The organism is Streptomyces sp. NPDC101166, assembly GCF_044768125.1.
GTDB lineage: Bacteria > Actinomycetota > Actinomycetes > Streptomycetales > Streptomycetaceae > Streptomyces.
Genome location: NZ_JBIWPF010000012.1, coordinates 113,479 through 290,461, shown reverse-complemented (window position 1 = coordinate 290,461; position 176,983 = coordinate 113,479). Strand labels below are relative to the sequence as shown.

The 176,983-nt window shown below is 71.7% G+C and carries 211 protein-coding genes and 4 pseudogenes (1 of these 215 cut by a window edge); 149 read left to right on the top strand and 66 right to left on the bottom strand.

The annotated features are described in order from the left end of the window. Nucleotides 1-92 precede the first annotated feature (92 nt). Nucleotides 93-230, top strand: a pseudogene (locus tag ACIRS4_RS22895) (VOC family protein); the annotation flags it as partial. 90 nt (nucleotides 231-320) lie between these two features. On the opposite strand, the gene ACIRS4_RS22890 reads toward ACIRS4_RS22895, so the two are convergent. Both ACIRS4_RS22890 and ACIRS4_RS22885 read right to left on the bottom strand, forming a co-directional pair. After that, nucleotides 321-1,211 carry an alpha/beta fold hydrolase gene (locus tag ACIRS4_RS22890; protein WP_404198907.1) on the bottom strand — a complete coding sequence of 297 codons (891 nt, stop codon included), beginning with the start codon at nucleotides 1,209-1,211 and terminating at the stop codon, nucleotides 321-323. A 257-nt stretch (nucleotides 1,212-1,468) separates the two neighbouring features. Then, nucleotides 1,469-2,143: an SDR family NAD(P)-dependent oxidoreductase gene (locus ACIRS4_RS22885; protein WP_404198904.1), complete on the bottom strand. Its 675-nt coding sequence runs from the start codon at nucleotides 2,141-2,143 to the stop codon at nucleotides 1,469-1,471. Nucleotides 2,144-2,271: 128 nt separating this feature from the next. On the opposite strand from ACIRS4_RS22885, the gene ACIRS4_RS22880 reads away from it, so the two are divergent. Then, nucleotides 2,272-2,985 (top strand): TetR/AcrR family transcriptional regulator, encoded by a 714-nt coding sequence (locus ACIRS4_RS22880; RefSeq protein ID WP_404198902.1) that lies wholly within the window; start codon nucleotides 2,272-2,274, stop codon nucleotides 2,983-2,985. 72 nt (nucleotides 2,986-3,057) lie between these two features. Here ACIRS4_RS22880 and ACIRS4_RS22875 read toward each other — a convergent pair whose 3' ends face one another. Then, entirely contained in the window at nucleotides 3,058-3,306 is a 249-nt protein-coding gene (locus tag ACIRS4_RS22875) for a hypothetical protein (protein ID WP_404198899.1), read from the bottom strand. Nucleotides 3,307-3,790: 484 nt separating this feature from the next. Further along, complete coding sequence (locus ACIRS4_RS22870) at nucleotides 3,791-4,318, bottom strand: hypothetical protein (protein ID WP_404198896.1); 528 nt, start codon at nucleotides 4,316-4,318, stop codon at nucleotides 3,791-3,793. A 415-nt stretch (nucleotides 4,319-4,733) separates the two neighbouring features. Between ACIRS4_RS22870 and ACIRS4_RS22865 the strand changes: the two genes are divergently transcribed. The 3 genes from ACIRS4_RS22865 to ACIRS4_RS22855 all read left to right on the top strand — a co-directional run bounded on the left by ACIRS4_RS22865 (nucleotide 4,734) and on the right by ACIRS4_RS22855 (nucleotide 7,273). Then, a complete protein-coding gene (locus ACIRS4_RS22865) occupies nucleotides 4,734-6,377 on the top strand; it encodes an MFS transporter (RefSeq protein WP_404198943.1) in 1,644 nt (547 codons plus the stop codon). Between the two features lie 51 nt (nucleotides 6,378-6,428). After that, entirely contained in the window at nucleotides 6,429-6,947 is a 519-nt protein-coding gene (locus ACIRS4_RS22860; RefSeq protein WP_404198893.1) for a hypothetical protein, read from the top strand. A gap of 119 nt (nucleotides 6,948-7,066) precedes the next feature. Continuing rightward, a complete protein-coding gene (locus ACIRS4_RS22855) occupies nucleotides 7,067-7,273 on the top strand; it encodes a hypothetical protein (RefSeq protein WP_352253114.1) in 207 nt (68 codons plus the stop codon). 135 nt (nucleotides 7,274-7,408) lie between these two features. Here the strand turns inward: ACIRS4_RS22855 and ACIRS4_RS22850 are convergent, their stop codons facing one another. Beyond that, a complete protein-coding gene (locus tag ACIRS4_RS22850) occupies nucleotides 7,409-8,812 on the bottom strand; it encodes a DUF2252 domain-containing protein (RefSeq protein WP_404198890.1) in 1,404 nt (467 codons plus the stop codon). A 181-nt stretch (nucleotides 8,813-8,993) separates the two neighbouring features. Here ACIRS4_RS22850 and ACIRS4_RS22845 point away from each other — a divergent pair, with 181 nt between their 5' ends. The 4 genes from ACIRS4_RS22845 to ACIRS4_RS22830 all read left to right on the top strand — a co-directional run bounded on the left by ACIRS4_RS22845 (nucleotide 8,994) and on the right by ACIRS4_RS22830 (nucleotide 12,063). Then, nucleotides 8,994-9,731 carry an HdeD family acid-resistance protein gene (locus ACIRS4_RS22845; protein ID WP_404198888.1) on the top strand — a complete coding sequence of 246 codons (738 nt, stop codon included), beginning with the start codon at nucleotides 8,994-8,996 and terminating at the stop codon, nucleotides 9,729-9,731. A gap of 572 nt (nucleotides 9,732-10,303) precedes the next feature. Beyond that, the gene (locus ACIRS4_RS22840; RefSeq protein ID WP_404198885.1) at nucleotides 10,304-10,735 is read left to right on the top strand and encodes an SHOCT domain-containing protein; all 432 of its coding nucleotides are present in this window, start codon (nucleotides 10,304-10,306) and stop codon (nucleotides 10,733-10,735) included. Nucleotides 10,736-10,782: 47 nt separating this feature from the next. Next, complete coding sequence (locus ACIRS4_RS22835; RefSeq protein WP_404198882.1) at nucleotides 10,783-11,223, top strand: hypothetical protein; 441 nt, start codon at nucleotides 10,783-10,785, stop codon at nucleotides 11,221-11,223. Nucleotides 11,224-11,229: 6 nt separating this feature from the next. Beyond that, complete coding sequence (locus tag ACIRS4_RS22830) at nucleotides 11,230-12,063, top strand: class II glutamine amidotransferase (protein WP_404198880.1); 834 nt, start codon at nucleotides 11,230-11,232, stop codon at nucleotides 12,061-12,063. A gap of 93 nt (nucleotides 12,064-12,156) precedes the next feature. On the opposite strand, the gene ACIRS4_RS22825 is transcribed toward ACIRS4_RS22830, so the two are convergent. Next, nucleotides 12,157-12,936 carry an SDR family NAD(P)-dependent oxidoreductase gene (locus ACIRS4_RS22825; protein WP_404198877.1) on the bottom strand — a complete coding sequence of 260 codons (780 nt, stop codon included), beginning with the start codon at nucleotides 12,934-12,936 and terminating at the stop codon, nucleotides 12,157-12,159. A 72-nt stretch (nucleotides 12,937-13,008) separates the two neighbouring features. On the opposite strand from ACIRS4_RS22825, the gene ACIRS4_RS22820 reads away from it, so the two are divergent. Both ACIRS4_RS22820 and ACIRS4_RS22815 read left to right on the top strand, forming a co-directional pair. Then, entirely contained in the window at nucleotides 13,009-13,470 is a 462-nt protein-coding gene (locus ACIRS4_RS22820; RefSeq protein ID WP_404198874.1) for a GNAT family N-acetyltransferase, read from the top strand. 47 nt (nucleotides 13,471-13,517) lie between these two features. Next, nucleotides 13,518-13,736, top strand: a complete 219-nt coding sequence (locus ACIRS4_RS22815) for a DUF2625 family protein (protein ID WP_404198872.1) — start codon at nucleotides 13,518-13,520, stop codon at nucleotides 13,734-13,736. A gap of 115 nt (nucleotides 13,737-13,851) precedes the next feature. Here the strand turns inward: ACIRS4_RS22815 and ACIRS4_RS22810 are convergent, their stop codons facing one another. Both ACIRS4_RS22810 and ACIRS4_RS22805 read right to left on the bottom strand, forming a co-directional pair. Continuing rightward, entirely contained in the window at nucleotides 13,852-14,748 is an 897-nt protein-coding gene (locus ACIRS4_RS22810; protein ID WP_404198870.1) for an aminoglycoside phosphotransferase family protein, read from the bottom strand. 93 nt (nucleotides 14,749-14,841) lie between these two features. Continuing rightward, nucleotides 14,842-15,507 (bottom strand): HAD family hydrolase, encoded by a 666-nt coding sequence (locus ACIRS4_RS22805; protein ID WP_404198867.1) that lies wholly within the window; start codon nucleotides 15,505-15,507, stop codon nucleotides 14,842-14,844. 102 nt (nucleotides 15,508-15,609) lie between these two features. Between ACIRS4_RS22805 and ACIRS4_RS22800 the strand changes: the two genes are divergently transcribed. After that, nucleotides 15,610-16,227 carry a PadR family transcriptional regulator gene (locus ACIRS4_RS22800; RefSeq protein WP_404198864.1) on the top strand — a complete coding sequence of 206 codons (618 nt, stop codon included), beginning with the start codon at nucleotides 15,610-15,612 and terminating at the stop codon, nucleotides 16,225-16,227. A gap of 78 nt (nucleotides 16,228-16,305) precedes the next feature. Here ACIRS4_RS22800 and ACIRS4_RS22795 read toward each other — a convergent pair whose 3' ends face one another. Then, on the bottom strand, nucleotides 16,306-16,734 hold the full coding sequence (locus tag ACIRS4_RS22795) for an SRPBCC family protein (RefSeq protein WP_404198861.1): 429 nt from the start codon (nucleotides 16,732-16,734) through the stop codon (nucleotides 16,306-16,308). 254 nt (nucleotides 16,735-16,988) lie between these two features. Here ACIRS4_RS22795 and ACIRS4_RS22790 point away from each other — a divergent pair, with 254 nt between their 5' ends. Further along, the gene (locus ACIRS4_RS22790; RefSeq protein WP_404198858.1) at nucleotides 16,989-17,618 is read left to right on the top strand and encodes a Clp protease N-terminal domain-containing protein; all 630 of its coding nucleotides are present in this window, start codon (nucleotides 16,989-16,991) and stop codon (nucleotides 17,616-17,618) included. Nucleotides 17,619-17,701: 83 nt separating this feature from the next. Continuing rightward, nucleotides 17,702-18,733 (top strand): EamA family transporter, encoded by a 1,032-nt coding sequence (locus ACIRS4_RS22785; protein WP_404198855.1) that lies wholly within the window; start codon nucleotides 17,702-17,704, stop codon nucleotides 18,731-18,733. Here the strand turns inward: ACIRS4_RS22785 and ACIRS4_RS22780 are convergent. After that, nucleotides 18,715-19,416 (bottom strand): pyridoxamine 5'-phosphate oxidase family protein, encoded by a 702-nt coding sequence (locus tag ACIRS4_RS22780; RefSeq protein WP_404198852.1) that lies wholly within the window; start codon nucleotides 19,414-19,416, stop codon nucleotides 18,715-18,717. The two genes, ACIRS4_RS22785 and ACIRS4_RS22780, sit on opposite strands and share 19 nt — an antisense overlap. 46 nt (nucleotides 19,417-19,462) lie before the next feature. On the opposite strand from ACIRS4_RS22780, the gene ACIRS4_RS22775 reads away from it, so the two are divergent. Then, a complete protein-coding gene (locus ACIRS4_RS22775; RefSeq protein WP_404198849.1) occupies nucleotides 19,463-20,794 on the top strand; it encodes an aminotransferase class I/II-fold pyridoxal phosphate-dependent enzyme in 1,332 nt (443 codons plus the stop codon). Nucleotides 20,795-21,120: 326 nt separating this feature from the next. On the opposite strand, the gene ACIRS4_RS22770 is transcribed toward ACIRS4_RS22775, so the two are convergent. Then, nucleotides 21,121-21,588 (bottom strand): pyridoxamine 5'-phosphate oxidase family protein, encoded by a 468-nt coding sequence (locus tag ACIRS4_RS22770; protein WP_404198846.1) that lies wholly within the window; start codon nucleotides 21,586-21,588, stop codon nucleotides 21,121-21,123. Nucleotides 21,589-21,749: 161 nt separating this feature from the next. On the opposite strand from ACIRS4_RS22770, the gene ACIRS4_RS22765 reads away from it, so the two are divergent. Next, complete coding sequence (locus ACIRS4_RS22765) at nucleotides 21,750-22,403, top strand: cysteine hydrolase (protein ID WP_404198844.1); 654 nt, start codon at nucleotides 21,750-21,752, stop codon at nucleotides 22,401-22,403. Here the strand turns inward: ACIRS4_RS22765 and ACIRS4_RS22760 are convergent. After that, the gene (locus ACIRS4_RS22760) at nucleotides 22,390-22,896 is read right to left on the bottom strand and encodes a Rieske (2Fe-2S) protein (protein ID WP_404198842.1); all 507 of its coding nucleotides are present in this window, start codon (nucleotides 22,894-22,896) and stop codon (nucleotides 22,390-22,392) included. The two genes, ACIRS4_RS22765 and ACIRS4_RS22760, sit on opposite strands and share 14 nt — an antisense overlap. Nucleotides 22,897-23,185: 289 nt before the next feature. Continuing rightward, nucleotides 23,186-23,854 carry an alpha/beta fold hydrolase gene (locus ACIRS4_RS22755; protein WP_404198839.1) on the bottom strand — a complete coding sequence of 223 codons (669 nt, stop codon included), beginning with the start codon at nucleotides 23,852-23,854 and terminating at the stop codon, nucleotides 23,186-23,188. 273 nt (nucleotides 23,855-24,127) lie between these two features. Between ACIRS4_RS22755 and ACIRS4_RS22750 the strand changes: the two are divergent. Further along, nucleotides 24,128-24,370: pseudogene (locus ACIRS4_RS22750) on the top strand (zf-HC2 domain-containing protein); the annotation flags it as partial. 26 nt (nucleotides 24,371-24,396) lie between these two features. Here the strand turns inward: ACIRS4_RS22750 and ACIRS4_RS22745 are convergent. The 7 genes from ACIRS4_RS22745 to ACIRS4_RS22715 form a co-directional block, all read right to left on the bottom strand. Then, a complete protein-coding gene (locus ACIRS4_RS22745; RefSeq protein WP_404198837.1) occupies nucleotides 24,397-25,227 on the bottom strand; it encodes a DUF1295 domain-containing protein in 831 nt (276 codons plus the stop codon). Then, nucleotides 25,224-26,513 carry a class I SAM-dependent methyltransferase gene (locus ACIRS4_RS22740; protein WP_404198834.1) on the bottom strand — a complete coding sequence of 430 codons (1,290 nt, stop codon included), beginning with the start codon at nucleotides 26,511-26,513 and terminating at the stop codon, nucleotides 25,224-25,226. Before ACIRS4_RS22740 ends, ACIRS4_RS22745 begins: the two co-directional genes overlap by 4 nt. Continuing rightward, a complete protein-coding gene (locus ACIRS4_RS22735; protein ID WP_404198831.1) occupies nucleotides 26,510-27,286 on the bottom strand; it encodes a DUF1365 domain-containing protein in 777 nt (258 codons plus the stop codon). Before ACIRS4_RS22735 ends, ACIRS4_RS22740 begins: the two co-directional genes overlap by 4 nt. Further along, a complete protein-coding gene (locus ACIRS4_RS22730) occupies nucleotides 27,283-28,587 on the bottom strand; it encodes an NAD(P)/FAD-dependent oxidoreductase (RefSeq protein WP_404198828.1) in 1,305 nt (434 codons plus the stop codon). The genes ACIRS4_RS22735 and ACIRS4_RS22730 overlap by 4 nt, the downstream gene beginning before the upstream one ends. A gap of 70 nt (nucleotides 28,588-28,657) precedes the next feature. Continuing rightward, on the bottom strand, nucleotides 28,658-29,137 hold the full coding sequence (locus ACIRS4_RS22725) for a diadenosine tetraphosphate hydrolase (protein WP_404198826.1): 480 nt from the start codon (nucleotides 29,135-29,137) through the stop codon (nucleotides 28,658-28,660). Between the two features lie 48 nt (nucleotides 29,138-29,185). After that, on the bottom strand, nucleotides 29,186-29,947 hold the full coding sequence (locus tag ACIRS4_RS22720) for a nuclear transport factor 2 family protein (RefSeq protein ID WP_404198823.1): 762 nt from the start codon (nucleotides 29,945-29,947) through the stop codon (nucleotides 29,186-29,188). Between the two features lie 164 nt (nucleotides 29,948-30,111). Continuing rightward, on the bottom strand, nucleotides 30,112-30,996 hold the full coding sequence (locus ACIRS4_RS22715; protein ID WP_404198820.1) for an SDR family oxidoreductase: 885 nt from the start codon (nucleotides 30,994-30,996) through the stop codon (nucleotides 30,112-30,114). A 102-nt stretch (nucleotides 30,997-31,098) separates the two neighbouring features. Here ACIRS4_RS22715 and ACIRS4_RS22710 point away from each other — a divergent pair, with 102 nt between their 5' ends. The 8 genes from ACIRS4_RS22710 to ACIRS4_RS22675 all read left to right on the top strand — a co-directional run bounded on the left by ACIRS4_RS22710 (nucleotide 31,099) and on the right by ACIRS4_RS22675 (nucleotide 38,305). Next, the gene (locus tag ACIRS4_RS22710) at nucleotides 31,099-32,028 is read left to right on the top strand and encodes a helix-turn-helix domain-containing protein (protein WP_404198817.1); all 930 of its coding nucleotides are present in this window, start codon (nucleotides 31,099-31,101) and stop codon (nucleotides 32,026-32,028) included. A 141-nt stretch (nucleotides 32,029-32,169) separates the two neighbouring features. Continuing rightward, a complete protein-coding gene (locus ACIRS4_RS22705) occupies nucleotides 32,170-32,925 on the top strand; it encodes a HipA family kinase (protein ID WP_404198814.1) in 756 nt (251 codons plus the stop codon). Then, nucleotides 32,922-33,341: a DUF3037 domain-containing protein gene (locus ACIRS4_RS22700; RefSeq protein WP_404198812.1), complete on the top strand. Its 420-nt coding sequence runs from the start codon at nucleotides 32,922-32,924 to the stop codon at nucleotides 33,339-33,341. Before ACIRS4_RS22705 ends, ACIRS4_RS22700 begins: the two co-directional genes overlap by 4 nt. 103 nt (nucleotides 33,342-33,444) lie before the next feature. Further along, nucleotides 33,445-34,206 (top strand): 3-oxoacyl-ACP reductase FabG, encoded by a 762-nt coding sequence (fabG, locus tag ACIRS4_RS22695; protein ID WP_130439745.1) that lies wholly within the window; start codon nucleotides 33,445-33,447, stop codon nucleotides 34,204-34,206. A gap of 206 nt (nucleotides 34,207-34,412) precedes the next feature. Then, nucleotides 34,413-35,174, top strand: coding sequence for an SDR family oxidoreductase (locus ACIRS4_RS22690; protein WP_404198809.1), 762 nt, complete (start codon nucleotides 34,413-34,415; stop codon nucleotides 35,172-35,174). Between the two features lie 167 nt (nucleotides 35,175-35,341). After that, entirely contained in the window at nucleotides 35,342-36,922 is a 1,581-nt protein-coding gene (locus tag ACIRS4_RS22685) for an ABC transporter substrate-binding protein (RefSeq protein WP_404198806.1), read from the top strand. Nucleotides 36,923-37,002: 80 nt separating this feature from the next. Continuing rightward, nucleotides 37,003-37,686: a uracil-DNA glycosylase gene (ung, locus tag ACIRS4_RS22680; RefSeq protein ID WP_404198803.1), complete on the top strand. Its 684-nt coding sequence runs from the start codon at nucleotides 37,003-37,005 to the stop codon at nucleotides 37,684-37,686. A 145-nt stretch (nucleotides 37,687-37,831) separates the two neighbouring features. Then, entirely contained in the window at nucleotides 37,832-38,305 is a 474-nt protein-coding gene (locus ACIRS4_RS22675; RefSeq protein ID WP_404198801.1) for a hypothetical protein, read from the top strand. A 35-nt stretch (nucleotides 38,306-38,340) separates the two neighbouring features. Here ACIRS4_RS22675 and ACIRS4_RS22670 read toward each other — a convergent pair whose 3' ends face one another. Both ACIRS4_RS22670 and ACIRS4_RS22665 read right to left on the bottom strand, forming a co-directional pair. Next, a complete protein-coding gene (locus tag ACIRS4_RS22670; RefSeq protein WP_404198798.1) occupies nucleotides 38,341-38,856 on the bottom strand; it encodes a DinB family protein in 516 nt (171 codons plus the stop codon). Nucleotides 38,857-38,930: 74 nt separating this feature from the next. Further along, nucleotides 38,931-39,524, bottom strand: coding sequence for a TetR/AcrR family transcriptional regulator (locus ACIRS4_RS22665; RefSeq protein WP_404198795.1), 594 nt, complete (start codon nucleotides 39,522-39,524; stop codon nucleotides 38,931-38,933). Between the two features lie 94 nt (nucleotides 39,525-39,618). Between ACIRS4_RS22665 and ACIRS4_RS22660 the strand changes: the two genes are divergently transcribed. Then, complete coding sequence (locus ACIRS4_RS22660; protein WP_404198793.1) at nucleotides 39,619-40,848, top strand: FAD-dependent monooxygenase; 1,230 nt, start codon at nucleotides 39,619-39,621, stop codon at nucleotides 40,846-40,848. Nucleotides 40,849-40,859: 11 nt separating this feature from the next. Next, the gene (locus ACIRS4_RS22655) at nucleotides 40,860-41,771 is read left to right on the top strand and encodes a Gfo/Idh/MocA family protein (RefSeq protein WP_404198791.1); all 912 of its coding nucleotides are present in this window, start codon (nucleotides 40,860-40,862) and stop codon (nucleotides 41,769-41,771) included. Here the strand turns inward: ACIRS4_RS22655 and lnt are convergent. Together lnt and ACIRS4_RS22645 are read right to left on the bottom strand one after the other, a co-directional pair. Next, nucleotides 41,689-43,257: an apolipoprotein N-acyltransferase gene (gene lnt / locus ACIRS4_RS22650; RefSeq protein WP_404198788.1), complete on the bottom strand. Its 1,569-nt coding sequence runs from the start codon at nucleotides 43,255-43,257 to the stop codon at nucleotides 41,689-41,691. The genes ACIRS4_RS22655 and lnt overlap by 83 nt on opposite strands. 70 nt (nucleotides 43,258-43,327) lie before the next feature. Continuing rightward, entirely contained in the window at nucleotides 43,328-43,852 is a 525-nt protein-coding gene (locus ACIRS4_RS22645) for a nuclear transport factor 2 family protein (RefSeq protein ID WP_404198785.1), read from the bottom strand. An 84-nt stretch (nucleotides 43,853-43,936) separates the two neighbouring features. Between ACIRS4_RS22645 and ACIRS4_RS22640 the strand changes: the two genes are divergently transcribed. Next, nucleotides 43,937-45,052, top strand: a complete 1,116-nt coding sequence (locus tag ACIRS4_RS22640) for an AI-2E family transporter (RefSeq protein WP_404198783.1) — start codon at nucleotides 43,937-43,939, stop codon at nucleotides 45,050-45,052. 37 nt (nucleotides 45,053-45,089) lie between these two features. Here the strand turns inward: ACIRS4_RS22640 and ACIRS4_RS22635 are convergent, their stop codons facing one another. After that, nucleotides 45,090-45,683, bottom strand: a complete 594-nt coding sequence (locus tag ACIRS4_RS22635; RefSeq protein ID WP_404198780.1) for a DUF4291 domain-containing protein — start codon at nucleotides 45,681-45,683, stop codon at nucleotides 45,090-45,092. A 163-nt stretch (nucleotides 45,684-45,846) separates the two neighbouring features. Here ACIRS4_RS22635 and ACIRS4_RS22630 point away from each other — a divergent pair. The 3 genes and pseudogenes from ACIRS4_RS22630 (at nucleotide 45,847) to ACIRS4_RS22620 (ending at nucleotide 47,894) form a co-directional block, all read left to right on the top strand. Then, a pseudogene (locus tag ACIRS4_RS22630) lies at nucleotides 45,847-46,765 on the top strand (DUF5829 family protein). A gap of 148 nt (nucleotides 46,766-46,913) precedes the next feature. Next, nucleotides 46,914-47,198 (top strand): hypothetical protein, encoded by a 285-nt coding sequence (locus ACIRS4_RS22625; protein WP_404198778.1) that lies wholly within the window; start codon nucleotides 46,914-46,916, stop codon nucleotides 47,196-47,198. A 66-nt stretch (nucleotides 47,199-47,264) separates the two neighbouring features. Beyond that, nucleotides 47,265-47,894, top strand: coding sequence for a hypothetical protein (locus ACIRS4_RS22620; RefSeq protein ID WP_404198941.1), 630 nt, complete (start codon nucleotides 47,265-47,267; stop codon nucleotides 47,892-47,894). Nucleotides 47,895-47,911: 17 nt separating this feature from the next. Here the strand turns inward: ACIRS4_RS22620 and ACIRS4_RS22615 are convergent, their stop codons facing one another. From ACIRS4_RS22615 to ACIRS4_RS22605, 3 genes are all read right to left on the bottom strand, one after another. Further along, nucleotides 47,912-49,972 carry a restriction endonuclease gene (locus ACIRS4_RS22615; protein ID WP_404198774.1) on the bottom strand — a complete coding sequence of 687 codons (2,061 nt, stop codon included), beginning with the start codon at nucleotides 49,970-49,972 and terminating at the stop codon, nucleotides 47,912-47,914. Between the two features lie 197 nt (nucleotides 49,973-50,169). Then, nucleotides 50,170-50,349, bottom strand: coding sequence for a hypothetical protein (locus ACIRS4_RS22610; RefSeq protein ID WP_404198771.1), 180 nt, complete (start codon nucleotides 50,347-50,349; stop codon nucleotides 50,170-50,172). A 119-nt stretch (nucleotides 50,350-50,468) separates the two neighbouring features. Further along, nucleotides 50,469-51,344 carry an undecaprenyl-diphosphate phosphatase gene (locus ACIRS4_RS22605; RefSeq protein WP_404198768.1) on the bottom strand — a complete coding sequence of 292 codons (876 nt, stop codon included), beginning with the start codon at nucleotides 51,342-51,344 and terminating at the stop codon, nucleotides 50,469-50,471. Nucleotides 51,345-51,668: 324 nt separating this feature from the next. On the opposite strand from ACIRS4_RS22605, the gene ACIRS4_RS22600 reads away from it, so the two are divergent. The 3 genes from ACIRS4_RS22600 to ACIRS4_RS22590 are packed head-to-tail and all read left to right on the top strand — an operon-like array spanning nucleotide 51,669 to nucleotide 54,483. Then, nucleotides 51,669-52,853 (top strand): Gfo/Idh/MocA family protein, encoded by a 1,185-nt coding sequence (locus tag ACIRS4_RS22600; RefSeq protein ID WP_404198765.1) that lies wholly within the window; start codon nucleotides 51,669-51,671, stop codon nucleotides 52,851-52,853. Continuing rightward, nucleotides 52,850-53,776, top strand: a complete 927-nt coding sequence (locus ACIRS4_RS22595) for a PmoA family protein (RefSeq protein WP_404198763.1) — start codon at nucleotides 52,850-52,852, stop codon at nucleotides 53,774-53,776. Before ACIRS4_RS22600 ends, ACIRS4_RS22595 begins: the two co-directional genes overlap by 4 nt. Then, nucleotides 53,773-54,483: a cupin domain-containing protein gene (locus ACIRS4_RS22590; RefSeq protein WP_404198938.1), complete on the top strand. Its 711-nt coding sequence runs from the start codon at nucleotides 53,773-53,775 to the stop codon at nucleotides 54,481-54,483. Before ACIRS4_RS22595 ends, ACIRS4_RS22590 begins: the two co-directional genes overlap by 4 nt. A gap of 10 nt (nucleotides 54,484-54,493) precedes the next feature. Here the strand turns inward: ACIRS4_RS22590 and ACIRS4_RS22585 are convergent, their stop codons facing one another. Continuing rightward, nucleotides 54,494-55,294 carry a TVP38/TMEM64 family protein gene (locus ACIRS4_RS22585; RefSeq protein ID WP_404198761.1) on the bottom strand — a complete coding sequence of 267 codons (801 nt, stop codon included), beginning with the start codon at nucleotides 55,292-55,294 and terminating at the stop codon, nucleotides 54,494-54,496. Between the two features lie 49 nt (nucleotides 55,295-55,343). On the opposite strand from ACIRS4_RS22585, the gene ACIRS4_RS22580 reads away from it, so the two are divergent. The 3 genes from ACIRS4_RS22580 to ACIRS4_RS22570 all read left to right on the top strand — a co-directional run bounded on the left by ACIRS4_RS22580 (nucleotide 55,344) and on the right by ACIRS4_RS22570 (nucleotide 58,511). Next, nucleotides 55,344-56,063, top strand: coding sequence for a DNA alkylation repair protein (locus ACIRS4_RS22580; RefSeq protein ID WP_404198758.1), 720 nt, complete (start codon nucleotides 55,344-55,346; stop codon nucleotides 56,061-56,063). 298 nt (nucleotides 56,064-56,361) lie between these two features. After that, nucleotides 56,362-57,531, top strand: coding sequence for an elongation factor Tu (tuf, locus tag ACIRS4_RS22575; protein WP_404198756.1), 1,170 nt, complete (start codon nucleotides 56,362-56,364; stop codon nucleotides 57,529-57,531). 188 nt (nucleotides 57,532-57,719) lie between these two features. Further along, the gene (locus tag ACIRS4_RS22570) at nucleotides 57,720-58,511 is read left to right on the top strand and encodes a spermidine synthase (protein WP_404198935.1); all 792 of its coding nucleotides are present in this window, start codon (nucleotides 57,720-57,722) and stop codon (nucleotides 58,509-58,511) included. A 33-nt stretch (nucleotides 58,512-58,544) separates the two neighbouring features. On the opposite strand, the gene ACIRS4_RS22565 is transcribed toward ACIRS4_RS22570, so the two are convergent. Continuing rightward, nucleotides 58,545-59,585, bottom strand: a complete 1,041-nt coding sequence (locus ACIRS4_RS22565; protein ID WP_404198753.1) for a hypothetical protein — start codon at nucleotides 59,583-59,585, stop codon at nucleotides 58,545-58,547. A 131-nt stretch (nucleotides 59,586-59,716) separates the two neighbouring features. On the opposite strand from ACIRS4_RS22565, the gene ACIRS4_RS22560 reads away from it, so the two are divergent. Then, on the top strand, nucleotides 59,717-60,154 hold the full coding sequence (locus ACIRS4_RS22560) for a DUF4442 domain-containing protein (protein WP_404198932.1): 438 nt from the start codon (nucleotides 59,717-59,719) through the stop codon (nucleotides 60,152-60,154). Nucleotides 60,155-60,224: 70 nt separating this feature from the next. Here the strand turns inward: ACIRS4_RS22560 and ACIRS4_RS22555 are convergent, their stop codons facing one another. The 3 genes from ACIRS4_RS22555 to ACIRS4_RS22545 form a co-directional block, all read right to left on the bottom strand. Further along, nucleotides 60,225-61,517 carry a tyrosine-type recombinase/integrase gene (locus ACIRS4_RS22555; protein WP_404198751.1) on the bottom strand — a complete coding sequence of 431 codons (1,293 nt, stop codon included), beginning with the start codon at nucleotides 61,515-61,517 and terminating at the stop codon, nucleotides 60,225-60,227. Nucleotides 61,518-61,532: 15 nt separating this feature from the next. Then, nucleotides 61,533-61,982, bottom strand: a complete 450-nt coding sequence (locus tag ACIRS4_RS22550) for a hypothetical protein (RefSeq protein WP_404198748.1) — start codon at nucleotides 61,980-61,982, stop codon at nucleotides 61,533-61,535. Nucleotides 61,983-62,152: 170 nt separating this feature from the next. Beyond that, nucleotides 62,153-62,587, bottom strand: a complete 435-nt coding sequence (locus ACIRS4_RS22545; protein ID WP_404198745.1) for a hypothetical protein — start codon at nucleotides 62,585-62,587, stop codon at nucleotides 62,153-62,155. A gap of 289 nt (nucleotides 62,588-62,876) precedes the next feature. On the opposite strand from ACIRS4_RS22545, the gene ACIRS4_RS22540 reads away from it, so the two are divergent. The 33 genes from ACIRS4_RS22540 to ACIRS4_RS22380 all read left to right on the top strand — a co-directional run bounded on the left by ACIRS4_RS22540 (nucleotide 62,877) and on the right by ACIRS4_RS22380 (nucleotide 80,124). Next, complete coding sequence (locus ACIRS4_RS22540; RefSeq protein WP_404198742.1) at nucleotides 62,877-63,113, top strand: hypothetical protein; 237 nt, start codon at nucleotides 62,877-62,879, stop codon at nucleotides 63,111-63,113. Nucleotides 63,114-63,117: 4 nt separating this feature from the next. Next, a complete protein-coding gene (locus ACIRS4_RS22535) occupies nucleotides 63,118-63,420 on the top strand; it encodes a hypothetical protein (RefSeq protein WP_404198740.1) in 303 nt (100 codons plus the stop codon). Nucleotides 63,421-63,498: 78 nt separating this feature from the next. After that, complete coding sequence (locus tag ACIRS4_RS22530) at nucleotides 63,499-64,002, top strand: hypothetical protein (protein WP_404198737.1); 504 nt, start codon at nucleotides 63,499-63,501, stop codon at nucleotides 64,000-64,002. Further along, nucleotides 63,999-64,610 carry a hypothetical protein gene (locus ACIRS4_RS22525; protein WP_404198734.1) on the top strand — a complete coding sequence of 204 codons (612 nt, stop codon included), beginning with the start codon at nucleotides 63,999-64,001 and terminating at the stop codon, nucleotides 64,608-64,610. Before ACIRS4_RS22530 ends, ACIRS4_RS22525 begins: the two co-directional genes overlap by 4 nt. Further along, entirely contained in the window at nucleotides 64,607-65,191 is a 585-nt protein-coding gene (locus tag ACIRS4_RS22520) for a hypothetical protein (protein ID WP_404198731.1), read from the top strand. Before ACIRS4_RS22525 ends, ACIRS4_RS22520 begins: the two co-directional genes overlap by 4 nt. Further along, the gene (locus ACIRS4_RS22515; RefSeq protein ID WP_404198728.1) at nucleotides 65,188-65,499 is read left to right on the top strand and encodes a hypothetical protein; all 312 of its coding nucleotides are present in this window, start codon (nucleotides 65,188-65,190) and stop codon (nucleotides 65,497-65,499) included. The genes ACIRS4_RS22520 and ACIRS4_RS22515 overlap by 4 nt, the downstream gene beginning before the upstream one ends. Then, complete coding sequence (locus tag ACIRS4_RS22510) at nucleotides 65,496-66,002, top strand: hypothetical protein (RefSeq protein ID WP_404198725.1); 507 nt, start codon at nucleotides 65,496-65,498, stop codon at nucleotides 66,000-66,002. The genes ACIRS4_RS22515 and ACIRS4_RS22510 overlap by 4 nt, the downstream gene beginning before the upstream one ends. Continuing rightward, nucleotides 65,999-66,382 carry a hypothetical protein gene (locus ACIRS4_RS22505; RefSeq protein WP_404198722.1) on the top strand — a complete coding sequence of 128 codons (384 nt, stop codon included), beginning with the start codon at nucleotides 65,999-66,001 and terminating at the stop codon, nucleotides 66,380-66,382. Before ACIRS4_RS22510 ends, ACIRS4_RS22505 begins: the two co-directional genes overlap by 4 nt. Nucleotides 66,383-66,485: 103 nt before the next feature. Beyond that, the gene (locus tag ACIRS4_RS22500) at nucleotides 66,486-66,821 is read left to right on the top strand and encodes a hypothetical protein (RefSeq protein WP_404198720.1); all 336 of its coding nucleotides are present in this window, start codon (nucleotides 66,486-66,488) and stop codon (nucleotides 66,819-66,821) included. Between the two features lie 116 nt (nucleotides 66,822-66,937). Further along, the gene (locus ACIRS4_RS22495) at nucleotides 66,938-67,348 is read left to right on the top strand and encodes a hypothetical protein (RefSeq protein WP_404198718.1); all 411 of its coding nucleotides are present in this window, start codon (nucleotides 66,938-66,940) and stop codon (nucleotides 67,346-67,348) included. Continuing rightward, nucleotides 67,348-68,274 (top strand): PD-(D/E)XK nuclease-like domain-containing protein, encoded by a 927-nt coding sequence (locus ACIRS4_RS22490; RefSeq protein ID WP_404198715.1) that lies wholly within the window; start codon nucleotides 67,348-67,350, stop codon nucleotides 68,272-68,274. Before ACIRS4_RS22495 ends, ACIRS4_RS22490 begins: the two co-directional genes overlap by 1 nt. Further along, nucleotides 68,271-69,023: a hypothetical protein gene (locus tag ACIRS4_RS22485; RefSeq protein ID WP_404198712.1), complete on the top strand. Its 753-nt coding sequence runs from the start codon at nucleotides 68,271-68,273 to the stop codon at nucleotides 69,021-69,023. The genes ACIRS4_RS22490 and ACIRS4_RS22485 overlap by 4 nt, the downstream gene beginning before the upstream one ends. Nucleotides 69,024-69,089: 66 nt before the next feature. Then, complete coding sequence (locus tag ACIRS4_RS22480; RefSeq protein ID WP_404198709.1) at nucleotides 69,090-69,419, top strand: hypothetical protein; 330 nt, start codon at nucleotides 69,090-69,092, stop codon at nucleotides 69,417-69,419. After that, nucleotides 69,416-69,781, top strand: a complete 366-nt coding sequence (locus ACIRS4_RS22475) for a hypothetical protein (RefSeq protein ID WP_404198707.1) — start codon at nucleotides 69,416-69,418, stop codon at nucleotides 69,779-69,781. The genes ACIRS4_RS22480 and ACIRS4_RS22475 overlap by 4 nt, the downstream gene beginning before the upstream one ends. Then, complete coding sequence (locus ACIRS4_RS22470) at nucleotides 69,778-69,993, top strand: hypothetical protein (protein WP_404198704.1); 216 nt, start codon at nucleotides 69,778-69,780, stop codon at nucleotides 69,991-69,993. The genes ACIRS4_RS22475 and ACIRS4_RS22470 overlap by 4 nt, the downstream gene beginning before the upstream one ends. Further along, entirely contained in the window at nucleotides 69,990-70,829 is an 840-nt protein-coding gene (locus ACIRS4_RS22465; RefSeq protein WP_404198701.1) for a hypothetical protein, read from the top strand. Before ACIRS4_RS22470 ends, ACIRS4_RS22465 begins: the two co-directional genes overlap by 4 nt. Further along, nucleotides 70,826-72,625 (top strand): DNA cytosine methyltransferase, encoded by a 1,800-nt coding sequence (locus ACIRS4_RS22460; RefSeq protein WP_404198698.1) that lies wholly within the window; start codon nucleotides 70,826-70,828, stop codon nucleotides 72,623-72,625. Before ACIRS4_RS22465 ends, ACIRS4_RS22460 begins: the two co-directional genes overlap by 4 nt. Nucleotides 72,626-72,709: 84 nt before the next feature. Then, the gene (locus ACIRS4_RS22455) at nucleotides 72,710-73,801 is read left to right on the top strand and encodes a hypothetical protein (RefSeq protein ID WP_404198695.1); all 1,092 of its coding nucleotides are present in this window, start codon (nucleotides 72,710-72,712) and stop codon (nucleotides 73,799-73,801) included. Between the two features lie 46 nt (nucleotides 73,802-73,847). Next, nucleotides 73,848-74,702, top strand: coding sequence for a hypothetical protein (locus tag ACIRS4_RS22450; RefSeq protein ID WP_404198692.1), 855 nt, complete (start codon nucleotides 73,848-73,850; stop codon nucleotides 74,700-74,702). Continuing rightward, nucleotides 74,702-75,316 carry a hypothetical protein gene (locus ACIRS4_RS22445; RefSeq protein ID WP_404198690.1) on the top strand — a complete coding sequence of 205 codons (615 nt, stop codon included), beginning with the start codon at nucleotides 74,702-74,704 and terminating at the stop codon, nucleotides 75,314-75,316. The genes ACIRS4_RS22450 and ACIRS4_RS22445 overlap by 1 nt, the downstream gene beginning before the upstream one ends. Beyond that, nucleotides 75,313-75,720 (top strand): hypothetical protein, encoded by a 408-nt coding sequence (locus ACIRS4_RS22440; RefSeq protein WP_404198688.1) that lies wholly within the window; start codon nucleotides 75,313-75,315, stop codon nucleotides 75,718-75,720. The genes ACIRS4_RS22445 and ACIRS4_RS22440 overlap by 4 nt, the downstream gene beginning before the upstream one ends. After that, nucleotides 75,717-75,986: a helix-turn-helix domain-containing protein gene (locus ACIRS4_RS22435; protein WP_404198686.1), complete on the top strand. Its 270-nt coding sequence runs from the start codon at nucleotides 75,717-75,719 to the stop codon at nucleotides 75,984-75,986. Before ACIRS4_RS22440 ends, ACIRS4_RS22435 begins: the two co-directional genes overlap by 4 nt. Before the next feature lie 117 nt (nucleotides 75,987-76,103). Then, nucleotides 76,104-76,532: a hypothetical protein gene (locus ACIRS4_RS22430; RefSeq protein WP_404198683.1), complete on the top strand. Its 429-nt coding sequence runs from the start codon at nucleotides 76,104-76,106 to the stop codon at nucleotides 76,530-76,532. Nucleotides 76,533-76,605: 73 nt separating this feature from the next. Beyond that, nucleotides 76,606-76,839, top strand: a complete 234-nt coding sequence (locus ACIRS4_RS22425) for a hypothetical protein (RefSeq protein WP_404198681.1) — start codon at nucleotides 76,606-76,608, stop codon at nucleotides 76,837-76,839. Beyond that, nucleotides 76,836-77,021, top strand: a complete 186-nt coding sequence (locus tag ACIRS4_RS22420; RefSeq protein ID WP_404198678.1) for a hypothetical protein — start codon at nucleotides 76,836-76,838, stop codon at nucleotides 77,019-77,021. Before ACIRS4_RS22425 ends, ACIRS4_RS22420 begins: the two co-directional genes overlap by 4 nt. After that, nucleotides 77,018-77,257 carry a helix-turn-helix transcriptional regulator gene (locus ACIRS4_RS22415; RefSeq protein ID WP_404198675.1) on the top strand — a complete coding sequence of 80 codons (240 nt, stop codon included), beginning with the start codon at nucleotides 77,018-77,020 and terminating at the stop codon, nucleotides 77,255-77,257. The genes ACIRS4_RS22420 and ACIRS4_RS22415 overlap by 4 nt, the downstream gene beginning before the upstream one ends. Before the next feature lie 242 nt (nucleotides 77,258-77,499). Next, nucleotides 77,500-77,886: a hypothetical protein gene (locus ACIRS4_RS22410; protein WP_404198673.1), complete on the top strand. Its 387-nt coding sequence runs from the start codon at nucleotides 77,500-77,502 to the stop codon at nucleotides 77,884-77,886. After that, a complete protein-coding gene (locus tag ACIRS4_RS22405) occupies nucleotides 77,883-78,092 on the top strand; it encodes a hypothetical protein (RefSeq protein ID WP_404198671.1) in 210 nt (69 codons plus the stop codon). The genes ACIRS4_RS22410 and ACIRS4_RS22405 overlap by 4 nt, the downstream gene beginning before the upstream one ends. 49 nt (nucleotides 78,093-78,141) lie before the next feature. Then, entirely contained in the window at nucleotides 78,142-78,750 is a 609-nt protein-coding gene (locus tag ACIRS4_RS22400; RefSeq protein ID WP_404198668.1) for a hypothetical protein, read from the top strand. Further along, nucleotides 78,747-79,022 carry a hypothetical protein gene (locus ACIRS4_RS22395; RefSeq protein WP_404198666.1) on the top strand — a complete coding sequence of 92 codons (276 nt, stop codon included), beginning with the start codon at nucleotides 78,747-78,749 and terminating at the stop codon, nucleotides 79,020-79,022. Before ACIRS4_RS22400 ends, ACIRS4_RS22395 begins: the two co-directional genes overlap by 4 nt. 9 nt (nucleotides 79,023-79,031) lie before the next feature. Then, nucleotides 79,032-79,409 carry a hypothetical protein gene (locus ACIRS4_RS22390; RefSeq protein WP_404198664.1) on the top strand — a complete coding sequence of 126 codons (378 nt, stop codon included), beginning with the start codon at nucleotides 79,032-79,034 and terminating at the stop codon, nucleotides 79,407-79,409. Next, nucleotides 79,406-79,639, top strand: coding sequence for a hypothetical protein (locus tag ACIRS4_RS22385; protein WP_404198662.1), 234 nt, complete (start codon nucleotides 79,406-79,408; stop codon nucleotides 79,637-79,639). Before ACIRS4_RS22390 ends, ACIRS4_RS22385 begins: the two co-directional genes overlap by 4 nt. 2 nt (nucleotides 79,640-79,641) lie before the next feature. Next, the gene (locus ACIRS4_RS22380; protein WP_404198659.1) at nucleotides 79,642-80,124 is read left to right on the top strand and encodes a hypothetical protein; all 483 of its coding nucleotides are present in this window, start codon (nucleotides 79,642-79,644) and stop codon (nucleotides 80,122-80,124) included. A gap of 51 nt (nucleotides 80,125-80,175) precedes the next feature. Here the strand turns inward: ACIRS4_RS22380 and ACIRS4_RS22375 are convergent, their stop codons facing one another. The 4 genes from ACIRS4_RS22375 to ACIRS4_RS22360 form a co-directional block, all read right to left on the bottom strand. Next, on the bottom strand, nucleotides 80,176-80,361 hold the full coding sequence (locus ACIRS4_RS22375) for a hypothetical protein (RefSeq protein WP_404198656.1): 186 nt from the start codon (nucleotides 80,359-80,361) through the stop codon (nucleotides 80,176-80,178). Continuing rightward, on the bottom strand, nucleotides 80,358-80,768 hold the full coding sequence (locus ACIRS4_RS22370; RefSeq protein ID WP_404198653.1) for an NUDIX hydrolase: 411 nt from the start codon (nucleotides 80,766-80,768) through the stop codon (nucleotides 80,358-80,360). Before ACIRS4_RS22370 ends, ACIRS4_RS22375 begins: the two co-directional genes overlap by 4 nt. After that, nucleotides 80,765-81,400, bottom strand: coding sequence for an NUDIX domain-containing protein (locus ACIRS4_RS22365; protein ID WP_404198650.1), 636 nt, complete (start codon nucleotides 81,398-81,400; stop codon nucleotides 80,765-80,767). Before ACIRS4_RS22365 ends, ACIRS4_RS22370 begins: the two co-directional genes overlap by 4 nt. Before the next feature lie 105 nt (nucleotides 81,401-81,505). Beyond that, nucleotides 81,506-81,772, bottom strand: coding sequence for a hypothetical protein (locus tag ACIRS4_RS22360; protein WP_404198648.1), 267 nt, complete (start codon nucleotides 81,770-81,772; stop codon nucleotides 81,506-81,508). Nucleotides 81,773-82,038: 266 nt separating this feature from the next. On the opposite strand from ACIRS4_RS22360, the gene ACIRS4_RS22355 reads away from it, so the two are divergent. The 51 genes from ACIRS4_RS22355 to ACIRS4_RS22105 all read left to right on the top strand — a co-directional run bounded on the left by ACIRS4_RS22355 (nucleotide 82,039) and on the right by ACIRS4_RS22105 (nucleotide 117,385). Beyond that, the gene (locus ACIRS4_RS22355) at nucleotides 82,039-82,500 is read left to right on the top strand and encodes a hypothetical protein (protein ID WP_404198645.1); all 462 of its coding nucleotides are present in this window, start codon (nucleotides 82,039-82,041) and stop codon (nucleotides 82,498-82,500) included. Then, nucleotides 82,497-82,811: a hypothetical protein gene (locus tag ACIRS4_RS22350; RefSeq protein WP_404198643.1), complete on the top strand. Its 315-nt coding sequence runs from the start codon at nucleotides 82,497-82,499 to the stop codon at nucleotides 82,809-82,811. Before ACIRS4_RS22355 ends, ACIRS4_RS22350 begins: the two co-directional genes overlap by 4 nt. After that, entirely contained in the window at nucleotides 82,808-82,969 is a 162-nt protein-coding gene (locus ACIRS4_RS22345; RefSeq protein WP_404198640.1) for a hypothetical protein, read from the top strand. Before ACIRS4_RS22350 ends, ACIRS4_RS22345 begins: the two co-directional genes overlap by 4 nt. Then, a complete protein-coding gene (locus tag ACIRS4_RS22340) occupies nucleotides 82,969-83,151 on the top strand; it encodes a hypothetical protein (RefSeq protein WP_404198637.1) in 183 nt (60 codons plus the stop codon). Before ACIRS4_RS22345 ends, ACIRS4_RS22340 begins: the two co-directional genes overlap by 1 nt. Before the next feature lie 136 nt (nucleotides 83,152-83,287). Beyond that, nucleotides 83,288-83,650, top strand: coding sequence for a hypothetical protein (locus ACIRS4_RS22335; protein ID WP_404198634.1), 363 nt, complete (start codon nucleotides 83,288-83,290; stop codon nucleotides 83,648-83,650). Nucleotides 83,651-83,698: 48 nt separating this feature from the next. Beyond that, a complete protein-coding gene (locus ACIRS4_RS22330; RefSeq protein ID WP_404198631.1) occupies nucleotides 83,699-83,923 on the top strand; it encodes a hypothetical protein in 225 nt (74 codons plus the stop codon). An 86-nt stretch (nucleotides 83,924-84,009) separates the two neighbouring features. Next, nucleotides 84,010-84,198: a hypothetical protein gene (locus tag ACIRS4_RS22325; RefSeq protein ID WP_404198629.1), complete on the top strand. Its 189-nt coding sequence runs from the start codon at nucleotides 84,010-84,012 to the stop codon at nucleotides 84,196-84,198. Nucleotides 84,199-84,295: 97 nt separating this feature from the next. Beyond that, complete coding sequence (locus tag ACIRS4_RS22320) at nucleotides 84,296-84,493, top strand: hypothetical protein (protein WP_404198626.1); 198 nt, start codon at nucleotides 84,296-84,298, stop codon at nucleotides 84,491-84,493. Between the two features lie 21 nt (nucleotides 84,494-84,514). Beyond that, entirely contained in the window at nucleotides 84,515-85,768 is a 1,254-nt protein-coding gene (locus ACIRS4_RS22315; protein ID WP_404198624.1) for a cell envelope integrity protein TolA, read from the top strand. 5 nt (nucleotides 85,769-85,773) lie between these two features. Next, nucleotides 85,774-87,831 (top strand): hypothetical protein, encoded by a 2,058-nt coding sequence (locus ACIRS4_RS22310; protein WP_404198621.1) that lies wholly within the window; start codon nucleotides 85,774-85,776, stop codon nucleotides 87,829-87,831. Between the two features lie 204 nt (nucleotides 87,832-88,035). Next, a complete protein-coding gene (locus ACIRS4_RS22305) occupies nucleotides 88,036-88,428 on the top strand; it encodes a hypothetical protein (protein ID WP_404198618.1) in 393 nt (130 codons plus the stop codon). An 87-nt stretch (nucleotides 88,429-88,515) separates the two neighbouring features. Then, entirely contained in the window at nucleotides 88,516-89,025 is a 510-nt protein-coding gene (locus ACIRS4_RS22300; RefSeq protein WP_404198615.1) for a hypothetical protein, read from the top strand. 10 nt (nucleotides 89,026-89,035) lie between these two features. Further along, nucleotides 89,036-89,257 (top strand): hypothetical protein, encoded by a 222-nt coding sequence (locus ACIRS4_RS22295; protein ID WP_404198612.1) that lies wholly within the window; start codon nucleotides 89,036-89,038, stop codon nucleotides 89,255-89,257. 21 nt (nucleotides 89,258-89,278) lie between these two features. Further along, on the top strand, nucleotides 89,279-89,548 hold the full coding sequence (locus ACIRS4_RS22290; RefSeq protein ID WP_404198610.1) for a hypothetical protein: 270 nt from the start codon (nucleotides 89,279-89,281) through the stop codon (nucleotides 89,546-89,548). A 194-nt stretch (nucleotides 89,549-89,742) separates the two neighbouring features. Next, nucleotides 89,743-89,982, top strand: coding sequence for a helix-turn-helix domain-containing protein (locus ACIRS4_RS22285; RefSeq protein ID WP_404198607.1), 240 nt, complete (start codon nucleotides 89,743-89,745; stop codon nucleotides 89,980-89,982). 14 nt (nucleotides 89,983-89,996) lie between these two features. Next, nucleotides 89,997-90,260: a hypothetical protein gene (locus tag ACIRS4_RS22280; RefSeq protein ID WP_404198605.1), complete on the top strand. Its 264-nt coding sequence runs from the start codon at nucleotides 89,997-89,999 to the stop codon at nucleotides 90,258-90,260. A 61-nt stretch (nucleotides 90,261-90,321) separates the two neighbouring features. Next, on the top strand, nucleotides 90,322-90,768 hold the full coding sequence (locus ACIRS4_RS22275) for a hypothetical protein (RefSeq protein WP_404198603.1): 447 nt from the start codon (nucleotides 90,322-90,324) through the stop codon (nucleotides 90,766-90,768). 17 nt (nucleotides 90,769-90,785) lie between these two features. Then, nucleotides 90,786-92,222, top strand: coding sequence for a hypothetical protein (locus ACIRS4_RS22270; protein WP_404198600.1), 1,437 nt, complete (start codon nucleotides 90,786-90,788; stop codon nucleotides 92,220-92,222). Beyond that, the gene (locus tag ACIRS4_RS22265; RefSeq protein ID WP_404198597.1) at nucleotides 92,216-92,503 is read left to right on the top strand and encodes a hypothetical protein; all 288 of its coding nucleotides are present in this window, start codon (nucleotides 92,216-92,218) and stop codon (nucleotides 92,501-92,503) included. Before ACIRS4_RS22270 ends, ACIRS4_RS22265 begins: the two co-directional genes overlap by 7 nt. Before the next feature lie 8 nt (nucleotides 92,504-92,511). Next, nucleotides 92,512-92,850 carry a hypothetical protein gene (locus ACIRS4_RS22260; protein ID WP_404198594.1) on the top strand — a complete coding sequence of 113 codons (339 nt, stop codon included), beginning with the start codon at nucleotides 92,512-92,514 and terminating at the stop codon, nucleotides 92,848-92,850. A 24-nt stretch (nucleotides 92,851-92,874) separates the two neighbouring features. Further along, nucleotides 92,875-93,285 (top strand): hypothetical protein, encoded by a 411-nt coding sequence (locus tag ACIRS4_RS22255; protein WP_404198592.1) that lies wholly within the window; start codon nucleotides 92,875-92,877, stop codon nucleotides 93,283-93,285. Between the two features lie 24 nt (nucleotides 93,286-93,309). Beyond that, a complete protein-coding gene (locus ACIRS4_RS22250; protein ID WP_404198589.1) occupies nucleotides 93,310-93,588 on the top strand; it encodes a hypothetical protein in 279 nt (92 codons plus the stop codon). 598 nt (nucleotides 93,589-94,186) lie between these two features. Beyond that, entirely contained in the window at nucleotides 94,187-94,780 is a 594-nt protein-coding gene (locus ACIRS4_RS22245) for a DNA primase (protein ID WP_404198586.1), read from the top strand. 111 nt (nucleotides 94,781-94,891) lie between these two features. Beyond that, nucleotides 94,892-95,320, top strand: coding sequence for a hypothetical protein (locus ACIRS4_RS22240; RefSeq protein WP_404198583.1), 429 nt, complete (start codon nucleotides 94,892-94,894; stop codon nucleotides 95,318-95,320). Continuing rightward, the gene (locus ACIRS4_RS22235; RefSeq protein ID WP_404198580.1) at nucleotides 95,320-96,948 is read left to right on the top strand and encodes a terminase; all 1,629 of its coding nucleotides are present in this window, start codon (nucleotides 95,320-95,322) and stop codon (nucleotides 96,946-96,948) included. The genes ACIRS4_RS22240 and ACIRS4_RS22235 overlap by 1 nt, the downstream gene beginning before the upstream one ends. Nucleotides 96,949-96,963: 15 nt before the next feature. Further along, nucleotides 96,964-98,388, top strand: coding sequence for a phage portal protein (locus ACIRS4_RS22230; RefSeq protein WP_404198577.1), 1,425 nt, complete (start codon nucleotides 96,964-96,966; stop codon nucleotides 98,386-98,388). Further along, nucleotides 98,385-99,191, top strand: a complete 807-nt coding sequence (locus ACIRS4_RS22225) for a hypothetical protein (protein WP_404198574.1) — start codon at nucleotides 98,385-98,387, stop codon at nucleotides 99,189-99,191. The genes ACIRS4_RS22230 and ACIRS4_RS22225 overlap by 4 nt, the downstream gene beginning before the upstream one ends. A gap of 59 nt (nucleotides 99,192-99,250) precedes the next feature. Beyond that, nucleotides 99,251-99,949: a hypothetical protein gene (locus ACIRS4_RS22220; protein ID WP_404198572.1), complete on the top strand. Its 699-nt coding sequence runs from the start codon at nucleotides 99,251-99,253 to the stop codon at nucleotides 99,947-99,949. 16 nt (nucleotides 99,950-99,965) lie between these two features. After that, nucleotides 99,966-100,355 carry a head decoration protein gene (locus ACIRS4_RS22215; RefSeq protein WP_404198569.1) on the top strand — a complete coding sequence of 130 codons (390 nt, stop codon included), beginning with the start codon at nucleotides 99,966-99,968 and terminating at the stop codon, nucleotides 100,353-100,355. Between the two features lie 15 nt (nucleotides 100,356-100,370). Then, on the top strand, nucleotides 100,371-101,417 hold the full coding sequence (locus tag ACIRS4_RS22210) for a major capsid protein (protein WP_404198566.1): 1,047 nt from the start codon (nucleotides 100,371-100,373) through the stop codon (nucleotides 101,415-101,417). Then, the gene (locus ACIRS4_RS22205) at nucleotides 101,414-101,740 is read left to right on the top strand and encodes a hypothetical protein (protein WP_404198563.1); all 327 of its coding nucleotides are present in this window, start codon (nucleotides 101,414-101,416) and stop codon (nucleotides 101,738-101,740) included. The genes ACIRS4_RS22210 and ACIRS4_RS22205 overlap by 4 nt, the downstream gene beginning before the upstream one ends. A 3-nt stretch (nucleotides 101,741-101,743) precedes the next feature. Next, nucleotides 101,744-102,151 (top strand): hypothetical protein, encoded by a 408-nt coding sequence (locus ACIRS4_RS22200; protein WP_404198561.1) that lies wholly within the window; start codon nucleotides 101,744-101,746, stop codon nucleotides 102,149-102,151. A 13-nt stretch (nucleotides 102,152-102,164) separates the two neighbouring features. Next, nucleotides 102,165-102,509 carry a hypothetical protein gene (locus ACIRS4_RS22195; RefSeq protein WP_404198558.1) on the top strand — a complete coding sequence of 115 codons (345 nt, stop codon included), beginning with the start codon at nucleotides 102,165-102,167 and terminating at the stop codon, nucleotides 102,507-102,509. Nucleotides 102,510-102,646: 137 nt separating this feature from the next. Next, nucleotides 102,647-102,934 carry a hypothetical protein gene (locus tag ACIRS4_RS22190; protein WP_404198555.1) on the top strand — a complete coding sequence of 96 codons (288 nt, stop codon included), beginning with the start codon at nucleotides 102,647-102,649 and terminating at the stop codon, nucleotides 102,932-102,934. Next, nucleotides 102,916-103,359, top strand: coding sequence for a hypothetical protein (locus tag ACIRS4_RS22185; protein WP_404198552.1), 444 nt, complete (start codon nucleotides 102,916-102,918; stop codon nucleotides 103,357-103,359). The genes ACIRS4_RS22190 and ACIRS4_RS22185 overlap by 19 nt, the downstream gene beginning before the upstream one ends. A 75-nt stretch (nucleotides 103,360-103,434) precedes the next feature. Then, nucleotides 103,435-104,235 (top strand): HNH endonuclease, encoded by an 801-nt coding sequence (locus ACIRS4_RS22180; protein WP_404198929.1) that lies wholly within the window; start codon nucleotides 103,435-103,437, stop codon nucleotides 104,233-104,235. Between the two features lie 73 nt (nucleotides 104,236-104,308). Continuing rightward, complete coding sequence (locus ACIRS4_RS22175; RefSeq protein ID WP_404198549.1) at nucleotides 104,309-104,830, top strand: hypothetical protein; 522 nt, start codon at nucleotides 104,309-104,311, stop codon at nucleotides 104,828-104,830. Nucleotides 104,831-104,907: 77 nt separating this feature from the next. Beyond that, entirely contained in the window at nucleotides 104,908-105,258 is a 351-nt protein-coding gene (locus ACIRS4_RS22170) for a hypothetical protein (protein WP_404198546.1), read from the top strand. After that, a complete protein-coding gene (locus ACIRS4_RS22165) occupies nucleotides 105,255-105,596 on the top strand; it encodes a hypothetical protein (protein WP_404198543.1) in 342 nt (113 codons plus the stop codon). The genes ACIRS4_RS22170 and ACIRS4_RS22165 overlap by 4 nt, the downstream gene beginning before the upstream one ends. Nucleotides 105,597-105,703: 107 nt before the next feature. Beyond that, complete coding sequence (locus ACIRS4_RS22160) at nucleotides 105,704-106,006, top strand: hypothetical protein (RefSeq protein ID WP_404198540.1); 303 nt, start codon at nucleotides 105,704-105,706, stop codon at nucleotides 106,004-106,006. A 21-nt stretch (nucleotides 106,007-106,027) separates the two neighbouring features. Further along, nucleotides 106,028-109,444: a phage tail tape measure protein gene (locus ACIRS4_RS22155; RefSeq protein ID WP_404198538.1), complete on the top strand. Its 3,417-nt coding sequence runs from the start codon at nucleotides 106,028-106,030 to the stop codon at nucleotides 109,442-109,444. Between the two features lie 13 nt (nucleotides 109,445-109,457). Next, nucleotides 109,458-111,692, top strand: coding sequence for a hypothetical protein (locus tag ACIRS4_RS22150; RefSeq protein ID WP_404198535.1), 2,235 nt, complete (start codon nucleotides 109,458-109,460; stop codon nucleotides 111,690-111,692). Between the two features lie 10 nt (nucleotides 111,693-111,702). Continuing rightward, nucleotides 111,703-112,794 (top strand): DUF5047 domain-containing protein, encoded by a 1,092-nt coding sequence (locus tag ACIRS4_RS22145; RefSeq protein WP_404198532.1) that lies wholly within the window; start codon nucleotides 111,703-111,705, stop codon nucleotides 112,792-112,794. Beyond that, entirely contained in the window at nucleotides 112,791-113,402 is a 612-nt protein-coding gene (locus tag ACIRS4_RS22140) for a hypothetical protein (protein ID WP_404198530.1), read from the top strand. The genes ACIRS4_RS22145 and ACIRS4_RS22140 overlap by 4 nt, the downstream gene beginning before the upstream one ends. Nucleotides 113,403-113,411: 9 nt before the next feature. Further along, a complete protein-coding gene (locus ACIRS4_RS22135; protein ID WP_404198527.1) occupies nucleotides 113,412-114,047 on the top strand; it encodes a hypothetical protein in 636 nt (211 codons plus the stop codon). A 54-nt stretch (nucleotides 114,048-114,101) separates the two neighbouring features. Next, on the top strand, nucleotides 114,102-115,211 hold the full coding sequence (locus ACIRS4_RS22130) for a hypothetical protein (protein WP_404198524.1): 1,110 nt from the start codon (nucleotides 114,102-114,104) through the stop codon (nucleotides 115,209-115,211). A 52-nt stretch (nucleotides 115,212-115,263) separates the two neighbouring features. After that, complete coding sequence (locus tag ACIRS4_RS22125; protein WP_404198521.1) at nucleotides 115,264-116,004, top strand: peptidoglycan recognition family protein; 741 nt, start codon at nucleotides 115,264-115,266, stop codon at nucleotides 116,002-116,004. Between the two features lie 3 nt (nucleotides 116,005-116,007). After that, entirely contained in the window at nucleotides 116,008-116,364 is a 357-nt protein-coding gene (locus tag ACIRS4_RS22120; protein WP_404198519.1) for a hypothetical protein, read from the top strand. Nucleotides 116,365-116,398: 34 nt separating this feature from the next. After that, nucleotides 116,399-116,719: a hypothetical protein gene (locus tag ACIRS4_RS22115; RefSeq protein ID WP_404198516.1), complete on the top strand. Its 321-nt coding sequence runs from the start codon at nucleotides 116,399-116,401 to the stop codon at nucleotides 116,717-116,719. Between the two features lie 171 nt (nucleotides 116,720-116,890). Beyond that, the gene (locus ACIRS4_RS22110; protein WP_404198514.1) at nucleotides 116,891-117,214 is read left to right on the top strand and encodes a hypothetical protein; all 324 of its coding nucleotides are present in this window, start codon (nucleotides 116,891-116,893) and stop codon (nucleotides 117,212-117,214) included. A gap of 3 nt (nucleotides 117,215-117,217) precedes the next feature. Continuing rightward, nucleotides 117,218-117,385, top strand: coding sequence for a hypothetical protein (locus ACIRS4_RS22105; protein ID WP_404198511.1), 168 nt, complete (start codon nucleotides 117,218-117,220; stop codon nucleotides 117,383-117,385). 95 nt (nucleotides 117,386-117,480) lie between these two features. Here the strand turns inward: ACIRS4_RS22105 and ACIRS4_RS22100 are convergent, their stop codons facing one another. After that, complete coding sequence (locus tag ACIRS4_RS22100) at nucleotides 117,481-117,660, bottom strand: hypothetical protein (RefSeq protein ID WP_404198508.1); 180 nt, start codon at nucleotides 117,658-117,660, stop codon at nucleotides 117,481-117,483. 79 nt (nucleotides 117,661-117,739) lie between these two features. On the opposite strand from ACIRS4_RS22100, the gene ACIRS4_RS22095 reads away from it, so the two are divergent. Together ACIRS4_RS22095 and ACIRS4_RS22090 are read left to right on the top strand one after the other, a co-directional pair. Beyond that, nucleotides 117,740-118,252 (top strand): HD domain-containing protein, encoded by a 513-nt coding sequence (locus ACIRS4_RS22095; protein ID WP_404198926.1) that lies wholly within the window; start codon nucleotides 117,740-117,742, stop codon nucleotides 118,250-118,252. Beyond that, nucleotides 118,249-119,463 carry a tyrosine-type recombinase/integrase gene (locus tag ACIRS4_RS22090; protein ID WP_404198505.1) on the top strand — a complete coding sequence of 405 codons (1,215 nt, stop codon included), beginning with the start codon at nucleotides 118,249-118,251 and terminating at the stop codon, nucleotides 119,461-119,463. The genes ACIRS4_RS22095 and ACIRS4_RS22090 overlap by 4 nt, the downstream gene beginning before the upstream one ends. Nucleotides 119,464-119,632: 169 nt before the next feature. Here the strand turns inward: ACIRS4_RS22090 and ACIRS4_RS22085 are convergent, their stop codons facing one another. After that, complete coding sequence (locus ACIRS4_RS22085; RefSeq protein ID WP_404198502.1) at nucleotides 119,633-119,977, bottom strand: DUF6233 domain-containing protein; 345 nt, start codon at nucleotides 119,975-119,977, stop codon at nucleotides 119,633-119,635. A 48-nt stretch (nucleotides 119,978-120,025) separates the two neighbouring features. Here ACIRS4_RS22085 and ACIRS4_RS22080 point away from each other — a divergent pair, with 48 nt between their 5' ends. Both ACIRS4_RS22080 and ACIRS4_RS22075 read left to right on the top strand, forming a co-directional pair. Next, nucleotides 120,026-120,238: a hypothetical protein gene (locus ACIRS4_RS22080; RefSeq protein WP_404198500.1), complete on the top strand. Its 213-nt coding sequence runs from the start codon at nucleotides 120,026-120,028 to the stop codon at nucleotides 120,236-120,238. A gap of 3 nt (nucleotides 120,239-120,241) precedes the next feature. Next, a complete protein-coding gene (locus ACIRS4_RS22075; protein ID WP_404198497.1) occupies nucleotides 120,242-120,448 on the top strand; it encodes a hypothetical protein in 207 nt (68 codons plus the stop codon). An 85-nt stretch (nucleotides 120,449-120,533) separates the two neighbouring features. Here ACIRS4_RS22075 and ACIRS4_RS22070 read toward each other — a convergent pair whose 3' ends face one another. From ACIRS4_RS22070 to ACIRS4_RS22055, 4 genes are all read right to left on the bottom strand, one after another. Beyond that, nucleotides 120,534-120,737 (bottom strand): hypothetical protein, encoded by a 204-nt coding sequence (locus tag ACIRS4_RS22070; RefSeq protein ID WP_404198494.1) that lies wholly within the window; start codon nucleotides 120,735-120,737, stop codon nucleotides 120,534-120,536. Between the two features lie 9 nt (nucleotides 120,738-120,746). Beyond that, nucleotides 120,747-120,935, bottom strand: a complete 189-nt coding sequence (locus tag ACIRS4_RS22065; protein WP_404198491.1) for a hypothetical protein — start codon at nucleotides 120,933-120,935, stop codon at nucleotides 120,747-120,749. A 34-nt stretch (nucleotides 120,936-120,969) separates the two neighbouring features. After that, entirely contained in the window at nucleotides 120,970-121,221 is a 252-nt protein-coding gene (locus ACIRS4_RS22060; protein WP_404198489.1) for a GntR family transcriptional regulator, read from the bottom strand. A gap of 551 nt (nucleotides 121,222-121,772) precedes the next feature. Continuing rightward, nucleotides 121,773-121,979, bottom strand: a complete 207-nt coding sequence (locus tag ACIRS4_RS22055) for a helix-turn-helix domain-containing protein (RefSeq protein WP_404198486.1) — start codon at nucleotides 121,977-121,979, stop codon at nucleotides 121,773-121,775. 272 nt (nucleotides 121,980-122,251) lie between these two features. On the opposite strand from ACIRS4_RS22055, the gene ACIRS4_RS22050 reads away from it, so the two are divergent. Next, entirely contained in the window at nucleotides 122,252-122,491 is a 240-nt protein-coding gene (locus tag ACIRS4_RS22050) for a hypothetical protein (RefSeq protein WP_404198484.1), read from the top strand. A 421-nt stretch (nucleotides 122,492-122,912) separates the two neighbouring features. Here ACIRS4_RS22050 and galU read toward each other — a convergent pair whose 3' ends face one another. Beyond that, the gene (gene galU / locus ACIRS4_RS22045; protein ID WP_404198481.1) at nucleotides 122,913-123,893 is read right to left on the bottom strand and encodes a UTP--glucose-1-phosphate uridylyltransferase GalU; all 981 of its coding nucleotides are present in this window, start codon (nucleotides 123,891-123,893) and stop codon (nucleotides 122,913-122,915) included. 327 nt (nucleotides 123,894-124,220) lie between these two features. Here galU and ACIRS4_RS22040 point away from each other — a divergent pair, with 327 nt between their 5' ends. Together ACIRS4_RS22040 and ACIRS4_RS22035 are read left to right on the top strand one after the other, a co-directional pair. Then, nucleotides 124,221-126,230: a ricin-type beta-trefoil lectin domain protein gene (locus ACIRS4_RS22040; RefSeq protein WP_404198479.1), complete on the top strand. Its 2,010-nt coding sequence runs from the start codon at nucleotides 124,221-124,223 to the stop codon at nucleotides 126,228-126,230. Between the two features lie 150 nt (nucleotides 126,231-126,380). Further along, nucleotides 126,381-127,046, top strand: coding sequence for a DedA family protein (locus ACIRS4_RS22035; protein ID WP_404198476.1), 666 nt, complete (start codon nucleotides 126,381-126,383; stop codon nucleotides 127,044-127,046). Nucleotides 127,047-127,079: 33 nt separating this feature from the next. On the opposite strand, the gene ACIRS4_RS22030 is transcribed toward ACIRS4_RS22035, so the two are convergent. Continuing rightward, the gene (locus tag ACIRS4_RS22030; RefSeq protein ID WP_404198473.1) at nucleotides 127,080-127,607 is read right to left on the bottom strand and encodes a gamma carbonic anhydrase family protein; all 528 of its coding nucleotides are present in this window, start codon (nucleotides 127,605-127,607) and stop codon (nucleotides 127,080-127,082) included. Between the two features lie 110 nt (nucleotides 127,608-127,717). Here ACIRS4_RS22030 and ACIRS4_RS22025 point away from each other — a divergent pair, with 110 nt between their 5' ends. After that, nucleotides 127,718-128,482, top strand: coding sequence for an acyltransferase (locus tag ACIRS4_RS22025; RefSeq protein WP_404198471.1), 765 nt, complete (start codon nucleotides 127,718-127,720; stop codon nucleotides 128,480-128,482). Between the two features lie 162 nt (nucleotides 128,483-128,644). After that, nucleotides 128,645-129,217, top strand: a complete 573-nt coding sequence (locus ACIRS4_RS22020) for a helix-turn-helix domain-containing protein (protein WP_404198469.1) — start codon at nucleotides 128,645-128,647, stop codon at nucleotides 129,215-129,217. A gap of 142 nt (nucleotides 129,218-129,359) precedes the next feature. Here ACIRS4_RS22020 and ACIRS4_RS22015 read toward each other — a convergent pair whose 3' ends face one another. Then, complete coding sequence (locus tag ACIRS4_RS22015) at nucleotides 129,360-130,451, bottom strand: cation diffusion facilitator family transporter (RefSeq protein ID WP_404198466.1); 1,092 nt, start codon at nucleotides 130,449-130,451, stop codon at nucleotides 129,360-129,362. A 61-nt stretch (nucleotides 130,452-130,512) separates the two neighbouring features. Between ACIRS4_RS22015 and ACIRS4_RS22010 the strand changes: the two genes are divergently transcribed. The 4 genes from ACIRS4_RS22010 to ACIRS4_RS21995 all read left to right on the top strand — a co-directional run bounded on the left by ACIRS4_RS22010 (nucleotide 130,513) and on the right by ACIRS4_RS21995 (nucleotide 132,678). Continuing rightward, entirely contained in the window at nucleotides 130,513-130,872 is a 360-nt protein-coding gene (locus ACIRS4_RS22010; RefSeq protein ID WP_404198463.1) for an ArsR/SmtB family transcription factor, read from the top strand. An 80-nt stretch (nucleotides 130,873-130,952) separates the two neighbouring features. Next, nucleotides 130,953-131,573 carry a DUF2975 domain-containing protein gene (locus ACIRS4_RS22005; RefSeq protein ID WP_404198461.1) on the top strand — a complete coding sequence of 207 codons (621 nt, stop codon included), beginning with the start codon at nucleotides 130,953-130,955 and terminating at the stop codon, nucleotides 131,571-131,573. Next, nucleotides 131,573-131,797, top strand: coding sequence for a helix-turn-helix domain-containing protein (locus tag ACIRS4_RS22000; protein ID WP_404198458.1), 225 nt, complete (start codon nucleotides 131,573-131,575; stop codon nucleotides 131,795-131,797). Before ACIRS4_RS22005 ends, ACIRS4_RS22000 begins: the two co-directional genes overlap by 1 nt. A 143-nt stretch (nucleotides 131,798-131,940) precedes the next feature. Continuing rightward, complete coding sequence (locus ACIRS4_RS21995; RefSeq protein ID WP_404198456.1) at nucleotides 131,941-132,678, top strand: dienelactone hydrolase family protein; 738 nt, start codon at nucleotides 131,941-131,943, stop codon at nucleotides 132,676-132,678. 209 nt (nucleotides 132,679-132,887) lie between these two features. Here the strand turns inward: ACIRS4_RS21995 and ACIRS4_RS21990 are convergent, their stop codons facing one another. After that, the gene (locus ACIRS4_RS21990) at nucleotides 132,888-133,301 is read right to left on the bottom strand and encodes a CoA-binding protein (protein ID WP_404198453.1); all 414 of its coding nucleotides are present in this window, start codon (nucleotides 133,299-133,301) and stop codon (nucleotides 132,888-132,890) included. Nucleotides 133,302-133,435: 134 nt separating this feature from the next. Here ACIRS4_RS21990 and ACIRS4_RS21985 point away from each other — a divergent pair, with 134 nt between their 5' ends. The 5 genes from ACIRS4_RS21985 (at nucleotide 133,436) to ACIRS4_RS21965 (ending at nucleotide 139,699) form a co-directional block, all read left to right on the top strand. Beyond that, complete coding sequence (locus tag ACIRS4_RS21985; protein ID WP_404198451.1) at nucleotides 133,436-134,170, top strand: hypothetical protein; 735 nt, start codon at nucleotides 133,436-133,438, stop codon at nucleotides 134,168-134,170. 86 nt (nucleotides 134,171-134,256) lie between these two features. Continuing rightward, nucleotides 134,257-134,751, top strand: coding sequence for a SixA phosphatase family protein (locus tag ACIRS4_RS21980; RefSeq protein ID WP_404198924.1), 495 nt, complete (start codon nucleotides 134,257-134,259; stop codon nucleotides 134,749-134,751). Between the two features lie 89 nt (nucleotides 134,752-134,840). Then, complete coding sequence (locus tag ACIRS4_RS21975; protein WP_404198448.1) at nucleotides 134,841-135,467, top strand: YigZ family protein; 627 nt, start codon at nucleotides 134,841-134,843, stop codon at nucleotides 135,465-135,467. An 81-nt stretch (nucleotides 135,468-135,548) separates the two neighbouring features. After that, on the top strand, nucleotides 135,549-136,712 hold the full coding sequence (locus tag ACIRS4_RS21970; RefSeq protein ID WP_404198446.1) for an exonuclease SbcCD subunit D: 1,164 nt from the start codon (nucleotides 135,549-135,551) through the stop codon (nucleotides 136,710-136,712). Then, nucleotides 136,709-139,699 (top strand): AAA family ATPase, encoded by a 2,991-nt coding sequence (locus ACIRS4_RS21965; RefSeq protein WP_404198443.1) that lies wholly within the window; start codon nucleotides 136,709-136,711, stop codon nucleotides 139,697-139,699. The genes ACIRS4_RS21970 and ACIRS4_RS21965 overlap by 4 nt, the downstream gene beginning before the upstream one ends. Before the next feature lie 64 nt (nucleotides 139,700-139,763). Here ACIRS4_RS21965 and ACIRS4_RS21960 read toward each other — a convergent pair whose 3' ends face one another. Together ACIRS4_RS21960 and ACIRS4_RS21955 are read right to left on the bottom strand one after the other, a co-directional pair. Then, nucleotides 139,764-141,455 carry a DUF885 domain-containing protein gene (locus ACIRS4_RS21960; RefSeq protein WP_404198440.1) on the bottom strand — a complete coding sequence of 564 codons (1,692 nt, stop codon included), beginning with the start codon at nucleotides 141,453-141,455 and terminating at the stop codon, nucleotides 139,764-139,766. Between the two features lie 81 nt (nucleotides 141,456-141,536). Continuing rightward, nucleotides 141,537-142,028 carry an Lrp/AsnC family transcriptional regulator gene (locus ACIRS4_RS21955; protein ID WP_404198437.1) on the bottom strand — a complete coding sequence of 164 codons (492 nt, stop codon included), beginning with the start codon at nucleotides 142,026-142,028 and terminating at the stop codon, nucleotides 141,537-141,539. A gap of 60 nt (nucleotides 142,029-142,088) precedes the next feature. On the opposite strand from ACIRS4_RS21955, the gene ACIRS4_RS21950 reads away from it, so the two are divergent. Further along, nucleotides 142,089-143,327 (top strand): trans-sulfuration enzyme family protein, encoded by a 1,239-nt coding sequence (locus ACIRS4_RS21950; RefSeq protein ID WP_404198435.1) that lies wholly within the window; start codon nucleotides 142,089-142,091, stop codon nucleotides 143,325-143,327. 89 nt (nucleotides 143,328-143,416) lie between these two features. Here the strand turns inward: ACIRS4_RS21950 and ACIRS4_RS21945 are convergent, their stop codons facing one another. From ACIRS4_RS21945 to ACIRS4_RS21935, 3 genes are all read right to left on the bottom strand, one after another. Continuing rightward, nucleotides 143,417-144,709, bottom strand: coding sequence for a GNAT family N-acetyltransferase (locus tag ACIRS4_RS21945; RefSeq protein WP_404198433.1), 1,293 nt, complete (start codon nucleotides 144,707-144,709; stop codon nucleotides 143,417-143,419). Between the two features lie 243 nt (nucleotides 144,710-144,952). Beyond that, nucleotides 144,953-146,527, bottom strand: coding sequence for an alkaline phosphatase D family protein (locus ACIRS4_RS21940; protein ID WP_404198430.1), 1,575 nt, complete (start codon nucleotides 146,525-146,527; stop codon nucleotides 144,953-144,955). Nucleotides 146,528-146,660: 133 nt separating this feature from the next. After that, entirely contained in the window at nucleotides 146,661-148,139 is a 1,479-nt protein-coding gene (locus tag ACIRS4_RS21935; RefSeq protein WP_404198427.1) for a PLP-dependent aminotransferase family protein, read from the bottom strand. Between ACIRS4_RS21935 and ACIRS4_RS21930 the strand changes: the two are divergent. Beyond that, nucleotides 148,130-149,023, top strand: a pseudogene (locus ACIRS4_RS21930) (EamA family transporter); the annotation flags it as partial. The gene ACIRS4_RS21935 and the pseudogene ACIRS4_RS21930 overlap by 10 nt on opposite strands. A gap of 81 nt (nucleotides 149,024-149,104) precedes the next feature. Here ACIRS4_RS21930 and ACIRS4_RS21925 read toward each other — a convergent pair. Continuing rightward, nucleotides 149,105-149,938, bottom strand: a complete 834-nt coding sequence (locus ACIRS4_RS21925) for an alpha/beta fold hydrolase (RefSeq protein WP_404198425.1) — start codon at nucleotides 149,936-149,938, stop codon at nucleotides 149,105-149,107. 232 nt (nucleotides 149,939-150,170) lie between these two features. On the opposite strand from ACIRS4_RS21925, the gene ACIRS4_RS21920 reads away from it, so the two are divergent. Further along, nucleotides 150,171-151,052, top strand: a complete 882-nt coding sequence (locus tag ACIRS4_RS21920; RefSeq protein WP_404198422.1) for an RNA polymerase sigma-70 factor — start codon at nucleotides 150,171-150,173, stop codon at nucleotides 151,050-151,052. Between the two features lie 285 nt (nucleotides 151,053-151,337). After that, entirely contained in the window at nucleotides 151,338-152,102 is a 765-nt protein-coding gene (locus ACIRS4_RS21915; RefSeq protein WP_404198420.1) for a GntR family transcriptional regulator, read from the top strand. Nucleotides 152,103-152,130: 28 nt separating this feature from the next. Here ACIRS4_RS21915 and ACIRS4_RS21910 read toward each other — a convergent pair whose 3' ends face one another. The 3 genes from ACIRS4_RS21910 to ACIRS4_RS21900 form a co-directional block, all read right to left on the bottom strand. Further along, nucleotides 152,131-153,303 (bottom strand): ROK family transcriptional regulator, encoded by a 1,173-nt coding sequence (locus ACIRS4_RS21910; RefSeq protein ID WP_404198418.1) that lies wholly within the window; start codon nucleotides 153,301-153,303, stop codon nucleotides 152,131-152,133. Between the two features lie 139 nt (nucleotides 153,304-153,442). Continuing rightward, a complete protein-coding gene (locus ACIRS4_RS21905) occupies nucleotides 153,443-154,105 on the bottom strand; it encodes a response regulator (protein WP_404198415.1) in 663 nt (220 codons plus the stop codon). A 36-nt stretch (nucleotides 154,106-154,141) separates the two neighbouring features. Continuing rightward, the gene (locus ACIRS4_RS21900; RefSeq protein WP_404198413.1) at nucleotides 154,142-155,296 is read right to left on the bottom strand and encodes a sensor histidine kinase; all 1,155 of its coding nucleotides are present in this window, start codon (nucleotides 155,294-155,296) and stop codon (nucleotides 154,142-154,144) included. Between the two features lie 109 nt (nucleotides 155,297-155,405). Between ACIRS4_RS21900 and ACIRS4_RS21895 the strand changes: the two genes are divergently transcribed. From ACIRS4_RS21895 to ACIRS4_RS21885, 3 genes are read left to right on the top strand one after another with little or no spacing between them, the layout of a single operon-like run. Next, nucleotides 155,406-156,326, top strand: a complete 921-nt coding sequence (locus ACIRS4_RS21895) for an ATP-binding cassette domain-containing protein (RefSeq protein WP_404198410.1) — start codon at nucleotides 155,406-155,408, stop codon at nucleotides 156,324-156,326. Between the two features lie 2 nt (nucleotides 156,327-156,328). Then, a complete protein-coding gene (locus ACIRS4_RS21890; RefSeq protein WP_404198407.1) occupies nucleotides 156,329-157,060 on the top strand; it encodes an ABC transporter permease in 732 nt (243 codons plus the stop codon). Nucleotides 157,061-157,117: 57 nt separating this feature from the next. After that, complete coding sequence (locus ACIRS4_RS21885; protein ID WP_404198404.1) at nucleotides 157,118-157,561, top strand: hypothetical protein; 444 nt, start codon at nucleotides 157,118-157,120, stop codon at nucleotides 157,559-157,561. On the opposite strand, the gene mug is transcribed toward ACIRS4_RS21885, so the two are convergent. The 7 genes from mug to ACIRS4_RS21850 all read right to left on the bottom strand — a co-directional run bounded on the left by mug (nucleotide 157,539) and on the right by ACIRS4_RS21850 (nucleotide 164,974). Then, on the bottom strand, nucleotides 157,539-158,114 hold the full coding sequence (gene mug / locus ACIRS4_RS21880; protein ID WP_404198921.1) for a G/U mismatch-specific DNA glycosylase: 576 nt from the start codon (nucleotides 158,112-158,114) through the stop codon (nucleotides 157,539-157,541). The genes ACIRS4_RS21885 and mug overlap by 23 nt on opposite strands. Beyond that, complete coding sequence (gene purB, locus ACIRS4_RS21875) at nucleotides 158,111-159,553, bottom strand: adenylosuccinate lyase (RefSeq protein WP_404198402.1); 1,443 nt, start codon at nucleotides 159,551-159,553, stop codon at nucleotides 158,111-158,113. The genes mug and purB overlap by 4 nt, the downstream gene beginning before the upstream one ends. 94 nt (nucleotides 159,554-159,647) lie before the next feature. Next, entirely contained in the window at nucleotides 159,648-160,436 is a 789-nt protein-coding gene (locus ACIRS4_RS21870) for an SGNH/GDSL hydrolase family protein (RefSeq protein ID WP_404198399.1), read from the bottom strand. Nucleotides 160,437-160,555: 119 nt separating this feature from the next. Further along, nucleotides 160,556-161,587 (bottom strand): hemolysin family protein, encoded by a 1,032-nt coding sequence (locus tag ACIRS4_RS21865; protein WP_404198397.1) that lies wholly within the window; start codon nucleotides 161,585-161,587, stop codon nucleotides 160,556-160,558. Then, the gene (locus ACIRS4_RS21860) at nucleotides 161,584-162,927 is read right to left on the bottom strand and encodes a hemolysin family protein (RefSeq protein WP_404198395.1); all 1,344 of its coding nucleotides are present in this window, start codon (nucleotides 162,925-162,927) and stop codon (nucleotides 161,584-161,586) included. Before ACIRS4_RS21860 ends, ACIRS4_RS21865 begins: the two co-directional genes overlap by 4 nt. Nucleotides 162,928-163,207: 280 nt before the next feature. Further along, nucleotides 163,208-163,627, bottom strand: a complete 420-nt coding sequence (locus ACIRS4_RS21855; protein WP_404198392.1) for a GNAT family N-acetyltransferase — start codon at nucleotides 163,625-163,627, stop codon at nucleotides 163,208-163,210. A gap of 96 nt (nucleotides 163,628-163,723) precedes the next feature. Beyond that, a complete protein-coding gene (locus ACIRS4_RS21850) occupies nucleotides 163,724-164,974 on the bottom strand; it encodes a glycosyltransferase (protein WP_404198389.1) in 1,251 nt (416 codons plus the stop codon). Between the two features lie 168 nt (nucleotides 164,975-165,142). Here ACIRS4_RS21850 and ACIRS4_RS21845 point away from each other — a divergent pair, with 168 nt between their 5' ends. Next, a complete protein-coding gene (locus tag ACIRS4_RS21845) occupies nucleotides 165,143-166,966 on the top strand; it encodes a class I SAM-dependent methyltransferase (RefSeq protein ID WP_404198387.1) in 1,824 nt (607 codons plus the stop codon). Here ACIRS4_RS21845 and ACIRS4_RS21840 read toward each other — a convergent pair. Next, entirely contained in the window at nucleotides 166,936-167,841 is a 906-nt protein-coding gene (locus ACIRS4_RS21840; RefSeq protein ID WP_404198385.1) for an alpha/beta hydrolase, read from the bottom strand. The genes ACIRS4_RS21845 and ACIRS4_RS21840 overlap by 31 nt on opposite strands. A 300-nt stretch (nucleotides 167,842-168,141) precedes the next feature. Between ACIRS4_RS21840 and ccrA the strand changes: the two genes are divergently transcribed. Beyond that, on the top strand, nucleotides 168,142-169,464 hold the full coding sequence (gene ccrA / locus ACIRS4_RS21835) for a crotonyl-CoA carboxylase/reductase (protein ID WP_404198382.1): 1,323 nt from the start codon (nucleotides 168,142-168,144) through the stop codon (nucleotides 169,462-169,464). 25 nt (nucleotides 169,465-169,489) lie between these two features. Here the strand turns inward: ccrA and ACIRS4_RS21830 are convergent, their stop codons facing one another. Both ACIRS4_RS21830 and ACIRS4_RS21825 read right to left on the bottom strand, forming a co-directional pair. Beyond that, on the bottom strand, nucleotides 169,490-176,134 hold the full coding sequence (locus tag ACIRS4_RS21830; protein WP_404198379.1) for an SDR family NAD(P)-dependent oxidoreductase: 6,645 nt from the start codon (nucleotides 176,132-176,134) through the stop codon (nucleotides 169,490-169,492). After that, nucleotides 176,131-176,983, bottom strand: partial view of a fatty acyl-AMP ligase gene (locus ACIRS4_RS21825; RefSeq protein ID WP_404198376.1) — the final stretch only. It continues 917 nt past the right edge of the window; the window shows 853 of its 1,770 coding nt (coding positions 918-1,770); its start codon lies off the right edge, out of view; its stop codon occupies nucleotides 176,131-176,133. Before ACIRS4_RS21825 ends, ACIRS4_RS21830 begins: the two co-directional genes overlap by 4 nt.

Genomic DNA, 176,983 nt, shown 5'->3' with positions numbered 1-176,983 from the left:
TGGAACAGCTCCCATAACTCGTCCGGCACCAGCCGCTCAACTATCCCCACCACGGCCGACAGCCTACCCAGGCAACCAAATGAGATGACGTCTTAGTCCACGAGCCCGCCCGTCCCGTCGAGTCCCGGCCCACCGAGGAGGACCTGCTGGTGGTCTACGTCGACGGCCCGGTGCCCGATGACCTGGTCACCCGGCGAGATCGGTGCGGTCGCTCTCGGCTTCCTGAACCACGGCACCTTCCACCGCCGCGACGTGGCCGGCAATAGGCCGCTGGACAATTTCACTCACGGCACCTTCAACAAGTACCGCCGCGTTGCGTGTCAGGCGCGAGGGTTCTGCCCTTCAGTACTTTTCCAGAACTCTCGCAAGGCGAGGACGAGTTCGTCGGGCGCCTCTTCAGCCATGTGGTGCCCGGAGTCGATCGGGCCGCCGCACAGACGGTCGTTCGTCCAGTCCCGCCACACGCTCAGTACGTCGCCGTAGAGGTCGACCATGTCGTCGTGGACAGCCCACAGCACCTGCAGCGGACAGCTGATGCGCCGGCCGGCCTGACGGTCGGCGTCGTCGTGATCCCGGTCGACCCCGAGGCCGGCGCGGTAGTCCTCGCACATGGCGTGCACGGTGGCCGGGTCATGAATAGCACGGTGGTAGTCCTCGAACGCCTCGGCACCCATGTGTTCAGAGGTGGCCTTGTACCAGGCGTCGGGGTCCGCATTGATGATGCGCTCAGCGGGCTTGTCGGTCTGTGCGAGGAAGAACCAGTGCCACCAGCTCGCGGCGAACGTCGCGTTGCAACGTCGCAGTGCCTCCCCGAGGGGAACGGCGTCCAGGACGCTCACGGCGGACACCGCCCCCGGGTGGTCCAGTGCGAGGCGAGTGGCCACGTACGCGCCCCGGTCGTGCCCGACGACGGCGAACCGCTCGTGCCCGAGTCGGCGCATGACCGCCAGGCAGTCGCGGGCCATGGCGCGCTTGGAGTACGGGCGGTGTTCCGGGTCGGTCGGAGGCTTGTCGGACCCACCGTAGCCACGCAGGTCGGGGCAGACGACAGTGTGACCGGAGGCGGCCAGCAGCGGGGCGACGCGGTGCCAGGTCGCGTGCGTGCGCGGGTGCCCGTGCAAGAGCAGTACCGCCGGACCTTCGCCACCGTGACGCACCCGCAGATGAGCCCCGTCGCCTTCGCATCGTGTCAGCTCGAAGCCGTCGAACACGTACCCTCCTAGGCCGGACACCACAGCTCGCCTGCCCCTCGGCGCGCTGTTCACACGGGCGTCACCCTGCTGACAGTGCGTACCGACACCGCCGTGCGCAAACGGCCAAGTGAAGTGCTCAGTCACAGCCGGACTTCGCAACGCCGTCGGGCAATACACCGCTGTCTGGTTCCCACAAGCGTGCACGGCCGCGCCGCGCCGCAAACTGCAGCGCGCACAAGGCTCCCGCCCCGCCGACCGCGCGCGGCTGATGGGCTTCAGAGACTGAAGACGAGTTCGGCCTGGTCGCGCCCGGTGGTGTGCAGGTCCCAGTAGACCGGGGAGATCTCCTCGGGCTGGGCGGTCGGGAATCCGGGGATCGCCGGCGTGCCGATCGACACGTTGATGGCGACGTGCGCCGCCTGGACACCCGTGCCGTCCAGCTCCTTGTGCAGGTTGATCACCCAGTTGCGCAGTGCCGCGGCGGCGGCGTTGACGTTGGCGACCTGCGGCACGGGGTCGACGGAGCCGGCGCCGGTGGTGAACAGCAGGGTGCCCGCACCGGCCTCCCGCATGGCGGGCAACACCGCACGGGTGGCCTCGATCGCTCCGTAGAGCTGGAACTCGATCTCGTGCTGCACGTCGGCCGGCTCGGTGGCGCCCGGGGTGGTCATGACGGTCTGGAGGCCGCCGACCGGGGAGTACTCCAGGACGTCGATGCCGCCGAAGTGCGCAGCTGTGTCCTTGAGTGCCTGGGTGAGGGCGGGGCGGTCGAGGACGTCGGCGGGGAAGGCGGCGGCGGTGATGCCCTCGCCGGCCAGCTCGCCGGCAAGGACTTCGAGCTTGGCCCGGTTGCGGGCGATCAGTGCGACGTCGTAGCCGTGAGTGCCGTAGGTGCGGGCGATGGCGAGACCGAGCTGGGGGCCGGCACCGACGATGGCGATGGTGGGCATGAGGGAGCCTTTCATTGAAAGGGCGGTGGACAGGGCTATCCGTTTCATTTCCGGAAAGCCCTATCCGGTTCGCTGCCCACCGTAACACGAGAATCGGATAAGGCATTCCGGTTTGTTAGTCTGACGTCATGAGCCCCCGAGACCCGCACACCGAAGCCAGCGCCGGCGCGACTGTCTCCGCAGGTCAGTCCAAGCGCAGCGACGCGGAGCGCAACCGGGGGCGGATCATCGCCGCCGCGCGTACGGTCTTCGGCCGCGACGGGCTGAACGCCTCGATGGCCTCGGTCGCACGGGAGACCGGGGTCGGGATCGCCACCCTCTTCCGCCACTTCCCCCGCAAGGAGGACCTGCTCGCCGCGGTCTTCGCCGACCGCATGAAGGCGTACGCGCAGGCCACCGAAGAAGCCCTGGCCGATCCGGACCCGTGGCGCGGCTTCACCGGCTACATCGAGACCGTCTGCGCGATGCAGGCCGCCGACCGCGGCTTCGCCGACATCCTGACCATGAACTTCCCGGGCGTCCCGGAGCTGGAGACGTACCACGCTCAGGCGTACGAGGGCTTCCTCGAACTCATCGGCCGCGCCAAGAACAGCGGGCAGCTGCGCGAGGACTTCACCAGCCGCGATCTCGTGCTGCTGCTGATGGCCAACGCCGGAGTCCTCAGCGCCACTGCCGATGCCGCCCCGGACGCCTGGCGCCGCCTGGTCGCCTGGATGATCCAGTCCTTCCAGGCCCCGGCCCGCGGCCGGCTTCCGGAACCGCCGGAAGACGCTGCGCTGTACGAGGCCATGCGCCGCGCCAGCCAGAGCGCCACCGCCCCCGAGACTGGAAAGCGACGCTGAACGTCCTCGGCGACGAGAAGGATGCCGGTCGGCGAGTACCGCCTCTCCACCCGCCCCGTCGGCCTCACGGCACTAGCTTGCCGCCGCCTCCTCGTGCCGCGCCTCTCTTTTCACCTCGAGCTCCACGCTGCCGCGCATCTTGTCCTGCTCTTTAGCGTGCTCGGTGACCGCGGCCTGGACGTCTTGCGCGAGGCCGCGCCAGGCTTGCCACGCGGCCTCGAAGGCGGGCGGGTCGTCTTGGTCGCGTAGGGCGCGGACGGTTGCGTGCGCCTGGTCGGCGGTGCGTTGCATCTGCACGAGTTCTTCGAAGGTGTGTGCCACGCGCGGATCCTACGTGCGAGTACGTCACAGTTCCCGCCTCGACGCGGGACAGGGGCTCCAATGCGCCCCTACGGGAGCGTGACGGGGCACTGGTGGTGGCCGGCCCGGCACGTGATCAGACGAAGGCCGCTTCAATGTCCGTCGAACGCCCAAATAAGTGATCCAGTTGGGGTCGGGGTCATGGCCTGCTGGGCGGCGGGACCTGGCCGCTCTTGCCCGCCCAGACCAGGACGACGGCGACTCGGCCGTTGGCACCAGTGGGGAGAGGGACATCGATGACTCTTCCGAGGGGACTGCCAAGTCATCCTTGCTCCACGCACACCTGCAAGGCGCGCGGTTGCGCCGTCATGTCTGTCGGGCCGGTGAACTGATGGGCGCGCAGCCCGGTGGAGCGCGGGGCGTGGACGAAGGTCGGCTCGTCAAGCCGGAACACATCGCCGCGACCCTTGTATGCCACCACCGGCTCACGGATTGGAACGACGGCTTACAGTTGGTCCCCCCTGTGGGCTGGTTCCGGCGGATGCGGCCCGCCACCGTCCTTGATGTCCTGCTCGCACGTTCGTCCGTCGTAGGACTGGTCATTGGGGATCAACAGCACTTCGGCAACCTGCTCAGGGTGCTCGACTCCGAGCCATTCGTCACCCGTGAGGTCACCGCCCTGCCCGGACGCCATGGACGAATAGACCGTCTGGCACCCCAACGCCACGCGCTCCTTGTCGACCGCGCAGGCGTCCACTGCAGGGCCGGAGATCTCGTCGGCGCCTTCGAAGCGGATACGGACGTGGACCTGGTCACCTTTGGAGCGCTCCTGCGGGTGGGGCTCAAGGCGCCAGTCAACGACCTCGGCGGTGACACCGAGAGGCCGCCCGGACGTGCCTTCGACCTGCACCCTGACATCGGCCGGACCACGTTCCGCCGTCGTGTCGGTGCAGCCCCAAGGGGAAGAGCAGCCAGAAAGAGCGACAATCACCAGAGCCAACGGAGCACCGGCAAGTACCCGTGCGGGGAACACTCGGATGACCTCCAGTCAGGGGGAGCGGAACAGCGTATCCCGGGCCACGGAGGCGCGGGGCCGTCGGTGCGGACGCCGTTCGTGACCCGCAGGAACTCCGGCTTCTCCGCTTCGGCGGAACCCGCGGCCACCGTGCAGACGACGAGGCGGATGTCGCAGCCCGGGACAGTGAGCACGTCGCAGTCGCAGATCACCTCACCCCCAGGGGGATCGGTCTGCCGGTCGAAACTCCCCGAATTCTCCCCAGGGCTGATCGCCGCCGGCTCCCGACGCAGAGCGCCGGGGACGCGAGCCGCGGCTGCTGTGACCCGTTCACGGCTCAGCGCAGGCTCCCCCGTGGCGGGTGAGGCGTCCATCCGGCTCCTGAGCTGCGATGGAGGTGGCGGCCGGGCGGGTGGTGGCCGCTGCCCGGTCGATGCCCACCGGCGTCCCGGGCCGACTCGGCGAGGTGGGCACCGTGGCGCACTGGCGGGCACTGATCGTCCTGGGCACCGCCCAGTTCCTGATGGTCCTGGACACCTCCGTCATGAACGTCTCCATCAGCCGGCTGGTGGAGGACTTCGACACCGAGGTGACCGCCATCCAGGCCGTCATCACGCTGTACGCGCTGGTCATGGCGGCCTTCATGATCATCGGAGGTCGCTTCGGAGACGTCCTCGGACGCCGGCGCGTCTTCCTCCTCGGCCTCGGCGTCTACGCAACGGGCTCGGCCCTGACCGCCGTCGCGCCCACCCTGTGGGTCCTCGCCCTGGGCTGGTCCGTCATCGAGGGGCTCGGCGCCGCCCTGGTGCTGCCGGCGATGGCGGCTCTCGTCGCCGAGTCCTACCGCGGCCGGGACAGGGCCGTCGCCTACGGAGTCATCGGCGGCCTCGCCGGTGCGGGGATCGCCGTCGGGCCGCTGCTCGGCGGCTGGGTGACGACGTACCTCACCTGGCGGCTGGTTTTCGCGGGGGAGGTCGTGGTCGTCCTGGTCGTCCTGTGCTTCCGCAGGGTGATCAAGGAGACGCCCCGGGCCGGGACCCGTCCCCGGCTGGACGGCGTGGGAGCCGCGCTGTCGGCCGCGGGACTCGCCCTCGGCGTGCTCGGCGTCCTGCAGAGCAGCACCTGGGGCTGGGTGCAGCCCCGCAACCCGCCCTTCACCGTGCTGGGCTTCGCCCCCACCCTGTTCGTGATCGGCGCCGGCGTGGCGGTCCTGGCCGGCTTCCTGCGCTGGGAACGGCGGCGGGAAGCCCAGGGCGCGGACCCCCTCGTCCACCTTCCGCTGCTGCGCCGCCCCGCGCTGCGCTCCGGCTTGATGGCCTTGCTGAGCCAGAACCTCATCCTCCTCGGCCTGTTCTTCACCATCCCCCTCTACCTCCAGGTGGTGCAGGGCTTCGACGCCTTCGAGACCGGCCTGCGGCTGCTGCCGGTGTCCGTGACGATGCTGGCGGCCTCCCTGGGCGCCGCCCCGCTCGGGCGGCTGGTGGGGCCGCGTTCGGTGGTCCGGCTCGCCCTGACCGTCCTGACCGCGGCCATCGCCTGGCTGCTGGCCACCATCGAACCGGCCGTCGACGACGCCCAGTTCGCCTGGGCGATGGCCCTGCTGGGGCTGGGCATGGGACTGCTCGCCTCGCAGCTCGGGAACGTCGTCCAGTCCAGTGTCGGCGAAGCGGAGCGCAGCGAGGTCGGCGGGCTGCAGTTCACCGCGCAGAACCTGGGCTCGGCCCTGGGCACCGCGCTCATCGGATCGATACTCATCGGCGCACTGGCCCACGCCTTCACCGCCCACGTGGAGGACGACCCGCGCCTGTCGGAGGAGACCCGACAGCAGACCGGTGTCGCCCTGGAGGCCGGGATCAGCTTCGTGCCCACCGAGCAGGTCCGCTCGGCCGCGGAGCGGGCCGGGCTGCCGCCGGCCGAGGTGGACGCCGTCGCCGACTCCTACGCCGCCGCGCAGCTCGACGGTCTCAAGGCGGCGATCCTCGCGGCCGGAGGCATCACCCTGGCCAGTTTCCTCGTCACCTCGCACCTGCCGACCCGGGGACCGGTCGCCCGCGACCGTTCCGCCGCGGCACGGTGACCGGGGCGACCGATCACGTGTTCCTGCTCCGCCGACCCCGAGGAGGCCGGGATGTCCGAGGCCGGACCCGTCACGGCGCGCACGCGCTCCGACGAACGCCGGGCCCACGCCGACTACACCGGCGGCGTCTACGGATCCATGCTGGCCGCCTCCGTGATCGTCGGGGCCGGCAGCCTGGGATCGTTCCCCCGGCTGGAACTCGTGCTCCTGCTCCTGCTCACCGGTCTGTCCTTCTGGGTCGCGCACGTCCACGCCCAGCTCTTCGGAGCGCGCCTGGCCCAGCGGAACCCCGGACGGCACGTCGTGATGCGGGTGTGCCGCGAGGAGTGGCCCATCGTCAAGGCCGCGGTGCCGCCGGCCGTCGCCGTGGCGGTCAGCCCGCTGCTGGGCCTCGGCCTGCCGGGCACGCTCTGGCTGGCGCTCTCCGTGGCCGTGGCCGGGCAGGTGGGCTGGTCCTCGGCCGCGGCCCGCCGGGCCGGAGCGCCGTGGCGCATGGTGGCCCTCTCCGCGTCGGTGAATCTTCTGCTCGGACTGCTGATCATCGCGTTCAAGCTGATCGTGACGCACTGAGGCGCCGAGCGCCGCGGCCAATCACCTGTACGGGGTGAGGTCCCGTCGGCCCTCTCTGGCGGACCATCGCAGGGTAAGGGCGCAGCCCGCCTGTCCCAGGCCGTCCGGGGGAGCAGCAGATGCGCTATGAGATCCGCGTCGACGGACATATGTCCGAGACGCTGACCAGGGCCTTCCCGGAGCTGGACCATGTGGTGATGTCCGGTCAGACGGTCCTGTTCGGTCACGTGATCGATGAAGCGCACCTGTACGGACTGCTCGCCCGCTGCCAGTCGCTCGGTCTGCGGGTGCTGGAGATGCGGCAGCTGCCGGAGTCGGGCGGGTGAGGGGGCCCGGCGCCCTTCTTCCCAGTCGGCTTCCTGGTCGGCGACGGGTCTGTGTGCGCAGGAGTCTCCCCCGTGCGCACACAGGAGTCTCCCCCGTACGTACGGGGGAGACTCCTGTGTCTCAACTCCGCTGTCTCAGAGGCTCTCGGCGCGTACCCTGCCGGCGCTCACGGCGGCTCCCAGCGCTTCGAAGTCCCGGTCGTTCTGGTCCGCGTAGGCCTGGCCGAACCCGGCGAGGGCCCGGTCGAAACGGTCGCTGCCGCCCAGGTAGGCGGCGATCGCGATCGGGTCCCCGGACCGGGCGTGGGCCCGCGCCAGACAAGCCCCGCACAACCGCGCGAACAGCCGGAGCATGCCGGGGTCCATGGTCTCCGGCCGGGCGATGCCCTTCCAGTCCCGCAGCTGCCGTACGTAGAAGTCCCGGTCGACTCCGTCCAGGCCCGTGGCGCTGGTCCAGCCCAGGAAGATGTCGCTGGACGTCTGGATCAGCCGCTGCCCCGACACCACCCTGCGGCCCTGGTTGTCGTAGCGCTCACCGCTCGTGTGGGCGGCGAGGACCGACTCCTGCGCCTCCTTCGCCTGCAGCAGCAGCGGGTCCTCCTCGTCGCGGCCGAGCATCAGCACGATCCAGCAGCGGGTGCCGACGCTGCCGACGCCCACCACCTTGCGGGCCACGTCGACCAGGCGGTAGCGGCGCAGGAGAAGGCGGCGCTCCGACGACAGCGTCCGCGCGTACCCGTCCAGCACGGCCCGCAGGCTCTTCTCCTCCTCGCCGGGGTCGCTCGTCAGATCCCGCAGCGGGGTGATCAGCGGCGGGTCCGGGGTGATGCGCCGGCCCTCGGCGGTCACCCGGGTGAGCTTCTCGTACGCCTGGAGATAGGTGCGCGTCCGTGCGCGCGCCGTCGCCTCGGCGGTGCGCCGCCTGGCCTTGCGGTCCATCGACGACGCCAGCAGCTCGCGCATCCGGTCGGCGTCGTCCTGCGCGTACCAGATGTCCAGGGTGCGCATGCCGGCGAACTCCCGCATCCGCTGTCGATAGGACTTCACGCACGTGTGCACCGCGGCGTTCTGCTCCGCGTCGGAGAAGCCGTTGGCCCGGGCGGCGATCACGAAGCTCGCGGCCAGCCGCTTGACGTCCCACTCGAAGGGGCCGCTCAGAGTCTCGTCGAAGTCGTTGATGTCGAAGACCAGATGCCGCTCGGGTGAGGCCAGCAGGCGGAAGTTGAGCAGGTGGGCGTCTCCGCAGAGCTGAACGGTCAGTCCGGTGTTCGGCACCGGACCCAGGTCCGTCGCCATGATCGACGCGGCTCCGCGGTAGAACCGGAACGGGGACTCGAGCATGCGGCCGTAGCGCACCGGCACCAACTCCGGTACGCGTGAGGCGGACTGACGCTCTATCACCTCGACGGGGTCGGGCCGGTCCGGTTGCGCCTCGAACCAGCCGTGGCACGAGCGCGGCGCCCGCGCGCGGGCGTTCCTGCCGTACGCGGCTCGCTCGTCCGGTGCCAGAGAGGTGGTGAACACACTCGGTAGGGCCATGACTGCAACCTCCTGGACGCGTCCCCGGGCCCCCACCTCACCGCTTCCGGGCCGCCGCCGGATCACCCGCGGCGGGTGACCCGGCGGCGAACGGCGGGCGGGACGCTGGCGGGGCCACTGCACCGCCGCACAGCGCCCCGCCGGGGCCCATGAACGCTCGCCGACCGCGCGAGGAGGAGCCATGACCGAGCCGCGTGAACCGGCCCCGCAGTACCCGCCCGGCGGGGCGCCCGTCGGGAGGTCGCCAGGGGCGGCGTCGCCGCCGGGGGCATCGGGGACAGGTGCGACGGCGTCGGGCGGTGAGGCGTGGGGCGCCGGGGGAGGGGCCCCGGGGGACCCCGCTCAGTTCCTGGCCGTCCTCGGACGCTCGTGGCTGTGGTTGCTCGGCTCCGCGATCGCCACGCTCGTGCCGGGCGTCATCGTCCTCGTCTGGCCGGAAGGGACTCTCCACGTCCTGGCCGTTCTCATCGGGCTCTACCTTCTGGCGACCGGGGTGTTCCGGTTCGTCGGGGCCTTCGCGCGGGACGATCACGGCGAACGGCTGCCCGGTCTCCTCCTGGCCGTGCTGTACGTGCTCGGCGGGGTGCTGTGCCTGCGGAACCCGTTGCAGACCATCGCCGCGCTCTCGCTGATCGTCGGCGCGGTCTGGCTGGTGTCGGGCATCGTCACCCTCTACACGGCCGTCGCCGCCAAGAACCTGCCCCACCGCGGCATCGTCATCGGCGCCGCCGCGCTCGCCGTCGTCGCGGGCGTCGTCGTACTGGCGCTGCCCACCGAGTCGGCCCGGGCGCTGACCCGGCTGCTCGGCCTGTGGCTCGTCCTGCTGGGCCTGGTCGAGGTGGCGATCGCCCTCGCGTGGCGCGCTGCCGTACGGAGGTCGGGGGTCACGGGGCGACACGGTTCGCCGGGGCCGGATTGAGGAGCGCGCGGTTCCCTTCCGTGCTCTGCCGGGCGCGGCCAGGTCCTCCCGCTCACCCCTCGACCCGGCCGACCAGCGGGGCAGGCACACCCTCGCCAAGCCGCACCGCCTCGCCGACCTGCCGGCCCGGAGCCGCCGGTCGGCAGGTGGGCAGGGGTGGTCGGCAGGTCGGTAGGGGTGGTCGGCATGCTGCGGCTCGTCGACTGCCGCCCGGCAAACCGCCGTCCGGCTTGCTGCCCGCACCGAACCGCCGTCCGGTGGTCCGCCCGCTCGTCGGGCCACTGCCGGCACCCCGCTACCCGCAGGGTCGGCGATCCGGTGCCCGGCAGGGGGTGCTAGCCGGTACCCGGCAGAGGCCTGCCGCCGGGCCGCTGCCCGACCGCCGAAGGCCGGAGCGACGGGCCGTGCCCAGGCCGAGCACGACCGCGGTGCGTGCCGTGCCGCAGGCGGGACGCATCATCACCCGTCCCGGGTGAGGCGGACGTCGCTTGCCGTGCGCACGCTGAGAACCAGACGCACCCCGCATGCGGGGCCCCGCCCGCGTACGGGCCGGCCCGGAACGGAGGACGGACATGAGTGCGCAGACGTACCTCGCCTACGACTATCCGCTGCTGAGCGCCTTCTGGACCATGTTGGTGTTCTTCCTGTGGATCATGTGGTTCGTGCTGCTCTTCCGGGTCGTCATGGACATCTTCCGAGACGACGAACTGAGCGGCGGCGCCAAGGCCGGCTGGCTGATCTTCACGATCCTCCTGCCGTTCCTGGGCGTGTTCGTCTACGTGATCGTCCGCGGCAAGAACATGGGCCGCCGCGAGGCGGCGCAGGCACGCGCCCAGCAGCAGCAGTTCGACAGTTACATCCGCGAGACCGCCAAGGGCGCCGACGCAGGCACGAGCAGCGTCGACGAACTCGCCCGGCTCTCCGAGATCCGCGCCCGCGGCGACATCACGGACGAGGAGTTCCGCAAGGCCAAGCAGCTGGTCCTGAGCGGCTCACACAACTGACCTCACCGCACGATCCACACCGACCGTCACCGAATCGAGGGACCGGCATGACCACACACACCCGGCACACGACGTCGGCCAAGCAGCAGTGGGCCCAGGGCCTGACGGTGTTCGCCGCCGTCCTGCTCATGCTCGCGGGGCTCCTGGACATCTTCCGCGGCATCATGGGGATCGCCGAGGACGACGTCTTCGTCACGACACGGAACTACGTCTTCCAGTTCGACCTCACCGGCTGGGGCTGGATCCACCTGATCCTGGGCGCGATCGCGGTCGTCGTCAGCATGGGCCTGTTCCAGGGAGCGATGTGGGCCCGAGTCGCCGGTATCACCATCGCCGGGCTCATCGTCATCGCCAACTTCCTGTCGCTGCCCTACTACCCGGTCTGGTCCGTCGTGATGATCGCGTTCTCCGGGTTCGTCATCTGGGCGCTGTGCGTGGGCGGCCGCGACGAGTCGGGCGCGTTCGACAGCGCGCCGCGCAACGGGTGACGGCCCATGTGCCGGTGGCTCGCCTACTCGGGCACCCCCGTCCTGCTCGACACCATCCTCTACAAACCCCAGCACTCGCTGATCGACCAGAGCCTGCACTCCCGCATGGGCGTCGAGACGACCAACGGCGACGGCTTCGGCATCGGCTGGTACGAGCAACACGTCGACAGCCCGGCGATCGTCCGGGAGGTCGGCCCGGCCTGGAGCAACCGCAACCTGCGGGAGATCTCGGGGCACGTCAGCTCGCCGCTGTTCTTCGCCCACATCCGCGCCTCCACCGGCAGCGCGGTGCAGCAGACCAACTGTCACCCGTTCCGGCACGGCCGCTGGATGTGGATGCACAACGGGGCGATCGACGAGTTCCACCGCATGCGGCGCGAACTGGCCCTGGCCGTCGACCCGGACCTGTTCCTCGACATCGAGGGCTCGACCGACTCCGAGATGATGTTCTTCCTGGCGCTCACCTTCGGCCTGGAGAAGGATCCGCCGGCCGCGGTCGCCCGGATGGCGGGGTTCGTCGAGCGGACCGGCCATGACAACGGGGTGGAGTTCCCGCTGCAGATGACGGTCGCCGTGACCGACGGCGACCGGGTGTGGGCCTTCCGCTACTCCAGCCAGAAGGCGTCACGCTCCCTCTTCTACAGCACCCGGGTGGACACGCTGCGCGCCCTCCACCCCGACATGGCGTTCCTCCGCGAGATATCCGACGAGACCCGCCTGATCGTGTCCGAGCCCCTGGGCGGTCTGCCCGGGGCCTGGCAGGAGGTGCCCGAGGGCACTTACGGCGTGGTGCAGGCGGGGGGCGACGAGATCCATCCCTTCGTCCCGCAGGCGGCGTAGACCACGACCCGCGCGGCCTGTACCGCCTGTGCCCGCCTACGCCGCCTGCGGACCGGCACGAGGGGTCCGGCGGACGTCACCGGGACGGCGGCCTCAGTGGACGGAGAAGCCGCCGTCCACGAAGACCGACTGCCCGGTGACGTACGCGGAGCCCGGTCCGGCCAGGAACACGGCCGCCCCGGCGAAGTCCTCCGCCAGCCCGTTACGCCCCACCAGCGTGCGCGCGGCGAGCGCCGCGACCCGATCCGGGTCGGACGACAACCGCGCGTTCAACGGGGTCATGACGAAGCCCGGCACCAGCGTGTTGCAGGTGACGCCGTACGGCGACCAGGCCTCGGCCTGCGACCGGGCCAGCGACTCCAGCGCCCCCTTGGAGACCCCGTAGGCGCCGCTCTGGACGAAGGCCCGGTGCGCCTGCTGGGACGAGACGTGGATGATCCGGCCGTAACCGCGCTCGGCCATGCCGGGCCCGAAGCGCCGGCCCAGCAGAAAGGGTGCTTCCAGGTTCACGGCCATGGTGGCGTCCCACACATCGTCTTCGAGTTCGCCCATCGGCGGCCGCAGGTTGATGCCGGCGGAGTTGACGAGGATGTCGGGCTCACCGAACGGCTCCACCGCACGCTCCGCCGCCGCGCGCACCCCGTCCCGGTCGGCGAGGTCGCCGCTCACCCAGGCCGCCCGGCAGCCCTCGGCCGTCAACTCGTCCACGGTGGCGACGAGTTCGGGCTCCCTGCGGGCCACGACCACCACGCTCGCCCCCGCCCGCGCGAGGGCGCCGGCGATGGCCCGGCCGATGCCGGAACTGCCTCCGGTCACCACGGCGACCCGCCCGTCCAGCGAGAACAGTTCGGTGAGATAGCTGTGGGAGATCATTCCCGCACCCTAAGGGCCCAGGGGCGGCCGCCTCCTCACCGGCTGCTCGGAGGCGGCGGATAGGCTCGCCCCATGGACAGTCATGTGGGCGTTCGAGGTGACATCCGTGTGGACATCGTCAGGGAGGCGAGTGGCGAACTCGTCGACGCCTTCGGCCGATTGCTGCCGCAGCTGTCCTCGACGGCGAAGCCGCTCGACGGTGAGGCGGTCGAGCGGATGGTGACGTGCGATGCCAACACGGTGCTCGTGGCTCGGACGTCCGGGACCATCGTCGGCACCCTGACGCTGGTGCTGCTGCCCTTGCCGTCCGGTGTGCGGGCCCGCGTCGAGGACGTGATCGTCGACGTCGAGGCGCGAGGCCGGGGAGTCGCGGCCCTCCTCACCCAGGAGGCCCTGCGCATCGCCCGTGAAGCGGGCGCCAGAACGGCCGACCTCACCTCCCGCCCCGACCGCCCCGCAGCGAACCGCCTCTACGAACGCCTCGGCTTCCGCCCCAGGAACTCCACGGTCTACCGCATCCCGCTCGCCGACTGAACCGATCCACTGGGAGAGACGCCGGGGACGGGTGCGAGCATCCTCGGATGCGAGACATCGACGAGCTGGTCCACGTGGACGACGCGGCGTGGCCAGAACTCTGGCTGCTCTCGGGCCAGTTGGAGACGTTCTACGACGGGCTGCGCCGGCCCGGCTGGCGCGAGGAAGCCGCGGCCCTGGCCTTGTCGGAGGGCATCTCCGTCTACCCGTTCCTGTGGTCCGAGGAGGCCCACGCCGATCTCGCGGCGACAAGCCGTCGGGTGTGACACCACGAGCCGCCACACCCGAACAACCTCCGAACGAGCCGGTCCCCGAGAGGGCGCCCCCAATCCCTGACCGGACGCGACTTCTACCTGCGGAAGCGACCTGCGAACCGCCGCATCACTCCGCCGACTCCAGAATCCGGTCGAGTGTCCGGCGTCCCATGCTGCTCATCGTCGGGTTGGTCTCGGCGTAGTACCAGACGACGCCCATCGCCTGTTCGAACGCCCATGCCTTGCCGCGCTCCCACTCCAGGTCGTCACAGTTCAGTGCCCGTCGGAGCACTTCCCGCGGGCCCGGCTGCAGCAGGTGCCAGGCGCTGACCAGGTCCAGCGCGGGGTCGGCCGCGCCGAAGCCGCCGGTGTCGAGGACGCCGCTGAGCCGGTCTCCCGCGACCAGTACATTGCCGGGGATCAGGTCACCATGGCTCATCACGTCGGCGCCTGTCCGGGGCAGCTCCCGGAACCGGCTCCACAACTGGCGCAGCCGGGGCACATCGAGCAGCCCCTCGCTCTCCTCGAAGCACTGCGCCATCCAGTCGTCGTGGTGGGCGAGAACGCCACCCCGGTTGTCGCCGTTGAAAAGCCGCCCACGCGTCTCGGCGCCCCGCAGGGCCGCGATGAAGGCCGCAAGGTCCTCGGCGAAGGCATTCGACCCGCTCGGGTCTGCCTCGAAGGCGACCGTTCCCGGCAGCCATGTCTGGACCGACCACGGCATGGGGTAACCCGCTCCGGGCTTTCCCAAGGCGACGGGTTCCGGGACGGGGAACCGGGACACCTGTGCCAGCTCCGCACTCGCCTCGGCTTCCTGCTCCAGGACCGCCAGCGCCTCGGAGGCATCGACCCGACGCAGGGGGAAACGCGCGGAAAGGCCGTTTCCGATACGGAAGATGGCGTTGACCGTCCCGGTCGACGGCAGGAGTCGGACTTCCTCGCCGCTCCACTGAGGGAACTGCTCTCGGATCAAGGTCACGACGATGTCGGTGGTCACGTCCACCTGGTCATCGTGCATCGTCATGCGCGCAAGCCCTTCCGCACGTCCGATCCGAAACGCAGGAAGCGGACCGGAACAACTGAGACGACAGTCAGTATTCATGCGCCAGGGTCCGGATCAACTGGGATTTTCGCCCGCTCGGTGTCTTCTGGCCTGGTGGATCGCGTGGGCGGCGTCCTTCGCGATGTGGGTGGGCTGACACGAGCCCTGGGTCCAGGCGCGTCCGTTCGAAACCCACACGCTTCGCAGGCCGAGCGCACCGGCGCCCGCGATGTCGGCGTGGGGTGAGTCGCCGATGACCCACGCGCCCCGCAGGGGGACGCCGACGGCGTCGGCCGCCGCGTGGAAGATCTCCGGTTCCGGTTTCTTGTGGCCGACCGCTTCGGAGACGACCCAGCCCCGGACCAGTCGGTCGAGCCCGGTCTTCCGGATCTTCGCCTCTTGCTGGACGGTGCGGCCGTTGGTGACGACGACGCAAGTCCAGCCGTCGGCCTGGGCTTTGGTCAGCGCCTCGCGGGTCGGCCGAGCCAGGACGACGCGGTCGGCGGCGCCGTCGTCGAGAAGGGCACTGACGGCATCGGCGGGCACCGCGTCGCCGTATCGGGCGGTGAGGGATGCGGCGACTTCGTGACGCGCGGTGTAGCCGCTTGCGTCGATGGCCATCACCCATGCGAGGTCCGAGCCGGGCAGGTGGTGCTCGGCCAGGAAGTCGGCGACGGCGGCGCCGAAGGCGGCATCGCGGTCGACGAGGGTGTTGTCGAGGTCCAGCAGCAACAGCGGCATGCCGGGAGTGGACCACGGGACTGGGCCTTGCCGTAAGAGCGATACCGATATATCGTCGAAGCATCGCGACAGATCAACGATGGAATGAATGGAGTGATGGCGATGCGTTCGCACGGGTTTGAGCGTGGGCATGGACGGGACGAGGGCTTTCGGCGGGGGCGTGGCGGGTTCGACGGGCGGCGCGCGGCGTTCGGTCCCTTCGGGCCCGGGGGGCCGGGTGGGCCCGGAGGCTTCGGGCCGGGTCCCTGGGGCGGGCGGGGGCGTGGGGGGCCCAGGGGGAGGGCGCGGCGGGGGGACGTGCGGGCCTCGATCCTGGCGCTGCTCAAGGAGCGGGCCATGCACGGCTACGAGATGATCCAGGAGATCGCCGAGCGCAGCGGCGGCGCCTGGAAGCCGAGCCCCGGCTCGGTGTACCCGACCCTGCAACTGCTCGAGGACGAGGGGCTGATCAGCAGTGAGTCGGAGGGCGGCAAGAAGCTGTTCTCGCTCACCGATACCGGTCGCGCGGCGGCGGAGGAGGGGCCCGACGCCCCCTGGGAGGAAGCCTCCCGCGGAGTCGACTGGGAGGCGCTCGGTGAGATCCGGCAGGCCGGCTTCGGGTTGATGGAGGCCTTCGGGCAGGTCTGGAAGACCGGCAGCAAAGAGCAGCGCGACAAGGCGCTCGCCGTCGTCAACGAGGCCCGCAAGAAGCTGTACCTCATCCTCGCCGACGAGGGATGACGGGGTCAGGATGAAGCTGGGGGCGCCCCGCGGTACACCGCGGGGCGCTCTCGTGTCCCCGGCCTCGGCGTGCCGGGGTCAGGTCACCAGGCCGCCGAGCTTGCGCAGGGACTCGTTCAACGCCGCCGTCCCCGAGTCCTTGAGTCTGCCCGCCATGATCGACACGGCGGCGCCCGTGAACTCGCCGTCGATGCGGACCGTCGTCGCGTCGCCGTCGGGGGTGAGGGTGTAGCGCGTGGCGACGTTCACCGCCATCGGGCCCTTGCCGCGGATGGCCAGCACCCGGGCCGGCGTCAGCTCCGCCACCGTCCACTCGACCTCGGCCGGGAAGCCCATGAGCTTCATGTTCTCCTGGAAGGTCGCGCCCACCTCCAGGCTGCTCGGGCCGCCCTCGGGGAAACTGGTGTGGGTCGCGTTCCACTCCCCGTATGCCGACCAGTCCGTGAGCCGGGCCCACACCTTCTCGGCCGGCGCCTCGATACGGGCCTCCGCGCTGACTTCGGCCATACGACCACCTCTTCGTGTCCGGCGACTCGGGCTTGGCTGCGGTGTCGCGGAACGTAGCCGCCGGACCGCCAACATTCAATACTGACGAACCGTCAGGAAGTGCGGCGTACAGGCGGCGCGCCCGCACGGTGACAAAGCGGCTGAATCTCATCCCTGAGGAGGAGACGCCGCGCGCCCTGGTCCACTCAGCGCGGCACCCGAGAATGCTTCCCTCAGGGGATGACCGGGTCCGCCGGGACTGATGAGGTGGACAGGTGCCACCCCGTACTCCCCGGCAGCCGTCCCCCGACCGGACGGCGCGCGCCATGGACGACGACGCCGGGTTCAGCGCGGAGCTGACGGCGACGCTGGACAGCGCGCGCCGGCGCGCGGTCCGCGACGGTGACCGGCAGATCGACACCGCGCACCTCCTGCACTCCCTCCTGGAACACGACCCACAGGTCCGCGCCGTCGTCGCCGAGGGCTCCCAGCTCGCCCGGCTCCTCGGCTACCTCGTCCAGCGCAGCATCGGCTACGGCCTGCGCTGGCGGAGCGGCGTCGAGGACTCCGGCGCCCTGCCCCTCGCCACCGCCGCAGTCACCGGCCCCCGAGCCGCCGCCGCCCGGGCCGCGCCCACCGCGCGCCCCGGCATGGAGGGCTTCTCGCCCCTCGCCTCCGCCGCGCTCGACCACGCGCGCGCACGGGCCGCCGCCCGGCATGCCGAGGGCCGCGCCCTCCCGGGGGAGCCGGCGCGTGGCGTGGACCTCCTCACGGCGATCGTCGCCGACCCCGAGGCCCGCGCGGTGGAGGTCCTCGTCCGCGCCGGCGTCGATCCGCTCGCCCTGTGCGCCCGCGTCGAGGCAGGTCCTGACGCCCGGCTCCCCGACGGCGGAAGCACCTGCTGACGGGGGGACGCGCACAACGATCCCGTCCGGCCGGTGAGACAGGTGTCAACGGGGGTGACGCTCATGTCGTCGCCTGTCATCATGTGCCGGTGCGTACCTCTGTGAACAGTCAGGGCAATGGCGGAAAGGGCCTCGGGCCCGGTCTGGCGATCGCGTCGGCCATCGCCTTCGGCAGTTCCGGGGTCGCGGCCAAGCCGCTGATCGAGGCGGGACTCGACCCGCTGCACGTGGTGTGGCTGCGCGTGGCCGGCGCGGCCCTGGTGATGCTGCCCCTCGCCGTCCGCCACCGCTCGCTCCTGCGCCGCCGCCCCGCGCTGCTCGCCGGGTTCGGACTGCTCGCCGTGGCCGGCGTCCAGGCCTTCTACTTCGCCGCCATCTCCCGCATCCCCGTCGGCGTGGCTCTGCTCGTCGAGTACCTCGCGCCCGCGCTCGTGCTCGGCTGGGTGCGGTTCGTGCAGCGACGGCCGGTGGCGCGGGCCGCCGCGTTCGGAGTGGTCCTCGCGGTGGGCGGGCTCGCCTGCGTCGTCGAGGTGTGGGCGGGGCTGAGCTTCGACGTCCTCGGGCTGCTCCTCGCGCTCGGCGCGGCCGGCTGCCAGGTCGGCTACTTCCTCCTCTCCGACCAGGGCAGCGACTCCGCCGACGGCGCCCCGGACCCGCTCGGCGTCATCGCGTACGGCCTCCTGGTCGGCGCCGCCGTGCTGACGGTCGTCGCCCGCCCCTGGGCCATGGACTGGTCGGTGCTCGATCACTCCGCCGCCATGGACGGCGCCCGCGTTCCGGCCTGGCTGCTGCTCGCGTGGATCGTGCTGATCGCCACGGTCGTCGCCTACGTCACCGGAGTGATCTCCGTGCGCCGGCTGTCCCCGCAGATCGCGGGTGTCGTCGCCTGCCTGGAGGCGGTCATAGCGACCGTCCTGGCCTGGGTCCTGCTCGGCGAGCACCTCTCGGCGCCGCAGATCGCGGGCGGCGCGGTGGTCCTGCTGGGCGCGTTCATCGCCCAGTCGTCCACCCCGGCCAGGAACTCCGGCGAACCCGTGACCGGCGGCAGCCCCGAACGGGAGCTGGCCGCCCGGGAGACGGCCAACCCGCCGAGTCGTCACAACCGGCTCAGATAGTCGGGCAGTTCCGTGTCCGGGTGGAGGTCGGCGTCGGGCAGCGGGGTGTCGTAGCCCTTGCGCAGGGGCAGTACGCCTGCCCAGTGCGGGAGGGCGAGGTCCTCGGGCTCGTCGTTCACGCCGCCGGTGCGGATCTTGGCCGAGACCTCGGCGAGGTCGATGCGGAGGACCGCCGTCGCGGCCAGCTCCTTCTTGTCGGCCGGCCGGGAGTCGGCGGCCCGGCCGGGGACGACGTGGTCGACCAGGGCGTCGAGGGCGGTGCGCTTCTCCTCCGGGTCGGTCACGTCGTGTGCCACGCCGTGCACCACCACGCTGCGGTAGTTGATCGAGTGGTGGAAGGCGGAACGGGCCAGGACCAGGCCGTCCACGTGCGTCACCGTGAGGCACACCGGCAGCCCCGCGTCGGCCCGCCCCGTCATCCGCAGCGGGCGCGAGCCCGTCGAGCCGTGCACGTAGAGGGTCTCGCCGACCCGGCCGTACAGCGTCGGGAGCACCACCGGCGCGCCGTCGCGGACGAAGCCGAGATGGCAGACGTAGCCCTCGTCGAGGAGCGCGTGCACCAGGTCCTTGTCGTACGACGCCCGCTCCGGGGCCCGCGTCGGGACCGTGCGGCCGGTCGGGGCGTAGGCGGCGGCCTCGGACCTCGTGGTCGTCGCCCCCGTCGGCTGAGTGGACCCCTGCATGGCGATCTCCTTGCGATCGTTATTGCACTAGTGCATAATGTCGTTTGTGCTAGGAGATTATCCCTTCACCGGGCGTCGCGCAGCAGAGATTTCCGCGAGCATCGAGCAGGCGGTGGGCGCCGGGGAGTTGGAACCCGGGCAACTCCTCCCGCCCATGAGGGAGTTGGCGGATCTTCTCGGGGTGAACCCGAACACCGTCGCGGCCGCCTACCGCACGCTGCGCGAACGCGGTGTGATCGAGACCGACGGCCGGCGGGGCAGCCGGGTGCGTGCGAAGCCGGCGACCACCGGGCGTGAGTTCATCCGCGTGGAGGTGCCCGAGGGCGTGCGGGATGTGTCCACCGGCAATCCCGACCCGACACTGCTGCCGGCGCTCGCGCCGGCCTTCGCGTGGGCCGCCGAGCGTGGCGACCGGGAGCCGGTCCTGTACGGGCACGAGCCCGTGGACCCCGAACTGGCCCGTCTGGCCCGGGCCGACTGGGAGGCGGACGGTGTGCCGGCCGGGCCCGTCGCCGTCACCTCCGGGTCGCTCGACGCCGTCGAGCGCGTGCTCGCCGTCCATCTGAGGCCCGGTGACACGGTCGCCGTCGAGGACCCCGGCTGGGGCTCGCTGCTCGACCTCGTCCCGGCGCTCGGGCTGCGCACGGCACCCGTCGGCGTCGACGACGACGGGCCGCTGCCCGAGGACGTCGCCCGCGCGCTGGAGGGCGGCGCCCGCGCCCTGATCGTCACCGACCGGGCGCAGAACCCGACCGGCGCCGCGGTGAGTGCCGCACGCGCGCGTGCGTTGCGCGCCGTGCTGCGGCGGCATCCGGGGACCCTGCTCGTCGAGGACGACCACGGCCACCGGATCGTCGACGTGCTCCTGCACCCCCTCGCCGGCGCCACCCGGCACTGGGCCTTCGTCCGGTCCGCCGCCAAGGCCTACGGCCCCGATCTGCGGCTCGCCGTCCTCACCGGGGACGAGATCACCCTCGACCGGGTCCGCGGACGTCAGCGACTCGGGCCCGGCTGGGTCAGCCGGATCACCCAGCGGGCGGTGGCGCGGCTGTGGGCCGACGGCGCGGTGGACGCGGGGGAGGTCGCGGCGGCGTACGGGCGGCGGCGCGACGCGCTGATCGCGGCGCTGGCCGAGCGGGGGGTGGCCGCACGGGGGCGCAGCGGGATGAACGTGTGGGTTCCCGTGCCGGACGAGACGGGGGCGGTGGCCCGGTTGCTGCAGGCCGGGTGGGCTGTCGCGCCGGGCGCGCGGTTTCGGCTGGCCTCGCCCGCGGGGGTACGGGTGACCGTGTCCGCGGTGGAGGAAGGGGAGGTGGGGGAGTTGGCGTCCGCGGTGGCGTCCGCGGTGCGGGTGTCGCCGGGACGGGGATACGTCTAGGGCCGATGCGGTCAGCGGGGCGCGTTGTGCTGGTCGCGTGGTGTGGTGCGGGTGCGCTGTGCTGGTCGCGTGGTGTGGTGCGGGTGCGCTGTGCTGGTCGCGTGGTGTGGTGCGGGTGCGCTGTGGCTGGTCGCGCAGTTCCCCGCGTCCCTTTACGTCGGGTCAGTCGTCCCGCGTTTTCCCGGTCGGGCCCGTGCCCGTTCGCGTCGGGCTGACCGTCCCGCGTTTCCCGTTCGCGGCGCGCCCGTTGACGACGGATCGGAGGATCCGCGGGGGTGCCTGTTCCTCGCCCACACCCGGCGATGCCAGGTGTGGGCGAGGTGGCGTCATCTGTCGGCCAGCTTGCGGAAGTCCCAGGAGACGGTCTTCTCGGGGCGCAGCCGGACCCACGCGTGCCGTCCGTCGTGAGGCATCGCGTTCAGGCCGAAGTTCTTGCGGGCGAACAGCGTCTCCACGGCGTCGAGTTCGGCGCACAGCTCGCCGGTGCGCGGGATCTCGCCCACGAACTCGGCGGTGCCGGACAGCTCCACGCCCCGCAGCGAGTCGTACTCCTCGCCCGAGTCGATCACGATCGCGACCCGGGGATCACGCCGCAGGTCGGCCCACCGCTTGCTGCGCACCACCGAGTACAGCCACAGTGCCGAGCCGTCCCACAGGAACCACAGGGCACTCACGTGCGGGGCGCCGTCGGCGGAGACGGTCGCGACCCGGCAGGTGCGCTGGAAGGTGAGGAACGCGTCCAGCTCTCCCGGGGTCATCATGATCTTCCGGCCCCGGCGCTGAGTCACGGTCATCCGGCCCTCTTTTCTGTTCTCTTCTCTCACGTCGCGCCAGAGCCAGACTCTGACGGCACGTCAAAAAAGGATGCTTCCCCAAAGGATGAGTGTTCTTCCCTGCTCACGCAACGGTGGCTATTCTCACCCGACTTCACTTCCGCCGGCCGCCCGGAGGAGCCATGCCGTCGCACGGAGCACTCGGTGACCTCCTCGTCCCCGAGCACACCGTCCTGCTGACCGTCGAATGCCAGCAGGGCGTCGTCGGTCCCGCCGCCGCGCTCCCCGAACTCGCCCGTGCCGCACGGGAGTCGGGTGCGCTCACGAACGTCGCCCGGCTCGTCGCCGGCGCGCACGCGAGCGGTGTCCAGGTGCTGCACGCCGTCGCCGAACGCCGCCCGGACGGCCGGGGATCCAGCCGCAACGCCCGGCTGTTCCGCGCCGCCGATCGCCTCCCCGTGCGGCAACTCCCCGGTACGGACGCGGTCCGCGTGGCGCCCCCCGTCGAGGTCGCCGCGGAGGATCTCGTCGTACGGCGTCTGCACGGGCTGTCGCCGATCCAGGGCACCGACGTCGACGCCCTGCTGCGCAACCTGGGCTGCCGCACCCTGGTCGTCGCCGGCGTCTCCGCCAACGTGGCGATCCCCAACGCCGTCTTCGACGCCGTCAACCGGGGTTACACCGCCGTCGTGCCGGCCGACGCCATCGCGGGGGTGCCTTCGGAGTACACCCCCGCGATGATCCGCCACACCCTCGCGTTGGTCGCCACGGTCGCGACCACCGACGAGGTACTGGCCTGCTTCGAGCGAGCGGACGGCGGCGTCAGGCCAGGGTGATGGAGTCCCCGCTGACCTTGATCTGCACCTCGGGCAGCGGCTTCTTCGCCGGACCGCTCTTCACGCTGCCGTCCGTGATCGAGAAGTTGCTGTTGTGGCACGGGCAGTTGATGACACCGTCGGCGATGCTCTTCACCGCGCAGCCCGCGTGGGTGCACACGGACGAGAACGCCTTGAACTGACCCGCCGACGGCTGCACGACGACGACCTTCTTGTCCTCGAAGACCTTTCCGCCGCCCTGCGGGATCTCGGCGGTCGTGGTGAGCGCCGCACCGCCCGCGCCGCCGGTGCTCGCCGACGAACCGCCGGTCGAACCGGCGGAGCCCGCGGCTCCGGCGGTGCCCGCACCGGCCGACGAGTTCGACGAACCCGACGCGTCGTCGTCGGAGCCACCGCACGCGGTCAGCGCGACGGCGAGCCCGGCGGCTCCGGCGGCCGCCACCACGGCACGACGGGCGGGTCCGGACGCGGGATTCAGGGATGCGCTGGTCATGCTGGGGTTTCCCTTCGGGGGACGATCGGTGATCTGTCGAGATGTACGGGCCACGGACGCCCCTTGTTCAGCGCCCGCCACAACTGCGGACAGTGCCAAGAGACTGACCCCGCCGAGGTCAGCGGGGCGTAAGAGCTCCGGACAAAAGTGGAGCCCGGCTCGCGCTCCACTTTTGTCGGGAGCTCTAAGCCAGAGCTGTCCGGGAGCTGTCACCGACCGGGGGCGGCCCGCCGGGGCACGGAAAGCGACCGCCGGTCCCGGCGGTCCCACGGCTCCGCGCCCCGTACGGTCACCCGGCGGACAGCATGCCCGCCACCGTGGACGCCGTCCTGCGGTGCCATATCCCGCTGTGGCGGAGCATGGCGTGGTCCCCGTCCGGCATCAGCACGGCTTCGGCCCGGGCGCCCGCCGCCCGGGCCCGCTCGACGAACGCCAGGGACGCCCCCGGGGCGGTGACCCGGTCCCGGTCCCCGTGGAGCACAACGATCCGCTTGCCCCGCAGATGCTCCACGGGCTCCCCGGGCGGGCACCAGGGAGCCAGGGCCAGCACCCCCCGCACCTGGGGCGCCGCCGCGGCGCGCAGGGCAGCGCGGCCGCCCATCGAGTGCCCCACCAGCACCACCGGGACGTCCCCCGCGACACGGGTGAGTTCGCTCAGCGCCCGGTGGACGTCCTTCAGCGTGTCGGCTGCGGAGCCGTTCCACCCCCGCAGCCGGTAGCGCACCTCGCCCAGCAGGACGTCGTCGGGCACCTCCCGGGCGACGGCGCGCACGAAGGGCCTCATCCGGACCGCGGCGAGTTGCCAGGGCCGGGAGGGGGCAAAGCTGTCGGCCCGGCCGCCGTGCAGGAACAGCACGGCGGCACGCGCCGCGGGCGTGGCCCGGCGCGTCACCAGCGCCGACGCCCGGTCCTGCGCGGTGCCCTCCCCGGCCTGCCGGGTCTGCTCGTGCTCGGTCATCCGTCCTCCTCACAGGTCGTCCCGTCCCCCGGCCGTCCTGCCGCCCCGGTCCCGAAATCGGGCCTCCTGGCGCGCGGCCGCCCGAGCAGTCTGACGTCGTCCGGGATTTCATGGGAGAAGGACCAATCCGCGACCGCCCCGGTATCGGAATACGTTCGGAGATGTGCCGACCCCGGAGGACCACGTGAGACACGCCGTACACATCGGCAGAGACCCATCGGCGTCACCTGACCTTCAGGGGCTGATGAACCGGGTGGCCCTCGGGGTGACGGCGTGACGGCCGCCGATCTTCACATGCTGACGGGCGCCTACGCCCTGCACGCCCTGTCCGACGACGAACGCGAGGCGTTCGAGCGGCACCTCGCCGAGTGCGGGAGCTGCGCGCGGGAGACCGCCGAGCTTGCGGCCACCGCGGCCCGGCTGGGGATGGCGGTGGCCCGGACGCCCCGCCCGGCGATGCGCGAGGAGGTGCTGCGCCGGGTCACCGCCGTACGACAGCTGACGCCCGATCCGCCACCCTGAGCCGGAGGGAACGCGCCGGCTCAGCGGCGCGCGCCGGTCTTCGGACGAGACGCCGTTCTCTTGGGCGGCCGCGGGAAGAAACCGCTGGTCCGGGCCGCGTACTCGGCGTAGCCCGGACGGTTTGCCATCCGGCGTTCGAGCAGCCGCTGTCCGCTGCCCTTGGTCAGCAGCAGGCTCATCACCACCGGGGAGACGACGGTGACGGCAGCCGCCGCGCCGGAGTCGCAGGCGATCAGATACAGACCCCACCACACGCAGAAGTCGCCGAAGTAGTTGGGATGGCGCGTGTAGCGCCACAGACCCTGGTCCATGATCCGGCCCTTGTGCGCCGTATCCGCCTTGAAACGGGCGAGCTGGGCGTCCCCGACCGCTTCGAAGAACAGACCGACCGCCCACAGTAGCGTCCCTGCCACGGCCCACGCCGACATGGGCCCGGTGACGTACTGCGCGGCCTGCACGGGGAGCGAGACGAGCCACACCAGCGCACCCTGGAGCAGGTACACCTTCCGCAGGGCGTACAGGTTCCGGTCGCCGGGCGCCTTGGCGAGCAGGTCCTCGTAGCGGGGGTCCTCGCCGTGCCCGCGCCCCCGCCGGGCGATGTGCACCGCCAGCCGCACGCCCCACACCGCGGTCAGCGCGGTCACCAGCAGGCGCCGGCCCAGGTCGCCGTGGTCGGCGGACGCCACGAAGGTCACCAGCGCGACCGCCGTGAAGGCGAGCCCCCAGGCGGCGTCGACGATCCGGTGGACGCCCTTGCGCACGGCGACGGCGAAGGTGACCAGCATGACGGCGAGAGCCGCGCCGGCCGCCCAGGCCAGATTGACGGCGAACGCCGCCCAGGTGAAGGTCATCGGGAGGCCTCCTTGGTCAACAGGTACTGCTGCACGTCGAGGTATCCGGAGCGGAAGCCCGCCTCGGAGTAGGCCAGGTAGAAGGTCCACATACGGCGGAACGTGGCGTCGAAGCCGAGCGCGGCCACGTCGTCCGCCCGGTCGGCGAACCGCTCCCGCCACAGCCGCAGCGTCTCGGCGTAGTGCTCGCCGTAGGCGTCCCGGCGGGCCACGCGCAGCGCGGTGTGGTCGCGGACCGTCTCCGCCACCGCCTCCACGGAAGGCAGCAGCCCCCCGGGGAAGACGTACTTCTGGATCCAGGTGAAGGTGTCGCGGGAGGCCAGCATGCGGTCGTGCGGCATGGTGATGGCCTGGAGGGCGACCTTGCCGCCGGGGACCAGCAGGTCGTCCAGCGCGCCGAAGTAGACCGGCCAGAACTCCGCACCCACGGCCTCCACCATCTCGACGCTCACGACGGCGTCGTACGCGCCGCGCGCTTCGCGGTAGTCGCGCAGCTCGACGCGGACCCGGTCGGTGAGGCCCGCCGCGGCGACGCGCTCCAGCGCCAGGTCGCGCTGTTCCCGGGACAGGGTGAGCGAGGTGACGTGCGCGCCGCGCGCGGCGGCGCGGATGGCCAGTTCTCCCCAGCCGGTGCCGATCTCCAGCAGCCGCGTCCCCTCGCGCACGTCCGCCAGGTCGAGCAGTCGGTCGATCTTGCGGTGCTGGGCGGTGGGCAGCAGGTCCCAGGCGGCGGGGAGGCCGTCGAAGAGGGCCGCCGAGTAGGTGAGCGTGTCGTCCAGGAAGAGGGCGAAGAGGTCGTTGGACAGGTCGTAGTGGCGGCTGATGTTGTCGCGGGCCCCACCGGGGGTGTTGCGCTCGGAGTCCGGCCGGCGCAGCGCCCACAGACCGCGCAGCCGTTGCAGGGGGCGGGGGATCAGCCGGGCCGCGTTCCCGGCGAGCACCGTGAGGACGGCGACGAGGTCGGGCGCGTCCCACTCGCCGGCCATGTACGACTCGCCGAAGCCGACCGTGCCCTGGCTGCCGATCCTGGCGTGGAAAGCCTTCGCGTCGCGGACGTCCATGACGGGGCCGCCCGCGCCGATCGAGGAGCCGTCCGGGAAGCGCACGTGCAGGGGCAGATCGCGCAGGGCACGGCGTACGACGGCCGCGGTGACCGCGGTCCGGGCCCACGAGGCGTCCGGCGGCACGGCAACGTCGGGCCAGCGCGCCCGGTCGACGGCGAAGGCGCGCGGACGCGCGGTCACGGTCCGCCCCGCGGGGGCGGGTCGGGGGTCGGCGGTCCTCATGCGGCGTTCTCCGGGTTCTCGCGGCGGTCTCGCTGGTCGGGATCGGGGCCTTCAGGGGCGGACACGGGAGCGGGGCGGGGCTGCACCGGCAGTCCCCGCAGATACAGGCGGACGCCGTGCAGCCGGATGGCGGCCGACACGGCGAGCGTCGACCAGGGACGGCGCACCGCCAGACGCAGCACGGCGCCCGCGGACACCTCGCGCCGAACCCCTCGCACGGTGGCGGTGAAGGGCCTGCCGCCTTCCCGCTCCAGGTGCACGGTCAGGTCGAGCCGGTCCTGCGGGCGGGGCAGTCGCATGCGGTAGCGGCCGTCGACCGGGAAGAAGGGGGAGACGTAGAACTCCTTGTCGGCGATCGCCGTCCCGGACGCGTCCGGGCGCAGCAGGTAGCAGTGGCGCCCGCCGTAGGTGTTGTGGACCTCGGCGACCACACAGCGCGCGGAACCGTCGGGGCCGTGGCACCAGTACAGGGTGAGCGGGTTGAACACATGGCCGAGCACGCGCGCGTGGGTGAGCATGACGACCGGGCCGCCCTCGAGGCGCACCCCCTGGGAGGCGAGGAACGCGTCCAGCCCCGCGCGCAGGGACGGTTGGTCGCCGGTGAAGTGGTCGCGCGGGTCGAAGCGCGCCAACGGCCTGACCAGGCGCGGAAGTCGGGGCGGGCGGTCGGGGTCGATCAGCCACATGTAGGTGCGGTGGCGCAGCGCGTACCGCAGGGGCGCGGATCGCACGTGGGTGATCGTGCACGGGTACAGAGCGGACGCGGAGCTCACCAGCGCACCCCCAGCGCCGCGGCGGCCGTCACACCGGAGCGGCAGCCGTCCTCGTGGAAGCCCCAGCCGTGGTAGGCGCCCGCGAACGCGGTGACGGAGCTGTTCAGTTCGGGCAGCCGCTGCTGCGCGGCGACCGACTCGGGCGTGTAGACGGGGTGTTCGTACACCATGCGGGCGAGCACCCGCTGCGGGTCCACCCGGTCCTGCGCGCCCAGGGAGACGACGTAGCGCTCGGGTGCGTCGAGCCGTTGCAGACGGTTCATGTCGTAGCTGACCCGCACCCGGTCGGCGCCGGCCTCGCACGACGGCATCAGGTAGTTCCACGAGGCGCGGGCGCCCCGGGAGCGGGGCAGCAGCGCGGTGTCGGTGTGCAGGAGCGTCGTGTTGCGCGAGTAGCGGAACGCGCCCAGCACGTCCTTCTCCAGCGGGGTGGCGTCGGCCAGCAGACTCAGCGCCTGGTCGGGGTGGGTGGCGACCACCACGGCGTCGTACGACTCCGTGGCGCCGGCGTGCGTCGTGACGTCGACGCCGTCGGGGTGCCGCCGCACCGCCCGGACCGGCGTCGCCGTGCGCACCGCGTGCAGCCGGTCCGCCACCCGCTCGACATAGGCGCGCGAGCCGCCCGTGACGGTGCGCCAGGTGGGGGAGCCGCTCACGGAGAGCATGCCGTGGTGCTCCAGGAAGCGGAACAGGTAGGCGGCCGGGTAGCGTCGGGCGGTGGCGGCGTCGCAGGACCAGACCGCCGACACCACCGGGGTCATGAAGTGGGCGCGGAAATAAGGCGAGAAGCCCTGCCGGTCGAGGAACTCGCCCAGTGTCGTGGCGCTTTCGTCCCGCCGGGCGAGGTGCCTGCGGGCCGCCCGGTGGAAGACGGGGACCTCGGCGAGCATCCGCAGATACGCTCCGCGCAGGGCGTTGCCCGGCCGGGCGAACAGACCCGCCGGCCCGCGGGCGCCCGCGTACTCCAGGCCGCACCCCTCGCACCGCACCGACATGCTCATCTCCGACTCCTGGGTGGCGACGCCGAGCTCGCCGAACAGGCGCAGGAGCTTGGGATAGGTGCGGCGGTTGTGCACGATGAAGCCGGAGTCGACATGCCTCCGTGCGCCGTCCCGCGAGGTCAGCTCGTGCGTGTGGGCGTGACCGCCGAGCCGGTCGTCGGCCTCGTAGAGCGTGACGTCGTGGGCGCGGGCGAGGACGTACGCGGCGGTCAGGCCGGCGACCCCGCTGCCGACGACGGCCGTACGCCGCCGCCCCCGCCGGACGTCACCGTCCGACCCGTCCCGTGACACCCCTGACATCGCTGCTCCCTCCGGCCGGCCGCGTACTCCCTCTCGGGTGTATTCCGGACCTGGGGGGCGTTCGGATTCATCAGGTCGTCGAACTCAGCCGGTCCAGTTCGCCGCCGATCGCCTCGCGCAGCACGTCATGCCGCGAACCGAGCCGGAACCGCTCGTCACTCCACCGCTCACGCGGGTAGAGCCACACCGGAGCGCTCACGACGTCGCCCGGCTCCCATTCGAACCGCGGCCAGACATGTGCGTGCAGGAACGGGTCCTTGTTCCCGAGGATCTCCAGGTTGACCCGCCTGAAAGCCGGATCCAGGCGTCGGCAGGCGAGCTCCACCGCCTCACCGAGACGCTCCATGTCCGACAGGAACGACAGCCGCTTCGGTCGCGGCAGGTCCGAGAGCCGCTGCACACCCGGTTCGTCCACGAGCAGAACCGAGTAGCCCGGCAGGAACTGGACATCCCCGATCACCGCGAACCCCGCCGCCGTCCGCCGCAGCACGGTCGGATTCTCCCCCCTCAGCGCTGCCCCGATCCGGTCCTTGCGCCAGTCACCGCTCATGGCGGCAACCTACATCGGGCGGTGAACGGGAGCCCGACGCTGGTTCGGTCAGAACAGGCCGTTGCCGTGCGGCAGTTCGGCCGGAATCGGGGCGACGACGTCCCAGTGCTCGACGATCTTGCCGTCCGCGACCCGGAAGAGGTCGTAGTAGGCGACGGGCACGCCGAACTCGCCCTCGGACTGCGTCAGGACGAACTCGCCCTCGGCGATGACCTTGTGGACCTTCTTGTAGAAGAGGTTCCTGCCCTGCCCGGCCCACTTGGCCGCGGCCGCCCCGAAGCCGTCGAGGCCGTCGGCCGCATCGGTGTTGTGCTGGTGGTAGGTCTCGGTCGAGATGTAGTCGGTGAGCACCGAGTAGTCCGCGCCGAGGAGGACCTTCTCGGCGAACTCGGCCACCAGCGCACGGTTGGCGTCGGTCGCGCCGGTCTCCGTGACCTCGGTGGGGCCGTCGGTCTGGGAGCGGCCGGAGACGGTGTCCTCGACCAGCGGGGTCAGGGCGTCCCAGTGCTCGGCCAGCTTGCCGTCTGCGTCGACCCGGAAGATGTCGAACCCGACGAGCGGGACCGGACCGAAACCGTGGTAGGTGCCGTGCAGGGCGACCAGGTCGCCGTCCGCGACGACCCGGGCGCCCTCGTAGCGGAAGTCCTCGCCCAGCCCTGCGACGAGCTCGCGGAGGGCCTCGGGCCCGTCGGCGGCGAGGGCGCTGTGCTGCTGGTAGTCCGCGGCCACCCAGCGGTCGACGGCAGAGGGATCCTTGGCGCCGAACAGTTCGGCGGTGGCCTTCAGGACGGTGCTCTTCGCGATGCTCATGACTGTCTTCCTCGTGGTGGAGTGAATCTGTGCGACGGGGCCGCCGATCGAGCGGCGACGTGTTCAAACTAGGTCGACGGCACCGGGCCGACCGCGGCGAACGGCGACCGTCCATGTTCAAAAAGCGACACTCTGGCGTTCCGAGGTCCGGCCGGCGGCGTGGGTCAGTGCCGCGCGGCGCGGACGACGTCGGCGAGAGGCGTGGCGGGACGGCCGGTCAGTCGGGGCACCGCGTCGCTGACCCCGTCGAGCTCGCCGGACGCGATGGCCGTGTACGTGGACACCCAGGCGTCCAGCTGCCACTGCGGGACGCCGTAGGACGAGCGGGAGGCGTAGGCCTCCTCGACCGTCTCCTGGCGGTAGGCGACGGGGCGTCCGAGCCGTTCGGAAAGGATCACGGCGGCTTCGTCCAGCGTGAGGGAGTCGGGCCCGGTCAGGTCGTACGCCACACCCGCGTGGTCGTCCGGCCGCGACAGCACCGCGGCGGCCGCGTCGGCGACGTCGTCTTGGCCGACGAACGCGGCGCGTCCGTGCCCGGCCGGGCCGCGGATGACACCGTCCTCACCGACGAGATCGGGGACGAACTCCGCGTAGAAGTTGTCCCGGAGGAACGTGTACGCCAGACCGCTCGCGCGGATGTGCTGCTCCGTGTGGAAGTGGTCGCGCGCCAGGGTGAAGGTGGCGTCGGGCGCCGCGCCGTGGAAGGAGAGGTACACCAGGTGACGGACACCCGCCTGAGCGGCGGCGTCCACGAACGCCTTGTGCTGGGCGAGCCGGTCGGCGCTCTCCGAGGCGGAGACCATGAAGACGGTGCGCACGCCGGCGAGGGCCTCCCGTACGGCGTCCCGGTCGGCGTAGTCGCCGCGCACCGCGACCGCGCCGGGGAGCCGCGGCGCCCGTTCCGGGCTGCGGACCACCAGTTGCTGCGGGACGCCCCGTTCCGCGAGTCGCCGTGCGACGCGCCCGCCGAGCCGGCCGGTGGAGCCGGTGACGGCGATCGCCGGGGCCGCCGCCTCGGGGACCTCGGGTTTCTCATGCATCTCGGACATGGCGTGACCTTTCCGGTTTCCGCCAGCGAGACCTTCCGTTTCCGCGGCGGCACAGCCAACCTACGAATCACGAGGGGAGGAAACCGGATAAACTTCCGACTGATGATGGCCAAAACCCGACAGGGTTCCCCGCGGGACATCCCGGAGGTCCCGTTCGCCGCGCCCGCGGGCACTCCCGCCGGTGTCGAGGTGATGTCGCTGGCCGAGCTGCGGCGGCGCGTCCGCGAGCACGACCTGGCCCGGCCCCAGCGCCCCGACTTCCACCATCTGCTCACGCTCACCGAGGGCGACCTGTGGCACGTCGTCGACTTCGACGGACACGCACTGCGTCCGGGCTCCTGGCTGTGGGTTCGCCCGGGGCAGGCGCATCAGTGGGGCGATCTCACCGCGGCCGAGGGCACTCTGATCCTCTTCCGGCAGGACGTGCTGGACCCGGCGACGGCGACGTCCGCCCGGGTCGACGATCCGCACGCGCCGGTCGTCACCACCCCCGTCGACGCCGACGCCGAGGCGGTGTCCCTGGCCGCGGAGCACCTGAGCCGCGAGTTCCGGGCGCTCGGACAGCTGCCGCTCGACGTGCACATCGCCGCCCTGCGCCACCTCCTCGCCGTCCTCCTGCTGCGGCTGGCCCATCTCACCGTCCCGGCCGGCGGCCCCGCCCCGGAGCCGGACGAGACCTACCTGCGCTTCCGGGACGCGGTCGAACGGCGCTTCACCGTCACCCGGCGGGTGGAGGACTACGCCCAGATGCTCGGCTACTCGGGCCGGACCCTCGCCCGTGCGACGCTGGCCGGCGCCGGGCTCGGCGCGAAGGAGTTCATCGACCGCCGGGTCGTGCTGGAGGCCAAACGTCTGCTGGCGCACGGCGACGAGAGCGCGGCGCAGATCTCGGACCGCCTCGGCTTCGTCACGCCTTCCCAGTTCAGCAAGTACTTCTCGCAGCGCACGGGGCGTTCGCCGCTCGACTTCCGCAAGGAGATCCGGGGCCTGGCGGCGAGCCGGTCGCAGGGCGGCCGTCCCGCCGCCGGCTGAGGCGTCACCACCGCCCGCCGCGACGCCCGCCGGGCGATCACGCTCGGTTACTATGCTCATTCGACTCCGGACGCCGGGAGCAACCGTCGCACGGTCATCGGCGCACCGCCGACGGCCACATGGGTGGGGAGCCTGAGGAACATGCTGAGAGAGGTCACCGCGACCCGCTTCATCACGCCGTTGCGTGAGGGCGGCTCGCTGCCGGGGCTCGTCGAGGCCGACGACCACGGGACCTACGTCATCAAGTTCAGCGGCGCCGGCCAGGGCCGCAAGACGCTCGTCGCGGAGGTCGTCTGCGGCGAACTCGCCCGCCGGCTGGGCCTGCGGGTCCCCCCGCTGGTCGCCGTCACGCTCGACCCCGTGCTGGGACTCGGTGAACCCGACCAGCAGGTACAGGAGTTGCTGCGCTCCAGCGGCGGCGCCAACCTCGGCATGGAGTTCCTCTCCGGGGCCCTCGGCTTCGATCCGCTCGCCTTCCCCGTGAGCCGCGAGGAGGCGGGCCGGATCGTCTGGTTCGACGCGCTGACCAACAACGTCGACCGCTCCTGGCGCAACCCCAACATGCTGTTCCACCGCGGCGAACTGTGGCTCATCGACCACGGCGCCACCATGATCTGGCACCACAACTGGCCCTCCGCACAGGCGTCCGCGGCCCGCCCCTACGACGCATCCGACCACGCGCTCACTCCCTTCCGGCCGGATGTCGCCGCCGCGGCCGCCGAACTCGCCCCGCGCGTCACCGCCGAACTGCTCGCCGAGGTCACCGCCGAGATCCCCGACGCCTGGCTCGCCGACGAGCCCGGCTTCGACTCCCCGGACGCGCTCCGCGACGCCTACGCGGCGCCCCTGCTCGCGCGCGCCGCCGTCATCCACGAACGCATCAAGGGGACCGAGTGAGCGACGACCGCCACTTCATCAGGCCCGGCCAGGCCGGCGACCGTGACGTCTACGAGTACGCCCTGCTGCGTGTCGTCCCCCGCGTGGAGCGCGGCGAGTGCATCAACGCGGGGGTGCTCGTCTACTGCCGCGCCCGGTCCTACGTCGGCGCGCGCACCCATCTCGACGAGGCGCGGCTGCTCGCCCTCGACGCGGACGCCGACGTGGCCGGCGTCCGGGCCGCGCTGCGCGCCGTCGAAGGCGTCTGCGCCGGCGGCGAGGCGGCGGGGCAGGCGGCGCGCGACGACGCGGGGCGGCGCTTCCGGTGGCTGATCGCGCCCCGTTCGACGGTCGTCCAGCCGGGCCCCGTGCACACCGGGCTCACCGCCGACCCGGTGGCCGAGACCGAACGGTTGCTGAACCTGCTCGTCAGGTAATGGATCACACGGACGCGGATGCCGTTGACACCGCGTGCCAGGGCTTCTAGCGTCACGTCGTACTGAAGGTACTAAGCGGTCGCTCACCCGAGGAGTAGCAGCAATGTCCACCACTGAGCAGCGGGTCGCAGTAGTCACCGGCGCGGCGCGCGGCATCGGCGCGGCCACCGCCGTCCGGCTGGCCGCCGAGGGCCGCGCCGTCGCGGTGATCGACCTCGACGAGGCCGCCTGCAAGGACACCGTCGAGAAGATCACCGCCGCGGGCGGCAAGGCCGTCGCGATCGGCGCCGACGTCTCCGACGAGGCCCAGGTCGAGGCCGCGGTCGCCCGTGTGGTCGAGGAGCTCGGCGCTCCGACGATCCTCGTCAACAACGCGGGCGTGCTCCGCGACAACCTGCTGTTCAAGATGAGCGTCTCCGACTGGGACACCGTCCTGGGCGTGCACCTGCGCGGCTCGTTCCTGATGACCAAGGCCGTCCAGAAGCACATGGTCGACGCCGGGTTCGGCCGGGTCGTCAACCTGTCCTCGTCGTCGGCGCTCGGCAACCGCGGCCAGGCCAACTACTCCGCCGCCAAGGCCGGTCTGCAGGGCTTCACCAAGACCCTCGCCATCGAGCTGGGCAAGTTCGGCATCACCGCCAACGCGGTCGCCCCCGGCTTCATCGCCACCGACATGACCGCGGCGACCGCCGCCCGCGTCGGCATGGGCTTCGAGGAGTTCAAGGCCGCCGCCGCCACCCAGATCCCCGTGGCCCGCGTCGGCGAGCCCGACGACATCGCCAACGCGATCGCCTTCTTCACGAACGAGGCTGCGGGCTTCGTCTCCGGCCAGGTGCTGTACGTCGCCGGCGGACCGCTCGACTAAGAGCTCCGAACAAATGTGGAGCCCGGCTCGCGGCGTCTGGCACGCACGCTCGCCGCGTTGCCGGAAGCTCCCAGTAGCTCCGCTACGAGGAGCTTCCGGCGCCTTGCGATCGCACGCACCAGACACCGCGAGCTGATCGGACTCCACTTTTGTCCGCAGCTCTAAGAGAGCCTCTGAGGCCACCAGAAAGCACTGGGGATCACGAAATGACTGAACTGCCCGCACTCTCCGGCCAGGTCGCCCTCGTCACGGGCGCCAGCCGCGGCATCGGCTACGGCGTCGCCGAGGCCCTCGTCGCCCGAGGCGACCGCGTCTGCATCACCGGACGCAACGAGGACGCGCTCAAGGAAGCCGTCGACAAGCTCGGCGCCGACCGCGTCATCGGCGTCGCCGGCAAGGCCCACGACGTGGAGCACCAGGCCGCCGCCGTCGAACGCACCATGGAGGCCTTCGGTCGCGTCGACCACCTCGTCAACAACGCCGGCACCAACCCGGTCTTCGGCCCGATCGCCGACCTCGACCTGGACGTGGCGCGCAAGGTCTTCGAGACCAACGTGGTCTCCGCCCTCGGCTTCGCCCAGCGCACCTGGCACGCCTGGCAGAAGGACAACGGCGGCACGATCGTCAACATCGCCTCCGTGGCCGGGCTGTCGGCCTCGCCCTTCATCGGCGCGTACGGCGTCAGCAAGGCCGCGATGATCAACCTGACCATGCAGCTGGCGCACGAGTTCGCGCCGAAGGTGCGGGTCAACGCGATCGCCCCGGCCGTGGTGAAGACCAAGTTCGCCCAGGCCCTGTACGAGGGCCGGGAGGCGGAGGCGGCCGCCGCCTACCCGCTGGCCCGGCTCGGCGTGCCCTCCGACATCGGAGGCACCACCGCGTTCCTCACCTCCGAGCAGTCGGCCTGGATCACCGGCCAGACCCTCGTCGTCGACGGAGGCATCTTCCTCAACGCCGGCGTCGGCTGACCCACGCACGCGTCCGGGCGCCCGCGCGGCGCCCGGGCCGCCGCGCGCACCGTGACAACGTCGTCACCGCTGGCGTCGTCCGGACCGCCCCACCTCCGCCGCCCACGCGGCGGAGGCCTGCGGTATGGTCTGCCAACCCTTGGCATGGCAGATCGAGGAGCGTGCGCGTGTTCAACCGGAACCGATCCTTGCAGCGGGTCGCGGCGATCGTGTCCATATCCCTGGTGACCGGATGCAGTCTCCTGGGAGAGGAAAGCTCCGACGACGCCGGACCGATCGTCGTGGGCACCACCAGCGCCCCCAGCACACTGGACCCCGCCGCCGCCTGGGACGGCTCCTGGGAGCTGTTCCGGAACGTCTACCAGACGCTGCTCGCCTACCCCTACGGCTCGACCACGCCCCAGCCCGACGCTGCCAAGAGCTGTCGCTTCACCGACGCCTCCAGCCGCACCTACCGCTGCGAACTGCGCGAGGGCCTCACCTTCTCCAACGGCGACAAGCTCGACGCGAAGGCCGTCAAGCACTCGATCGACCGGATCAAGGCCATCAACGCCCCCACCGGCCCCGCCGGTCTGCTGGGCAGCCTCGACCAGGTCACCGTCAGCGGCGACAACGTGATCGTCTTCCAGCTCAACAAGGCCGACGCCACCTTCCCGTTCGTGCTCGCCACCCCGGCCGGCTCGATCGTCGACCCCGACGACTACCCCGCGAACGCCCTGCGCAAGGAAGACGGCATCGTCGGCTCCGGGCCGTACCGGCTGGAGGGCTACGAAGGCGGAAGACAGGCGAAACTCGTCCGCAACGACAACTACAAGGGCTACGCCGACCTCAAGAACGACGCCGTGACCATCCGCTACTTCCAGGACTCCGGCGACATGGTGGCGGCCCTGCGCAAGAAGCAGATCGACATCACCTACCAGGGACTCGCCGCCGACGACATCGTCGCCCTGGAGAGCGAGGGCGACACGGGCGGTCTCCAGCTCGTCGAGGGCGCCGCCAGCAACATCAACTACCTGGTGTTCAACCCCAAGGACAAGTGGGCCGACCGGCTGCCCGTGCGCCGGGCCATAGCCCAGGTCATCGACCGGCCCGCCATCGCCCACAAGGTCTACAAGGACACCGTGGACCCGCTGTACTCCATGGTCCCCAAGGGCCTGACCGGCCACAGCACCGGCTTCTTCGACGACTTCGGCAAACCCGACGCGGCCAAGGCCCGGCGGATCCTGGCGGACGCCGACATCACCACGCCCGTCCCGCTCACCCTCTGGTACACCACCGACCGCTACGGCTCCGACACCGCCCTGGAGTTCAAGGAGATCAAGGCGCAGCTGGAGGCGTCCGGCCTGTTCCGGATCACCCTCAAGAGCCGCCCCTGGAACACCTACGTCCTCGGCTACCAGAACGGCGAGTACCCGGTCTTCGGCCGCGGCTGGTCCCCGGACTTCCCCGACGCGGACAACTTCATCGCCCCGTTCGTCGGCGAGCAGAACGCCCTCGGCACGCCGTACCCGGAGAAGGAGATCACCCAGGTGCTGCTGCCGCGCTCCCGGCAGGAGAGCGACCGCGCCAACGTGGTCAAGGACTTCGAGAGGGCGCAGCAGATCTTCGTCGACGAGGCGCGGCTGCTCCCGCTCTGGCAGGGCAAGCAGTACCTCGCGGCGAACGAGGACATCTCCGGCGGCGAACGGTCCCTGGACCCGTCGACGATCATGATGGTGGGCGAGCTGTACCGCAAGACCAGCTGGTGAGCGGACCGGGCAGGGGCGTTGTCAGTGGTCGCCTGTAGGTTCTGAGGCCTGGAAGCGACCGCACAACGGAGGACGTTGACGTGACCGACATCGCCATGCTGCCCGAGTCCTGGCGCGGGGTGCTGGGCGACGAGCTTCAGCAGCCCTACTTCAAGGAGCTGACGGAGTTCGTCGAGGAGGAGCGAGCGAAGGGCCCCGTCTACCCTCCGCGCGAGGAGGTCTTCGCCGCGCTCGACGCGACGCCGTACGACCGGGTGAAGGTGCTGGTCCTCGGTCAGGACCCGTACCACGGCGAGGGCCAGGGGCACGGCCTGTGCTTCTCGGTGCGGCCGGGCGTCAAAGTCCCCCCGTCGCTGCGCAACATCTACAAGGAGATGCACGAGGAGCTGGGCACGCCGATCCCCGACAACGGCTACCTGATGCCGTGGGCGGAGCAGGGCGTGCTGCTGCTCAACGCGGTCCTCACCGTCCGCTCCGGTGAGGCGAACTCCCACAAGGGCAAGGGCTGGGAGAAGTTCACCGACGCGGTGATCCGCGCCGTGGCCGGCCGGCCCGACCCGGCCGTCTTCGTCCTGTGGGGCAACTACGCGCAGAAGAAGCTGCCGTTGATCGACGAGAGCCGGCACATCGTGGTCAAGGGCGCGCACCCCTCCCCGCTGTCGGCGAAGAAGTTCTTCGGCTCCCGCCCGTTCACCCAGATCAACGAGGCGGTGGCCCGGCAGGGTCACGAGCCGATCGACTGGACCGTCCCGGACCTCGGCTGACCGCCCTCGGGCCGGTTCCACCCGGGCCGGCCCGGTGCCGCCTGACCGGTATTGCCACCGCCGGGAGCTAGATTCGTCGCGTCGTGGAGCAGGCGGACGCATCGCACCGGCCCCGACGTCCTCGCAACAGGTCCAGGGAGGCGCGGTGGCGGAGCATCGACAGGGGCAGGCGACGCCGGACTCCCTGCTCACACGGATCGGGCAGGTCGTGATGCTGCACCACGGGGGAGACCGGGAGGAGGCCCGGCGCCGTCTCCTCGATCTGTGGACCGAACTCGGCGAGGGGGGCGACCCGCTGCACCGCTGCACCCTCGCCCACTACCTGGCCGACACCCAGGACGACCCCTTCGACGAACTGGCCTGGGACCTGCGGGCGCTGACGGCGGCGGAGGACCCGGACGCCTCGGTGGAGGTGCGGGCGCTGTTCCCCTCCCTCCACCTCAACCTGGCGGCGGACTACGCCGAGCTGGGACGCTCCGAGGCCGCCCGCAGCCACATCCGCCGGGCCCGCCGCACGGCCGGCGTGCTCGGCGACGACAGCTACGGCGACGGCGTGCGGGCGGCGATCAGCCGCATGGAACTGCGGCTGGGCGAGGGCGCCTCGGACGACCTGCTGTAGCCGCGCCGGCCGCCCCCCCCGCCTGGGCTACGGCGTCAGTCGCCGGTCGCGCCGTCGATGCGCTCGCGCAGCAGGTCGGCATGACCGTTGTGCCGGGCGTACTCCTCGATCATGTGCGTGTAGATCCAGCGCAGGTTGAACGGCTCGCCGCTGTGCCGGCTCTTCCCGCGGGACAGGTCGTCCAGCTGGAAGCCGGCCGCGTTGCGCCGGGCGATCTCCATCTCGGTCTGCCAGGTGGCGTGGGCCTCCTCCCAGCTGTCCGCCTCGGTGAGATGGAACTCGCCGTCCCGGTCCTCGTCGCTGAAGTAGATCGGCTCGGCGTCCTCACCCACGAGGACCTCGCGGAACCAGCCGCGTTCCACCTCCGCCATGTGCCGCACCAGCCCCAGCAGGGACAGCTCGGACGGCGGCGCGGACGCGGTGCGCAACTGGGCGTCGGTGAGCCCCTCGCACTTCCAGGCCAGGGTCTGCCGGTGGTACTCCAACCAGCCTTCCAGCATGGTGCGTTCGTCGGCGTTCTGGGCGGGTTCGGTGCGCTGCGTCGTCGTCATGACCGCATGATCGCCCAGCCGGCCCCCGACCACCACGCCTTTTCAGTCACCGCACCACCGTCGCGCCCGGCCCCTCAGGCGCCCAGCATTCCCGCCAGCAGCTCCGACAGCCCCGCGCGCACCTCCTCCAGGCTCGGCGTCCGCGCCCCGAACGACCCGGCCACGCAGGAGAACATCAGCCCGTCCGCCCAGGCGACCAGCGACAGCACATGCCGCTCCGGGGACGTCGAGCCCAACGCCGCGACCAGGGCGGCGAGCTGCTCACGGAATCGGGCTCCCGCCGCGTCGAAATGGGACCGCAGCTCAGGGCGGCGCGTGGCCTCCAAGGCCAGTTCGTAGCGGGCCAGCGTCAGCTCGCGGTCGCGGGTGAGCGCCCGGTGGGTCGCCAGCGCGAGCGCGTCCACCACGGGCCGCCGGCCGGCCCTCGGATCCGGCAGCTCGTGCAGGGCCAGCGTCCGGGCCTCACGGTCGGCGAGCCGGCGTACCGCCAGCTCCAGCAACGCCTGACGGGTGCGGGCGACATTGGAGGTGGAGCCCAGAGGGAGCCCGGCCGCCTCGTCGACGGCCCGATGGGTGAGGCCGCGCGTCCCGCGTTCGGCGAGCAGGGCGAGGGCGGTGTCGGCGACGAGTTCGGCGCGCGAGGCGTCTGGGGCGGGACGTACGGACATGACGGTCAACCTACCCCGTTCACTACGCCCGTAGTACAGTCGAGGCATGGGCGCACTACGGGTGTAGTGCGCTGGGGTGAAACCAGGAGGAGTCATGGCGCACAGCCAGGAGCAGCCGGGACGGGCGGTCGTCATCGGGGGCGGCATCGGCGGTCTCACCGCCGCCGCGGCCCTGCACCGCGGCGGCTGGCGGGTCACCGTCCTGGAACGGGCCGCCTCCCTCGCCCCCGTCGGCGCCGCCATCTCCCTCGCCCCCAACGCCCTGCGCGCCCTCGACGTCATCGGCATCGGCGACCGGATCCGCGACCTCGCCGCCTGGCAGGGCGACGGAGGCCTGCGCGCCCCCGGCGGACGCTGGCTCTCCCGCTCCGACGCGGACACGGCGGCCGCCCGCTTCGGCGGCCCCCTGGTCCTGCTGCACCGCGCCACGCTCATCGACACCCTCGCCGCCCTGCTCCCCACGGACGCCGTCCGCACCGGCACGCCCGGCACCCTCGTCGACCCCGGTGACACGGGCGCCTCCGGCCGCCCCGCCCGCGTGACCACCCCTGACGGGGACCTGGAAGCCGACCTGGTGGTCGCAGCCGACGGCATCCACTCCGCCGTACGCCGCGCCCTCTTCCCCGACCACCCCGGCCCCGTCTACTCCGGATTCACCACCTGGCGGGTCGTGATCCCCGTGCCCGGCGCCCGGTTCGCCTCGCACGAGACCTGGGGGAGGGGCCGCATCTGGGGCACCCACCCCCTCAAGGACGGCCGCGTGTACGCCTACGCCGCCGCCATGACGCCCGCCGGCGGACACGCGCCCGACGACGAGAAGGCCGAACTCCTGCGCCTCTTCGGCGACTGGCACCACCCGGTGCCGGCCGTCCTTGCGGCCACCCGCCCCGAGGACGTCCTGCGCCACGACGTCCACCACCTGGCGCGGCCGCTGCCCGCCCACCACCGCGGCCGGGTCGCCCTCCTCGGCGACGCCGCGCACGCCATGCCGCCCACGCTCGGCCAGGGCGGCAACCAGGCCGTCGAGGACGCGATCGTCCTCGCCCACCACGGCGACGACCTCGCCGCCTACACGGCCGCCCGGCTGCCCCGGACGACGACGATCACCCGCCGGGCCGTGCGGGTCGCCCGCCTGAACATGGCGCGCGGCCGCGCGGTGACGACCGTCCGCGACGGCGTGCTCGTCGCGATGTCGAAGGCCGCCCCCGGCCTCGTCCTGCGCGGCTTCGACGGGATCGCCGGCTGGCGGCCCCCACAGGCCCCGTATGCTGCGGTGCAGGCAGGCACGGACAAGCAGGACACGCAGGGCGCGGACGAGCAGTGAAGGAGTCCCCCGTGAAGGTCGGCTGCATCGGACTCGGTGACATCGCGCGCAAGGCCTACCTGCCGGTGCTCGGCACACTGCCGGGGATCGAACTCCACCTCCAGACCCGCACCCCGGCCACCCTGGAGCAGGTCGCCGACACCCTCCGGCTCCCCGCCGGACACCGGCACCGGGACCTCGACGCGCTCCTCGCCCAGGGCCTCGACGCCGCCTTCGTGCACGCGCCGACCGCCGTCCACCCCGAGATCGTCGCCCGGCTGCTGGACGCGGGCGTCCCCACCTACGTCGACAAGCCGCTGGCGTACGAACTCGCCGACTCCGAGCGGCTCGTGACCCTCGCGGAAGAGCGCGGCGCGAGCCTCGCCGTCGGCTTCAACCGGCGGTACGCCCCCGGGTACGCCCAGTGCGCCGACCATCCGCGCGAGCTGATCATCCTGCAGAAGAACCGGGCCGGACTGCCCGAGGAACCACGCACGATGATCCTCGACGACTTCATCCACGTCGTCGACACCCTCCGCTTCCTCGTGCCCGGGCCGGTCGACGACGTGACCGTGCGGGCCCGCGTCCAGGACGGCCTGCTGCACCACGTCGTCCTCCAGCTCGCCGGCGACGGCTTCACCGCGCTCGGGGTGATGAACCGGCTCAGCGGGTCCAACGAGGAGATCCTGGAGGTCTCCGGGCAGGACACCAAGCGGCAGGTCGTCAACCTCGCCGAGGTGATCGACCACAAGGGCCAGCCGACCCTGCGCCGGCGCGGCGACTGGGTGCCCGTCGCCCGGCAGCGCGGCATCGAACAAGCCATGCTGGCCTTCCTCGACGCCGTGCGCGCCGGCAAGGTGCTCAGCGCCCGGGACGCACTGGCGACTCACGAACTGTGCGAGCGGGTGGTGCGGGCGGTGCGGGAGCTTTCCGGCGCCGCCTGACCGCCCCGGTCCCCTCCCGGACGACCGCCGCCCCGAGGACCAGCAGCGCCGCGTGGGCCGTCCAGTCGCCGAAGCGGGTGTACGGGGTGACGCCGTCCGCGAGCGGCACCTCGTGGACGGCCGTCGAACTCGCGTCCGTCCCCAGCCACGATCCCACCGGCCGGCCGTTCGCGTCGTACACGGCGGACACGCCCGTCAGCGTCGCGTGCACGAACGGCCGCCCGGTCTCCGCCGCGCGCAGGGCGCCCAGCGAAGCGTGCTGCGCGGGCGCCCAGCTCTCCTGGAACGTCGACGTCGACGACTGGGCGACCAGCACGTCCGCGCCGTCCCCTGCCAGATGCCGGCTCATGTCGGGGAACGCCGTCTCGAAGCACACCATCGGCCCGATCCGCAGCCCCCGCCCCGCGTCCATCACGACCTGCCTGGAGCCCCGCCGACGGTCCTCACCGGCCGCCTTGCCCACCGAGGAAGCCCAGCCGAGCAGAGAACGGGCCGGGATGTACTCGCCGAAGGGCACCAGCCGCATCTTGTCGTACCGGTCGCCGGTCGGGCCGTCCGGGCCGATCAGGAGCGAGCTCTTGTAGATGCCGGGCACGTTCGAGCGGCGGGCGTCCACGTTGACCAGGATGTCGGCACCGGTCGCACGGGACAGCTCAGCCAGCCGGCGCGCCAGATCGGGCCGGCCGTCGAGGTCGTAGCCGACGCTGCTCTCACCCCAGACCACCAGGTCCACGTCCTGCCCGGCGAGCTTGCGCGTCAGCTGTTCCTCCCGGTCGAAACGGCGGTCCGGGCCGTCGATCACACCCGGCTGCACCACGGCGATCCGGGCCACCCGCCCGGTCCCGTCCGGCCGCGGAGACCACACCCACGCGGCGGACGCCGCGGCGGCCGTCGCCGCGAGCCCCGCCACGGCGGGCAACCGGTGCGCCGGCACCGCGACGAGCACGGCCACCGCCACGTTCACGGCCACCACCAGGAAACTGAGCAGCCACACCCCGCCCACGGACGCCAGCCGCAACGCCGGCTCCACCTGCCACTGACTCGACCCGAGCACGCCCCACGGCCCGCCGAGCGCCTGCCAGGAGCGGACCAGCTCCACGGCGAGCCAGCCCGAGGGCAGCACGGCGAGCGCGGCCGCCGCCCGCCCCCGCGAGGGCACACCGCCGAGGAACCGGCGCACCAGCCAGCCCCACGGCGCCCACAAAGCACCGAGCAGCGCCGCCAGCAGGAAGATGAAGACGTGCAGGAACGGCAGCAGCCACAGATGCATGGCCAGCATGAACCCGAATCCACCGCACCAGCCGTCGTACGCCGCCCGTTTGCCCGTCGGGGCCGAGCGCACGAGCAGGAGCCACGGGACCAGTGCGAACCACGCCCACCACCACAGGGCGGGCGCCGGGAACGCCGGCACGGGCAGCGCGCCGGCCAGAGCCGCGAGAGCGGAACGCCGCCAGGGGGAGGTGAGCCAGGGACCGAACGTCTTCATACGGCACCTCCCTACCCACTGACGGCTCCAGTGTGCGCGCCCCGGACGATCTCCGACCAGATGGCGTCGGTCACTCCGGGGCCGTCGGACCCGGCCGGCTCCCGGACGGCCGCGGAGCGCGGCGCCACTTCTCCGCCACGACCACCTCGCGCAGCCGCCAGCCGTCGTCCGTCCGCAACAGGGCGAAGGAGTAGCGGCCGCCGCAGACGAAGTCGGGCGGACCGGAAGAGGCATCGCAATCCGTGTCGTCGGAGCGGGCGGCGTCTCCCGCCAGCCGCATGGGATTGAGGTAGTCGGCCAGGACGTGGGCGGTGTCGCCACGGTCCTGCTCCAGGGTCTCGAACCTCAGACGGCGGTTCACGATCAGGTGCTGCCGCATGGAGAACAGCCGCATGCTCTCCGCGAGCCACGCGGCCACCTTCCCGGCATCCCCCTCGATCCCGCCGGCGGAACGGTAGTCGGCCCGGCCGTCCGAGGTGAACAACTCCCGGTACGCCGCCCAGTCCCCGTCGTCGACCGCTGCCGCGTACTCGGTGATCAGTCCGTCGACGGCCAGCCGGTCCATCACGGTCGCGAGCTCCACACGCTGCGTCATGACCCGAGTGTTGGGCATGGGCCGCGCGGAGCCAAGGGCTGTGCGGGGGATGGTCCTTGGCACGGCTGCACATAGGGTGACCCCATGCCTGCCACGCTGAGCCCCACCAAGACGCGCGCCGCGCTCCGCGCGTCCGCGCGCATATCCGTCGACCTGCTGCTGGTCCTCGTGATGCTCGCGGTCGCCCTGTGGCTGCTCGGGCGGACCTGGTCCGTGGTGTGGCCGCTCGTGGTCGGCCTGCTCCTGACGACGCTGACCTGGCCGCCGACCCGCTTCCTGCGCCGGCGCGGCTGGCCGCCCGCCCTGGCCGCGGCCACCGTGACGCTGCTGTTCCTGCTCGTCACCGTGGGCGTCGTGGCGCTGATCGCGGTGCCGGTGGCGTCACAGTCCGGCGACCTGACCGACGGCGTGGTGGAAGGCATGCAGAAGCTGCGCGAGTGGGCGGCCGGACCGCCGTTGAACATCGACGACGCCGAGATCACCAAGGCCCTCGACAGCGCGGTCGCACGGGCCCAGGAGGGGATGGGCAGCGCGGTCACCGCCGTCGTCACCGGGGTGAGCACCGTCGTCAACGGGGTCATCACGGCCGTGCTGGCGCTGTTCCTGATGTTCTTCTTCCTCAAGGACGGCCCGCGCTTCCTGCCGTGGCTGGCCCGTCAGCTCCCCGGCCGGCTCGCCACCGACGTCCCGACCGTGGCCGAGCGCAGCTGGGACACCCTGGGCGCGTTCGTGCGCTCCCAGGCGGTCGTCGGACTGCTGGACGCCGTCCTCATCGGCCTCGGCCTGTGGATCCTCAAGGTGCCGCTGGTGCTGCCGCTGGCGGTGCTGACCTTCGTCTCGGCGTTCGTGCCCATCGTGGGCGCGCTGTTCGCCGGCTTCGTCGCGGTGCTCATCGCACTGGTCTCCAACGGCCTGACGGACGCGCTGATCGTGCTGGCGATCATCGTCGTGGTGCAGCAACTGGAGGGCAACGTCTTCCAGCCCATGATCCAGAGCCGAGGCCTCGGCCTCCACGCCGCGGTGGTCCTCCTCGCGGTGACACTGGGCGGCAGCCTGGCCGGCATCGTGGGCAGCTTCCTCGCGGTACCGGTCGCCGCACTGGTCGCGGTGGCCTGGAACTACGTCCGCGAACAGCTCACGGAGCCCCCGCAGGAGCCGGAGCCCGACGAGTCGCCCGAGGGCGCGGCCGTCCCGTCGTGACGTCCGCCGGCGACCGGGCGGCTGCCGTGCGCGCCGCTCAGGGCCGCAGGTGGGCGAGAAGTTCGTCGCCGGCGGGGTAGGGCTGTTCCTGCGGAAGCAACCGCCTCGCGGCATCCTGATCGCCGCGGTCGACGAGTGCGCGGATCTCCCGGGCGAGTGGAGTCACGTCGCTGATGGACACGGTCCATTCGTCGGCGTACCGCGCCGACGCCTCGCCGGATAGCCCGAGTTGCAGCGACCGGTACGGCAGAGGACGCGAGTTCAGGTCGCGTTCGGGATCCCACTGGACCCGGGTCGTCGCCGTTTTGAGTTCCCGCTGCCAGGCGCCGCGATCGGGGTGCAGAGCGGGAACGTAGCTCGACAGACAGGAGTGGCGCAGCGCCCAGTCGAAACCGTCGCGAGTGATCTCGACGGCGAGAACGGTCTCCTGCCCCGCACCGGTGCCCCAGTCGGAGCGGTACATCATCCACAAAAAGCTGGGCTTGATCCATGTCATGCGGTTCCGCCGCCACGTGGCGGGAAAGCGGCCGTGGCGGGCGGCGGGGACTCCGATCCCGGGGGTGTAGGCCTGGTAGACGGTGATCGTGGACGCCGTGTGGAGCGCGCGGATCCCGCGCTGCGGTTGTTCCATGACGCACAGTTTTCGGCCCCGAAGGCTCAGCGGGCCACCGATTTTCGATCACCCTGCGGCTGTGCGGTTCGAACGAACGCTCGCCTCGCTCGTCCGAAAAGGACCACAGCGGCGACCTGACCGCCTTACGATCGCTGGCATGCTGATTCGCCGGACATTACGGATGATCGTCGTGCTCGCGGTGGCCCTCTCCGGAGCGATCGGGGGCGGTGTGGGGACGGCACAGGCCGAGGAGGAAAGTCCTTCGTACGAACGGCAGTTGTTGTTCTACAACCACTCCTACGGGGTCCTCGACCGGGAGACCGCCGACGCCATCGAACACTCCGCGTATCTGCGGGACTTCGCCAACTTCCTGGTCCGCACCACGAGCGGCGCGGGCGGACAGACCTGGAGGCCGCTATCTGATGGGCCGTGAGACGTACTTGGAGCTGTTGGGAGTCGGTGACATCGCCGGCCAGGACGGCACCCTCGGCTCCGCCGGGCTGGGCCTGTCGACCGAGCGGGCGGGAGACATGGCGACGGTCACCGAGCGGCTGAAGAGCGAGGGTGTCCCCGAACCCGTCGCCTTCCTCCAGACCCGGGACTTCGGTGACGGGGTGCCCGTGCCGTGGTTCGACGCCGTCGTCACCACCACCGCGTACGACGCCTTCGGCGCCTGGGCGATGGAGTACCGGCCGGAGTACTTCGCCGACCCCCGCGGCAACACCGAGCCGGCGAGCTTCCCCGGTGACGTCGGCAGGGAGCGCTACCTCTCCGACGACTACCGCACCCATCTGATGCGTGACGTGACCGCCGTGCACCTCGCCGTCACCGAGGGCGACCTGGCCGACACAGTGCCGCTGCTGCGGGCCGGCGGGTTCGCCGTCCGGACCCTGCCGGGCGGCGGCGTCGTCGCGGAGCACGGCGGCACCACGATCCGCCTCGACGTCGTACCGCGCGAGCAAGCGGGGCTGCGGCGGGTCGACATGTCGCTCAACGGCCCCGTGAAGGCCCGGCACGTGGAGCAGCTCGGCCGTTCCACCCTGACCGTCGGCCCCGGCAGCCACGCCGCCTGGACGTTCGCCCCCAACGGCGCCCTGTAGACGGAGGGCGCTCGCACACCTGGGGCCGTTCGGATCAGCCGAGGCGGCCCTTCAGGTGATTGCCGCACGCCTCGTGGGCGGGCCGGCCGTCGCAGGGGTACGGCGTCTCAGCAGAGGACGAACGCTGATTGCCGTGAGGAGAGTGGGAATGTACGCAGCAGTGCGGAGGTACGAAGGGGTGACCGATGCCGCCGAGGCGGCGCGGCTCGTGAACGAGGGGTTCGTGCCGCTCATGCAGCAGGTCTCAGGCTTCGTGGCCTACTACTGGATCGACGTCGGTGACGGAGTGATGGTCTCCACCAGCGTCTTCCAGGACCGGGCCGGCGCCGAGGAATCGATCTCGAAGGCCGCGGATTTCGTACGGGACAACCTCGCGGCTCTGCTCCCCAACCCGCCCCAGGTCATGGCCGGCGAGGTGGTGGCCTCCGCGTGACGGCCCCGGCCGAATCCACTGGGGGAAACCCTCGTGATCGGGGATCATGGCCGGGTGGCGAAGTGGATGGGGAAGAAGGCCTCGGCCGGCCGGCCGAACCCTGAGCCGGGGCTTTCCCCGTACCAGCGGGAGATGCGCAACCGGCTCCTCGCCGCCCCTGTGCTGGCGGCGCCCGAGCCCTGGCGTCGGGTCGTGGTCCTGGCGGTGGGCGGACTTCTCGGAATCGGATTCGCCTCGCACCCCGGCACCGGCCACGACGTGGTGATGGTCGTCTCGCACGACGGTCACGGTCTGTTCGACGCCGTCACGGGGGAGAAGATCGCCCGGGACCGGGACCCCGCCCCCGAGGACAGCACCCCTGACACGGCGGCCGACCTCTCGTGCCCCGGCCTGGGCCCCATCGCCGGGAGAAGGGTGCACATCGCCGGGCTCTACGGGGGCGGGCTGCACACCACGACTGCGGACGGGTGGACCGTGGAGGCCGTCGTCCCCGCCTGGCCGCACGAACGGGTCCTACTCTCCCGCGACGGCGGTCTGCCTCACGCCGGTCGGCACGGTGGCGACTGGTGGCACATCTTCCATTGCGACCACTCCGAGCTGCGAGCCGTGGGCTTCTCGCCGGCCGGGCAGACCCTCGCCGTCGCGACGAGCAGCGACCTCTCACTGTGGACGCGCAGCACGGAGCGCGGTCACTGAGGCAGCGCCCGGGTTCGTCACTCCACCTCGATGCCGAAGTCCCGCACGAGGTCCTCCAGGCCGCCCGTGTAGCCCTTGCCGCCCAGGACGAAGTCCCAGTCGCCGTTCGCCCTGCGGCGGAAGGAGCCCAGGACCAGGGCCGTCTCGCGTGGCCGGCCGTCGGAGACCTCGAGTTGCCCGAGCTCGCTCAGGGCGGGGTCGAGGAGGCGGATACGGGCGTCGGTGAAGCCGGAGAGGTCGGCGTCCGGGCTGACCTCGGGGTCGATGGCGGCCACGAGCACGAACCGGTCGGCCTCGGCCGGCAACCCCTCGAAGGAGACGCAGATCGCGGCCTTGTCGGGCGCCGTGGCCGGCAGCGCGCGCACCGAACCGTCCGGCGTCGCGGGGTTGTTGAAGAAGACGAAGTGGTCGTCGCTGAGAACGCTATTGCCGCGGCAGACGAGGGCGCACACGTCCAGGGAGACGTGTCCGGTCCACGACATGCCCAGGATGTTGTAGTCGGGCGGCAGTCGAGCGTCCGGCGGTGAAGGGGACGGCTGTGCGTCGGCCTGCCGGGCCCCGTCTCCCAGTCGCCCGCTCAGTCCATGACGATGCAGCAGGTCGACGAGCTCCGCTCCCGAGATAAGTTCCAGCGGCTTGCCGTTGGCGAAGGTGTGCGAGCCGGGCCCGAAGCCCGAAGTCGTCACGAGCACGCCCTTGTTGGCGCCGGTGTCCTGCACCGTCCCGTACAGGTCGCGCACGGCGGTGGGCGGCACGGTGTTCCGGTAGCGCTTCACCTGTACGACGATCTTGCCGCCCCGTATCGGCGTCGGATCCAGCGCGTCGACGTCCACGCCGCCGTCGCCCGAGCGCTGGGTGGTCACCGCCTGCATGCCCATCGCACGGAAGAGGTCGGCCACCAGGCCCTCGAAGGCGATCGGATCCATCGCGAACAGATCCGGCTCCTCGCCGCCCCCGTGGGCGACCACGGGATTGCCGACCTCCTGAGGCCGGCGGCCCGGCCGTACGGGTGTGAGCTGGTCCGGCCGGGCCGAGAGCTGTCCGCGCAGCGCGTCGGCCAGGCAGCTGCCGGCGTCCACCTGAGCCAGATGCAGGTCGCGGAAGGAGGAGCGCGCGGCCATGACGGTCGCGAGGAAGATGGGGCCGGGGCGGCCCGTCGTCGGATCGTGCCCGTCCACGAACCCGTTCAGGGCCACCGACTCGAGCGCGCCCTGTTCGTCGGCGGCGAAGAGCTCGTGCAGGACGAGCAGCACGCACTGCGCCAGCACCTCCCGGTAGAGCGCGCGCCGCTGACTCACCGGGCGGGGCGTCTCCTTGTCCTGGTCGGTCGCCGCCGTGTACCGGACGGACTTGGTCTCGGGGACGACCGTGTACGGGGGCAGCTCCCAGTCGAGCACCAGTTGCCGGGCCGCCGGATCGTAGGCCGCCGCGACCTGGCGCGGAAAGGCCTCGGGCCACGCGGTCGAGGCGTACAGCGCGGCCGAGAAGTACTCGACGACGGACTCGGGGTCGCCGCGCCGCACCCCTTCGGTGATCGCGGTGACGCCGGCGTTGTGCCGTCGCACCTCGGCCCGGCGGGCGTCGGCCCACTCCTGGTACTCCCGCTGGTAGGAGGCCAGTTGACGCTGCCTCTCGGCCTCCGCGGCCTGGGCGGCGCGCCAGTCGTGCTCGAAGCGCGCCTGCGCGTCGGCCTGGGCCTGCGCCCGGCGACTCGCGCTCCAGCCGCCCTGCGCCTGGTAGTGGTGGAACTCCGGCATGGGCACGGGGTGCGCCAGCGTACCCGGGGAGAAAGGCTGTACGTCCTCCAGCCGCAGCAGGGAGGAGGCCCGGAAGGGAGGGGCCTGGCAGCCCGCGACGAGAAGCCCTTGCAGGGAGGCGACTTGTGCGTCCAGTTCCTCCGTGCGCCGCAGCGCCTCCGCCTGCCGGTACTCGCGGTGGCTCTGGGCGGCCCGCCGCTGGTAGGCGCGCGCCTGCTGCTCCTGAAGTCGTCGCCGCCTGGCTTCGGCGTCCAGTTGGCGTTGCTGCTGCCGTTGCATCTCGGCCCAGACGCCGACGAAACCAGTGGAGCGACGACTCATGTGCTGCGGGCCCTCCCCGTACTCGACAGCCGAAGCCAATCGGTTGTCCCCACAACCAGTCATGGCGAAACGACTTTAACCAGCGATCAGGGCGGCGCGCACCTGCCCGGCGGGGCCGCCTCCACCAGGTCCGACGCTGACCGCGCGGGCGGTGCCGCGATCGGCGTCGCGCGCGCCCGCACAACGGGATCGTCCCGCTATGCCGCCCTGACGACGTGGCCCCGCACGGCCGTCGCCCACTCGACGACCAGCAGCTCGTACTCGGACCGGTCCTGTGGCGACAGGGTGCCGCCCGTGCGCTGCCACAGCGCACGAATCTGCTCGTTCACCTCGGCGGCAGAGCGCACGGAACCACGGACCACGGAAACGGGGGACATGGCGACAGCCTAGGCGCAGGCACTGACCCTGCGCTACCGAACGGCTACGCAGATCATATGTCCTGGGTCACGGTCACCCGGATCGTCCTGCAGTGGCGACCGGCGGTCACCCTGTTCCCTCAGCCCGCCGACTCGGCGGCGTGCGGCGACAGGAAACCCATGCTGACCAGCACGATCAGCACGATGCCGAGCGCCACCCGGTAGTACACGAACGGCATGAAGGACTTCGTGCTGATGAATTTCATGAACCAGGCGATCACGGCGTATCCGGACACGAACGCGATCACCGTCGCGAACGCCGTCGGGCCCCACGCCACGTGGCCGCCCTCCATCGCGTCCTTGAGCTCGAACGTGCCCGAGGCCAGTACCGCCGGGATGGCGAGCAGGAAGGAGTAGCGGGCAGCCGCCTCGCGCTTGTAGCCCATGAACAGGCCGCCGCTGATCGTGGCGCCGGAGCGGGACACGCCGGGGATGAGCGCGCAGGCCTGGCAGAGGCCGAAGATCAGGCCGTCCTTGACGCCCAGGTTCTCCAGTCCCTTGCGCTGCTTCGGCGCACGGTGGCGGCCGCCCTTCTCGTCGCGTGCGGCGAGCCGGTCCGCGACGCCGATGACGATGCCGACGACGATGAGCATCGTCGCGGTGACCCTCAGATCGCGGAACGGTCCCTCGATCGCGTCCTTGAGGGTGATGCCGAGCACGCCGATGGGTATCGAGCCGACGATCACCAGCCAGCCCATCTGGGCGTCGTGGTCCTTGCGCATCTCCTTGTCGAAGAGTGACCGGGACCACGCGGAAAGTATTCGCCCGATGTCCTTGCGGAAGTAGATCAGCACCGCGGCCTCGGTGCCGATCTGCGTGATCGCGGTGAAGGCGGCGCCGGGGTCCTCCCAGCCCGAGAAGGCCGCGGTCAGCCGCAGGTGCGCGCTCGAGGAGACGGGGAGGAACTCGGTCAGCCCCTGGACGAGTCCGAGGATGAGGGATTCAAACCAAGACATGAGGTTACGGAGTCCAAGTGCCGATCGGGGAGGGCGGCGGACACGGCGGGCCGCCGCGCGCGCGGTGATCAAGGGGGTGTGTCAAGGGCAGCGTAGCGCCCCTGGGTGACAGTCCCGGCACAGGGGTTTCGGGGCGGGCGGCGCGGGGGAAGGGCGCGGTGCATTTGAGCAGGGCGGATGTGTTGACCGGCCAGGGCGCGGCCGCATAGTTTGCTGGCGGAATGAAAGCGCTTGCTGTGTGAGTGGGTCGCACCGTCGCCGGTCGCCCCGTTACCCGGTCGCTCGGTTGTTCGGTCGTTCGTCTGAGGAGTGCTGATCACGCACATGTCCCCATCCGCTCCGCTCGTCGGCCGCCGCATCCGCGCCGCCGTCATCGGCACAGGCGCCATCGCCCGCGGGTCCCATCTGCCCGCGCTCGCCCAGCTTGCCGCGGAGGGGGAGACCGAGGTGGTCGCGGCCGTTGACATCGATGCCACCGCAGTCGAGGCCTTCTGTGCGGAAGGTGGGATTCCGCACGCCTACACCGACCTGGAGCGCATGCTCGCCGAGCAGCGGCCCGACCTCGTCGCCATCTGCACCCCGCCGACCCTGCACCGCGAGCAGAGCGTGGCCGCGCTGCGCGCCGGAGCCTGGGTGTGGTGCGAGAAGCCTCCGGTGCCGACCCTCGCCGACTACGACGCCGTGGCGGCAGAGGAGGGGACGCGGGAGACGGCGCCGGGCGGGCAGGGCGGGCCGTACGCCTCGATCGTGTTCCAGCACCGGTTCGGGTCCGGCTCCCGGCACGTGCGGCGGCTGCTCGCCGAGCAGGCCCTCGGCCGCCCCCTCGTGGCGCACTGCCAGACCACCTGGTACCGCGACACCGCCTACTACGCCGTCCCCTGGCGCGGCCGCTGGCACACCGAGGGCGGCGGCCCCGCCATGGGCCACGGCATCCACCAGATGGACCTGCTCCTGGATCTGCTCGGCCCGTGGAGCGAGGTGCGCGCCATGGCCGGGCGGCTCGTCCACGACGTGGAGACCGAGGACGTCTCCACCGCCCTGGTCCGCTTCGAGAACGGGGCCATGGCGACGATCGTCAACAGCGTCCTCAGCCCCGACGAGGTCAGCCGTATCCGCATCGACTGCGAACTGGCCACCGTCGAGCTCACCCACCTCTACGGCCACTCCAACGCCGACTGGCGCATCACCCCCGCCCGGGACGTCCCCGGCGACCGCGCGGCCGCCTGGCAGGACTTCGGCGCGGACGTGCCCAGTTCTCACCTGGCGCAGCTGCGCGAGCTCGTCGCGAGCATGCGCGCCGGGGAACGGCCGCGCAGCAGCGGCGCCGACGGGCGCACCAGCCTGGAGCTGATCAGCGCGCTCTACAAGGCGGCGTTCACGGACGTGACGGTGAAGCGGGGCGAGATCGGCCCCGGCGACCCCTTCTACACGGCCCTGCACGGCGGCGCCCCCGGCTGGGCGCCCGCCGCCGCCCCTGCTCTCGCTTCCGCCGAGGAGGTCTCCGCATGAGCGGCCTGCGTCTGGTCCACGCGCACGGCGACCGCGTCACCGTGACGGACCCGGTCGGCGGCGTCGAACTGCTCGCCTACGTCTACCGGCCCGAGGCGGCCTGGGAGGCGCCGAAGCCGTACATCCACCCGCTGCGCACCCTCGCCGGCGACGTCGTCACCGACTACCGGCCCAACGACCACCGCTGGCACAAGGGCCTGTCGCTCACCGCGTCGCACCTGTCGGGCGCCAACCTGTGGGGCGGGAACTCCTACGTCCACGGCGAGGGGTACCTCGAACTCCCCGAGCGGGTCGGCTCGATGGCGCACGTCGCCTTCGACGAGGTCTCGGCCGACGCCGGCCGGGCGGTCATCGCCGAGCGGCTGACCTGGCATCCCCACAGCGGCGAACTGTGGGCCGACGAACACCGCCGGATCGAGGTGCACGACGTCGACCGGGCCTCCGGCTCGTGGGCGCTGACCTGGACGAGCGCCGTCACCAACCGCCGTGACGAGCCGCTGCGGTTCGGCAGCCCGACCACCGCGGGGCGCGAACTGGCCGGCTACACCGGACTGTTCTGGCGCGGGCCGCGCGCCTTCCGCGACGGCCGCATCATCGGCCCCGACGGCGAGGGGCCGGAACTGATGGCCTCCCAGAGCCCCTGGCTCGCGCTGTCCGGCGAGCACGACGGCGCCGACGGCCACGCCACCGTCGTCTTCGCCCACGCCCCCGAGAACGACCACGCCGGCGAGCGCGGCGCCCACCCGGCCCACTGGTTCGTCCGCAACGATCCCTTCGCGGGCATCGCCCCGTCCTGGGCCTACTTCGACGAGCTGGAGCTCGCCCCCGGCGACACCCTCACCCGCCGCTACCGCGTCGTCGTGGCCGACGGGGCCTGGGAGCGGCAGGAGGTCGCCGACTATCTCGAGGCCCACCCGTGGTGACGCCCTACGACGGCTTGCCCGGCGGGGTCGCCGTCTCCCGCCTGTGCGTCTACGACTGGCCCGCCGTCGACGGGCTGCACGGCGGCACGCCCCATCTGCACCTGGCCTGCTCGGAGGGGTACGTCGTCACGGGCGGGCGCGGGGCCGTGCAGACGCTCACCGTCTCCGGGTACGAGGAGACGCCGCTCGCGCCCGGCACGGTGGCCTGGTTCACACCCGGCACCATCCACCGGCTCGTCAACGAGGACGAACTGCGCATCACCGTCCTGATGCAGAACAGCGGGCTGCCCGAGGCGGGCGACGCGGTCCTCACCCTGCCCCCGGAGTACCTGACCGACCCGGAGACGTACGCCGCCGCCACCGCGATCCCCGCCGACGCCCCCGAAGAGGAGCAGGCCCGGATCGCCCGCGCCCGCCGCGACCTGGCCCTGGAGGGCTACCGCATCCTGCGCGAGGCGGACGGCCCCGGACCGCTGGCCGCCTTCCACCGCGCCGCCGCCGCTCTGGTGCGGCCCCGGCTCGCCGAGTGGCGCGAGCGCTGGCGGCGCGGTGCGGCGGCCGCCGCGGCGGCGACGGGGGAGCAGCTCGACCGGCTGGCCGACGGCGACGTCACTCACCTCGCCGACGCCGTCGTGCACGCCGAGCAGCCCTCGGCGTACGGGAAGTTCGGGATGTGCGGGCGGCTGGACGTGTACCGGCCGCACTGATGACGCGTGGTCAGCGCGAGCGCAGGTGATGGCGTTTGCGCCAGGCCAGCGCGGCGCCGGCCAGCGCCGGGACGGCGATGACGGCCATGGAGACGAGGAACAGCGGCGAGGTCGGGGAGGCGGCGCTGGACCCGGCGACGACGTACGCGGCCGTGTTCGGGACCGAGCCGAGCGCGGTCGCGAGCAGGAACGGCAGCCAGCCCATCCGGGAGACGGCGGCGCAGTAGTTCGCCGCCCAGAACGGGACGCCCGGGAACAGCCGGGTCGCCAGCATCGAACGCAGCCCGTGCCGGCTCAGCTGGTCGTCCGCGGCCTTCAGCAGCCGGCCCCGCAGCAGCGGCCGTAGCGCGTCCTGGCCGAGGAACCGGCCCAGTCCGAAGGCGAGTCCCGCGCCCAGCACCGTTCCGGCCAGGGCCGCGCCGAAGCCCAGCTGGGAGCCGAACACCGCGCCGGCGGCCAGGTTCAGCAGCGGCCTCGGCACGAACGCCACCGTGCACAGGCCGTACGCGGCGGCGAAGACGAGAGCCGCCGTGACGCCGCCCAGTTGGGGCGGCCACCCGTCCGCGAGCAGCTTCTGCGGCTCGAACAGCAGCACACTCGACGCGGCCGCCGCGAGCAGCACCACCAGCAGGGCGAATCGGGCCCACGGCGAGAGCAGCGCTCTTGAGCAGCGCGCCGCCGGACCGACGGGCGCCGCAGCGGGAACGGCGACGAGGGGAACGGGCAGGGACACGGGAACGACGAGCTCCGTGGCGGCGGCCCGGGGAGAGACCGTGGCGGTGCCGCCAGAGCGGGTGGTGGCATCGGGCATCAAGCGACAGTAACTGACGAACAGGTGTGATCGCCGTATGGTCCGTCTCATGACGGTCACAGGTGAGGGAACGATCGGTGTACCGCACAGCGTTCTCGCCGACGCCGTCCTGGATCGGCTCACCGTCGCGTACGCCGCCGAGGCCGATCCCGCCCGGGCGGCGGCCATGCGCGCCTACATGAAGGACGTGGCCCCCTTCCTGGGCCTGCCCACACCCGAGCGCCGGGCCCTGTCCCGCGCGGTCCTCGCGGGCACGCCCCGCCCCGACGAGACGGACTGCACGGCGATCGCCCTGCGCTGCTGGGCGCTGCCGCAACGCGAGTACCACTACTTCGCCGTCGACTACCTGCGCCGCCACGTCGGACGCTGCACCTCGGGCTTCCTGCCCGTGGTCCGGCACCTCGTCACCACCGTCCCCTGGTGGGACACCGTCGATCTCCTCGCCGCCCATGTCGTCGGTGCGCTCGTCGCCGCCGACCCGCGGCTGAGAGCCGAGACGGACGCCTGGATCGCCGACGACGACCTGTGGCTCGCCCGCACCGCCCTGCTCCACCAGCTCCGCCACAAGGAACGCACCGACGCCGACCGGCTCTTCGCCTACTGCCTGCGCCAGGCCGGCCACCCCGACTTCTTCATCCGCAAGGCGATCGGCTGGGCCCTGCGCGAGTACGCCAAGACGTCCCCCGAGGCAGTCCGCGCCTTCCTCGACAGCGAGGGCCGCCGACTCTCCCCCCTGTCACTGCGTGAGGCGACGAAGAACCTCCTCTGAAAGCCCGGATCACCTCGGGAAAACCGTTCGACAGGCGGTGAGCGGTCGGCGAGGATCTGACGCATGTTCCGGTACGCCTTCCTCCTCGCAGCATCCGCAGACGCGGATGCGCCGAAGGCTGCCGTCGCTGTTCTCACGGCCGTCGTCGACGGCGCCCGAAGCTGACCCTCTCCGGATCGTCCGGCGGACCCCGCAGGGGGAGGGTCGGTGAATCACTCGGGGTCCCCGTCCCGGTCGGCGCTTCGCCGCCGCCGGGGCCGTCACGCAGCACCCTTTTCCGAGAGGCTCCGGTTTCGCCATGCCCAAGACGGCATACGTGCGCACCAAACCCCACCTGAACATCGGCACCATGGGCCACGTCGACCACGGCAAGACCACCCTGACCGCCGCCATCACCAAGGTGCTGGCCGAGCGCGGCAGCGGCGCGTTCGTGCCGTTCGACCGCATCGACCGCGCCCCCGAGGAGGCGGCGCGCGGCATCACCATCAACATCGCGCACGTCGAGTACGAGACCGACACCCGCCACTACGCGCACGTCGACATGCCCGGCCACGCCGACTACGTCAAGAACATGGTCACCGGGGCGGCGCAGCTCGACGGCGCGATCCTCGTCGTCTCCGCGCTCGACGGGATCATGCCGCAGACCGCGGAACACGTGCTGCTCGCCCGGCAGGTGGGCGTCGACCACATCGTGGTCGCGCTCAACAAGGCCGACGCCGGTGACGAAGAGCTCAGTGACCTCGTGGAGTTGGAGGTCCGCGAGCTGCTCTCCGCGCACGGCTACGCCGGCGACGCCGCGCCCGTCGTTCGCGTCTCCGGGCTCAAGGCCCTGGAGGGCGACCCGCGGTGGACGGCGTCCATCGACGCGCTGCTCGACGCGGTGGACACCTATGTGCCCATGCCCGAGCGGTACGTGGACGCGCCGTTCCTGCTGCCGGTGGAGAACGTGCTCACCATCACCGGCCGGGGCACGGTCGTCACCGGCGCGGTCGAGCGCGGCACGGTACGGGTCGGCGACCGCGTCGAAGTGCTCGGCGCGGGCGTGGAGTCCGTCGTGACCGGTGTGGAGACCTTCGGCAAGCCGATGGACGAGGCGCAGGCCGGGGACAACGTGGCGCTGCTGCTGCGCGGGGTGGCGCGGGACGCCGTCCGGCGGGGGCATGTGGTGGCCGCGCCGGGGAGCGTCGCGCCGCGGCGGCGGTTCACGGCGCAGGTGTACGTGCTGTCGGCGCGTGAGGGCGGGCGCACCACGCCCGTCTCCACCGGCTACCGGCCGCAGTTCTACATCCGCACGGCGGACGTCGTCGGGGACGTGGACCTCGGGGAGACGGCGGTCGCCCGGCCCGGGGACACGGTCAGTATGACCGTGGAACTGGGGCGTGAGGTGCCCCTGGAGCCCGGGCTCGGCTTCGCCATCCGCGAGGGCGGACGGACCGTGGGCGCCGGAACGGTGACAGCCGTGGTGTGAGGACGGCCGGGACGGGTGGGGGACTGCGGGGCCGGTCATGGCCGGCCCCGCAGTCCCCCACCGCGCCGGTGAGCACGCGGGCGGCATCCCTGCGGTCCTTCGAAGCCCCTCTGAGCGGGCAGAATGAGGGGGTGAACGACGAGCCCACACCCGTCGCCCGGGTCACCGACCAGGGGACCGTCAAGCTGATGCCCGACATCGACCGGGAGCGGGCCTGGCTGCTGACCGTCGACGGGGCGCCGCAGTCGTACGTCGACCTCGACGACCCGACGCACCTCGAGTTCGAGTACACGCGACGGCTGGGCCACGCGCTCGACGTCCTGGCGGAGCCGGGCCGGCCCCTGGACGTGCTGCATTTGGGCGGGGGAGCCCTCACCCTGCCCCGCTACGTGAGCGTCACCCGGTCCGGCTCCCGGCAGCACGTCGTCGAGGCCGACCGCGGGCTGCTGGACCTCGTCGCCGAGCATCTGCCGCTGCCCGCCGGCGCCGGCGTCACGCTGCACGCCGCCGACGCGCGGGCCTGGCTGGAGGCGGCGCCGGCCGGCTCCGCCGACGTGCTCGTCGCCGACGTCTTCGGCGGCTCCCGCGTCCCCGCCCACCTCACGTCCCTGGCCTACGCCCGCGAGGCCGGACGGGTCCTGCGCGGCGACGGCGTCTATCTGGCGAACCTCGCGGACGCGGCGCCGTTCGCCTTCCTGCGTTCCCAACTCGCCACGTTCGCCGAGGTGTTCGAGGAGCTCGCGCTCATCGCGGAACCGGCGGTGCTGCGTGGACGCCGCTTCGGCAACGCGGTCCTCGCCGCCGCCCACCGCCCGCTCGACGTGGGCGCCCTGGCCCGCCGTACCGCCTCCGACGCCTTCCCGGCCCGCGTCGAACACGGTCCCGCCCTGCGGGACTTCATCGGCGGGGCCCGCCCCGTGCCGGACGAGGAGGCGGTCCCGTCGCCGGTCCCGCCGGCCGGGGCGTTCGGCATCGGATGACGACGGCGCCCGGCGTCCCCCGTCCGCCGCCGGTCAGCCCTCCGTCGGATCCCCGTGCAGCCGTACGCTGTTGAGGATCTGCATGATGGTCGCCCTCGGGAGTTCGCCCTTCACACCCTTGGCCGTGTACAGGTTCCAGGACACGTAGTCGCCCTTGGAGTTCTTGAAGCCGAAGGTGATCGCCTGGCCGTCGCTCGCGCACTTGCCCTTCTGGGGCGTGTTCGTCGACTGGGCCCAGGCGTAACTGCCCTTGACGCCCGAAGCGGTGGTGTAGGGCGTCGCCTTCTTGTCGAAGCTGATGCTCTTCTTGTCGGGGTCGGTGTAGCCGCCGAACACCCACCACGCGGGGGTGTTGACGGCGATCTCGTCGGTGTTCTTGGCGCCCTCCGCGCCCTTCGTGCCGACGACCGCGAGCGCGGAGTCTTCGGTCTTGCCGTCCCTGTCGTCGTCGGACGTGCACCACTTGGACTTGTACTCGGCCGTGCCCGACTGGATGATCGAGTCGTAGCCGTTCGGCTTGGTCTTGTCCTCCCACTCGAAGCCCTGACTGAGCGTCGGCGACTGGATCTCCCAGTCCGCGGGGACGTCGAAGGCGGTGCCCCGCTTGGGGTTCACGACGACCTTCCAGCCCGGGACGGTCGGCTGGAGCGTCTCGGTGCCGCGCGGGTTGTCGCCCCCGGCGGCGGAGGCCGAGGCGGACGCCGACGGCGAGCCGCTCGCTTCGGCGGTCGCGACCGGGCTCTCGCCGCCCTTGCCGGCGACATCGTCCGACCCGTCGTCCTTGCCGCCCAGCACCAGGAAGCCGGTGACGCCGGCCGCCACCACGACGGCCGTGGCCGCCACGATCGCGACCACCTTCGTACGGTCGCCTCCGCCTCCTCCGCCCGTTCCGCCGGGCTGTTGCAGGCCGGCCGGGGTCGGGACGTTCCACTGCGGCTGCGTGCCGTAGGGGTCCGGTTGCTGGTAGCCGGGCTGCTGATAGGGATTCGGCTGCTGGTATCCCGGCTGCTGGTACGGGTTGTTCTGCGCCTGCGGGTTCTGCTCTCCCCCGGGCGGCTGCTGTCCTGGCCACATGGCCAGAAACCCTAGTGCCGTCCCTGACCTGAATGGGTCACCACCCCTTGTCAGGTACGTACCGATTCGGTGGACGGGGCTGGTGAGCGAAGGCTACTCATGGGTAACATCGCGGTATGAGCGCAGACCAGATGTCCGTCGGCGAGATGCTCGCCGCCACCGTTCCCATGGCCCGGACCCTCAAGCTGGAGTTCCAGGAGACGAGCCGGGACAAGGCCGTGGTAGCCCTGCCCGACCAGAGCGACTACCACAACCACGTGGGCGGCCCGCACGCCGGCGCGATGTTCACGCTCGCGGAGTCCGCCAGCGGGGCCATCGTCCTCGCCGCGTTCGGCGACCAGCTCTCACGGGCCGTGCCGCTCGCCGTCAGCGCGGAGATCCACTACAAGAAGCTCGCGATGGGTCCCGTCACGGCCACCGCCACGCTGGGCCGCCCGGCCGCCGAGGTCGTCGCCGAACTCGACGCGGGCGGCCGCCCCGAGTTCCCGGTCGCCATCGAGATCCGCCGCGCCGACGGGGCGGTCACGGGCGAGATGACGGTGGTGTGGACACTGCGGCCGAACGGCTGAGCCTTTCTCCTGCGAGAATGCCGCTCCCTGACTGCGCCGAAACGTCGCCAGGGAGCGCTCAGGGAGATCATTAAGAACTCCGCGAGAACCAGGCGTCCATGGCCGCACGTCCACGCCCGTCAGCCTCCGGCATCATGTGCGCGTAGATCTTCAAGGTGATCGACGGATCCGAGTGACCGAGCCAACGCGAGACGGCAACCACCGATTCACGCGCGTCCAACTGCACCGACGCGAACGTGTGCCGCAGGGCGTGGAAGCCGTCATCAGGCGCTGCAGCGTGTTTCGTGTTCGGCCGGGGCCTCGTGCCATCGGGCCGGCGAGGCTGCGGCACTCTGGGTGCAGGGGGTGGAATCACTCCGGCCGCCACGAGAGCCCGCTTCCAGGGCCCCTCATTGAAGGCGCTCCGCCGTAGAGCGCCCTGCCGACGCTCTCCGCTGATCAGCAAGCGGTGCGTCTGCGGCGCGCGTTCGGCCGCCTGCTTGGCGTTCTGAGGCTCCGCCGGGTTGGTCCAGGGCAGGGTGACTACGACCGGGGGAAAGCGGCTCATGTGCTCGGCGATGCGCTTCGCCAGATACTCAGGCAATGGGACCGTGCGCGTCTTGCCGCCCTTCGGCAGAGAGAAAACTTGCCGGTTGCGCACGATACGAACCTGCCGGCGAACGTGGATGACATCCTCGCCGACGTCGTCGACCGACAGGCCCAGAACCTCGCCCTGCCGAAGCCCGGCGCCGACACCCAGGTCGACCATCACCTTGAACCGGTCATCGAGCCCTTCACGTACAGCCGCCACGCGCTCCCGCGTCCACGCCCGTGCTTTGCGCTCGGGCTTGGAGGGCGGCCTGACCGTCTTGGCCAGGCAGGGATTCTTGGGGATCCGCTCATCGTCCACGGCCGCCTGCAGAATGGACGACAGGGTGCCCCACGACTCGATGATGGTGGCTGGCCCATAGCGCCCGTCGAGGTCGGCGAGGTACTTCCGCAGCTGTGGCACCTTGATGGCGTTGAGGCTCTGCCCTCCCAGGTAGGGCAGGATCCGGGTGTTGATGCGGATCTCGATCGTCTGGAGCGTACCTGGGTCGCCGGTCTTCGTGGGCCAGTATTCCGTCGTCACGTACTCCTCGAGTGTGACGTTGCCGTCGCGGTGGTCGACGAACTCGCCGCGCAGCAGGTCCGCCTGAACCTTCGACTTCCACGTCTCGGCGTCCGCCTTGCGGTCGAAGGACCGTTTACGAACGCCCGGGATGCCGCACACCCTGTAGCGCTTGCACTTCTCGTAGAGGTCGGTTTTGACCCGGGTGGGCTTCTTCGTCTTCGGATCGACCGGACCCGCCTTCGTCCACCTGTCCTCGATGTATCCCGGCACAGTTGCCCCCGTTGTTCAGATGCGACTCATGGGCTCGGGACCATTGTCGACGATCTCCCCGGCGTACAGCTGGAACCACTGCCCGCCAGCGAGATGCTGCACGGTGGCCGGGTTCATGGCGGCGGCGAAGCGCTCGGTGTCCAGCTCCGGGCAGATGTAGACGCGGACGAGGCCGCGGTCTTCCCATACCAGAACCCCAGGGTCGCTCGGCAGCTTGGGGTGGAAGGTGTACTCGATCCGGAGCGGTGCGCCAGGAGTGTCTCGGCTGACGATCTCCGTCCTCCAGAGCTGGAACCAATGGGAGGACGACATGAGTTGTTCGATCTCGATGTTCAACTGCCGCACGACGGCGGCCAGTGGTTGGGCCTTGTCGAGGCGGACACGTATCCGTCCGCGGTCCTCATCTATCTGTGCGAGTCTGCCCGGCGGCAGGTCAACGACGGCTTCGTAGGCGACGTCCAGCAACGTTCCTCCCCGCGCTCCAACGGTGCACTCTGAGCCAGTTCGGCCAAAAGCGCACGGTTGGTGAAGGGTACGTCTACTGAGAGTCGTCGACAATGTGTTGAAGAAATGTCGACATGGGGACAAAAGCGATCAGGCGTCACCCGATGGGTGACGCCTGGTGTCGTCTGCCGCTACTCGCCGGCCTCGCGCTTGGCGCGCTCCTCGGCCTCGATCATGTAGCGCCACTTCATCAGCTCCGCTTTCGACTTGCCTGCGAGGTGGCCCACGATGATGCGAACTTCCTCGTCATAGCCCGCCAGTTCGGTCGCCTCGTACAGCAGCCACTGCTCGGCCGTGGCTTCTTGTACGCGCCGGAACGGCTTACCCAAGGCTGCGGCGATGGCGCGCATCATCGGGACCGTTGGCGGGTTGGCGGGTGGATTCTTCACGACGCGCTGGAGATACGGCTTTGAGACGGTCTCGCCGGTCTCGGGGTCAAGTGCCCGGTCGGCGATCCGCTGATAGGAGTCGCCTCGGTCGAGTGATTCCTGGATGAGCTGGGAGAGTGCGCCGGCAGGCGTCGCCTCGGCCGCACCGGGCTCGGGGGCGGTGGCCGGAGCCGTCATGTCCTCGTCCTCTCGTGGCACATCAACACCGACTGTCTCTATGGATACGGATGGGCGTCGGAAAAATACCAGCTCAGTCCCTACAACCTTCGCGCGATAGAGACGGATCGTCTACAGATCAATGGTATCCAGCCAAGAACTTTGCTCATACTCGCCGGTAGGTCGTCCAGTTCTGTAGACGATCCGTCTCTGCCGTGCTTAACTCGTCTCATCAAGGCCGCTCCGCAATCCGGGGGAACCGTTGAGTCGTCGCTACACGCTCCGAAGTGCACAGATATTCCAGTGGATCATGAAGCACCCTGGTCGCGGCATCCCATACGGCTACGACAGCCTGGCGGAAGCAAGCGGCTGCGGACGCGGCCTCATCGAGAAGCTGGCCACCGGCAAGCAGAAGACCGCGGACGTGCTCGACGCAACCGCCCTCGTGAGGGCGCTCGGCGTCGCCATCCTCGTCCTTTTCGCGCCCAAGGCGTCTCCAGAACTGGACGAGACGTCTCCCGAAGAACCCCCCACCAAGAAGGAGTAACCCAATGCACAACAGGAAGGGCGCCAAGCCCGCTCCTCCGAAGGGCTGCCTCTGGATTGAGCAGGCCGCGCCCTACATCGGCCTCAAGCTCACCACGCTCCGGAAGTGGCGCCTGCTCGGCAAGGACTCGGACGCCGGAATGCATGGCTTCCAGATCGGCAGGTTCGTCGCCTACAGGATCGCGGACCTCGACGCCTACCTGGACGGCCAGTACCGGGCGGCAGTCACGCCGGCCCCGGACCGCGCCCACGAGTCCCGCCCGCCGGAGCTGCGCACCTCGCGCCGCACGGCCCGCGTCCCCGCCTGAGCGGCAAAAGAGGCCGCCCCGCGCCTACGGGACGACCTCGACGCAACAACCCTCCAACCAGCGAAAGGAGGGAGCCACGTGGCTCCCAGTATCCCATCAGCACCCGAGGCCCTGAAGGCCTCTCCCGTCACCGAAATGCGGGACGCCGTGGCGAAGCTGCGCAAGCACGTCAAGCACGCCACCGATGGCCCCTGGGTCACCAGTTCTGTCTGGTCGCCGCGCGCCACCTGCACGTCCGCCGTCTACTCCCACGCCCACCCCGCCGGTTCCATCGACTCCGAGGTCGTCGCGTCCGGCCGGATCAAGTCCGGGTACGGCGGGATCCGCAACCCGTGGAACGCCGAGTACGTCGCCCTCATGCAGCCCGCCGTCGGTGCCGCGCTGGCCGACTGGCTGGAGCAGGCTGCGGTGAACTACGAGACCGAGACCGACACCCCCGACTGCCCCAACTGTGGCGAGGGTTGCGGAGGGCACGACGAACTCGACTTCTGCACCACCTGCGGAGACGAGGCCCCGTGCCGCTGCGTCGCCAAGGCTCTGACCATCGCCCGCCTCATCAACGGCAAGGCGGTGGCCCGATGAGCGCCTACCCGGAGATCGCCGCCCGATTCGCCCGCGAGACCGCTGGCCACGAGATGCACGTCCTGCACGACGACGGCCTCTACCGGCATCTCGTCTTCGCCGACCCGGCCGGGAACTTCTACCGCTTCGACATCGTCACCTGGCCGCACAACCTGTTCCTGCGCGGTGACGGCTTCAGCTTCGGCTTCGCGATCTACCCGGCCGACGACATCTTCAACATGTTCCGCGGGTCGAGCCACGACGGAAGCATCAACCCCGGCTACTGGCAGGAGAAGGTCACCGCTGGGAAGGTCCGCGACTGGTCGGAGGAACTGTTCCGCGCCTGGGTGCTCGACGAGGCCGCGAAGGCCGAGGCCCAGCATCCGGGAGCCGTCGAGGCCGTCGGAGAGCAGATCCTGCACTCCGACGAGCACAGCACCGAGTACCAGGGCACCGCCGAGTACGCGGTCGCAGCGTTCCAGCACGACGACTTCCGGTTGCGTTTCCCGAACGACTGGGAGAAGTCGTTCGAGGACTACTCGTGGGAGTTCCTCTTCGCCTGCCACGCCGTCCTGTTCGGCATCGGCCAGTGGTACGCCGCCCGGAAGACGGCGGGGGTGACGGCATGAAGTGCGGCGAGCCGATGCCCGGCAGCAGCTACCAGGCCTGCGACCGCGACCTCAAGCACAGCGGCGACCACGCCTACCTCGGCCAGCGGTGGCCGCGCCCGGTCCCGGCCGGCCCGGACTGGGGGGTGCAGGACTTCCTCGAGGACGCCATTCCCGCGACCGCGTGGGGGATCGAGGAGCGCAGCTACCCGATCATCATGACGGAGACCATCACCCGCGTCATCTGGGTCGACGCCGAGAACGAGGACAAAGCGCTGGCTTACTGGGGCGACGACCCCAGCGAGAGGCCCTCGGGCGGCGAGGTGCTGGACGGCTCCCTGGACTTCGAGCGTCCCGACAACTGGCAGCGACAGGCCGCGTTCGAAGCCATCCGCTGCCAGTCGAAGATCGGACCGCTGGTGACGTGCCCCGGATGCGGAGCGGAGGCGTTCCGGCGGGAGTGGATGCACAACCCGATGCGGAAGTGCCACGGCCCCATCGAGTGGCGTGAGACCCCCTCGAAGAACCCGCGCTTCCAGTGGCGCCGCGAGTTCAAGTCCACCCCGGCCTACGACTCTGCCGAACTGGCGGTGACCCGATGACCGACCCGATCACCTCCCTCCCCGCCGCGGTTGCCGCCCAGGGCGCGCTGCCGATGCCGGCCGGAAGCGTCCTCCCGATCGCCGCCCTGGACGTCCAGCTGCACGAACTCCAGCGCCGCCTGGCCGGCGAGAAGTTCGCGGTCCGCATGGCCCGTCTCGACGACCTGCTCGCGCACCCCGAGTACGCCCACACGCCCGCCCCGGCCGGCGAGCGCGCCGAACTGCGGCACCTCCTCTACGACGCCGACGAGGACGCCACCTGCCCCGCCTTCCCCTACCCGACCGCGCCCAAGGAGGCCGCCTCGTGACCGTCGTCGTCGAGCACCTGCCCGTCCGCCCCCGCAAGGCGTCCGCGTCCCGGCGCCGCCGCCACGTCCAGCAGCTGCCCTACCGCCTCCACCAGATCGCCCCCGGCGCGGCCACCATCCTCGTCACCCCGATCTGGACCGACCGCAGCGGCGACGGCGTCCGCAACTACCTCGCCCGCGCCCTCGATGCCCGCGGCCGCATCCTGAAGTTCCCCGCCGGCGGCTCGCAGCGCATCGCCTCCCTGCTCCAGGGCGCCTACCCGGCCGCCGACTGGGACCGCCCCCAGACCTGGAACGCCGCCAGCAACGCGCTTACCACCCGCAAGCCGCTGCCGAACGAGGAGAGGCGGGCGGCGGTCCAGCGGATGGAGCAGCAGGCGGCCGGCCTGGAAGCGGAGCTGGCGTTCCAGCGGGAACGCCGCCACGAGCTCGCCGTCGCCCGGGACTTCGCCGACAGCCTCGCCTCCGGATACATCGACCGCGAGGGGCTGGCGGCCTCATGAGCCTCGCCGATCTCCTGCCCGTCCGCTTCGGGCTCGCCGACAGGGCCGCCCGCCACCCGCAGCATCGCGCGATCGACAAGGTGGAGCGGCTGGAGGTTCTCCTCGCCGGCGCCAAGGCGCTCATCAAGGGGCTGGGCGTCCAGCTCGACGAGCAGGCGCGCGCCCACGAGGAGACGGTCGCCCGAATCGACGCCCGGCACGCGGAGACGGTCCGCGGGCTCGAGGAGCAGGTCGCCGAACTGCAGCGCCGCCTGAACGTGCGGGTCCTCGCCGAGCACGTCATCGCCCAGACGCAGGAGATCCCCGTGGCCGCCCTGTGGGAGGCCCGCGCCGACGGACTCCTCGGCCCCGTCACCGACCCCAGCCGCGCCACCCGCTGACCGCCGGCCGGGCGGTGACCGCCCAACCCGCCACGGCCGGCCACCAAGCAGAAACCCCGAGCGCTCGAACCGCCCGGGGATCCCACCACCAGCATCCCAGGAGATGACCTTGTCCGTCACCACCTCTCTCATGCACACGTTCCACACCGACTGCGGCGACTTCACCGTCCCCGCGACCAGCCCTGTCTCCGGGCTCCTCGTCTACGAGATCCCCGCCGCGGTCGAGCCCCACAACACCCACCGCTGGAGCGTCGGCCACCACTCGGGCCTGCTCATCGCCTCGGCCATGTACGAGGACGACGCCATCCGCGGCGCTCAGGAGATCGCCGACCTCGCCGACTGGACCAAGCCCGTCGAGCAGCTGCGCACCGAAGTCGACCCCGACGAGGTGTACGAGCAGATCGCCTGGGCGTCCTGCGAGAACCCCGCCTTCACCTGACCCCGCTCCCCACAAGCCGCCGCGTCGCAGCGATGCCCACGCTCCGCGGCACCCCGGGGCGGCCCACCCCCACCACGGGCCGCCCCACCCACCAACACACCCTCTTGGAGCCTCAGATGGACCTCACCAGCCTCACCATCCCCATCGAGACGGCACGCCACGTGCTCTGGCGCTACGACCGCGCAGGCGGCACCGAGCCCGGCCCCTTCACCCAGCACCTCATGGGGGCCATCTCCCACGCCGACTACCGCAACCGGGCCATCCTCCGCGAGGCCTACCCCGAGCTGTCCGAAGCCCTGCGCCTTGCCCACACCGACGAGGACGGGATCGCCAAGCTTCAGGACATCGCCCGCGGCGGGGTGGCCACGGAAGAGACCCCGGCGCCGCAGTGCCCCGAAGCGCTGTTCAACCCGGAGAACGGTGCCCTCCTCCGCTGCGTCCAGCAGGGCAGGCACGAGTGGCACCACACGCCCAGCGGCACGCAGTGGCGCATCCCCGTCAGCTCCGGCGCTGGTGACCCATTCTGATGAGCCCGCTCGCCTGCCGCCAGTGCGCCAGCACCGACGGGCCGTTCACCCGGGACGGCCTCTGCGAGGACTGCGAGGACGGCCACCCCGGCTGGGTCGACGGCCTGTCCGCCGAGGACTACCACGCGGACACCACGTCCATCTCCTCGTCCGGCCTGCGCGCCCTGCTGCCGCCCGGCTGCCCCGCCCAGTTCAAATACGACCGCGACAACCCGCCCGCCCCGAAGCGCGAGTTCGACCTCGGCACCGCCGTGCACACCGAACTCCTCGGCGTCGGCGACGAGCTGGCCGTGCTCGACTTCGACAGCTACCAAACCAAGGCCGCACAGCAGGAACGCGACGAAGCCCGCGCCGCCGGTCAGGTCCCGCTCCTCACCAAGGAGTGGGAACAGGTCCGGGCCATGGCCGAAGCGGTACGCAAGCACCCGCAGGCTGGCCCGCTCCTCGCACCGGGCATGGGCATCGCCGAACGGTCGATCTACTGGACCGACCCGGCGACCGGCGTCCGCTGCCGGTGCCGCCCGGACTGGCTGATGATCCGGCCCGAGGTGACGGCCGTCGTCGATCTGAAGACCACCACCGACGCCAACCCCGACGCCTGCAGCAAGGCCATCGAGTCGTACAGCTACCACCAGGCGGGCGCCCTCTACATCGACGGCGTCCAGGCCGCGGGCTTCGCCCCCGAAGGCGCCCGGTTCTTCTACATCTTCCAGTCCAAGAAGCCGCCCTACCTGGTGACGGTGCGCGAGCTGAAGGACCAGGACCAGGACATCGGCCGCGCCCGCAACGAGCGCGCCCTGCGGATCTACGCCGACTGCGTCGCCCGCAACGAGTGGCCCGACTGGACCGGGCCCACTGACGAGATCCCCCAGATCGGAATGCCGAGCTGGGCCACCCTCCGCCAGACCGAGGAGTACCTGAAGTGACGTCCAACGAGATCGCCCAGCGCGACGAGCAGCACGCTGTCGTCACTCAGGCGCCCAAGCCGACAGCGGCCACCACCGCGCTCATGCAGTGGGCGCAGGAAGCCGACCTGGCCTACCAGATGGCGCAGAAACTCGCCGCCACCTCGTTCGTCCCGCAGTCCCTGCGCGGCAAGCCCGGCGACATCACCGCCGCGATCCTCGCTGGCGCCGAGCTCGGCCTGAAGCCGATGGCCACGCTGAAGAGCATCGACGTCATCCAGGGCACCCCCGCCCTCCGGGCGCACGCCATGCGGGCCGTCGTGCAGAAGCAGGGCCACGAGATCGAACTCGTCGCCTCCGACGCCAACCACTGCGTCATGCGCGGCCGGCGCAAGGGCGCTGAGAACTGGCAGACCGTCGAGTGGACCATCCAGCGCGCCGCGCAGATGAAGCTCACCGACAAGGGCGAGTGGAAGAAGCAGCCGCAGAACATGCTCGTCGCCCGCGCCACCGGTGAGCTGTGCCGGCTGATCGCCTCCGACGCCCTGCACGGGATGCCCTACGTCTCCGAGGAGCTGGAGGGCACCGTCCACGCCGAGGTGCTGCCGCAGAAGGCGCCGCTGTCCGTCGCCCAGCTCACCGCCCCCGCCTCGCAGCCCGAGCCCGCACCGGCCGCCGACAGCAGCTACAGCGTGCAGATCGGCAACGGCGACTGGGACACCGACGCCGCTGACGACTCCGTCGACTGGCAGCCCGAGAACGAGCAGTAGCCCGCACACCGGAGGCCAGCCGCGGGCAAGGCGGCTGGCCCCATCACCCGACAAGGAAACCACGCCATGCCCGAGCTTCTCATCCGCCTCAACGACCAGACCGTCCCTCTGCACGACTGCTGCTGGATCGAGTGGGCCCCCTGTGGCTGCGCCGTCAGCGTCGTCATGGCGGCCATGGACGACGGATCCCGCGCCCTGCCCACCGAGGACGCGGCCCGCCGCCACCTGGAGCCGAACAAGCGCAACCGCGACAAGCAGATCCGCCAGGGCTACCGGCTGGAGCTCATGGCCATGGACCGCTACCGGGCCGAGGTCGACCTCGCCATCCGGTGCCCGCACCCCAAGGGTGAGACCAGCCAGCAGACGCTCGACGCGGCCGAGGGGAGCGCGTCATGACCCAGCTCCAGCTCCCCATCGCCGCCCAAGGCACCGCATCCGCCGCAGCCGGCGAGGCGGCGAAACACGACGGCATCGCCCGCGCCGCCGCGAACACCCCGCCCGACTGGGCGACCGCCTGCCGCGCCGCCATAGAACTCATGGCCCGCCGCGGCACCCCGTTCCAGGCCGCCGACCTCATCGCCGAAGGCCTCGTCGACGAACCCGACCACCACGCCCGCTGGGGCGCCGCCTTCATGGCCGCCGCCAAAGCCGGGGTGATCGAGCACGCCGGGGTCGTCGCCTCCCGCCGGGCCACCGTCCACCGCTCGCTGTGCCGCCAGTGGATCGGCACCGCCGCCTACCGGACGGAGGCCGCGTGATGCAGGACGCCCTCTTCCTCGCCGTCTACACGCTCACGTTCGGCCTGGCCGCCGCCTTCCTCTACAGCGCCTACCGCACCCGCCGGCGCGACGAGCAGACCACCGCACGCCACGCCCGCGACGGCGTCCGCATCGCCGAGAACTACGCCAACAACGAGTCCGTCCGCACCGTCGTCGACGGCCAGCAGCCGCCCCGGAAGGAGAAGCCGTGACCACCGCCGTCCGCGAAGCCCCCCACCACCGCAACCTCACCTGCTACACCGACTACCGGTGCCGGCTCCCCGAATGCGTCGAGCGGTACACCGCCTGGGACCACGACCGTGAAGCCCGGCAGGCCGCCGGCACCTGGGACAACCTCGTCGACGCCACCCCAGTCCGCCGCCACATCGAGCGACTCCTCGCCCAGGGCTACACCGTCCACCGCATCGCGGCGCTCGCCGGAATGACCGCCCACTCCATCCGCGACTTCATCGGCAACGGAGCGCGGGGACGCCGGTACCGCACCAACCCCAGCGTCGCCGAGAAGATCCTCGCGGTCACGCCCGGCTCCTCCACCCCGACGTTCATCGACCCCACCGGAGCGCACCGCCGCCTCCAGGCCCTCGTTGCCGCCGGCTGGCCCCTCAGCACGCTCGACCGCAAGCTCGGCTACAAGGCCGCCCACTTCCGCGCCATCCTCGCCAAGCAGCGGATCCACGTCGACACCGGCGCCCTCATCGCCGACGTCTACGACCGGTTCAGCAACCGCAAGCCCGGACGGGGCGGCGTTGCACCTCACCTCGTGAGGCAGGCCCGTGAGCGTGCCGCCGCCAACCGCTGGCCCACCCCCGCCTACTGGGCGGAGCGGATGGACGTCATCGACGACCCGGACTTCGAACCCCTCTACGGCGTCACCCGCCGGGAGATCGTCGCCCAGGACGCCAACGAACTGATGCGGTTCAGCGGCCTCGACCGGGCCGCCGCAGCCGAACGCCTCGGCGTCAGCAAGGACTACGTCGACCACGCCCTCCGCGACCACCCCGAATACTCCCTGGAGACCGCCGCATGATGTACCGCCACGACACCGACGCGCTCACCGTCATGGACTGGTTCTGCGGGGCCGGCGGCTCCAGCCAGGGCATGCACTCCATCCCCGGCGTCCGCATGGAACGCGCCGCGAACCACTGGGAGCGGGCGATCGAATCGCACGCCGCGAACTTCCCCACCGTCGACCACTACCGCGGCGACATCCGCGAGGCCCCGGTGGAGAAGTGGCCCGTCACCGACATCTTCTGGGCCTCACCGGAGTGCCCCCAGTGGTCGGTCGCCCGCGGCAAGCGGCGCGACTTCGACGCCTCGCTCCAGGGCGACCTCTTCGACGGGTTCGGCCCGTCCGAGGAAGTCGAACGCTCTCGCGCTCTCATGGAGGAAGTCCCCATGTACCTGCGCGGCGTCATCGAGCGCGGCGGCCTCGTCAAGGCCGGCGTCGTCGAGAACGTCGTCGACGTTCGTGCCTGGGACCAGTGGGACCGCTGGCTCGGCGAGATCCGCAAGCTCGGCTACCGCACCCGGGTCATCGCCCTCAACAGCATGCACGCCGACCCGCGCACCGTGCACAAGGCGCCGCAGTCCCGCGACCGGCTGTACGTCGCCTACTGGCACGAGAGCCTGGCCCGTACCCCCGACTGGGACAAGTGGCTGCGGCCGCGCGCCTGGTGCCCCGGTTGCGAGACGTGGGTGCAGGCCGTCCAGCGGTTCAAGGACCCCGCCCGGGACATGGGCCGCTACCGGCAGCAGTACGTCTACCGCTGCCCCAACACCACCTGCCGCAACCAGATCGTCGAGCCCGAGACGCTCCCGGCCGCCGTCGCGATCGACTGGAGCCTGCCCGGCCAGCGCATCGGAGACCGGGCCAAGCCCCTCGCGGAGAAGACGCTCGCCCGTATCCAGGCCGGCCTCGACAAGTTCGCCAAGCCGATCACCCTGGAGGCGGCTGGCAACACCTTCGAGCGGCGTCCCGGCGTGCGCACCTGGCCGGTCGATGCCCCGCTCACCACCCAGACGACCACGGCTACCAAGGCGCTCGCCGTCCCCCCGTTCCTGGTGCCGCTGCGCTCCGGCCGCAACCGGGTCATCCGCGCCGACTCCCAGCCGCTGGCCACGGTCGTCGCCGACGGCGGAAACCACGGCCTCGCCGTCCCGCCGCTCCTCGTCCCCGTCGAGGGCCGCGACGGCAAGGAAGCCGCCTCGGCGAACAACCCGCTGCGCACGCAGACCGCCCGCAACGAGACCGGCCTCGCCTGGCTGCCGTTCATCGCCGAACTCCGCGGCGGCGGATCCGTCGCCCGCTCCGTCGGCGAGTCCCTCGCCACCGTCACCGCATCCGGCAACCACCACGGCCTCGTCGCCCCCGCGGCGATGGTGATGCGGAACAACGGCAGCAAGGGCGACGGCGGCGAGCACTGCACCCCGGCCGACGAGCACTTCCGCACCATGACGACGACGGGGCACCAGTCCCTCGTCACCTGGGAACACCTCCTCGTCCCCTACTACGGCAAGGGCAACGCTCGAACGGTGCGGGAGCCGATCGGCACGTTGATGACCCGCGACAAGTACGCGCTGGTCAAGGGTGACGTCGACATCGACGACGTCCTCTTCCGGATGCTCGAACCCCACGAGATCGGCCGCGCGATGTCCTTCGCCGACCAGTACATCGTGCTCGGCAACAAGCGCGAGCGGGTCCGCCAGTACGGCAACGCCGTCACCCCCAACTGCGCCGAGGTCATCGTCGCCGCCCTCGTCGAGGCGATCACCGGCGAGGACATCGACCGGCACGCCCAGCCCGAGCTGGCGACCGCCGCGTGAGCCCGCCGTGCCGGCCGCGCGACCGGCCCTGACCAGCAGCACCCACCACCCCATCCGCGACAGCCAGGAAGAGAGGAGCCGACCGTGGTCAACCACCTGCTCTGGCACACCGAGCTCGGCGAGCTCGACATCCGCAAGCCCGACCTCGGTCGGCCCGAACTCCCCGGCCTGTGGGAACTCCTGCTCAACGACAAGCGCACCCCGATCTCCCGGCGCCAGCTGCAGTGCGGCGGCATCTGCCGCGCCCAGGGCTACGTCGAATGGATGCACGTCTACGAGCGGCAGGGCCAGCGCATCGCCGCCCACGAAGCCAAGACCGCCGAGAAGCGGCACGTCTCCAACGAGAGCGCCGAACACCAGGCGTACAAGGAGCGCACCGTCCGCGTCGCCACCGAGGCCGGTCACCGCGCCGAAGCCGAGGTCCGCACCAAGGACGGCAAAGTCCGCAGCGACGTCGTCGTCTACGGCGCCACCGACCTGCCGACCGGCTTCGAGATCCAGCGCTCCTTCGAGCCCGAGGGCGCGATCCGCCGCCGCAACAAGACGTCGTTCGACCACGGCATCGTCGCCGCTTGGCACACCGACGACGCGGTGATGTTCAACCGGAACGAGGTCGCCTGGACCCGCACCGACAGCAACCTCCCGCCTCGCGCCATACGAGACGGCAAGCACCTCAACATCCGCGGCGGCTACCGCTACCTGGAAATGGAGAAGTGCGACGAGCGCCGAGCTCGCCCGTGCCTGACGAAGAAAACCGGCAAGTGCGGTAAGTGGCACCCCGTCTCCTCAGTGCGTCAGATCTCCTACGACGACTTCGTCCGCGGCGTTGCCGCCGGTGAGGTCGTGCAGGCCGGGGTCAAGGAGTTCCGCACCACCTTCCACTTCTGGACGACGGCAGTCGAGCTCGAGCGATACGAGGACACCATCGGCCGCTCCGTCCGACCGGAAGGGCCCAAGCCGCGGAAGCCGGCCAGCGGCTCATCGGACCGTGACCCCACCTGCCGGGCGCGACCGCGCATCGAGATTCACCGCGGCCCGCACCTCGACTGGCGTGCCAGCTCCCATTGGGCCGCGCTCGACATGCCGTGCCGCTACTGCAGCGGCCTCACGCGCCTCCGCGACAAGGACGGCCGCCCCTCCCACAAGACCTGCGCCGAAGCCCAACTCGGCAACTGACCACCGACCCCGCCTTAGGAAAGAAGCACCGATGCCCTGGGTCCGCTTGGACGATCGCTTCCCGTCACACCGCAAGGTGGCGCTGCTCTCCGATCGCGCCTTCCGGCTGTACGTCTCGGCGCTCTGCTGGGCCTCGGAGAACCTCACCGAAGGCCTCATCCGCGACGAGGAACTGCGCGTAGTCGCGCACATTCGCGGCATGAAGGCGGCAGCAAAGGAGCTCGAAGACCGCCAACTTTGGGACCGCGTAGATGGCGGCTGGCGGATCCACGACTTCCTGGAGTACAACCCCGACCGCGCCAAGGTGCAGGCTGAGCGCAAGGCTAACGCTGCACGTCAGCAGGCATGGAGGGACCGCAAGAAGGCAGAGAAGGAAGCCGAGAAGGCTGCCACTCGGAGCCAGGGAGAGACGCTGCGTAACGCCGTTACGCCCACCGTTACTAACGGCGTCAGTAACGGCACCCCCGTCCCGCCCCCGTCCCCTACCGCTTCTCCTACGGAGAAGCCTGCTAGCAAGGGCGCGGCCACCTCGGCGCTCGGACCCCAGGTCCCCGACTTCGCGCGCGACCTGGTCGACCAGATGACCGCTGCAGGAATGATCGTCGGCTGGCGCCTTTCCGAGCCCGAGTGGTTCGCCGTCCACGCCCACATCAAGCGCTCCAGCGTCGAAGCGATGGTCGCTTTCGCCCGCCGCCGCTGGAACCCCGCCGACCCGCCGCAGACCGCCCGCTACCTCACGCGGATTTGGTCCGACATGCCGAACCTTCCCGACGGCGTAGCAGCCCTTCCCTCGGCCGTCGGTGCCGAAGTGCTGCCTCTCAGCCGCCAGCAGCAAGAGAGCGACGACCTCTTCGACCGCGCCATGGCCCGCGCCAAGGCCCGTATGCAGCAGGAGTCCTGATGACCCCCGACGAAACCGTGGTTCTTGCCCGATACGTGCGCGCCCTCTGCCCCCAGCAGAAGTTCGACTCGTACACCCCCGACGCCTGGCACGACGTCCTCGCGGACTTCGCCCTCGCCGATGCTCGCGCCGCAGCCGCCGCGGTCGCTCGCCGGCAGCCGTTCGTCAGCCCCGCAGAGATCATCGACGAGATCCGAAAGATCCGCGACGCCCGCGCCGACGGCTACCAGGGCCCCGGCCTCTCCGCCGACATCCCGGACGCCGACCCGGACGACGTCCAGGCCTACCTGTCGGCGCTCCGCGGCCTGCGCACCCGGGCTGCTGACGGACTGGAGATGAAGAAGCGGCCGATCGCCCAACTGCTGGCCGGCGTTGGCCGCGACGTCCCCAATGAAGTCGCCGCGGTCAAGCGGCCCGGCCCGCTCGGCACCGAGTGCCCGAGCTGCAGCGCCGCCATAGGCCGCCCCTGCCGGACGCCCGGGGGCAAGGAGCGCGGCCCGCACACCGCCCGCCAGAACGGTGGGGCCACGGACGAGCAGGCAGAGATCGAGCGCCGCAAGGCTGCCTCCGCCCGACACCTCGCCCGCGTCCAGGGTGAGGAGGCCGCATCGTGACCGCCGCCGACTGGAAACCCGAGCCCAGTGAGGTTGCCGCCATCCGCGACGCCCGCCGCAACGGAAGCCTCCGCGCCCAACTCCGCCAGCAGATCGCCGACGGCAAAGCCCGCCTCGGGACGATCGTCGTCAAGGAGTGGCCCAGCGGCCGGCGGCGCGACGTCGGCGGCATCACCTGCCCGCACTGCGGCGCCGGACCCGACCAGCGCTGCCACCTCCGCACCCGCGACAAGACGCTGCCCGAGCCGCATCCGCAGCGGCTCGCCGCTTGGGCGCAGACCGTCGCCTGCTGCCCCACCTGCCAGGCCACGCCGGGGGAGCGCTGCCACCTCGAGGGCGCCCCGCTGCCGCACGCCACCGTCCACGCCCGCCGCTACCAGGAAGCCCAGGAGACCGCCGCATGAAGATCCGCACCGACATCGCCGCCCTCATCCGCGAGGGCCACACGAACGCCTCGATCGCCCGCCGTCTCGGCTGCGACCCGTCCACGGTGGCCCGGGCCCGGCAGGCACTCCGCATGCCGCCCGCCGACAAGCTCAGCCGGCTGTACGCCGAAGCCGTCCCGACCGGCCGCGTCAGGGACTACCGGCCCGACCGGATGCCCACCAGCCCTGCCCAGCAGGCCGCCAACCGCGAACGGCTCCTGGTCGCGCTCCGCGACGCCGCCTGACCGCCCGTCCCGGGGCGTGGCCGTGCGGCACCGCCGCCACCAGCCCCACCCCGCCGCCCTGCACCGACTCCCGCACCCACTCCGCCGCCTGACGCGGCCTCACCCGAAGGACCCGCCGTGACCACACCGCTCACCGCCCAGCAGCTCGACGAGATCCAAGCGCGCCACACCGCTGCCACCCGAGGCCCGTGGGGCGTCTACCAGTTCGGTGGCGACAGCCTCATCGAGGTCGCCGCCGACCTCAAGGACACCGGTACCGGATACACCGCCCGCCGGACGATCGCCCGCTTCGACGAGGAACCCCTCGACAACGACCCGACCCACGCCGAGTGGACGGCCGAGGAGGACTGGGCGCAGGTCCAGGCCGATGCCGAGTTCATCGCCCACGCGCCGGAGGACGTCCGAACCCTGCTCGCCGAGGTTCGCCGCCTCCAGCAGCAGCGCCGCTACCTGATCAACCAGCTCGCCAAGCGGGACGCCCGCAGCGGCGAAGCCGACCGCAAGGTCCGCGAGTTCCTTGCTGCGGACGACACCCCCGCCCCGTGACATGCCGCCGCCCGGCTGGCGCGTATCCAGCCGGGCGTCCGCCCACCGTACCGCTGGACCCCGGAGGAACCCCATGACCACCCCCGCCCCCGCCGCCGGCCAGCTCTGGCAGGACAACGACCCGCGCAGCGAAGGCCGCTTGCTCCTCATCGAGTCGATCGGTGAAACGCACGCCACCGTGCGGCAGGTCGCACTTACGCCGGCGGGCGAACCGGTCCCGCTGCCCGGAGTCCGCCAGAGTCGCATCCGCCTCGACCGCTTCCGCCCCACCAGCACCGGCTACCGGTATACGGGGCAGGCCCGGTGACCCGGCATCCGCTGCAGTGGCAGCCCGACGACGGCAGCGCCGCGATCCTCGCCGCCTACGCCCGCCGCCGCGAACCCTGGCGGTCCGTCCTCCGGCGGGCGCTGCGGCTGCTGGCCCGCGCTGATGGGCTCCTCGACGTGAACGGGCGTGTCCGCCGGCCCGGACCCGGGAGGCGGACGTGAACACCCTGACCGCACGCCGCCGCCACGTCCTGGTGCTCGTCGCCAACGGCCACACCAACGCCCAGATCGGCCGGCTGCTCGCCATCCACGAACGCACCGTCAACCGCCACCTCGCCGAGATCTTCCAAGTCCTCGGTGCCCGTGACCGGGCCAACGCCGTGGCGATCGCGCTCGCGGTGGGGGAGCTGGGCGTGCACCAGATCCGGATCCCGGAGCGACAGCGGGATGCGGCATGAGCCCTCAGGAGCCGCCAGACGGCCGCCAGAGCGCCCGGCAGCCCGCGTGCGGCGTTCGGGACGTCCGGGATGCCGCCAGGGGCTCACAGGGCCGCTCAGGCGATCCGAGCCGAGCGGTCGCCTGACGGGTCGACAACCCGCAGCGGGCCACAGGCGGCCGAACAGCCGCCCCGTGGCCCAGCACCCCAACCCCCGGCCGAAAGGCCGTCAGAACCGATCCTCAGCCCCCAGGAAGGCCCATCGTGACCGACACCGGCCAGCCCGCCCACAAGGCGCCCACCATCCTCGCCCGCATCACGGCCGCCATCCGCGACACCCCCGCCGGCTACCCCGACGACATCGCCGCCGCCGTCCACACCGCCATCCAGCCCGAACTCGACGCCATCAACCGCGTCCGCGAGGTGCACCGCCCCGCCAGCGACTGGTCGTGGAAGCCGCTCGGGTGCCGGCACGACGGCGCCCACAGCGCCCCCTGCCGCGGCTGTCACGGCGAATGCTGGCCCTGCCCGACCATTCGCGCCATCGACGGCGACCAGCCGCCTCCCGTCCACAACGCCGGCCCGACCGTCGCCGAATGCGCCGCCGATGATCGCCGCTGGTGGGACGGCGAGAAGACGGGCGAGCGATGACCGGCCGTCAGCTCACCCTCGACGACGCCCTCCCCGAGCAGCCGCCCGCCGTCTGCGACCCGGTCTGGACCGACTGCCAGCCCACCCGCCGCACCCCCACCCCGGCCGACCTGCGCCGCGCTGAACTCTCCGACCTCCGCGGCCAAGAGGCCAGCGTCTACGGCCTCTACACCGCCGACACCGTCCCCACCGGCCACTACCTCTAACCCGCCGCCCCACCCCGCACCCGCACGCCCCGCACCGAGGAGCCCCGCCATGCAGTGCTGCGTCTGCCACCGCGACCTCTACGCCGACGAGCAGGCAACCTGCCGCCCCTGCACCGACCGCGTCGACCACACCCTCCAGACGATCGCCGGCCCCGACGGGCTGTACGCCCGCCTCTCCGCCAGCCTCCGCCCCGGCAGCAGCACCGGCGGGCCCGTCGTCTCCGGCAGCCGCACCGCACCCCTCCCGGTGCGGATCGAAGTCCTCGACCTCATGACCGAACGCGGGCCGATCATCAGCGCGCTGGAAGGCTGGGTCCGCGACTGGGAGTTCTACGGCCGGGCCACCGTCGACGAGGGCGGCACCCTCCAGCGGCGCGTCGACCATGCCGTGCAGACCCTTCGCTTCAACCTCGCCTGGGCGGCCGCCCATCACCCCGCCTTCTCCGACTTCGCGGACGAGATCCACCACGTCAAACGCCGCGCCGAGACCGCCACCGGGGCCGAGAAGCCGCCGATCAAAGTGCCGGTCACCTGCCGCTGCGGCGCCACCGTGCGCTTCACCCTCGACACCCGCAGCGAAATCTGCCGGGCCTGCGGCGCCGAATACGGGCATTCCGAGCTCACCCGCCTGCCCTACGCCGGGAGGCGAGCCGCGTGAGCGAGAAGCCCACCCCGGAGATCGCCGCCCACCTCCTCGCCGCCCTGTGCGGCGAAGCCCCGGCGATCGTCTGCCCGACCCGCTGCGAGCCCTGCATGTACGGCGAGTGCTACGACCCGCCCGCCCCGCACCCGTGGGCCGGCCCCGAGGACATCGCCCACGCCGCCGTCACGGGCCAGCCGGAACCCACCGGCAACTGCGGCTGCTGCTGCGCCTGTACGGCCACTGCCGAGGAGCAGCTTCGTCATCGACACGCGCCCCGACGACACTGAAGGACCCGCATGAAACTCCCCGGCCGCGCATGGATCGCCATCCACCGCTCGCAAAACCGCTGGCACGACCTCCTCGCCCACCTCGCCGGCTACTGCAACGACCGCCCCCAGAAGACCGGCATTCCCGGCCAAGGGGGCGGCTACCGCAGCTGGCGGTGCGCCCTCAAGCGACGCCACGACGGAATGCACCGCACCGGCAACTACGTGTGGACCGACGACGGCACCGTCAGCTACCTGCCTGCCCCCAACGGCAGCGGCAAAGAAGCCCACCAGCCGTGGCAGCGCAACATGACGCCGACCATGCGACAGGCCCGCAACTGGAAGCGATGGGACGAAGACCAGTCCAGGATCCGGCGCGCGCGACTCCGGCAGCAAGGACTCCTGTGACCGCCCACGCCACCGACCGGCTGCCCCTCGTCACCGCCACCGACGGCCACGCCTACCTCGGCGCCGACGCCGTCGTCGCCCTGCTGCGGGCCATCGCCGAATCCTGCCGCAACCTCGCCGACGAGCCCGAATGCGACCTGCGGACCGCCGCAGCCGCCATCGACATGGAGGCCGACAACCTCGACTGCCGGGCGATCATGAGAACCAGCAACCCGCCCAAGGAGCCCTGACCGTGCGCACCGACGACATCCTCGACCAGATCGACAACACGCTCCACGACTGGACCGTCAGCGACGACGCCATGCGCAGCCAGCCCGCGCCCGAGCCCGAGGAGTACGCCGCACCCCGCCTCTGGGTCGCGCCCGCCGGCACCGAACCCGACGCCCCCGGCTGGGAGGAAGTCCGCGGGGTCCTCGACCTGAGCATCGAGCAGGTCACCATCGACCCGACCGCCATCGCGCCCGAGATCACGTTCGGATGGGAGGAGCTCTGCCAGTACATCGCCCAAGTGCAGGCAGGGCGAGCCCGACGTGCCCAGCACATCCTGGACGTCCTCAAGCAAGCCCTCAGTCAGCTGGCGCAGCCTGCCACCGAGGCGGCGGAGGCCTTCCGGCACCTGCCTGAAGCCGTCGGCTGCAACGACTGCGCCGAACCCGACCCGCCGCGAGACCGGCCCGCCTGGCAAAGCCCCTACGGGCCGCCGCGACGACGCTGAACGACGAAGGGCCCGCACCCACCCGGGTGCGGGCCCTTCACGCATGTCCGGCTACAGGGGGCAGGTGGCGTCCAGCTCGGCGAGTGCCGCATCCAGCGCCCGCCGGGCCTCCGTCGATGAGCCCCTCCGTAGCAGGCGTTCCGCGTTCAGCAGCAGCCGGCGAGCCGAGTCGTACACCGGGTCATCACCAACCGCGTCCAACGCCTCCGCGACCGCCTCGTTGATCCGCACGGTCACGCGAGCGCCCCGTCCAGGTACGCCTGCACCTTCTCGTACAGCGGGTACGGCACGTACTGCGGGATCTCCTCCAGCCGCACCCAGGCGATCGCGTCGAGCTCCTCGGCGTCCGCGACGTGCGCCTCCCCGCCGACCACCGTGCAGGCTGTGTAGCTCATCTCCCGCTGCGTCTTCGGGTGGATCCGCTGCCCGATCAGGCTGGTGGCCTCGACCTTGAGCCCGGTCTCCTCGAGCGTCTCGCGGACCGCGGCCTGCTCCGGCGACTCGCCGTCCTCGATGCCGCCGGCCGGGAACTGCCAGCTGAGCTCGCCCTCCTTCACGCGGCGACGGACCATCAGCACCCGTCCGTTGTCGGTGATGATCGCGGCGGAGATGCCGGGCTTCTCGGTCTTCGTCTCGGTCGTCATGCGGCAACCTCCAAGGCGTTCAGGATGGGCGGGAAGATCTGGTCGGCGGGGATGAAGCGGGTCAGTGCCGAACGGGGAGCCCAGGTGACGTCCACGTTCTCCAGCGGATCTCGGTTGGTTGCCTCGCCCGCCAGATGGTCGGCGAGGAAGTACGAGGCCACCACGCCGGTCTTCGGGTGGACTCGTTCGCCCAACTGCTCGCGGACAGCGCAGTGCACGCCCGTCTCCCCGTGGGTTTCCTGGACGGCGACCGTGGCCGCGTCGGCGCCGGGCTTGACCATGCCGGCCGGGAACTGCCAGCGGATCTCGCCGTCGCCGCGCCGGCAGACGAGCAGGACATCGTCCCCGCGGAGGACCACGGCGATCGCCACGCGTAGGGCCTGCGCCTCGACGGCGGCTGGGGCGGGGCGGACAAGGAGGCTGAAGCGGCGCTGCACCGATGCGGTCGACCTCTCATAGGCGGTGTCCAGAGCGGACTGGATCTCGGTTCGGGGAACGATGTCCGGCGACGCGTGCCAGCTGGCCACCGTGCGGACGCCCACGCCGAGGTGATCGGCGAAGGCGTCATTCGTCATGCGGAGGGCCTGCTGTAGAGCGCATGCGGTCCGGCCCGTCCACGTCACGATGTCCACGATCGCCCCTTTGCCTGATCATCTAAGGCGTCCTGCACTGCGGCTGCACTCCTGCTGCATCGGCGCTGCATCGGTCGGTCATGGCGACAGCGTGGCCGGCGGGATTCACTCAGGGGCATGGTCCATCTCGTCGCCCGCCCGGAGTGCGGTGTCCTGCTCGTCTTTGACGCGGGCGGTCGCCTTCCGTACCCATTCCCTGCTGTATCGAGCGTGCTCAGATACGACCGTCAGCGAATGGCCGACGTCGCGAGCCTCAGCCACCGCCTCTTCGAGGAGCTGGCGCGTCTTCTCGTGGGCAGCGGCCGCCCTGTCGACCTTGCGGAGTGCTGCTGCCATCTGAGCGGCTGTGGGTGTCGAGGTCTTCGCTGCCATGTCCTGCATGTTCTCACGCCAGCGCGTCTACCGACTAGACGCGTCACAAGGAATCTCGTCCAAAATGTTGCAGCGGAAGCCGCGCCCGTGCCATGGTGGTCCTGCAACAAATTAGACGCGAAGCGCACCGCTTCGTGGCCTATCAGCTGTGCCCACTCCTATCGGACCCAGTCCGCGGGCGCTGCACAAAAGAAGATCGGGCCGGACACCGCGACTCCTACCTCGCAGGCCGGCCCTACCACGAGGAAGCTCTGAAAGGTCGCCTCATGGATACGCCGCAGTCTACCTGCACCACCCTGCCCGCCGAGCGCTCGCTGTCGCTCACCCTCGACGCCGAGGTGATGGCGGACGCCGACACTGGCGCCCTGTCCCTCGTCGCCTCCACCGACCCGCAGCTGTCGGACATCGCCGACGTCACGCCGGCCCGGCTGCGCGAGATGGTTGCCGCCGCCCGTGACCGGCTCGCCGAGTTCGAGCGGCTCGCCGACGAGCAGGAGGCCCGCGACACGCTGGCCGCCCTCCTCGCCGAGCACGGCATCCTCATGGTCGAGGCGCCGCTCGACAAGCTGATGGACGTCGACGACGACCTCGCCGCCCGACTGGCCTGCTGGGCCGTGGAATCGCCCGACGGCCGCCGCTACGTCATCGTCCCCGCCGGCCAGGACCCGGTCGCCCGCCTCGCCGCCGTCCGCGACCTCATCGCGAGCATGCCGGGAGGTGCCGCGTGAGCACCGCCCTGCTGCCCCCGGCCGCCGCCGAGGCGCTGGCTCGCCTGGAGTCGGCGTTCGCCGACCGCAGCGTCGCCGACGTCCTCGCCCACGAGGCCGCGTCCTACGTCCGTGTGGCCCCGGAGATCCAGAAGGCCGTCATCCGCTACGGCGTCTGCTCGGAGACGATCGCCCGCCTGGGCCGGATGGACGGGCACGACATGACCCCCGCGCAGTTCGACGCCTTGTACGAGGCGCAGGGGGAGCGGGCCCGGATGCACGCCCTGCTCGCGAACGCCGGCCAGCTGCACCTCGTGGAGGGGGCCCGATGAGCGCCCGCACGGTCGTCGACCGGGTTTCGGCGTCGCACCCGCGTGGGTCGTGGCCGGCGGAGGAGAAGGCGGCCCAGCTCCGCGAGCAGGGCCAGTCCGCCCGCGCCGTGATGGACCTGGACAGCGACAGCTTCCTCGTGATCGTGGAGGTGGCGTGATGGGTCGCTTCGAGCTGAACCAGTCGGACCGCTGCCGAATTGACGCGGCCCGCCACGAGCTGGTCAACGCGCAGCAGCTGGACATGTCGGACGACAGGGCGATGGCCCGCACGATCGGACGCCTGGAGGTGGCGCTCCAGCAGCTGCTGGAGATGTTCGGCGAGGGTGGTGAGCAGCCGTGACGGAGCAGCAGGCCGCCGACCTCCTCACCCAGCAGCGCTAGCCCCCCAGACCGCCGCGCCGGCGGTTCCCGACCCCCTCGTCCCGCCGGCGCGGCACCCAACCCCATCCCAGCCTGACCAGCCGAGGAGATCAGCCATGCCTTCCACCACCCAGACCACCCAGCCCGCGACCTGGCCCGAGGGTGTCATCGCCCGCTACCTCACCGTCGGCGGCGCGCACGTCGACATCACCGCCGTCAGCGTCGAACGCGTGGAAGGCGAGAGCGGAATCATGCCGATCGGCAATGGCCTCTCTGTCCAACTGCGCCCGAAAAACATCATCGACGTGACAGTCACCGCCCGCTGCCAGGGCTGCCCGGACCAGGCCAGCGAGCAGTTCGAGGGGCTGTTCCCCAGCGCGATGAGCGGCCTGATCGACAGCTGCTACGGCCGATACGCCCGCGCCTGGGCCCAGTCCCACGCCGAGAAGTGCCGCGCCCTGCCCTGCCCCGCCGCCTGACCACCCCATTCCTTTCCCGCCCCACCTGACCAGTGAGGAACCACTGCCATGTCCCCGTTCCTGTTCGACGCCGATCTCGCCGCCACCGACCTGGGCCGTCACGCCCGCACGGTGACGCTGATCCCCACGGCGCTGTCGATCTCCGACCTGTTCGCCGAGTACGCCGCCGCCGTCGGGCGCGGGGACCGGCGCCGGGTGGCGGAGATCCGCCTCGCCGCCGACCCCGGCCTGCTCGCCGAGCTCGACGGATTCGACTACCCCGCCGCGGCCTGACGGCTGCCCGATCCGCCCGGCTATCCCCTGCACGGGCGGTGAGGGGAACCGCTCAGCGTTCCGCCACCCACCGAGAGGAGCCCGCAGTGGCCCTGTTCAGTCGCAAGCCCCCCAACTTCTCCACCGAGGCCGGCAACCTCCGCGCCGCCAAGGACGCCGAGAAGGCGGCAAAGAAGGCCCGCCGCGCCGGAGACCACACCAAGGCCGAAGAGAGGGAGGGCTTTGCTGCCGAAGCCCGCCGGCAGGCCGAGTACTCCAGGCGGCTCGGCCGCTGACCCACCCAGCCCCGGCCAAGCCGCGAGGTGCCCGATCGAATCCGGCCCGGGGCGCCACCCACTCCACCCCATCCGTTCCGACCCGAGTGAGGTCGTCATGATCCGCAAGCTTCGCTGGCCGCTCCTGGCCCTGGCCCTCGTCGTCGTCGGCGTGTGGCCGGCCGCGGCAACCCCGATCGCGCTCGCCGCAGCCGGCGCCGCCACCGTCATCGGCCTGATCCCCGGGCCCGCGCTCCTCGCCGCCGGCGTCATCGCCTGGCTCAGGCACCGGCCCGCCCCCGCCCGCACCGCCTGAATCCGAGAGGACTGATCACCCGTGACCGCCGTGTCCGTCGAGAAGAAGATCAACGGCACTGAGCCGCGGTTCGACCCGCGCGCCCTGGCCGAGGCGGAGGCGACCCGGATCAAGGCCGCCGCCGAAGCCGAAGCGATCCGCATCGAAGCCGAGGGCAAGGCCGAAGCCGAGAAGATCAAGGCGGCCGAGGAGGCCCGCAAGCAGAAGATCGTCAACGACAAGGCCGAGGCTCGGGCCCGCGAGGAGCAGGCCGCCCGCGACGCCCGCATCGCGAAGCACAACCGGGAACGCAAGGAGCAGGAGCAGGCCGCCCGCGAGGCGGAGGAGAAGGTCGCCGCACAGGAGCAGGCCGAGGCTGAGAAGGCCGCCGAGATCGCCGCCGCAGAGGAGCAATGGCGGAACTACGCGCTGCGGTTCTACGCCGTCTGCTCGATCGTCGCGCTGCCCGTACAGATCGCCGCGTTCTACAACCCGAACGCCCTGTGGCTGCTCGCCGCGCCGCTCATGCTGGAAGGCGGAGCGTGGGTCGTCCTGAAGGGCGCCCGAGCCGCCGCGATCAGCCACCGCCCCCACTGGCACTACCGGCTCATCGCCTGGCTGCTCGCATTCATTGCCGCCGGCATCAACCTGTGGCACGGCCTCAACGCCTTCGACCCGGCCACCGCGATCGGAACCGCGTTCGCGTCGATCGCCGGGCCCGGCGTCTACGACCTCTACGAGCACGGCCAGCTCCGCAAGCGCGAAGGGAGGCTGTCGCTGCGGCAGCGCCGCGCGAAGCGTAAGGCGGAGCGCGCCGCGGCGGCATGGAAGGCCACCGAAGAGAAGCGACGAGCAGCCGTCCAGGCGGCAGCCGAGCAGGCCGAAGCCGACCGGCTCAAGAAGCTTGCCGAGAACCGGTCCAACGACTTCCCCGAGGTGTGGAAGCACGCGCTGAAGCTGGCCGCCGCGCTCGGCGAGACGACCGTTACCGAGCCGATCTGGATCCGCGCCCACGTCGACATCGAGGGCTGCGAGCCGGGCGACTCCGTCGACATCATCCGCACCCGCAACGCGAACGCCAAGCGTGTCGAGCTGGCCCGCGAAAGTCGCTCCGTGAACACCCTCAGCAAGACCGTGAACGCCCAGCGTGTTCCACATCTACCCCCCACCTCCGGGAGGGGCTCGAAGACCGGCCCCAAGGTGCGCGGCGTGCGCCGCTCGGGTGACGCCCCGAAGTACTCCGACATCGCCCGCAAGCAGGCGCAGCTTGAGCGCACGATCGGGAAGAAGGACTGACTGCCATGGCCATGCCGCTGCCCGACGAGAGGGCGACGCTCACCCTCGTTCCGCCGCCCATCGAGACGCCCGTCTTCAAGGACGAGGAGGCCAGCCGGAAGCCGGTCACCTCGATGCGCAAGGTCGCCGAGCGCACCAACCGGGTCGCCCAGATCGCCCTGCTGCCGCACACCTTCCGCGGCTACCGGCAGCTCGGCCAGCGCTGGATCGCCGGCTTCCGCGACGACTACCCGCAGATGATCGATACCGCCAGTCAGGCCGTTCGGGAAGCCGTCGGCGACATGCACGCCGAGGCCAGCGCCAAGAAGCGGCGAGCCGACCTGCGCGCCGAGTACAAGAAGCACCGGCTCACGTACACCGGCAAGACAGCCGGCGTCGCCGGGGCAGTCGCGGGGGGCGTCGGCTTCGGTGCCGTCACCGGCAGTCTGTGGATCGACCTGCTCGCCGGCCTCGGCGCGTGGGGGCTCGGCGCTTTCCACGGCCGCAAGCCCGCCGACAGCGAAGACCTGCCCGCAGGAGACGGCATCGTCGCCGCGGTACGGGACGCCGCCCACATCCGAGGCGAAGCCGACCTCGTCACCGCCCTCGTCAAGGCCGGGATCATCACGGAGGCCCAGCGCGACGAAACCCACCTCGCCGGCATCATCCAGCCCGCCGGACCCGGATGGACCGCCACCGTCGAACTGCCCCGCGGCATGAAGGCGTCCGCGGCGACCTCCCGCGCCGAAGAGCTCGCCTCCTCCATGCGGATCAAGAAGTCGCAGATCGAGATGCGAGCCGACACATCCGAGGAAGGGCACGAGGGGCAGGTCGTCCTGTGGGTGGCGAACGAGGCCAACCCCTACGGCTCCAAGCCGGTGCCGTCGCCGCTGCTCACCGCGGACCGCCTGGACTTCTGGCAGTACGGGGTGCCGCTGGGAACCGACGCTCGTGGCGGCCGGCACGCCCTTGAGCTGGTCTGGTGTTCCATCCTGCTGGGAGGGCTGCCCGACTACGGCAAGTCGTTCCTGGCCCGTCTGGTGGCCGCCGCCGCCGCACTCGACCCGTACATGACCGTGCACGTCGCCACGGGGAAGGCCGGCCCCGACTGGGTCGGCACCAAGCAGTTCGCCCACTCCTACGTCGCCGGGAACACCCCCGGGAAGATCCTCGCCTTCCTTGACCTGCTCAACGGACTGATCGCCGACATGCAGCAGATCGGCGAGCGCCTGGAGCAGCTCTCCGAGGAGCACCCGGAGCGCTGCCCCGAGGGCAAGCTCACCCCCGAGCTGGCGAAGGAGTGGAAGCGCGGCCTGACCCTGCTGATCGTCGACGAGCTGCAGGAACTCTTGGACGCCGCCGCCATGATGAAGATCAAGACGGATGACGACCCGGACAGCAAGGACCGCGGGCGCAACGGCAAGGACGTCCTCGTCGAGACGATGGCCCGCTTCGTGCGCGTCTCCCGGTACGTGGGCGGCATGGGCCTGTTCATCACCCAGCGGCCGGACGCCACCAGCGTGCCGACCATGCTCCGCGACGTGTGCCGCAAGCGGGCCTGCTTCCGCGTCAAGGGGGCCGCCAGCTCCCGGATGGTCCTCGGTGACGACGCCGTCGCCGCCGGAGCCGCCCCGCACATGCTGCTCGACGCCCAGAAGGGCGTCGTCGTCCTCGACCAGGGCGGCGAGGAGGGGCACGTCACCCTCAAGACCGACTTCATGACCATCCCGGAGTTCCGGGAGATCTGCCTGCGTGGCCGCCAGCTGCGCATCGAGGCCGGCACTCTGACCGGGTTCGCCGCCGAATACGGCAAGCAGGAAGAGGCGGCTGCCGATCACAAGACGCTGCTCGCCGACTGCCTCATGGTCATGGACCACGACGGTGTCGACCGCATCCGCACCCAACGCCTGTTCGAGCTTCTCCAGCTTCACCGCGGACTGCGTTACCGCGATCTGACCCCTGCTGCCATGCAGGCGCAGCTGCGGCCGGGCGCGGGTAACACCCGCAAGCTTGGCCCGCTCGACGGCATGGCCAACCCGAACGGCTACACCCGGGAGCAGCTCGCCGAGGCTCTCGGGAAGTAGGGCAAACCACCCGGTCGAGACCCAGTCGACACATGGTTTCGCCCCGGTATGAGCGGATATGGCACCCGGTCGCATCACGCATCAGCATGGTCGACCGACCGGGCGCTCCTTCCCCCGACCGGGTCGCATACCACCGCAAAAACGGCACCGACCGGGGTCCGACCACCCACCAAACCACCACAAACCAGAAACGGAGCCTCACCCATGCCCAAGATCTGGAAGCCCGGCGACTCGAAGCGCTTCGCCCGCCAGTTGCAGCTCGGCAAGCCCTACTACGCCGTCATGAAGGTCGCCCGCAACATCGCCCCCTACGAGGACCCCTACCTCTACACCGAGGTCGTCTTCACCCGCCGGCTCCCCATCACCGGCACCCCCTGCACCGACGGCGACTACTCCGCCGAGACCTGGTGCCGCCTTTACGGCCCCGTCACCGACACGCGGCCCCGCAACGTCCGCAACGTCGCCGACCGCGCCCCCCAGGTCGCCGGCCCGCTCCCCAAGGGCTACGAGGCCGTCCTCGACGAGGCCGAACTCCGCGGCCTGGAGAAGCGCGTCCGCGACGGCTCCGACCCGAAGAAGCGGCGCTGGGGCCGATGACCAAGCCGGGGCGCCCCTCGAATGCCTGGAAGCGACCAGGGGCGCCCCTTCCACCCAGCGCGCTCACGCGCAGAAGGGCACAGCCAGATGATCACGCAGACGCGCCAGACCGCAACCCCCACCGTGCCCGTCCTCGACCTCGACGCCCGCCTCGCCCTCATCGACGCCGCCATGACCGTCCGCCTCGACCAAGCCGCCGTCGAACACGAGGTCCGCATCGCCCACCTGCCCGGCGCCGACCCCATCCCGCACATCGACGCCCCCCCCGTCCTCGCCCCGGCCGCCGCGCCCTGCCCCTACAGCACCCCGCTCGCCCGCACCCTGCACCGGGCCCGCGTCCGCCTCGAAACCGGCGGCTGGTGCACCGGAGCCCTCCGCGACGAGGAAGGCGCCGCCTGCCTCCTCGGAGCCGTCCGCGCCGAGGCAGGCAGCCGCGACCAGGCCGACGGCGCGGCCGCCGTCCTTCTGGAGGCCATCCGCCGGGACTTCCCCCACGCCGAATCCGTGCCCGCCTGGAACGACAACCGGGCCACCCCCTGGCTCGCCGCGCGCTACCTCGACCGCGCCGCCGAACTCGCCCACAACCGCAACCTCTAAGGAGACCACCATGCCCAAGCCCACCGCCGAAGACCTCCGCACCTACGCGGAGGAGAACGCGCTCCTCGCCGCGTTCCGCCGCGCCCAGGCCGACCTGTACGACAACACCGCCCGCGAGGCCGCCACCGGCATCACGCACGAGACGCCCGAGTACCTGCGGCTCAACCAGGCCGTCATCGACGCCGGCAAACGGCTCCCCAAGGGGCTCAAGCACCTCGCCAAGGGAATCTGACCGCGACCGCGAGGAGTAGACATGGCCACCCGACAGATCACCTGCTTCGAAGCCGTGTGCGACCTGTGCGGCACCAGCGAGACCAGCGACGGATCCACGCCCCACGCCGAAACCGAGCAGGCCGTCATCGACATCGTCACCGAGAAGTGGGGAGACCCCACCTGCGGATGGACCCTCACCCGGGACGGCCGCCTCGTCTGCGACACCGTCGAGGACCAAGCGCACCAGACCGCGCACGAAGAAGCGGGGAAGACGATCAGCGGCTGCGCGATGAGCGTGACTTTCAGCTGAACCGCGGCCTGTGAGTCTGCCCCGACAACCCGCAGTGGAAAGTGACGGCATGAAGCCGCGCAAGGACGACGACACCAATCGCTGATCGGATTCACTTGCAATAGCCCCTGAGCTGCTGTAACACTAAGCGCGTAGGTACACCTGTGCCTTCAGCAACTCACAGACCCCCGCCAGACACCGGCGGGGGTTTCTGCATGTCAGGGGGTGTGATGAGCCGCCTCTACGACCTCTACGCCAAAGACCTGCTGACGCCATCTCAGGCTGCCGTGTACGCCGAGGTGAGCGAGTCCACCATCCGGCAATGGGTGCACCGGGGGCTCCTCGAAGCCGCGCTGCCTAGCCAAGGCCGCGGCATTCCGGCCCTGTACAACCGGCCCGACCTCGACGACGTCAAGCGGATCCTCGCCGAGCGCGAAGCGGCCCGCGCCGCCTGATCCGAGGAGCCCCCGTGCCCAAGTTCCGCAAGAAGCCCGTCGAGATCGAGGCTCGCCAACTCACGCCGGAGACCGTTGACAGCATCAAGCGATGGATCGGCGCATCGGCGCGTATCCACACAGATGGCGTCCCGCTTGGCGCCCCGGTCAAACTGGCGATCGACACTCTCGAAGGCGTCATGCTGGCTGATTTCGGTGACTTCATCATCCGGGGCGTGCAGGGCGAGTTCTACCCCTGCAAGCCCGACATTTTCGCAGCCACTTACGAGGCCGCCTGATCGTCCCGCCGTCCGCGCCACCCCGTCACGGACGGCGGGGCCTGAAGCAGAGGAGCCGACGATGGGGAACATCGTCTTCAACATCGCCCTCGGGCGGGTCGCCCACCTGGCCTCCCTGCCCGAAGCCAACGACGCTCTCGTCATGGTGCCGCTGGAATCGAGTGGCCTCGTCGCCGACTCGGTGATGCGGGACTACGACGACCTGCAGGCCCTGCTCGCCGGCGCGACCAACGAGCAGACGACGATGGGCCGCAAGACCCTCACCGGCGTCACGGTCACGGTCGACGACACGAACGACCGCGTCGCCATCGACTGTGCCGACGTCACCTGGACTGCGGCCACCGGCAACGCGGTTGGCGCCGTCGTCATCTGCTACGACTCCGACACCACCACCGGCACCGACGCGAACCTCGTCCCGCTCACCAAGCACGACGTGACGCTGACGCCGGACGGGTCGGATTTCACGCTCACCATCAGCGACTTCGCGCGGGCCTCCTCCGCGGCCTGACCCCCGAGGGATGAGCCGTGGCCAAGCTCAGCAACACGTTCGAGGGCGGCAGCACTGGCGTCGGCATCACCACCGGCAACAGCGGCGGCACGTCCGGGGATGCCTGGTCGCTGGTCAACCTCGACTCGAACACCGTCGAGTACGACACGGCGAGGGCCGCGCACGGCACGGTGTCGGCGCGTATCGCCACCGGGGCGACGGCCGGCATGCCCTACCTGTCGTGGACGTCCGGGATCTCCGGCACCACCCTGTACGCGCGCGCCTACCTTTACCTGACGGCGAATCCGGGCTCGAACCTGAACGCGGTGCGGCTGATGTCGGGGTCGACGATCGTCGCCACCGTCCGCATCAACTCCACCGGCAAGGTGGGGTTGCTGTACGCCTCGGGCAGCCTCACCGCGACGTCTACTGCGTCCGTGCCGCTGAACGCCTGGTTCCGGCTGGAGCTGAAGGCCGTCGCCAGTACGACGGCCGGCTCCGTCGAATGCCGCTGCTACCTCGGCTCCCCGGACGCCACCAGCGCGACCGAGACACTGCAGGGTACCGGCCTGAACACCGGTACAAATACGGCGATGGACCGGGTGCGAGTCGGCCTGCTGACGTCCACCACCAGCTACTCGATCAACGTCGACGACGTCGCCTGGGGTGACACCGACTGGATCGGCCCGGCCACCGCCGGCGGCAGCAGCACGCCGTTGACGCTCGCATCCTCGACGTGGACGGCGCAGGCCCTGCAGCGGATGAAGGTCCGGGCGCTCGGCACGGCCACCGGCACCAGTGCCGCGCAGGCGCTCGCACGGGCCAAGCGGCAGATGCTCAACCCGAGCGCATCCTCGGAAGCCGCCCAGGCCCTGGCCGGTCGCAAGAGCCAGGCGCTTGGCGTGGCGGGTGCGGCCGGCGAAGCGCGAACGCTGGGATCCGCGAAGGCGTGGCCGCTCGCCCCGGTCAGCGTGACGGAGCAGGCGCGCTCTCTGGGATCCGCGAAGAGTCGGCCGCTCGCTGCTGCACAAGCGGCTGGCAGTGCGCAGGCGTTCACGGGCAGGAAGGTCAGCCCGCTCGTCCCTGCGGGCGCCAGCGAGACGGCCGAGCAGCTCACCGCGCGCGGCGCCCTCGGGCCCGCTAGCGAGAGCGACACCAGCCGGCCCCTCGCCGGCGTCAAGACGCAGTTGCTCGCCCTCGCGGCAGCCGTCGAAACGGCGGTACCCCTCACGGGGCGGAGGACGCTCGCCCTCGGGCCAGCCCACGAAGCCGGCACTGTCCTTGCTCTCGCGGCCCGCAAGGCGAAGCCGCTCACGCTCGCCGCCGAGACCGCCATGGCCCAGCCCTTCGCCAGCGCCTACGCCGGCCCGGACGGCGACGACATCGACGTCACCGTCGGCGCCCCCTTCAGCCGGTGGGCCGCAGCCCTCGGCGCCCCGCACGACAGTGGCTGGGAGGTGGACGCACCGTGGTGATCGCCTCCACCAGCACCGAGTACCTGCACGTCCCCGTCACCGCCCCGGCCGGCATCGACCTCGCCGGAGTGCCGGTGCAGATCGCCGTCGTCGCCCACCGCGATCCACCCGCCAGCGGCGAATGGTCCACCGCCGCCTGGGAGGACGGCGTCGCGGTCCTCCTCATCGGCCCCGGCACCGACACCGTCCTCGCAGCAGGCGACTACAAGGTCTGGGTGCACGTCGACCCGCTCGGCGCCGAGGACATCGTCCGTAAAGCAGGAGTTCTCTCCGTCATCTAGGAGCGCCCATGCCCCGCGTCGACATCCCCGTCACGCAGATCACCCGCAGCGGCGTCGCACCCGCCACCGAAGTCAACGGCGACGCCACCAACAACCACAGCGTCGCCAACGACGGCTACGTGTGGCTGGAGGTCCGCAACAGCGGCTCCACAGTCGCCCGAGTCGTCTCCGCGCGCTTCGCCAACACCATCGACGGGCAGACCACCGCGGCGAAGACGTGGTCCATCCCCACCTCGGCGACCCGCCGCATCGGGCCCTTCCCGGTCCGCTACTACGGGACCACCCTCCAGATCGACGTCGACAACGCCGAACTCAAGCTCACCGCCTACAAGCTGGCCAACAGCTGACGCAGCGGACGCTTCTCTGCGACCATGACCCCTCAACCGCGCAACGCTGGGGGCATCGTGTTCGGCAAGAAGAGCGACGAAGAGAAGGCCGCGGCCAAGAGGCAGCGCCAGATCACCGCGGCAGCAGCCGCGGCCGGCCTCACCGTCATAGGCGGCCAGTTCCGGGCACCCAACCAGGATCCTGTCCCCGTCGAGGGCGCGCGCATCACCATCGAGCGTGGGGAAGAGGCTGGGAAGCGCGTCACTGCAACCCGAGTTCTCCTCACCGGCCTGTTCGCCCTGGCGTTGAAGAAGGACATGAACCAGCTGTTCATCACCATCGAGAACGGCGGCCAGGTCATGCTCTGCCCGGTGCCCGCCAAGAAGGAAGGCGCGGCCCGCATCCTCGCCACCATGGTCAACGGCGAGCCCACCGGGGTGGACAAGGCGGAGTAGCCCAGGCTGGGGGAAGGGGAATGCATGCGCATCCGCCTCAGCGACGGCCTGCGCGAGGTCGAGATCGAGTGCGAGGACCCCGTACCCCAGGAGGGGCCGACTCCAGACTCCAGCCAATCCGAGTCCACCCGGACGACCCGGACTGCACTGGATGAGCTGGGTGCGACGGCCGTGAGTCTGCTGCGGGCCGTTGCTCCGCCGGAGCGCGATGCGACCAAGGGATTCGGGTTCACCGCTGACGTCTCGCTGGACTCTCACAACGAGCGGTCGACGCAAGACGAGTTCGAAGGCGATGTCGAATGAGCGGGGGCTGGACCGGCAGCAACCGGCGTGAAGAGCTCCCTCCGGACTGGTACACGCGGGTACGGCCGATGATCCTGGAGCGTGACGGCCACCGATGCCAGACGTGCGGCCGGGACGCGACGGACGTGGACCACATCGGTGACAAGCACGACCACAGACCGTGCAACCTCCAAGCGTTGTGCGGCTGGTGCCACCGAAGAAAGACCTCTCAGCAGGGCAACCAGTCACCGAACCGGACCAAGGTCACTGAGTCCAGGCCGCGTGAGCAGCATCCGGGACTGACCTGATCGACTCGAATCTGTGTGGATCTTCCCAGCCATAGCGGATCATGGACCCCTGGCACCCACCCCCACCCCCCACCCCCTGGGAGCCCGGGGAGGTGCTGTGGCTGGGGCTGGCTACGGGTCTGGGGGATCTGCCCCGTTCTGGCCCCTGGGTAGCTGCGTGGCGGCCTGCTGGGTGCCGGTCGGTCTGCTGCGAGGTCGGGTCCGGCAGACGGCCACTCAGCGTCCCGGCCCTCATCGGGCCGCACTATAACAGTCACATATCCGCAGGTCAGAGCATGGATTGACGTTACAAGCTTCGTTAGAATGGGAGCATGAAGACGAGGCGATGCGAGCACGAGCCGTGCGGCCAGCATCTCGGCGCCCGGCACGCGCACAACGCCCGCTACTGCTCCGGCCGTTGCCGCACCGCGGCCTGCCGTGCACGCAAGACGGTGCCGGCTATCCCGTCCGAGCTGACGAGCCGCGCGCGTTGGATCCGGCGCACCGAGCGCAAGGTGCCGGTGACGGTGGACGGGCAGCCGGCGAGCAGCACGGCCCCGCAGACCTGGTCGCCTCACCGCGCAGCCGCGTCGAGCACTACGGGCGCGGGGCTCGGCTTCGTCCTGAACGGCGACGGCATCGCCTGCGTCGACCTGGACCACTGCATCGTCGACGGCCAGCTGGCCGGCTGGGCGCGCCGGCTGGTCGACTTGGCGCCGGGCTGCTGGATCGAGCGCTCGGTGTCCGGTGACGGCCTGCACATCTGGGGTTTCGGCCGCCTTGAGCGCGGTCGGCGGCTGTCGGTGGATGGCGGCTCGGTGGAGTTGTACGCCGATGGCAGGTACATCGCGGTCACTGGCGATACGTGGGGCGACACGCCTCGTCGTCTAGGTGACCTGAGTGGGTTGATCGACGCCTTGCTGTAGCTGCCCGACACGGGTCGCCGCGGCGTACCCGACACGGGAGGTATGAGCATGGCTGGGATTGGGCCGCCGCCTAAGGACCCGAGCAAGCGGGCCCGAGCGAACAAGGACCCGGTGGCGCAGACCGTTCTGCGGTTCGAGAAGGCAGAGGCGCCGGACCTGCCGGACTTCCGCATCAAGAACGACGAGGGCCGGTCGGTGAAGTTCCGCTGGCCGCCGCGGACGGTCGAGTGGTGGGCCAAGTGGAAGGCTTCCCCGCAGGCGGAGCACTTCTCCAGCACGGACTGGGAAGAGCTGCTGACGACAGCCCTGGTGCACGCCCGCGTATGGTCGGGCGATCTGTCCGCTGCGTCTGAGCTCCGGCTGAGGGTCGCTAAGTTCGGCGCGACGATGGAGGACCGGGCACGGCTGCGCATGCAGTTCGCCGCGGCTGACGAGGCGGATTCGAAGCGGCCGGCGTCTGGTGCGAGCGCCCGGTCGCGGTATGGCGACCTACGGGTTCTGCCTGGCGGCGAGGGCAAGAAGGCCGCCGGGGAGTCCTGATGCCGTGGCGCGGCCCGCAGTACGAGGGCGAACTGCCCACGCTGGGCTGGCTGGTGCTGGACTGGATGGGCGCGATGCTTGCCGCACCGGACCGGGCTGATCCTGAGCCGCTGGTGTTGACGCGCGAGCAGGCCCAGTTCGTGCTGAACTTCTACACGATCGATCCTGCGACCGGTCGCCGCCGCTATCGCCGAGGCGTTCTGTCCCGGCCGAAGGGGTGGGGGAAGTCTCCGATCCTGGCGGCTATCGCCTGCGCGGAGGCATTGGGCCCCGTCCTGTTCGACGGCTGGGACGCCAACGGAGATCCAGTAGGGCGGCCGTGGGCGGATCTGCGTACCCCGTGGGTGCAGCTGGCCGCGGTGTCCGAGGATCAGACCCGCAACGCGTGGGCGCCCCTTCTGGAGATGCTCCGCGAGGGTTCCGCCATCGACGAGTACCGGGGCCTCGAGGTGCTGGAGACGTTCGTCAACCTCCCGAAGGGGCGGATCGAGTTCGTCACCAGCGCGGCGACGAGCCGCGAAGGTAACCGGCCGGTGTTCTGCGTGCTGGACCAGACCGAGGAGTGGCGGCCGTCGAACGGCGGCGTGCGGCTTGCTGCGGTCATCCGGCGCAACCTCGGCAAGACGGGCGGCTCGAGCATCGAGTCGCCTAACGCCTACGTTCCCGGTGAGGGTTCAGTGGCGGAGTCGTCTGCCGAGTACTGGCGGAAGATCCTGGAGGGTCGAGCCCGGGACGACGGGCTGCTGTACGACCACCGGGAGTGGCCTGCAGAGACGGACATGTCGGACCGTGCTTCTTTGCTGGCTGGCCTGGCTGTGGCCTACGGCGACAGTGCACAGCTTGCCGGTGGCTGGGTGGATCTGGAGCGGCTGGCGGCCGAGGTGTGGGATCCGGCGACCGATCCCCAGGATGCGCGCCGCTACTACGGCAACCAGATCACCGCGGCCACGGACTCATGGCTGTCGCAACCCGAGTGGGCGGGGTGTGCGGATGCCGGGAAGGTGCTCGCGGACGGGGATGCGATCACGCTCGGCTTCGACGGTTCCCGGGCACGCGCCCGCGGCGTGACGGACGCGACGGCGCTGGTCGGCTGCCGAGTGTCGGACGGGCACGTGTTTCTGCTCGGCTGCTGGGAGCAGCCGGACGGTCCGGCTGGGGATAGCTGGCGGGTGCCAGTGCTTGAGGTGCTGGCCACCGTCGAAGAGGCATTCAATCGCTACCGGGTGGTGGGCATGTATGCCGACCCGGCGAAGTGGGAGGGGCATGTCGCGGACTGGGAGGCCCGTTGGGGTGCCAGCCTGTCAGTGAAGGCGACTCGTGATCACCCGATCGAGTGGTGGATGACGGGCGGTCGTTCGAACCTGATCGTGCGGGCGCTGGACAAGTTCCACTCTGCGGTCGTTGACCGCGAGCTCACGCATGACGGCTCCAGCGTCCTGACCCGGCACGTACTCAATGCCCGGCGACGGAAGAGCCGGTCCGGGATCCAGATCATGAAGGAGCATCCGGACTCGGCTCGCAAGATCGACGCCGCGATCGCTTCGGTGTTGGCCTGGCAGGCCCGGCTGGATGCGGTGGCCAAGGGGTTGGCCGAAGAGGAAGAGCCGATGGGCGGCTTCACATTCTGATCAGGGGGTGAGTTCGTGCTCGACGACACCCCCGGAACCCCGGACTGGTGGCTGCTCCGGCTCGGCCGCAGGATGCGGGATCGACGCAGGGACCTTGATCGCTGGTGGGACTACTACATTGGCAAACACCCGCTTCCGTCGTTGCCGAAGAACGCGGCCGCCGCGTTTCTCGAGTTTCAGCGCAAGTCCCGAACCAACTTCTGCCGGCCCGTAGCCGACGCGCCCGTGCACCGTCTGCAGGTTCTCGGTGTCACTGACGCGGGGGGCGCCGCAGACGATGACGCTCTGCGGTGGTGGCAGGCCAACAAGCTGGACTCGCGTCAGAAGCTCCTCTACCGGACGGTGATGGCGCAGGCCCAGGCCTACGTCATCGTCGGACCGCACCCGCAGCGGGTCGAGCCGGACGGTGAGACGCCTTCTCCGCTGGTCACGGCCGAGCATCCGCGCCAGGTCATCGTGGAGACCGATCCGGCGACGGGTGAGCGGGCCGCGGCCTTGAAGGCGTGGTGGGACGACGTCGACCGCCTGGGTCGGGCGACGGTGTACCTCCCGGACGGGATCCAGCGCTATGTGACGCCGCGGCGCGCCGGAGGAGTCCTCCCGTGGGGCTCCGAATCGTGGGAGCCGGACGGCGAGTTCGAAGAGCACGACCTCGGATCGGTGCCGGTCGTCCCGTTCGAGTGCCGACCGGATCTGATGGAGGAGCCGCAGCCGGAGTTCGGCGGGGTCCTGGATATTCAGGACCGGATCAATCTGGGCGTACTGAACCGGATGACGGCGGCACGCTACTCGGCGTTTCGGCAGGGATATGTCACGGGCCACAAGTTCCGCAAGCGGACCGACCCGACGACCGGCCTGGAGGTCGTGGAGCAGCCGTTCGTGCCATCGCCGTCAGCGCTGTGGGCGAGCGAGGGCGAGAACGTCAAGTTCGGTCAGCTGGATGCCACCGATCTCAGCGGATTCTTGAAGGAGCACGAGAGCGACGTGCGCGACATGCTCGTCCTCTCCCACACGCCGGCCTACTACTTCGCCTCCGACCTGGTGAACATCTCCGCAGACACGGTCAACGCCCTGGATGTCAACCACCTGGCAAAGGTGGGAGAGCATCAGTCGACGTTCGGCGAAGCCTGGGAGGACGTACTCGCCCTGTGCGCTCGTCAGGCCGGCGTGGATCGGGACTACTCCCAGTCCGAGGTGCGGTGGGCGGACCCGCGGCGCCTCAATCCGAGCGTCATCGCGGATGCGGCGACGAAGAAGTCGAGCATCGGATACCCGTTGGCGATCCTCGCCGAAGACATGGGCGAATCGCCGCAGCGGGTGCGTCGGATCACCTCGGAGGCGGCGGGCGCTGCACTGCTCGCCACAGCGGCACTGCCCGCCCCCGCCGGTCAAGGGGCCGCAGCCTCGCAGCCGACTCCGCCTGATCGGACCGGGCTATGAGCCAGGCGACTCAGGCCGCCCTGGACACCCGGTATGCGTCGGTGACGGTAGCGCTGCGCCAGCGCCTCATCGCGCTGACGCTCCAGGTCTTCGCGCTGAGAGGGAGCTATCGAGACGAGGACGCGGACGCGTTCGTCGAACAGATACTGCCCGTCGTCCTCGGAGCGCAGCAGCAGATGGGTGCCCTAACGGACGCCTACTTGTCGGCGATGGTCGGGGACATGTTCGGCGGCGGTGCCGCAGCGGCCGGGGTCAGGATCCCGGACGCGATCCGCGGAGTGGCCCCGGAAGAGGTGTACCGCAGGCCGTTCGTCACCGTTTGGACCGCCTTGTCGAACGGCAAGTCGATGACGGAGGCGGTGCGGCAAGGGCAATCGCGTTTGACGTCGATCACCGGCACCGACCTGCAGCTCGTGCGGACGGAAGCGACACGCCAAGTCCTCGCAGCTGACAACCGCGTGCAGTTCTACCGACGCGTCCTTCGCGGCTCGTACAACTGCGCGATGTGCGTGATCGCCTCCACGCAGCGATACCGGAAAGAACGCCTGATGCCCATCCATCCCGGATGCGACTGCGGCACCAAACCCCTACCTGAGGGACAGGATCCGGGGCAGGTAATCGAACCCGACCTCCTCGAAGCCGCGCACGACGCGGTCGCCAAGGGGACAGGCAAGGCAGACCGAGGCGGCCGGCTGCCGGATTACCGGGACATCATCATCGACCGCCAGCACGGCGAGCTCGGGCCACTCATGGCCTTGAGGCGACAAGACTTCACCGGCCCCCGGGACATTCCAAGCCGGTGACCGGCGCTGCCGATACGGCCGCGTCTTCTCACACACCACCCGACACGGGAGTACCAAGCATGCGCGCACGCACCTTCGCACGCCGCCGAATGATCGACGCGGCCGCCGGATGGTCTCACCCCTACAAGGTCGGACCGTTCTCCCCGCTGTACGCGGATGGCGGCGACGCCGGTGCCAAGGCCGAGGACGACGGCAAGCCCGACACGGGCACGGAATCCGCAGAGCAGACTGCGGATGACTCGAACGCCGACACGACGGACTGGAAGGCCGAGGCCGAGAAGTACAAGGCCCTCATGCGCAAGCACGAGGCCCGGGCGAAGGAAAACGCGAACGCCGCCAAGGAGCGCGACGAACTGCGCAAGCAGTCCATGTCCGAGCAAGAACGGGCGGTCGACGAGGCTACAGCCAAAGCCCGAGCCGAAGAGCGGGTCCGCTTGGCGGGCAAGCTTGCCCGCCAGGGCTTCATCGCCGCCGCAGCCGGGCGGTTGCCCAACGCGGCCTCTGTGGCCGACGACCTGAACCTCGCCAAGTACGTCGGCGAGGACGGCGAGATCGACGAATCCGGTCTCGCCGAGCTGGTCGAACGACTCGCTCCGCCCAAGCCGGACAAGAAGGCGGAGGCCGAGACGGAGGCGAAGCCCAAGAACGGACGCGGCTTCGACCAGGGCCCGCGCGGCAGCGGAGCCCGGGACAAGGCCACCACCGTCGCCACCGGCCGCGACCTGTACGCGTCGCGCAAGAAGACCACCAGCATCTGACTCCCGAGGATGGGACATGAACCTCAACCCGGTATCGGAAGGGTTCGGGCAAGACGACCAGTCGTGGCTGGCGTCCGCACATGGGACCGACAACGCCCGGACCATCACCCTCGACACGTCCGCTTTCACGAGCGGCACGCACTACCCCAACGGATACTTCCCCTCCGGTCTGGCGCTCGGCGTCATCACCGCCACCGGGAAGTACGCCCCGTACAACAACGCGGCATCCGACGGCACCGAGGTGCTCGCCGGGTTCCTGCTCACGGCGGTCGACGCGCCCAGCGTCAACACCATCGACCCGCAGGGCGCACTGCTGTGGCACGGCGCCGTGCTGGCCGCGAAGCTGCCCATCGCCGTCGACTCGGCCGGCAAGGCGGACGTCGCCGGCTACATCAAGTTCTTCTGAGAGGGGTGACACGCCATGCTGATCAACTCTGACTACGTCGCCCCGGCCGAGCTCACCGGCTACGTGCGCGCGGCGCTGGCGGACATGCAGCAGAACCGGTTCCGGCTCGCTGCCTGGCTGCCGAACCGGACCATCGACGACCTGCAGTACCGCTTCGACCGGGGCGGAGCCGAGGGGCTGGCGGAAGCGGCCACGTTCCGCGGCTACGACACCGAGTCGCCGATCGGGTCGCGGCCCGGCATCACCCGCGTGACGGGCGAACTGCCGCCGGTGTCCCGGAAGATCCGCCTCGGCGAGTACGACCGGCTGCGCCAGCGTCGCCTCAACACGAGGGTGCGGGGCCAGATCCTCACCGACGCCGAGCGCATGACCCGATCCGTCGCCGCCCGCATCGAGCTGGCCCGCGGCGAGGCCCTCTACAAGGGGAAGATCGATCTGGCGGAGAACGGCATCATCGCTTCCGTCGACTTCGGAAGGTCGTCCTCGCACACCGTCAACGCCGCCACGGCATGGACGGACACGGCCAACGCCACGCCCCTCACCGACCTGATCGCCTGGGCGGAGGTGTACCGCACCACCAACGGCGTCGCTCCGGGCGTCGTGCTGCTCTCTTCGGCGGCCCTGGGTCTGCTCATCCGCAACGCGGAGGTGCGCGCCCTGGCGGCCACCGTCGTGGGAACTCCAAACGTCGTGCCGCAGGCGACGCTGCAGGGCATCTTCCAGGCGCACGGCCTGCCGCCGTTCGAGGTGTACGACGCGCAGGTCAGGGTGAGCGGCAGCAGCCAGTACGTCATCCCGCGCGACAAGGTGCTCCTGCTCCCGGCGGCGGGCGACGCCAACGACCCGGAGTCCTCGGAGATGGGTGCCACCCTGTGGGGAACCACCGCCGAGTCCCTGGAGCCGGAGTTCTCCCTCGAGGAGGGTGAGGAGCCGGGCATCGTGGCGGGCGCCTACTCCACCAAGGACCCGGTCGCGGTGTGGACGAAGGCGGCCGCCGTGTCGCTGCCGATCCTCGCCAACCCGGACATGTCCTTCTGCGCCGACATCGGAACGATCTCGTGACCGCCCGGTCCGCGGCCCACGTCTACGTCACCAGCAAGGACGGAACGAGGCGGGCCTGGCTGCGTCCCGGCGACGAGGTTCCGTCCTGGGCGCAGCTGGACGAGCGGAACGTGCAGGGCGCTTCCTCGACCGGTATCGAGGATTCGCCCTCGCCCGAGACGAGCGGCGAGGTTCCCGAACCGGCTCGCTCCGGTCGGGGGTCCGGCGCCGACGCCTGGCGTGCCTTCGCCGAGAGCAAGGGTGTCACCGTCGACTCGGGCATGACCCGCGACGAGATCATCGCCGCCTGCGAGCAGGCCAGCGTCGTGTCCCCCGAGGGGTAGCCCATGGCGGCCTACGCAACGGTCTCCGACTACGAAGCCCGCGCAGCCGTGACCCTGCAAGAGCCGCAGCGCACCCAGGTCGAGGCACTGCTGGAAGACATTGCCGCCCTGATCCGCACCAGCATTCCGGCAGGCACTGTGCCGGACCCTGATGCGGCCAGAGCGGTCAGTGTCGCCGTCGCCCGCCGCACCATGGCGAACCCCGGCGGGTACCGGCAACGCACCGTGGGCCAGTACTCCGAGACGCTCGGCGAGACGGGCGGCATGTACCTCACGGATGCCGAGCTGGAGATGCTCACCGCCAGCGACGACGGGGGTAGCGGCGACGCCGCCTACTCGGTGGGCCTGAGCGATCACTTCCCACCCTGGTATCCGGACCCTGGCGGTCAACGCTGGCCGCCGGCCTGGTGAAAGGCGGCCGTCCTTGTTCCATCAGACCATCGTCCGCGTGCGGGCAGGGACTAGGACGGACCGCGGCGGCAACGACGTCACCGACTGGTCATCGGGCAAAGTGGCCCGCCTCCCGGTGGCCAGAGTCAGCGTGCAGCCCGCCACGCAGACAGAAGCCAACGACGCAACCCGCTCTCAGGCGGTCACCGGATGGCAGGTCATCTCAGCCCCCGGAGTCGACGCCGACATACGTGCCGGGGATCGCATCGAGTGGGGCGGGATGACTCTCGACGTGGTCGGCGAGGTCGGGCGCTTCATGGACTTCGTCGACTCATCCACTCATCACATCGAGTTCGTCATGCGGCGCAGCACCGGCTAGAGGAGCTCGAATGCAGAAGCACCCCTACACCGAGGGCGGCGTTCTGACGCCCGCGAACAAGCGGGTGACGAACATCAGCGGGGCACCGGAGCGGGTGTTCACCGCCGAGCAGTGGCTGCGAATGAAGGGACCCGGCGATGCTGACCGACTTCCGCCTGAACAGGGCCGGGGCCCGGGCGATCCTCAACAGTCCTGACGTTCGCCAGCTCGTCGACGCTACCGCCGGCGAAGTGGCGGCCAACGTCCGTGCCCTGCTGCCGGCAGGGATCAAGGTGGACGTGGCCAGCTACACCACTGACCGCAGTGCGGCGGCGGTCACCATCGTCGACGTCCGCGGAATGGCCTGGCAGGCCCGGGACGGAGTGCTCACCCGAGCTGCCGGCTTCGCCCGGCTGGAAGTACGCGCATGGAGGCGCAGCAGGTGAAACCGCTGACCGTCTTCCCTGACGTACAGGCCAGAGGAGCAGAGATCCTGCGCACGGCGCTCAACGCGCGCAGCGAGCCGTACACGGCTGGCGTGAAAGTCGGCACCCGCGTTCCGGGCGACCGCTCCCCAGAGACGCCTCACCTGCCATACGTGATGGTCCGCCTCGACGCCAGCCTGCCACACGGATCTATGGCTAACGCCCGCTGCACGCTACGCGTCACCGTCTGGCACGAGGACGCCGACCAAGCCCACGACCTGGCACAGCTGTGCCAAGGGCTTCTGGTCTGCCACGACGGCACTCTGCTGCGCTCGATCCGGCCAGCGACCGGACCACTGCCGGCAACTGACCCGAACTCGGAAGTCGACCTGTCGACTTTCATCGTGACGGCCAACGCCCGCCCCAATGTCCTTGCGGGGCCGTAGAGTTAAAGCGAAATCGGACCCCGGCGACGGCGGCAACCGTCCCGGGGCGTGGCCAACCTGAGAGAGCAGGCTGACATGACCGAGCCTACCTGCGGCGTGGGCGACTGCGCGCGCCCGGTCAAGGTGTTGTCGCGCCGCATGTGTTCAATGCACCACTCCAGATGGCTGCGGAGTGGAAGTGCCGGCGAGTCCTCGTCCCGTCGTCAGAGCAACATGGGGCGACCGTGCTCCGCTGAATCCTGCACGTCTGCGGCAAAGAAGCGAGGGATGTGCAGGAAGCACTATCGCATCGCGCTGCTTGCCGAGCGTCCAAGGTGCGCCGTCGACGGCTGCCGAAACCCTTGGGAGCTGGGCGAACTCTGCGGAATGCACCACTATCGCAAGCAACAGACGGGACAGTTCGGCGGTGCGGAGCGCTTGGTGCAGCGTTATGCCGGACAGTTGTGCAAAGTCGACGGATGCAGGCGGGTTGCGCAGTCGCGCAACTACTGCAGAGCGCACTACGACTACAACCGCAAGTACGGGAAGCCTGGCAGCGTCTTCATTAGCTGCATGACGTGCAGTGCTGTGATTGATCTCCGAGACGGTGGAGCGGGCCGCCTCCGGCCGAATAGGCCTCTCATGTGCTCTGACTGCCTGGCTCTGCGGCCTCGCGGACGCTGGTGTATGACCACTCGGGAGCTCGCCAGGCGAGACGGCACAGACTGCTCGCTCTGCGGCTGCCCTGTCGACCTTTCCGTCTCCTGGCCAGACCCATTTTCACCAAGCGTGGACCACGTAATACCGCGCTCTCTGGGCGGCAAGGACGTTCCTGAGAACGTCTCCCTGGCTCACCTGCGCTGCAATGTCTCGAAGGGCATCTGCGCAACTATCTGATCCACTCATTTCGCCGAGAGCCTCCACTGGCTTCAGTGGAGGCTCTTTGCATGCCCAGAAAGGGAGATGCATTATGTCCGGAAATCCCCAGAATGCGGCGCTGTGGACTGACGCTGATGTGTACGTCGGGCCGCTCACCGCAACCGACCCTGCGACGGTCGACGATCCGTTCGGGGTCGAGTGGGGGCTCGTCGGCCTGCTCGACGGAGACGAGGGTTTCTCCGAGTCCCGCGACGAGGACACCGACGACAAGTACGCCTGGGGCGGCATCCTGGTCCGCACCTCCCGCGCCCACTTCAAGCTGACGAAGTCCTTCACCGTGCTGGAGGACAACGCCACCACCCGCAGCCTGATCTGGCCGGGCAGCACCGACACGCAGCTGATCGTGCCGAAGCCGGAGCGCATCAAGCTGGCGTTCGAGACCCGCGAGGGCGACATCGTCAAGCGCCTGATCACCGCCCAGTACGCGGAGGTCGACGTCGACGGCGACATCACCGAGAACGAGACTGATCTGACCGCCTACTCGCTGGTCGCCACGATCTTCCCCACGTCGGGCAAGGTCCTGTTCAACCGCCAGTTCACGGACGGCTCCTGAGCTGCCGGGGCGCGGCGTTCTGCGCGGTTCACCGCGCCCCGGCTCACCCTGAACCGCGCACGCAGGAGAACCGCGCCATGGCCCTGTCCTTCACCGACGTCGAGGTCGACGCTCAGGCCGTCCGGCTCGGCCTCATCGAGAATGGCCAGCAACTGCCCCGCCACCTGCGCAGTCGCGTCGTCGCTTCCCTCCTTGCCGAGCAGCAGCGGCCCGCGGCCCCCGCCGAGGTGCCGATCGCGCAGAGCATCGTCATCCAGCCGGGCGGCGACATCACCGTCGACGGCAAACCGTTCCCCTGGGTCATCCAAGCCGAGCAGATGGCCGTCTCCCTCAACCCCGACGGCGCCGGCCTCGTCACCCTGACGCTGCCCGCGCTCAGTGTCCAGATCCTCAAGTCCGCGACGCCCGAGAGCGAGAACCGCGCATGACCACCCGAACCGCGCCCAAGCCCACCGACAGCGAGCCCTTCGACTTCAACTTGGACGCCGTCCAGTCCGAGGTTGAGCTGCGGCCCTTCCGCGTTCACTACGACGGTCGGCGCTGGGAGTTCGCCCACATGGAGGGCCTGAACATCTGGGATCTGGTCGAGGCCGCAGAGGGCGGCGAAGTCGCCGCCATGGTCGGCATCTTCAAGATCTCCCTCGGCGACCAGTGGGCCGGCTTCCGCAAGCTGAACTTTCCCCAGTACAAGATGAAGGCCCTGTTCACGGCCTACCGCAAGCACTGCGGGCTGGAGCCGGGGGAATCCGAAGCCTCCGGCAGCTGATCCGGAGGCACGGCAGAGCCCTCGAGGCTGACCTCCGGCGCGAGTACGGGGTCCGCCTGCGCGACCTGTTCACCGGGAACCTGACCTGGCGGGAGCTGGCCAGTTACGTGCGGGGCCTGTCTCCGGACTCGGCCACGCGGACCGCTCTCAACGACGGCATCCCGGAGCCGACAGGGGAGCAGATCCTGCTGGCCGACCTCTTCGACGCGGTCAGCACCCTCGACTGGCACTTCGCGCTGGCCAACTCCGACGAGAAGAAGGCCAAGCCGAAGAAGCCGAAGCCCTACCCGCGGTGGTGGGCGAAGCCCGCCGGACGCGCCGCCTCGCCGTCTCGGCTGGCGAAGCTGGAGGACGCACGCCGCCGCAAACGCGAGCGCGAGAGGGCCATCGCCGAGGGGCGCATCGCCTGACCTGGACATCGGAGGTGATCGATGCCCACCGTCGGCTACGCAACTTTGCAGATTGTGCCCAGCATTCGCGGCATCTCCGACGAGTTGCGCCGTCAGCTCGTCGGGCCGGCCGCTGATGCGGGCGGCGAGGCCGGTCAGGCTGCGGGCGGCGGGCTGAAGGACAAGCTGAAGCTCGGCGCCGCTGCGGCCGGTGCTGCTGCCGGCGCGCTGCTGGTGGCGGGCATCGGCGAGGCGATGGAGCAGGCGAACATCACCTCGTCGCTTCAGGCGCAGCTCGGCACCAGCAACAAGGTGGCGGCGGCGCAGGGCAAGGTGGCGGGCGAGCTCTATTCGAGCGGTGTGGCCGGCTCCTTTCAGGAGGCCGCGGACGCCATCAAGTCCGTGGTGCAGTCCGGTCTCGCCCCGCCGGATGCGACGAACGCCCAGTTGCAGCAGATCGCCACGAAGGCATCCGACCTGGCCAATGTCTTCGGTCAGGATCTCGGCGGCGTCACCAACGCGGTGTCGCAGATGCTGCGGACGGGCCTGGCCAAGAACGCCGACCAGGCATTCGACCTGATCACCACGGGTTTCCAGTCGGGCGCCGACAAGGCGGGCGACCTGCTGGACACCGTGAACGAGTACGGCACCCAGTTCCGTAAGGCCGGCCTGGACGGCGCCTCGGCGATCGGCCTGATCAACCAGGCCATCAAGGGTGGCGCCCGGGACGCCGACTTGGCGGCGGACGCCATCAAGGAGTTCAGCATCCGCGCGGTGGACGGCTCGAAGTCGTCCGCGGACGGCTTCAAGGCGCTGGGCTTGAACGCGGACGACATGGCGGCGAAGTTCGCCAAGGGCGGGTCCGCCGCGAACGGCGTCCTCGACGTCACGCTGGACAAGCTGCGCGGCATCAAGGACCCCGTCAAGCAAAGCCAGATCGCCGTGCAGTTGTTCGGCACCCAGGCGGAGGACTTGGGCAAGGCCTTGTTCGCCATGGATCCCTCCAGCGCGGCGAAGGGGCTGGGGCAGGTTGGTGGGGCTGCGGACAAGGTCGGCAAGACGATCCGTTCCGGCCCGGCGCACGAGATCGAGGTGTTCACGCGGACGCTGAAGCAGGGCTTCGTCGACTTCCTCGGCGGCCAGCTCCTGCCCGTGGTCTCCACGGTCGCGCACGTCATGAACGACAACCTCGTCCCCGCCTTTCAGGCGGTGACCAGCGTCGTCTCCGCCGTGATCAACTGGTTCCGCGAGTGGGGCATCTGGCTGACGCCGATGGCCATCGCGGTCGGCGGCCTGACTCTGGCGTTGAACGCCCAGGCCATCGCAACCGGCTTCGTCACCGCGGTCTTCAGCGCGTACCGAGCGGCGATCCTCGTGGGGACCGCCGTCACGAACGGCTTCGCCGCCGCGCAGGCCCTGCTGAACGCGGTCATGGCCATCAACCCGTTCGTGCTGATCGCGATCGCCGTGGTGGCCCTCGGTGCCGCCCTCGTCATCGCCTGGAAACGCAGCGAGACCTTTCGCTCGATCGTGATGGCCGCCTGGCAGGGCATCCAGACCGCTGCCAAGTGGGCCTGGAACAGCGTGCTCAAGCCGACCATCGACGGCCTGGTCACGGGCTGGAAGTACGTCGCCGACGGCGCGCTGTGGTTGTGGAACACGGTGCTCAAGCCGGTGTTCGGCTTCATCTCCACCGCGGCCCGCATCGTCGCCACGATCTACGGCGTCGTGTTCCTGGTGGCTTTCAAGGTGTGGTGGACCGGCGTGAAGCTGTACGCCGGCCTGGTCATGGGGGTGCTGCGCGGCGTAGGCGATGTGGCGGTGTGGCTGTGGCGCAACGCCATCCAACCGGTGATCGGCTGGATCGTCGGCGCCTTCAAGCTGTGGTGGACCGGCGTGAAGCTGTACGCCGGGCTGGTCATGACGATCCTGCGGACGGTCGGCGGCTGGGTGCGCTGGTTGTACTTCGTCGCCGTCAAGCCCGTGTTCGACCTGATCCTCGCGGCGGTCCGCCTCACCTGGGCCGGCGTGAAGGTGGTGTTCGGCTACTTCGTCGCCGGGCTGAAGGTCCTCGGCGGCTGGGCCAAGTGGCTGTGGGTCAGCGCCATCTCGCCTGCCATGAACGGCATCAAGAACGTCATCTCCGCCGTGTGGAACTCGAGCGTCAAGCTCACGTTCAACGCGATGAAGGCGGCGACCGGCCAGCTCGGCAGGGCATTCGAGGCGGCAAAGAACGCCATCAAGCTGGCCTGGGACAAGGTGAAGGGCATCGCCCGCGCGCCCGTCCAGTTCATCGTCGACACCGTCTACAACAAGGGCATCGTCGGCGTCTGGAACAAGGTCGCCGGGGCGTTCGGGGCACCGAAGCTGGGTGCCTACAAGTTCGCCACAGGCGGCCCCGTGTTCGGTGCGGGCACTGAGACGTCCGACGATGTCCCGGCGTGGCTCAGCAAGAACGAGCACGTGTGGACGGCCAAGGAGGTCAGGGGCGCGGGCGGCCACGGCGCGGTGATGTCGCTCCGCAAGTGGGCTGCCGCCGGAGGGACCGGACCGCTTCCCGCCTTCAAGGACGGCGGCGGCCTGTTCGGCTGGATCGGCAAGGCTGGCTCCGCGCTGAAGGGGGTGGGCTCCGACGCCTGGGAGGTCATCAAGAAGGGCACGAAGTGGCTGAAGGACACCCTGGGCTCTTCCGCGCGAGCCGGCGTTAAGGCCGTCGTGAACCCGCTGCTGAGCAGGATGCCCGGCTTGGGTAGCGGATTCGGCAAGATGATCCGCCAGATCCCCAACAAGATGATCAACACCCTGTTCGGGTACGCCGACGCGGCCGACAAGAAGGGCGCTGCGGCATCCGGGCTGGGAGGCGGGAAGATCCCCGCCGGACGTCACCTGGCCATCATCAACGCAGCCCTGCGCGCCGCTGGCGTGCCCCCACCGGGAACGCTCGGCCAGTGGCAGGCCGGGCTGAACACGCTCATCACCCGTGAGAGCGGCTGGAATGCCTCGGCAATCAACCGCTGGGACTCCAACGCCAAGGCGGGTCACCCGTCTCAGGGCCTGGCTCAGACGATCCCTGGCACCTGGTCGGCCTACGTGCCGTCGTCGCTGCGTTCGCGCGGCATCCTCGACCCGGTCGGCAACGTGGCCGCGGCGATCCGCTACATCGTCTCGCGCTACGGCAACATCACCCGAGTCCAGCAGGCGAACGCCAGCAGGCCCCCCGCGGGCTACGACTCAGGCGGCTGGCTCAGGCCGGGCGTGACCACCGCGGTGAACGCGACCGGGCAACCGGAGGCGGTCCTGACCGCAGGTCAATGGCGGGTGGCGAGCAACGCCATGGCGGCGGCCGGACGTCCGATCGTCGTCGAGGTCCATACCCGAGATGAAGCCCTCGCCGGCTTCATCGACGTTCGCATTCAGGGCAACGAGCAGGCCTTGCTGCAGGTCATCGAAGCGAGCTGAGAGGAGTCCCTCTGTGGCGATCCCCGGGAACTTCCTCTCCGCGACGACGGAGTCGGTCGACCCGAACACGTCGGGTTGGACGGCGAAGCTCAACGCGACGATCAGCAAGGGCAGCGGTGGCCGTAATGGCGACGGCTGCCTGGTCGTCAAGTCCGTGGCGGCGGGGGAGGCGCAGGCCCGCACCGTATCCTCGTATCCGGTCGCGGCGGGCACGACGTACTACGCCTTCGCGGACGCGAGCGCGTCGACGGTCCCGGAGCGGATCGGGATCCGCTGGCTGACCGCTGCGGGGGCCGAGGTCTCCGTCACGTGGTCGTTGACGACGGCCACGGCGACGGCGGCCTGGCACCGCATCGGCGTCGCCGGGGCCGCGCCGGCGGGGGCGACGAAGGCACAGGTGCTGCTGTCGGCGATGACCCCCGGCGCCGCGAACGTCAACACGTACTTCGAGAACGTGTACCTGGGTCTGCCGATCCGCACCTCCGGCAACATGGTCGCGTTCAACTCGGAGGCGGGCGAGGTCGACGCCTCCGCATGGACGGTCGACACGAACTGCACGGTCAGCCGCACGGTGCCTGCGCTGACGTGGCCGGTGGACTGGTACTGGGGCGGCGGCCACATGCCGTCGATGACGGTCACCGCCAACGGCAACGCGGCGATGCGCCTCGTGGAACGCCCGGCTGCGACGGCCGGCGTCGAGTACCTGGGCTACCTCTACCTCAACCCGCCCACGTCCGGGTCGACCGCCTGGGTGGAGCTCCGCTTCTACAACGGTGCCGGCACCCAACTGCAGGCGACCCGGTCCACGTTGGCGGCGCCGGGCACGGGCGCCTACCGCCAGTTCGTCACCGACTTCGCGCCTGCGGGTACCGCGTCGGTGTCGCTGGCTGTGGGCCTGGACAGTGCGACGGCCGGTCAGGTGCTGCGGGTGGACACGGCGGTCCTGCGCCCTGCTCCGCCGATCATCACCGGCACGGTTCTGCCCTACGCCAACGGCAGCTTCGAGCAGTCGACGGGCGGTTGGTCGACGGTGTCCGGTGTGGCGACGCTGGCCCGGTCCACCCCGTGGGGCGGCGCCGCCTACATCGGGAACTATTCGCTGGCCGTGTCCTCGGCGACGGCGACCTCGTCGACGTGGCGCTCGGGCCTGTGGCCGGTGGCGGGCGCTCCGGGGTTGAATTTCCGGGCGCAGGTGGCCTGCCGGTTGAACGCCGGCTCGTGGACGTCGGTGACGGTGAAGATCCGCTGGTACGACGCTTCGAACGTCGACCTCGGCGTTTCTACCGGTACCGGCTACTCGCTGCCCGCCGGGTCGTGGTTCGCGATGACGACGGACGCGATCGCCCCTGCGGGCGCGGCGAAGGCGGCCGTCGAGGTGGTGGGCGTCGCGGGCGCGGTGTCGTCGAGCCTGTGGATGGACGCCGCTGCCCTGTGGCAGGTGCTGCCGCTCACCGCGGTCGCCGAGCGCGACGCCGACGGTTACGTCACCCTCACGCTGCGGGAGCTGACCGTCGACCAGCTGGTCACGATTTACCGGGTCTCCTCCGACGGCACCCGCACGAGGGTTCGCGGGCCGTCCGGCCTGTACGACCAGGACGTCATCACCTCGGACCTGCTGATCGTCGAGGACCATGAGGCGCCGCTGGAGACGCCCGTCTCCTACTACGTCGAGCTGTACACGGCGGCCGGCGTGCTGGCGTCGACGAGGTCGTCGGCGACGGTCACGGTCGACCTGGACGACGTGAACCTCTGCTGGCTGAAGGACCCGGGCAACCCGCAGCGAAACATGCAGGTGATGGTGAAACGGCCCCCCGACTGGGCGGATCCGATCGAGCAGACCGTGCACAAGATCCGCAACCGGCAGAACGCGGTGATCCTCTCCGACTCCCGCGGCGGCCAGGAGGGCGAACTCGTCGTCTGGACCCGCTCGGACACCGAACGCAAAGACCTGCGGCGGCTGCTCAGCAGCGGGAACGTCCTGCTGTGGCAGGTCGCCCCGGGCATGGGCGAGGACGACGTGTACGTCAACGTCGGCCCCGTCGCCCGGCCCCGGATCAGTCCGCTGGCGACGGAGGAGTGGCGGGAGTGGACGCTGCCGCTGACGGAGGCCGACATGCCGGTCACGGTCGGCGTGAACGGATCCGCAGCCCGCACCTGGCAGGACGTCCTCAGCACGTTCTCGACGTGGCAGCAGGTGCTGGACGCCTACGAGACGTGGGAGGACGTGCTCCTCGACCAGCGGAAGTAGGGGGGCCGTCGTGTATCCGGTCTCCGACCGCTTTCTGGCGCGCATCGCCGAGTCGCATCAAGTCGCCACCGAGGTGCAGCTCTTCCTCACCGACGGCCGGGTGCTGCCGCTGGAGCACACGGGCGGGTCGGTGCAGGTCGACCGGTCGCAGGCGATCCGCCGCACCTGCACGGTCACCATCGCCGACCCGACTCTGATCCCGCGCACCCCGACGGATCAGCTCGCCGTCTACGGGGCACGGCTGCGGATCGCCCGCGGCGTCTACTACGGCGACGGCAGCACGGAGACGGTGCCGCTCGGCGTGTTCCGCCTGGACGAGGTCGGCGGCGACGTCAACGACGGCCCGGTCACCCTGCAGGGCAAAGACCTCGCCGCAGTCGTCCAGGACGACAAGCTCACCGCGCCGTGGCTGGCGTCGGGCACCGTCGTCTCCGCAGTGACCGCGCTCGTACAACGCTCCCTGGCTGACGCCGAGGTGACGTCCACGATCGTCGACACAGCGATCGGCCGCCGCATCTTCGATGTCGAGGCCGATCCGTGGGCGGCCTGTCAGGAGATCGCCGCCGCGGCAGGCGCCGAGGTCTACTTCAACGCCGACGGGGTGGCGGTCATCGCCACCTTGCCAGACATCGCGACCGCGAGCCCGGTGTGGGACATCGAGGCGGGGGAGAGCGGGGTGTACATCCGCGCGAACCGCGGCATGTCCAGCGCGGGCGTCCACAACGGCGTGCTGGCCAGAGGCGAGAACACTGCCGACAACGTGGCGCCGGTCTCTGCCCTGGTCACGGACTCCGACCCGAACAGCCCCACGTACTGGGGCGGGCCCTACGGCCGGCGGCCGCGCTTCTACTCCTCTCCCACGCTGATCACGACGAACGCGTGCACGGCCGCGGCGACGCTGCTGCTGGCGCAGGCCAAGGCACCGAACGCCTCGGGTGACATCTCAAGCCTGCCGAACCCGGCGCTGGAGCCAGGCGACATCCTGCGGCTCATCCACCCGGACAGCAGCCGCGAACTCCAGCAGGCGGCGTCCTTCACGGTGCCACTGACGCGCGACGGCGACTTCCCAATCTCGACGATCTCGGCGAAGGAGGACGCATGATCCAGCAGTCCGGGCAGGGCGTCCACCGCGACCTCGCCCAGGCGCTCAAGCAGCAGGCCAGACGCACGGGCGAGCGGGCGCCGAGCGTCCGCGGCTCCGACTGGAAACAGGCCGTCATCACCGCAGTGAACGCCGACGGAACCGTCGACGCCGACAGCATCCCCGCCATCCGCAGGCTGCAGCACTTCACCGACCCGGCCGTGGGCGACGTCGTCGTCATCAGCCAGTCAGGGGCCGGGAACTGGCTGGCCCTCGGCCGACTCGCCACCAGCGTCGGCGAGTGGACGGCCCTGCCGTTCGCCGCCGGCTTCTCCGCAGCCCCGACCTACCAGGTGCCGCAGTACCGGATCGTCGGCCGCGCCGTCCACATCCGCGGCAGCTTCACCAAGAGCTCGACGCTCGTGAGTGGGGACGTGTTCACCACCGTCCCGACCGCGATCCGGCCCCTCGTCGACCACGACATGGTCATCGGCGGCTCCCACGGCAACGCCGGCGCGGGCATCGGTGCCTTCCGCGGCATCCTCCGCGCCAACGGCAACTTCGAGTACCGCGGCCCCAGCGTCAGCACGCTCGTGTTCATCCCCCCCACCACCTACTGGCTGAGCTGAGGAGAGCCCATGGCTACAGACGACTACGGGCAGGGCATCTCCGTCGCCGACCTGTCCCAGCAGCCCAACGCCGAGACCCTCGCCAAGAACATCGCGAACGGACTCGCGGCACGCTCCGTCCTGCGCTACGCGTCCGGCTCGGCCCGCACCGCTGCTCTCACCGGGGCGACGGCGCCCGCCGAGGGCATGGTGACCTGGCTCCAGGACGTCAACCGGCTCTACGTGTACGACGGCAGCACCTGGGTGGAGCTCGGTCGCGCTCTAAACACGGAGTTCGTCGACGACCCCACGAGCCGCACCGTTACCAGCACCAGCTTCGTGAACAGCTCGTTCACCCTGTCCGACACGATCGTCGGCCCCCAGTCCGGGCAGGTTGAGGTTACGTTCGGGGTCCGCTGCGACAACTCCAGCGGCTCCAACACGCTGAGCTCGTTCGACGCCACTGGCTCGTCGACCGGCACGATCTACACCGCGAACAATGAGGCCGCCACTCAGTGGGGTGACACCTCCTCTGCAGGCCCGTTCGTCGTCACGCAGGTCATCCCCTGCGCCGCGGGCGAGACCGTGACTGTGACGCTCAAGCACCGCGTCGTGTCTGGCACCGGCAACCTCCGCTACCGCTACCTGCGGCTCCGGCAGCTCTGACCGCCCGCCACCTCGCCGCCCCTACGGGGGCTTTCTTCATGTCTGGAGTCTTTTGTGCGCCGCGTTCGTGCCGCCCTGGCCGCGTTCATCCTCACCGCCGCTGCACTGCTCGGCGCGAGCTCGCCGGCCGCCACCGAGCCAGAGACGCCACCGGCGCCGGTGCTGATCCAGGGCCTGGACCTGCACGACGTCACGATCAAGAAGGTCGGCACGACGTACTACATGTACGGGTCGATGTACGGCTGCTCCTACGAGTGGTACGTCCAGGACACGCCGTGGTGCGGGTTCGGCGTGTCCACGGCGTCGAGCCTGGACGGCCCATGGTCCACGCCGAAGCTGTTGTTCAACCCGAACAGCCAGGACCCGTGGTCGAAACGGTCCTGGCAGGAGACCTGCGGCGGCACTGGCCAGGGCTGCTTCAACCCGAGGCTGATCCAGCGGTCGGGTTGGGGGTACGACGACGGCGTCCCCATCCTCTGGTTCAACTCGCCGAGGCACTACAGCGACAGCGGAGCGAACGCCTACAACGTGATGGGCTGCGCCTCGCTCGCCGGACCGTGCGGTCCCGGGGTCACCCCGAACGGCTCGTACAACAAGCCGTCGTTGAGCGTCTGCGCCGGCAACGGCGACTTCGGGATGATCGAACGCCCGGCCACCCGCCCGGCGATCGTCTGCTCGATGCCCGGCGCCGCCCAGCTGAACCTCGAGGAACTCAACTACAGCGGCAGCGGCGGCACAGGGACGGGCGTCCGCAAGGTCGCCGGCGCGGGCGGCCCGATCGAGGGCCCTGGCGGCTGGTGGGACGAAACGTTCCAGCGCTGGGTGCTGACCTACTCAGACCAGGGCTGCGGCTACTGCGCGGGCACGCCCACCGGCTACGCCACGTCGACGTCGCTGTACTCCGGCTGGACGGCGCCGGGGAACGTCGGCTGGGGCGCGCCCGCGTGGGGCCGCAGGATCTTCAGCCCCAACTCGTGCGGCGGCCAGCCCCGCACCGTGACCGTCCTCGACGGCCGGCCCTGGCAGATCGTCGACCTGTGGATCGGCCAGCGCAACGAGGCGACCGCGGACACGCTGCTCGCCCCGCTCGCCTACGCGCCCACCACCGGCACACCCGGCGACGGACGCGTCTGGATCCCCCCGGTCAGCTACCCCTGCAGCTGACCCCAACGCCGCCCCGACCAGGGGCTTTTTTCATGCCCGAAAGGGGCCCGCGATGAAGCTCGTCACCAGAGCCCAGCTCGGCTGGCCAGCGTCGGAAGCGCCGACCCAGACGTCCACGAAGGGCGTCAAGGTCCACTACGAGGGGACTCCGGTCTCCACCAAGCTCCTTGACGACCACGCCGCGTGCATCACCGAGTGGAAGAACATCCGCGCCAGCCACCTCGCGAACACGAAGGAGAACTACTCCGACGTCGCGTACAACTACGCGGCCTGCCCGCACGGTTACCTCCTTGAGGGCCGCGGCATCGGTAGGCGTACCGGGGCCAACGGAAACCAGGACCTCAACCGCGCGCACTACGCGATCGTCGGCCTCGTGGGCAGCGAAGGGCTGACGAAGCCGACGGACGCCATGCTCGGCGCGATCCGCGACGGCATCGAACTCCTCCGCCAGCACGGCGCCGGGAACGAAATCCGGGGCCACCGCGACGGCTACGCCACCGACTGCCCCGGCGGCCCCCTGTACGCCTGGGTGCAGAAGGGCGCGCCTCGCCCGAGCACTACCACCCCCAAGCCCGCCCCCCAGGAGGACGACATGCCCACCGCCAAGGAGATCGCGGACGCCGTCTGGGCGAAGCAGTTCGCATCGCCGACCGCCCCCCAGGGGACCGACGCGCTCCGGTCTGCGGCCACCTTCCTGCGCTGGCAGGACAAGCACCACGCCGAAGTTCTCGCCCGGCTCGACCGGATCGCCAACGCCCTCGAGCGGCTCCTCGCCGCCAGCACCAAGGAGTAGCCCATGCGTATCTTCGGCAGAGAGCCCGTCGTCGTCCTGAACACCCTCTCGGCGGTGCTCGGCCTCGTCGTCAGCCTCGGCATCACCAGCCTGACCGCCGCGCAGGCCGGCGCGACCGTCGCCGTCGTGTCCGCGGTCCTCGGCGGCATCGCGGCGGCCATGACCCGGCCGGTCGCCCCGCAGGCCTTCACGGCGATCGTCGCCGCCGGTGCCACTGCGGTCGCCGCATACGGATACGAGGTGTCGCAGGAGACCGTTGGTGCGATCAACGTGCTCGTCCTCGCGGTCCTCACCCTCCTGACCCGCGTGCAGGTGACGCCGTCCAATCCCTCCGCCCCGACGGGACCGACGGCCATCTGACCAGGTGCACGGCCTATCAGCAGGGGAGGGCGCGGTGAGCGAGACCTTCGGCTTCACCCCGGGCGACGCGGGGGCCGTGGCGCTCCTCACCCTCGTCGTACTGCTCATCCTCACCGGCCGGCTCGTCCCCAGACGCACCCACGAGGATGCCCTCGCCGACCGCGACAACTGGCGGCAGGCGTACCTGAAATCCGAGGCGGCGCGCCAGCAGGAGCACGAACAGACCGGCGAGCTGCTCGAGATGGCGAAGCTCGGCGAGCACATCCTCACCGCGCTGCCCCGACCCGGGCGGGCGGACGAGGGGGAGGTGAGCGGCGTTGATCGCATGGATCCGGCGCCTCGTCCGCGGATGTGACACCGCCGAGCCCAGCCAGTCCGAGGTCGCACTGGAACGGGCGCGCGAAGCCCTCGAAGCCGCCGAAGCCCGACGGCCCGCGGTGACCGAGGTCGTGGCCAGGCTCCGTCGGGCCCGCGAGGAGAACCACTTCCGGGAGCGGATCGAGGCCGCCTTCAGAGGAGCAGCGCAATGAGAGACCTGAGCGTCGACCAGTGGACGAACGTAGCCGCGTCGATGCTGGCGGTCGCCGCCTGCGCCGGATTCATCATCGCCTACCACCTCCACGCCCCGTGGTGGCGGTCCGACGTGGGCCGCAACCTGATGGGGTTCGCGGCCGCGGTCGGCCTGCTCTGCCTGTACACGGTGCTCGTCACGATCTGGCCGGAGGGCTGCTTCGTCATCGTGGCCCGCGCCGTGCGCACCGCGGTGCTGCTCGCGGTCGCCGGCCTGATGCTGCAGCGGACCCGGCTGCTCCTACGAGCGCAGAGAGAACACCGTCGAACTGGAGTGTGACCCATGCCTGACCCGCGTCCTCTTGAGCCGCGCCGGCGGGACGGTGCCGCCGATGTGGGCAGCCTCGTCGCCCTGGGTGTCGAGGAGCCCCCACCGATCCCCGAGCCGGTGTTCGTCGAGCCGGTCTACCCGAACCTGCCCGGCGGATACCGGGCCGACGAACCCGCGTGACAGACGCCCCGCCCCTGCTTCGGCAGGCGGCGGGGCGTCTTCGCCGTTTCAGCGCGGGGGAGTTGGACCGCTCGACTCTCGATAACCCACACATATCAGGCGTCGCCAGGCCGTGGTCCGAACAGGAGTTGCAGCAGCCTGCGGTAGCGAACCTGGGCTTCCTCGTCGCTCATCGGTGTCGCGTCGGGATCCCAATACTTCTCCCACCCGCCGTCGCTGTCGCCACCGATGGTGGTGCGCCACATCCAGGCACCCTTGCCTGCCTCTCCAGTCATGCCGAGCAGCTTCCCGGAACGGACCACACGGCTCAACTCTATGGTTGATAATGACAGTTATCCAACACAGGAGGGTTCAGTGAAATCCGTCAACGAGGTCGACTTCATCGCCGACTGCGCACACGCCGGGCAGGTCGACAAGATCGGGGTGCCCTACATCGAGCACGTCCGAGCCGTAGCCGCTGGGCTCGCGCCGTTCGGCGACGCACTCGTCATGGCAGGACTGCTGCACGACATCATCGAAGACACCGACTGGACTGCCGAGCAACTGCGCGAGGCGGGCATCCCGGAACGTGTCGTCGCCACTGTCGAGGCGGTGACCAACCAGAAGGGCGTGCCCTACGAGGAGAAGATCCGTCGCATCATGACGAACGGCGACGCCACCCTCGTGAAGATCTCGGACAACGCCCACAACAGTCACCCGGACCGGGCGGCCCAGCTCCCCGAGGAGAAGCGCGTCCGCCTTGCCGCGAAGTATCGGGCCGCACGAGACGTTCTCTGGGCTGCCGCCGACGACCGAGACATCGAGGCCATCGTCACGATCGTCAATCCGTCGCTCCTCGCCGAGCTTCGGGAGCGCACGGCAGCATGACCGCTCTCGTCCCGCGCCAGTCGGCGGAGCTATCGACCGACCGGCACGACCCCCGCGACGACTGGCCCGACGAAGCCCGCGCGCTCGCCGACCACCTCGCCGGCATCTACGGCGACCGCGACCCGCTCCCCACCATCGCCGGAGGATGGATCGCCCGCCAGAAGAGCCGCCACACCCGCCGCGCCTACGTCCGCACCTTCAAGGCGTGGGAGAAGTACGCCCGCTCCACCGGCATCCACCCGCTCCAGGCGAAGCTGCCGCTCGCCGACGCCTACGCCAAGCACCTCGCCAAGACGCCCACCCGCAACGGCAAGCCGCCCGCCGAGACCACCCAGGCGCAGGCCCTCGCCGCCGCCGGGAGCTTCTACACCTACGCCGCCCGCCTCCAAGCCGTCGACTCCGACCCGTTCGCCGCCGTCAACCGTCCCTACGTCGACCCCGACTACTCGCCCACCGAAGGCATGACCGAGGAAGAGACGACCCGGCTCATCCAGACCGCCCGCGACTGGGCGCCCCGCTCCTACGCCCTCGTCGCACTCCTCTACCTCACCGGCGCCCGCGTCGACGAACTCCTCTCGCTCGAGGCCGACCAGCTCGGCTACGACCGCGGGCACCGCACCCTGCCGCTCACGCAGAAGGGCGGCAAGAAGCGGCCCGCGCCCGTACCGCCGCTCGCCCTCGACGCGCTCCTCGCCTACCTCGGCGACCGAGGGGACGGCCCGCTGTTCGTCACCGACACCGGACGCCGGTGGACCCAGCCCGAAGTGTGGAAGCACCTCCGCGTCCTCGCCCGCCGCGCCGACATCCCGCAATCCGCCACGATCAAGCCCCACACGCTGCGGCACCAGTTCATCACCGACAACCTCGCCAACGGGGTACCGCTACAAGACGTCCAGGACGCCGTGTCGCACTCCGACCCGCGCACCACCCAGCGATACAACCGACGCCGGCGACAGCTCGACAACCACCCCGCCTACGCCCTCGCCGCCAAACTCGGCGAACGGCTTGGAGCACGAGAAGAGGAGCCCCCGATGACCACCCCGTTCGGCGAGTTCATGCGGTACACGAAGCCTGGCCCCAAGCGGCGGTGCACCTGCTGCGATACCTACAGCCTGCGCGTGTACGCCGAGCCCACGAGCCAGGAGGAGCGCGTCGTGTGCACCAACCCGATCTGCACGGAGTCGCCGCTTCACCGGAACGACCAGCCCTAAGAAACCCGTGGCCGATCTCTTTCCCCGTGGCCGGATCGTGGTGCATGGTGGTGCGCACGGGATCCGCTCCGCCCCCGGGTGAATCCCCCTGGCAGGGCCCTGCCGTCTACTGCGGACGGCGGGGCCCGCCGCACCTCCCGGCTCCCCACGGGAGGCATGCGGCTGCCCGTCACCCGTCGAGGAACCCGAGCTCGGAGTCGGGCCGGCAGTGCGTGCAGGCGGGCACCCCTTCGGCGAGCCAGCGGAGCGCGTCGGTGCGGCTGATGCCGCGGGAGCGCTTGGCCGCCATGTGACAGTGCCCCTCGTGGACCATGTTCGGCGGCGCGTCCCGGTTCAGGCCGAGCTCCAGCAGCCAGTCCGGGGCCGGCGGCCGGGTCTGCTCGCCGCGTTGTCGCTCGGCCGCCTTCCGCTCCTCGTCGGCGATCCACGCCTCGACCTGGCCGAGCTGATGCTGGAGGAAGCTGCGGACGACGCGGAGCTTCTCCAGGTAGGTGGGCGGGCGCGACTCGGTCATGTGTTCGATACTAGGCTCACGGTCGCACACCACAACCCCGGGGGCCGGATGAACGACCAGCGCTACCACCTCCTCCTCACCTTCGACGGCCGACCGACCATGCACGGCTGGTGGGGGAGCGAGGCCACCGCGCGCGACCAGTTCACGCAGGTCGTCGGTAGCCACGGCCGGCCGGGCGCCCGCGTCACCCTCACCGACGAGGAGACCGGCACGACGTTGACGGAGTGGCCGGACAAAGCGTCAGGCTCTGCCATTGTGTAGGCCATGGCCTACCGCCCCTACCCGGTCCCCGACCGCGCGCTACGGCAGATCATGCGCCGACACCGCAACGAGATCCCGCTGCTCCTCCGGGCCGCGCAGCCCAGCGGACGCGAAGCCGGTGAACGGATGCGAGCGACGTTCGCCGCGCTCCCGAGCGGAGGTGCCTACGTGCTGTCCACGCGCCACGACGTTGTCAGTGGCGAGGCGTAGCCTGATCGAACAAGCATCCCTTCTGACAAGGGCGTGCTGCCGCTGGCCGCCCCGTCCGTACAGCGCCGGACGGGGCGCGCTGCTGTCAGGCCGAGGCCGGCTCCGGGTGCCGCACGGCCCGCTTCAACGCCATCTCCACCGTGTACCGGTCCAGCCCACGCTCGACAGCGAACGCGGTCACCGCTTCCTGCACGGCCTGCGCGGTCGCCACTGTGAGGGCGCCGGCCCGGATCTCCTCCCAGGCGGCGCGTTCCAGCTCGAGCAGGGTGTCGGGGAGGTCGATGGTCACGGGCGGATCCTACGCCGCCTCGACGACCTCGACCCGCTCGGCCGCCACCGCGAGCGTCCACTCCGCGACCAGCTCCTCGTACCGCGACCGCGCGGCGCCGTACAGGTAGCCGCCCTCGGCGCGGACTAGCGCGCGGATCTCCTCGTTCACCACGGCAGACGGGCGCACGGGCCTCACCACCAAGGAGGTCGGGATCATGGCACCGATGGTAGGCCCCCGGTCTGACAGCGGGCTATGAATCTCGTGAAGGCGGCTCGGGCAGCGGCGCCACGAACGTCCCGATGCCGGGCTCCATGTACGCGAGGCCCGACTTCCGCAGCTCCGTCAGCACGCGCTTCGCGGTCACCTGGCTGATCCCGAACTCGCCGCAGATCGCCATCGCGGAGGGGAGCCGGCCGCCGGGTGGGTAGGTGCCGTCCGCGACCCGCTCCTCCAGGACGGCGTATACCTGCCGCCATCGCGGCACCTCGGGCTCCCACTTCATGATCAGGACGCTAGGTGGGCCTAGTCGGACACGCGAGATCAGACGTCCTATACGACCTATACCGCCTATCCCACCAGGGTAGCCTGCAATTGCAAGGACCCCCGCGGCCGCGGTCAACGGCCCGGGGGCGTGGCCGACGGCAATCCGGAGCGTCGACATGGACGAGCGTAGAGGCGAACCTGCCCCGCCGTGCAGCGTGTGCAGCAGCCCAGGGCATCCCGCCATACGCGACGGCGACTTCCTGCGCTGCCCTGAGCGCGAGCTGCCCGCCTACGTGCTGCGGGGGCTGGCCGAGGTGGGGCGCGGGCTGTGCTGGTCGCAGGATCCGGTCACCGGCCGGCGCTGCACGCTGGCGCCGCACGGCGACGATGTTGAATGCCGAAACAGTAGCGTCCGCCGCCCATGGGCGTTACCGGCGGTAGCCCGGTAAGCGCTGGCCACAGCTTCTACCTGCGGTTACGGTTCACGGGCCGCGCATGAATCGACCTGGATATATGCATGCTCCACTCTTGTGGAGATCGTGTGACCCATGTTGAGCTGTTGACAGAAATTCAGCCACTGAGGAGGTCGGTGACGTGCACCCGCAGCGCGTGAGCGATGAGCAGCAGATCCGAGTACTGGGGATCCCGCCGGGCGTTCTCGTAGCGCTGGATGCTGCGCCGCTCCATGCCGGCCAGGTGAGCGAGCTCCTCCTGCGATAGCTCGGCCCGCCGCCGTAAGTCTGCGATGCGGCGGCCGAGATCCAGGCGTCGTTGCATGACCCAGTCGGGTCGGGGGTTGCGGCGGGATGGCACTCCAACACGCTTCGGCCTTGACGATCTTGTGTCAGTACCCAAACGGTCGCTTTTGATCTACACCGACTCCCGCCCTGCGGCGGCTGGCATATGCCGCAGGGCTATGGGTAGTGTCCGCGATCGAACGTGTGTTCACCTGATGTGGTGAACTGCCAGGTCAACCGGCATCCGGCTACGTAACCCGGGCACACGCCCTACACCCCCCACCCAGCCGGCCGCCACCACCAGGAGAAGGCATGGACCGCCAGCAGATCCTCGATCTCTACGACTGGAAGCCAGGGGTCTGCTTCCGGCATCCCTCCAGAGGTGAGGTGTGCACCACCGTCGTCGGCGTCATCCACCCCCAGGCTGCCGGCGAGCGCGAGGTCCGCGGCTGCAAGGACTGCGTCATCGCCATAGAGGACATGAGGCGCGAGGCCGCCGCCCGCTCGGGGAGTGATTATGAGCCGGGACACCTCGGGGAGTGCCCGGGATAGCCTTCCCCTAGGGCTTCTCCGCAGGTCCGGGCGCCTCTCCAGGGGGCAATCCCAGGGAGCGTTCAGGGGGCCAGGGGGCAACGAGGGGGGTCGAGCTGCCTCCACTCGTCCCTACCGGTCTCACTTCGTCGCTACCCGTCTCCGCAGTTCAAGAGCTATTTCAGGGTCAGGCGGGGCGTTCTCCGAGGTCAGCGAAAGCTGGTATCCAAATGACGGTGGTGTGGACACTGCGGCCGAACGGCTGAGCGGGTCACCGGAGGGCGGGCGGTCTGGCGGGGGGCTTCGATCGCTGTGCGCCGGTGACGCCGCCTCGCTCGCCGGTGGCTCAGGGCGGCGCGTGGGCGCGGTCACCGTCGCCGACACCCGTTCGGGAACTCCGGTCGGCCCTCCGCGACACCCCCGCTGACCGCAGCCGCGCTGATCACGCCGCCAACGGCGCCCCTTCTCCGGGCGTGGTCTCCAGGGCCGCCACGAAACTCCTCAGCCAGGCGATGAAGTCCGGGCCCAGGTCCGGGCGGTCGCAGGCCAGGCGGACCACCGTGCGGAGGTAGTCGGCCTTGTCGCCGGTGTCGTAGCGGCGGCCCGAGAAGAGCACGCCGTGGACCGTGCCGGCGGCGGCCAGTTCCTGGAGGGCGTCGGTGAGCTGGATCTCGCCGCCCCGGCCGGGCGCGGTGCGTTCCAGGACGCCGAACACGGCCGGGTCGAGGACGTAGCGCCCGATGACCGCGTACCGGCTCGGCGCCTCCTCGCGGGCGGGCTTCTCGACGAGACCGGTGACGCGTACGACGTCTTCCTCGCCGGAGGCCTGCACCGCCGCGCAGCCGTAGAGGTGCACTTGTTCCGGCGGAACCTCCATCAGCGCGACCACGCTGCCGGCGTACCGCTCCCGGACCTCCAGCATCCGGCTGAGCAGTGTCTCGCGCGGGTCGATGAGGTCGTCGCCGAGCAGCACGGCGAACGGCTGGTCGCCGACGTGGTGGCGGGCGCACAGCACCGCGTGCCCGAGGCCGAGCGGATCGCCCTGCCGGATGTGGTGGATGTCGGCGAGGCGGGCCGGATCGCGCACCGCGTCCAGCCGGACGGTGTCGCCCTTGGCGGCGAGGGCCTGCTCCAGCTCGAAGGCCTGGTCGAAGTGGTCCTCGATGGCCCGCTTGTGCCGGCCGGTGACCATCAGCACGTCGTCCAGCCCGGCCGCGGCGGCCTCCTCGACGACGTACTGGATGGCCGGCTTGTCGACGACCGGGAGCATCTCCTTGGGGGTCGCCTTCGTCGCGGGCAGGAAGCGGGTGCCCAGCCCGGCGGCGGGCACGACCGCCTTGCGCACGGCGCGGGCGGCATGGCCGGGTGCGGGCCCGGCGGACGGCGCTGACGAGGCCGCAGGCGAGCAGTGGGGGACGTTCATGCCGATCATGCTGGCCCGCGCCGATGAGAGTCCCCCGGAGCCGCATCAGAGGTTCCTGTGGGACGAGGTGTGCGCCGCCCGCCTTTCGGCGGATACGGGTCGGCCTCCGCGGTCCGAACCATTTTCGAAAACCGGTACGGATACCGCCGGTAACTTATCGAAAATGCATGCACTTTGAACTCGCGTCACTCGAACTTCTTGTTTCCTGTGATGCCTGTGTGCGAAGGTGAGCCTCCCCCGCGGGCCGGTCCGTTCGGCGCACCACAACTCGATCGGGTGGGAAAGCAATTCGCGTGCCGCTCGTCGGCCAGGAAGGAAAAGGGTCGCGTGCCGTCCGCCAACCCCCCACGTCCGCCCTTTCCTCCCAGGCCTGGGCACACCCCGGGGGATTCCGACCCGGACCTCGCCGCGCGACTGGGCACCACGGGCAACGCGCGCGCCGTCGCCCTGCTCCTCATCCGGCACTGGCAGGCGGCACACGACTACGCCTCCGTCTGCCTGGCCGGCCACGACGACTCGGCGCGGCTCGTGGCCGCCGCCGCGTTCCACGAGGTGTTCGGCATGGCGGCGGGCGGCCGTCCGGGCGGCCCGCTGCGTCCCCAACTCCTCGTCGCCGTAAGGAACACCGTGCGCGACTGGGCCGGCAAGGACGCGATGGTCGCCATGCTGCCGGAGTTGCGCAAACCCGTCGGCGCTCGCGGACTGCGGGCCGCGCGGCCCGGGACACCCGAAAGGCGGCAACTCGCCGAGCACGCTTTCCGGTCCCTTCCCGCCGCATCCCAATGCCTCTTGTGGCATACGGAAGTTGAGGCCGAACCCATAACCATACCGGCTGGTCTGCTGGGTGTCGACGCCGCCACCGCGCAGACGGGGCTGCAGCGGGCACGAGTGCAATTCCGGGCCGCCTGCGTGCGCGCCCACCGCGAACTCGCGCCGTCGGCCGAATGCCGCTTCCACGACCGGCTCCTCGACGTTCCGCCGCACCAGGACGGCACGTTGCTTCCCGATGTCCGCGAGCACCTCGCGTATTGCCGTCACTGCCGGCACACCTGGGAACAACTCAGCCATTTCGAGGACGGGTTGGACGTCCTGCTGGCCGAGACCGTCCTCGGCTGGGGAGCCCGCCGCTACCTCGAATCCCGCCCCGGACGAGCCACCGCCGCCGAGACGCCGGCCAGGCCCGCACCGGTACGCCCCGCCCACGGGGAACGCCGTCACCGCACCACGTCGGACGGCGTGCTCGTCCTGCCGGGCAGGCGTCGCCGCGCCGCCCTTGCCGGCGTCGGCGTGACCGCCGTCGCCCTGCTCGCGACCGTGTTCGTGGCCAAGGGCCCGGCCGGTGACGGCGACGGCGGCCCCGGCCCCCGCGTCACCTGGGGCGCGCCCGTCGACGACGCCCGCGTCCGGGAGTTCGCCGCCGAGGCTGACGGCGGCAGGGGGCCCGCCGCCGAGGCCGACGGCGGCAGGGGGTCGGCGGCCGAGGCCGACGGCGGCAGGGAGATCCCGGGCGTCGCCCACCAGCCCGCCGGCTCCTCGTCGACCGACTCGCCGGCTTCCTCCGTCCCACGCGGCGTCACGGCCGCCCACGGCAGGCTGCGCAGTGCGGCCACCGGCCTGTGCCTGGACACCGAGGGCGGTCGGACCACGGCCGGCACGCCGGCCGTCCTCGCGGCCTGTTCGTCCGCGGCCTCCCAGCGGTGGTCCTCCGCGGGCGACGGACTGCTGCGCAGCGCCGCCGCCCCCGCCCTGTGCCTCACCGCCGGCCCCGGCCGGACCACGGCCGCCCTGTCCGGCTGTGCGGCAGGCCCCGGGGAGGTTCTGTTCGAGGTGACCGGCCGCGGGGAGCTTCTGCTGCGGCGGGACGGCGGCGCCCTGGTGGCCGGCCCCGGCGCAGGAGGCGCCAGGACGCATGTCGTCCTCATGAAGCGGGACGGCTCCCCGGGGCAGCGGTGGGTCTTCGACGCCGCCGAAGCGCAGACGCCGCCGGCCCCGCGCGACGGGACCACGGCGCGGCCGCGTTCGACAGCCGCTCCGCAACAGACGCCGGGACGCCCGTCGTCCCCCGACGACGCCGCCCCGGCCTCCCCGGCGGCGCCCGTCTCGCCCGATCCCGACCCCGCCCCCGGGCGCGACCGGCGGTTCGCCCAGGTGGACTGCTGTCGGACGCCCGACCCGGAGCGGACCCCAAACCCCCGGTCCGTGCCGGCCCCGCTGAGCGACGTACCGGGCGGCGGCGCCACGGACGGCGTTCCACGCGTCGGCATGCTCGCCCTTCCGCCGCCGGGCGCCCCGTGGAGCGCGCCTATCACGACGGCGACCTCGGCTTTCGGCCACTGACGCGTCACACCGGGCCGAAGGACGGGTTGGTACGGCCGGGTGACCCGGTAGGCTTCCCGGCGTGCGCCCGCTCAAGCGCGCGCCGGGAATGCAGGGTCGTAAGTCGTCGATCACGCAGGGCCGTAGGTCGCAGATCGGGAGGAACCGGCGGTGCACGTCCAGGAGTGGCTAGAGGCCGTACCCCCGGTCGCCATCTACGCGCTGGTGGGCCTGGTCATCGGGCTGGAGAGCCTCGGCATCCCGCTGCCGGGCGAGATCATCCTCGTCTCCTCCGCGCTGCTCGCCTCCCAGCACGGCGAGATCAACCCCGTGATCCTCGGCGCCTGCGCCGTCGCCGGAGCCGTGATCGGCGACTCCATCGGCTACGCGATCGGCCGCAAGGGCGGCCGCCCGCTGCTGGCCTGGCTCGGCGGGAAGTTCCCCCGGCACTTCGGGGAAGCGCACATCGCCACGGCGGAACGGTCCTTCGAGAAGTGGGGCATGTGGGCCGTCTTTTTCGGCCGTTTCATCGCCCTGCTGCGCATCTTCGCGGGACCGCTCGCCGGCGTGCTGCGGATGCCCTACTGGAAGTTCTTCATCGCCAACGTCCTCGGCGGGATCGTCTGGGCGGGCGGCACGACGGCCGTCATCTACTACGTCGGCGTCGTCGCCGAGGCGTGGCTGAAGCGGTTCTCCTGGCTGGGACTGGTCGCGGCCGTCCTCATCGGCCTGACCTCGATGCTCGTGCTCAAGCGCAAGGCCAAGAAGATGCAGGGCGAGACCGCGGAGGAAGCGGCCGCGGGGGCCGAGGCGGAACCGGTCGGGGCCACCGAGTAGCGGGCAGCCGGTCCCGCCCCTCCGGGGGCATGCCTACTCGTGCACCTTCCGGTGCGCGCCCGCCAGCTCCGCGTACAGGGTCCCGTTGAGGGTGACTCCCTGCCGTTCCTCCTCCGTGAGTTCCCGCTTGACCTTCGCGGGCACTCCCGCCACCAGGGAGCCCGGCGGCACCTCCATGCCCTGCGGGACCAGCGCCTGCGCGGCGACCAGCGATCCGGCCCCGATCACCGCGCCGTTCAGCACGGTCGCGCCCATGCCGATGAGGCAGTCGTCGCCGACGGTCGCTCCGTGGACCACCGCGTTGTGCCCGACGGACACCCGCTCGCCGATCGCGACGGGGAACCCCGGGTCCGCGTGCAGCGTGCAGTTGTCCTGGATGTTGCTCTGCGCGCCGACGGAGATCGACTCGACGTCCCCGCGCAGCACCGCGCCGTACCAGACGCTCGCCCCCGCCTCCAGTGTCACGCCGCCGATCACCGAGGCCGTCGGCGCGACGAACGCCTCCTCGTGTATCTCCGGTTCCCTGCCGCCGATGCCCGTGATCAGCGCTTTGTGCGTCATCGCCGTCTCCTGTCCGTCCGCGGTACACCGGCACCGTACGCCACCCGGTGGGGTGAAGATCACAGGGCCGGGGCGTCTTCGCCTCGCCGCGCGCTGAGTACGGTGTCCGGGTGCCGAAGCGCAAGAACACGTTCTCATCCTGGCGGCGCCGCCTGGGGCAGCGGGCCGTCCACGCGGGCTGGGCCTGGGTGCAGCGCACCGGCTCCGTCACCGCCGAGCACCCCGGCCGCCTCCGCTTCGGCGCGATCGGCGAGGCCACCCGGCTCGCCTTCCCGTTGGGCACGGTCTTCGGCGAGCCGTGGATCCACCTCGGCTCGCACTGCATCGTCGGCGAGCAGGTCACGCTGACGGCCGGCCTGATGCCCGACCTGGACCTCGGCCCCGACCCGATCCTGCGCATCGGCGACGGTGTCGTGCTCGGCCGCGGCAGCCACGTCATCGCGGACACCACGGTCACCATCGGCAGCGACTGCTACTTCGGCCCTTACGTCTACGTCACGTCCACCAACCACTCCTACGACGATCCGCACGAGCCCATCGGCAAGCAGTGGCCGCGGATGGAGTCCGTGGAGATAGGCCCCGGCTGCTGGATCGGCACCGGGGCCGTCATCCTGCCCGGCGCGCGGATCGGGCGGAACGTCGTCGTGGCGGCCGGCGCGGTGGTGCGCGGCACGGTGCCCGACCACGCCGTCGTCGCGGGCGCTCCCGCCCGGGTCGTACGGCGCTGGACTCCCGCCGACGGCTGGCAGCCGCCGCTGCGCACCCCGGCGCCGGTGCCGATCCCGGACGGGGTGACATCCGAGCAGTTGGTCGCGCTGTCGGAGCTGGACGAGGAGTCGGCCGCACGGCTGGCGGAGCTGGAGCCGGAGCGCTGACCGGCCCTCGGTCACGGCGCCGCACCCTGGCGCCGCCCGGGTCGTCACGCAGTACAGTTCCTTGCACGAGCGAGTGCGGCGCACAGCCGGGCGGCCGGTGAACCCCGCCCGCGGGTCCCGTGAGCGGGACCCCGTAAGTGGAACCCCGAGCATGGACGGAACGTGTCGGACCTCGACCTGCTGACCCAGTCCCTGGCGCGCAACGTCAAGCGCTGGCGCGCCGAGCGCGGCTTCACCCTCGACACGCTCGCCGCCCGCGCGGGGGTCAGCAGGGGCATGCTGATCCAGATCGAGCAGGCCCGCACCAACCCCAGCCTCGGCACCGTCGTCAAGATCGGCGACGCGCTCGGCGTCAGCATCACCACCCTGCTCGACTACGAACAGGGCCCGAAGGTGCGCGTCGTCCCCGCCGATCAGGTCGTCCGGCTGTGGCACACCGACGCGGGCAGCTACAGCCGCCTGCTCGCCGGCACCGAGGCGCCCGGCCCGCTGGAGATGTGGGAGTGGCGGCTGATGCCCGGCGAGAGCAGCGGCTCCGACCCGCATCCGACGGGCACGGTGGAGATCGTCCACGTGACGGCGGGCGAGCTGACCCTCACGGTCGAGGGCGACGAACACCGCGTCCCGGCCGGCGCGAGCGCCACCTTCGACGCCGACGCGCCCCACACGTACGGGAACCGGGGCGAGATCCCGACGGAGCTGGTGCTGACCGTGTCCGTGCCGCCGGTGCGCTGAGCGGCCGGGCGGCGGCTGGGCCGCGTGGCGACGGGGTGTGTCGCGCGGGGTGCGTCGGGATGGCGCGCGTTGTGACGGGGCGGCTTGTGACGGGGTGGCTTGCGACGGGGTGGCTTGCGACGGGTTGGCTTGCGACGGGGCGTCAGAATCCCGTGTGGTGTGCCAACTTCAGGTGTGGATCCGCCTCTCCCGGCACAGGCGCCGGGTCGGCGTGGACCAGGGCGGCCGTGAGGCGGGGCACGGCGTGCAGCAGCGCATGCTCGGCGTCCACGGCGATCGCGTGCGCCTGGCGTACCGTCACCTCGCCGTCCACGACCACCGTCACCTCCGCGCGCAACCGGTGCCCGATCCAGCGCAGCCGCAACTCGCCCACCTCGCGCACACCCGCGACCTCACGCAGGGCTCCCTCGGCCCGGTCCACCAGCGCCGGGTCGACGGCGTCCATCATCCGCCGGAACACCTCCCGCGCCGCGTCCCGCAGCACCAGCGCGATGGCCGCGGTGATCGCCAGCCCGACGACGGGGTCCGCGAATCGCCATCCCATCGCCGAGCCGCCGGCGCCCAGCAGCACGGCCAGCGAGGTGAAACCGTCGGCGCGCGCGTGCAGGCCGTCCGCGACCAGCGCCGCCGAGCCGATCGCCCGGCCGACGCGGATGCGGTAGCGGGCCACCCACTCGTTGCCCGCGAACCCGGCCAGCGCGGCGACCGCCACCGCCGGCAGGTGCTCGACGGGCCGGGGGTCCAGCAGCCGCTCGACGGCCGTCCAGCCGGCGAAGACCGCCGAGGCGGCGATGACCAGCACGATCACGAGGCCCGCCAGGTCCTCCGCCCGGCCGTAGCCGTAGGTGAACCGTCGCGTGGCCGCCCGGCGTCCCAGCACGAACGCGATCCCGAGCGGAACGGCGGTGAGGGCGTCCGCGGCGTTGTGCACCGTGTCGCCGAGCAGGGCGACCGACCCCGAGACCGCCACGACGACCGCCTGCGCCAGCGCGGTCACGCCGAGCACCGCGAGCGAAACCCACAGCGCGCGCAGCCCCCGCGCGGAGGTCTCGAGCGCCGCGTCCACTTTGTCGGCGCTCTCGTGGGAGTGCCGGCGCCACGGTGTGTGCGGGTGCCCGTGCCCGTGCCCGTGTCCGTGCGAGTGCCCGTGCTCATGCGAATGACGGTGTCCGTGGTCGTGGTCGTGGTCGTGACCGCGTCCGTGTCCATGGCCGGTTGTGCGCCGCTCGCTCACCTCGGTCCCCTTCCGGTGCTCGGGGTGGACTCATGCCCGCCCACAGCGCCATTATGTGCGTATGAGCGCACGCATGCACCTATCAGCTGCACACCATGCGCATCCGCGCACGCCCGGCGAGGAGCAGTTCTCCCTGGCCGCCGAACTCCTCGCGCTGCTCGGCGATCGCACCCGGCTCACTCTGCTGCACGCCCTGACCTCCGGTGAGGCCGACGTGACGACGCTGACCGAGGCCTGCGGGGCGGCCCGGCCGGCGGTCAGTCAGCATCTGGCGCGGCTGCGGCTGGCGGGGCTGGTGACCACCCGAAAGGAGGGGCGGCGGGTGGTCTACTCGCTGCGGGACGGCCACCTGCGCCGCCTGGTGGACGAGGCGCTGAACGTCGCCGACCACCGACTCGGCGGGGAGCCGGTGCACGACTGAACGGCGACTGCTTGACAGTGCTCATATCGTTTATCGATACTATCGAAAAACGATATGGGTATTGATGCGCAGGGGGAGCCATGAGCGCGAAGTCCTGGTGGAGCCGCACGGACAGCCGATTGCTGGAGGCGGCTCTGGGCCTGGCCGCACTTCTGGCCGGTGTCTTCGAAGTCCTGCTCCCGGCCCTCGGGGTGATCGGCCTCGTCGATCCGATGGACGCCCGCGAGGTCGAGACCGACACCGCGACCCTGATGCCGGGCGAGGTCAACGAGGCGGCGGCCGGCCACGGCGCGACCCTCACCGGCCTGCGGAAGGCCGACCTCGTCGTCACCGATCCCGACCTGGGCCAACGCCTGCTGCTCGCGCTCCCGCAGATCATCGGCGGCCTGTTCCTGCTGCTCATCCTGGCTCTCCTCCTTCAGCTGGCCAGGACCCTGCGCGACGGCGACGTCTTCGTGCCGAGGAACGCCCGTCGTCTGAGCATCGTGGGACTCGTGGTGCTGTCGCAGGCGGTGCTCGCCCCGGTGCTGTCGGCGCTCACCACCCAGATGCTGGTCGGCGGCACTCCGACAGGCGACCGAATCCCGTTCTCGGCCACCTTCAGCGGAGGGTACGTCCTGCTCGGCTTCCTCGTCCTGGCCCTGGGCGAGGTCTTCCGGCGCGGCACGAAGCTGCGCGCCGACGTCGAGGGGCTGGTCTGATGCCGCCGGAGGAGGAACACCGCGTCCAGGTCCACCTCGACCGCCTGCTGGCCGAGCGCGGCATGACCCTGTCCGAACTGGCGACCAGGGTCGGCGTGACGGTCGCCAACCTCTCCATCCTGAAGAACGACCGCGCGAAGGCGATCCGCTTCTCCACCCTCACCGCGATCTGCCGCGAACTCGACTGCCAGCCGGGCGACTTGCTCAGCGTCCGCGAGGACTGACGCCCTCCCGGAGGGCCCGGGCCGCCGGCGCGTGGCGGCGGGTTCGGCAGCCCCGGAGCTCGCTGCGAACACCGCCGTCGCCCCTTCTGCCGGCGGCAGAACGCCGGCCGGACCGGGCTCGACGATCACTACAGTCCAGTCTCATGACGACGATCACGACGCGTACGGTCGAGTACCCGGCCGACGGTTTGACGATGATCGGGCACCTCGCGCTCCCGGCCGGTGTCGATCGCCGGCCCGCCGTGCTGCTCGGACCGGAGGGCATGGGGCTCAGCGACGTCGAGCGCCGCCGGGCCGATGCTCTCGCCGAGCTGGGATACGTAGCGCTGGCCTTCGACCTTCACGGCGGACGCTATCTGGGTGACCCCGAGGAGATGTTGGCCCGTTGCATGCCACTGCTCGCTGATCCCGACCGGATGCGGCGCATCGGCCACGCGGCACTCGACGCGTTGCGCGCCGAGCCTCGGACCGACCCCGACCGGATCGCCGCCATCGGCTACGGCACCGGGGGCGCCATCGCGCTGGAACTCGGGCGGAATGGCGTTGACCTGCGCGCGATCGGGACAGTCAACGCAACTACCACGGGCCGACCTGGCGAGGCAGCGCGCATCCGCTGCCCGGTGTGGGCCGGGGTCGGATCGGAAGACCCGATCATGCCGCCCGCGCAACGAAACGCGTTCACCGCTGAGATGCAGGCCGCGGGCGTCGACTGGCGCCTCGCGATCTATGGCGGCGCCTTGCACGCCTTCCACCACCCGCCGGTCGACCACCCCGTGGTCCCCGGTGTCGGCTACCACCCACAGCACGCGCAGCGAGCCTGGCGCGACATCGTCGACCTGCTCGCCGAGTGCCTGCCCGTGACGGAAAACCTGGGGGCATGACCCAGGCAGGCATGGATCTGTGAGGAGACATCGACGCCGAAGAGCTCCTCACCGGAGCCGGAGGGGCGCCGTCCACCTGCTGCATCGGCTCGCTCGAGCCGACACCGCCGGGCGACAACCAGAGCCGACGTTGCTTGATACAGAGGTCGTTCCACATCCGTGGACCTCGGAAAGGGCCGACGGCCCGTCGACTCAACGCCCGCCGGGCATCATGGGCGGGGCAGGCGGGGGATCTCGATGGCCGGGCAGCGGTCCATCAGCATGTCCAGGCCCGCCGCGCGCGTGCGGTCGTAGGCTGCCTCGTCGACGACGCCCAGCTGGAACCACACCGCCTTCGCCCCCTTGGCGACCGCCTCGTCCGCGACCGCTCCCGCGAGGTCGCTGTTGACGAACACGTCGACGACGTCCACCTCGAAGGGGATGTCCGCGAGGGAGGCGTAGCCCTGCTCGCCGTGCACCGTCTCCGCCTTGGGGTGAACGGGGACGACCCGCTTGCCGAAGCGCTGGAGCACCTCGGCGACGCCGTAGGCCGCGCGCCGGGAGTTCGAGGACAGGCCCACCACCGCCCAGGTGTCGCCGAGTTCGGTGAGAATCTTGCGGACGGTTGCCTCGTCGCCGTACACGGGCGGCCTCCTGAAGCTTGTGTGCTTGTGCTGTCTGCCGATGGGGGGGTGCTCGCCTGGACAACAGCGGACACGCGGCGCTCATTCCGCGCCGTCGGCCTGCGGACGCACCGTCGGCCGCCTACGCTCGGCCCGTGCTGCGCATCATCGACGCCCGAACCGGCGAGTCCGTCGCCGCCGCCCCCGCCCGCCGTGGACTGACCCGTGTCGAGGCCCACGCCTCGGGCGACGACACAGGCGCGCTGCGTGTCCTCCTCGTCGCCGACGTGCTCGTCCGCGCCCTGGAACTCGGCGGCACGCCCGTACTGGCCACGCTCGCCGCCGGCGGAGAGCCGGCGAAACTGCGGGCGGCCGCCGCGGACCTCGGCATCCGGCCCTTCGAGGAGGGGCGCGGACTCGGCGACGGCGTGGGCGGGGCCCAGGCCCTGCACGTGGTGAGAGCGGGCGCCGAGACGCCCGACGGCGTGAGGATCGGCGTGGGGCCGGTGCTCACCCCGGCCTCGGCGGCCTCGGCGCCGGGTGACGCCGATCCCGCCGTCCTCCGACTCGCCCTGCTCTCCCACCGCCACGCCGATCCCGTCGCCCTCGACGAGGCGGCGCTGGGCGCGGCGCGCGACACCCTCGTCCGCTGGCGGGCCGCGGTCGCCGACTGGGCGCGTCGGCCCTCGCGTCCGGTCCCCGAAGAGGTGCGCGGACGATTGAGGGCCGCCTGGGAGGACGACCTCGACGTGCCCGAGGTGCTGCGCATACTGCGCCGCGTGGAGGAGGCGGGCCCCCAACTCCCGGACGGCGCCCGCTTCGAGACCTACGCCTACGCCGACCGCCTCCTGGGCCTGGAGCTCACCCTCAACGTGGGATCGCCGTCATGAACGCGAGGGAGACCGGCGCGGAACCTCGTCCCGACAGCCCGGCCGGCGGTGAGGCCACCGTCGTGCCGCTGCGGCGGCTGGTGGTGATGCGGCACGCCAAGTCGGCCTGGCCCGAGGGGACGCCCGACCACGAGAGGCCGCTGGCGCCGCGCGGCCTGCGGGACGCGCCGGCCGCCGGCCGCGCGCTCGCCAGGGCGGCCCGCATCCCCGACCTCGCGGTGTGCTCCACCGCCGAGCGCGCCCGCCGCACCTGGGAACTGGCCTCGGCCGAGTGGCAGACCGCGACGCCGGTCCGCCACGACCCCCGGATGTACGCGGCCGGCGCCGCCGACCTGCTGGAGGTCGCCCGCGAGACGCCGCCCGAGATCGGCACGCTGCTGCTGGTCGGGCACAACCCCGGCCTGGAGGAGCTGATCCTCGCCCTGGCCGCCGAGGGCGTGGACGACACCCTCGCCGAGGTCCGCACGAAGTTCCCGACCTCCGCGATCGCGGTCCTGGACTGGCACAGCCCCACCTGGCAGACCCTGACCCCCCACACAGCCCTCCTCACGGCGCTGACCATCCCCAGAGGCCGCGCCTGACCGACACGTCGCGGCCGTCGCGGAGCTGGAGGACACAGCGGTCGTCGAACTCGACGCGTCCGTCTCTCGTCGCGGTTTACGCTGGCCGGATGCAGGACGAGTACCGCACCGTCGCCCACGCGGGCGTGCACGAGACCGAGGTCAACCGATCACGGTTTCTGTGTGCGCTCGGGCCGGCGGCCACCGAGCAGGAGGCGCAGGACTTCGTCGCGGCCGTCCGCAAGGAGCACGCCGACGCCAGCCACAACTGCTGGGCCTACGTCATCGGCGCCGACGCCGCGATCCAGAAGGCGAGCGACGACGGCGAACCCGGCGGCACCGCGGGCGTGCCCATGCTCCAGATGCTGCTGCGCCGCGACATGCGGTACGTCGTCGCCGTCGTCACCCGCTACTACGGCGGCGTCAAGCTCGGCGCCGGCGGACTCATCCGCGCGTACGGCGGCGCCGTCGGCGAGGCCCTGGACGTCCTCGGCACCCGCACCCGCCGCCGCTTCCGCCTCGCCACCCTCACGGTGGACCACCAGCGCGCCGGCAAGCTCCAGAACGACCTGCACGCCACCCGCCGTGAGGTCCGCGACGTCCGCTACGGCGAGGCGGTCACGATCGAGATCGGCCTGCCGGACGCCGACGTGGACGCCTTCCGGGACTGGCTCGCGGACGCGACGGCGGGGACGGCCGGGTTCGAGATCGGCGGGGAGGCGTACGGGGACGTCTGACGATTCCGTGTGGCCGATATGATGACGCGATACGGGAGTAACCGCCCGTGTTGTCACACCCGGCCGTTAGTCTCGAGGATCATGAGGTTCCTGCACACGTCCGACTGGCACCTCGGCCGGGCCTTCCACCGGGTGAACATGCTCGGCGCCCAGGCCGAGTTCATCGCCCACCTCGTCGCCACAGCGCGTGAGCGCGAGGTCGACGCGGTGGTCGTCTCGGGCGATGTGTACGACCGCGCGGTCCCGCCGCTGGCCGCCGTCGAGCTGTTCGACGACGCCCTGCACCGGCTCGCCGACCTGGGCGTGCCCACGGTGATGATCTCCGGCAACCACGACTCCGCGCGACGGCTCGGAGTGGGCGCCGGGCTCATCGGCCGGGCCGGCATACACCTGCGCACCGACCCGGCCGCCGCCGGCACACCGGTCGTGCTGGCGGACACCTTCGGCGACGTGGCCTTCTACGGACTGCCCTACCTCGAACCCGCCCTGGTCAAGGACGAGTTCGGCGTGGGGAAGGCCGGCCACGAGGCCGTTCTCGCCGCCGCCATGGACCGCGTGCGCGCCGACCTGGCCACGCGCGCGCCGGGCACCCGCTCGGTCGTCCTCGCGCACGCCTTCGTCACCGGCGGCGAACCCAGTGACAGTGAGCGGGACATCACCGTCGGCGGTGTCGCCTCCGTGCCCGCCGGCGTCTTCGACGGCGTCGACTACACCGCCCTCGGGCACCTGCACGGCTGTCAGACCCTCACCGAGCGCGTCCGCTACTCCGGCTCCCCGCTGCCGTACTCCTTCTCGGAGGCCGCGCACCGCAAGACGATGTGGCTCGTCGACCTCGGCGCCGACGGATCGCTCGCCGCCGAGCGGATCGACTGCCCCGTGCCCCGCTCGCTCGCCCGGATCCGGGGCACGCTGGAGGAACTCCTCGACGACCCCCGACTCGCCCCGCAGGAGGAGGCGTGGGTCGAGGCCACCCTCACCGACGCCGTGCGCCCGGCCGACCCCATGGCCCGGCTCGCCGAGCGCTTCCCGCACACCCTCAGCCTGGTCTTCGACCCCGAGCGGACCCCCGACGACCCGGACGTCTCCTATGCCCGCCGCCTGGCCGGACGCAGCGACCAGGAGATAGCCGAGGACTTCGTCACCCATGTGCGCGGAGCCGGGCCCGACGCCCGCGAGCAGGGCGTGCTGCGGGACGCCTTCGACGCCGTCCGCGCAGAGGACGCGGTGCGGGAGGTGGCCCGGTGAGGCTGCACCGGCTCCGGCTCACCGCCTTCGGCCCCTTCGGCGGCGCCCAGAACGTCGACTTCGACGAGCTGTCCGCCGCCGGGCTCTTCCTCCTGCACGGCCCCACGGGCGCCGGCAAGACCTCCGTCCTGGACGCCGTCTGCTACGCGCTCTACGGCGCCGTCCCCGGCGCCCGCCAGAGCGGCCAGGGCCAGACCCTGCGCAGCGACCACGCCGCCCCCGCCACCCGCACCGAGGTCACCCTCGAACTGACCGTCGCCGGACGCCGGCTGGAGGTCACCCGGCAGCCCCCCTGGGAGCGCCCCAAGAAACGCGGCACGGGCACCACGGTCGAGAAGGCCCAGAGCTGGCTGCGCGAGTACGACGCCGGCGCCGGAGCCTGGAAGGACCTCAGCCGCTCCCACCAGGAGATCGGCGAGGAGATCGGCCAGCTGCTCGGGATGAGCCGCGAGCAGTTCTGCCAGGTCGTGCTGCTGCCGCAGGGCGACTTCGCCCGCTTCCTGCGCGCCGACGCCGAGGCGCGCGGCCGGCTGCTCGGGCGGCTCTTCGACACCCGCCGCTTCGCCGACGTCGAGAAGCGCCTCGCCGAGCGCCGCCGCACCGCCGAGGCACGCGTGCGCGAGGCCGATGCCGCGCTGCTCGCCGACGCCCACCGCATGCAGCAGGCCGCCGGCGACGCCATGGAGCTGCCCGAGCTGACCCCGGGCGAACCGGGGCTCGCCGAGGCCGTGCTGAGCGCCGCCGCCGTCGCCCGCAGCACCGCCCGCGAGCAGCTCGCCATCGCCTGCCGGGGCCGCCTCGCCGCCGAGTCGGCCCAGGCCGCCGCCGACCGCGAGCTGTCCGACGTACGCGAACTCGCCCGGCTGCAGCGGCGGTTGCAGGAGGCCCGCGAGCGGGCCACGGCGCTTGAGGAGCGTGCCGGGGAGCACCGCGAGGCGCTGGCGCGGATGGAGCGGGCGCGCAAGGCGGAGGCGGTGGCGCCGGCGCTGGACCTGCGGGAGTCCGCCGACGCCGAGCACCGTGCGGCGGCCGGCTCCGAGGCACGCGCGCGTGCGCTGCTGCCGGAGCGGTTCGCGGACGCCGGCGCCGCCGGACTCGCCGCCGCCGCCCGCCGGGCCGCCGAGGAGCTCGGCGGCCTGGAGTCCGCCCGCCGCGGCGAACTCCGGCTGGCCGAACTGGCCGCCGAACGGGCCGACCTGGACCGGCAGGAGCGTGCCGACGACGAGGTCCTCACGGAGAGCGAGGGCTGGCTCGCCGACTGGGACGCCACCCGTGCGGAACTCCAGCGCCGGATCGACTCCGCCCAGGAGGCCGCCGCCCACGCCGAACAGCTCGCCGTGCGACGCGAGCCCGCCGGGCGCCGGCTGGACGCCGCCCGGCAGCGCGACCGGCTGGCCCGCGACACCGAGGAGACCCGGCGGCGCGCCCTCGCCGCGGCCGACCGCGCCCTCCAGGCGCGCACCCACTGGCTCGACCTCAAGGAACAGCGGCTCGACGGCATCGCCGCCGAACTCGCCGCCACCCTCACGGACGGCGCGCCCTGCGCCGTCTGCGGCTCCACCGAGCATCCCGCGCCCGCGCGCAAGGACGCCGGGCACATCGACCGCGAGGCCGAGGACCAGGCCCTCGCCGCCCTCCAGAGCGCCGAACAGCACCGCGCGGACGCCGAACGCGACCTCGGGGCCGTCCGGGAGGCACTCGCCGGGGCCGTCGCCGAGGCCGGCGACACCTCCACCGAGCAGCTCGCCGCGGAGGCCGAGGAACTGGACCTGGAACACGCCAGGGCCCGCCGGAACGCCTCCGCGCTGCACCCCGCGCGTGAGGAACTGCGCCGCGCCGAGCAGGAACACCAGCGGCGCACCGCCGCCCAGCACGAGGCACAGGTCAGGGCCGCCTCCAGGGTGGGCCGCCGGGACCGGCTGGAGCGTGAACGGGCCTTGTTGGAAGCAGAGTTGACGCAGGCGCGGGGCGGCGCGGAGAGCGTGACCGCGCGGATCGGGCGCCTGGAGCGCCAGGCCGCCCTGCTCACCGAGGCGGCCGACGCCGCCCGCGCGGCCGAGGACGCCGCCGCCCGTCTCAAGACCGCCGACGGACGCCTCGACCAGGCCGCCTTCAAAGCCGGCTTCGACACCCCGCAGGCCGCCGCCGACGCCCTCCTCGACGACGCCGCACACCGCGAGCTGCAACGCCGCCTGGACGCCCGGCAGACCGAGGAGGGCGCCGTACGGGCCGTCCTCGCCGAACCGGAGACCGCGGCCGCCGCCCAGCGGCCGCCCGCCGACCTCGCCGCCGCCGCGGAAGCCGCCGAACGGGCGGCCGACCGACTGCGCAGGGCCGCCTCAGCGCAGGACGCCGCCGCCCGCCGCTGCGAGGAACTCGACCGCCTCTCCGCGCGCGCCGCCGACGGCGTACGGCGGCTCGGTCCGCTGCGCGAGGAGTACGACCGCGTCGCCCGCATGGCCGGACTCACCGCCGGCACCTCCGCCGACAACGAGCGCAAGATGCGCCTGGAGTCGTACGTTCTGGCCGCCCGCCTGGAACAGGTGGCCGCCGCCGCCACCGCGCGGCTGCGCCGGATGTCCTCCGGGCGCTACACCCTCGTCCATTCCGACGACCGGACCGGGCGCGGGCGCAGCGGGCTCGGGCTGCACGTCGTGGACGCCTGGACCGGCCGTGAGCGGGACACGGCCACGCTGTCGGGCGGCGAGACCTTCTTCGCCTCCCTCGCCCTCGCCCTCGGTCTCGCCGACGTCGTCACCGACGAGGCGGGCGGGGTCCGCCTGGACACGCTCTTCATCGACGAGGGCTTCGGCAGCCTCGACGACCAGACGCTGGACGAGGTCCTCGACGTCCTGGACTCGCTGCGGGAACGCGACCGCAGCGTCGGCATCGTCAGCCACGTGGCCGATCTCCGCCGGCGGATCCACGCGCGCCTGGAGGTCGTCAAGGACCGCACGGGCTCCAGCGTGCGTCAGCGCGTTCACTGATCCCGGGTCGCTGATCCCGGCCGAGCCCGGCGGGGGCCCCTGAGGCCCCCGCCTCGACAGCCGCTCAGAGCCGCGACAGCTCGTCCACCAGATCGTCCAGGCCCAGTGAGCCCTGCGAAAGGGCCGCCATGTGCCAGGACTTGAGGTCGAAGGCGTCACCGTGCCGCTCGCGGGCCTTCTCCCGGCCCAGCAGCCAGGCCCGCTCGCCCAGCTTGTAGCCGATCGCCTGTCCCGGGATGGTCAGATAGCGGGTCAGCTCGCTCTCCACGAAGTCCGCGGAGCGGCTGCTGTGCGCGTTGAAGAACTCCTCCGCCAGCTCCGGCGTCCAGCGCTCACCCGGGTGGAAGGGGGAGTCCCCGGGGATCTCCAGTTCCAGGTGCATGCCGATGTCCACGATGACCCGCACGGCCCGCATCATCTGCGCGTCCAGGTAGCCGAGTCGCTGCTCGGCGTCCGTGAGGAAGCCCAGCTCGTCCATGAGTCGCTCCGCGTACAGCGCCCAGCCCTCGGCGTTGGCGCTGACGATGCCGACGGTGGCCTGGTAGCGGGAGAGGTTCTCCGCCACGTGCACCCACTGCGCGAGCTGGAGGTGATGGCCGGGGACGCCCTCGTGGTACCAGGTGGAGACGAGGTCGTAGACCGGGAACCGATCCAGGCCCATCGTCGGCAGCCAGGTGCGGCCGGGACGGGAGAAATCCTCCGACGGAGGCGTGTAGTACGGGGCGGCCGCGCTGCCCGCCGGCGCGATCCGGGACTCCACCTTCCTTACCCGCTCGGCGAGTTCGAAGTGGGTGCCGTCCAGGGCGTCGATCGCCTGGTCCATCAGGCCCTGGAGCCAGTCGCAGACCTCGTCGACGCCTTCGATGTGCTTGCCGTGCTCGTCGAGGTGCGCGAGGGCCGCCCACGGCGACTCGGCGCCCGGGAGGACCTTCTCCGCCTCCCGCCTCATCTCCGCGAGCAGCCGGTGGTACTCGGCCCAGCCGTACGCGTACGCCTCGTCCAGGTCCAGGTCGGTGCCGTTGAAGTAACGCGACCAGCGGGCGTACCGCTCACGGCCGACGGTCTGCGGCGCGCCCTCCACGGCGGGCGCGTACACGTCGCGCATGAAGTCCCGCAGCTCCACGACCGCGGCGGTCGCCGCCCGGGCCGCCTCGTCCAGCTCGGCGCGCAGCGACTCGGGCCCCGCGGCGGCGAACTCCTCGAACCAGCCGCGGCCCGAGCCGTCGGTGTCGGCCCACTCCGTGAGCTGTCCGACGAAGGCCGTGGTCGGCCGCGGAGCGGCGTACAGCTTGCGCTCCAGGCCGAGTTCCAGCGACTGCCGGTAGCCGGCCAGCGCCTCCGGCACCGCGCGCAGCCGCTGGACGATCGCCGCCCAGTCGTCGTCGGTCCGCGTAGGCGTCACGGTGAACACCTCACGCACGTTGTGCACCGGCATCCCCAGGTTGCCGACCGCGCGCAGCCCTTCCTCGGCCTCGTGCACGGCGAGCCCGGCGGTGAGCCGCTCGCGCAGCAGACGCGCGCACCGGCGCTCGACGTCCCGTTCCGCGCCGGGGCGCCGCTCCGCCTCGTCGAGCCGGGCCAGGGTGTCCCGCGAGAGGCGGGCGAGCGCCTCCTGTCCCGCGGGCGACAGGTCGGGCAGTCGGCTCGAACTCTCCGGTACGCCGAGGTAGGTGCCGGTGACCGGGTCGAGGGCGATGAGCTCGTCGACGTAGGCGTCGGCGACCTCTCGGGGCAGCGGGCTGGTGATCTCTGACATGCGGCCATCCTCGTACGCGTACCGGCGCCGCGTCAGCCCCGTTTCCCGGACGGCGCGTCGAGTCAGCCTGATCGCGCCGGTTCAGTCCGGCGGGGACGACGGGGCCGGCGGGAGCAGCGGACCGCAGTCCCACCGCTGGAAGATCAGCCGGGTCTCCACCCGGGCCACCTCCCGCCGGGAGGTGAACTCGTCCAGGACGAGTCGTTGCAGATCGGCCATGTCCGCGACCGCGACGTGCACGAGATAGTCGTCGGGCCCGGTCAGGTGGAAGACGGTGAGCGCTTCGGGAAGGGCCCGCACCCGCTCCACGAACGGCCCCACCAGCTCCCGCCGGTGCGGCCGGACCTGCACCGACAGCAGCGCCTGGAGCCCTCGCCCGAGTTTGGCCGGATCGAGCCGCAGTCGGTGCCCGAGGATCACGCCCGAGCGGCGCAGCCGCGTCACCCGGTCCAGGCACGTCGACGGCGCGAGCCCGACCTGCGCCGCGAGATCGCGGTAGGTGGTCCGGGCGTCGTTCTGCAGCAGCCGAAGCAGCTGGAGATCCACCGGGTCGAGTACGACGGATTCGGCCATCGGCCGAACGTAGCACGGCCGTTCCGCCGCTGACTCCGTCGGGTGTTCACCCTGCCGTCCATGGACTCTGCCTCCGCGACCACACACGTGTACGACGGTGTACGCACCCCGGTCACGCCCCGCGCACTGGCCACCGAAGCCGTGCACGCGGGCCGGGACGACCTGGCCCGCCAGGGCCTGCACGCTCCGCCCATCGACCTGTCCACGACCTATCCCTCCTACGACAGTCGTGCCGAGGCCGCCCGCGTCGACGCGTTCGCCGCCACCGGCGCCGAACCGGAGGGCCCGCCCGTCTACGGCCGGCTGGGCAACCCCACGGTCGCCCGCTTCGAGACCGCCCTCGCCCGGCTGGAGGGCGAGGAGAGCGCGGTCGCCTTCGCCAGCGGCATGGCCGCGCTGAGCGCGGTGCTGCTCGCGCGCGGCTCGCTGGGCCTGCGGCACGTGGTGGCCGTCCGGCCGCTGTACGGGTGCAGCGACCATCTGCTGACCGCGGGGCTGCTGGGCTCGGAGGTCACCTGGACCGACCCGGCCGGGATCGCGGACGCGCTGCGCCCCGACACCGGGCTGGTGATGGTCGAGTCACCGGCCAACCCGACCCTCGCCGAGGTCGATCTGCGGGCGGTGGCCCACGCCTGCGGATCCGTGCCGCTGCTCGCCGACAACACCTTCGCCACACCGGTGCTCCAGCGGCCCGTCGAGCAGGGCGCGCGGCTCGTGCTGCACAGCGCGACCAAGTACCTCGGCGGCCACGGGGACGTCATGGCGGGCGTGGTCGCCTGCGACGAGGAGTTCGCCGGGCGGCTGCGGCAGATACGGTTCGCCACCGGCGGGGTGCTGCACCCGCTCGCCGGCTACCTGCTGCTGCGCGGGTTGTCGACGCTTCCGGTGCGGGTGCGGGCCGCTTCCGCGACCGCCGCCGAGCTGGTCCGCCGGCTGGCCGCGGACCCCCGCGTCGCGCGCGTCCACTATCCGCGGGTCGGCGGCGCGATGGTCGCCTTCGAGGTGTACGGCGATCCGCACGAGGTGATCGCCGGCGTCCGGCTGATCACCCCCGCCGTGAGCCTCGGCAGCGTCGACACCCTCATCCAGCACCCGGCGTCCATCAGCCATCGCATCGTGGACTCGCAGGACCGGCGGGACGCCGGGGTCGGCGACCGGCTGCTGCGGATGTCGGTGGGCCTTGAGGACGTCGAGGACTTGTGGGCGGACCTCGACGCGGCGCTGGGGGCCCGCCCGGAGACCGTACCGGGAGAAACGATTCCCCGCTCACGGGCCGGGTACGGCCGCGCGGGGGTGTGACGGCCCCCGGCCGGTCGGACGCGGGTCGCCGAACGCGGAACGGCCCGGCGGCGTCGTACGCCACCGGGCCGCCTTCCCGGCGGTCCGCGTCAGTCGTGCGCGGCCTGCCTCTCGTACCGGTCCGAGGCGGCCCCGGCGCCGGCCCGCTCCAGGCGGGCGGTGATCACGAGAGTGCCCTCCTCGACCTGGTAGTCGAGGGGCAGCCCCAGCCCCCGCATGGCGGCGACCATGCCGGTGTTGGAGGCCTGCGTCACCGCGTAGACGCTCTCGCAGCCCGCCTCCCGGGCCATCGCGACCAGCCGGCCCAGCAGTTCGCCGCCGATGCCGCGCCGCTGCCACTCGTCCTCGACGAGCAGGGCGACCTCCGTCTCGTCCCCGTCCCACAGCAGATGGCCGAGGGCGACGACGCGTCCCGACGGGGTCTGCACGGCGAGGGTGCGGCCGTGGCGCGGGCTGAGCAGGTGGCCGAGATAGCGGTCGGCGTCGCCGACGGGCCCGTGGTAGCGCAGTCCGAGCGTGCGCGTCGAGCAGCGCGCGTGCATCGCCTTGGCCGCCTTCACGTCACCGGCGCCGGCCCGGCGGACGGTGATGTCGTCGCCCTGGGGCAGCGTCAGCACGTCGAGCTGCGGCGGGACACGCGGCCCGAGCCGGGCGTCCAGCTCGACCAGCGCCCGCGCCCTCGCGAACTCGGTCGGAGTGAAGGGCAGATACGGCCGCTCCACGGTGATCACTCCGCCTTCCGGCGCCCGCAGGCGCATGACGGTGTCCTCCAGCACCCCCTCCACGGGGATGTGCTCCGGCTCCCGGCCGCCGGGTCCGCTCGTGGCGGGCAGCGAGCGGATCGTGCACCGGCCCAGCAACTGGCGCAGGGCGAGGGGAAGTTCGGCGGGGTCGAGCGCGGTGCGGGTGGCCAGGCCCAGGATTCTGGTCGGGGCGTCCACCAGGTCGTGGGCGTCGGCCCGTTCGATCCAGGTGTCCGTGCCGCCGGCCTGCGCCACGGTCCTGGTGACCTCCGCCGCCGTGAGCGTGCCGGGCGCCCGCAGCAGGAACTCGTCCACCGTGTCCTCGCCCAGCGGGTGCGTCTGCAGGCTCAGGATGTCGACCCGGTGTGCCGCGAGGGCCGCGCACAGTGCGGCCAGCGAACCCGGCTCGTCCTTCACCGTCGTCCGCATCCGCCACAGCGTGCTCGACTCGGCGGCGGGAGCGGAAAGCGCGGGCTTCTGCCCGGCCTGCCCCGGCGCTGAGGGCGGCCGGGGGCCGGTATCGCTCGTGGGCGGCGCGTGATCGTGGCGGCGTGTGCGCCAAGCGGCGGCGAACTCCACGGCGTCGCGCAGCCAGCGGCGCGCCGGGCGCTTGTGGTCGCAGTGCGTCTCGTCAGTCATGTCTCGAGTCATGCAGCCACTGTGAAGGAACGGTGTTGCGTGATCACGAACGGTTTGTGACCGATGGGTAAAGGAACCATTTGACCTTTTCGTCAAGAGTTGTACAGGTATGGGGAAGTGTGCGGTCCGGACTCTCGTGTCGTCGACGACCGAGGGCCTGCGTCTCCCCGCGGGCCGCGCCGCGCACCGGGAGATGACGCCGATGCGCGGAGCGCCCCTCAAGAATACGGGAGCCGCCTCGTGTCACTGCCCGACCAGGCCCGGCCGCAGCGCCTTGGTGAACAGCACCGTGCCGTCCTGCTCGCGCAGACGCACCGTCAGCTCCCCGCTGTCGCCGTCGATGTCGACCTCGCCGAAGAACTGGTAACCGTCGGCGGGGGAGACGTTCGCCGTGGCCGGCGCCTTCACGAAGACGCGGTCCGGGCCGAACGTGCCGTCCAGCGCGCTCGCCGGGAAGGCGCCCGCGTTCAACGGCCCGGAGACGAACTCCCAGAACGGCGCGAAGTCCTTGAACGCCGCCCGTGACGGGTCGTAGTGCTGGGCCGAGGTGTGGTGGACGTCCGCCGTCAGCCACACCGTGCCCGTGATCCGCCGGTGCTTGACGAACCGCAGCAACTCGGCGATCTGGAGCTCACGGCCGAGCGGCGCGCCCGGGTCGCCCTGCGCGACCGCTTCGAAGTTCGGCTCGCCGTCGGTGGCGTCCGGCACGACCAGCCCGAGCGGCATGTCGGCGGCGATCACCTTCCACACCGCCCGGGAGCGGGCCAGTTCGCGCTTGAGCCACTCCAACTGCTCCCGGCCGAGGATGCCTTGCGCGTCGACGGTCCCGTCGTCCGGCGAGTTGGCGTCACGGTAGGTGCGCATGTCCAGTACGAAGACATCCAGCAGCGGGCCGTACCGCTGCACCCGGTGGACCCGGCCGCTCGGGCGGCGCAGGGTGGTGATCGGGAAGTACTCCGAGAAGGCCCGGCGGGCCCGCGCGGCCAGCACGTCCACGTCCTTCTCGGTGTACCGGGCGTCCCCGAGGATCTCGCCCGGATACCAGTTGTTGGTGACCTCGTGGTCGTCCCACTGCACGATGGAGGGAACCTGGGCGTTGAAGCGCCTGAGGTTGTCGTCGAGCAGGTTGTAGCGGAAGTTGCCGCGGAACTCGGCGAGGGTCTCGGCGACCTTCGCCTTCTCCTCGGTGGTGATGTTCCGCCAGGTCCGCCCGCCGGGAAGCGGCGCCGACGCGGCGAGCGGGCCGTCGGCGTAGATGTTGTCGCCGCTGCACAGGAAGAAGTCGGGGTCGAGCGCGGCCATCGCCCGGTAGATGCGGTAACCGCCGAGCTCGGGGTTGATGCCCCAGCCCTGTCCGGCCAGGTCGCCGGACCAGACGAAGCGCACACCGTCGCGCCGCGTCGCGGACGCCGTGCGGAACGTGCCGGTCACGGGTTCGCCCGTCCGGCGCGGGTCGTCGGGGTCGGCCAGCAGGACGCGGTAGTGGATCTGTTCGCCGGCCGGCAGCCCGTGCAGCCGGGTCGTGCCGGTGAAGTCGCTGTCCGCGCCGAGCAGGGGACCGAGCCGGCGGCGCGCATCGCGGAACGAGGGCGTGGCCGCGGTCTCGACGATCATCCGCGCGGGCCGGTCCGAACGCACCCACACCAGCCCGGAGTCGGTGGTCACGTCCCCGGCCTGCACGCCCCAGCCGGCCCGGGGCCGCCCCGACAGGGCGAAGGCCGGCGCCGCGCCGGCCGCGACGGGCAGGGTCAGGGCCGCCGACGCGGCCAGCGAGCCGCGCAGCACGCTGCGACGCCCGGGGAGCGGACGAAGTGACATGACAGGGCCTCCTGAGACGGAACCGACCGGTGTGCACAGCCACACCTACGGCTCCGCCACGGCCGGCACGGAAACCGGACGTGAACATCAGGACGCGGCGCGGAGGCGGACACCGGGCGACGCGCGCCGCGGCTCACCGCCCGTTCACAGCCTGCGCCATCAGCCGGACGCCGTCCCGGATCCGCGCCGGCGACAGGTGCGCGTAGCCGAGGACGAGCCGCACCGTGCGGGCGTCGGCCCCGGACCCGCCTTCCACCACCCCTTCGCGCGTCCTCGCGTGCGCGTACGAGGCAAGGGCCCGCACTTCGATCCCCGCCTCGGCCGTCCGGGCGGCGAAGCGTGCCCACGGGCCGTACTCCTCGGGGAGCGTCGCGATGACGTGCAGGCCGGCGGCGATGCCCGACACGCGCGTGCCGGGGAAGTGCACCCCGAGCGTGTCGACGACGGCGTCCCGCCGCTCCCGGTAAGCGCGTTGGCACCGGCGCAGCTGACGGTCGTAGTCGCCGTGCTCCACGAAACGGGCGAACAGCGCCTGGTCCAGGGTGGGATGGCCCAGATCCATGGTCCTCTTGCGCTCCACCGCTTCGTCGGCCAGTGCCTCGGGGACGAGCAGCCAGCCGAGCCGCAGCCCCGGCGCGAGGGACTTGCTGACCGACCCGGTGTACGCCACCCGCTCCGGGTCGAGGCCCTGCAGCGCGCCGACGGGGGCGCGGTCGTAGCGGAAGTCGCCGTCGTAGTCGTCCTCCAGCACAAAGCCGTCCACCGAACGGGCCCACCCCAGCAGTTCGGTGCGCCGGCGCGGCGAGCAGGCGATGCCGGTCGGGAACTGGTGCGCGGGCGTGGTCACCACCGACCGCACACCCGACGCCCTCAGCGGGCCCATGGTCAGCCCCTCGTCGTCGAGGGGGAGCGGTACGGCGGTGACGCCGGCCGCCGCGTACAGCGCGCTGTGCTGCGGGCTGCCCGGGTCCTCCACGCCGACCGCGTCGATCCCGCGCGCGTGGAGCACGAGTCCGAGCAGGGCCGTCGCCTGCGCCACACCGGAGACGACGACGATCCGTTCGGGGTCGGCGACCACGCCCCGCCGCCGGGCGAGCAGCTCGGCGAGCGCGGTGCGCAGCCGGGGCAGCCCGCGCGGGTCGGGGTAGCCCAGCTCCTGGTGGGGGAGCTCCGCGAGCACATGCCGCTGGGCGGCGGCCCACGCGGCCCGAGGGAACAGCGACAGGTCCGGTGTCCCCGGCACGAAGCCGGCGCGGGCGCCGGGCGGACGCGGGGCGAGGTTCCGCGCGCGGGGCGGGGCTGCCCGCACGGCACCGCCCACCCAGGTCCCGGCGCCCCGCTCGCTGCGCAGATAGCCCTCCGCCGTCAGCTGCTCGTACGCCTCCGTGACCAGCCCCCGCGACACCCCCAGATCAGTGGCGAGGTCCCGGCTCGACGGCAGCCGGGTGCCCTGCGCCAGCCGCCCCGAGCGGACCGCCTCGCGCAGGGCCGCCTGGAGCGAGCGCCCTCGCGCGCGTGCGGGCGCGGCGACGGCCGGCAGCAGGAGCTCCCAGGCGGCGGAGGCGGACTCTCCGGCGCTGCGTCCTTGCGGATTGGTCCCCGATGACGTCATGGAAGTGGACCTTAAGCCGGGCCGCCGCGCTTCCTAGCGTCACCGTCATGAACGCCACCACCGCACGCGGCTCCCTGCTCGCCGCGCTCGCCTGCGTCCTCGTCGGAGGCTCCTTCACCGCCAACAGCGTCCTGGGCTCCTACCCGTACGCGGGCGGGCAGGCCCTGCGCTACGGTCTCGCCTGGCTGCTGCTCGTCCCCCTCGCCGGCCCCGGCGCCCGGGCTCGGCTGCGCGCGCTGACGGCTCGTCAGTGGGTCCGCCTCGCCCTGCTGGCCGCCGTGGGCATGGTGGGCTTCAACCTCGCCGTCCTCGCCGCCGAACGCACCGCCGAGCCCGCCGTACCCGGCGTCTTCGTGGGCTGCGCGCCCGTCGTCGTGGTGGTCCTGGTGCCGCTGCTGGAGGGGCGACGGCCGCGCCGGACGGTGCTGTCAGGGGCGGCGCTGGTGGCCGTGGGCGCCTTCACCGTGCAGGGGTGGGGCCGTACGGACGCGGTCGGCATCGCCTGGTCCCTGGGCGCACTGGCCGGGGAGGTCGGCTTCGCGGTGCTGGCCGCGCCCCTGCTGCGGCCGCTGGGCCCGAGGCTGCTGTCCGCGACGGTGTGCGGGCTCGCCGCCGTCGAGTCCGCGGCGCTCGGGGCGCTTCTCGACGGCGGCGCGTGGCTGCGCCGGCCCGACGCCGGCGAGACCGCCGCGCTGTTGTGGCAGGCGGTGGTCGTCACCGTCGTCGGCTTCGTGTGCTGGTACATGGGCATGCAGCGGATCGGCGCCGAGCGCGCCACGCTGTTCTCCGGTCTCATCCCGGTCGCCGCCGCCGGTACCGCGCCGCTGGCCGGCACGGGGTCCTACGGCCTCGCCCAGGCCGTCGGCAGCGCTCTCGTGGGGGTCGGAGTCGCCCTGGGCGCGGGCGTGTCGACCCCGAGGCCCGGGGCGTCGCCGGTGCCCGCTCGGGCGCCGGGCGCCGGGGGCTCAGCGGCTGCCGTCGAGGAGCACGCGGGCGACCAGCGCCGGGTCGTCGTTCATCGGGCAGTGACCGCAGCCCGGGAGCCGTACCAGGCGGGCCTGCGGGATGATCTGCTTGGCCCGGATGCCCTGGCGGCGCACCAGCAGCCAGTCCCGGGTGCCCCAGGCGACGGTGACGGGTATGCCCGGGACGTCGTCGGTGAACTTGACGCTCGTCCCCGCCCGCAGGGTCTCGTCGAACCCGGTGGCCCCGGCCAGCGCCAGCGTCTCGGCGACCACGGCCTCGGGCGAACGGCGGCCCGGACGGGCGTAGATGGTGCTGGTGAGGGCCGTACGGCCGGCCGCCGACCGTGACAGCCGCTGGACCATCGGCAACGGCATCCGCTGGGAGAGATGGCGCATGGTCAGCAGGATCCCGAAGGCGTAACGGCGCTCCGCCTCCGACCAGAACCCCGCCGGGGACAGCGCGGTGACGGACCGTACGCGCTTCTCCCGGCCGAGTTCCAGCGCCAGCAGACCGCCCAGCGAGTTGCCCGCGACATGGGGGCGTTCCAGCTCCAGCGCCTCGCAGAAGGCGCCGAACACCGACGTGGTGGTGGCGAGGTCGTAGGAGAGCCCCTCGGGCAGTCCCGGGGACGCGCCGAAGCCGGGCAGGTCCACGCTGATCACGTCCCGCTCGGTGGCCAGGATGTCCAGCACCGGGTCCCAGGCCTGCCGGTGGTGCCCGATGCCGTGCAGCAGGAGCAGCGGCTCGCCCCGCCCCGCGCGTGCGTAGGACACGGTGACGGGCTGCGGGCCGCTGGGGGAGGGGACCGTGAAGGAGACGGTGGCGGCGGACATGGCGGTGCTCCTCGTCTGAACGGGCTGAACGGTCGAACTGGTCGAACTGGTCTGACGGCCCCAGGGGCTGGGGGAGTTCGGGGGAGGTCGCGCGGTGCGGAGGACGGGTGCGGGCGGCGGTGCGGCCGTGGCCGGGCGTCGCGCAGACAGCTTGTCAGCAATTGCTACCGACGGGTAGCCCTCGGCGGCGCTCCGTCTGGACACCGGCCGCCGCGTCGGATGGGATGGCGTCGTGACCGCAGACACCGCGACCGAGGTCTTCGAGGAGCACCGGCCGCTGCTGCTGGGCGTCGCCTACCGCATGCTCGGCCGCGTGGCCGATGCCGAGGACGTCGTCCAGGACGCCTGGCTGCGCTGGTCCGCCGCGGGCCGCGCCGACGTGAACCGGCCGCGCGCCTACCTGGTCCGGATCGTCACCCGCCTCGCCCTGGACCGCCTGACCCGCGTCAAGTCCCGCGACGAGGCCTACATCGGCCCCTGGCTGCCCGAGCCGTACCTCACCGGCTTCGGCGACACCGTCCCGGACACCGCCGAGCGGGCCGTGCTCGCCGACTCGGTCTCGCTCGCCGTCCTCGTCGTCCTGGAATCGCTCTCGCCCCTGGAACGCGCGGTGTTCGTCCTGCGGGAGGCCTTCGGCTACCCCTACGCCGAGATCGCCGTCGCCCTCGACCGCTCCGAGCCGGCGGTGCGTCAACTGGCCGGCCGGGCGCGCCGGCACGTCGAGGAGCGGCGGCCCCGCTTCGAGGTGGACCCCGCCCAGCGGCGCGAACTCACCGAACGGTTCCTCGCCGCGGCCGCGGAGGGCGATCTGGAGGGGCTGATGGCGTTGCTCGCGCCGGACGCCCGGCTCGTCGGCGACGGCGGCGGCAAGGTCCAGGCGTCGCTGCGGGTGCTGGAGAGCGCGGACCATGTCGCCCGCTTCATCGTCGGCGTCGCCCGCAGGGGCCTTCCCGACGTCTCGTTCCGCTTCCTGGAGGTCAACGGCGGACCCGCCGTGCTGACCCTGTCCGGGGGCGAGCCGGACACCGTCCTCCAGCTCGACGTGGCCGACGGCCGGGTCCGGGTCGTCTACGTCATCCGCAACCCGGACAAGCTGCACACCTTGCGGTCGTGATTTCGGATTACGCACCGTCAATTCGCGTACGTGACCGTCGGTTTCATTGCTGCTGTTTTGCCGCTGTGTCGACGGAAAGGGCCGGGTGCGAACGCTCCGTAAACGCTTACCCCTCCTGTTCCCTTGGGTTTCGACCGCGTTCGAAGATTGATCTTGACCATGGATGGGGGCCGCCTTATGGTCGCAGACAAGTGCAACAACCCTTAATAAACAAGGGCACGAAAAACACCGCCTTCCACGGCGATCGCGAAGGACAGGGTGGGGACCTTGCAAGCGGAGAACAGGGTGGGGACCTTGCGACTGGAGACGGTGCCCGAGCCGAAGTACTGGCATCTCAAGACCGTGCTCACCGAGGCGCTGGACTCGGAGTTCGCCGTGGGCGAGGTCCTGCCCAACGAGCGTGCGCTGGCCGCCCGGTTCGGGGTCGCCCGCGCCACCCTGCGCCAGGCGCTGGAGCAGCTCGAACTGGAGGGCCGCCTCCAACGCCGCCGGGGGGTCGGCACCACGGTCGCGCCGCCCCGCGTGGGCGTCGACGTCGGAGCGGAGCGGCACGGCTGGCCCGGAGCGTCCGGTGACACGTGGAACCTGGTCGACTGCACGCTCGCCGTACCGCCGACGGCCGTCGCCGACGCCCTGGGCGCCGGCCGCGACGAGCCCGTGCACGTCGTGCGCCGCTCCCGGGTCTCCCACGGTCAGCCCCTCGCCGCCGAACTGCTGTACGTCCCGCAGGCGTCGGTGCCCGAGCTGACCGCGATCGACGCCCCCTCCGGTCCGGCACGCGCGCGTGCGGTGCTGCGCGAACTGCAGCACATGGAGCTGGAGGGTCAGGACCGCGCCGTGGAGCTGGGCTCGGCCCGCGCGGACGACGCCAAGGAACTCGACCGGCTGCCCGGCGCGCCCGTCCTCGTCGTCACCACCCGCTTCTTCGCCGGGGGCCGCACGGCGGCGCTCTCCGCCGCCACGTACCGCGCGGACACCTGCCGGCTGACGTTCGGCGCGTCGGGCGGCGTGGAGATCCACCACGACGACCCGGCACGCCAGGCCAGCTGACGGTTCGTCAATGAACCCGCGCGGGGCCTCACACGTGCCCCGCCGGCGACCGACCCGTCACCGTCCCCTCCACCGCGAAGAGCTGTTCCTCGACATGGTCGAGGGCCAGCCGCAGCGCGCCCGTCGCCACGGCCGCCTCGCCGAGCTGCGAGAGCGCCACCCGCGGCGGGCGCAGGCAGTAACGCGCCAACTCCCGCCGCAGTGGCTCCAGCACGCCGTCCAGACCGGCCGCCCAGCCGCCGACCACCACCAACTCCGGGTCCAGGGCCAGGACCAGCGCGGCCACGTCGTGCACGAGGCGCTGCAGGAAGCGCTCCACGGCCGCCCCGGCCCGCCGGTCGCCCTCGCGGGCCTGCGCGAACACCTGCGTGACCGCCTGCTCGTCCAGCGGATGCAACGGCTCGCCCGTCGTGGACAACAGGGTCTCCGGCGTCACCCCCCGCCCCAGCAGGTGCAGCGCGCCGATCTCGCCGGCCGCCCCGCCGTACCCCCGGTGCAGCCGCCCACCGATCAGCGAACCGGCGCCCGGACTCAGCCCCGCCAGCACGAACACCACGTCGTCGGAATCGGTGGCGGCGCCCTTCCAGTGCTCGGCGACGGCCGCCGCGTTGGCGTCGTTCTCCACCAGCACCGGGCATCTGAAGGAACGGCCCAGCCGCTCGCCCAGCCGCAGCCCCGTCCACTCCGGCAGCGCGGTGCCCAGCCGCACCGTCCCGTCGGCCTCCACGATGCCCGGCGTGCCGACGCCCACGGCCCGCAGCGCACCGCGCGGCACGCCCGCCCGGCGCAGCAGCTCCGCCACCGCCGTGCGCAGCCGCTCCAGCCGCTCGTCGGCCGGGGCGCTCTCGTCGACCTCCGCGGCCTGCGCGCCCAGCACCCGCCCGTCCAGGTCGGACAGCATGGCGGCCACGCGATGCGCCCCGATCTCCAGGCCCAGCAGATGGCCGGCCTCCGCCCGGAACCTGAACCGGCGCGCCGGCCGCCCCTGCCGCCGGGCGGCGCCCTCCTCGGCCGCCTTCTCGACGACGAGCCCGGCTCCGATGAGATCCTCCACGACCCCCTCGACGGTCGGCCGGGACAGCCCCGTGGCCCGCGTGATCTCCGTGAGCGTCGCGCAGTCGGCGGCACGCAGCTCGTGCAGCACCACCGCGGAATTGATCCTCCGCAACAGCGAGGGATCCCCGCCGGTCAGCCGCCCCAAGGTCCGTCCTCCCAGCTCGCGCGCGTATGGGCCGGATCGTACTCGGCGCCGCGAACCCCGACGAGCACGAAATCGACACGAACGGCGCCCCGCGCGCCGCGTCCAGGGGGCGGGCGCGACGAGGGCTCCCGGCGCGTTCTCAGCCCACCCCGACGAACCCCGACTCGTACGCCGTGATCACCGCCTGCGTCCGGTCCCGAGCCCCGAGCTTCGCCAGGACGGCGCTCACATGCGACTTGACCGTCTCCGTCCCGACGACCAGCTGCGCGGCGATCTCCGCGTTGGACAGCCCGCGTGCCATCGACCGCAGCACCTCGGCCTCCCGCTCGGTCAGCCGGGCCCGCTCCAGCACGTCCCGGGCCGCGCGGTTGCCGCCTCCGTCGCCGTACTCGGCGGCGAGTCGCCGCACCGAGGCCGGGAACAGCAGCGAATCGCCCTCGGCGACCAGCCGCACCGCGTGCACGATCTCGGCCGGCCGCGCCCGCTTCAGCAGGAAGCCGTCCGCGCCCGCGCGCAGCGCCTCGTACACGTACTCGTCGTTCTCGAAGGTCGTCACGACGAGGATCTTCGGCGGGCGGTCCACCGTTCGCAGCACCGCGCGCGTGGCCTCGATGCCGTCCATCAACGGCATCCGTACGTCCATGGCGACCACGTCGGGCCGCAGCGTCCGCACCAGCGGTATCACCGCCGCTCCGTCCGCCGCCTCCCCCACGACCTCGATGTCGGGCTGGGCGGACAGCACGGCACGCAACCCCGCGCGGACCAGCGGCTCGTCATCCACGAGCAGTACGGAAACCGGCATCCGCACAGCTTAGAGTTCTCCGCGACCGTCTGATCATCAGCTCAGCGGCAGCTCCGCGCGCACCTGCCAGTCGCCGTCGTCCGGGCCCGTCGAAGCGTGGCCGCCGAGCAGCGCCGCCCGCTCGCGGATGCCGCGCAGCCCGCTGCCCCGCCCGGGCCCGGTGACGGCGGCCGTCAGCGGATTGCGGACCTCCAGGGTCAGCACGTCCGCCGCGGCGTGCACGCGGACGCGCACCGGAACCGCGCCCGCGTGCCGCAGCACGTTCGTCAGCGCCTCCTGGAGGATGCGGTAACCCTCGCGGGACACGGGCCCCGGCACCGCCTCCAGAGCCCCCGTCACCTCGGAGTCCACCGTCGCCCCGGAGGTCCGCGCCGACTCCAGCAGACGGTCTGCCTCGGCCAGCGTCGGCCGCCCGCTCACCGGCCGCTCCGCCTCGCGCAGCACCCCGAGGACCCGCTCCAGGTCCTCCAACGCGGCCCGGCCGGTCTCCTCGATCGCGCCCAGCGCCCGGTCCGTGAACTCCGGGTCGCCCGCCGCCCGCGCCGCGCCCGCCTGCACCACCGCCACCGTCAGCGCGTGGCCGATCGAGTCGTGCAGCTCCCGCGCGATGCGGTTGCGCTCCAGAAGCTGCTCCGTGCGTTCCTCCAGGGCGGCGAGCCGCTCGACGGCGGACGGGCCGAGGAGCCACCGGGCGACGGCCGTGACCGCCTCGCCCATGCCGACGACGACGCCGCAGAGCGCGAGGAGGGGGAGCGGCGCGAGCAGCGCGTACCACCAGTGCGGGCCCGCGTCCGCGAGGACCGGAACGTCGTCGTGCGACCGTCCGCGCGCCGCCGCCGCCAGTTCCACCGCGAGGACGGGCAGCCAGACGCAGGCCATCGCCGTCACCCCGCCCAGCACCAAGCGCGCTTCCAGCCACAGCACCGTCCGCAGCCGGTCCCGCCAGGCCGTCGCCGGCGACACGGAGAACCCGGGGTCGGGCTGACCCGGCGTCAACAACAACTCCGCCTGCGCCCCCTCGCCCCGGCGCACCGCCGGAATCATCCCCACCGGCACCAGCAGCAGCGCCGGCACCCATGGCTTCGACGAGTCGATGTACATCCAGATGCTCAGCAACAGCATCGGCACCCACAGATGCACCAGCCGTGTGTATGTCGTCCCCCGCAGCAGCGGGCGCAGCAAGCGGCCCATGCGGACATCCTGACAGCCGCCGCAGACGACCGGCCTCCCCCGAGCGGGGGAGACGGACTCCGCCCGCGGGGGAGGACCCGGCCCCGGCCGGGCGGCCACAGTAAGGCCCATGACCAGCATCGACGTCCGCGACCTCACCAAGGAGTTCGGCCCACGGCGGGCAGTGGACCGGCTCACCTTCCGCGTCCTGCCCGGCCGCGTGACCGGCTTCCTCGGTCCCAACGGCGCCGGCAAGTCCACCACACTGCGCCTCGTCCTCGGCCTCGACTGCCCGACCTCCGGGACCGCCACCCTCGACGGCCGCCCCTACGCCGCCCTCGACGAGCCGCTGCGCCATGTCGGCGCGCTGCTCGACGCGCAGGCCCCGCACGGCTCCCGCACCGGCCGCGACCATCTGCGCGCCCTCGCCGCGAGCAACCGCATCCCCTTGCGCCGGGTGGAGGAGGTGCTGGAGGAGACCGGACTCGCCCCGGCCGCGCGCCGCCGGGTCAGGACGTACTCCCTGGGCATGCGCCAGCGCCTCGGCATCGCGGCCGCCCTGCTCGGCGACCCCGCGGTGGTGCTGCTCGACGAGCCGTCCAACGGCCTCGACCCGGAAGGCATCGTCTGGATCCGCGTCCTGCTGCGCCGCCTCGCGGCGCAGGGGCGCACGGTGCTGGTCTCCAGCCACCTCATGAACGAGACCGCCTCCTTCGCCGACCACCTCGTCGTCCTCGGCCGGGGCCGCCTCCTTGCCGACACCCCCCTGCGGGACTTCATCGACGCGCGCGTGCGGCCCCGGGTGCGGGTCCGCACCAGCGACCCCGACGCGCTTGCCAGGGTTCTCGCCCGGCACGGCCACGACGGCGTCGCCCACGAGGAAGGGCACTGGACCGTGGACCACGCACGCGTGGACGACATCGGGCGCCTCGCGTCCGAGGCGGGCGTTCCGCTGCTCGAACTGACCTCCGAGGAAGGCACGCTGGAACAGGCCTACCTCGATCTGACCGCCGCCGACACCGAGTTCGCGGCCCAGCCGCAGGAGGCCTGACCATGGCGTTCGCTCCCGCCCTCCACGCCGAGTGGATCAAGATCCGTACGCTGCGCTCGCAACTCGGCGGCCTGAGCGCGATCCTGGTCACCACCGTCGCGTTCTCGGCGCTCGCCACGGCCGGCTCCGGCGATGACCCGGCCGGCGCGTTCGACCCGCTGTTCTCCGTCTACTTCGGCGTGAACTTCGGCCAGATCGCTGCGACCGCCTTCGCGACGACGGCCGTGTCCGCCGAGTTCCACGGCGGCGCCCTGCGGGTGTCCCTGGCCGCCGTGCCGCACCGGGGCCGCTGGTTCGCCGCCAAGCTCACGGCGATCGCCCTGCCCGTCCTCGCGGTCGGTCTCGCCACCGGCCTGCTGGCCCTGGCCGTGGGCAGCGCCACGCTCGGGGACGACGCCGACGCGATCGGCACGGGCGAAGGACTGCGCGCAGCCGTGGGGTGCGGGCTCTACCTCACCCTGCTGGCACTGTTCGCCGCCGGCCTGACGGCCGTCCTGCGCAGCGGCGTCGCCACACTCGGCATCCTCATCCCGTTCCTGCTGATCGTGTCCTTCGTGGTCGGCGACATGTCGGGCGACGCCGCCGACTTCCTGCCCGACCGGGCCGGCCAGACGGTGCTCCACAGCACGTCGGAGGGCGCCCTGGGCCCGTGGACCGGTCTGGCGGTGACCGCGCTGTGGACGGCGGCGGCCCTCGCGGCGGGCGCCCGGCGACTGCGGCGAAGGGACGCCTGAGCCGGCCGGGCGCTGACGCCCAGCCAATTGTCAGTGCCGGCCGCTTTACTGGAGCACATGGACATCGCCCGCTGCCTCGACACCATCGACCTGCTGTGCACCCGGGGCTTCCCCGCGGAGCACGGCAGGACGGACGTGGGCACCGCGGGTCCGGACTGTCTCGTCGCCGAATTAGCGACCAGCGACGACTTCTGGGAGGACGACGGGACGCGATGGGAGGAGACGCAGGCGCAGTACGACGCCGACCGGGACGGTCTCACCCAGCGGCTGACCGACCGCTGGGGCCCGCCGCACCACATCAGTCTGGCGAGCATCATGGAACGCTCGCTGGAGGGCGAGGACATACCCGAGCCCTGGGGCTCGCTCAGCGCGCATGTGCCGGACGTCCATCTGTGGCGACTTCCGGGCACGGCACGCTGGTTGGCCCTGGGGGTCTCCCAGTGGGACGACGAGCTGCCGTTCCAGCTCCTCGCCGTCGTCACCGAGACGGATCCGCCGTGACCGTAGGGGGAGCCTCGGCCGCCAGCCGCAGCCGCTCGAACTCCTCCGCCATCGTCGCCGTCGTCCAATGGGCGTTGAGTCCGCTGGGATTCGGCAGCACCCACACGCGCGTGTCCCCGATGAGCCGCTCCTGCGGTCCCACCCGGGCGCCGCGGTCGTCGAACGCCGCCCGGTAGGCGGTCACCCCGACCACGGCCAGCCAGCGCGGCTCCAGCCGGGCCACCTTCTCCGCCAGCAGCCGGCCGCCCTCGCGGTACTCGTCGGCCGTCAGCTCGTCGGCCCGCGCACTCGCCCGCGCGACCACGTTGGTGATGCCCAGCCCGTACGTCAGCAGCTCCTCCTGCTCCGCGGGCTCGAGCAGCCTCGGCGTGAAGCCGGAGCGGTGCAGCACGGGCCAGAAGCGGTTGCCGGGGCGGGCGAAGTGGTGCCCGGTCGCCGCCGTCATCAGCCCCGGGTTGATGCCGCAGAACAGCACGCGAAGGCCGTGCGCGACCACGTCCGGGACGAGACGGTCGCGCGCGGCCTCCAGCTCCGCCTGGGTGAAGCGGCTCAGAGGATCGCTCCGGGCGTGTAACCGGCGGCCTCGGGCCGCTGCTTGACGATCTCCTCGATCCGGGCGACCACGACGCCCACCTGGTCGGCGGCGGCGCCCGTGAAAGACAGCTTGTCCGCCATCAACGCGTCCAGCTGCGCACGGTCCAGCGGGATGCGGTCGTCGGCGGCGAGCTTGTCGAGGAGCTCGTTACGCTCGGCGCCCTGCTCGCGCATCGCCAGCGCGGAGGCGACCGCGTTCTCCTTGATCGCCTCGTGCGCGAGCTCACGGCCGACCCCGGCGCGCACCGCGCCCATCAGCACCTTGGTGGTCGCGAGGAACGGCAGGTAGCGGTCCAGCTCACGGGCGACGACGGCCGGGAAGGCGCCGAACTCGTCGAGCACGGTCAGGAACGTCTCCAGCAGCCCGTCCAGCGCGAAGAACGCGTCCGGCAGCGCGACCCGGCGCACCACCGAGCAGGACACGTCGCCCTCGTTCCACTGGTCGCCCGCCAGCTCGCCGGTCATCGACGCGTACCCGCGCAGGATGACCATGAGGCCGTTGACGCGCTCGCAGGACCGCGTGTTCATCTTGTGCGGCATCGCCGACGAGCCGACCTGGCCCGGCTTGAAGCCCTCGGTCACCAGCTCGTGCCCGGCCATCAGCCGGATCGTCTTCGCCAGCGACGAGGGACCCGCCGCCAGCTGCACCAGCGCGGTCACGACGTCGTAGTCCAGCGAGCGCGGGTAGACCTGGCCGACCGAGGTGAACGCCTGCGAGAAGCCCAGGTGCCCGGCGATGCGGTCCTCCAGCTCGGCCAGCTTGGCCGCGTCGCCGCCCAGCAGGTCCAGCATGTCCTGCGCGGTGCCGACCGGGCCCTTGATCCCGCGCAGCGGGTAGCGGCCGAGCAGCTCCTCGATGCGGCCGTACGCCACGAGCAGCTCGTCGGCGGCGGTCGCGAAGCGCTTGCCGAGGGTGGTGGCCTGCGCGGCCACGTTGTGCGAGCGGCCGGCCATGACCAGCTCGCCGTACTCGCCGGCGAGCTTGCCCAGCCGGGCCAGGACGGCCACCGCGCGGTCGCGGATCAGCTCCAGCGACAGCCGGACCTGGAGCTGCTCGACGTTCTCCGTGAGGTCGCGGGAGGTCATGCCCTTGTGGACCTGCTCGTGCCCGGCGAGGTCGTTGAACTCCTCGATGCGGGCCTTCACATCGTGCCGGGTGACCTTCTCGCGCTCGGCGATCGAGGCCAGGTCGACGCTGTCGAGGACACGCTCGTAGTCGGCGATCGCCGCGTCCGGCACCTCGATCCCGAGGTCCTTCTGCGCCCGCAGCACGGCGAGCCAGAGCTGACGCTCCAGCTTCACCTTCTGCTCGGGCGACCAGAGCGTGGCGAGCTCGGCGGAGGCGTAGCGTCCGGCGAGGACGTTCGGGATGCGGGGCTTGGCGGGAGCGGAAGTCACGTGCACGGAGTCTACTGGCGATTCGTGCAGGCCAGCGCCGCGGGTTCGTTCGGCGGAACCTACGAGACCCACGTCACCTCAGGCGGGCATGCTCCTAAGCCGAAGGTCCCTCGTAAGGCAGCAGGTCCGGGCGTTTCGGTGGCAGGCCGTCGCCGGAGGAGCGGCCGGTGAGGCGGCGGCCTATCCACGGCAGCAGGTGCTGCCGGGCGAACCGGGCGTCCTCGGCCCGTCGCATCAGCCAGCCCGGAGGCAGCGTCGCGGGTATCGGTGTGCGCCACTCGGTGTCGTGCGGGTCGTGTCCGAGGCCCTGCCAGACCGCCTCGGCGACCCGGCGGTGGCCCTCGGCGGACAGGTGGAGCCGGTCCACGTCCCACAGCCGCGGGTCGCTCAGGGACGGGGCGCCGTAGAGGTCGACGACGAGCGCGCCGTGCCGGGCGGCCAGGTCGTCGACGCAGGCGAACAGCTCCTCCATGCGCGGCCGGAACCGCTCCAGCACCGGGCCCTGCCGGCCGGGGCTGCGCATCAGCACCAACTGCTTGCAGGCCGGGGCCAGCGTCTCCACGGCCTCGGTCAGCAGGGCGCGAACGCGGTCCATGTCGCACTTGGGGCGCAGTGTGTCGTTGAGGCCGCCGACGAGGGTGATCACGTCGGCGCCCATGGCGGCGGCCACGGGCACCTGCTCCTCGACGATCTGGCCGATCAGCTTGCCCCGCACCGCGAGGTTGGCGTATCGGAAGCCCGGCGCGTGGGCGGCCATCCGTCCCGCGAGGAGATCGGCCCAGCCCCGGTAGGTGCCGTCGGGCAGCAGGTCCGACATCCCCTCGGTGAAGGAGTCGCCGACCGCGACGAGGCTGGAGTACGGGGGTGTGGTGTTCGTCTGCATGGCGTCAGCGATGGTAACCCGCCCCCATACCCGCCGGTCGGTCGCCCTGGGGGTGCGGGGCCCCTCAGGGCGCGGGGGCCCCGAGGGCACCCTGGGAGGGCACCCTCGGGGCCATCCCCTCAGACCCGCTGTCCGAACAGCTCCCGCAGGACGTCCTCCATGGTCACCAGGCCCGCCAGACGGCCGTCGCCGCCCAGCACCGCGGCCAGGTGGGTGCGGCTGCCGCGCATCGCGGTCAGCACGTCGTCCATGGGGGTCGCCTCCCGCACGCGCGCGATGGGCCGCAGGTCGCGGACACGGAACGGTATGTTCCGCGGTGAGGCGTCCAGCGCGTCCTTCACATGCAGGTAGCCCACGATCCGCCGCTGCTCGTCCACGACCGGGAAGCGGGAGAACCCGGACTCGGCGGCCAGCGCCTCCAGCTCCTCGGGGGTGACACCCACGCGCGCGTAGACGACGCGTTCCAGCGGCATGACGACGTCACGCACCGGCCGCCGGCCCAGTTCGAGGGCGTCGTGCAGCCGTTCCTGGGCGCGGTCGTCCAGGAGGCCGGCCTCGCCCGCGTCCTTGACGATCTGCGCCAGCTCCGCGTCCGAGAACGTGGCCGTGACCTCGTCCTTGGTCTCGATCCGCAGCAGCTTCAGCAGCGCGTTGGCGAACGCGTTGATCGCGAAGATCACCGGCTTCAGCGCCCGGGAGAGCGCCACCAGGGGCGGGCCGAGCAGCAGCGCGCTGCGCACCGGCTCGGCGAGCGCGATGTTCTTCGGCACCATCTCGCCGAGCAGCATGTGCAGATACGTCGCGAGGGTCAGCGCGATCACGAAGGACACCGCGTGACCGGCGCCCTCGGGCACGCCGACCGCGTGGAACACCGGCTCCAGCAGATGCGCGATCGCCGGTTCGGCGACCACGCCGAGGATCAGCGTGCACAGCGTGATGCCGAGCTGCGCGGCGGCCATCAGCGCGGACACGTGTTCCAGTCCCCACAGCACGCTCTTGGCCCGCCGGTCGCCCTGCGCCCCGCTGGCCCTGTTCTCGACGTGCTGCTCGATCTGGGAGCGGCGCACGGAGATCAGCGCGAACTCGGCGCCCACGAAGAAGGCGTTGACGACGAGGGTCGCCAGGCCGATCAGCAACTGGACGGCGGTCACTTGCCGACCTCCTGTTCCGACTGTTCCGTTGCGTCCTCGATCGGCGCGTGCAGCAGGACCCGCGCGGCCCTGCGGCCGGACGCGTCCACCACGTCCATGCGCCAGCCGCCGACCTCCACCCTGTCGCCCACGGCCGGGATCCGGCCGAGTTCGGTGGCGACGAGCCCGGCGAGCGTCTCGTACGGCCCCTCGGGGGCGGTCAGTCCGACGCGGGAGAGCTGGTCGGTGCGGGCGGCGCCGTCGGCGGAGTACAGCACGCGGCCCTCGTCGTCCTTGCCCGCCGGGGCGAGGTCGGGCGTCTCGTGCGGGTCGTGCTCGTCGCGGACCTCGCCGACGACCTCCTCGACGATGTCCTCCAGCGTCGCGACGCCCGCGGTGCCGCCGTACTCGTCGATGACGACGGCCATCGTCCGCCGGCCGGACAACCGGTCCAGCAGCCGGTCCACGGTGAGCGACTCGGGCACCAGCAGCGGTTCGCGCATGATCTCGGCGACCGGCACGCGCGGGCGGCGCTCCGCGGCCACCGCCAGGACGTCCTTGATGTGGGCGGTGCCGACCACCGTGTCCAGGTTGCCCCGGTAGACCGGGAAACGGGACAGGCCGGTGGCGCGGGTCGCGTTCGCGACGTCCTCGCAGGTCGCCTGGGCCTCCAGGGCGATGACCTGGACGCGCGGGGTCATCACGTTCTCCGCGGTCAGGTCGGCCAGGTTCAGGGTGCGCACGAACAGCTCGGCGGTGTCGGCCTCCAGCGCGCCCTGCTTGGCGGAGTGCCGGGCCAGCGCGGCCAGCTCCTGAGGGCTGCGGGCGGAGGCCAGTTCCTCGGCGGGCTCCAGGCCGAAGCGGCGTACGACGCGGTTGGCGGTGTTGTTGAGATGGGTGATGAAGGGGCGGAACGCGGCGCTGAACCAGCGCTGTGCGTTGCCCACGCCCTTGGCCACCGTCAGCGGCGAGGAGATCGCCCAGTTCTTGGGCACGAGTTCGCCCACGACCATCAGGAACACGGTCGACAGGGCGGTGCCCAGCACCAGGGCGACCGAACTCGCCGCGCCGCTCGACAGGCCGATGGACTCCAGCGGCCCGGAGATCAGCTTGGCGATCGACGGCTCGGCGAGCATGCCGACGACCAGGTTGGTGACGGTGATGCCGAGTTGGGCGCCGGAGAGCTGGAAGGTGAGGTTGCGGACGGCTTCGAGGGCGCCCGCCGCGCCGCGCTCACCGCGCTCGACGGCCCGCTCCAGTTCGCCGCGTTCGACCGTGGTGAGCGAGAACTCGGCGGCGACGAAGGCGCCGCACGCGAGCGACAGCAGGATCGCCACCAGCAGCAGGAGGACTTCCATCATCGGGTCACCTCCGTCCCATCGTCGGCCAGGGCAGGGAGGAGTGCGCGATGTCGGATACTGGGAGGCTCGCCCATGGGCGGACGCTCACACCTTTCGTCGAGGTCGTAGAGGGACCTTGAAGGTCCACACGGTCCCCCAATGGTAAAGGATCGGCAAAGCGGCGGTGAGTGCGGTCTCCTTCGCCGCGTACCCCGCCACGCGCCCCGCATGAGGCGCCGCCCGCGCGGACCGTGACCGCCGCGTCCACGCCCCGCCGACGAGGTCGCCGCCGGACAGGTCCCTACAGCGGCTTGACCCAGCGCCGCCAGTGGTCCTCGCGCTGGTAGCCGGCCGCGTTCCAGGTGTGGTGCGCCCGTTCGTTGGCCTCCAGGACCATCGCGTCGACCCGCCGCCCGCCCAGGGCGGCGAAGCGCCGCTCGGCCGCTTCCAGCAGGGCGGTGGCGATGCCCTGCCGGCGGTGGCCGGGATGGACGGCCAGGCGGTAGGCGGAGCACCGCCACCCGTCGAACCCGGCGATGACGGTGCCGGTGAGGAGACCGTCGCGCTCCGCGAGGAGCAGCGCCTCGGGGTCCCTCGTGATGAGCCGCGCCACTCCGTCGTGGTCGTCGCTGATGCTCGTCCCCTCGGCGGCCTCGCGCCAGAAGCGCAGCACGGCGTCGATGTCGGCGAGGGTGGCGTGGCGGATGTGAAGATCGCTCATGGGGCGAGCCAAGCAGAGCGCCCGCCCCTCTGGCGAACCGTTTCCGCGCCGGTGACGCCCCATCGCCCTCGGCGACGGGGGGCGCCGGGTCCGGGATCAGTCCGGAAGGCGCACGGAGTCGTCCAGCACCCGGCAGGCACGGGCGGTGCCGTCCTCGGCCGCGAGCACCCGGCCGAGCCGGCCCGCGGCCTCGGCGTAGGGGGCGTGCCGGGTCAGGGCCCGCAGGCGGCCGGCGAGGGCGGCCACGGTCAGATCCCGGGCGGGCAGGGGCGCGGGCCCCGCGCCGAGATCGCGCACCCGCGCCGCCCAGTACGCCTGGTCGCCGAAGAAGGGACAGGCCAAGGAGGGTCTGCCGGCTCGCAGCGCCGAGGCCGTCGTGCCGGCGCCGCCGTGGTGGACGACCGCGGCCGTCCGCGGGAACAGCCAGTCGTGGGGGGTGTCGCCGACCACGAGCATGTCGTCCTCGCTGGTAGCGGGATCGCCGGCGAGCACCCCGCGCAGCCCCTCGCGACGCAGCGCCGCCCGGACGAGGGCGTCGGTGGCTTCCGGGTCGCCGGTCCTCATGCTGCCGAACCCGACGTAGACGGGCGGGGGCCCGTCGGACAGGAAGTCCAGGAGCCGTTGCGGGGGCCGCCACCGCGGCTGCTCGTGGTGCCAGTAGCCCGTCACATGGACGTTCGATCGCCAGTCGGACGGCCGCGGCACCACCGCGGGACTGAACGCGCAGAGCACGGGCGCGCGCCGAGCCCGCCGGAACGCGGCCGGCGGGGACAGCTCCGGAAGACCGAGCCCGTCCCGGCGCCAGGCGTTGACGTACTTCCGGCACACGAGCCAGGAACCGGCGTCCACCGCCTCGAAGCTGAGCCTGTTGCCCCAGCCTCCCAGCGCCCGGGCCGCGGGCGCGAACGGGTGCGGGAAGGCCCTCGTCGGCTGGCTCGGCTGGAAGTGGACGACGGCGTGCGGGACTTGGAGGTACTGGCCCAGGTGGACGCCGAGAAAGGCGAAGGTGGGCGCCAGCACCAGATCGGCCCCCTTCGCGCCCACCGCCGTCTGTTCCAGCATCGGCGTGATGAGGGGGCGCAGCAGCCGGTCCATGCCGCGGATGAACGCCACCGGGTTGCCCCGCCCGGTGAGCAGTTCCTGACCCTCGGGGGACTCGACCAGCTCCGCGGGATCGGCCGGCAGGGCGTGGAACTCCAGCCCCGCCTCGGCGACCAGCGGCCGGTAGCGCGTACTGGCGAGGATTCTGACGGTGTCGCCCTGACGGGCCAGTGCCCGGCCCAGCGCCAGGCAGGGCTGGACATCGCCCCGGGACCCCCCGGCGAAGATCACCACGGTTCGCGGCATGCCGTTCCTCTTTCCGGTTGTGCCGATACGACGAGCTGGACCGGGCCCGCCGGCCCGTCACCCGATCGGCAGTCCCGGGGACACGGTGGGAGGACCGTTACAGAACAAATGGTGCAACTATGTGAAAAACGCCACCTCTTGCGGGACGGAAAGCTGATGCCACGGAACATGGCCCACGTCACTGCGGCAGCGCTCGGCGCGGGATTCGCCCTCAACGCGGTACGGCTGGACCGCCGGCTGGCCGGGCTGCGCCCCCTGGAGCCCTCGGCCGAGCCGCCCTCCCCGGACTTCCGGTTCGCCGTGGCCGCCGGGGTGCGGCTGGACGACGAGACCCGGCGCGCCGCCTGCGCCTTCGCCCGTCGCGAAGGGCTGAAGGTGCTCGATCTGGTGCCGGGCGACCTGCCCACGGCGGAGCTGCTCGACTTCGCCCGCCTGGTGGACACGCGCTCCTTCCGGCGCGACCGGCTCGCCTTCGGACGCAGCGCCCTGCACGCCGTCGTCGTGGAGGCGTCCGTACTGGAGCGGCTCGGCAGACCTCTTCCCGCCGGCACGGACCTCACGGGGCTCTCCGCCGCGGAACTCACCGACCTGCTCGGGTCCCTGAAGAAGTGCGCGCCGAACACGACCGGCTTCGCGCTCGCGCCCGGACTGCGCAGCGTCCGCCGCACGGCCCGTGAACGGGTTGCCGCATGGCCGGGCGACACCATCGTGCCGCTGCCGGCCGTCCTGGCCGCACGCATGGCCGCCGGCGCCCTCACCCTCGCCTGCCTCGCGAAAGCCCCCGCCTGGGGGGCCGCCGCACTGGCCGGATACGCGCTGCAGCCGGCGTTGGCGCACGGCTCGGGGAAGACTCGCGCCGACCGGTACCGCGCGTCGCTGCTCAGGCCCGTACGGGGTCCGGGCGACTGGCTGCGCGCCGCGCGGGCCGCGCACGCCCTGCGCGGTCCGGCCGATCCCCATGCCGCGCTCCGGCCGCGGTACCAGGCGGAGATCGCCCGCGGCCTGGAGCGGTTCTTCGAACCGCGCCTGAGCTCCTGTCCGTGGTGCGGATCGTCCGACCTGAGACACCGCGTGACGGCACGGGACATGTACCAGGGAAAGCCGGGCCGGTTCACCCTGGAGGAGTGCGCGGGCTGCGGTCACACCTTCCAGAACCCTCGGCTGAGCCCGGACGGCCTCGACTTCTACTACCGCGACTGCTACGACGGCGTGGGCGAGCGGCAGATGGAGAAGGTGTTCGCCTTCCAGGGCCCCGCCTACCGTGCCCGCGCCCGTCTGCTGCCCACCCACACCAAGCCCCGGACCTGGCTGGACGTGGGCGCGGGGCACGGTCACTTCTGCCTCGTCGCCCAGGACGTCTGGCCGCGGACCGTCTTTCACGGACTGGACCAGAGCGACGCCGTGGAGCAGGCCGCGCGGTACGGCTGGGTGCACCGCAGCCATCGAGGCGGCTTCCCCGAACTCGCCGAAGGACTGGGAGCCGTCTACGACGTGGTGAGCATGTTCCACTACCTGGAGCACACCCTTGATCCGCGTGCCGAGCTGGAGGCGGCCCGCACGGTCCTCAAGCCGGGCGGGCACCTGGTGATCGAGGTGCCCGACCCGCAGAGCTCCCTCGGCCGGCTGCTGGGCCGCCACTGGATTCCCTGGATGCAGCCGCAGCACGTGCACCTGATGCCCTTCGCCAATCTCCGACAGGCGCTGCTGGAGCGGGGTTTCGTCACGGTGGCCGAGCAACGCGTCACCGGACGGCCGGGCGGGGACTTCTGCGGCGCCGTCGTGGAGCGATTCCGCTCCTGGACGCCCAGTCCCCGCCACCCGTGGTCGCGCACGCCCCCGTCCCGGGGCCGTGCCCTCGCCCACGCGGCCATCTGGACGGCTTCCGTCCCGCTGCTCGCCGCGGCGGCCGCGGCCGACGTCGCCGTCGCCCCTTTCCTGGGGGTGCTGCGAGGCGGGCAGGCCTACCGGATCCTCGCCCGCAAGGAGGAGTGACCCGCGTCCCCGGCACGGTCGGCCCGGTGGCCGAGGGAGCCCATCACCGCGGGCCAGATGTGGTGCAGTTCCTTGCGCCAGTACGCCCAGGAGTGCGTCCCCGGCGCGTACATGTGCGTCGTGACCTGCACCCGTTCCTCGCGCAGCGACGCGGCGAACTTCTTGATCTGCTGCGGGAGCGCCGCCTCGCCCAGCACGCTCGCCAGCACCACGTCAGGGGAGCGGCCCAGGTCCAGCCGTCCGGGAACGCTGTTGCCCACGGACAGATGGACGCGCGTCCCGCGGAAGGAGCGCGGCATCGCGGCGGGGTTGTGGAACCGCCAGACGTCGGCGTTGCGCACCGGGTCGCCCCAGACCTTCTTCATGTCGACGCCGACCCGCTGGGAGCCGAGCCCGATGGCCAGACGCACGGCGGGGTCGTCGAGGTCCACGTACGAACTCATCGCCGCCGCGTACCGGAACAGCCCGCGATGGTGTGCCGCGTAGTTGAGCGCCCCGAACCCGCCCATGGACAGCCCCACGACGGCGCGCGAGGAACTGGCCCGGTACTCCTTCTCCATGAGCCGCACGAGTTCGCCGGTGTGGAAGGTCTCCCAGCGGGGAGGGCCGGCGAACCAGTCGCTGTAGTAGCCGTCCTTTCCCGCGTCGGGCATGACGATGAGCACGTCGGACTTGCGCGACAGCTCTTCCAGGTCCGTCTCGCGCGTCCAGGCCGTGTAGTTGTCGTCACCGCCGTGCAGCATGTAGAGAACCGGGAAGGTGGCCTTCGGCCTCCGGTCCCAGCTCGCGGGAAGGATGACGCGGACCGGAAGGGACTTGCCCATGGCCGGTGAACTGACCGTGATGTCGCGCGTTCGCTCGTCGAGCGATTTCACGGCAGTGACACGGGCCTCCGCACGGGGAGACCCGGGCGTGCCTTTCCGGTCCCGCGCGACGGCGTCCGTCTCGGTCGAGACGAGAGCTGCCACGAGCCCCAGGCACACCAGATTCGTTCTCGCACACTTCACAAGAGAGAGCCACACGGCTCGGAGCATGACGAAACTCATCGCCCGTCAACGGCAGACACTCCGCCCGGCCGAAGGCAGTCGCCCGTACGGCAGAGCAGCGGTTGCGGCGCCCCAGGTCAGCGGTTCTCGTGGGAACAGTCGTGAGAAGTGAGCATGAATGGAGCTGACATGACATCGCCCCTGTCAGAAGCGGTCATCGCGGGTGCGGACGCTGAGACCCTCGAGTCCCTCCCGCTCCCGGACCACTTCCCGGCGGCCTGCGTGCGCGCCGCCGACGTCAACATGTTCGAGGGCGTCGAGGACAAGGACGTACGCAAGTCCCTGAACGTCGCGGACGTGCCGATGCCCGAACTGGCTCCCGACGAGGCGCTGATCGCCGTGATGGCGAGCGCGATCAACTACAACACGGTGTGGACGGCGATGTTCGAGCCGCTGCCCACCTTCCAGTTCCTCAAAGCCATGGGCAGAGGGGGCGGATGGGAAGCGCGGCACGACCTGCCCTACCACATCGTCGGCTCCGACGCCGCGGGCGTCGTCGTGCGCACCGGCTCCTCCGTGCGCAAGTGGAAGGTCGGCGATCACGTCTCGATCTCGCCGGCCTACGTCGACGAGCAGGACCCCGACACCCACCAGGACGGCATGCTCGGGCTCGGTCAGAAGGCCTGGGGGTTCGAGACGAACTTCGGCGGCCTCGCCCACTACGCCGTCGTGCGCGCCAGTCAGCTGATGCCGAAACCCGCGGCACTCACCTGGGAGGAAGCCGCCGTCAACCCGCTGTGCGCGAGCACGGCGTACCGCATGCTGGTCAGCGACCGCGGCGCGCGGATGAAGCAGGGCGACATCGTGCTGGTCTGGGGCGCGACCGGCGGACTGGGCTCCTACGCCGTCCAGCTGGTGCGCAACGGCGGCGGCATCCCGGTCGGCGTCGTGAACTCCGAGGAGAAGGCGCGACTGCTCAGATCCCTGGGGTGCGACGCCGTCATCAACCGCGAGGAGGTCCTCGGCGGCGACGACTCGCTCCTGCAACGCGCCGAGGGATGGAAGAGGATGGGCACGGCGATCCGCGACGCGGTCGGCGAGGACCCGCACATCGTCTTCGAGCACGTGGGCAGGAAGACGTTCCCGGCGTCGGTGTTCCTCGCCAGGCGCGGCGGAACGGTCGTCACCTGCGGATCCAGCACCGGCTACGAGCACACCTACGACAACCGGTACCTGTGGATGCGGCTGAAGCGGATCATCGGCAGCCACGGAGCGAACCTGCACGAGCAGTGCGAGGTCAACCGGCTCATCGCCCTGGGCGGCGTGGTCCCCGCCCTGTCGCTCACCTACCCCCTGGCGGAGGTCGGGGCCGCCACCCGGACCGTCCAGGCCAACGAACACATCGGCAAGGTCGGCGTGCTGTGCCTGGCGCCCCGTGCCGGGCTCGGGGTCACCGACCCCGAGGCCCGGGCCCGGATCGGGGAGGAGCGGCTGCGCCTGTTCCGCAGGTAGCCCGGGAACAGGCGCGGCGCGCGGATCACCGGGCGGGCAGCCCCAGGGCACGGGTGAGGTGCTCCGCGATGGTCTCGACGTGGGGCGGGTCGATGACGGACAGGTGGTCGCCGCCGACGGGGACGATCTCCAGGGACGGGCACAGGGGCGCCCACCCGAGGTCGGCGTCCTGGCGCAGATAGCGCGGGTCCAGAGCGGTGGTCAGCCGCTGCGGCTGCTGCGCCCGGTAGAGCACCACATGGCCGTCGTGGGGACGGGGCACGTACCGTTCGCCGACGCGGGCGTCGACGTACGAGGTCCGCTGGTGCTCCATGATCCCCGGGCTCATCTCCAGACCGGCGTCCGCGACGAGACGCATGATGACCTCGATCTGCTGCTCGTCCGGGGTGCCCGCCAGTTCCTCGTAGGGCAGCTCCAGACGGTGACCGTACGTCTGCTCGATGTACTCGGCGAAACGGCCGAACCGTTCGAGCAGGAACTCCGGCGACTCCCGTTGCTGCAGGGCGGCGGGCAGGATGGTGTCGATCAGCCCGAGGAACCCGACGCCCTGCCCCTCCTCCTTCAGCTGACGGGCCACCTCGTAGGCGAGACAGCCGCCGAAGGACCAGCCGAGCAGGTGGTACGGCCCGTCCGGCTGGATGCCGCGGATGAGCGCGCGGTAGTGGGCCGCCTTGTCCTCCATCGTGCTCAGCTCGTCGACGCGTTCCAGCCCGTACACGGGCAGCCCGGCCGGCAGCAGCTGCGTCAGGGGCAGGTACACCGAGGTCGGTCCGCCCGCCGGGTGGAACGTGAACAGCGGGGGGCGCGGCGATCCCGCGGGCGCCGGGCGCAGGGTGGTGACCGCGGAGGCCCCGGTCCGGTTGACCACGGGTCGGATCAGTTCGGCGACGGCCACGACCGTGCGGTGGGCGAGGACGGCGTCGGCCGTCAGCGCCAGCTGCGGATCGTCGCCGAGCCGCCGGCTGATGACGTCCGCCATGGCCGAGGCGGCGGCCAGGTCCCCGCCGGCGGCGGTGAAGTCCTCGCGGATGTCCTTCGGCCCGCGCCCCAGGACCTCCGCCCAGGCGCTCGCCACCAGACGCTCCGCGGCGTCCCTGGCGCCGAGGGAGGTCGGCAGCGAGGGCGGGGGCGACTGCGCCTGCCGCACGCTGTCCGGCGTGGAGGCGGCCAGGGGCGCCGCGGGGTCGAGTCCGAGCCGCTCCAGCACGGCGGAACCGAGCTCCCGAAGACAGGCGCCGCGCAGCAGCTGCGGGGCCGGCAGGTCGACGCCGAAGTCCTGGCGGACGGCGTTGCGGATGCGGACCGCCATCAGGGAGTCCAGCCCCAGCTCGGTCAACGGTGCCGTCTCGCTCAGCTCGTGGACGCCGAACCCCATGATGCCGGCCGTCCGCCGGACCAGGCGGGCGTACACCGAGTCCGGGGCGGAGCCGCCGAGCGCCGCGATGCCGTCCGGGCCGATCCAGTCGTCGACGACGACGGAGTCGTCCTCCAGGACGTCGGTGAAGAAGGGGATGGCCGACAGGCCGGGGAACGCCGCCAGCACGCGCTCCGGGTCGAGGTGGACGACCCCGACGTGCGTGCGGCCCAGGACGACGAGCGACTGGAGGGCGTCCATTCCCTCGCCCAGCCGGATGGGCTCCAGGGCCAGCGCCGGATTGCCGGCCGTCGTCGAGACGTTCTCCCACGGGCCCCAGGCGATGGACGTCGCCGGCAGGCCGACGGCCCGGCGGCGGTGGGCGACGGCGTCGAGCCAGGCGTTGGCCGCCGCGTAGGCCGACTGCCCCGGTGAGCCGAGCAGCGCGGCGGCGGAACTGTAGTTCACCCACCAGTCCAGATCGTGGGCGGCGATCGCCGCCTCCAGGTTGCGGGCCCCGACGGCCTTCGGCCGCAGCACCGTGTCGATGTCGCCGGCTTCGAGGTCGGTGATCACCCGGTCGAGCAGGACGCCGGCGCAGTGCGCGACACCGCGCAGCGTGTGGCCCTCGGCGAGGGCCGCGTCCACCAGGGCCTCGGCCACGCCGGGTTCCGCGATGTCCCCCTGGACCACGGCGACGGACGTCCCCCGGGCCTCCCACTCGGCCAGCGCCGCCCGGGCCTCGGGTCCGGGCTCCCGGCGTCCGTTGAGGACCACGCGACCGGCGCCCCGCTCGGCGAGACGGGCCGCGGTCGCGAGCCCCAGCCCGGTCAGGCCGCCGGTGACGAGGTAGGCGCCGTCGGGACGGGTGAAGACCACCTCGTCGCCGCGCCGGGGGGTGAGGTCGGCACGGGCGAGCCGGGCGGTGAGCCGGGTGCCGGTCCGCCAGGCGATCTCGTCGGCCTCCCCGTCGGCGAGGAGCTCCTCCACCAGGTCGTCGACCGCGCCGGTCTGCCGGTCGACGTCCACCGACGACGCCCTCAGCTGCGGCTGTTCCAGCGCCAGCACCCGGACCAGGCCGCGCAGGCAGGCGAGATGCGGCGTGCCCGCTTCGCCGGGCCCCGTCGACTGCGCCAGCACCGTGGCCATCCACAGCCGCGGCGGCTGCCGGCGCGTGTCGGCCGCCAGGCGGCGGGCCAGCCGGGCCGCCGTGCGCAGCGGCCGGACGTCGTCGTCGCGGTCGCGCTGCGGGAAGAACAGCACGACGGCGCTCGGGCCGTCCTGTGCCGCCTCCAGCCAGGCGTCGAGCGCGCCGTCGACGGCATCGTCCTGGGCGTCGGCCACGGTGAGCGCGACGCCCTTGGCCTCCAGGGCCGACGCGAGCGAGCCGGTGACGCCGCTCGCGGCGTCCGGTTCGTCGCTGACGAGCAGGACACGGTGCGGTCGGCCCAGCGGCAGGGGAGCGGTGGACTTCTCCCACTGGACGTCGTAGGCGCTCGTCTCGAGCGGCCGGGGCACCTCGTGCCGCTCGACGGGACGCAGCCGGACCCGCCGGGCGACGATCTCGCTGGTGTCGCCGCGGGCGGTGAGGTCCCAGTGGCTGACGGCGGGCTCCGCCGCGTCGTCGCCGTCCGCGGGCGTGCAGCGGATGTCGTACGCGGTGTCGAAGACGCCCGGCCCCTTGATGTGCAGGGACCCCACGCCGACCGGGACGCCGGGCGCGGAGGCGCCGGGGTCGCCGGATTCCGTGGCCGCGGAGCGCGCCGCTTCGAGCACGGCGCTCAACAGCTGCGCGTAGGACGGCCGGTGCGGATGCTGTACGTCCATCAGGGCGAAGTGCTCGACGAGGACCGGTTCCCCTTCCCGCTCCGGGAGGTGTTCCCCCTCGGCGGCGCTGTCACGGGTGACGCGGGCCGAGGCGTGACAGCTCCAGGTGGGCCCGGCGCCGCGGGCGTGCAGGGAGATCGTTCCCTCCGTCCCGGTGGCGGGCTCCCAGACCACGGTCACCGGAGTGCTGTCGGAGAGGGCGAGCCACTGGTGGACCTGGAGGTCCTCGACGCCGAGCCGGGTGATGCCCTCCCGGGCCCACAGGTCCAGGCCGGCCTCGATGACCAGTTCCGCGGCGTCCGCCAGGGTCAGGACCGCTCTGTCGTGGACCGTGCCGCGCGGGCCGTGCCGGCGGGTGCCGACGTCCGCCTGCCACAGCGCGGCGCCGCTCCTCGGGTCGTCGGTGCGCACCCCGAGCAGCGGGTGCCCCACGACCTCTTCGGAGCGGACGGGACGGGCGAACCAGAACCGCTCGTGCCGCCAGGGCGGCGTGGGCAGCGAGGTGCGCGCGCCGGCCGGCCACAGGCCCGTGTCCAGAGCGACGCCGGCGAAGTGCAGCCGGGTCAGCGCGGCGCGCAGCTCGACGGTGTCGTCGGTGTTCTTGTGCATGGTCGGGACGACCAGGGCCTGGCCCCCCGCCGGGATCGCGTCGAGGGTCTCGGCGAGCGGGACCACGGCGATCGGGTGGGGTGAGACCTCCAGGAAGAGGGTGTGGCCGTCCTCGGCGGCCGCGGCCACCGCCTGTTGCAGCCGGACCGGGCGGCGGACGTTGGCGCACCAGTAGTCCGCGTCGGCCGCGATGTCCGCACGGGGATCGTCGAGAGCGGTGCTGTACCACCGCGTGGCAGGGGTGCGCGGGCGCAGGCCGGCCAGGTCCTCGCGCAGGGGCGGCAGGACGGGGTCGACCTCGGTGGAGTGTCCGGCTCCGCCGACCTCCAGCAGGCGGGCGAGGTGACCCTGCTCGGTCAGCTCGTCCACCAGGGCGCGCACGGCGTCGGCCGGTCCGGCCACCGTGCAGCGCTGCGGGGAGGAGTGGACGGCGACCTCGACGCCGGGAAACCGGCTGAGGACGTCGGCCCGGGTCGGCGCGGGCAGCTCGATCGCGGCCATCGCGCCGGCGTCGATGGTGGCGAGGAGGGCGGACCGGCGGACGATGACGCGCAGTCCGTCCTCGGCGTCGAGAGCTCCGGCGACCACCGCGGCGGCGACCTCGCCCATCGAGTGGCCGATGACGGCGGCGGGTTCCACACCGTGCGCCCGCATGGTCCGCGCCAGGGCCAGCTGCATGCCGTACAGCATCGGCTGGACCCGGTCGACCGTCCCGTCGTGCGGGGTCGTGAGCAGGTCGGTCAGCGCGGAGCCGGTCTCCGCGAGGAAGGCCGGGTCGAGGGCGGAGACCTCGGCGGCGAACAGGGAGTCCTCGGCCAGCAGCCGTCGCCCCATGCCCTCCCACTGCGAGCCGTACCCGGAGAAGACGAACACCGGCCGGCGCGGTGTGGACGGTCGCGCAGCAGTGGCGTCGGCCAGCGCGGCGACCACTCCCGGAACCGTTTCTCCCCGGGCGAGCGCGGCGAGCCTGTCGGCCGCCTCGCGGCGGTTCCGCGCGACGACCGCGGCGCAGGACGGGCCCCGGCGGTGGGTGGCGAGCGTGTGGGCGAGGTCGGTGAGGGCGGGTTCGCCGTCGGCCGCCACCCACCGCGCCAGACTGGCGGCCACATCGGGGAGCCGGTCGGCGGACCGTGCGGACACCACCAGGACGTGCGGGCGTCCGGCGTCCTCGTCGTCGGCGGGCGCCCGCGCGGTCCCGGGGGCGGGCGGCGGCGCCTGCTCCAGGAGGACGTGGGCGTTGGTGCCGCCGAAGCCGAAGGCGGACACGCCGGCCCGTCCGGGGCGCTGTCCGTCGGTGGGCCACTCGGTCGGCTCGGTGACCACCCGTAGGCCCAGCTCGGCGAAGTCGATGTGCGGGTTGGGCGTGCGGAAGTGCAGGCTGGCCGGGATACGGCCGTGCCGCAGGGCCAGGGCGGTCTTGATCAGCCCCATGATGCCGGCGGCGCCCTCCAGGTGGCCCAGGTTGCTCTTGACCGACCCGAGGAGCAGCGGACGACCGGCCGGCCGCCCGGCTCCGACGACCGCTCCGAGAGCCGTCGCCTCGATGGGGTCCCCCAGCAGCGTGCCCGTCCCGTGCGCCTCGACGTAGTCGACGTCCGCTCCGTCGAGCCGCGCGTCGCGCAGCGCGTCGCGCAACAGGGCTTCCTGCGCGGCCGGGTTGGGCGCCATGAGCCCCGCCGACCGGCCGTCCTGGTTCACCGCGGTGCCCCTGATCACGGCCACCACCAGGTCGCCGTCGCGCCGGGCGTCGGCAAGCCGCTTGAGCACGACCACGCCGCAGCCCTCACCGCGGGTGATCCCGTCCGCCGAGGCGTCGAACGGCTTGCACCGGCCGTCCCCGGCCAGCGCGCCGGCCTGCTGGAAGGACGCCGTGACCGCCGGGGAGAGCAGCACGTTGACGCCCGCGGCCAGCGCGGTGTCGCACTCCCGGGCGCGCAGGCTGCGGCAGGCCAGGTGCACCGCCACGAGGGACGACGAGCAGGCCGAGTCGACGGTGATGCTCGGGCCACGCAGGTCGAGCGAGTACGAGACGCGGTTGGCGGCGATGCTGCCGGCGGCCCCGGTGCTCGTCCACGGCGTCAGACGCGCCGGGTCCGAGGTCGTCAGCTGCCCGTACTCCAGGGCGCTGAGGCCGACGAACACGCCGGTGGAGGTGGCCCGCAGGGAGTGGGCCGGGACTCCCGCGTGGTCCAGCGCCTCGCAGGTCACCTCGAGCAGCAGCCGCTGCTGGGGGTCCATGACCTCGGCCTCGTGGGGTGCGATGCCGAAGAACTTCGCGTCGAACCCCGCGACGTCGTCGAGGAAGGCGCCCCAGCGTGTGGTGGCCTCCATCAGCGCGGTGACGTCGGAGGCGGTGCCGGCGAAGTCGCGCCACCGTTCCTCGGGGACCTGGCCGACCAGGTCCGCTCCCGCCAGGAGCCGCTCCCAGAAGGCGTCGGGACCGCGCACGTTCGCGGGCAGCCGGCATCCGATGCCGACGACGGCGACGGCGTCCTCGTCGTCGAAGGCGGCGGACCCGGCTCCGGCGGATGCGCGGGCCTCCTCCTGCGTGCCGGCCGCGACGGGGTCCGCGTCGCCGGTCAGCGCGCCGATCAGCTGGGCGAGGGTGGGGTTCTCCCACAGCAGGGTGGCGGACAGCGGCCGGTCGAGCACCTTCTCCAGCTCACCGGTCAGCCCGACGGCGTCGCGCGAGGTCAGGCCGTACTCCGCCAGAGGGCGGGCGTCGTCCAGTTGTTCCGGGGAGATGCCGCAGAGGTCCGACACCAGCCGCACCAGTACCTCCCGCAGCGCCTCGGAACCCGGCCCGGAGCGAGCGTCTGGCGTGACGGGGGTGGTCCGGACGTCCTCCACGGGCTCCTGGTCTCCGCCTGGTCGCTTCATGCGGTACCGGTCTCCCTCTGTGCTCGGGTGTCGTCGCTCCAGGCACCCTGGAGGTAGTGCTCACGGCAGGCCCCGCGGGCGACCTTGCCGCTCGTGGTGTGGGGCACGGTGCCGGGCTGAGCCAGGACGAAGTCGTGGACGGCGACGCCGTGGCCGGTGGAGACCGCCGCACGGACCGCCCGTGCCGCCTCCTGGCGGACCCCGTCGGCGTCCGCCAGGTCGCGGGCGTGCTCGGCGACGACGACCAGGCGCTCCCCGTCGTCGGTGAGGACGGAGAACGCCGCCGTGTGATGACGGCGCACGGCCGGGTGGGCGCTCTCGACGGTCTGCTCGATGTCCTGCGGGTAGTGGTTGCTGCCGTCGATGATCACGAGGTCCTTGATGCGCCCGGTGACGTAGAGCTGGCCGCGGTGGCGCAGCCCCAGATCGCCCGTGCGCAGCCACGCCCGCGTCCCGTCGTCCGGGCCGTCGCCGTGGAGGGCGGCGCGGAACGTGGCCTCGCTCAGCTCCGGGCGGCCCCAGTAGCCGCGTCCGATGTTGGGGCCGCGCAACCAGATCTCACCGACGTGCCCGTCCTCCAGACGGACGTGCGTGACCGGATCGACGACGGCCGCCTCCTGGCCGGTGGGCAGGCCGCAGCCGACCAGGCGGGTCACGGATCCCGTGCCGGTGTCCTCGGCCACGCGTGCGACGCCGGCCGCGAGCGCGTCCCGGTCGAAGGGGGTGACGGTGGGTTCCTCGCCCGCCGGTGAGGCGGAGACGAAGACGGTCGCCTCGGCGAGCCCGTACGACGGGCGCATCGCGGTGGGCGCCACGCCGGCCGGGGCGAAGGCCCGCTGGAACCGTTGG

Coding starts and splice junctions, on each gene's coding strand:
- ACIRS4_RS22885 (WP_404198904.1), bottom strand. CDS start 2,143: ATGCCCACCATCGCCATCGTCGGTGCCGGCCCCCAGCTCGGTCTCGCC.
- ACIRS4_RS22880 (WP_404198902.1), top strand. CDS start 2,272: ATGAGCCCCCGAGACCCGCACACCGAAGCCAGCGCCGGCGCGACTGTC.
- ACIRS4_RS22865 (WP_404198943.1), top strand. CDS start 4,734: ATGCCCACCGGCGTCCCGGGCCGACTCGGCGAGGTGGGCACCGTGGCG.
- ACIRS4_RS22860 (WP_404198893.1), top strand. CDS start 6,429: ATGTCCGAGGCCGGACCCGTCACGGCGCGCACGCGCTCCGACGAACGC.
- ACIRS4_RS22855 (WP_352253114.1), top strand. CDS start 7,067: ATGCGCTATGAGATCCGCGTCGACGGACATATGTCCGAGACGCTGACC.
- ACIRS4_RS22850 (WP_404198890.1), bottom strand. CDS start 8,812: ATGGCCCTACCGAGTGTGTTCACCACCTCTCTGGCACCGGACGAGCGA.
- ACIRS4_RS22845 (WP_404198888.1), top strand. CDS start 8,994: ATGACCGAGCCGCGTGAACCGGCCCCGCAGTACCCGCCCGGCGGGGCG.
- ACIRS4_RS22840 (WP_404198885.1), top strand. CDS start 10,304: ATGAGTGCGCAGACGTACCTCGCCTACGACTATCCGCTGCTGAGCGCC.
- ACIRS4_RS22835 (WP_404198882.1), top strand. CDS start 10,783: ATGACCACACACACCCGGCACACGACGTCGGCCAAGCAGCAGTGGGCC.
- ACIRS4_RS22830 (WP_404198880.1), top strand. CDS start 11,230: ATGTGCCGGTGGCTCGCCTACTCGGGCACCCCCGTCCTGCTCGACACC.
- ACIRS4_RS22825 (WP_404198877.1), bottom strand. CDS start 12,936: ATGATCTCCCACAGCTATCTCACCGAACTGTTCTCGCTGGACGGGCGG.
- ACIRS4_RS22820 (WP_404198874.1), top strand. CDS start 13,009: ATGGACAGTCATGTGGGCGTTCGAGGTGACATCCGTGTGGACATCGTC.
- ACIRS4_RS22815 (WP_404198872.1), top strand. CDS start 13,518: ATGCGAGACATCGACGAGCTGGTCCACGTGGACGACGCGGCGTGGCCA.
- ACIRS4_RS22810 (WP_404198870.1), bottom strand. CDS start 14,748: ATGACGATGCACGATGACCAGGTGGACGTGACCACCGACATCGTCGTG.
- ACIRS4_RS22805 (WP_404198867.1), bottom strand. CDS start 15,507: ATGCCGCTGTTGCTGCTGGACCTCGACAACACCCTCGTCGACCGCGAT.
- ACIRS4_RS22800 (WP_404198864.1), top strand. CDS start 15,610: ATGCGTTCGCACGGGTTTGAGCGTGGGCATGGACGGGACGAGGGCTTT.
- ACIRS4_RS22795 (WP_404198861.1), bottom strand. CDS start 16,734: ATGGCCGAAGTCAGCGCGGAGGCCCGTATCGAGGCGCCGGCCGAGAAG.
- ACIRS4_RS22780 (WP_404198852.1), bottom strand. CDS start 19,416: ATGCAGGGGTCCACTCAGCCGACGGGGGCGACGACCACGAGGTCCGAG.
- ACIRS4_RS22770 (WP_404198846.1), bottom strand. CDS start 21,588: ATGACCGTGACTCAGCGCCGGGGCCGGAAGATCATGATGACCCCGGGA.
- ACIRS4_RS22765 (WP_404198844.1), top strand. CDS start 21,750: ATGCCGTCGCACGGAGCACTCGGTGACCTCCTCGTCCCCGAGCACACC.
- ACIRS4_RS22760 (WP_404198842.1), bottom strand. CDS start 22,896: ATGACCAGCGCATCCCTGAATCCCGCGTCCGGACCCGCCCGTCGTGCC.
- ACIRS4_RS22755 (WP_404198839.1), bottom strand. CDS start 23,854: ATGACCGAGCACGAGCAGACCCGGCAGGCCGGGGAGGGCACCGCGCAG.
- ACIRS4_RS22745 (WP_404198837.1), bottom strand. CDS start 25,227: ATGACCTTCACCTGGGCGGCGTTCGCCGTCAATCTGGCCTGGGCGGCC.
- ACIRS4_RS22740 (WP_404198834.1), bottom strand. CDS start 26,513: ATGAGGACCGCCGACCCCCGACCCGCCCCCGCGGGGCGGACCGTGACC.
- ACIRS4_RS22730 (WP_404198828.1), bottom strand. CDS start 28,587: ATGTCAGGGGTGTCACGGGACGGGTCGGACGGTGACGTCCGGCGGGGG.
- ACIRS4_RS22725 (WP_404198826.1), bottom strand. CDS start 29,137: ATGAGCGGTGACTGGCGCAAGGACCGGATCGGGGCAGCGCTGAGGGGG.
- ACIRS4_RS22720 (WP_404198823.1), bottom strand. CDS start 29,947: ATGAGCATCGCGAAGAGCACCGTCCTGAAGGCCACCGCCGAACTGTTC.
- ACIRS4_RS22715 (WP_404198820.1), bottom strand. CDS start 30,996: ATGTCCGAGATGCATGAGAAACCCGAGGTCCCCGAGGCGGCGGCCCCG.
- ACIRS4_RS22710 (WP_404198817.1), top strand. CDS start 31,099: ATGATGGCCAAAACCCGACAGGGTTCCCCGCGGGACATCCCGGAGGTC.
- ACIRS4_RS22705 (WP_404198814.1), top strand. CDS start 32,170: ATGCTGAGAGAGGTCACCGCGACCCGCTTCATCACGCCGTTGCGTGAG.
- fabG (WP_130439745.1), top strand. CDS start 33,445: ATGTCCACCACTGAGCAGCGGGTCGCAGTAGTCACCGGCGCGGCGCGC.
- ACIRS4_RS22690 (WP_404198809.1), top strand. CDS start 34,413: ATGACTGAACTGCCCGCACTCTCCGGCCAGGTCGCCCTCGTCACGGGC.
- ACIRS4_RS22670 (WP_404198798.1), bottom strand. CDS start 38,856: ATGACGACGACGCAGCGCACCGAACCCGCCCAGAACGCCGACGAACGC.
- ACIRS4_RS22665 (WP_404198795.1), bottom strand. CDS start 39,524: ATGTCCGTACGTCCCGCCCCAGACGCCTCGCGCGCCGAACTCGTCGCC.
- ACIRS4_RS22660 (WP_404198793.1), top strand. CDS start 39,619: ATGGCGCACAGCCAGGAGCAGCCGGGACGGGCGGTCGTCATCGGGGGC.
- lnt (WP_404198788.1), bottom strand. CDS start 43,257: ATGAAGACGTTCGGTCCCTGGCTCACCTCCCCCTGGCGGCGTTCCGCT.
- ACIRS4_RS22645 (WP_404198785.1), bottom strand. CDS start 43,852: ATGACGCAGCGTGTGGAGCTCGCGACCGTGATGGACCGGCTGGCCGTC.
- ACIRS4_RS22640 (WP_404198783.1), top strand. CDS start 43,937: ATGCCTGCCACGCTGAGCCCCACCAAGACGCGCGCCGCGCTCCGCGCG.
- ACIRS4_RS22635 (WP_404198780.1), bottom strand. CDS start 45,683: ATGGAACAACCGCAGCGCGGGATCCGCGCGCTCCACACGGCGTCCACG.
- ACIRS4_RS22625 (WP_404198778.1), top strand. CDS start 46,914: ATGTACGCAGCAGTGCGGAGGTACGAAGGGGTGACCGATGCCGCCGAG.
- ACIRS4_RS22620 (WP_404198941.1), top strand. CDS start 47,265: ATGGGGAAGAAGGCCTCGGCCGGCCGGCCGAACCCTGAGCCGGGGCTT.
- ACIRS4_RS22615 (WP_404198774.1), bottom strand. CDS start 49,972: ATGAGTCGTCGCTCCACTGGTTTCGTCGGCGTCTGGGCCGAGATGCAA.
- ACIRS4_RS22610 (WP_404198771.1), bottom strand. CDS start 50,349: ATGTCCCCCGTTTCCGTGGTCCGTGGTTCCGTGCGCTCTGCCGCCGAG.
- ACIRS4_RS22605 (WP_404198768.1), bottom strand. CDS start 51,344: ATGTCTTGGTTTGAATCCCTCATCCTCGGACTCGTCCAGGGGCTGACC.
- ACIRS4_RS22600 (WP_404198765.1), top strand. CDS start 51,669: ATGTCCCCATCCGCTCCGCTCGTCGGCCGCCGCATCCGCGCCGCCGTC.
- ACIRS4_RS22595 (WP_404198763.1), top strand. CDS start 52,850: ATGAGCGGCCTGCGTCTGGTCCACGCGCACGGCGACCGCGTCACCGTG.
- ACIRS4_RS22585 (WP_404198761.1), bottom strand. CDS start 55,294: ATGCCCGATGCCACCACCCGCTCTGGCGGCACCGCCACGGTCTCTCCC.
- ACIRS4_RS22580 (WP_404198758.1), top strand. CDS start 55,344: ATGACGGTCACAGGTGAGGGAACGATCGGTGTACCGCACAGCGTTCTC.
- tuf (WP_404198756.1), top strand. CDS start 56,362: ATGCCCAAGACGGCATACGTGCGCACCAAACCCCACCTGAACATCGGC.
- ACIRS4_RS22570 (WP_404198935.1), top strand. CDS start 57,720: ATGCCCGACATCGACCGGGAGCGGGCCTGGCTGCTGACCGTCGACGGG.
- ACIRS4_RS22565 (WP_404198753.1), bottom strand. CDS start 59,585: ATGTGGCCAGGACAGCAGCCGCCCGGGGGAGAGCAGAACCCGCAGGCG.
- ACIRS4_RS22560 (WP_404198932.1), top strand. CDS start 59,717: ATGTCCGTCGGCGAGATGCTCGCCGCCACCGTTCCCATGGCCCGGACC.
- ACIRS4_RS22545 (WP_404198745.1), bottom strand. CDS start 62,587: ATGACGGCTCCGGCCACCGCCCCCGAGCCCGGTGCGGCCGAGGCGACG.
- ACIRS4_RS22540 (WP_404198742.1), top strand. CDS start 62,877: ATGAAGCACCCTGGTCGCGGCATCCCATACGGCTACGACAGCCTGGCG.
- ACIRS4_RS22535 (WP_404198740.1), top strand. CDS start 63,118: ATGCACAACAGGAAGGGCGCCAAGCCCGCTCCTCCGAAGGGCTGCCTC.
- ACIRS4_RS22525 (WP_404198734.1), top strand. CDS start 63,999: ATGAGCGCCTACCCGGAGATCGCCGCCCGATTCGCCCGCGAGACCGCT.
- ACIRS4_RS22520 (WP_404198731.1), top strand. CDS start 64,607: ATGAAGTGCGGCGAGCCGATGCCCGGCAGCAGCTACCAGGCCTGCGAC.
- ACIRS4_RS22515 (WP_404198728.1), top strand. CDS start 65,188: ATGACCGACCCGATCACCTCCCTCCCCGCCGCGGTTGCCGCCCAGGGC.
- ACIRS4_RS22505 (WP_404198722.1), top strand. CDS start 65,999: ATGAGCCTCGCCGATCTCCTGCCCGTCCGCTTCGGGCTCGCCGACAGG.
- ACIRS4_RS22500 (WP_404198720.1), top strand. CDS start 66,486: ATGACCTTGTCCGTCACCACCTCTCTCATGCACACGTTCCACACCGAC.
- ACIRS4_RS22495 (WP_404198718.1), top strand. CDS start 66,938: ATGGACCTCACCAGCCTCACCATCCCCATCGAGACGGCACGCCACGTG.
- ACIRS4_RS22490 (WP_404198715.1), top strand. CDS start 67,348: ATGAGCCCGCTCGCCTGCCGCCAGTGCGCCAGCACCGACGGGCCGTTC.
- ACIRS4_RS22480 (WP_404198709.1), top strand. CDS start 69,090: ATGCCCGAGCTTCTCATCCGCCTCAACGACCAGACCGTCCCTCTGCAC.
- ACIRS4_RS22475 (WP_404198707.1), top strand. CDS start 69,416: ATGACCCAGCTCCAGCTCCCCATCGCCGCCCAAGGCACCGCATCCGCC.
- ACIRS4_RS22460 (WP_404198698.1), top strand. CDS start 70,826: ATGATGTACCGCCACGACACCGACGCGCTCACCGTCATGGACTGGTTC.
- ACIRS4_RS22445 (WP_404198690.1), top strand. CDS start 74,702: ATGACCCCCGACGAAACCGTGGTTCTTGCCCGATACGTGCGCGCCCTC.
- ACIRS4_RS22435 (WP_404198686.1), top strand. CDS start 75,717: ATGAAGATCCGCACCGACATCGCCGCCCTCATCCGCGAGGGCCACACG.
- ACIRS4_RS22425 (WP_404198681.1), top strand. CDS start 76,606: ATGACCACCCCCGCCCCCGCCGCCGGCCAGCTCTGGCAGGACAACGAC.
- ACIRS4_RS22405 (WP_404198671.1), top strand. CDS start 77,883: ATGACCGGCCGTCAGCTCACCCTCGACGACGCCCTCCCCGAGCAGCCG.
- ACIRS4_RS22400 (WP_404198668.1), top strand. CDS start 78,142: ATGCAGTGCTGCGTCTGCCACCGCGACCTCTACGCCGACGAGCAGGCA.
- ACIRS4_RS22390 (WP_404198664.1), top strand. CDS start 79,032: ATGAAACTCCCCGGCCGCGCATGGATCGCCATCCACCGCTCGCAAAAC.
- ACIRS4_RS22370 (WP_404198653.1), bottom strand. CDS start 80,768: ATGACGACCGAGACGAAGACCGAGAAGCCCGGCATCTCCGCCGCGATC.
- ACIRS4_RS22360 (WP_404198648.1), bottom strand. CDS start 81,772: ATGGCAGCGAAGACCTCGACACCCACAGCCGCTCAGATGGCAGCAGCA.
- ACIRS4_RS22355 (WP_404198645.1), top strand. CDS start 82,039: ATGGATACGCCGCAGTCTACCTGCACCACCCTGCCCGCCGAGCGCTCG.
- ACIRS4_RS22345 (WP_404198640.1), top strand. CDS start 82,808: ATGAGCGCCCGCACGGTCGTCGACCGGGTTTCGGCGTCGCACCCGCGT.
- ACIRS4_RS22340 (WP_404198637.1), top strand. CDS start 82,969: ATGGGTCGCTTCGAGCTGAACCAGTCGGACCGCTGCCGAATTGACGCG.
- ACIRS4_RS22335 (WP_404198634.1), top strand. CDS start 83,288: ATGCCTTCCACCACCCAGACCACCCAGCCCGCGACCTGGCCCGAGGGT.
- ACIRS4_RS22330 (WP_404198631.1), top strand. CDS start 83,699: ATGTCCCCGTTCCTGTTCGACGCCGATCTCGCCGCCACCGACCTGGGC.
- ACIRS4_RS22320 (WP_404198626.1), top strand. CDS start 84,296: ATGATCCGCAAGCTTCGCTGGCCGCTCCTGGCCCTGGCCCTCGTCGTC.
- ACIRS4_RS22310 (WP_404198621.1), top strand. CDS start 85,774: ATGGCCATGCCGCTGCCCGACGAGAGGGCGACGCTCACCCTCGTTCCG.
- ACIRS4_RS22305 (WP_404198618.1), top strand. CDS start 88,036: ATGCCCAAGATCTGGAAGCCCGGCGACTCGAAGCGCTTCGCCCGCCAG.
- ACIRS4_RS22300 (WP_404198615.1), top strand. CDS start 88,516: ATGATCACGCAGACGCGCCAGACCGCAACCCCCACCGTGCCCGTCCTC.
- ACIRS4_RS22295 (WP_404198612.1), top strand. CDS start 89,036: ATGCCCAAGCCCACCGCCGAAGACCTCCGCACCTACGCGGAGGAGAAC.
- ACIRS4_RS22290 (WP_404198610.1), top strand. CDS start 89,279: ATGGCCACCCGACAGATCACCTGCTTCGAAGCCGTGTGCGACCTGTGC.
- ACIRS4_RS22285 (WP_404198607.1), top strand. CDS start 89,743: ATGTCAGGGGGTGTGATGAGCCGCCTCTACGACCTCTACGCCAAAGAC.
- ACIRS4_RS22275 (WP_404198603.1), top strand. CDS start 90,322: ATGGGGAACATCGTCTTCAACATCGCCCTCGGGCGGGTCGCCCACCTG.
- ACIRS4_RS22260 (WP_404198594.1), top strand. CDS start 92,512: ATGCCCCGCGTCGACATCCCCGTCACGCAGATCACCCGCAGCGGCGTC.
- ACIRS4_RS22255 (WP_404198592.1), top strand. CDS start 92,875: ATGACCCCTCAACCGCGCAACGCTGGGGGCATCGTGTTCGGCAAGAAG.
- ACIRS4_RS22250 (WP_404198589.1), top strand. CDS start 93,310: ATGCGCATCCGCCTCAGCGACGGCCTGCGCGAGGTCGAGATCGAGTGC.
- ACIRS4_RS22245 (WP_404198586.1), top strand. CDS start 94,187: ATGAAGACGAGGCGATGCGAGCACGAGCCGTGCGGCCAGCATCTCGGC.
- ACIRS4_RS22235 (WP_404198580.1), top strand. CDS start 95,320: ATGCCGTGGCGCGGCCCGCAGTACGAGGGCGAACTGCCCACGCTGGGC.
- ACIRS4_RS22225 (WP_404198574.1), top strand. CDS start 98,385: ATGAGCCAGGCGACTCAGGCCGCCCTGGACACCCGGTATGCGTCGGTG.
- ACIRS4_RS22220 (WP_404198572.1), top strand. CDS start 99,251: ATGCGCGCACGCACCTTCGCACGCCGCCGAATGATCGACGCGGCCGCC.
- ACIRS4_RS22215 (WP_404198569.1), top strand. CDS start 99,966: ATGAACCTCAACCCGGTATCGGAAGGGTTCGGGCAAGACGACCAGTCG.
- ACIRS4_RS22210 (WP_404198566.1), top strand. CDS start 100,371: ATGCTGATCAACTCTGACTACGTCGCCCCGGCCGAGCTCACCGGCTAC.
- ACIRS4_RS22200 (WP_404198561.1), top strand. CDS start 101,744: ATGGCGGCCTACGCAACGGTCTCCGACTACGAAGCCCGCGCAGCCGTG.
- ACIRS4_RS22190 (WP_404198555.1), top strand. CDS start 102,647: ATGCTGACCGACTTCCGCCTGAACAGGGCCGGGGCCCGGGCGATCCTC.
- ACIRS4_RS22185 (WP_404198552.1), top strand. CDS start 102,916: ATGGAGGCGCAGCAGGTGAAACCGCTGACCGTCTTCCCTGACGTACAG.
- ACIRS4_RS22180 (WP_404198929.1), top strand. CDS start 103,435: ATGACCGAGCCTACCTGCGGCGTGGGCGACTGCGCGCGCCCGGTCAAG.
- ACIRS4_RS22175 (WP_404198549.1), top strand. CDS start 104,309: ATGTCCGGAAATCCCCAGAATGCGGCGCTGTGGACTGACGCTGATGTG.
- ACIRS4_RS22170 (WP_404198546.1), top strand. CDS start 104,908: ATGGCCCTGTCCTTCACCGACGTCGAGGTCGACGCTCAGGCCGTCCGG.
- ACIRS4_RS22165 (WP_404198543.1), top strand. CDS start 105,255: ATGACCACCCGAACCGCGCCCAAGCCCACCGACAGCGAGCCCTTCGAC.
- ACIRS4_RS22155 (WP_404198538.1), top strand. CDS start 106,028: ATGCCCACCGTCGGCTACGCAACTTTGCAGATTGTGCCCAGCATTCGC.
- ACIRS4_RS22140 (WP_404198530.1), top strand. CDS start 112,791: ATGATCCAGCAGTCCGGGCAGGGCGTCCACCGCGACCTCGCCCAGGCG.
- ACIRS4_RS22135 (WP_404198527.1), top strand. CDS start 113,412: ATGGCTACAGACGACTACGGGCAGGGCATCTCCGTCGCCGACCTGTCC.
- ACIRS4_RS22125 (WP_404198521.1), top strand. CDS start 115,264: ATGAAGCTCGTCACCAGAGCCCAGCTCGGCTGGCCAGCGTCGGAAGCG.
- ACIRS4_RS22120 (WP_404198519.1), top strand. CDS start 116,008: ATGCGTATCTTCGGCAGAGAGCCCGTCGTCGTCCTGAACACCCTCTCG.
- ACIRS4_RS22110 (WP_404198514.1), top strand. CDS start 116,891: ATGAGAGACCTGAGCGTCGACCAGTGGACGAACGTAGCCGCGTCGATG.
- ACIRS4_RS22105 (WP_404198511.1), top strand. CDS start 117,218: ATGCCTGACCCGCGTCCTCTTGAGCCGCGCCGGCGGGACGGTGCCGCC.
- ACIRS4_RS22100 (WP_404198508.1), bottom strand. CDS start 117,660: ATGACTGGAGAGGCAGGCAAGGGTGCCTGGATGTGGCGCACCACCATC.
- ACIRS4_RS22090 (WP_404198505.1), top strand. CDS start 118,249: ATGACCGCTCTCGTCCCGCGCCAGTCGGCGGAGCTATCGACCGACCGG.
- ACIRS4_RS22085 (WP_404198502.1), bottom strand. CDS start 119,977: ATGACCGAGTCGCGCCCGCCCACCTACCTGGAGAAGCTCCGCGTCGTC.
- ACIRS4_RS22080 (WP_404198500.1), top strand. CDS start 120,026: ATGAACGACCAGCGCTACCACCTCCTCCTCACCTTCGACGGCCGACCG.
- ACIRS4_RS22075 (WP_404198497.1), top strand. CDS start 120,242: ATGGCCTACCGCCCCTACCCGGTCCCCGACCGCGCGCTACGGCAGATC.
- ACIRS4_RS22065 (WP_404198491.1), bottom strand. CDS start 120,935: ATGATCCCGACCTCCTTGGTGGTGAGGCCCGTGCGCCCGTCTGCCGTG.
- ACIRS4_RS22060 (WP_404198489.1), bottom strand. CDS start 121,221: ATGAAGTGGGAGCCCGAGGTGCCGCGATGGCGGCAGGTATACGCCGTC.
- ACIRS4_RS22055 (WP_404198486.1), bottom strand. CDS start 121,979: ATGCAACGACGCCTGGATCTCGGCCGCCGCATCGCAGACTTACGGCGG.
- ACIRS4_RS22050 (WP_404198484.1), top strand. CDS start 122,252: ATGGACCGCCAGCAGATCCTCGATCTCTACGACTGGAAGCCAGGGGTC.
- galU (WP_404198481.1), bottom strand. CDS start 123,893: ATGAACGTCCCCCACTGCTCGCCTGCGGCCTCGTCAGCGCCGTCCGCC.
- ACIRS4_RS22030 (WP_404198473.1), bottom strand. CDS start 127,607: ATGACGCACAAAGCGCTGATCACGGGCATCGGCGGCAGGGAACCGGAG.
- ACIRS4_RS22010 (WP_404198463.1), top strand. CDS start 130,513: ATGAGCGCACGCATGCACCTATCAGCTGCACACCATGCGCATCCGCGC.
- ACIRS4_RS22005 (WP_404198461.1), top strand. CDS start 130,953: ATGAGCGCGAAGTCCTGGTGGAGCCGCACGGACAGCCGATTGCTGGAG.
- ACIRS4_RS22000 (WP_404198458.1), top strand. CDS start 131,573: ATGCCGCCGGAGGAGGAACACCGCGTCCAGGTCCACCTCGACCGCCTG.
- ACIRS4_RS21995 (WP_404198456.1), top strand. CDS start 131,941: ATGACGACGATCACGACGCGTACGGTCGAGTACCCGGCCGACGGTTTG.
- ACIRS4_RS21980 (WP_404198924.1), top strand. CDS start 134,257: ATGCGGCACGCCAAGTCGGCCTGGCCCGAGGGGACGCCCGACCACGAG.
- ACIRS4_RS21975 (WP_404198448.1), top strand. CDS start 134,841: ATGCAGGACGAGTACCGCACCGTCGCCCACGCGGGCGTGCACGAGACC.
- ACIRS4_RS21970 (WP_404198446.1), top strand. CDS start 135,549: ATGAGGTTCCTGCACACGTCCGACTGGCACCTCGGCCGGGCCTTCCAC.
- ACIRS4_RS21960 (WP_404198440.1), bottom strand. CDS start 141,455: ATGTCAGAGATCACCAGCCCGCTGCCCCGAGAGGTCGCCGACGCCTAC.
- ACIRS4_RS21955 (WP_404198437.1), bottom strand. CDS start 142,028: ATGGCCGAATCCGTCGTACTCGACCCGGTGGATCTCCAGCTGCTTCGG.
- ACIRS4_RS21950 (WP_404198435.1), top strand. CDS start 142,089: ATGGACTCTGCCTCCGCGACCACACACGTGTACGACGGTGTACGCACC.
- ACIRS4_RS21945 (WP_404198433.1), bottom strand. CDS start 144,709: ATGACTGACGAGACGCACTGCGACCACAAGCGCCCGGCGCGCCGCTGG.
- ACIRS4_RS21940 (WP_404198430.1), bottom strand. CDS start 146,527: ATGTCACTTCGTCCGCTCCCCGGGCGTCGCAGCGTGCTGCGCGGCTCG.
- ACIRS4_RS21935 (WP_404198427.1), bottom strand. CDS start 148,139: ATGACGTCATCGGGGACCAATCCGCAAGGACGCAGCGCCGGAGAGTCC.
- ACIRS4_RS21925 (WP_404198425.1), bottom strand. CDS start 149,938: ATGTCCGCCGCCACCGTCTCCTTCACGGTCCCCTCCCCCAGCGGCCCG.
- ACIRS4_RS21905 (WP_404198415.1), bottom strand. CDS start 154,105: ATGCCGGTTTCCGTACTGCTCGTGGATGACGAGCCGCTGGTCCGCGCG.
- ACIRS4_RS21900 (WP_404198413.1), bottom strand. CDS start 155,296: ATGGGCCGCTTGCTGCGCCCGCTGCTGCGGGGGACGACATACACACGG.
- ACIRS4_RS21895 (WP_404198410.1), top strand. CDS start 155,406: ATGACCAGCATCGACGTCCGCGACCTCACCAAGGAGTTCGGCCCACGG.
- ACIRS4_RS21890 (WP_404198407.1), top strand. CDS start 156,329: ATGGCGTTCGCTCCCGCCCTCCACGCCGAGTGGATCAAGATCCGTACG.
- ACIRS4_RS21885 (WP_404198404.1), top strand. CDS start 157,118: ATGGACATCGCCCGCTGCCTCGACACCATCGACCTGCTGTGCACCCGG.
- ACIRS4_RS21870 (WP_404198399.1), bottom strand. CDS start 160,436: ATGCAGACGAACACCACACCCCCGTACTCCAGCCTCGTCGCGGTCGGC.
- ACIRS4_RS21860 (WP_404198395.1), bottom strand. CDS start 162,927: ATGATGGAAGTCCTCCTGCTGCTGGTGGCGATCCTGCTGTCGCTCGCG.
- ACIRS4_RS21855 (WP_404198392.1), bottom strand. CDS start 163,627: ATGAGCGATCTTCACATCCGCCACGCCACCCTCGCCGACATCGACGCC.
- ACIRS4_RS21850 (WP_404198389.1), bottom strand. CDS start 164,974: ATGCCGCGAACCGTGGTGATCTTCGCCGGGGGGTCCCGGGGCGATGTC.
- ACIRS4_RS21845 (WP_404198387.1), top strand. CDS start 165,143: ATGGCCCACGTCACTGCGGCAGCGCTCGGCGCGGGATTCGCCCTCAAC.
- ccrA (WP_404198382.1), top strand. CDS start 168,142: ATGACATCGCCCCTGTCAGAAGCGGTCATCGCGGGTGCGGACGCTGAG.
- ACIRS4_RS21830 (WP_404198379.1), bottom strand. CDS start 176,134: ATGAAGCGACCAGGCGGAGACCAGGAGCCCGTGGAGGACGTCCGGACC.